General features: G+C 62.5%; 226 protein-coding genes, 6 tRNA genes, 2 rRNA genes, 1 other RNA gene and 2 pseudogenes. 124 read left to right on the top strand and 113 right to left on the bottom strand.

What is annotated here, in order from left to right; all coding sequences use genetic code 11:
• Positions 1-137 precede the first annotated feature (137 nt).
• Positions 138-1316 carry a glycosyltransferase family 4 protein gene (locus EGD98_RS17310; protein WP_220589653.1) on the bottom strand — a complete coding sequence of 393 codons (1179 nt, stop codon included), beginning with the start codon at positions 1314-1316 and terminating at the stop codon, positions 138-140.
• Positions 1317-1574: 258 nt separating this feature from the next.
• Between EGD98_RS17310 and neuB the strand changes: the two genes are divergently transcribed.
• Genes neuB through neuC form a run of 3 tightly spaced genes read left to right on the top strand, consistent with a single transcriptional unit; the run spans position 1575 to position 4467 of the window.
• The gene (gene neuB, locus EGD98_RS17305) at positions 1575-2645 is read left to right on the top strand and encodes an N-acetylneuraminate synthase (protein ID WP_220589652.1); all 1071 of its coding nucleotides are present in this window, start codon (positions 1575-1577) and stop codon (positions 2643-2645) included.
• Positions 2642-3313 (top strand): PIG-L deacetylase family protein, encoded by a 672-nt coding sequence (locus EGD98_RS17300; protein WP_220589651.1) that lies wholly within the window; start codon positions 2642-2644, stop codon positions 3311-3313. The genes neuB and EGD98_RS17300 overlap by 4 nt, the downstream gene beginning before the upstream one ends.
• Positions 3310-4467, top strand: a complete 1158-nt coding sequence (gene neuC / locus EGD98_RS17295) for a UDP-N-acetylglucosamine 2-epimerase (protein WP_220589650.1) — start codon at positions 3310-3312, stop codon at positions 4465-4467. The genes EGD98_RS17300 and neuC overlap by 4 nt, the downstream gene beginning before the upstream one ends.
• Here neuC and EGD98_RS17290 read toward each other — a convergent pair.
• Together EGD98_RS17290 and EGD98_RS17285 are read right to left on the bottom strand one after the other, a co-directional pair.
• Positions 4461-4634, bottom strand: coding sequence for a hypothetical protein (locus tag EGD98_RS17290; RefSeq protein WP_220589649.1), 174 nt, complete (start codon positions 4632-4634; stop codon positions 4461-4463). The genes neuC and EGD98_RS17290 overlap by 7 nt on opposite strands.
• 8 nt (positions 4635-4642) lie before the next feature.
• A complete protein-coding gene (locus EGD98_RS17285; protein WP_220589648.1) occupies positions 4643-5506 on the bottom strand; it encodes a class I SAM-dependent methyltransferase in 864 nt (287 codons plus the stop codon).
• Positions 5507-5588: 82 nt separating this feature from the next.
• Here EGD98_RS17285 and EGD98_RS17280 point away from each other — a divergent pair, with 82 nt between their 5' ends.
• Positions 5589-6542: a methionyl-tRNA formyltransferase gene (locus EGD98_RS17280; protein WP_220589647.1), complete on the top strand. Its 954-nt coding sequence runs from the start codon at positions 5589-5591 to the stop codon at positions 6540-6542.
• 57 nt (positions 6543-6599) lie between these two features.
• Positions 6600-7346: an SDR family NAD(P)-dependent oxidoreductase gene (locus tag EGD98_RS17275; RefSeq protein ID WP_220589646.1), complete on the top strand. Its 747-nt coding sequence runs from the start codon at positions 6600-6602 to the stop codon at positions 7344-7346.
• Here EGD98_RS17275 and EGD98_RS17270 read toward each other — a convergent pair.
• The 7 genes from EGD98_RS17270 to EGD98_RS17240 all read right to left on the bottom strand — a co-directional run bounded on the left by EGD98_RS17270 (position 7340) and on the right by EGD98_RS17240 (position 13859).
• Positions 7340-8050, bottom strand: coding sequence for a formyltransferase family protein (locus EGD98_RS17270; RefSeq protein ID WP_220589645.1), 711 nt, complete (start codon positions 8048-8050; stop codon positions 7340-7342). The genes EGD98_RS17275 and EGD98_RS17270 overlap by 7 nt on opposite strands.
• Positions 8051-8087: 37 nt before the next feature.
• Complete coding sequence (locus tag EGD98_RS17265; RefSeq protein WP_220589644.1) at positions 8088-9014, bottom strand: Gfo/Idh/MocA family protein; 927 nt, start codon at positions 9012-9014, stop codon at positions 8088-8090.
• On the bottom strand, positions 9001-9708 hold the full coding sequence (locus tag EGD98_RS17260) for an acylneuraminate cytidylyltransferase family protein (protein WP_220589643.1): 708 nt from the start codon (positions 9706-9708) through the stop codon (positions 9001-9003). The genes EGD98_RS17265 and EGD98_RS17260 overlap by 14 nt, the downstream gene beginning before the upstream one ends.
• Positions 9709-9912: 204 nt before the next feature.
• A complete protein-coding gene (locus EGD98_RS17255; RefSeq protein WP_220589642.1) occupies positions 9913-10680 on the bottom strand; it encodes an SDR family oxidoreductase in 768 nt (255 codons plus the stop codon).
• 41 nt (positions 10681-10721) lie between these two features.
• Positions 10722-11642, bottom strand: a complete 921-nt coding sequence (locus EGD98_RS17250) for a polysaccharide deacetylase family protein (RefSeq protein WP_220589641.1) — start codon at positions 11640-11642, stop codon at positions 10722-10724.
• Complete coding sequence (locus EGD98_RS17245) at positions 11642-12793, bottom strand: DegT/DnrJ/EryC1/StrS family aminotransferase (protein WP_220589640.1); 1152 nt, start codon at positions 12791-12793, stop codon at positions 11642-11644. The genes EGD98_RS17250 and EGD98_RS17245 overlap by 1 nt, the downstream gene beginning before the upstream one ends.
• A complete protein-coding gene (locus EGD98_RS17240; protein ID WP_220589639.1) occupies positions 12786-13859 on the bottom strand; it encodes a polysaccharide biosynthesis protein in 1074 nt (357 codons plus the stop codon). Before EGD98_RS17240 ends, EGD98_RS17245 begins: the two co-directional genes overlap by 8 nt.
• 420 nt (positions 13860-14279) lie before the next feature.
• On the opposite strand from EGD98_RS17240, the gene EGD98_RS17235 reads away from it, so the two are divergent.
• Positions 14280-15530: a glycosyltransferase family 2 protein gene (locus tag EGD98_RS17235; RefSeq protein ID WP_220589638.1), complete on the top strand. Its 1251-nt coding sequence runs from the start codon at positions 14280-14282 to the stop codon at positions 15528-15530.
• A 98-nt stretch (positions 15531-15628) separates the two neighbouring features.
• Positions 15629-16135, top strand: a complete 507-nt coding sequence (locus EGD98_RS17230) for an NUDIX hydrolase (protein ID WP_220589637.1) — start codon at positions 15629-15631, stop codon at positions 16133-16135.
• Between the two features lie 82 nt (positions 16136-16217).
• Here EGD98_RS17230 and EGD98_RS17225 read toward each other — a convergent pair whose 3' ends face one another.
• Entirely contained in the window at positions 16218-17162 is a 945-nt protein-coding gene (locus EGD98_RS17225) for an NAD-dependent epimerase/dehydratase family protein (protein ID WP_220589636.1), read from the bottom strand.
• Between the two features lie 253 nt (positions 17163-17415).
• On the opposite strand from EGD98_RS17225, the gene EGD98_RS17220 reads away from it, so the two are divergent.
• The 3 genes from EGD98_RS17220 to EGD98_RS17210 are packed head-to-tail and all read left to right on the top strand — an operon-like array spanning position 17416 to position 19043.
• Positions 17416-17922: a hypothetical protein gene (locus EGD98_RS17220; protein WP_220589635.1), complete on the top strand. Its 507-nt coding sequence runs from the start codon at positions 17416-17418 to the stop codon at positions 17920-17922.
• Between the two features lie 39 nt (positions 17923-17961).
• Entirely contained in the window at positions 17962-18558 is a 597-nt protein-coding gene (locus EGD98_RS17215) for a class I SAM-dependent methyltransferase (RefSeq protein ID WP_220589634.1), read from the top strand.
• A 41-nt stretch (positions 18559-18599) separates the two neighbouring features.
• Positions 18600-19043, top strand: coding sequence for a DUF7992 family protein (locus EGD98_RS17210; RefSeq protein WP_220589633.1), 444 nt, complete (start codon positions 18600-18602; stop codon positions 19041-19043).
• A 216-nt stretch (positions 19044-19259) separates the two neighbouring features.
• Here the strand turns inward: EGD98_RS17210 and mutS (EGD98_RS17205) are convergent, their stop codons facing one another.
• The gene (gene mutS, locus EGD98_RS17205) at positions 19260-21950 is read right to left on the bottom strand and encodes a DNA mismatch repair protein MutS (RefSeq protein ID WP_220589632.1); all 2691 of its coding nucleotides are present in this window, start codon (positions 21948-21950) and stop codon (positions 19260-19262) included.
• 182 nt (positions 21951-22132) lie between these two features.
• On the opposite strand from mutS (EGD98_RS17205), the gene EGD98_RS17200 reads away from it, so the two are divergent.
• The 4 genes from EGD98_RS17200 (at position 22133) to EGD98_RS17185 (ending at position 25888) form a co-directional block, all read left to right on the top strand.
• A complete protein-coding gene (locus tag EGD98_RS17200) occupies positions 22133-22645 on the top strand; it encodes an Lrp/AsnC family transcriptional regulator (RefSeq protein WP_220589631.1) in 513 nt (170 codons plus the stop codon).
• A gap of 173 nt (positions 22646-22818) precedes the next feature.
• A complete protein-coding gene (locus tag EGD98_RS17195) occupies positions 22819-23187 on the top strand; it encodes a DUF7344 domain-containing protein (RefSeq protein ID WP_220589630.1) in 369 nt (122 codons plus the stop codon).
• A 137-nt stretch (positions 23188-23324) separates the two neighbouring features.
• Positions 23325-23753, top strand: a complete 429-nt coding sequence (locus EGD98_RS17190) for an arsenate-mycothiol transferase ArsC (protein WP_220589629.1) — start codon at positions 23325-23327, stop codon at positions 23751-23753.
• A 110-nt stretch (positions 23754-23863) separates the two neighbouring features.
• Positions 23864-25888, top strand: a complete 2025-nt coding sequence (locus EGD98_RS17185; protein WP_220589628.1) for a hypothetical protein — start codon at positions 23864-23866, stop codon at positions 25886-25888.
• Between the two features lie 218 nt (positions 25889-26106).
• On the opposite strand, the gene EGD98_RS17180 is transcribed toward EGD98_RS17185, so the two are convergent.
• Positions 26107-26556: a DUF6789 family protein gene (locus EGD98_RS17180; RefSeq protein ID WP_220589627.1), complete on the bottom strand. Its 450-nt coding sequence runs from the start codon at positions 26554-26556 to the stop codon at positions 26107-26109.
• Positions 26557-26650: 94 nt separating this feature from the next.
• Here EGD98_RS17180 and EGD98_RS17175 point away from each other — a divergent pair, with 94 nt between their 5' ends.
• Positions 26651-27670, top strand: a complete 1020-nt coding sequence (locus EGD98_RS17175; protein WP_220589626.1) for an AIR synthase family protein — start codon at positions 26651-26653, stop codon at positions 27668-27670.
• A 98-nt stretch (positions 27671-27768) separates the two neighbouring features.
• Here EGD98_RS17175 and EGD98_RS17170 read toward each other — a convergent pair whose 3' ends face one another.
• Complete coding sequence (locus EGD98_RS17170; protein WP_220589625.1) at positions 27769-27933, bottom strand: DUF7331 family protein; 165 nt, start codon at positions 27931-27933, stop codon at positions 27769-27771.
• Positions 27934-28122: 189 nt separating this feature from the next.
• Between EGD98_RS17170 and thiD the strand changes: the two genes are divergently transcribed.
• Positions 28123-29469 (top strand): bifunctional hydroxymethylpyrimidine kinase/phosphomethylpyrimidine kinase, encoded by a 1347-nt coding sequence (thiD, locus tag EGD98_RS17165; RefSeq protein WP_220589624.1) that lies wholly within the window; start codon positions 28123-28125, stop codon positions 29467-29469.
• 78 nt (positions 29470-29547) lie between these two features.
• On the opposite strand, the gene EGD98_RS21075 is transcribed toward thiD, so the two are convergent.
• Positions 29548-29682, bottom strand: coding sequence for a hypothetical protein (locus EGD98_RS21075; RefSeq protein ID WP_268899792.1), 135 nt, complete (start codon positions 29680-29682; stop codon positions 29548-29550).
• Positions 29683-29769: 87 nt separating this feature from the next.
• Entirely contained in the window at positions 29770-30225 is a 456-nt protein-coding gene (locus EGD98_RS17160) for a ferritin-like domain-containing protein (RefSeq protein WP_220589623.1), read from the bottom strand.
• Between the two features lie 126 nt (positions 30226-30351).
• Here EGD98_RS17160 and EGD98_RS17155 point away from each other — a divergent pair, with 126 nt between their 5' ends.
• Positions 30352-31107: a hypothetical protein gene (locus EGD98_RS17155; RefSeq protein ID WP_220589622.1), complete on the top strand. Its 756-nt coding sequence runs from the start codon at positions 30352-30354 to the stop codon at positions 31105-31107.
• Positions 31108-31183: 76 nt separating this feature from the next.
• Entirely contained in the window at positions 31184-31819 is a 636-nt protein-coding gene (locus EGD98_RS17150; protein WP_220589621.1) for a DsbA family oxidoreductase, read from the top strand.
• Positions 31820-31828: 9 nt separating this feature from the next.
• On the opposite strand, the gene EGD98_RS17145 is transcribed toward EGD98_RS17150, so the two are convergent.
• Positions 31829-32014, bottom strand: a complete 186-nt coding sequence (locus tag EGD98_RS17145) for a hypothetical protein (protein WP_220589620.1) — start codon at positions 32012-32014, stop codon at positions 31829-31831.
• A gap of 196 nt (positions 32015-32210) precedes the next feature.
• Between EGD98_RS17145 and EGD98_RS17140 the strand changes: the two genes are divergently transcribed.
• Positions 32211-33299 (top strand): sulfite exporter TauE/SafE family protein, encoded by a 1089-nt coding sequence (locus EGD98_RS17140; protein ID WP_220589619.1) that lies wholly within the window; start codon positions 32211-32213, stop codon positions 33297-33299.
• A 51-nt stretch (positions 33300-33350) separates the two neighbouring features.
• On the top strand, positions 33351-33788 hold the full coding sequence (locus EGD98_RS17135) for a universal stress protein (RefSeq protein WP_220589618.1): 438 nt from the start codon (positions 33351-33353) through the stop codon (positions 33786-33788).
• Here EGD98_RS17135 and EGD98_RS17130 read toward each other — a convergent pair.
• Positions 33763-34551: a DUF7847 domain-containing protein gene (locus tag EGD98_RS17130; RefSeq protein ID WP_236039588.1), complete on the bottom strand. Its 789-nt coding sequence runs from the start codon at positions 34549-34551 to the stop codon at positions 33763-33765. The two genes, EGD98_RS17135 and EGD98_RS17130, sit on opposite strands and share 26 nt — an antisense overlap.
• Positions 34552-34608: 57 nt before the next feature.
• Complete coding sequence (locus EGD98_RS17125) at positions 34609-34932, bottom strand: thioredoxin family protein (RefSeq protein ID WP_220589617.1); 324 nt, start codon at positions 34930-34932, stop codon at positions 34609-34611.
• A gap of 495 nt (positions 34933-35427) precedes the next feature.
• On the opposite strand from EGD98_RS17125, the gene mutS (EGD98_RS17120) reads away from it, so the two are divergent.
• Positions 35428-38112 carry a DNA mismatch repair protein MutS gene (gene mutS / locus EGD98_RS17120; RefSeq protein WP_220589616.1) on the top strand — a complete coding sequence of 895 codons (2685 nt, stop codon included), beginning with the start codon at positions 35428-35430 and terminating at the stop codon, positions 38110-38112.
• Between the two features lie 56 nt (positions 38113-38168).
• Positions 38169-38429, top strand: coding sequence for a HalOD1 output domain-containing protein (locus EGD98_RS17115; RefSeq protein ID WP_220589615.1), 261 nt, complete (start codon positions 38169-38171; stop codon positions 38427-38429).
• Here EGD98_RS17115 and nucS read toward each other — a convergent pair.
• Positions 38426-39154, bottom strand: coding sequence for an endonuclease NucS (nucS, locus tag EGD98_RS17110; protein WP_220589614.1), 729 nt, complete (start codon positions 39152-39154; stop codon positions 38426-38428). The genes EGD98_RS17115 and nucS overlap by 4 nt on opposite strands.
• 9 nt (positions 39155-39163) lie before the next feature.
• The gene (locus EGD98_RS17105) at positions 39164-39598 is read right to left on the bottom strand and encodes a hypothetical protein (protein ID WP_220589613.1); all 435 of its coding nucleotides are present in this window, start codon (positions 39596-39598) and stop codon (positions 39164-39166) included.
• Between the two features lie 193 nt (positions 39599-39791).
• Between EGD98_RS17105 and EGD98_RS17100 the strand changes: the two genes are divergently transcribed.
• Both EGD98_RS17100 and EGD98_RS17095 read left to right on the top strand, forming a co-directional pair.
• The gene (locus EGD98_RS17100) at positions 39792-40082 is read left to right on the top strand and encodes a DUF7577 domain-containing protein (protein WP_220589612.1); all 291 of its coding nucleotides are present in this window, start codon (positions 39792-39794) and stop codon (positions 40080-40082) included.
• A 280-nt stretch (positions 40083-40362) separates the two neighbouring features.
• Complete coding sequence (locus EGD98_RS17095; protein ID WP_220589611.1) at positions 40363-41712, top strand: cellulase family glycosylhydrolase; 1350 nt, start codon at positions 40363-40365, stop codon at positions 41710-41712.
• Positions 41713-41715: 3 nt separating this feature from the next.
• On the opposite strand, the gene EGD98_RS17090 is transcribed toward EGD98_RS17095, so the two are convergent.
• From EGD98_RS17090 to EGD98_RS17080, 3 genes are read right to left on the bottom strand one after another with little or no spacing between them, the layout of a single operon-like run.
• Positions 41716-42186, bottom strand: coding sequence for a GtrA family protein (locus EGD98_RS17090; RefSeq protein WP_220589610.1), 471 nt, complete (start codon positions 42184-42186; stop codon positions 41716-41718).
• Entirely contained in the window at positions 42183-42950 is a 768-nt protein-coding gene (locus EGD98_RS17085; RefSeq protein WP_220589609.1) for a glycosyltransferase, read from the bottom strand. The genes EGD98_RS17090 and EGD98_RS17085 overlap by 4 nt, the downstream gene beginning before the upstream one ends.
• Positions 42943-46092 (bottom strand): glycosyltransferase, encoded by a 3150-nt coding sequence (locus EGD98_RS17080; RefSeq protein ID WP_220589608.1) that lies wholly within the window; start codon positions 46090-46092, stop codon positions 42943-42945. The genes EGD98_RS17085 and EGD98_RS17080 overlap by 8 nt, the downstream gene beginning before the upstream one ends.
• Before the next feature lie 514 nt (positions 46093-46606).
• Here EGD98_RS17080 and EGD98_RS17075 point away from each other — a divergent pair.
• Positions 46607-46744: a hypothetical protein gene (locus EGD98_RS17075; RefSeq protein ID WP_220589607.1), complete on the top strand. Its 138-nt coding sequence runs from the start codon at positions 46607-46609 to the stop codon at positions 46742-46744.
• 34 nt (positions 46745-46778) lie between these two features.
• On the opposite strand, the gene EGD98_RS17070 is transcribed toward EGD98_RS17075, so the two are convergent.
• Both EGD98_RS17070 and EGD98_RS17065 read right to left on the bottom strand, forming a co-directional pair.
• Positions 46779-47564 carry an HpcH/HpaI aldolase family protein gene (locus tag EGD98_RS17070; protein WP_220589606.1) on the bottom strand — a complete coding sequence of 262 codons (786 nt, stop codon included), beginning with the start codon at positions 47562-47564 and terminating at the stop codon, positions 46779-46781.
• Positions 47561-48535, bottom strand: coding sequence for a hydroxyacid dehydrogenase (locus EGD98_RS17065; RefSeq protein ID WP_220589605.1), 975 nt, complete (start codon positions 48533-48535; stop codon positions 47561-47563). Before EGD98_RS17065 ends, EGD98_RS17070 begins: the two co-directional genes overlap by 4 nt.
• Before the next feature lie 246 nt (positions 48536-48781).
• On the opposite strand from EGD98_RS17065, the gene EGD98_RS17060 reads away from it, so the two are divergent.
• From EGD98_RS17060 to EGD98_RS17040, 5 genes are all read left to right on the top strand, one after another.
• Complete coding sequence (locus EGD98_RS17060; RefSeq protein ID WP_220589604.1) at positions 48782-49102, top strand: helix-turn-helix domain-containing protein; 321 nt, start codon at positions 48782-48784, stop codon at positions 49100-49102.
• Positions 49103-49113: 11 nt separating this feature from the next.
• Entirely contained in the window at positions 49114-49395 is a 282-nt protein-coding gene (locus tag EGD98_RS17055) for a winged helix-turn-helix domain-containing protein (RefSeq protein ID WP_220589603.1), read from the top strand.
• Positions 49396-49473: 78 nt separating this feature from the next.
• A complete protein-coding gene (locus EGD98_RS17050; RefSeq protein ID WP_220589602.1) occupies positions 49474-49734 on the top strand; it encodes a glutathione S-transferase N-terminal domain-containing protein in 261 nt (86 codons plus the stop codon).
• Positions 49735-49862: 128 nt separating this feature from the next.
• Complete coding sequence (locus EGD98_RS17045) at positions 49863-50159, top strand: type II toxin-antitoxin system HicB family antitoxin (RefSeq protein ID WP_220589601.1); 297 nt, start codon at positions 49863-49865, stop codon at positions 50157-50159.
• Between the two features lie 217 nt (positions 50160-50376).
• A complete protein-coding gene (locus EGD98_RS17040; protein ID WP_220589600.1) occupies positions 50377-50649 on the top strand; it encodes a winged helix-turn-helix domain-containing protein in 273 nt (90 codons plus the stop codon).
• A gap of 8 nt (positions 50650-50657) precedes the next feature.
• Here the strand turns inward: EGD98_RS17040 and EGD98_RS17035 are convergent, their stop codons facing one another.
• Complete coding sequence (locus EGD98_RS17035; RefSeq protein ID WP_220589599.1) at positions 50658-52370, bottom strand: SIR2 family protein; 1713 nt, start codon at positions 52368-52370, stop codon at positions 50658-50660.
• Between the two features lie 468 nt (positions 52371-52838).
• On the opposite strand from EGD98_RS17035, the gene EGD98_RS17030 reads away from it, so the two are divergent.
• From EGD98_RS17030 to EGD98_RS17020, 3 genes are read left to right on the top strand one after another with little or no spacing between them, the layout of a single operon-like run.
• Entirely contained in the window at positions 52839-53273 is a 435-nt protein-coding gene (locus EGD98_RS17030) for a hypothetical protein (RefSeq protein WP_220589598.1), read from the top strand.
• The gene (locus EGD98_RS17025; RefSeq protein ID WP_220589597.1) at positions 53263-54993 is read left to right on the top strand and encodes a hypothetical protein; all 1731 of its coding nucleotides are present in this window, start codon (positions 53263-53265) and stop codon (positions 54991-54993) included. Before EGD98_RS17030 ends, EGD98_RS17025 begins: the two co-directional genes overlap by 11 nt.
• Positions 54990-55460, top strand: coding sequence for a hypothetical protein (locus EGD98_RS17020; protein WP_220589596.1), 471 nt, complete (start codon positions 54990-54992; stop codon positions 55458-55460). Before EGD98_RS17025 ends, EGD98_RS17020 begins: the two co-directional genes overlap by 4 nt.
• A gap of 2 nt (positions 55461-55462) precedes the next feature.
• Here EGD98_RS17020 and EGD98_RS17015 read toward each other — a convergent pair whose 3' ends face one another.
• Complete coding sequence (locus EGD98_RS17015; protein ID WP_236039587.1) at positions 55463-55738, bottom strand: hypothetical protein; 276 nt, start codon at positions 55736-55738, stop codon at positions 55463-55465.
• 344 nt (positions 55739-56082) lie between these two features.
• Between EGD98_RS17015 and EGD98_RS17010 the strand changes: the two genes are divergently transcribed.
• On the top strand, positions 56083-56871 hold the full coding sequence (locus EGD98_RS17010) for a hypothetical protein (RefSeq protein ID WP_220589595.1): 789 nt from the start codon (positions 56083-56085) through the stop codon (positions 56869-56871).
• A gap of 86 nt (positions 56872-56957) precedes the next feature.
• Here the strand turns inward: EGD98_RS17010 and EGD98_RS21070 are convergent, their stop codons facing one another.
• A complete protein-coding gene (locus tag EGD98_RS21070; protein ID WP_268899791.1) occupies positions 56958-57089 on the bottom strand; it encodes a DUF8053 family protein in 132 nt (43 codons plus the stop codon).
• A 122-nt stretch (positions 57090-57211) separates the two neighbouring features.
• Between EGD98_RS21070 and EGD98_RS17005 the strand changes: the two genes are divergently transcribed.
• The 6 genes from EGD98_RS17005 (at position 57212) to EGD98_RS16980 (ending at position 62374) form a co-directional block, all read left to right on the top strand.
• Positions 57212-57472 carry a DUF8023 family protein gene (locus tag EGD98_RS17005; protein ID WP_220589660.1) on the top strand — a complete coding sequence of 87 codons (261 nt, stop codon included), beginning with the start codon at positions 57212-57214 and terminating at the stop codon, positions 57470-57472.
• Positions 57473-57668: 196 nt separating this feature from the next.
• Positions 57669-58676 carry a tyrosine-type recombinase/integrase gene (locus tag EGD98_RS17000; RefSeq protein ID WP_220589594.1) on the top strand — a complete coding sequence of 336 codons (1008 nt, stop codon included), beginning with the start codon at positions 57669-57671 and terminating at the stop codon, positions 58674-58676.
• Between the two features lie 60 nt (positions 58677-58736).
• On the top strand, positions 58737-59891 hold the full coding sequence (locus EGD98_RS16995; RefSeq protein WP_220589593.1) for an AlbA family DNA-binding domain-containing protein: 1155 nt from the start codon (positions 58737-58739) through the stop codon (positions 59889-59891).
• A gap of 274 nt (positions 59892-60165) precedes the next feature.
• The gene (locus EGD98_RS16990; RefSeq protein ID WP_220589592.1) at positions 60166-60714 is read left to right on the top strand and encodes a hypothetical protein; all 549 of its coding nucleotides are present in this window, start codon (positions 60166-60168) and stop codon (positions 60712-60714) included.
• Between the two features lie 200 nt (positions 60715-60914).
• A complete protein-coding gene (locus EGD98_RS16985; RefSeq protein ID WP_220589591.1) occupies positions 60915-61787 on the top strand; it encodes a DUF4747 family protein in 873 nt (290 codons plus the stop codon).
• Positions 61787-62374 carry a hypothetical protein gene (locus EGD98_RS16980; RefSeq protein WP_220589590.1) on the top strand — a complete coding sequence of 196 codons (588 nt, stop codon included), beginning with the start codon at positions 61787-61789 and terminating at the stop codon, positions 62372-62374. The genes EGD98_RS16985 and EGD98_RS16980 overlap by 1 nt, the downstream gene beginning before the upstream one ends.
• 47 nt (positions 62375-62421) lie before the next feature.
• Here EGD98_RS16980 and EGD98_RS16975 read toward each other — a convergent pair whose 3' ends face one another.
• Positions 62422-66321 (bottom strand): Eco57I restriction-modification methylase domain-containing protein, encoded by a 3900-nt coding sequence (locus EGD98_RS16975; protein ID WP_220589589.1) that lies wholly within the window; start codon positions 66319-66321, stop codon positions 62422-62424.
• Between the two features lie 1874 nt (positions 66322-68195).
• Here EGD98_RS16975 and EGD98_RS16970 point away from each other — a divergent pair.
• Positions 68196-68543: a hypothetical protein gene (locus EGD98_RS16970; protein WP_220589588.1), complete on the top strand. Its 348-nt coding sequence runs from the start codon at positions 68196-68198 to the stop codon at positions 68541-68543.
• Positions 68544-68737: 194 nt separating this feature from the next.
• Here EGD98_RS16970 and EGD98_RS16965 read toward each other — a convergent pair.
• The 5 genes from EGD98_RS16965 to EGD98_RS16945 all read right to left on the bottom strand — a co-directional run bounded on the left by EGD98_RS16965 (position 68738) and on the right by EGD98_RS16945 (position 72299).
• Positions 68738-68809: transfer RNA gene (locus EGD98_RS16965), tRNA-Ala, on the bottom strand.
• Positions 68810-69072: 263 nt separating this feature from the next.
• Positions 69073-69384, bottom strand: coding sequence for a 30S ribosomal protein S10 (gene rpsJ / locus EGD98_RS16960; RefSeq protein WP_220589587.1), 312 nt, complete (start codon positions 69382-69384; stop codon positions 69073-69075).
• A 3-nt stretch (positions 69385-69387) separates the two neighbouring features.
• Positions 69388-70653, bottom strand: a complete 1266-nt coding sequence (gene tuf, locus EGD98_RS16955) for a translation elongation factor EF-1 subunit alpha (RefSeq protein ID WP_220589586.1) — start codon at positions 70651-70653, stop codon at positions 69388-69390.
• Between the two features lie 159 nt (positions 70654-70812).
• Positions 70813-71769, bottom strand: a complete 957-nt coding sequence (locus EGD98_RS16950; protein ID WP_220589585.1) for a homoserine dehydrogenase — start codon at positions 71767-71769, stop codon at positions 70813-70815.
• Positions 71766-72299 (bottom strand): amino acid-binding protein, encoded by a 534-nt coding sequence (locus EGD98_RS16945; RefSeq protein WP_220589584.1) that lies wholly within the window; start codon positions 72297-72299, stop codon positions 71766-71768. Before EGD98_RS16945 ends, EGD98_RS16950 begins: the two co-directional genes overlap by 4 nt.
• A gap of 158 nt (positions 72300-72457) precedes the next feature.
• Here EGD98_RS16945 and EGD98_RS16940 point away from each other — a divergent pair, with 158 nt between their 5' ends.
• The 10 genes from EGD98_RS16940 (at position 72458) to EGD98_RS16895 (ending at position 81116) form a co-directional block, all read left to right on the top strand.
• A complete protein-coding gene (locus EGD98_RS16940; protein WP_220589583.1) occupies positions 72458-73420 on the top strand; it encodes a hypothetical protein in 963 nt (320 codons plus the stop codon).
• Entirely contained in the window at positions 73420-74502 is a 1083-nt protein-coding gene (locus EGD98_RS16935; protein WP_220589582.1) for an ABC transporter permease, read from the top strand. Before EGD98_RS16940 ends, EGD98_RS16935 begins: the two co-directional genes overlap by 1 nt.
• Positions 74495-75163, top strand: a complete 669-nt coding sequence (locus tag EGD98_RS16930; RefSeq protein WP_220589581.1) for an ABC transporter ATP-binding protein — start codon at positions 74495-74497, stop codon at positions 75161-75163. The genes EGD98_RS16935 and EGD98_RS16930 overlap by 8 nt, the downstream gene beginning before the upstream one ends.
• A 99-nt stretch (positions 75164-75262) precedes the next feature.
• Entirely contained in the window at positions 75263-76069 is an 807-nt protein-coding gene (locus tag EGD98_RS16925) for an E3 ubiquitin ligase family protein (RefSeq protein WP_220589580.1), read from the top strand.
• A gap of 107 nt (positions 76070-76176) precedes the next feature.
• Positions 76177-76749 carry a LemA family protein gene (locus EGD98_RS16920; RefSeq protein WP_220589579.1) on the top strand — a complete coding sequence of 191 codons (573 nt, stop codon included), beginning with the start codon at positions 76177-76179 and terminating at the stop codon, positions 76747-76749.
• A 2-nt stretch (positions 76750-76751) separates the two neighbouring features.
• Positions 76752-77564 carry a GIDE domain-containing protein gene (locus tag EGD98_RS16915; RefSeq protein ID WP_220589578.1) on the top strand — a complete coding sequence of 271 codons (813 nt, stop codon included), beginning with the start codon at positions 76752-76754 and terminating at the stop codon, positions 77562-77564.
• 54 nt (positions 77565-77618) lie between these two features.
• The gene (locus EGD98_RS16910) at positions 77619-78395 is read left to right on the top strand and encodes a GIDE domain-containing protein (protein WP_220589577.1); all 777 of its coding nucleotides are present in this window, start codon (positions 77619-77621) and stop codon (positions 78393-78395) included.
• Positions 78396-78522: 127 nt separating this feature from the next.
• Positions 78523-79338: a GIDE domain-containing protein gene (locus EGD98_RS16905; protein ID WP_220589576.1), complete on the top strand. Its 816-nt coding sequence runs from the start codon at positions 78523-78525 to the stop codon at positions 79336-79338.
• A 40-nt stretch (positions 79339-79378) separates the two neighbouring features.
• Positions 79379-80155: a hypothetical protein gene (locus tag EGD98_RS16900; RefSeq protein WP_220589575.1), complete on the top strand. Its 777-nt coding sequence runs from the start codon at positions 79379-79381 to the stop codon at positions 80153-80155.
• A 139-nt stretch (positions 80156-80294) separates the two neighbouring features.
• Positions 80295-81116 (top strand): E3 ubiquitin ligase family protein, encoded by an 822-nt coding sequence (locus EGD98_RS16895; RefSeq protein WP_220589574.1) that lies wholly within the window; start codon positions 80295-80297, stop codon positions 81114-81116.
• Between the two features lie 9 nt (positions 81117-81125).
• On the opposite strand, the gene EGD98_RS16890 is transcribed toward EGD98_RS16895, so the two are convergent.
• Positions 81126-81347 carry a hypothetical protein gene (locus EGD98_RS16890; RefSeq protein WP_220589573.1) on the bottom strand — a complete coding sequence of 74 codons (222 nt, stop codon included), beginning with the start codon at positions 81345-81347 and terminating at the stop codon, positions 81126-81128.
• 264 nt (positions 81348-81611) lie between these two features.
• On the bottom strand, positions 81612-83798 hold the full coding sequence (locus EGD98_RS16885; protein WP_220589572.1) for an elongation factor EF-2: 2187 nt from the start codon (positions 83796-83798) through the stop codon (positions 81612-81614).
• A gap of 201 nt (positions 83799-83999) precedes the next feature.
• On the opposite strand from EGD98_RS16885, the gene EGD98_RS16880 reads away from it, so the two are divergent.
• On the top strand, positions 84000-84749 hold the full coding sequence (locus EGD98_RS16880) for a DUF5781 family protein (protein WP_220589571.1): 750 nt from the start codon (positions 84000-84002) through the stop codon (positions 84747-84749).
• Here EGD98_RS16880 and EGD98_RS16875 read toward each other — a convergent pair.
• The 5 genes from EGD98_RS16875 to EGD98_RS16855 all read right to left on the bottom strand — a co-directional run bounded on the left by EGD98_RS16875 (position 84746) and on the right by EGD98_RS16855 (position 87923).
• The gene (locus EGD98_RS16875) at positions 84746-85459 is read right to left on the bottom strand and encodes an energy-coupling factor transporter transmembrane component T family protein (RefSeq protein ID WP_220589570.1); all 714 of its coding nucleotides are present in this window, start codon (positions 85457-85459) and stop codon (positions 84746-84748) included. The two genes, EGD98_RS16880 and EGD98_RS16875, sit on opposite strands and share 4 nt — an antisense overlap.
• Complete coding sequence (locus tag EGD98_RS16870; protein ID WP_220589569.1) at positions 85453-86157, bottom strand: energy-coupling factor ABC transporter ATP-binding protein; 705 nt, start codon at positions 86155-86157, stop codon at positions 85453-85455. Before EGD98_RS16870 ends, EGD98_RS16875 begins: the two co-directional genes overlap by 7 nt.
• Positions 86154-86735, bottom strand: a complete 582-nt coding sequence (locus EGD98_RS16865) for a biotin transporter BioY (RefSeq protein ID WP_220589568.1) — start codon at positions 86733-86735, stop codon at positions 86154-86156. The genes EGD98_RS16870 and EGD98_RS16865 overlap by 4 nt, the downstream gene beginning before the upstream one ends.
• A gap of 130 nt (positions 86736-86865) precedes the next feature.
• Positions 86866-87492 (bottom strand): 30S ribosomal protein S7, encoded by a 627-nt coding sequence (locus EGD98_RS16860; protein WP_220589567.1) that lies wholly within the window; start codon positions 87490-87492, stop codon positions 86866-86868.
• Between the two features lie 2 nt (positions 87493-87494).
• Positions 87495-87923, bottom strand: a complete 429-nt coding sequence (locus EGD98_RS16855; RefSeq protein ID WP_220589566.1) for a 30S ribosomal protein S12 — start codon at positions 87921-87923, stop codon at positions 87495-87497.
• 127 nt (positions 87924-88050) lie between these two features.
• Between EGD98_RS16855 and EGD98_RS16850 the strand changes: the two genes are divergently transcribed.
• Positions 88051-88533, top strand: a complete 483-nt coding sequence (locus EGD98_RS16850; RefSeq protein ID WP_220589565.1) for a hypothetical protein — start codon at positions 88051-88053, stop codon at positions 88531-88533.
• Here the strand turns inward: EGD98_RS16850 and EGD98_RS16845 are convergent.
• The 7 genes from EGD98_RS16845 to EGD98_RS16815 form a co-directional block, all read right to left on the bottom strand.
• Positions 88530-88955, bottom strand: coding sequence for a NusA-like transcription termination signal-binding factor (locus EGD98_RS16845; protein WP_220589564.1), 426 nt, complete (start codon positions 88953-88955; stop codon positions 88530-88532). The genes EGD98_RS16850 and EGD98_RS16845 overlap by 4 nt on opposite strands.
• Positions 88955-90130 (bottom strand): DNA-directed RNA polymerase subunit A'', encoded by a 1176-nt coding sequence (rpoA2, locus tag EGD98_RS16840; protein WP_220589563.1) that lies wholly within the window; start codon positions 90128-90130, stop codon positions 88955-88957. The genes EGD98_RS16845 and rpoA2 overlap by 1 nt, the downstream gene beginning before the upstream one ends.
• The gene (locus EGD98_RS16835) at positions 90130-93039 is read right to left on the bottom strand and encodes a DNA-directed RNA polymerase subunit A' (RefSeq protein WP_220589562.1); all 2910 of its coding nucleotides are present in this window, start codon (positions 93037-93039) and stop codon (positions 90130-90132) included. The genes rpoA2 and EGD98_RS16835 overlap by 1 nt, the downstream gene beginning before the upstream one ends.
• On the bottom strand, positions 93036-94862 hold the full coding sequence (gene rpoB / locus EGD98_RS16830; RefSeq protein WP_220589561.1) for a DNA-directed RNA polymerase subunit B: 1827 nt from the start codon (positions 94860-94862) through the stop codon (positions 93036-93038). Before rpoB ends, EGD98_RS16835 begins: the two co-directional genes overlap by 4 nt.
• 1 nt (position 94863) lies before the next feature.
• A complete protein-coding gene (locus tag EGD98_RS16825; RefSeq protein ID WP_220589560.1) occupies positions 94864-96429 on the bottom strand; it encodes a DNA-directed RNA polymerase subunit B'' in 1566 nt (521 codons plus the stop codon).
• Positions 96429-96656 carry a DNA-directed RNA polymerase subunit H gene (locus tag EGD98_RS16820; RefSeq protein WP_220589559.1) on the bottom strand — a complete coding sequence of 76 codons (228 nt, stop codon included), beginning with the start codon at positions 96654-96656 and terminating at the stop codon, positions 96429-96431. The genes EGD98_RS16825 and EGD98_RS16820 overlap by 1 nt, the downstream gene beginning before the upstream one ends.
• A 246-nt stretch (positions 96657-96902) precedes the next feature.
• Positions 96903-98216, bottom strand: a complete 1314-nt coding sequence (locus EGD98_RS16815) for an RNA-guided endonuclease InsQ/TnpB family protein (protein ID WP_236039585.1) — start codon at positions 98214-98216, stop codon at positions 96903-96905.
• A 38-nt stretch (positions 98217-98254) separates the two neighbouring features.
• Between EGD98_RS16815 and EGD98_RS16810 the strand changes: the two genes are divergently transcribed.
• Both EGD98_RS16810 and EGD98_RS16805 read left to right on the top strand, forming a co-directional pair.
• Positions 98255-98398, top strand: coding sequence for a hypothetical protein (locus tag EGD98_RS16810; RefSeq protein ID WP_220589557.1), 144 nt, complete (start codon positions 98255-98257; stop codon positions 98396-98398).
• 153 nt (positions 98399-98551) lie between these two features.
• Positions 98552-98624, top strand: a tRNA-Asp gene (locus tag EGD98_RS16805).
• A 633-nt stretch (positions 98625-99257) separates the two neighbouring features.
• On the opposite strand, the gene EGD98_RS16800 is transcribed toward EGD98_RS16805, so the two are convergent.
• Positions 99258-99785, bottom strand: coding sequence for a hypothetical protein (locus EGD98_RS16800; protein ID WP_220589556.1), 528 nt, complete (start codon positions 99783-99785; stop codon positions 99258-99260).
• A 207-nt stretch (positions 99786-99992) separates the two neighbouring features.
• Between EGD98_RS16800 and EGD98_RS16795 the strand changes: the two genes are divergently transcribed.
• The 5 genes from EGD98_RS16795 (at position 99993) to EGD98_RS16775 (ending at position 103788) form a co-directional block, all read left to right on the top strand.
• Entirely contained in the window at positions 99993-100643 is a 651-nt protein-coding gene (locus EGD98_RS16795) for a hypothetical protein (RefSeq protein ID WP_220589555.1), read from the top strand.
• A 470-nt stretch (positions 100644-101113) separates the two neighbouring features.
• A complete protein-coding gene (locus tag EGD98_RS16790; RefSeq protein WP_220589554.1) occupies positions 101114-101419 on the top strand; it encodes a winged helix-turn-helix transcriptional regulator in 306 nt (101 codons plus the stop codon).
• 52 nt (positions 101420-101471) lie between these two features.
• A complete protein-coding gene (locus tag EGD98_RS16785) occupies positions 101472-101960 on the top strand; it encodes a metallophosphoesterase family protein (protein ID WP_220589553.1) in 489 nt (162 codons plus the stop codon).
• Between the two features lie 93 nt (positions 101961-102053).
• On the top strand, positions 102054-102827 hold the full coding sequence (locus tag EGD98_RS16780) for a coenzyme F420-0:L-glutamate ligase (RefSeq protein WP_220589552.1): 774 nt from the start codon (positions 102054-102056) through the stop codon (positions 102825-102827).
• On the top strand, positions 102814-103788 hold the full coding sequence (locus EGD98_RS16775) for a 5,10-methylenetetrahydromethanopterin reductase (protein ID WP_220589551.1): 975 nt from the start codon (positions 102814-102816) through the stop codon (positions 103786-103788). Before EGD98_RS16780 ends, EGD98_RS16775 begins: the two co-directional genes overlap by 14 nt.
• On the opposite strand, the gene EGD98_RS16770 is transcribed toward EGD98_RS16775, so the two are convergent.
• Positions 103745-103966, bottom strand: a complete 222-nt coding sequence (locus EGD98_RS16770; protein WP_220589550.1) for a DUF8024 family protein — start codon at positions 103964-103966, stop codon at positions 103745-103747. The genes EGD98_RS16775 and EGD98_RS16770 overlap by 44 nt on opposite strands.
• A 267-nt stretch (positions 103967-104233) precedes the next feature.
• Here EGD98_RS16770 and EGD98_RS16765 point away from each other — a divergent pair, with 267 nt between their 5' ends.
• The 7 genes from EGD98_RS16765 (at position 104234) to yciH (ending at position 110295) form a co-directional block, all read left to right on the top strand.
• Positions 104234-104620, top strand: coding sequence for a winged helix-turn-helix transcriptional regulator (locus tag EGD98_RS16765; protein WP_220589549.1), 387 nt, complete (start codon positions 104234-104236; stop codon positions 104618-104620).
• A 91-nt stretch (positions 104621-104711) separates the two neighbouring features.
• Positions 104712-105215 (top strand): peroxiredoxin family protein, encoded by a 504-nt coding sequence (locus EGD98_RS16760; RefSeq protein WP_220589548.1) that lies wholly within the window; start codon positions 104712-104714, stop codon positions 105213-105215.
• A 137-nt stretch (positions 105216-105352) separates the two neighbouring features.
• The gene (locus EGD98_RS16755) at positions 105353-105649 is read left to right on the top strand and encodes a DUF7573 domain-containing protein (RefSeq protein WP_220589547.1); all 297 of its coding nucleotides are present in this window, start codon (positions 105353-105355) and stop codon (positions 105647-105649) included.
• Positions 105650-105808: 159 nt separating this feature from the next.
• Positions 105809-106762: an AAA family ATPase gene (locus EGD98_RS16750; protein ID WP_220589546.1), complete on the top strand. Its 954-nt coding sequence runs from the start codon at positions 105809-105811 to the stop codon at positions 106760-106762.
• Complete coding sequence (locus EGD98_RS16745; protein WP_220589545.1) at positions 106763-107737, top strand: DUF58 domain-containing protein; 975 nt, start codon at positions 106763-106765, stop codon at positions 107735-107737.
• Positions 107734-109947 (top strand): transglutaminase TgpA family protein, encoded by a 2214-nt coding sequence (locus EGD98_RS16740; protein ID WP_328763214.1) that lies wholly within the window; start codon positions 107734-107736, stop codon positions 109945-109947. Before EGD98_RS16745 ends, EGD98_RS16740 begins: the two co-directional genes overlap by 4 nt.
• Positions 109948-110001: 54 nt before the next feature.
• Positions 110002-110295 (top strand): stress response translation initiation inhibitor YciH, encoded by a 294-nt coding sequence (gene yciH / locus EGD98_RS16735; protein ID WP_004516073.1) that lies wholly within the window; start codon positions 110002-110004, stop codon positions 110293-110295.
• Between the two features lie 90 nt (positions 110296-110385).
• Here yciH and EGD98_RS16730 read toward each other — a convergent pair whose 3' ends face one another.
• Entirely contained in the window at positions 110386-111318 is a 933-nt protein-coding gene (locus EGD98_RS16730; RefSeq protein WP_220589544.1) for a site-2 protease family protein, read from the bottom strand.
• Positions 111319-111458: 140 nt separating this feature from the next.
• Here EGD98_RS16730 and EGD98_RS16725 point away from each other — a divergent pair, with 140 nt between their 5' ends.
• The gene (locus EGD98_RS16725; RefSeq protein WP_220589543.1) at positions 111459-112001 is read left to right on the top strand and encodes a hypothetical protein; all 543 of its coding nucleotides are present in this window, start codon (positions 111459-111461) and stop codon (positions 111999-112001) included.
• A gap of 245 nt (positions 112002-112246) precedes the next feature.
• Here the strand turns inward: EGD98_RS16725 and engB are convergent, their stop codons facing one another.
• A complete protein-coding gene (gene engB, locus EGD98_RS16720; RefSeq protein WP_220589542.1) occupies positions 112247-112864 on the bottom strand; it encodes a GTP-binding protein EngB in 618 nt (205 codons plus the stop codon).
• Between the two features lie 92 nt (positions 112865-112956).
• Here engB and EGD98_RS16715 point away from each other — a divergent pair, with 92 nt between their 5' ends.
• Both EGD98_RS16715 and EGD98_RS16710 read left to right on the top strand, forming a co-directional pair.
• A complete protein-coding gene (locus tag EGD98_RS16715) occupies positions 112957-114234 on the top strand; it encodes a TIGR00341 family protein (protein WP_220589541.1) in 1278 nt (425 codons plus the stop codon).
• A gap of 63 nt (positions 114235-114297) precedes the next feature.
• Positions 114298-115032, top strand: a complete 735-nt coding sequence (locus EGD98_RS16710; protein ID WP_220589540.1) for an SIMPL domain-containing protein — start codon at positions 114298-114300, stop codon at positions 115030-115032.
• Positions 115033-115052: 20 nt separating this feature from the next.
• Here EGD98_RS16710 and EGD98_RS16705 read toward each other — a convergent pair whose 3' ends face one another.
• Positions 115053-116051 (bottom strand): NOG1 family protein, encoded by a 999-nt coding sequence (locus tag EGD98_RS16705; protein ID WP_220589539.1) that lies wholly within the window; start codon positions 116049-116051, stop codon positions 115053-115055.
• 92 nt (positions 116052-116143) lie between these two features.
• Between EGD98_RS16705 and EGD98_RS16700 the strand changes: the two genes are divergently transcribed.
• Entirely contained in the window at positions 116144-116464 is a 321-nt protein-coding gene (locus EGD98_RS16700) for an ASCH domain-containing protein (RefSeq protein ID WP_220589538.1), read from the top strand.
• A gap of 182 nt (positions 116465-116646) precedes the next feature.
• Positions 116647-117741 carry an FAD-binding oxidoreductase gene (locus EGD98_RS16695; protein WP_220589537.1) on the top strand — a complete coding sequence of 365 codons (1095 nt, stop codon included), beginning with the start codon at positions 116647-116649 and terminating at the stop codon, positions 117739-117741.
• Between the two features lie 36 nt (positions 117742-117777).
• On the opposite strand, the gene EGD98_RS16690 is transcribed toward EGD98_RS16695, so the two are convergent.
• Positions 117778-118494 (bottom strand): hypothetical protein, encoded by a 717-nt coding sequence (locus EGD98_RS16690; protein WP_413229592.1) that lies wholly within the window; start codon positions 118492-118494, stop codon positions 117778-117780.
• A gap of 203 nt (positions 118495-118697) precedes the next feature.
• Here EGD98_RS16690 and EGD98_RS16685 point away from each other — a divergent pair, with 203 nt between their 5' ends.
• Positions 118698-118835: a hypothetical protein gene (locus tag EGD98_RS16685; RefSeq protein ID WP_220589535.1), complete on the top strand. Its 138-nt coding sequence runs from the start codon at positions 118698-118700 to the stop codon at positions 118833-118835.
• 24 nt (positions 118836-118859) lie between these two features.
• Here the strand turns inward: EGD98_RS16685 and hisE are convergent, their stop codons facing one another.
• Together hisE and pdxT are read right to left on the bottom strand one after the other, a co-directional pair.
• The gene (hisE, locus tag EGD98_RS16680) at positions 118860-119153 is read right to left on the bottom strand and encodes a phosphoribosyl-ATP diphosphatase (RefSeq protein ID WP_220589534.1); all 294 of its coding nucleotides are present in this window, start codon (positions 119151-119153) and stop codon (positions 118860-118862) included.
• 244 nt (positions 119154-119397) lie between these two features.
• On the bottom strand, positions 119398-119991 hold the full coding sequence (gene pdxT / locus EGD98_RS16675; protein WP_220589533.1) for a pyridoxal 5'-phosphate synthase glutaminase subunit PdxT: 594 nt from the start codon (positions 119989-119991) through the stop codon (positions 119398-119400).
• Positions 119992-120105: 114 nt separating this feature from the next.
• Between pdxT and EGD98_RS16670 the strand changes: the two genes are divergently transcribed.
• Positions 120106-121137: a PrsW family intramembrane metalloprotease gene (locus EGD98_RS16670; protein WP_220589532.1), complete on the top strand. Its 1032-nt coding sequence runs from the start codon at positions 120106-120108 to the stop codon at positions 121135-121137.
• Here the strand turns inward: EGD98_RS16670 and EGD98_RS16665 are convergent.
• The 4 genes from EGD98_RS16665 to EGD98_RS16650 all read right to left on the bottom strand — a co-directional run bounded on the left by EGD98_RS16665 (position 121134) and on the right by EGD98_RS16650 (position 126169).
• Positions 121134-121712, bottom strand: a complete 579-nt coding sequence (locus EGD98_RS16665; RefSeq protein WP_220589531.1) for a riboflavin synthase — start codon at positions 121710-121712, stop codon at positions 121134-121136. The two genes, EGD98_RS16670 and EGD98_RS16665, sit on opposite strands and share 4 nt — an antisense overlap.
• 414 nt (positions 121713-122126) lie before the next feature.
• The gene (locus EGD98_RS16660) at positions 122127-123035 is read right to left on the bottom strand and encodes an NAD(P)H-binding protein (protein WP_220589530.1); all 909 of its coding nucleotides are present in this window, start codon (positions 123033-123035) and stop codon (positions 122127-122129) included.
• A gap of 124 nt (positions 123036-123159) precedes the next feature.
• The gene (locus tag EGD98_RS16655; RefSeq protein ID WP_220589529.1) at positions 123160-125079 is read right to left on the bottom strand and encodes an ABC transporter ATP-binding protein; all 1920 of its coding nucleotides are present in this window, start codon (positions 125077-125079) and stop codon (positions 123160-123162) included.
• A gap of 490 nt (positions 125080-125569) precedes the next feature.
• Complete coding sequence (locus EGD98_RS16650) at positions 125570-126169, bottom strand: DUF192 domain-containing protein (RefSeq protein WP_220589528.1); 600 nt, start codon at positions 126167-126169, stop codon at positions 125570-125572.
• Between the two features lie 84 nt (positions 126170-126253).
• Between EGD98_RS16650 and EGD98_RS16645 the strand changes: the two genes are divergently transcribed.
• Positions 126254-126327 (top strand) — tRNA-Val (locus EGD98_RS16645).
• A 426-nt stretch (positions 126328-126753) separates the two neighbouring features.
• On the opposite strand, the gene EGD98_RS16640 is transcribed toward EGD98_RS16645, so the two are convergent.
• Positions 126754-127362 (bottom strand): hypothetical protein, encoded by a 609-nt coding sequence (locus EGD98_RS16640; RefSeq protein WP_220589527.1) that lies wholly within the window; start codon positions 127360-127362, stop codon positions 126754-126756.
• 753 nt (positions 127363-128115) lie between these two features.
• Between EGD98_RS16640 and EGD98_RS16635 the strand changes: the two genes are divergently transcribed.
• The 3 genes from EGD98_RS16635 to EGD98_RS16625 all read left to right on the top strand — a co-directional run bounded on the left by EGD98_RS16635 (position 128116) and on the right by EGD98_RS16625 (position 131085).
• Positions 128116-128189: transfer RNA gene (locus EGD98_RS16635), tRNA-Phe, on the top strand.
• Between the two features lie 69 nt (positions 128190-128258).
• Complete coding sequence (locus EGD98_RS16630) at positions 128259-128828, top strand: hypothetical protein (protein ID WP_236039584.1); 570 nt, start codon at positions 128259-128261, stop codon at positions 128826-128828.
• Between the two features lie 211 nt (positions 128829-129039).
• The gene (locus EGD98_RS16625; RefSeq protein WP_220589525.1) at positions 129040-131085 is read left to right on the top strand and encodes a minichromosome maintenance protein MCM; all 2046 of its coding nucleotides are present in this window, start codon (positions 129040-129042) and stop codon (positions 131083-131085) included.
• Positions 131086-131590: 505 nt separating this feature from the next.
• On the opposite strand, the gene EGD98_RS21065 is transcribed toward EGD98_RS16625, so the two are convergent.
• The 3 genes from EGD98_RS21065 to EGD98_RS16610 form a co-directional block, all read right to left on the bottom strand.
• Positions 131591-132070, bottom strand: coding sequence for a retropepsin-like aspartic protease (locus EGD98_RS21065; RefSeq protein WP_220589524.1), 480 nt, complete (start codon positions 132068-132070; stop codon positions 131591-131593).
• A 5-nt stretch (positions 132071-132075) separates the two neighbouring features.
• Positions 132076-132369, bottom strand: coding sequence for a hypothetical protein (locus tag EGD98_RS16615; protein ID WP_220589523.1), 294 nt, complete (start codon positions 132367-132369; stop codon positions 132076-132078).
• 433 nt (positions 132370-132802) lie between these two features.
• Positions 132803-133768 carry a hypothetical protein gene (locus tag EGD98_RS16610; RefSeq protein WP_220589522.1) on the bottom strand — a complete coding sequence of 322 codons (966 nt, stop codon included), beginning with the start codon at positions 133766-133768 and terminating at the stop codon, positions 132803-132805.
• A 233-nt stretch (positions 133769-134001) separates the two neighbouring features.
• Here EGD98_RS16610 and EGD98_RS16605 point away from each other — a divergent pair, with 233 nt between their 5' ends.
• From EGD98_RS16605 to EGD98_RS16595, 3 genes are all read left to right on the top strand, one after another.
• A complete protein-coding gene (locus tag EGD98_RS16605) occupies positions 134002-134601 on the top strand; it encodes a site-specific integrase (RefSeq protein ID WP_220589521.1) in 600 nt (199 codons plus the stop codon).
• Between the two features lie 1241 nt (positions 134602-135842).
• The gene (locus tag EGD98_RS16600) at positions 135843-139973 is read left to right on the top strand and encodes an Eco57I restriction-modification methylase domain-containing protein (RefSeq protein WP_220589520.1); all 4131 of its coding nucleotides are present in this window, start codon (positions 135843-135845) and stop codon (positions 139971-139973) included.
• Positions 139974-139999: 26 nt separating this feature from the next.
• On the top strand, positions 140000-140683 hold the full coding sequence (locus tag EGD98_RS16595; RefSeq protein ID WP_220589519.1) for a hypothetical protein: 684 nt from the start codon (positions 140000-140002) through the stop codon (positions 140681-140683).
• A 1-nt stretch (position 140684) separates the two neighbouring features.
• Here EGD98_RS16595 and EGD98_RS16590 read toward each other — a convergent pair whose 3' ends face one another.
• Positions 140685-140948 carry an HTH domain-containing protein gene (locus EGD98_RS16590; protein ID WP_236039582.1) on the bottom strand — a complete coding sequence of 88 codons (264 nt, stop codon included), beginning with the start codon at positions 140946-140948 and terminating at the stop codon, positions 140685-140687.
• Positions 140949-141129: 181 nt separating this feature from the next.
• On the opposite strand from EGD98_RS16590, the gene EGD98_RS16585 reads away from it, so the two are divergent.
• From EGD98_RS16585 to EGD98_RS16575, 3 genes are all read left to right on the top strand, one after another.
• Positions 141130-141429, top strand: a complete 300-nt coding sequence (locus tag EGD98_RS16585) for a twin-arginine translocation signal domain-containing protein (RefSeq protein ID WP_220589518.1) — start codon at positions 141130-141132, stop codon at positions 141427-141429.
• Between the two features lie 508 nt (positions 141430-141937).
• Positions 141938-142084, top strand: a complete 147-nt coding sequence (locus EGD98_RS16580) for a hypothetical protein (protein WP_220589517.1) — start codon at positions 141938-141940, stop codon at positions 142082-142084.
• Positions 142081-142269, top strand: coding sequence for a hypothetical protein (locus EGD98_RS16575; RefSeq protein WP_220589516.1), 189 nt, complete (start codon positions 142081-142083; stop codon positions 142267-142269). The genes EGD98_RS16580 and EGD98_RS16575 overlap by 4 nt, the downstream gene beginning before the upstream one ends.
• Positions 142270-142281: 12 nt before the next feature.
• Here the strand turns inward: EGD98_RS16575 and EGD98_RS16570 are convergent, their stop codons facing one another.
• The 5 genes from EGD98_RS16570 to EGD98_RS16550 form a co-directional block, all read right to left on the bottom strand.
• Complete coding sequence (locus tag EGD98_RS16570) at positions 142282-143529, bottom strand: site-specific integrase (RefSeq protein WP_220589515.1); 1248 nt, start codon at positions 143527-143529, stop codon at positions 142282-142284.
• Between the two features lie 104 nt (positions 143530-143633).
• Positions 143634-144476, bottom strand: a complete 843-nt coding sequence (locus tag EGD98_RS16565; protein ID WP_220589514.1) for an alpha/beta fold hydrolase — start codon at positions 144474-144476, stop codon at positions 143634-143636.
• Between the two features lie 144 nt (positions 144477-144620).
• Positions 144621-145730 carry a GNAT family N-acetyltransferase gene (locus EGD98_RS16560; RefSeq protein ID WP_220589513.1) on the bottom strand — a complete coding sequence of 370 codons (1110 nt, stop codon included), beginning with the start codon at positions 145728-145730 and terminating at the stop codon, positions 144621-144623.
• Between the two features lie 40 nt (positions 145731-145770).
• Positions 145771-145908: a hypothetical protein gene (locus EGD98_RS16555; RefSeq protein ID WP_220589512.1), complete on the bottom strand. Its 138-nt coding sequence runs from the start codon at positions 145906-145908 to the stop codon at positions 145771-145773.
• Between the two features lie 49 nt (positions 145909-145957).
• The gene (locus EGD98_RS16550) at positions 145958-146953 is read right to left on the bottom strand and encodes a DNA methyltransferase (RefSeq protein WP_220589511.1); all 996 of its coding nucleotides are present in this window, start codon (positions 146951-146953) and stop codon (positions 145958-145960) included.
• A gap of 201 nt (positions 146954-147154) precedes the next feature.
• Between EGD98_RS16550 and EGD98_RS16545 the strand changes: the two genes are divergently transcribed.
• Positions 147155-147505 carry a hypothetical protein gene (locus EGD98_RS16545; protein ID WP_220589510.1) on the top strand — a complete coding sequence of 117 codons (351 nt, stop codon included), beginning with the start codon at positions 147155-147157 and terminating at the stop codon, positions 147503-147505.
• Positions 147506-147541: 36 nt separating this feature from the next.
• Here the strand turns inward: EGD98_RS16545 and EGD98_RS16540 are convergent, their stop codons facing one another.
• Complete coding sequence (locus EGD98_RS16540; RefSeq protein WP_220589509.1) at positions 147542-148216, bottom strand: class I SAM-dependent methyltransferase; 675 nt, start codon at positions 148214-148216, stop codon at positions 147542-147544.
• A gap of 224 nt (positions 148217-148440) precedes the next feature.
• Between EGD98_RS16540 and EGD98_RS16535 the strand changes: the two genes are divergently transcribed.
• Positions 148441-148830: a DUF7979 domain-containing protein gene (locus EGD98_RS16535; protein ID WP_220589508.1), complete on the top strand. Its 390-nt coding sequence runs from the start codon at positions 148441-148443 to the stop codon at positions 148828-148830.
• A gap of 114 nt (positions 148831-148944) precedes the next feature.
• Positions 148945-151152 carry an alpha-amylase family glycosyl hydrolase gene (locus EGD98_RS16530; protein WP_220589507.1) on the top strand — a complete coding sequence of 736 codons (2208 nt, stop codon included), beginning with the start codon at positions 148945-148947 and terminating at the stop codon, positions 151150-151152.
• 15 nt (positions 151153-151167) lie between these two features.
• On the opposite strand, the gene EGD98_RS16525 is transcribed toward EGD98_RS16530, so the two are convergent.
• Complete coding sequence (locus tag EGD98_RS16525) at positions 151168-152481, bottom strand: DUF4397 domain-containing protein (protein ID WP_220589506.1); 1314 nt, start codon at positions 152479-152481, stop codon at positions 151168-151170.
• A 354-nt stretch (positions 152482-152835) separates the two neighbouring features.
• Between EGD98_RS16525 and EGD98_RS16520 the strand changes: the two genes are divergently transcribed.
• Positions 152836-153093 (top strand): hypothetical protein, encoded by a 258-nt coding sequence (locus tag EGD98_RS16520; protein ID WP_236039581.1) that lies wholly within the window; start codon positions 152836-152838, stop codon positions 153091-153093.
• 9 nt (positions 153094-153102) lie between these two features.
• Here the strand turns inward: EGD98_RS16520 and EGD98_RS16515 are convergent, their stop codons facing one another.
• On the bottom strand, positions 153103-153612 hold the full coding sequence (locus EGD98_RS16515) for a hypothetical protein (RefSeq protein WP_220589505.1): 510 nt from the start codon (positions 153610-153612) through the stop codon (positions 153103-153105).
• 173 nt (positions 153613-153785) lie between these two features.
• Here EGD98_RS16515 and EGD98_RS16510 point away from each other — a divergent pair, with 173 nt between their 5' ends.
• Genes EGD98_RS16510 through EGD98_RS16495 form a run of 4 tightly spaced genes read left to right on the top strand, consistent with a single transcriptional unit; the run spans position 153786 to position 154571 of the window.
• Positions 153786-153980: a cold-shock protein gene (locus tag EGD98_RS16510; protein ID WP_137683596.1), complete on the top strand. Its 195-nt coding sequence runs from the start codon at positions 153786-153788 to the stop codon at positions 153978-153980.
• A 2-nt stretch (positions 153981-153982) separates the two neighbouring features.
• Positions 153983-154177 (top strand): cold-shock protein, encoded by a 195-nt coding sequence (locus tag EGD98_RS16505; protein ID WP_162317206.1) that lies wholly within the window; start codon positions 153983-153985, stop codon positions 154175-154177.
• A 2-nt stretch (positions 154178-154179) separates the two neighbouring features.
• Positions 154180-154374: a cold-shock protein gene (locus EGD98_RS16500; protein WP_220589504.1), complete on the top strand. Its 195-nt coding sequence runs from the start codon at positions 154180-154182 to the stop codon at positions 154372-154374.
• A 2-nt stretch (positions 154375-154376) separates the two neighbouring features.
• The gene (locus EGD98_RS16495) at positions 154377-154571 is read left to right on the top strand and encodes a cold-shock protein (protein ID WP_220589503.1); all 195 of its coding nucleotides are present in this window, start codon (positions 154377-154379) and stop codon (positions 154569-154571) included.
• Between the two features lie 69 nt (positions 154572-154640).
• Here EGD98_RS16495 and EGD98_RS16490 read toward each other — a convergent pair whose 3' ends face one another.
• Entirely contained in the window at positions 154641-155381 is a 741-nt protein-coding gene (locus tag EGD98_RS16490; RefSeq protein ID WP_220589502.1) for a DUF429 domain-containing protein, read from the bottom strand.
• A gap of 75 nt (positions 155382-155456) precedes the next feature.
• Here EGD98_RS16490 and EGD98_RS16485 point away from each other — a divergent pair, with 75 nt between their 5' ends.
• Positions 155457-156167, top strand: a complete 711-nt coding sequence (locus EGD98_RS16485) for a sugar phosphate nucleotidyltransferase (RefSeq protein ID WP_220589501.1) — start codon at positions 155457-155459, stop codon at positions 156165-156167.
• Between the two features lie 9 nt (positions 156168-156176).
• Here EGD98_RS16485 and EGD98_RS16480 read toward each other — a convergent pair whose 3' ends face one another.
• The gene (locus tag EGD98_RS16480; RefSeq protein ID WP_220589500.1) at positions 156177-157178 is read right to left on the bottom strand and encodes a glutathione S-transferase family protein; all 1002 of its coding nucleotides are present in this window, start codon (positions 157176-157178) and stop codon (positions 156177-156179) included.
• Positions 157179-157357: 179 nt separating this feature from the next.
• Here EGD98_RS16480 and EGD98_RS16475 point away from each other — a divergent pair, with 179 nt between their 5' ends.
• The 4 genes from EGD98_RS16475 (at position 157358) to EGD98_RS16460 (ending at position 163173) form a co-directional block, all read left to right on the top strand.
• Positions 157358-157891 carry a 50S ribosomal protein L16 gene (locus tag EGD98_RS16475; protein ID WP_220589499.1) on the top strand — a complete coding sequence of 178 codons (534 nt, stop codon included), beginning with the start codon at positions 157358-157360 and terminating at the stop codon, positions 157889-157891.
• 426 nt (positions 157892-158317) lie between these two features.
• A complete protein-coding gene (locus EGD98_RS16470; protein WP_220589498.1) occupies positions 158318-158518 on the top strand; it encodes a hypothetical protein in 201 nt (66 codons plus the stop codon).
• A 286-nt stretch (positions 158519-158804) separates the two neighbouring features.
• Positions 158805-162257: a S8 family serine peptidase gene (locus EGD98_RS16465; protein ID WP_220589497.1), complete on the top strand. Its 3453-nt coding sequence runs from the start codon at positions 158805-158807 to the stop codon at positions 162255-162257.
• A 55-nt stretch (positions 162258-162312) separates the two neighbouring features.
• A complete protein-coding gene (locus tag EGD98_RS16460) occupies positions 162313-163173 on the top strand; it encodes an ATP-grasp domain-containing protein (RefSeq protein WP_220589496.1) in 861 nt (286 codons plus the stop codon).
• On the opposite strand, the gene EGD98_RS16455 is transcribed toward EGD98_RS16460, so the two are convergent.
• The gene (locus EGD98_RS16455) at positions 163174-164049 is read right to left on the bottom strand and encodes a hypothetical protein (protein ID WP_220589495.1); all 876 of its coding nucleotides are present in this window, start codon (positions 164047-164049) and stop codon (positions 163174-163176) included.
• Between the two features lie 18 nt (positions 164050-164067).
• The gene (locus EGD98_RS16450; RefSeq protein WP_220589494.1) at positions 164068-164454 is read right to left on the bottom strand and encodes an Hsp20/alpha crystallin family protein; all 387 of its coding nucleotides are present in this window, start codon (positions 164452-164454) and stop codon (positions 164068-164070) included.
• 186 nt (positions 164455-164640) lie between these two features.
• Here EGD98_RS16450 and gap point away from each other — a divergent pair, with 186 nt between their 5' ends.
• Both gap and EGD98_RS16440 read left to right on the top strand, forming a co-directional pair.
• Positions 164641-165648 carry a type I glyceraldehyde-3-phosphate dehydrogenase gene (gap, locus tag EGD98_RS16445; RefSeq protein ID WP_220589493.1) on the top strand — a complete coding sequence of 336 codons (1008 nt, stop codon included), beginning with the start codon at positions 164641-164643 and terminating at the stop codon, positions 165646-165648.
• Between the two features lie 114 nt (positions 165649-165762).
• Positions 165763-166974 carry a phosphoglycerate kinase gene (locus EGD98_RS16440; RefSeq protein ID WP_220589492.1) on the top strand — a complete coding sequence of 404 codons (1212 nt, stop codon included), beginning with the start codon at positions 165763-165765 and terminating at the stop codon, positions 166972-166974.
• A gap of 6 nt (positions 166975-166980) precedes the next feature.
• Here the strand turns inward: EGD98_RS16440 and EGD98_RS16435 are convergent, their stop codons facing one another.
• A complete protein-coding gene (locus EGD98_RS16435) occupies positions 166981-167139 on the bottom strand; it encodes a hypothetical protein (protein WP_220589491.1) in 159 nt (52 codons plus the stop codon).
• Between the two features lie 145 nt (positions 167140-167284).
• Between EGD98_RS16435 and EGD98_RS16430 the strand changes: the two genes are divergently transcribed.
• Positions 167285-167695 carry a hypothetical protein gene (locus EGD98_RS16430; protein WP_236039580.1) on the top strand — a complete coding sequence of 137 codons (411 nt, stop codon included), beginning with the start codon at positions 167285-167287 and terminating at the stop codon, positions 167693-167695.
• Between the two features lie 504 nt (positions 167696-168199).
• Here the strand turns inward: EGD98_RS16430 and EGD98_RS16425 are convergent.
• The 3 genes from EGD98_RS16425 to coxB are packed head-to-tail and all read right to left on the bottom strand — an operon-like array spanning position 168200 to position 171821.
• Positions 168200-168466 carry a cytochrome C oxidase subunit IV family protein gene (locus EGD98_RS16425; protein ID WP_220589490.1) on the bottom strand — a complete coding sequence of 89 codons (267 nt, stop codon included), beginning with the start codon at positions 168464-168466 and terminating at the stop codon, positions 168200-168202.
• A 2-nt stretch (positions 168467-168468) separates the two neighbouring features.
• On the bottom strand, positions 168469-171009 hold the full coding sequence (locus EGD98_RS16420) for a cbb3-type cytochrome c oxidase subunit I (RefSeq protein ID WP_220589489.1): 2541 nt from the start codon (positions 171007-171009) through the stop codon (positions 168469-168471).
• Positions 171006-171821, bottom strand: coding sequence for a cytochrome c oxidase subunit II (coxB, locus tag EGD98_RS16415; protein WP_220589488.1), 816 nt, complete (start codon positions 171819-171821; stop codon positions 171006-171008). Before coxB ends, EGD98_RS16420 begins: the two co-directional genes overlap by 4 nt.
• 111 nt (positions 171822-171932) lie before the next feature.
• Here coxB and EGD98_RS16410 point away from each other — a divergent pair, with 111 nt between their 5' ends.
• On the top strand, positions 171933-172454 hold the full coding sequence (locus EGD98_RS16410) for a DUF6789 family protein (RefSeq protein WP_220589487.1): 522 nt from the start codon (positions 171933-171935) through the stop codon (positions 172452-172454).
• A gap of 135 nt (positions 172455-172589) precedes the next feature.
• A complete protein-coding gene (locus EGD98_RS16405; protein WP_220589486.1) occupies positions 172590-173297 on the top strand; it encodes a creatininase family protein in 708 nt (235 codons plus the stop codon).
• On the opposite strand, the gene EGD98_RS16400 is transcribed toward EGD98_RS16405, so the two are convergent.
• The 3 genes from EGD98_RS16400 to EGD98_RS16390 form a co-directional block, all read right to left on the bottom strand.
• Positions 173298-173735, bottom strand: a complete 438-nt coding sequence (locus EGD98_RS16400; RefSeq protein WP_220589485.1) for a DUF5790 family protein — start codon at positions 173733-173735, stop codon at positions 173298-173300.
• A 103-nt stretch (positions 173736-173838) separates the two neighbouring features.
• Complete coding sequence (locus EGD98_RS16395) at positions 173839-174903, bottom strand: DUF7544 domain-containing protein (protein ID WP_220589484.1); 1065 nt, start codon at positions 174901-174903, stop codon at positions 173839-173841.
• Between the two features lie 39 nt (positions 174904-174942).
• The gene (locus EGD98_RS16390) at positions 174943-175299 is read right to left on the bottom strand and encodes a dihydroneopterin aldolase family protein (RefSeq protein WP_220589483.1); all 357 of its coding nucleotides are present in this window, start codon (positions 175297-175299) and stop codon (positions 174943-174945) included.
• 132 nt (positions 175300-175431) lie between these two features.
• On the opposite strand from EGD98_RS16390, the gene azf reads away from it, so the two are divergent.
• From azf to EGD98_RS16375, 3 genes are all read left to right on the top strand, one after another.
• Positions 175432-176205: an NAD-dependent glucose-6-phosphate dehydrogenase Azf gene (gene azf, locus EGD98_RS16385; RefSeq protein ID WP_220589482.1), complete on the top strand. Its 774-nt coding sequence runs from the start codon at positions 175432-175434 to the stop codon at positions 176203-176205.
• Positions 176206-176463: 258 nt separating this feature from the next.
• Positions 176464-177453, top strand: coding sequence for a hypothetical protein (locus tag EGD98_RS16380; RefSeq protein ID WP_220589481.1), 990 nt, complete (start codon positions 176464-176466; stop codon positions 177451-177453).
• The gene (locus tag EGD98_RS16375; protein WP_220589480.1) at positions 177386-178282 is read left to right on the top strand and encodes a hypothetical protein; all 897 of its coding nucleotides are present in this window, start codon (positions 177386-177388) and stop codon (positions 178280-178282) included. Before EGD98_RS16380 ends, EGD98_RS16375 begins: the two co-directional genes overlap by 68 nt.
• 1304 nt (positions 178283-179586) lie before the next feature.
• Here the strand turns inward: EGD98_RS16375 and EGD98_RS16370 are convergent.
• Positions 179587-180645, bottom strand: coding sequence for a type I restriction enzyme HsdR N-terminal domain-containing protein (locus tag EGD98_RS16370; RefSeq protein WP_220589479.1), 1059 nt, complete (start codon positions 180643-180645; stop codon positions 179587-179589).
• A gap of 125 nt (positions 180646-180770) precedes the next feature.
• Between EGD98_RS16370 and EGD98_RS16365 the strand changes: the two genes are divergently transcribed.
• Together EGD98_RS16365 and EGD98_RS16360 are read left to right on the top strand one after the other, a co-directional pair.
• Complete coding sequence (locus EGD98_RS16365) at positions 180771-181211, top strand: hypothetical protein (protein ID WP_220589478.1); 441 nt, start codon at positions 180771-180773, stop codon at positions 181209-181211.
• Between the two features lie 63 nt (positions 181212-181274).
• Positions 181275-181985, top strand: a complete 711-nt coding sequence (locus tag EGD98_RS16360) for a hypothetical protein (RefSeq protein ID WP_220589477.1) — start codon at positions 181275-181277, stop codon at positions 181983-181985.
• Between the two features lie 150 nt (positions 181986-182135).
• On the opposite strand, the gene EGD98_RS16355 is transcribed toward EGD98_RS16360, so the two are convergent.
• Entirely contained in the window at positions 182136-183179 is a 1044-nt protein-coding gene (locus EGD98_RS16355; RefSeq protein WP_220589476.1) for a tyrosine-type recombinase/integrase, read from the bottom strand.
• Between the two features lie 51 nt (positions 183180-183230).
• On the opposite strand from EGD98_RS16355, the pseudogene EGD98_RS16350 reads away from it, so the two are divergent.
• From EGD98_RS16350 to EGD98_RS16340, 3 genes and pseudogenes are all read left to right on the top strand, one after another.
• A pseudogene (locus EGD98_RS16350) lies at positions 183231-183344 on the top strand (NAD(P)-dependent oxidoreductase); the annotation flags it as partial.
• 79 nt (positions 183345-183423) lie between these two features.
• Entirely contained in the window at positions 183424-183705 is a 282-nt protein-coding gene (locus EGD98_RS16345; protein ID WP_220589475.1) for a toxin-antitoxin system TumE family protein, read from the top strand.
• Positions 183702-184127 carry an HVO_A0114 family putative DNA-binding protein gene (locus tag EGD98_RS16340; protein WP_220589474.1) on the top strand — a complete coding sequence of 142 codons (426 nt, stop codon included), beginning with the start codon at positions 183702-183704 and terminating at the stop codon, positions 184125-184127. Before EGD98_RS16345 ends, EGD98_RS16340 begins: the two co-directional genes overlap by 4 nt.
• A 9-nt stretch (positions 184128-184136) precedes the next feature.
• On the opposite strand, the gene EGD98_RS16335 is transcribed toward EGD98_RS16340, so the two are convergent.
• Positions 184137-184628, bottom strand: coding sequence for a metallophosphoesterase (locus EGD98_RS16335; protein WP_220589473.1), 492 nt, complete (start codon positions 184626-184628; stop codon positions 184137-184139).
• A gap of 543 nt (positions 184629-185171) precedes the next feature.
• Here EGD98_RS16335 and EGD98_RS16330 point away from each other — a divergent pair.
• Positions 185172-185426: a DUF7533 family protein gene (locus EGD98_RS16330; RefSeq protein ID WP_220589472.1), complete on the top strand. Its 255-nt coding sequence runs from the start codon at positions 185172-185174 to the stop codon at positions 185424-185426.
• On the opposite strand, the gene EGD98_RS16325 is transcribed toward EGD98_RS16330, so the two are convergent.
• From EGD98_RS16325 to EGD98_RS16315, 4 genes are all read right to left on the bottom strand, one after another.
• The gene (locus tag EGD98_RS16325; protein WP_220589471.1) at positions 185427-187268 is read right to left on the bottom strand and encodes a UvrD-helicase domain-containing protein; all 1842 of its coding nucleotides are present in this window, start codon (positions 187266-187268) and stop codon (positions 185427-185429) included.
• Positions 187269-187411: 143 nt separating this feature from the next.
• Complete coding sequence (locus tag EGD98_RS21320) at positions 187412-187570, bottom strand: DUF7563 family protein (protein ID WP_419181063.1); 159 nt, start codon at positions 187568-187570, stop codon at positions 187412-187414.
• Between the two features lie 88 nt (positions 187571-187658).
• Complete coding sequence (locus tag EGD98_RS16320; RefSeq protein WP_220589470.1) at positions 187659-187958, bottom strand: DUF7521 family protein; 300 nt, start codon at positions 187956-187958, stop codon at positions 187659-187661.
• A 23-nt stretch (positions 187959-187981) separates the two neighbouring features.
• Positions 187982-188332, bottom strand: a complete 351-nt coding sequence (locus EGD98_RS16315) for a winged helix-turn-helix domain-containing protein (protein WP_220589469.1) — start codon at positions 188330-188332, stop codon at positions 187982-187984.
• A gap of 107 nt (positions 188333-188439) precedes the next feature.
• Here EGD98_RS16315 and EGD98_RS16310 point away from each other — a divergent pair, with 107 nt between their 5' ends.
• On the top strand, positions 188440-188961 hold the full coding sequence (locus EGD98_RS16310; RefSeq protein WP_236039579.1) for a PadR family transcriptional regulator: 522 nt from the start codon (positions 188440-188442) through the stop codon (positions 188959-188961).
• A 177-nt stretch (positions 188962-189138) separates the two neighbouring features.
• Here the strand turns inward: EGD98_RS16310 and EGD98_RS16305 are convergent, their stop codons facing one another.
• From EGD98_RS16305 to EGD98_RS16255, 11 genes are all read right to left on the bottom strand, one after another.
• A complete protein-coding gene (locus EGD98_RS16305; protein WP_220589468.1) occupies positions 189139-189318 on the bottom strand; it encodes an HVO_0416 family zinc finger protein in 180 nt (59 codons plus the stop codon).
• 150 nt (positions 189319-189468) lie between these two features.
• Complete coding sequence (locus tag EGD98_RS16300) at positions 189469-190656, bottom strand: cation:proton antiporter (protein ID WP_220589467.1); 1188 nt, start codon at positions 190654-190656, stop codon at positions 189469-189471.
• A gap of 1 nt (position 190657) precedes the next feature.
• Positions 190658-191146 (bottom strand): cation:proton antiporter regulatory subunit, encoded by a 489-nt coding sequence (locus tag EGD98_RS16295; RefSeq protein WP_220589466.1) that lies wholly within the window; start codon positions 191144-191146, stop codon positions 190658-190660.
• 69 nt (positions 191147-191215) lie between these two features.
• Positions 191216-193276 (bottom strand): excinuclease ABC subunit UvrB, encoded by a 2061-nt coding sequence (gene uvrB, locus EGD98_RS16290; protein WP_220589465.1) that lies wholly within the window; start codon positions 193274-193276, stop codon positions 191216-191218.
• Between the two features lie 109 nt (positions 193277-193385).
• A complete protein-coding gene (locus EGD98_RS16285; RefSeq protein WP_220589464.1) occupies positions 193386-194228 on the bottom strand; it encodes an ABC transporter permease in 843 nt (280 codons plus the stop codon).
• Positions 194225-195268 carry an ABC transporter ATP-binding protein gene (locus EGD98_RS16280; RefSeq protein ID WP_220589463.1) on the bottom strand — a complete coding sequence of 348 codons (1044 nt, stop codon included), beginning with the start codon at positions 195266-195268 and terminating at the stop codon, positions 194225-194227. The genes EGD98_RS16285 and EGD98_RS16280 overlap by 4 nt, the downstream gene beginning before the upstream one ends.
• Positions 195269-195907: 639 nt before the next feature.
• Positions 195908-196513: a rubrerythrin family protein gene (locus EGD98_RS16275; RefSeq protein WP_220589462.1), complete on the bottom strand. Its 606-nt coding sequence runs from the start codon at positions 196511-196513 to the stop codon at positions 195908-195910.
• Between the two features lie 45 nt (positions 196514-196558).
• Positions 196559-197533: a matrixin family metalloprotease gene (locus tag EGD98_RS16270; protein ID WP_220589461.1), complete on the bottom strand. Its 975-nt coding sequence runs from the start codon at positions 197531-197533 to the stop codon at positions 196559-196561.
• Positions 197534-197569: 36 nt separating this feature from the next.
• Positions 197570-197958: RNase P RNA component (gene rnpB, locus EGD98_RS16265), an RNA gene on the bottom strand.
• An 87-nt stretch (positions 197959-198045) separates the two neighbouring features.
• On the bottom strand, positions 198046-199809 hold the full coding sequence (locus EGD98_RS16260) for a nitrite/sulfite reductase (RefSeq protein ID WP_220589460.1): 1764 nt from the start codon (positions 199807-199809) through the stop codon (positions 198046-198048).
• A gap of 96 nt (positions 199810-199905) precedes the next feature.
• Entirely contained in the window at positions 199906-200244 is a 339-nt protein-coding gene (locus EGD98_RS16255; RefSeq protein ID WP_220589459.1) for a DUF8134 family protein, read from the bottom strand.
• 266 nt (positions 200245-200510) lie between these two features.
• On the opposite strand from EGD98_RS16255, the gene EGD98_RS16250 reads away from it, so the two are divergent.
• From EGD98_RS16250 to EGD98_RS16235, 4 genes are all read left to right on the top strand, one after another.
• Positions 200511-200660, top strand: a complete 150-nt coding sequence (locus EGD98_RS16250) for a hypothetical protein (protein WP_220589458.1) — start codon at positions 200511-200513, stop codon at positions 200658-200660.
• Between the two features lie 102 nt (positions 200661-200762).
• On the top strand, positions 200763-201428 hold the full coding sequence (locus EGD98_RS16245; RefSeq protein ID WP_220589457.1) for a DUF7119 family protein: 666 nt from the start codon (positions 200763-200765) through the stop codon (positions 201426-201428).
• Between the two features lie 34 nt (positions 201429-201462).
• Positions 201463-201536 (top strand) — tRNA-Lys (locus tag EGD98_RS16240).
• Between the two features lie 324 nt (positions 201537-201860).
• Positions 201861-202073 (top strand): DUF8123 family protein, encoded by a 213-nt coding sequence (locus EGD98_RS16235; RefSeq protein WP_220589456.1) that lies wholly within the window; start codon positions 201861-201863, stop codon positions 202071-202073.
• 102 nt (positions 202074-202175) lie between these two features.
• Here the strand turns inward: EGD98_RS16235 and EGD98_RS16230 are convergent, their stop codons facing one another.
• A complete protein-coding gene (locus EGD98_RS16230) occupies positions 202176-203033 on the bottom strand; it encodes a hypothetical protein (protein ID WP_220589455.1) in 858 nt (285 codons plus the stop codon).
• Between the two features lie 102 nt (positions 203034-203135).
• Positions 203136-203594: a DUF7311 family protein gene (locus tag EGD98_RS16225; protein WP_220589454.1), complete on the bottom strand. Its 459-nt coding sequence runs from the start codon at positions 203592-203594 to the stop codon at positions 203136-203138.
• A 149-nt stretch (positions 203595-203743) separates the two neighbouring features.
• Between EGD98_RS16225 and EGD98_RS16220 the strand changes: the two genes are divergently transcribed.
• On the top strand, positions 203744-204496 hold the full coding sequence (locus EGD98_RS16220) for a DUF7310 family coiled-coil domain-containing protein (protein WP_220589453.1): 753 nt from the start codon (positions 203744-203746) through the stop codon (positions 204494-204496).
• A 72-nt stretch (positions 204497-204568) separates the two neighbouring features.
• On the opposite strand, the gene EGD98_RS16215 is transcribed toward EGD98_RS16220, so the two are convergent.
• The gene (locus tag EGD98_RS16215; protein WP_220589452.1) at positions 204569-206290 is read right to left on the bottom strand and encodes a secretion system protein; all 1722 of its coding nucleotides are present in this window, start codon (positions 206288-206290) and stop codon (positions 204569-204571) included.
• Between the two features lie 5 nt (positions 206291-206295).
• The gene (locus EGD98_RS16210; RefSeq protein WP_220589451.1) at positions 206296-208224 is read right to left on the bottom strand and encodes a type II/IV secretion system ATPase subunit; all 1929 of its coding nucleotides are present in this window, start codon (positions 208222-208224) and stop codon (positions 206296-206298) included.
• 112 nt (positions 208225-208336) lie between these two features.
• On the opposite strand from EGD98_RS16210, the gene EGD98_RS16205 reads away from it, so the two are divergent.
• The 7 genes and pseudogenes from EGD98_RS16205 (at position 208337) to EGD98_RS16175 (ending at position 216292) form a co-directional block, all read left to right on the top strand.
• Complete coding sequence (locus EGD98_RS16205) at positions 208337-208696, top strand: DUF7857 domain-containing protein (RefSeq protein WP_220589450.1); 360 nt, start codon at positions 208337-208339, stop codon at positions 208694-208696.
• A 1-nt stretch (position 208697) separates the two neighbouring features.
• Positions 208698-209387, top strand: a complete 690-nt coding sequence (locus tag EGD98_RS16200; protein ID WP_220589449.1) for a MinD/ParA family ATP-binding protein — start codon at positions 208698-208700, stop codon at positions 209385-209387.
• Positions 209388-209454: 67 nt separating this feature from the next.
• Positions 209455-209943 carry a DUF7283 family protein gene (locus EGD98_RS16195; protein ID WP_220589448.1) on the top strand — a complete coding sequence of 163 codons (489 nt, stop codon included), beginning with the start codon at positions 209455-209457 and terminating at the stop codon, positions 209941-209943.
• Positions 209915-210388, top strand: a complete 474-nt coding sequence (locus EGD98_RS16190; protein ID WP_220589447.1) for a DUF7285 family protein — start codon at positions 209915-209917, stop codon at positions 210386-210388. The genes EGD98_RS16195 and EGD98_RS16190 overlap by 29 nt, the downstream gene beginning before the upstream one ends.
• A gap of 316 nt (positions 210389-210704) precedes the next feature.
• Entirely contained in the window at positions 210705-212054 is a 1350-nt protein-coding gene (locus EGD98_RS16185; protein ID WP_220589446.1) for a DUF7284 family protein, read from the top strand.
• Between the two features lie 2 nt (positions 212055-212056).
• Positions 212057-212641 (top strand): annotated as a pseudogene (locus EGD98_RS21315) (DUF7286 family protein); the annotation flags it as partial.
• Between the two features lie 24 nt (positions 212642-212665).
• Positions 212666-216292 carry a DUF7286 family protein gene (locus EGD98_RS16175; RefSeq protein WP_220589444.1) on the top strand — a complete coding sequence of 1209 codons (3627 nt, stop codon included), beginning with the start codon at positions 212666-212668 and terminating at the stop codon, positions 216290-216292.
• Positions 216293-216445: 153 nt separating this feature from the next.
• Here EGD98_RS16175 and EGD98_RS16170 read toward each other — a convergent pair whose 3' ends face one another.
• The 6 genes from EGD98_RS16170 to EGD98_RS16145 form a co-directional block, all read right to left on the bottom strand.
• Entirely contained in the window at positions 216446-217726 is a 1281-nt protein-coding gene (locus tag EGD98_RS16170) for a DUF7125 family protein (RefSeq protein WP_220589443.1), read from the bottom strand.
• 106 nt (positions 217727-217832) lie between these two features.
• Positions 217833-218540: a transcription initiation factor IIB gene (locus tag EGD98_RS16165; RefSeq protein ID WP_413229591.1), complete on the bottom strand. Its 708-nt coding sequence runs from the start codon at positions 218538-218540 to the stop codon at positions 217833-217835.
• A 577-nt stretch (positions 218541-219117) separates the two neighbouring features.
• Positions 219118-219193, bottom strand: a tRNA-Cys gene (locus EGD98_RS16160).
• Between the two features lie 46 nt (positions 219194-219239).
• Positions 219240-219497: a DUF5789 family protein gene (locus tag EGD98_RS16155; protein ID WP_220589441.1), complete on the bottom strand. Its 258-nt coding sequence runs from the start codon at positions 219495-219497 to the stop codon at positions 219240-219242.
• Positions 219498-219590: 93 nt separating this feature from the next.
• A 5S ribosomal RNA gene (gene rrf, locus EGD98_RS16150) occupies positions 219591-219713 on the bottom strand.
• Positions 219714-219845: 132 nt separating this feature from the next.
• Positions 219846-220060: ribosomal RNA gene (locus EGD98_RS16145) — 23S ribosomal RNA — on the bottom strand; the annotation flags it as partial.

The following is a 220060-nucleotide window of genomic DNA, read 5'->3' as shown; positions in this document are numbered from 1 at the left end:
CACCGCTGGACTTCCTGGAGAGTGCGTCCACCTGGCGTGTGGCCAACGTCTCCGCCGAGACGTTCGACATCGAATTGAACGCGGCCGCTGGGGGCGACCGCCGGTTCGCCTGGCAGGCCTCCCTGTAGGAGCTCCGATCAGTTGGCCTGATAGAACTGTTCTGTCTGCTTGGCGACCGAGTCCCAGGAGAGTTCCGCTGCCATTCGTTTCGAGTTTTTACCCATCGACCGCCTGAGCTCCGAGTTCTGCAGTATCGCGGAGAGCGAATTGGCCATCATCTCGTCGTCGCCAGGTTCCACAGTGTACCCGGAACCGGATTTTCTGATCAACTGGTCGTACTCGCCGACGGTAGTCGCGACGACGGGAGTCCCATGGGCGAACGCGATTGTCATCGTCCCGCTGTGGCCCTGTTGCTTGATATGAGGGACCACGACGACACTCGCTTGGGCGAACAGTTCCGGAACTTCAGCGTTAGGAATAAACTCGTTTTTGATATCGAACAGGTCCGGATGGGCGTCGACTAGTTCACTAGTGCCGTCCGGCAGGTTCCCCGAGCCGGCAATAACGGTCGTGAGGTCGTTTATTTCCTCGCCGAGACGTATTGTCGCCTCGACCAGTTGGTTGAGGTCTTTATATCCTGTGATATTTCCGAAAAAGAGGATAGTATTCTCATCGGGATCCCGTTCGGCCGGAGTGGTATCCGCTTCGGGAGCGAAGATCCTGAACGCGCCGTGGGGAATCGTTTCGACAGGGCTGTCGGGGTATTTTTCCTGAAGGTCCGTTTTATTCTGTTCCGTATGTGCGATGTACCGATCCGTCTGTATAGGGTCGAAGGTGTGGCGGAGAACGCTGTCGACGTTCATCGCAGCGACAACCTTCATATTTTCTTGGGCCGGCAAGTCTCTGCCAGGAATCCGAAGTAACCGGGTGTTCTCGGTTTCGTGTCTCGTCTCGACAATAGGAACGGACACGTCGATATTCGGAAGAAACGGTCGCAGATACGAGTGAGGCTTGTGAGTGAAGTGGACGACATCTGGGTTCAGTTCCGGGATTCTAGAGAGTTCGCGGAGACTCAGGCAGGATTTCACGACGTTAGTGACCGAAAGGTCCAGTTCCGATATCTTCGAAAACGAGACGTTGGGATTGCTGAACCACTCTTTCGTCTCAACTCCCGAACTGAAGAACTCGTCTGCGGTCGTCTCGTCGGGTTTCACCACTGTGACTTTGTTCCCGATTTCATGGAGCGAGTTGGCTAGCTCGGCTGTATAGTGTGGGATGCCGCCTTCGCCGGTCGTCAAAACGAGAACAGCGTGCATGTATAAATTACCCGTTGATGACGTCGATATTAGTTCTTGCTGTATAAAGTTTATAGCCGTTAAAATTAGATGAGAGGGGCGAGTGGGGCCAGATCAGACCGCCGTTGCTGGTTCGTGGCTCTCAGTTCCGGCAGGATGTCCAGTCGTGGTCCCTCCCTCCGACGGTCGCTACGGTGCCATCTGTGGCACTAGCGGGCCCTGAACTGAGCGCATGGGGCCGGAATATTTACCAACCGAGTAGGAGGATATTATTTCAAGATGGGGTACGAGATAGTAGATGGGGATATTCTAAAATCAGCCGGCAGAGGTTCAGATATTTATGTCATCGCCGAGGCCGGCGTCAACCACAACGGCGATATGGAACTCGCCAGACAGCTCGTCGACGCCGCGGCCGACGCCGGCGCCGACGCCGTGAAGTTCCAGACGTTCCGGGCTGACCGGCTGGTAACGCCGACGGCCGAGCAAGCCGAGTACCAGACCGAACAGACAGAAACCGAGTCCCAGTACGAGATGCTCAAGCGGTACGAGCTCACGCGGGAGGCCCACGAGGAACTGCAATCGTACTGCGACGAGCGAGATATCACGTTCCTCTCGACGCCGTTCGACCCCGAGAGCGCCGATATGCTCGATGACCTCGAGGTCCCGCTCGTCAAACTCGGTTCGGGCGAACTCGACAATCACCCCCTCCTCAGACACGTCGCCGAGTTCGGACGCCCGATGGTCGTCAGTACGGGGATGGGGACACTCGAAGAAGTCAGACAGGCACGCGAGGTCATCCGAGCGACCGACCCTGACGCCGACCTCGCGTTCCTGCACTGTACCTCGTGCTATCCCGCGGATATCCAGGACGTGAATCTCCGCGCGATGAAGACGATGGTCGACGAACTCGACGTTCCGGTCGGGTACTCCGACCACACGACGTCAGTGGAGATGCCCGCGATGGCCGTGGCCGCCGGCGCAGACATCGTCGAGAAACACTTCACGGTCGACCGGTCGCTGCCGGGGCCGGACCACGAGGCCTCCCTGGAGCCCGACGAACTCGACCGAGCGATAACGCTGGCACGCACCGCCGCAACCGCCCGCGGGAGCGGGGTCAAGGAACCCACCGAAGCGGAGCTGGAGAACCGCCACCACATCCGCAAGAGCCTGCACGCGGCGACGGATATCGACGCCGGTGAGGTGTTGACAGCGGAGACAGTCAGCGTCCTCAGACCCACGGACGGCCTGTCCCCGACGAGCTACGACGACGTGCTCGGCGTGGAAGTCACGGCACCGCTCGGCGCCGGAGACCCGATTACCGATGCAGTACTCGCGGAGGATATCGAATGACCCGCGCCGTCCTCTGTGTCGCGGCCCACCCCGACGACGAGGTCCTGGGCGCCGGGGGAACGCTCGCCAAGCACGCCGCCGCGGGCCACGAGGTGACGGTGCTGGTCGTCACCGAGGGGACCACGGCACAGTACGACGACGAGAGCCTCATCGAGCAGAAACGCGAGGAGGCGCGAGCCTGTGCCGAGCGGCTCGGCGTCGCCGACGTTCGCTTCGGGGACCTCCCGGACATGCGACTCGACACCGTCGCCCACGTCGAGGTCAACGCAGTCATCGAAGCGGCCGTCGACGACGTCGAGCCCGACGTGGTCTACACCCACTCCCCTCACGACGTGAACAAGGACCACGCGGCTCTCGCTGAGTCGACCCGCGTCGCCACACGGCCGGGCTCAGGCGTCGAGCGGGTGCTGGCCTACGAGGTTCCCTCCTCGACGGGGTGGGCCGGCGGCGACAGCGAGCGGTTCCAGCCGACGACGTACGTCGAGGTGACGGACTATATCGACCGGAAGGTCGAGGCCTTCGAAGCCTACGGGACCGAGACGCGGGAGTACCCCCATCCCCGGTCCGAGCGGGCGATACGGGCGCTCGGTGACACCCGCGGGACCGAGGCCGGGTTCGAGGTCGCGGAGGCGTTCCAGCTCGTCAGCGAGTACCGGAGGGAGCTGTGAGCCGGACGGTCGGCGTGGTGACCGGCACCCGTGCGGAGTACGGGCTGCTCCGGGGGGCGATGAAACGCATCGAAGCACACGACGAGCTGACACTCCAGGTGGTCGTCACGGGGATGCACCTCTCTGAGCGCCACGGACGGACAGTCACCGAAATCGAAGACGACGGATTTGATATCGACCGGCGTGTCCACATGCAGGTCGACGGGGACTCGGGGCGGGCGATGGCCAAATCGCTGGGCGTCGGTCTTAGCGGGATGGCCGACGCGCTGGCGGACCTCGACCCCGATATCGTCCTCGTCCTGGGCGACCGGGGCGAGGCGCTGGCCGGGGGCGTCGCGGCCGCCCACATGAACCTCCCGGTCGCCCACATCCACGGCGGTGACGCGATGGAGGGAGCCATCATCGACGACAGCATCCGGCACGCGCTGACGAAGTTCGCCCACGTCCACTTCCCGGTCTCCGAACAGAGCGCCGAGCGTATCGAGAAACTGGGCGAGGAGCCCTGGCGCATCACGACCGTCGGGGCGCCGGGGCTAGACGAGATTCGCGAGGCGGCCGTCACGGCGCCCGAGACGCTGTACGAGACGTATGGACTCGACCCGGGCCGGCCGCTCTTGCTGACGGTGCAACATCCAGTGACGACGGCGCCGGAGCGGGCTGGCGAGCAGATGCGGGCGACGCTTGACGCGCTCGCGGCCCGGGAGCGGGCGCAAGTGGTGGTCATATATCCGAACGCGGACGCCGGCGGCGGCCGGATGATAGACGCCATCGAGAGCCACGACGCGGCCGACCGGTTCCACGCCTTCGAGAGCCTCCCGCGGGCGGACTACCTCGGATTGCTGGACGCGGCCGACGCGCTGGTGGGCAACTCCAGCAGCGGCATCATCGAAGCGCCGTCGTTCGGGCTCCCCGTGGTCGACGTCGGGCCGCGCCAGACCGGCCGCCAGCGGGCCGACAACACGCTCTCTGTCCCACACGAGACCCAGGCCATCGGGGCCGCTATCGAGCGGTGTCTCACCGACGAGTCGTTTCAGGCGCGTGCGCGGAACTGCGAGAATCCCTACGACTACGGCGGGGCCGCCGAGCGAATCGTCTCGCGGCTGGCGGAGATCGACCTGACCGACCGGCTCATCGAGAAGCGGCTCACTTACTGACCACCGTAGTCACCGAACCCGTAGTAACCGACGCCATAGGTCCCGGACTGGAACGGCTCGCTCGTCGCGCCCGTCGTCAGGACGACCGCCCCGGTCGCGACCGACGCGAGCATCTCCCGGCGATTCACCGAGTGTCGGCCGGGTGTGTTACCGTCGTCGCTGGTCATTAGTGGTGTCAGTATCGCGTATCGTGGGCGACCGGATCCCGGACGGCCCCAAACAGCACCTGGTGGACGTTCATCGGCCAGACGGCAAGCGGGTCCTCAGTGCCCGACTCGGTGAACGGTTCCTCGAAGATGCGGTGGCGAGCCACGACGTCGAACCCACGCTCTGCCAGTGCGTCGTCCAGGTCCGGCCTGGCCGACAGGCCGGGATAGTCTTCGAGGATGTCCCGTACGTACAGTCCGTGTGCCGTCAGCCGCTCGAGTTCCGACAGGGCGTCGTCGAACCGCTCGTCGAGCACCTCGAAAAAGCCCATCGCGAGCGTGTAGTCGAAAAAGTCGTCGCCGTAGTCCAGCCCAGCAGCCACGTCGTCCTGTTCGAACCGCAGCGTGATCTTCTCGTGTGGTGATTCGGTGTGACGGCGGGCGTTCTCGATTCGGGACGCCGAGAGGTCGGCACCCACGATCTCCAGCGGGAACCCGTCGTAGCCGGCCGCCCGCCACCGCCCGGCGATGAAGTCGGCGACGCGCTGGGTCCCGTCGCCGTCGCCACAGCCGGCGTCGAGAATCCGACTGGTGCCGGGCGCCGCGAACCGGCCCCACTCCACCGGCGGGTGGAACCACGCCTTCCGTCGCTTCAGGTAGGCCCACTTCGTCCGGTCGATGGGTCTGTCGAGGTCGCGGTAGTACGCCTGCGAGTCGGCGACAAAAGTCTCGTCGGCGTTTGCCTCGTACTCGGCCCGAGCGCGGCAGTGACGCTCGTTGTCCTCGCGGCGTCTGGCCCGTTCGTCGGAGTAATCCGAGACGGCAGCCATCGGGTCCGCGAGGAGCCCCCACGACTCCAGTTCACGGAAGTCCGCCGGCGTCGGGATACGCATACGAAGACCATGGCCGTCCGAGAGTAAATATTTCTGGTTCAGGGGCACAAATTTTATGCCAGCGGTGCGCGAGGCAGTGACAATGCGGACCGTCTTCGTCAGCCACAACGACCTCGGACTGGCCTGTCTCGAGGAACTCCACAACCTCGGGGCCGACATCCCCGCGATTATCACGCGACCGCGAGACGAGTCGGTTGCGGACCAGACGACGTTCGACGGAATCGCGGCGCGGACAGGTGCGGACGTACACGAGGTCGAGTCGGTCAACACCGACGCAGTCGTCGACCAGTTGCGGGCCTACGACCCCGAGTTGCTGTACGTGGTCGGCTGGTCGAGACTCGTCGAACAGCGAGTACTCGATATCCCGAGCGTCGCGGCTCTGGGGATGCACCCCGCACCGCTCCCGCGCGGACGAGGTCGGGCACCTATCGCGTGGAACCTCATCAAAGGACTCGACGAGACTGCACTGTCGATGTTCCACCTCGTCGAAGCGGCCGACGCGGGCGACCTCGTCGCCCAGTGGCCTATCGACATCGACATCCAGGACGACGCCGCGTCGCTGTACGAGAAGGTCGTCGCGGCCGGACGGTCGCTGATACGGCAGACCTACCCGGAGTTCGAACGCGGGGCGGTCCCCCGGACCCCACAGGACGAGACCGAGGCGACCTGGTGGCCAAAGCGCACGCCCGACCAGGGTGGCATCGACTGGCGCCAGCCGCCCGGAACCGTCTACGACTGGATTCGTGGCCAGAGCCACCCCTACCCCGGCGCGTTCAGCTATCTCGACGGTCGTAAAGTGACCGTCTGGGCCGCGGCCCCACCCGACGGCGAGCGGGTATTCTGTCAGCCGGGGGAGTTACTGGGCCGGGAGGGGGAGCGACTCCGGGTCGGCGCCTGGGAAGGCGCTATCGACCTGCTGCGGGTGCAGGTGGCAGACGACGAGGAGCGGCCAGCCGCCGAGCTACTGGACTACGAGTGGGCGGGGGTCGGAGACGTGTTCGAGTCGGTTCGGGCTACCGGGAGCGACCGGCCGTAGATACCTCGCGACCGGGGTCCCTGCACCCTTTTGTACGCACGCGGCGATGGTGATTCTATGTCCGACCCGGACCCCCTGCTTATCACTGGTGCAAGCAGTGGCATCGGCCGCTCGCTCGCGAAGCGGTTTGCGGGGGAGTACCATGTCATCGGCGTGGCCCGCCGTATCGAGCGCATGACAGACGAGTATGCAGACGAACCGTGGGTGACCCCGTACGAACTCGACCTCTCGGATGCGGCGGCGGTCAGCGAGACGCTTGCCGAACTGCAAGCGGAGTTCGGGACGATTTCGCATCTCATCAACAATGCCGGCGTGAACCGAGGGGACACCCTGCTCGACGCCGATGAGCGTGACCTCCGGCTGTCCATGGAGGTAAACGCCTTCGCTCCGGTACAGATTCTCCAGGCGCTCCTCCCGGGGATGCGTGAGAGGGATTTCGGCCGGGTCATCAACGTCACCTCCGGTGCTCCGCTGAACTGCCCACCGGGCGCTGGCGCCTACAGCGCCTCGAAGGCCGCGCTCAACACCTACACCCGGACGGCCGCGGCGGAGAACGACGACCGCGACATCAAGATTAACCTCATGAGCCCCGGTCCCTGTCGGACGGAGATGGCGCCGGACGCGCCGCTTCCCCCGTCGGCCTGTCACTCTACGGCCGAGTATCTCCTCGACCTAGACGCCGAAGGGCCAACCGGCGAGTTCTTCTGGCTCGAGCATCGGGTCCCGCTGACACCCGACCTCTCGGGCACCGAGTGGGAGGCCGGCGAACCCGGCCCGAACCTCGAGCCGATAGACGCTCAGTAGGCGTCGAGCAGACCGGCACCTTCGGCGTCGTCGGTCTCGCTCTCGGGCGTAATCGAGAGTTCCAGATAGTAGCGCTCGCCGTCGACGTCGACGTAGGCGTTGTCGAACGGGGGAAACGTCAGCGCCCGTAGCCTGTCGAGCAGTTCGCGGACGGTGTACTCGGCCTCGGGGTCGAGTTCACAGAGCTCGCTGAACTCGGCTTTCGTATGCCAGGCCGCCTCACCATCGTCCTGTGCACTGGCGTCGACCTCGCCGGCCTCGATAGCCGGCCAGGTGTCGCTGAACAGGTCGACACACGCCGCTTCCAGGCGCTCGTACAGCGTCCGACCGGTGTCGGCGAAGGATGTCTCGACCGTTCGTCTGGCGACGATGTCGCCCTCGTCGACGGCCTCGGTCATGTAGTGAATCGTCACGCCGGCCGGCCGGTTCTCGACGATGCTCCAGACGTTCGGGTTGTAGCCACGAGTCTCGGGCAGCAGGCCGGGGTGGACGTTCAGACACCCCTCGTCCGGAACGGCGAGTATCTCCGGCGGAACGACGTGTTCGAACCCACAGGCGACGACGAGGTCCGGCGCGAGTTCCCGGACGAGCGAGAGCTGGTCGGGCCTGGTCAGGAGCGCGTGGACCCGCACGCCGTCGCGGGCACAGAGCCACTCGTATATCTCGAAGCCGGCGTTGTTCGCACCGAGAAAGACGACGTCCATATCCCGACCACCGAGCGAGTGAAAATAATACCGGGGGTCAAAACGTGACGTCCTCGACGGCGACGGTGTCACCGGTCGACAGCGACCGTCGGCCGGCGACGACGGTTCGGATGACGTCCAGCGTCTCCCGGGGCGGGATTGCGGGCTCCCCGGTCCGGACCATCTCGAAGAAGTGCCACAGCGTCCGGCGGAACGCCCGGAAGTTGTCACGGAGCCGGTGTCGCGTCACCTCGTCCCGCCCGTAGAATGACACGTCGAAGGTGATGGGCGCGTCCCCCAGCGCCGCTATCTGGACGGTCGCCTCGCCAGTCGTCGTGATAGTCACCGTCGTGGGCTGGCTCCCAGTGGCCGTCACCGTCTCCGGGCGAGCGTCGAGCACGCCGAAGACGGCATCGAGGAGGTGGACGCCGTACTTCGACCAGTCGTTGAGCACGACGCCATCGACGAGCGTGATGGGGCCGTACTGGGCTGTGTCGGCGCGTGGCCCGTCGAGCTCCCGGGCGTACCGGAACCCCGAACAGGACAGCAACAGTCCGTCCCGGAGATATGGCTCGAATGCGGCCACCTCGTCGGGGTCCAGCGCCAGCGGTTTGTCGACGAACGTCGGAATCCCGCGGTCGAGAAACGGCTCGGCCATCTCGAGATGGGTCTCGTAGTCGTCCCGGGCGACCAGCACCGCGTCGACGGCGTCGGCCATCCCGTCGAGCGAGTCCGCGGCGGTGGGTATCTTCGCCGCCCGGCAAAGTGTGTCGGTCTCCTCGGGGTCCTGTGTCCAGGCCTGTGTGACCTCGACACCGTCGAAGCCAAACTCCGACGGGTCCTTCTCTGCGAGGTAGTCGTGGATGACCGACCAGTCCGACGCCCGAAACCCGGCGTCGTCGTAGCCGTTGACGATGGAGGCAAAGGAGTACGGATGGCCGTTGCCCTCGCTGATACCGACGACGCCAACGTCAATCCCGGACATGGCCCTCCGCCAGCAGGGTCTCCGCGACCGCGAAATCCAGTTCGGTGTCGATATCCAGCGACCGGCCCGGCTCCATCACCACGGCCTCGCTCTCCCCGAACAGCAGCGACGGTCCCGACTCCGTGACCGCGTCCACGTCGAAAGCGTAGACGGCACCGTTGAGCTGATACGCGTCGGGGAGTGACTGCCGGGGTTGCCACGGGGTGCCCTCGGGCAGGAACGTTTGCGGCGTGCCGTCCTCGACTCGCCACGTCCGGTGTGGGTTCACCTCGGCGTCGGTGAACGTCGCGACGGAGTCGACGCCCGGCTCGGCCAGTCGGTCCAGACACGCCTCGATGTCTGCCGGTCGCCTGAACGGCGTCGTCGGTTCGAGCATCACCACGTACTCCGGCGGGTCGTCGCTCGACGCGAGCTGGTCGACCGTGTAACGGACGGTGTCGGCGACGAGCGACTCGTCAGTTGCGAGGCGGGCGGGCCGCTCTGACACCTCGGCCCCCCACTCCCTGGCGATCTCGGCTATCTCCTCGTCGTCGGTCGAGACGATGGCTCGGTCGATGGCTCGCGTTTCTTTGGCGACGTCGATCGGCCACGCGACCAGCGGTTTCGACCCAAGCTCCCTGACGTTCTTGCCCGGTACCCCCTTGCTCCCGCCGCGCGCGGGAACGAGCGCGACGACCGAATCGCCACCTATCATGGGGTATCCTGTGAGCTACAGATGTATCGGTGTTTCTTTCTCCGGTTCCCGCCAGAATACTATCGCGACCGTCGAAAATCACTGCACACCCGACCGCACGATAGCGTTCACGAGAGCGAAGCTCTCGTACAGCCCATCAGAAACCGGATATTTCTGAGGACAGTGCAGTCGGGTGTACATCGTTGCAAGTGTCACTATCGCCGGTCACTGTATCGTCCAGCCGCCGTCGACGACGAGGTCGTGGCCGGTGACGTACGAGGCGGCGTCCGACGCGAGATAGCAGACCGCGCCGGCGACGTCCTCGGGTGTGGCCATCCGACCGAGGACCGTCCGCTGTTCGTACCGCTCGACGAACGTCTCGTCGTGGCCGTCGAAGACGCCGCCGGGGCTGACGACGTTCGCCCGGACGCCGTCGGGGCCCAGATACGACGCGAGGTAGCGAGTGAGATTCAACACGCCACCCTTGATAGCCGCGTACTCCACCGGGCTTGTCATCTCCAGGCCCTCGTACAGCGAGAAGTCGGGCGCTTGCCGGCCGTAGATCGAGCCCAGGTTGACGATGCTCCCGCCCTCGGGCTGGTCGCGCATTACAGCGCCGGCCGCTTTCGAGGTGAGATAGTAGCTGCCCAGATGCGCGAGGAGATTCTCACACCAGTCGTCGTAGTCGACGGCCTCGTACTGGCGGCCGTAGTTCTCGTTCCGTGGATAGGCGCAGTTGGCGAGGACGTCGAGGCGCTCTTCTTCGTCGAGGACGCGCTCGAAGAGGTCCGCGACGGCCGTCTCGTCGGTCACGTCCGCCTGGCGGAACCACGCGTCGTCGCCGAGTCGTTGTGCCACGCGGCTACCGTCGCTGTCTGGCAGGTCTGTGAGCACGACCGTCGCGCCCTGGTCGGCGAGCCCCTCGGCGACCGCTTCGCCGATCAACCCGCCGCCACCGGTGACCAGCGCGACCTTTCCGTCGAGTTCGAACATTCGCTTCGTCGGTACAGCGTCCGAATATAACTGTTCTCCGGCTACGGCAGGGAGAACGTCGCGTCGCCGTGCTCGACGTTCGCACAGTCCCGCCGTGAGAGTGTCAGTGGGGTCTCCCGGAACTCGGTCGCATCGGCGTCGCCATCGACTGTGGTGAACGCGCCGGTAAATCCCGCGTCGGAGACGAGCTCGACCGTCCGGTCGGTGTACGACTCCGCGCCCCCGTAGGGGTACGCGAACAGGTCGACGGGCTCCCCGAGCAGCGCCGACAGCTGTCGCCGCGACGCCCGTATCTCCCATCGCTGTGCGGCGGTGGGGAGGTCCGACAACACCGGATGCGTGACCGTGTGTGCGCCGATAGTCATGCCCGCCTCCGAGAGGTCGCGCAGCTGTGACGCCGAGAGGTAGAGCTCCGAGACGTCCGTCTGGGCAGCCGGGAACTGCCCTTCGAGGCGGTCGAGCACGCCGGAAACGGAGTGGTCCGGGACCGCGCGGTTGAGCAGATGCTTGAACTGGCGAACGCTATCGGCAGTATCTCGGCCCTCGTACATGCTCCGGACGTCGCCCAGAAGGTCGATATCCGCCGCCTCGAGGATTTCATCCAGCGCATCCAGCAGTTCGGGGCCGGGATACTCGCTGACGAGCGAGTGAATCCGCTGGACGGGCAGCCGGCGTCCGTACACTAGCGGTGCCGTGGGAACGAAGAACACCCCCCAGAGTCCCCGCTCGCGAAGTTCGGGGAGGACCCACTCGTGATGGTCGGCGAGTCCGTCGTCGAAGGTCAACACGATACCGTCTGTCGGGGGCGACTGCTCCCCCCGGAGACAGCGACGGAACGTCGCTTCCGAGAGCATGGTGAACTCGTCCCGGAGATAGTCGAGCTGGGCACGGAAATCCCCGATGTCGAGGTGATAGTACCCCGACGGCGGCCGGGGCGTCTCGCCCCGGACGTAGTGATACATCACCGCCCGCATGCGTCCAGTGCCTCTTCGAGCGCGGTCACGATGCGGTCCCGCTCGTGGCGCGAGAGGGACGGATGCATCGGCAGGGAGAGCACCTGTTCGGAGATGGCCTCGGTCCGGGGGAGCTCCCCCGCCGTGTAGCCGTACTGGTCCCGGTAGTACTGCGTGAGATGGACCGGGTCGAAATACACCTTCGAAGCGATTCCCCGCTCGGCCAGCTCGTCGATGACCCTGTCCCGGTCGATGGCCGGGTCGAAGCGAACGGTGTACAGCTGGTAGACGTTCCGGCCGTCGGGTGGTTCGGCCGGCGGGTGGACGTGGTCGAGGGTAGCGAGGCGGTCGTTCAGGTCCGTCGCTACCTCCCGGCGCCGCGCGACGATGTCGTCGATACGCTCTATCTGGGCGACCCCGATGCCAGCGACCACGTCCGGCATGCGGAGGTTGAAGCCAAGCGAAACGTACTCGCCGGTGTCGGCGCTGTCGAAGTACTCTCCCGACACGCGGCCGTGTGACCGGAACTGTTCGAGACGCGCGGCCAGTTCGTCGTCGTCCGTCACGACGGCCCCGCCCTCGCCCGTCGTGATGACCTTGTTCTGACAGAAACTCAGGACGCCCGCGTCGCCGGCGGTGCCGACCGGGGCTCCGTTCACTGTTGCGCCCTGTGCCTCGGCCGCGTCCTCGATGAGGGTGAGGTCGTGGTCCCTGGCCAGCTCACGCAGCGCCTCGATACGGCAGGGGATGCCGGCGTAGTGTATCGGCATGATCGCGGCCGTCGAGTCCGTGATGCGGTCGGCAACGTCGTCGGGGTCGAGTGCGTACCGGTCCCGGTCTATCTCCGCGAACACCGGCGTCGCACCGACCGCCTCGACGGCGTTGGCGGTCGCGATAAACGTAAACGACGGGACGATGACCTCGTCGCCGGGGCCGATATCACACCCCTCCAGCGCGCCGACGAGCGCGCTGGTCCCCGAGTTGAACACGACAGCGTGCTCGACGCCCATCGTCTCGGCCAGCAGCGATTCGAACTCGTCGACGTACGGGCCGTTCGCCCAGTAGCTGCCCCGCGTGATCGAATCGACCGCGTTACCGACCTCCTCGGCGGTCCAGTCGATACGGAACAGCGGGACGGGGTCGACCGACCCCTCAGTCATGCTGGGGGACGGCCGATAGCCGCGTAGTCGTGCTCGTGTTGGCCGATTCGATGTTCTCGGTCTCCTGGAGCAGCTGCCGGATCTCCTCGTGACCGAGCGGAGTCGGCTTATTCGAGGACAGGCCGTCCATCAGCTGCTCGCGAGTCTCGTCGGCAACCTCCGGCCCGGCATCCGAGGCCGGCGGATGGACCACGTATTCGCCGTTGCTGCGGACAGTTCTGTGAGCTTCGTCCTGGCTCACCAGAATCTCGTGCAGTCGTTCACCGGGACGCCGACCGGTCTTCTCGACGTTGACTCTCCCGGACTCTGGCGCATGGTCGGCATATATCTCTGTCATTACCTCCGCCAGGTCCTCGATACGGATCGTATCGAGCTCCGGAATGTACGTCACACCGCTCGGACTGTCCCCGATGTGGTCGACTATAAACGCAGCGGCGTCCGTCTTCGTGATAACGAACCGGGTCATCCGTTCGTCCGTCAGCGTCACCGGCCCGCCGTTCTCAATCTGCTCGAGAAAGACCGGCACGACGGACCCTGACGACCCGAGCACGTTCCCCAGTCTGACCGAGCCAAACGACGGCCCGTCGGGGCCGGATCGCCTGTCGGCCGTGAGTGTCACGCGTTCCGCGAGCATCTTGCTCGCACCCATCACCGACGATGGATTCGTCGCCTTGTCCGTACTCACCGTCAGCACAGATTCGACGCCATGGCGCTTGGCGAGTTTGATGACGTTTTTCGTCCCCTCGACGTTGGTCTTGACACTCTCGTAAGGTTGCCGTTCGCACTGTGGCACCTGTTTGAGAGCTGCCGCGTGAACGATGTGGTCAGCGTTCCGGACGGCAGTGTCCAGTCGCTCGATGTCCCGCACGTCCCCGAGTTCGAACTCGACCGATGAGCCAGCCCTGTCGAACGACGCTCGCTGTTCGAACACCCGTCGTTCGTCGTTATCGAAAACGGATACCTCACAGGAAATAGGCGATTGCAACAGATAATCGACGACCGCTGAACCGACTGAGCCACAGCCGCCAGTGACAAGGACTGACTCCCCCCTGCGTACTAGCCCCATATACGAATTGTTTGTTCCAGCCCATGTAGATAATCATTTCGGTTGGGGTTAGATGTAAAAATAGTCATACTCTCTGTACCGACTGAGACGGACCACGAGTGAAGACCAGACAAGTTATCACCGTAGGGACACCACAGCGACGGTTATCGTCGTAACTTATAGGTAGCGAGGATTGTTTTCTGAAATTTGACAATAAAAACACATTATATCAATATAGCAGCTGCAAACAAGTATAATCGTCCGGCAAGAACCCATCCATTAATTTTAAGTCGGAGCTAAGTTGATATATAATAGATAGCAAGCCAATTCATATGGGGAATCGGCACAAACAACAGCAGGGGAGGGGCAGTACCTCGCCACGCCCTCGAATGGGGGTCATCAGGTTACAGGCGGTGTAGTATGTCGGGCAACTCAAATCAAATGGGTAACAGTGTGCAAACTAGCGAACAACACCAGTTGGACAGTACGGAAACAGCGGAACTCGAGTCACAGAGAGAGCTTTCAGCGGACGAGCTGCTCGTGGGGGCCGACAGTACCCAGTCGCCGGCCCTCACGGTCATCATGCCGACCCTCAACGAGGAGGAGGGTATCACGGAGTGTATCGAGCGCATCAAGACGGCGGTCGTCGAGATGCAGGTCTCCACCGAGATAATTATCAGCGACAGCTCCACCGACCGGACGCCGGAAATCGCACGTGAGATGGGTGCCATCGTCGTCGAGCCCGACGTCGGTGGGTACGGCAGTGCGTACAAGTACGCCTTCGAACGTGCTCGTGGAGATTACATCGCGATCGGCGACGCAGACACGACGTACGACTTCGAGGAACTCCCGAAGCTCATCAGGTTAGCGACGAAGGACGACGTCGACATGACGATGGGGAGCCGACTCGAGGGTGATATCAAGCCCGGCGCGATGCCGTCGCTCCACCAGTACATCGGGAATCCGCTCCTGACGCGGTTCCTGAACACCTTCTACGATGCCGGTGTCAGCGACGCCCACAGCGGGATGCGCGTCATCGACCGGGAGGCACTGGAGGAACTGGAACTCAAGACGACCGGCATGGAGTTCGCCAGCGAGATGATCATGGACGCGGCGGCAAAGGACATGACCATCGAGGAGCGGCCCATCACCTACCACGAACGGGAAGGGGAAGCGACGCTCGATAGCTTCCAGGACGGGTGGCGCCACGTTCGGTTCATGCTGGTGAACGCGCCAGGGTATCTCTTCACCGCGCCCGCGACCCTGTTCGTGTTGCTCGGGGCTGCCGTCATGGGGCTCTCGCTGGGCGGCGTCCAGCTCGGCCCCGTGACGTTCGGGTTGCAGACGATGGTCGCCGGGAGTCTCGCGACGCTCGTCGGCTACCAGATCGGGGCGCTGGCGATATTCAGTTCCGTCGCGACGAACCCCATCCGGGAGCCGTCGGACCCGATTACGAACCTCGTCCGGGACCGCCTGTCGCTCGAAAAAGGTGCAGCGATGGGACTGGTGGTGCTCGGTCTCGGCCTCGTGATGCTGAGTTTCGGGTTCATCGCCTGGATGCTGGACGGGAGTGGTGCGCTCCCCTCCCCGTCGGTGAATCTGCTCGCTGCGACGATCACGCTACTCGGGGTGACAACTGTCTTCAGTTCGTTCTTCCTCGGAACGATCAAACGAGCGAAACGGGCCGGGTAGTCAGATAGACCCCAATTTCACACCCTCACCGACAGGACGGCTGCCCGCGGTGCGAACCAATCGAGCGGTGAGGAGTACACAGGTAGCACACAGTTACGATGACCGCTAATTCACGAATCACGGGCGCCGTTTCGGCGTCTGCCGTACAGATGGGAGGGACCGGTGAGAACGACCGAGACATACCCAGCGACGGTCGGGGCGCGGCGAGAGTACGAACGGGTGTGAAGGCGCTCGTGTCGAGTTCGGAGAAGGTGTTGCTCCTTCGTGAACACCACTGTGATGGACGGGCGTTCTGGACACTTCCCGGTGGTGGCGTCCATCGCGGCGAGAAACCAGAGCGGGCACTGCACCGAGAGCTCACCGAGGAGTTACAGTGTGGCGCGGTTGTCGGGACCGCTATCGACTGGTACGCGTACGCACACGCTTCCACGCCAGACCTGCTGTCGGTGTACACCGTGTACGACTGCGCGGTCGTCGAACGGCCGGCTCCGAACGCGACGGAGGGCATCGACCAGTGCCGGTGGGTGCGACCGGACTCGCTCCCGCCACGGACGTTGTCACAGGTGCGCTCCGTTGTATCGGGCGCTCACGCACCACCCCGGTAGTCGGCTTATAGGCATCCCACGGTCCCGGGTAAGTGTGTACACCGGACCGCTGTGAAACGCTTCGGACGTGTGAGCGGTGACGTCAGTTCGGCGGTGACGTCGATTGCTGCTCCGTGTACTGTCGGCAGACCCGCTCGATACCCGTCTGGAAGTCTATCTGTGGGGTCCAGCCCGTCGCCTCCTGTATCTTCGTCGCGTCGGCACAGGTATCGTGGACGTAGACGTCTTCCGGAATCGGGTTCTCGACGTACGCCGGCGCGACGTCAGTCCCGAGCTCGTCGTTGATCATCTCGACGACGGTGTTGAAACTGTAGCGTTCCCCCGTACCGAGGTTGTAGATACCGGTCAGTTCGTGTTCGGCTGTCTGTTCGATGCCCCGGACGATATCCGAGACGTGCGTGAAGTCGCGGGTCTGTTCACCGTCGCCGTAGAGTTTGGGTCGGGTACCGTGGGCGATGTCATCGGCGAACTGCGCGATGACGTTCGCGTATTCGCCCTTGTGTTCTTCGGCGCCCCCGTAGCCCTGGTAGACGGAAAAGAACCGGAGCCCCGCCATATTCATGTCGTAGTGGTTCGCGAAGTACTCGCCGTAGCGTTCACGGGCGAGTTTGGAGGCCTCGTAGCCGGTGTTCGTCTCGACGGGCATATCCTCTGGCGACGGTTCCGTGCGGCTTCCGTAGATGGACGACGTCGTCGCGTAGACGACGGTGTCACAGCCGTCCTGTCGGGCCTGGTCGACGGTGTTGACGAACCCCTCGACGTTGACGCGAGCACCCTTCGTGGGGTCGTCCTCGTGCATCGCGTAGGACGACAGTGCCGCCAGGTGGACGACGACATCGACGTCCGTCGGCAGGTCGTCGTCGAGGACGCTCTGATTCCGGTACTCCACGTCGTCGTTCAGATTCTCCGGCGTGCCAAGATAGCCGCTGTCGACGGCGATGACATCGTTGTCATCTGCGAGCGTATTCGCGAAGTTCGATCCGATGAACCCGGCACCGCCCGTGACTAGAATCCGCTTGTCTAACATGCCTCATCTATCGAGGTATGCTTACATTACCTTGTTGATTTAATTTAGACTTTCAATGATTATATTTTCTAGAGTGTACGAGGGGCGGACGAACAGCCGCGTGCCCACCAATCGACCCAGCCGCCGCGACCGCGGCGGCGCGTGAGTGTGCCACTGACAGCAGCCCGCCGGGCCACCGTATCCGCTGTTCGTGGCGAGCCGTTCCGAACGAGATCCCCCCAACAGTTAGACGCTACCGGGCCCTAGTAGAGGTATGAGTCTCGACAGCGTCTTCGGGCAGGTGCCAGACCCCAGTTCCTACTCCTTTCCCGACTACGCACTGCCCCAGGGCGAGCCCGTCCGCCCGGTTGCCGTGACCGAGGCCGAACTCGACTCGCTTCTGGACCTCTACGAGCGGTTCGCCGCCGTCGACCCGACCGGCATCGACTCCAACCCGTTCCTGCGGGCGACCAGCGACTTTCTCGAGCAGACGTTCGGAACGACGCTGGAGCGCCCGGACGAGCGGCTCCACGACGACATCGCGACCTTGCTCTCGGATTTCGCCGAGGACCTCGGTGATGACTCGCTGGGCGTCGTCGACGTGACGTCGGCCCACTTCCGGACGCTCTATTTTTTCCTGACGAGCTGCAAGGCCTACCACGTCGCGCCCCACATCCAGTTTTCGCCAGACGAGGACGCCGTCGAGACGCTGTACGAGCTGTACCGGCGCGTCGTCGACCAGGAGTTCTACCTGAAACGGCCCCGGTCGGTGCTGGAGTAGCTGGCAAGCACTGATACGCCCGGCGCCCCGAGCCCGAGCATGGACAGAAACGACGTCCGCCGCGCCTGGGACGACGTGGCCGAGACATACGCGACCCGCCGGGACCCTGACGGCTCCGACGCCGACCTCGTCGAGGACCTGCTGGCCGAGTTGCCGAGCGACCCCACCGTGCTGGACGTGGGCTGTGGCGATGGCGCCCGCACACTGGCGAACCTCCCCGCCGGCGCGGTCGGGCTGGACTTCTCCCGGCGCGGGCTGGAACTGGCCGCCGACACCGTCCCCGACGCCCGCCTCGTCCAGGGCGACATGACCGCCCTCCCGGTGGCCGACGACAGCGTCGACGGTATCACCGCGTACCACGCCGTGTTCCACGTCCCCCGGGAGCGCCACCCCGAGGTGTACCGGGAGTTCGCCCGCGTACTCCGTCCGGGTGGCGTCGTCCTCATGACCCTGCCAAGCGGCGACTTCGAGACGGTCCGGCGCGGGTGGATGGGCGGCTCGATGTTCTTCTCGGCGCCCGGGCGCCGGGCGACGCTGGACCAGCTCGAAGCCGCCGGCTTCGAGGAAGTCTGGACCGCGACGGCCGACGACCCGCTGGGCAGTTCGACGGAGTTTGCGTTCGCCCGGCTGGGATGAGGCCCCAAGCGCATATACAGTTAGAAAACCAACATTTCTGCATGACGCTCGAAGTGTCAGTCCCCGACCCGCCCGCCCAGTCCGAGGGCGCGCCCGGCATGGGGTACAACGACGTCGAACCGCCCGAAGCCGACGCCAGCGACGACTACCACCGGGACGATATCGAAGCGGCGCTTGCCGCCGGCGCGTGGGTCGACGGGTTCGAGGCGTGGGCGGCCCAGACGGAACTCGAAGAGAGCGAGTTCAGGCTGCTAGAGCGCCACGGCCTCGTCGACGGACTCGACTTCTTCTGGGACCCCGCCAGCGAGGCGGTCGCGTACCACGCCCCGACCCTGTCCGACGACGCGCGCGAGGCGCTGCACGGGAACGCTGCCGACGTCGTCGATGCAGAACTGAAGTCCCTGGGAGAACACGTCTCGGAGACGCTGTCCGAGGCGTACCTCGTCCGGGAGGACGGGCGGGTGCGGTTCGTCACCGAGGAGTAGCGAGGGCGACCGAAGCGAGCCCTCGACGGAGCGGCGAACGCGCGGCGCTACGCGCCGCGATGGCGAGCGGCTGCGCCGCGAGCCCACACGGAGCTGTGGAGTAACGAGCCGTCGAACAGCGAGGGACCGACGAACGTGGAGAGCGGACCGCGTAGCGCCGCGACCACCCGTCGTACTCGACGCGCATACTGTTCCCGATGGGGTATCCGGTGTGAGTTACGTCTCGTCCAGTTCCGCTTGCCACTCCTGGACTTTCGCCATCAGCTCGACGGGCGGCGTCTCGTTGACGTCGAGTTCGCTGAGTTCTTCGAGTACGTCCTCGGTCGCCGGGTCGAGCTGGTCAGCGGCGCCGTCCGTCGCAACCGGGTCGGTCTCGTCGCTCCCGCCGTCCGCGCTGGCACCGTCGAACTGTCCCGACGAGAGGTCGAAGACGGCCTGTGTCGTCCCCTCCTCGCCGCTGTCGGCCCCCCGAACTTCGATGGCCTTGTCGTCGCGCAGGCGGTCCAGCACCTCCCGCGAGCGGTCGACGACCGGTTCGGGGACGCCGGCCAGGTCGGCGACGTGAACCCCATACGAACGGTTCGTCGGCCCCTCGCGGACAGTCCGCATGAACGTGACGTCGCCGTCGCGCTCGTCGGCCGCGACGTGGACGTTTTGCACGTTCGACAGGGACTCCCCGAGCGACGTTAGCTCGTGGTAGTGAGTCGCAAAGAGGGTCTTTGCGTGTATCCGCGTCGAGATGTATTCGACGGCCGCCCACGCGATGGAGATGCCGTCGAACGTCGCGGTCCCGCGCCCGACCTCGTCTAGGATTATCAGCGAGTCCGCCGTGGCGGAGTGCAGAATATTGGACAGCTCCTGCATCTCGACCATGAACGTCGAGCGCCCCTGGGCGAGTTCGTCCAGCGCGCCCACGCGCGTATAGATGCCGTCGACCAGTCCCACTGTCGCCGACCGGGCCGGGACGAAACTGCCGGTCTGGGCTAGCAGCGTGATGAGCGCCGTCTGGCGCATATACGTCGACTTCCCGCTCATGTTCGGGCCGGTGACGACGAGGAAATCCCGGTCGTCGGGGCGCATCTGGAGGTCGTTGGGGACGAACTCGGTGGTCTGCTCGACGACGGGGTGGCGGCCGGCCTCGATATCGAGGGTCCCGTCGTCGGTCAGCTCGGGCCGGGTCCAGTCGTTCTCGACGGCGTGGACCGAAAGCGACGCCAGGCAGTCGACCTCCGCCAGCGCCCGGCCCACGTCCTGCAACAGGGGCGCGCGGTCGGCGACCCGCTCGCGCAGTCGCTCGAACAGCTCGTGTTCCATGTCGTGGCGACGCTCCTCCAGTCGAAGCACGTCCCGCTCGCGCTCGTCGAGTTCGGGGATGGTGTACCGTTTCGAGTTCTTGAGCGTCTTTATCTCCTCGTAGGCGTCGGGGACCTGGTCCGTCTCGCTTTTCCCGACCTGGATGTAATAGCCGTCAGTCTTGTTGCGGTCGACCGAGAGGTGGGTGATACCGGTCTTTTGCTTCTCGTGGTCGGGCAGCGTCTCCAGCCACTCCAGGGCCGCCTCGTGTTCGTCGATGAGTTCGTCGAGGTCGTCGTCGTACCCCCGGCGGAAGAGCCCGCCCTGGGTGACGGTGCCGGGCGGGTCCTCGACGAGTGCGGCGTCGAGTTCCGCAGCGAGGGCGGCCGCCCCCTCGCGGTCTACGGTCGAAAGGACGTCCGCGAGTGGTGAGTCGGCCAGCCGCTCGGTCTCTGCGACGGCGTCGGCGACTTCGGACAGCAGGACGAGCGTGTCCCGGACCGCCCGCAAGTCACGTGCGTCGGCACTGCCTGAGGTGGCCCGCGCCGCGAGCCGTTCGAGGTCGTACCCGTCGGCGAGTGTCTCCCGAATCGCCTCGCGGGCCATCGCCTCGCGAGTCAGCGCCGCCACGGCGGACTGTCGCCGGACGAGTTCACCCCGCTCGCGTCGGGGTCGCTGGAGCCAGCGTTTCAGCAGCCGGCCGCCCGCGGCGGTGACGGTGTGGTCGACGGTCGAAAAGAGCGAGCCCGCACTGTCGCCCTGCATCGTCTCGGTGAGTTCGAGGTTGCGCTGGGTGGTCGCGTCGAGCGAGACGTGTTCGCGGGCGCCGTAGGCCTGTAGACGAGTGACGGCCGCGAGCGTCCCGACGCCGGTCTCCTCGACGTAGGACAGCACCGCGCCGGCGGCCGCGATGGCCGCGTCGTCGTCCGCGATACCGACGCTTTCGAGCGTCTCGGCGCCGAACTGCTCGCGGACCCGGTGGCGCGCCCGGCCCGGCGCGAACGACTCCGTCGCGTGCAGCGAGACGGCCGCGTCGGAGCGCTCGTCGAGTGTCGCCAGGAACTCGTCGTCGTTCCTGAGTTCGGGGCCCGGCAGTACTTCGGCGGGCGAGAAGGTGTACAGCTCGGTCAGCACCGCGCTCACGTCGGCGTCGTCTAGCTGGGTGACCTGGAACCGACCCGTCGTCACGTCGGCGACCGCGAGGCCGTAGGTGTCCCCCTCGCTACCACGGCCCCCGTCGTGGCGAACGACGGCGGCGAGATGCTGGGCGCTGGCGTCGCCGGTCGCCAGATGCGTTCCCGGCGTCACCACGCGGGTTATCTCGCGGGCGTGGCCGTCGGCGGTCTCGTGCTGGTCGGCGACGGCGACCCGGTAGCCCCGTTCGACCAGCGCGGAGACGTAGGGGGTCAGGTCGTCCACGGGGACGCCGGCCATCGGGTACTTCGAGCCGTGGGAGGACTTCTGGCTCACCTTCAGGTCCAGCTCGTCGGCCACCAGCTCGGCGTCGTCGGCGAAGAACTCGTAGAAGTCACCGCACTGCATCGCGAGGATGTCGGCGTCGGTTTCGTCCTTGAGCGCGAGGAACTCACCGACGATACCCGTCGCCTCTGTCATACTCACCCGTGTGGTCGTCCCCGGCGTAAGGATTGCGGGTGCGGGACGTCGGCGCCACGGGGGAGATAACGGACACACAGCGCACCGCGTCGCGGTGCGGATTCGACGCGCCGACCCTGTCGCCGGGGCCGCCGTTCCTGTCAATCAAGCTATTGAACTGACACGTCCCCGTACGGGACAGTATGGCCGAGGACCCACTCAACAATCTCGACCGGCGCATCCTCCACTTGCTCCAGGTCGACGCCCGCGGTGCCACGGATACGAATATCGCGTCGGAGACCGACGTAACCGGGACGACCGTCCACAATCGCATCGAGCAACTCGAAGAGGAGGGAATCATCCTCGGGTACAACCCCGAAATCAACTACGAGCGGGCCGGATATCCCATGCGCGTCCTCTTTATCTGTTCGACCGAACTCTCCGAGCGGTCGGAGATGGCACAGAAGGCACTCGAGGTCAGGGGCGTGGTCAACGTCCGGGAGATGCTGGCCGGAGAAGAGAACCTCCACGTCGAGGTCGTAGCCGAATCGACGTCCGACGTCAAGGAGAGCACCCAGCAGCTGGACGAACTCGGCTTGCGCACCATCACCAGCAATATTCTGGCAGAAGAACACGTCCAGCCGTGGAACCACTTCCACCAGGAGATGGCAGGCGAGCCCGACTCGCTCCCGGACGACGACAGCACCGAGGGGTGACAACCCCCGGAGCGAGAACGGATTGATATGCTGAAATTTTTTCAGCGAGAACTGGGTGCTTGCGCGACATCCGCTCGGGAAACGCAACCGTAATACATACTTTTCACAGAATTTTCAAATATGTAATATTACAGTCAAGCAGACATTATAACGCTGCGGGCCGTCAGTCGAGTATGGCAGCGCTGAACACATCACGACTAACCGAGACGTTCGAGGTACTGGTACATCCACACCGGCGCTACGTGCTGTACCATCTGGCCTGCAACTCCGGGGCCACCGGCACCGATGCGCTCGCAGCCGCGATCGCCAGGTGGAACGTGGAGTCGGGTGCTGACCGGACGACCAGCATCGACACGATCAGGATAGCCCTGTATCACAGCCACCTCCCGAAGCTCGCAGACGCCGGCTTCATCACTGTCGACCGAAACAGCGATGCAGTCGAGCTCGAGGACAGTGACACCCTCGACAGTTTTCTCGGGGACGCGGCGTCCATCGACGAGTGTGCCCACCTGTCGCTGTCGGCCGGGGCCGACAGGAACTAGCGGTACCGACCAGTCGTACAGCCATCGGGGCGGTGCCGGGCGACTCCCGGCTCACGAACCACAAATAGTCCTACATAGCGGTATAGAGACGCCAGGGCACCGAAAACACCATTTACGTGGTCGTCGGAGTGCGACCAATGACAGACCCGTTCCGCGTCGCCTTCGTCTGTGTACAAAATGCCGGCCGCTCCCAGATGTCGACCGCCTTCGCCGAGCGCGAGGTCGAAGAGCGCGAGCTCGGCGACCACGTCGAGGTCGTCACTGGCGGGACCGACCCCGCAGACCACGTCCACGAGGAAGTGGTCGAGATAATGCGGGAACTCGACGTCGACCTCTCGGACCGGACGCCGCGTTCGGTCTCGACCGAGGAACTGTTGGCGTGTGACCTCGTGGTGACGATGGGCTGTTCGACGCTGGAGTTAGACGCCGACGTCGAGGTCCGGGACTGGGCGCTCGACGACCCCGACGGGCAGGACCTCGATGCGGTTCGGGAGATTCGCGACGATATCCGCGACCGTGTCGGCGACGTGTTCGACGACATCGCGGCGCGACTGGAGCGCGCTTGAGGCGGCCGACCGTCGCCCCACCGGCGTTTAGAAATCCGAACGCGGTTCCGGTGTGACAGCCGAGCGAACGGCGGCCAAGTATATTACCGGCGAGCCGTAAGCGGTCCATAATGCGCAGGACGGACCGCGGGTGGGCCGCCGGAGCGTTCACACTGCTTCTCGTCGTGTCGATGACTGGCGCCGCCGTCGCGAGCGGGACCGGGCAGGTCGGGACCACGCTGGCGACGGACGCCGACCTGGCGACCGGCAACGCGACACAGACCGACGACGCCATCGTCCGGACGGGCACGTACGCGCTGACGCCCGACCGGCCGGGGGAAGTGCGGGTAACGCTCAGTTACCGGCTGCCCGACCGGGTGCGGTCGCTGCGGGCCTCGCTCGTCGACGAGGGGACGGTCACCGACACGGACGGGTTCAACCGCGTCAACGATACGACCTACAAATGGGACGAGTCGACGTCGAACCCGAGTATCACGCTCAGATTCAATCCGAACGAGACCACCAGCAAGACCGGCCCGGAAGCGGCCGACGGTCGGTATATCTTCGCCGATACCGGGGAATGGGCGCTGCTCAGGCAGTTCCGGACATCCACTGGATACAGCTACACCGGGTCTCAGCCGGGCGTGGACCGACGGACGCGGACGGCCGGCTCGGGCGCAGTCGGCGACCGCATGGTGTTCCTCGGCGAGGTGTCGACCGTCGAACGGAGCCAGAACGGCCAGACGTTCCGACTGGTGGTCCCCGAGGCGGCAGACCTGGACGAACCCCCCGAGGCCATCCTTGACTCGCTGACCAACGCCTCGCAGTCGCTGCGAATCGGCGACCGGGACGAGACAGTCGTCGCCTTTGCGGCGCCGACCGACCGACTCGAGTGGGGCGTGCGGGGACTGGCCACCGGCGAGTCGGAGTTCTGGGTCAGGGACTTCGAACGGCTCGATGAACCGTCGAACGTCTGGCTCCACGAGTACGTCCACACGCGACAGGCGTTCCGGACCACGACCGAGACGCGCTGGCTCACCGAGGCGACGGCCCAGTACTACGCCGCGGAGCTGACCCTCGAACAGGAGCGTATCGGCTTCGACGAGTACCGCCGCTATCTCGCCAGCGGCGAGCGCTCGACCTACGACGACGTCGTGCTCTCGAACCCGTCGACGTGGACGGTCAACGCGAACTACATCAAGGGGGCGCTGGCGGCGGGGCGAGTCGACCTGGCGCTGCGGGCGGCGACGAACCGCTCGGGGACACTCGAAGTGGTGGTACGGGAACTAAACAGCAGGGAGTCGCCGGTGACGCAGGCCGAGTTCCTCGAGGCCGTCGAGACCGCCGGCGGGGCCGAGCCACGGGCGACGGCCGTCGAGATATCGGAGACCAGCGAGCCCCTCTCGATGTGGGACCAGCGGACCCAGTCACGGCTGTTCAAGACGGTCCCGGCACAGGTCGGCTACGCGCTCCCGGATACCGCCGACGGCTACCGGGCGAGCGGGCCCTACCGGAACGGCACCGTCTCGGCGACGCCGGTCCGGCTGGCGACCGGGGAGACGCTGACGGTCGATACCGTCGTCAGCAACACAGGCGGCGCGTCGGGCGAGTACGACGCCACGCTGACCGTCGACGGGAGCGTCGTCACGTCGGCGACCGGAGAGATAGACGCGGAGAGCGAGCGGACGGTCCCGCTCGCACACACCTTCGAGCGGGCCGGCGAGTACACCGTCGGCGTGGGCGAGGAGACGGTGACGGTCGTCGTCGAGGAGCCCGCCGAGCCGACCGTCAGCGAGGTCAGCGTGGACCGCGGGAAGTTCCAGGTGGGCCAGCAGGCGACCGTCACAGCGACAGTGAGCAACGACGCGGCGGTCCCCGCGAACGGCACCGTCGCGTTCACGCGGGACAGCGAGACGGTCACCGAGCGGACGGTGACGCTTGCGCCGGGCGACATGACCGAGGTGTCGGTCAGCGTCGCGTTGCCGACGGCCGGGACGGTGCGACTCGGTGCGGGGGCCGCCGACCCGGTCTCGGTAACCGTCGTCGCGCCGACCAGCGACGGTCCGGCGAGGACGAGCGAGGGCAGCGGGCCGGGCTTTACCGCCGGCCTGGTCGTGGTCGCGGCCCTGCTGGCGCTGCTGGCGCGTCGGCGATGAGCACGAAAAAGGGGACGGCCTGGAACCTCACCGCGCGAGTCGGCCGTTGATTATCCGGTCGATGATACGCTCGGGAGCGGGCGCGCGTTCACGGTCGTCGTCTTCGTCCGGAAATTCGTGTGCTGGCATCGGTGACCTCCGAGCGTGCTAGTGCGTGGCCACGGAAAAGTTGTTAGCTTGCATAAAATTTCGGCCGGGAGCCCCGACCGTGAACTCGGTCACGGGACATCGCTGACAGCGTCGTCGCTGGCGGTCGTGTGTGTCGCGAGTTCGGCGTAGACGGCACCCATCGAGAAGCCATAGACCAGATGCGCCACGAGCGTGGCTGCGAGATAGACCAGCAGGAGCGCACCGGCAAGGTCACCCCGCCCGATGACGGCGAAGCCGAGCCAGAGCACGGTGCCGAGCAACGTCCCGGCGACTGCGGGGTCCAGCGAGAGCGGGACGTACCGCTCGAGGCTCAAAAAGAGCAGCGGCCAGCCGAAGGTGCCGACCATCACGTAGATGGCAAAGCCAAGTACCGGGTCACCGGGCACACGGACGAACCGCGCGATAGCGTCGAAGACGCCGAGTCCGTACCGGACCTCGACCTCGAGAATCGTCAGGACGACCGACATCGCCGCCGTCCCGACGAACCCACCGACGATGGCGCTGGTAGTTCTATTCATACGTTGACAGTTCGTCGATAGCGGTGAAAAATCCACCCCCGGACTGAGAAAGGGCACAGGCACGATTTTGTACCATCCGGGAATATCACCACGTATGCCCGAACTCGGAAAGGTCGACCGCGACTTCTTCGACGAGTACATCTATCCGAACCTCGGCGCCGAGCGCGAGGACGTCCCGCTCGGCCCGCAACACGGGGTCGACTTCGGCGTTATCGACGTCGGCGAGCGGGCCGTCGCGATGGCCAGCGACCCTGTCTTCGTGATGCCGTCGCTCGGGTTCGAGCGCGCCGCCTGGTTTGCCTTCCACATCCTGATGAGCGACGTCGCCGTCTCCGGACTCCCGCCGACGCATCTGTCCATCGACTTCAACCTCCCGCCCGAAATCACGAACGAGGAGTTCCAGACGGTGTGGGAGACCTTCGACGAAGAGGCCCGTGAACTGGGCGTCTCGGTCGTCACGGGCCACACCGGCCGGTACGCAGGCTGTAACTACCCGATGGTCGGTGGCGCGACGGCCGTCTCGGTCGGCGACTTCGCCGAGCTCGTCCGGCCCGACGGCGCGAGCGTCGGCGACCGCATCGTCGTCACGAAAGGCCCCGCTATCGAGGCGACGGGGCTGCTTTCCATCCAGTTCGAGTCGCTCATGGCCGAGCAGTTGGACGCCGCGACCGTCGCGGACGCGACCGACCGCTTCTACGACATGAGCCCTGTCAGGGACGCCCTGACGGCGGCCGCGGCGGGGCCGGTGACGGCGATGCACGACGCGACCGAGTGTGGCATCTACGGCGGACTCTACGAGATGGCCCGCGCGGCCGGCGTCGGCATCGAACTGGAGACCGACCGCGTCCCGGTCCAGCCCGGGGTCCGGGAGGCCTGTGACTTCTTCGACATCGACCCGTGGATATCCATCAGCGAGGGGACCCTGCTCGCGGCGGTCGAGCCCGAGGGCGTCGACGACGTGCTCACAGCACTCGAATCGGAGGGGATTCCGGCGGCCGACGCCGGGGAAGTCGTCGAGGGCTCCGGGCTGGTCGTCGACGGCGAGCCGACCGACCACCCCGGCGTGGACCCCTTCTGGGGGACCTTCGAGGAGTACCTGGGAAAGCTCGAGTAAGGGGGCGAAAACCACGACCGCGACCGTCGACCTCGTGACGGCGCGGGCGCGCAATCGGTGATAGCTGTCGGTTCGAGCTGGTGAGCGAGAGGGGAGAACTAGGCGCTTGTCCGCTCGGAGGTGGGGCCTACTTCGACGGCGTAGTCGGACTGGAGCCACGCCTCGGGGTTGTCCGTATCGTAGACGACAACGTCGCCGTCGCCGGTCGTGAAAGCGCCGTACTGCTCGTCTGCTTGCTGCGTATTACTGGGGGCCGATGCCATTGTGCAGGTGATGGTTGGGCAGTTCTACCGTATAAGCCTTTCCCGGGTGTCGTATGAAGTATTATTAGCATACTAGGATGGTGCGCATATTGCCGGTTTATTCCCGGTTCGGGGACGAGTACGTACGGCTTTACGGCGACGATGGCGGGAGTCGGCACTGCTTTGGGGCCGCCCGCCGACCCCCCGGCTATGCAACGGACGGAGTCGCCGGTAGCGCCACCGGTCGTGCTCACCATCGCGGGGAGTGACTCGGGCGGCGGGGCCGGCATCCAGGCCGACCTGAAGACCATCGAGGCCGGCGGGGCCTTCGGGACCAGCGCCATCACGAGCGTCACGGCACAGAACACGACGGGGGTCCAGGGGAGCCACCTCCTGCCGACCGACGACATCGCGGCCCAGATACGCGCCGTCCGCGAGGACTTCGACGTCGCGGCGGTCAAGACCGGGATGCTCGCCACCAGCGAGGTCATCGAGCTCGTCGCGGAGCGCGCAGCCGACCTCCCGAACCTCGTCGTCGACCCGGTGATGGTGGCGACGTCGGGCGACCGCCTGCTGGCCGCCGAGGCCGAGGACGCCTACGAGGCCCTCGTCGCCGAGGCGGCGGTAGTCACACCCAACGCCGACGAAGCTGAAGTACTGACAGGCCGAGCCATCGACGACCCCGAAGACGCGGCCGCGGCGGGACAGGACCTCGTGGCGATGGGCGCCGACGCCGCCCTGGTCAAGGGCGGGCACGTCGCCGGCGACGATATCGTCGACGTGCTAGTGACCGACGACGCCGTGGGGACCTACCGCCACGACCGGGTCGACACCGACGCGACCCACGGGTCGGGCTGTACGCTCTCGGCGGCCATCGCGACCCGGCTGGCCCGCGGCGACGACCTCGGCGACGCGGTCGCAAGGGGTATCGACCTCCTCGCTCGGGCAGTCCGCTACAACTTAGACGTCGGCGAGGGGCCGGGCGCAGTCCACCACACGGTCGAACTGCGCGACACAGCCGCCCGCGAAGAGACGAGCGAGGCCGTCGAGAGCGTCGCCGCGGCGCTGACCGAGAACAAGCTCGCCCCGCTGGTCCCCGAATCGGGGATGGCCGTCGCGGGCGCGACTCCCCACGCGGAGCGGCCCGACGAGGTGGCTGCCGTCGACGGGCGCATCACGCTGACGATGGCCGGGCCCCGGCCGAACCACGGCGTCCGCTTCGGTGCGGAACCGGAGCTGGCTCGCTTCCTGCTGGCGGTGCGGGAAGCGGAGCCGTCCAGTCGGTTCGCGGTCACCTGCCGGCTGTCCGACGACGCCGAGAGCGCGGTCGCGACCCTCGACGGTCCCGTCGTGACCGTGGCCGACGGCGAGCGGGAAGCCGAGGCCACGCCCGAAGCGCTGGTCGAGCAAGCGCTCGACGGGCACGACGACGCGCCGGTAGCCATCGTCGACCCCGGCGCGGTCGGCGTGGCGGGGCAGGTAGTGGTGCTTGCCGACGGCGCCGCCACGGTCGTCGAGCGGGTCGAGACAGTGCTGAACGCAGTCCAACAGGGCTAGACCCGACGGTCGCTGGGCGGAGTATAGCTGCGTCGAAGAATCTCCCGGACGGTCAAAAAAGCGCGACCGAGTCGCGCCTTACAGCCCCGAGCTGAGCCGGACCTCGTCGTCTGTTACGTGTTCGACCTGGTCCTCGTTGAGCGCGTAGTGTTCCTCGTCAGCGTCTGTCCAGCCCAGTGTCGACAGTATAGATAGTGCGAGGCGAAAACCCACGGCTTTAGCCGTGGGTAGCTCAAATCCGTCCAACCGACGGCGGGCCGAGCTTACCGAAGCCGCAGCCGGGCGGCCACACGGCGGCAGTCAGTCGCTGCGGTACTCGGTGCGGAAGCCACGGAACTCCGTCCGGTGAGCCTCCTCGTCGGCAAGAATCGTCACTGCCAGGTCTTCGGTGACGGGGTCGTCGGCGTCCTCGGCGGCATGGACGAGGTCGCGGTACGTCTCGATGGCGTCGTTTTCGGCGTCGAGGACGCCCTCGATGACGGAGAAGACGTCGGTCGAGTCCTCGGGGGGCTGCAGCGAGTCCTGCCGGGCGACGAACTCGGCCGACCCAGGCGGCTGGGCCTCCAGCTGTTTCAGGCGCTGGCCGAGCATCTCGGCGTGGCCCAACTCCTCCTGGATATCCGTCTGGAGACTCTCCTTTATCTCCTCTGCGCGGACGCCGTCGAGGACGATCGCGTTCGTCTGGTAGTTCATCACGGTCTCTATCTCGTCGCTGTACGCCTTGCGAAGCAGTTCGATGACCTGGTCGCTCGCCATACTCCTGTTTGTTCTCTCACACGTATACATACACGGGCACTGACAGGAGAGTAGGGAAGTCGTACGCCGTCCCGGCGTCAGGCACCGGACAGTAATATCGGTTAATCTATACTATCCGAAAAGGTAATGCTCGCCATCCACCGTGTGTCGGGTATCACACCCGACCCGTGGCCCGAACAGGCGGCGGCCGACCCCCGGCTCGACGAGGCGACCATCGCGCGTGTGGGCGGCGTCGTCCTCGTCGGCGTCCTCCACGACCATCCCGCGAGCATCTACCGGACCCGGACGGTGGTCGAGGCGGTCGCCCCCGACGTGCTCGCGCTCGAACTGCCGCCCCTCGCGGTGCCATTGGCGGCCCACCACGCCGACGACGAGCAGACGCCACCGGCGCTGGGCGGGGAGATGAGCGCCGCGGTCCAGGCGGCCGACACCGACCGCGTCGTCGGTATCGACGGCCCCTCCGTGGACTTTCTGCGCTATCTCGCCGCCGAACTGTACGCCGAGCGGGCCGCCCCGACTACTGTTCGCCGGACGGCCGCGGCGCTCCGGTCGGTCACCTCGCGGGCCGTCAGGCGGCGGGTCACAGCCGCTATCGCGGCACTGACCGCGGTGCAGGTCACTGTCGACCCGCCCACGACGTACGACACCGGTCACAGGGACGACCCGGACACGCAGGCCGACGAGGAGCGGCGCCGTATCGACACCGCTCAGGCGATGTTGCAGGCCTTTAGCTCGCCGCCGGCGGCCGCGATTCGCCGGGCGGCCCGCGAGCGGTACATGGCCGACCGGCTGGCGGCACTCGCCGGTGCCGGGGCTGTCGTCGCCGTCGTCGGACAGGCCCACCTCGACGCCGTCGCCGGCCACCTGCGCGACGGCACGTGACCAGACGGCGAGTGGGTGTGCACAGCTTGCGCACGACCGACGCCTGTTCTTGCCGGTCGAGCGGATACGAGGCTGTATGAGTGAACAACAGGCGAGCGAGCGGATAACGGTCTACTCTGACTACGTCTGCCCGTTCTGTTATCTCGGCCGGGCATCACTGGACCAGTACCAGGCGAACCGCGAGGCGCCCCTCGAAATCGACTGGCACCCCTTCGACCTCCGGAGCGGACAGCGCCGCGCGGACGGCACCATCGACCACAGCGTCGACACCGGGAAAGACGACGAGTACTACGAGGAGGCCAAGCAGGGCGTCCGGCGGCTCCAGGAGAAATACGGCGTGGAGATGGACCTCGAGATAGCCACCGACGTCGACTCCCTGCCGGCCCAGATCGTCTCCTACGCGCTCAAAGAGAGCGAGGACTACGAGACGTGGCTCGCCTTCGACGAGGCCGTCCTCGACGCGCTCTGGCGGGACGGGCGCGACATCGGGGACGCCGACGTGCTGGCCGACATCGCCGACTCGGTCGGTGTCGACCACGAGCGCGTCCACGACATCCTTGCGGACGAGGCCCACCGCGAGGCTGTCCACGAGCAGTTCCAGCGCGCACAGCAACAGGGTGTCACCGGTGTCCCGACGTTCGCCTACGACGGCCACGCCGCTCGCGGTGCGGTGCCACCCGAGCAACTGGAACGGCTGGTCGACGGCGTATAAAAGGAGTTCTTACTGCCCGCGACGGCCGGTTCGCGCGTCGACGCGCATCTCGACGTAGCGACGGTTCCACGTGTCGAGGTGGGTGCGTATCGACCGCAGTACGCTCGCGAACGCGCCGTCCGTCGGGGCCGGGTCGACCGCCTCTGTCTCGTCGTACGACTGCTCCGCCGCAGTTGGCCCTTCGGGATAGCTCATTACGATACACACTACCACACCTGCAATAATAAATATTAGGGATTTGTGTCCGCGCACGCGGGCCACAAAAGTAATCTACGGGTAACGTGGATTACGTATTATCCCGATTACGGGCGGTTCTACACGAATCATCGCAATAGATGGGAGATAGAACAACGATTTTATACTGCAATTCCCAACACAGGATTCACGCTCAATGACCACGTCGTCATCGTCCGACAGCATTCAGAAGGCCTTCCTGAAGTACCAGCACGTATTCGTGTTCCTCGCGCCACTGCTGTTTATCGTGTCTGTGTACTTCCTGGCCCCGACAAGCGGCTCCGGCACCGGCTACTGGCTGGAATACTGGTGGCTCTTTTTCTTCTTCCTCCTCGGAGCGACTATCGTCAACACCGTCGGTATCAGCGGGTCCGCGCTCTTTGTCCCCTTCCTCATCTTCATCTTTCCCCTGCTCGCCGGCGAGACGCTGGACTCCCAGACGCTCGTGAAAATCGGCCTCATCAGCGAGTCCTTCGGCCTCTCTTCCTCCGCGCTGGCGTTCGTCCAGTACGGGCTCGTCGACCGGAAGCTGGCGCTCAGTCTGGTGCTGGGAGCCGTCCCCTTCGTGGTCGCCGGCGCCCTGCTCTCCTTTGTCATCCCCGCCCCGGTGTTCCACGCGCTGCTCGGACTGGCGCTCATCGCCGCCTCCGTCCTCCTGTTCAAGGCCGACCTGGGCCACGAGGAGCCCGGTGAGGCCAGCAGCGAGGAGGCGGAAGTCTCAGCTGACGGCGGGCCCGAACTGCCCGACGACAGTGACAAGCTCGGCCCGGCCGGCGTCGAGACGGCCGAGGACGGTACGGTCACCCGGGTCGACCGCGAGGGCGACGACTACAGCTACTCGCGGGCCGGCTGGCTCGAACGCTTCGGGAACTACAGCATCGGCGGCGTCTTCCAGGGACTGGCCGGTTTCGGCGTCGGCGAGCTGGGCATCATCTCGATGCTCCGAACGAACGTCCCGGTGCGGATTGCCATCGGCACCAACCACATCGTCGTCGCACTCACTGCGGTGCTGGCCTCGCTGGTCCACGTCTTCGGCGGCGCCGTGGTCCCCGGCGGCCACAGTCTCGATCTGGCCTCGACGCCGTGGAACATGGTCGTCTGGACGGTGCCGGCGACGGTCACGGGCGGCCAGATTGCCCCCTACGTCTCGGCGGCCATCGACACGGAGCTCATCAAGAAGGGCGTCGGCATCCTCTTCGGGATTATCGCGGTCGCGCTGTTCCTGATGGCCTCGGGCGCGGTCTGAAGCGGGCACTGTGCCCAAGCTGTTTACTCCGTCGACGTTCTCTGCCCTGCTATGTACGACGACATCCTGCTCCCGACCGACGGCAGCGACGGTATCGCACAGGCTGCGACACACGCCGAAGCCATCGCACAGCGGTTCGACGCCACCGTCCACGTGCTCTCGGTGGTCGACACGCGCAACCGTTTCGAGAGCCCGGCCAGCGGCCTCTCGTCTGAGGCCTGGAAGGAGGCAGAGGGCGAGCGGGCAGACCACGCCATCGAGACGACGGTCGCGGCGCTGGGAGACGGCGTGGCCGTCGAGACCGACGTCATCGAGGGCGTCCCGAAGACGGCCATCCTCGAGTACGTCGACGAGGAGGGGATGGACATAGTCGTGATGGGCACCCACGGCCGGACCGGGCTGGACCACTACCTCATCGGTAGCGTCGCCGAGAAGGTCGTCCGCCGGTCGCCGGTGCCGGTCGTCACGGTCCGGCTGACCGACGATTAGGCTGGCGTCGAGGCCGTCTCGCCAGCCGGGGTCGACCCGGACCCGTCGTCGCTCGCCCCGCGGAGCTGGTCGAACGCCGCGGCGATAACGGCAAGGGAAAACAGCGAGGCCGGCGACTGGATGGCGGCGAGCGAGAGCTGTCCGAGTGCGGGCGGCAAGAGCAGTCCCGCGACCACCCCGCCGACGGCGCCAACCCCCCGGACACGCCGACGACGACGAGCAAGAGCACCCCCAGCATGAGCCAGTTACCTTTGCTCAGGCGGTAGCTCGACCGCAGGGCGTCGACGAAGTTCCGGTCCTCGACGGCGACGTAGGGGAGCATAAACAGGAACGCGATGTAGGCCAGAAGTCCGGGGACGACGAGCAGGAGGGAGCCGACAGCCACGGCCAGCCCGTACACCAGCCCGCCCACGACGACGTTCGCGATAGCCAGCGGGACGTTCCGGGTAAAGGCCCCCGAGGGGAACTGACCCCCGTCGCCGGCGACGAACGTCCGGACGGCGACGACGGAGAGATACGAGCCCACGAGGACGCCCAGCAGGTAGCCACCGACGGCGACCGACAGCGGGACGTCGAGCACCAGCGGTATCACCTCGGCCGGCTCGGTGAGCCCGACCCGCTCGTAGATGCGGACCAGCATCGTGTTGCTGAGCGGCAAGAGCGCGGCCGTCAGGGCGATGTACGCGGCAAGCAGTATCGCGCCGGTACGACTGAGCAGTTGCGCCCCGGCCGAGCGGAGAACGGGGCCAATCTGGAGGGACATCACCCGAGGACTACGGCGAATACCGTGAAAACGTTTGGCCACGCCTGTGAGACACTCTCAGTCGCTGGCCGCGAACGCGGTGAGGTCCTCGCTCGGCACGAAGCCGTCGGCCCGGCGGTCGACCAGCTCGCCGTCGACGAACAGGAGGAAGGTGGGGACGCTTCGCACGGCGAAGTCGGCCACGGCGTCGAGGTCCGTTCGGGGGTTGAACTCGACGACGGTCGCGTCGGTCGTGCGGTCGACGCCGTCGAGAATCGGCGACATCGACTTGCAGATGGTACAGCCGGCGGTGCGGACCATCACCAGCACCCGCTCGTGGTCGGCCAGCAGCGTATCGAGCTGCTCGCGGGTGTCGACTGTGCGTACGCCGTCGCTCGTCATGGACGCCCTACGGAGCCGACGGACAAAAGGCCTCGCCGGCCCGCACGCGCCGCCGGCGCTGGGCACCGTGCGTGCTATCGGCGCCTCGTGGCACTGGCAGGCTACCGCGTTGTGATACCGCCGGGCGACCGTCGATACCGTACGGATAGACGGTGTCGAGGAGGCGCCCGACGGCGTCGAGACGCTACGCACGCCAGCGATGGTCGCCGACCTCCTGCTCGTAAGTGTGGTTCCGGCGGTGTTGCTGGCGGTGGGGACGCTGCCGCCGTCGCTTTGAGCTGGGCGTCGTGGTGGCGGGGCTCTTCCTGGGGCTGCCACTGGCGACTCCGTCGTCAGTGGGCGGGTGCTGAATCTCTACGTCCACCTGCTGGGCTACGCGCTCGGATTTATCGCCTCGTACATCCTCGTCGTTCTGGATTCGAGCGCGTCCGATAGGAGCCGCTGAAATGACGCCCGACCGTGGGGTATTTTGCCGGCGACCCCGCCAGGTCGGATATGGACGCGGCCCTCGGGCCACCGGCGAAGATGGCCGAGCTGGACGACGAGCTGACGCCGATGATGGCCCAGTACTTCGAGCTGTGCGAACAGTACGACGAGGCACTGGTCCTCTTTCAGGTTGGGGACTTCTACGAGGCGTTTTGCGAGGCCGCAGAGCGGGTCGCCCGGCTGTGTGAGATAACGCTCACCCAGCGCAGCGATTCCACGGGCGAGTACGCGATGGCGGGCATCCCCATCGACAACGCCGAGAGCTACATCGAGACGCTGCTGGACGCGGGCTATCGGGTCGCCATCGCCGACCAGGTCGAGGACCCCGACGAGGTCAGCGGCGTCGTCGAGCGGGCCGTCACGCGGGTCGTCACGCCGGGGACGCTGACCGAGGCGGAGCTGCTCGACGGGGCCGACAGCAACTACGTCGCGGCGCTTGCCCGGGGCGAGGCGTACGGCCTCGCCCTCGTCGATATCTCGACCGGCGCGTGTTACGCGACCAGCGTGGACTCGACGACGGCCGTCGCCGACGAGCTGCGCCGCTTCGGACCCGCCGAAGCCATCGTCGGGCCCGACGTCGATGTGGACGAGGCCGTCTTTGGCGGGGCCTGTCTGGTCACCGAGTACGACGCCGACGCCTTCGACGTCGACCGGGCCGAGGCGCGCATCGAGCGGTACTTCGGGCCGCCCGAGCGGCTGCTGGCGGGCGAGAGCGAGGTGCGGGCCACGGGCGCCCTGCTTTCCTACGCCGAGTACACCCGGGGAAAGTCGGGGGCCGTCGGCCCGGACGGGGAGCCGGTCGACCCCGACGTCGACCCGGAGGGGACCCTGGACTATCTGAACCACCTCACCCGCTACGACCCCCGGGAGTACATGCTGCTCGACGCCGTCGCCGTCGAGAGCCTGGAGCTGTTCGACCGGCGCTCGGTGCGTGGCCACGGGAACCTGACGCTCGTGGACACGCTCGACGAGACGGCGTCTGCGTTGGGGCGGCGCAAGCTCACGGACTGGCTGCGTCGCCCGCTGCTAGACACAGACCGCATCGAGGCGCGCCACGAGGCCGTCGGCGAGTTGAAGTGCAGCCCCGGGACCCGCGAGCGGCTCCACGAGCTGCTCTCGCAGGTGTACGACATCGAGCGGCTCATCTCGCGGGTGTCTCGCGGCCGGGCCAACGCCCGTGACCTGCGCTCGCTGGCGGCGACGCTGTCGGTGGTGCCCGGCATCCGCGAGGCCCTCGCCGACGCGGACGCACGGCTACTGGCGGACCTGCACGCCACGCTGGACCCGCTCACGGAGACCCGCGAGGAGATAGAGGCCGCTATCCGGCCGGACCCGCCCCAGCAGGTCACCGAGGGCGGCGTGATTCGTTCGGGGTACGACGACGAGCTGGACGAGCTGCGCTCGACGGAGCGGTCGGGCAAGGCGTGGATCGACGACCTCGAAGCGAGCGAACGCGAGCGCACCGGCATCGAATCGCTGAAGGTCGGCCACACCGCGGTGCATGGCTACTACATCGAGGTGACAAACGCCAACCTCGATGCGGTGCCCGAGGACTACCAGCGCCGACAGACGCTCAAGAACAGCGAGCGCTACTACACGCCCGAACTGAAGAGCCGCGAAGAGGAGATTCTCCGGGCCGAGGCGGCGGCCGACGACCTGGAGTACGAGCTGTTCTGTCGGGTCCGGGACGCCGTCGCCGCCGAGGCCGAACGCGTCCAGGCGCTGGCCGAGAAGCTCGCTCGACTGGACGCTCTCGTGGCTTTCGGCGAGGTCGCCGCGACGCGGGGGTACTGCCGGCCCACCGTCGGCGCCGACGGCATCGACATCGAGGCCGGGCGCCACCCCGTCGTCGAGCGAACCGAGGAGTCGTTTGTCCCGAACGATACCGACCTTCACAGCTCCGAGCACGGCGACGCCCCCCACTTCGTCGTCCTCACCGGCCCGAACATGAGCGGGAAGTCCACCTACATGCGCCAGGTCGCACTCTGCTCGGTCCTCGCCCAGACCGGCTCGTTCGTCCCGGCGTCGTCGGCTGCCCTGCCGATACTCGACCGGGTGTTCACGCGTGTCGGCGCCAGCGACGACATCGCCGGCGGTCGCTCCACCTTCATGATAGAGATGACGGAGCTTGCGACCATCCTGACGGAGGCGACCGCCGACTCGCTGGTCCTGCTGGACGAGGTCGGTCGTGGCACCTCGACGGCCGACGGGCTGGCCATCGCCCGCGCAGTGACGGAGTACCTTCACGACGAGGTGGGGGCCTACACCCTCTTTGCGACCCACCACCACGACCTCACGGCGGCGGCCGACGACCTGTCGGGGGTGGCCAACCGCCACTTCGAGACCTCCCGGGAAGACGGCTCGGTCGTCTTCGACCACGAACTGGCCGACGGGCCGGCCGCCGCGTCCTACGGCGTCGAGGTGGCGGCGATGGCCGGGGTGCCCGAGCCCGTCGTCGAGGCCGCCCGGGAGCGTCTGGCGGCAGACGGCGAGGCCCCGGCAGCCGAGGCAAGCGGCCGAGGTGGGAGCGGGAATGACGGCGCCGTCTCCGACCGGCCGACCGGCGAGGGGCTGCCAGCGGGTCGAGCGGCCGACGACGACATCGAGTCCCTGCTTCGGGAGGTCGACGTGGCGACGATGACGCCACTGGACGCGCTCAACACGCTGGCCGACCTCGCTGACCGGGTCGAGTAGGACTTACTAACAAGTAAGGTACCAGGCCTTTTTGTTTGAATAAATATACTAATTACATGAACTGTTCTGGTGGGAGAACAGATGGACCCCCGCTCGTCCGGCAGCAGACGGGCACCAGTTCGCTGGCAATGGCCATCCTCCGCGCCGTCGCGACCGCCGAGAACATAGACCCCCAGTCGCTCGGCCCCCTCGGCGACGTGGTCGACCCCGAAGCCCTCGAGCGATTCCTCGACGACCCTGACAGCGCAGCACACGTGACCTTCAGTTACGCCGGCCACCGCGTCGTGGTGACGGACGAAGCGGTCGAAGTGTACTAGGTCGGTTCGAGCGAGACGAACTCCAGCCCCTTCTTCGCGAGCAGCTGGCGCGCCCGGTCGGTCACCGACGGGGCGACCAGGATGCCCCGAACCGCCGTCCCCGCGTGGAGATCCCGTTCCAGGGCGTCGACGTACCGGTCGAGCTGGCCGACCGCGTCCGGTCCGACGCGGCGCCGTTTCAGCTCGACGACGACAGTTCGACCGCTTTCGTCCTCGCCGTAGATGTCGACGGCGCCGGCGGGGGTCGCCCGCTCGGTCGCCAGCGGCGTGAAGCCGGGCTCGACGAGGTCTGGGTCCTCGAGGATGCGCTCTTTGAGGTCGGCTTCGGTCCCGGTGACAGCCAACTCTTCAGGGTCGCTCACGTCGAAGGCGGCGGCGTGGGCCACCGTCTCGAAGGATATCTCGAGTGTCTCGTCCGGGTTGGACCGCTCCGAGCAAAGTTCGAGGGCGCCGTCGGCGGCACTGACCGAGTGGGCCGAGCCCGGCGGCTGCCAGTTGACCGGCTGCTGGCCCTCGTCGGTGTGGACCAGCGCCGCCCCGTCCGGTTTCAGCGTCACGTGGCGGTCGCCCGGCCCGAGCGAACTCGCCGCGCGGCCGTCGTACTCGACCGTACAGCGACCGAACAGGGTCACCATCGCGCCCCGGTCGATGGCGCGGTCGACGAGGTCACGGACGGTGTCGGTCTCCGGATACGAGAGTGTCTCGACGGCGCTGTCGGCGGTCACGGCTGGCGATTAACGGTCGTCGCCTAAAAAGGACGCGTCGTCGCCCCGGTAGAGTGTGTCGGCTCGACGGGCCAGCCCGAGCAAGAGCCCCGCCCTGGCCGCGTCGGGGGCGAGGCCGTCGGCCACCGCGTCGACGGCGTGGCTCTTGGCCTCAGTCCAGCGCGCGACCAAGCCGTCGGGGTCGTCTGTCCGTGCCAGCACGATGTCGTCGGGCTCGGCGAGCGTCGGGTCGAGCCAGCAGACACAGTACCAGCGGGGAGTCCCGTCGGCGACGAGCAGCCGCTCGTAGCTGGCGTCGAGTTCGTCGAGGACGGCCCCGGCCGACCACTCGCGGCCCAGTGGCCGGGACTGGGCGAGCGGGTCGGCCGTCACACCCCAGTGGGCGTATCGACAGTTGAAGCCGCCTCCGGGTCGCGGAACGACCACGAGCGTGCGCTGTCCCATGGCGAGGTGGTGGCCCCGGCACCCTATTTGAACGCTCGGCAGGCTGGCGACATACAGCGTCTGGTCGTGACAGCTGGCGAACGGTCACAGGCCGCTGTGTCGGGCCGTCGACGGGCGGACGCGACCAGCTAGGCGCACCCATCCGTGTGAACTATGCACAACCCTCAAGTGTCGCCTCACCGTAGTGTCAGCTATGCTCGGGAGTGAATGGCTGTACGGTGCCATCGCCCTACTGGTGGGCGTGCACATCCTGACGATGCTGTACGCCTATCGCCGCCAGGGCGAACCAGCGAACGGAGCCGCACAGTCCGACCCCGGGGCGACGCCGCCGGCCACCAGTGACGAGCAGGCGATGGGTGTGGTCACCTGTGCCAACTGCGGTGCGAGAAACCAAGAGGGCTACCAGTTCTGTCGTGAGTGTGTCGCGGACATGTCGAGTGGCACGCCGCAACGTCCCTCACGAGAGCGGCCCAACGCCCACTAATCGTGCGTCGAGGAACGCCTGCGAGGGGGGTTCCGATAGCGCCGATATCTGCTGGACCGCGACACAGACCGTCGACGAGCCCGTCTGCCAGTGGCCGCTGTTTGGACCCACATCGCCCCGTGGTTATTAGATACTGAAATAGAGCATGAATTCGGAGTGTCGCTACAGAACGCAATATAAGCGGATTTAACACCACCTTTGCATGAATTATCCGGCAGTTATTATTACATTTGATAACTTGGGCTCGCAATTTATACCCGGTAACACGCTCCCCGCTGTTATGAAAGATACTCGGCGGAGTTTCCTCCGTGCCGTCACGGCGCTGGGCGGGTTGTCCGCAACGGGAACAGTTGTCGGTGCCACGGAGACAGTCGATGCGTGGGAGTCCGACAGGGCGTACCGCGACGGTGACCAGGTGAGTCACGAGGGGTACGTCTGGCGAGCGTACTGGTACACGAAGGGTGACGAGCCAGCCGACACCGTCGCAGTGTGGGGTCGAGTCGGCCAGGAGTCGGGGACCGACGGGTATCCCGCGTGGACGGCAGACGGCGTCTACAGGGGGGGCGTCCGCGTCACTCACGAGGGCGACGACTGGGAGGCAAACTGGTGGACCGAGGGGGACGAACCCGCGGCGGAGAGTGACCTCTGGACACGAATCGGGTCGAGCGACTCGAGTGACGACGAGGAGAGCGACAGTATCGACGGCCAGACGCCGGTCGACCGCCACGGCCAGTTACAGGTCGACGGGACTGCACTCTGTGACGCAGCCGGTGACCCCGTCCAGTTACGCGGAATGAGCACACACGGAATCCAGTGGTACGGCTGGGACGAGTTCCTCACACCGGACGCGCTCGACGCGCTGGCGGACGGCTGGACGGCCGACCTCTGTCGGGTCGCGATGTACATCCAGGAGGGCGGGTACGAGACCGACCCAGAGGGCTTTACCGACGAAGTGAACCAGATAGTCGAGGCAGTCACCGACCGGGGGATGTACGCCATCATCGACTTCCACATCCACGACCCCGGCGACCCGCTGGAAAACCTCGACCACGCCGAGCGGTTCTTCGACGAGATGGCCGCCGAACACGCCGACAAGGACAACATTATTTTCGAGATCTGTAACGAACCGAACGACGTCGACTGGGCCTCGGTAAAGGAGTACGCCGAAACCATCATCCCGATTATCCGCGGCCACGATTCGGAGAGCCCGATCGTCGTCGGAACCCGGGGCTGGTCCTCGCTTGGCCTCGCCGACATCGGCGCCGACGGCCCCCAGGAGATAATCGACAACCCGGTCGAGGGTGACAATCTCCTGTATGCCTTCCACTTCTACGCAGCCACCCACGGCGAGTGGGAGCGAAACCAGCTCGCCGACGCCGCCCAGGAGCTCCCCATCTTCGTCACCGAATGTGGCAGCATGGAGGCCAGCGGCGACGGGGCCAGTGACTTCGACAGCACGCAGGCGTTCATGGATATCCTCTCGGACAACGACATCAGCTGGGCGTTCTGGAGCTACTCCGACGACTGGCGCACGTCCGGCATCTGGCAGGAGGGGACCACGGACGACTGGACGACCGACAGCCTCACCGAGACCGGCGAGTGGGTCCGCCAGCAAATACGTGGCCAGTAACCGCTACCCGTCGCGGTGGACCTGCCAGGTGAAGATGCTCTCGAAGGCGTAGTTGACGCCCATAGCGACCGCGATGGCGAGGAGACTGGCCGCGAGGAACCAGAGGTCGATTCCGGCGACGGCAAAGGACACGTCGACCCACCGCGTCAGGCCGGCGAAGGCGAGGAGCTGGATAGTCACGCCGCCCGAGCGGACGAGGTGTGACTTCCCGAGACGTTTCAGGAACGCACCGCGTCCCGACTTCCCCCGGTTGGCGAACGTCCAGTGCTCGTTGACGAGGAACATGACCAGAATCGCCGTCTCGATACCGGCGGCTTTGGCCCACAGCTGCGGGAGTCCAACGACGAGCGTGGCCGTCGTGAGGACGACGGTGTCGCTGACGGCACCGACGACACCGACCGAGAGGAACTGGCCGAATCGGACCCCCGAGAGGAGCGGTTCGAGCCGGTCTGGGACGGTATCAGTGAGACTCACTGTTGTTTGATAAGCGGCGTCTCTTGATTGTCCCGGACGGCGCCAGTGCTGTTGAACCGGTCGTCCCGGAGCGCTTTCGAGCGCTTCCGCGCTGCTAGCAGGGCGCGAAAGAGGTCGAGCGAATCCTGGACCGGCGAGACGGTCGAGCCGGGCTGGTCCTCCCACTCGATGGGGACTTCCTCGATGCACAGGTCCATCGCACCGGCGATAGCGACGAGTTCGACGTCCCACGCGAACCCCGGTTCACACAGGTGTCCTCGAATATCGTGCCAGCTCTCCGCGTCGACGGCCTTCGCGCCACACTGGTAGTCGTGGAGCCGGGCCGAGAGGAGCGTGCCGGCGAGCCAGCTGAACGTGTCGCCCAGCAGTTGCCGGAGCAGCGTCTGCTGGTCCGATATTTCCGACTCCGGATGGCGTCGCGAGCCGACAGCCAGTTCCGCGTCGCGACGCAGGACCGGGTCGAGGACGTCCTCGAACGAGTCGACCGGCGTCGCGCCGTCGGCATCGGCAAAGGCGAGTACGTCAGTCTCCAGTCGCTCGAACCCTGTCGTTATCGCCGCTCCCTTGCCGCGACGGCGCTGGACAGACTCGACGCGGGCCACGGTGTCGGCGAGCGCTGCCACTGTCTCCTCACGCGGCGAGTCGAGTTCGACCAGTATCGACGCCGGCCCGAGTTCTTCATCGATGCGTTCGAGGTAGCCACGGAGCTGGGCCACGTCCGGCCGGTAGGCGGGGACGACGACGCCGACGGACGGGTCAGTCATCGTTCCCCTCCGTGGTGGCGTTGGCGGTGCCACCGTCCGCGGTGGTGGCGCCCGTCTTCCGGTACTCGATGAGACGGATAGCCGTGTTCCCGACGGTGTCGTTTCGCTCCACCGTGTGGCTGTCCGACAGCGCGCGGTCGGTCACCCCCAGGTTCTCCCCGCGGATGTTGACGACCCACACCTGCTCGTGGGTGGTGTTCGTCAGCCCGTCGGGGGGCCCCCTGCCGGGCTGGACCGCGGCACTGTCCGCCGTCGACAGTGCGTCGTCGCTGAGATAGAACTCCGCTGCGTCCTTCGTGTAGGCTGGATTGTAGACGATGAGCGAGTCCTCCTCGAGGTCGCCTTCGATGAGTTCGGCGGTCTGGTCCCAGTCCTCGGACGGCGAGGCGGCGTGATAGCTCGGAACCATCGCAAGAAACAGCCCGAGGACAACGAACAGCACGACCGTCTGGCCGGGTCGGTAGTCGATATCGGCGATAGTCTTCCCGACGAGCAACGCCACTGCGACGAACCCGAATATCATGTACCGCACCTCGAACAGCGGAATCACCAGATTGGAGACGACGTAGGGAGCGCCGACGAGCCCAGCGAGCAGTGCGACCGACAGGGCGCTCCCGGAGACCGGGAGTCCCCGACCCCGTTCCGCGTAGAGACGCCAGAGAAAGACCATAAAGAAGATACTCGCGGCCAGCACGCCGACCTGGAACGACACCGACCCGACGGCGTACTTGGGGTAGTTGGTCGGCACGCCCGAGTACGCAAGCAGGACCTGTCGGAGTTTCGCCAGGCCCGGTTCCGAGAGCCAGCGGGTCTCCTGGCCCTCGCCCAGGAGGTAGCTCGGGGCGGCGACGAACGCGAACCACGGGGCGAACAGACAGCCGGCGATACCCTGGGTCACAGTCCATTGTTTCACCTGCGCGAAATCCCAGTCGTTGGCGAACCGTACCCCGAGATACAACAGCTGTCCGAGCACCACGAACGAGCCGTAGACGTGCGTCAGGAGCATCCCGACCGTCATGGCCACGTACCCCAGCCGGTTCACGACGCTGTGGTCGTCGAACTCGCGGACGAAGAAGTACGTCGACAGCGTGCCGAAGAACACCAGCATGGTGTACATCCGGGCGGTCTGTGCGTACTGTATCTGGAACGACGAGACGGTCATCAGTAGCGCCGCGAACAGTCCGGCGTGGCGGTCGTACAGCCGCTGGCCCAGCAGATAGACGGCACCGATAGAGGCGATACCGAACAGGAGCGAGAGCGCCCGGACGGCGACCTCTGACTGGCCGAAGACCGTCATCCACCCTTTCAGCGTCAGATAGTACAGCGGTGGGTGCGGGTCCGACGTCGTCGTGATGAGGTTGCCCACGCTCATCGACCCCCGGTGTGACACGGAGTATATCTCGTCGATCCAGAGGCTCCGGTTCAGGTTTGGGGCCCGGAGAGCGACCGCGACCAACAGCACCGGGAACAACAGCCAGTGGTTCTGTACGGCGCGCTTGACCGAGTGGCCGAACGACGTATCCTCGGCCATAGCCGACGTCGAACTCCCCCCGGCCCCGGTCGGCGTCGAGGTTCCCCCGGTCGCGGTTGGCGTCGAGGTTCCCCCGGCCGTGGTCGCCGTCGAGGTCCCTCCGGCCGCGGCTGGCGTCGAGGTCCCCCCGCCCGCGACCGTATTCGAAGCGGCCTCAGCCGCTGGGTTGGCAGCGTCCGAAGCTGCGTCTGTCGGGTCCTGTAGCAGTTCGAACCGCCCGTGATTCTCGTGGACAGTCTTCTCCCAGCCCAGGTCACCGAGGAGAATCTGCTTGGACGCACGGATATCTGCCGCCCACTGGAACACCCAGTAGAACGGGACGGTGAGAACGACGATGCTTAGCCCGAGTAGCTTCTTGACACCCGTCTCCGTCGAGACGAACCAGTACCCCAGTCCGAACGAACAGAGCCCGGCGAAGAAGAACACGGACGTGAACAGCAACATACCGGCGACGATAGGGTTCTGCGGGGTGAAGCCGATTAGGGACCCGATACCGATGAGCAAAAAGATTCCGAGCACGTTCAACGGCCCGACGTGCGGGAGGAACGACTGCCACAGCAGATGGGCGCGTTCCTTCGAGGACCCGGCAGGGTTCCTGAAGAAGTCGAGGAACGTGTACAGTTTTCCTTTCTGCCACCGGGTGCGCTGTTTGAGCCAGTTCCCCAGCTCCTGTGGGGACTCCTCCCGAGTCGTGGAGTCGACCAGTCCGAAGTTCTCGTCGGTGAGCCACAGCGCGAGCCCGACCTCGAAGTCCTCGGTGACGTTCTCCGGGTCCCACGGCGTGACCCCGGAGAGGCCGTGTTCGGACAGCCACGCTTCGTCTTCCTGGCTCCACGGGCTCCCCTTGCGCTCTCTGCGCTGCTCGGAGACGCCCTTGAGGGTCTCGCGGCCGAAGAAACACGTCGTCCCGCTGAGCGGTATCGGGAATCCCAGGCGCTTGAACGCCGGGACGATGAACCGGTACCAGTAGCCGTATTCGGCACGGAACAGCAGGTTCTTCCAGCCGTCGTCCTCGTTTGCCATGTCGACGGTGCCCTGTACGTAATCTCGACCCTCGGCGACGAACGCGGAGGCGACGCGTTCGAAGAGGTCGGGCGCGACAACGTTCTCCGCGTCGATGACGCCGACGATATCCGCGTCGGTCTGCTCGTACCCGTAGTTGAGTGCCCGCGGTTTGTTCGGGGAGCCGGGGTACTCGTCGGGGACCAGCAGGAGGTCCAGGTCGACCTCTTCCTGGAGTGATTCGACACGGGCGATAGTCTCCTCGTCGTCCGGTTCGAGCAGGACGGTGAGGTTGATTTTCTCCTGTATATAGTCGGTATCACGGATCGACCGTATCGCCTGATGAATCACCTCGTGTTCCTGATAGGCCGGAATGAACACGTCGATCTCCGGATACGCGTCCTCGTGAATTATCTCGACCCGGTCGGTGCCCAGAAACGCGGCGTCGTCGGTCGATGTCCCGGTCAGCAGGTGTGCGGCGATCGACCGGACGACGGGATAGTAGTTGTAGAGATTAGTGAACGTCCAGACGACAGCCAGGAACACCGCGAGTCCGGAGAGAACCATGGTCGGGTCGGCCGACTCGGCGAGAGCGGCTATCGGGTCCATGGAATCAAACACCCTGGCCCCGACCCACGCCCTCAGTCGAATTCAACGGCCACTCGACAGCCGACATCCACGAGACGTGGCGGTGCGTTGTGACTCCAGAAGTGACTGGCGGCTTCCACTCACGGCGTCTGTAGTTTGCTTGTAACGGCCGATACAATCGCGGACCGCATTCCGAGCGGTCGTGACCCCCGATTTCGCACATCAATCTGTAAAATATAGTGAAAGCTTATGAAATTTTTCGCCGCCTATTTATGTAATTAACTACCTACTTGTATAATTTGAGATATTACTATTCATCGGTCTCGACCGGCGTCAGGAGCGCTCGAAAACCACCCGACAGCCGTCCAGTCGCCACCGCTATCGCCGAGGACCAGTACACTGTGAGGGGCCTCGTCACGACCCGGATGTCGGATTCCTCTTCAGCACGCAAGACGCGCTAACCGCCCGACTGAAAGCATTTACTCGATTCCGTGTCAGAGAGATTTTATGTACGCCCAGTCGGTATACACAGGTGATGCCTCGAATCGAAGTCTCCGAGAACCTGTACCGACAGCTCGAAGATGAAGCAAACGGTGAGCGTCTCGACGACACCCTCTGGAAGATGGTCGGTACCTACCGCCGCAAGCACAATCCCGAATCAGACCGTCGATAGTAGCCCAGCGCGATTTTTGCTGTAACGGAGCGTGTCAGTCCCGTAGCTCGTCGAGTCGCGCCCCCAGCACCTCACGTATCGACGCCGTGTCGCCGCCGATGCGGACGATTCGGTAGCCGGCGTCGACCGCGTCCCGGGCCTCCGGGACGCCGTTGCGGATTCGCCCGACCGGCACCCCGGCGTCGAGACACGCTTCGAGCGTGCGGTCGATAGCCGCCGAGACAGCCTCGGTGTTCTTTTCGAGCGGGTCACCGCCCGACAGCGACATCGAGAGGTCCGCCGGCCCGACGAAGGCAAAGCCCAGCTGGGGCACCGAGAGAATCTCCTCGATGTTGTCGACGGCGCGCTGGTTCTCTATCATCGTCCCGACCAGCACCTCGCTGTCCTCGCCGCCGACGTAGCTGTCGACGTAGCCCGCCCACTCGCCCGACCGACCCACGCCGACCCCGCGGTCGCCAACCGCACCGTCGTACGCGAAGTGGGCCGCCCTGACACCGGCCCGGAGCTCCGCGGCGGTCTCGATGCGGGGCAGCAGGATGGTCCGGACACCGGCATCCAGCACCTTCCTGATGAGCGCCGGCTCGGGTTTGGGCAGCCGGACCAGCAGTTCGATATCGGCCGCCTCTGCAGCCCGTGTCAGCTCTTCTAGGGCGGTGCTGTCGTAGGGGCTGGGCCCGCCGTGTTCGAAGTCTAGCCAGACGTAGTCCAGGCCGACCGCGCCAAGCGTCTCGACAACCGTCGGCGAGAAGGTCTCTGCACTCGCGCCGAAGACCGTCTCACCGGCTTCGAGCGCCCGCCGCAACCCGTTCTCGGTCCTCATTCGTCGGCCTCCGACAGCGCGGCCGTGTTCCGCGTCGAGTCGGGTATCCCGCCCTCGTAGACGGTCCGGACGTTCGCCGCGGCCTGCCGGCTCATCCTGGCCAGCGCCTGCCGTGTCACGCCGCCGACGTGGGGCGTCAACAACACGTCGTCACGGCCATAGAGGGGATGGTCCTCGCCCGGCGGCTCGGACTCGAACGTGTCGAGTGCCGCCCCGCCGACGGTGCCGGCCTCGAGCGCGTCGACAAGCGCCGCCTCGTCGATGACCGCGCCGCGAGCGGTGTTGACGATGACGCCGTGTTCCCCGAGTGCCGACAGCTCCGCCGTCGAGATAGAGTGGTGTGTGTGGTCAGTCAGCGGGACGTGGATACTCACCGCGTCGGAGCGCTGGAACAGACCCTCGAACCGCTCGGCGCGCTGGACACTCTCCGGGAAGTACTCGTCGGGCTTGCGCGGATCGTAGGCGACGACGCGCATCCCCATGCCGGTGGCCAGCGCCGCCGTCTTCTGTGCGATGTTCCCGAAGCCGTACAGCCCGAGCGTGTCGTTGCTGAGCTCCCGCCCGGTAAAGGCCGCCCGTTCCCACTCACCGGACCTGACGTGTCTGTCGGCGGTGTGGAGGTTGCGGCGCAGGCCAAACAGCGAGGCGATGGCGTGTTCGGCGACGGACTGGGCGTTCGCGCCGGGCGTGTTACAGACGACGATATCGTGCTGAGCGGCCGCGTCCATGTCGACGTTGTCGAGGCCGGCGCCGTGTTTCGCGATGACTTTCAGCTTCTCCGCCCGCTCGATGACCTCGGCGGTGAGCGGTGCGACGCGGACGATGACGGCATCGTAGCGCGCGATGTCGGCCAGCGCGTCGTCGTAACTGTCGTACTCGTCCATCCCGGTACAGTCGGCGAAGTCCGCGATGGACTCCGGCCCCGACGGGTCGATTTCTTTCGGCAAAAGGACTTCCCACCTATCAGTCATGGACCCGTGTTGGCGGGACGCCGTGAAAAGTGTACAGTCTCCAGCGCCCCCCGTCTGACAGCCCTCCCGAGTGTGTCCGCTGGCGGTGTGCCACTCCCCCGTCCGGAACGCCCCCGGTATGGGCACCCCGCGTTGGTTACAACGTGGTGCTGTTGTAAGAATGCAACGGTTTTCTGTTTGTGGGATGCCGTGTGGTAAACGGCACATTACCAGCACAGACAACACCGTATTCCGTACCCGAGAGCAATGAGACAGTCCGGCTCGTGGATGACAATCTGGGACGACAGGATTCTGGAGGTCGTCCGCGAGGAGGGGAACGGCTCCCCGACGGAGCTCGCGAACCGCGAGGAGATACATATCTCGAAGTCGTCGGTCTCCCGACGGCTGACGAAGCTGGCCGACAACGGCCTCTTGCGCCCGCTCGCCAACGGCGTCTACGTCCTCTCAGAGGCGGGCGAGGCCTACCTCGAAGGTAAGTACGATGCCGAGCAAGGCCGGTATATCGGCGATGACGACGAGACGAAAACCGAGGGGGACGCGACCGAACGCCCCGGCGTGGACGGCTGACGGAGGTGGGGATGGCCCGCCGGCCCGCTGAGTGGATGACGCCGCTGGACGAGCGTATCCTGGAGTTGCTGGCGGCCGAAGGGTGGGCGACACCCCGGTCGATTGCTCGCCGAGTATCGCTCGGGGCGTCGGTCGGACGGGTTCGGGAGCGGTGTCGGCTCCTGAGCCAGACGGGACTCGTCGCGCCGCTGTCGCGGGCGTTGCTACACTACGAGATTACGGGGGCCGGACGCCGGTATCTGGCAGGTGAGCTCGACGCGAGCGAGCAGCCGGGGCCGTCGGTGAATCGGTGACCCGGGACCACTCGCCCGCGTTCGACAGCTCACCGGAGCGGACGTTTTTGTACACACGCCTTCTATTTTTCTGACACTATGCTGGAGCTGTATCAGTCCGAGGGCTGTCCCCACAGCGAGAAGGTTCGTGAAAAACTGTCGGAACTCGGCGTTTCGTACGTCAACCACAACCCGCGACTCCCCGGAGCGGACGGCGGCGACGTGACGAACGAACTCACACACAGTGTCCTCTCGACAGTCGGCGACGACCAGATTCCGTTCCTCGTCGACACCGAGCGTGGTGTCACGATGCACGAGAGTGACGACATCGTCGCGTATCTCGAACAACAGTACGCCTGACGGGCGAGCGTCGCGGTACAGAACACGGACAGCGGACGGCAGAACAGCCGTTTATATAGGCTACCGTGCACGCGGTGACCAGACTGCTGCCGAAGGTTTATTCGCCGTGTCGCTGCATATAACGGTGTATGGCGAGTTCCACGCGCGACAGCGAGCCCGACCACGAGGACGAGATTCGGATGTGGCGCGAGGGCGACGGGTGGGTCATCACCGACGTCGAGACCGGCGTCACCACGCAGGGCGAGACTCGCGAGGAGGCGCTGGAGATGCTCGACGAAGCCGTCGCACTGCATAAGGGTGAGATCGGGGAACCGATCGAAACACCCGAACAGGAGCGCGAAGCGCTCCGTGAACTGGGTATCGACCCGGACGAAGTCGAGGCTGCTCGTGAAGACAACGACGAACTTCCGGATTTCATGCGGTAGTAGACAGGGCCGAGACCGGGGTTTTGACCGGTAAATGTTTAGATTTGAGAGTTTCTTACTGATGGGGGGAACCTAAGCGCGAGTACGACGCCGAGAAAGAACGCTATATGAACGGTTGCGGTTCCTCCAACGACGAGAGCAGTGCTGCCGACGGCCCCGGAATCAATAGCTGACGACGTTGCCCCCCTGAATCATGTCACGCAACCCCGCTCAATGAATGGTCCCGCTGGGTGAACGGATACTCGAACTACTGCGTGCTGGAGGCTGGTCGACGCCGAAGTATATCGCCCGGAAGGTGTCGCTGTGGGCGTCTGTGGGCCGGGTTCGTGAGCGGTGTCATATGCTTACGCAGGCGCACCTCGTGGAGCCGCTTTCGCAGGAGTTCCAGAACTACGATATCACTGGAGCTGGCCAGCGGTACCTAGCAGGTGAGCTCGATGTGTCGAATCTTCAACGGCCGACGCCGAGCCGTGTTCTCTACAGCGATTAGATCAATAATTAGAATCGGGTTATCTCTTGTAGCTCCTCAAGAAGTGATTCTGCCCTATCTACGGAGCTATTGAACATCCCAGATTGTATTGGTCCCCAATTTTCCCCCTGAGCTTCCAGATCCGTCGCGAGTTCTTCAATAGCAGAGACAGGATATATTACAGGGAGATGATCAGGGCTAAATCGAGAGTCTTCAGACAAATCTAACAACGCTAAATCTGCGAGGATTTTAAATTGCGCAAAACACCTATCGTAACGTGTTTCATCTGGAATAAGGTCATCGAGCAATTCTGAAAGAACATCATTTATTCGCCGTCGAAGGTATTTATTACCACCTCTCCGACTAATTCTACTACCGACTCTCCATGGATTGAGATCTTCAGCTACTGGTCTTTCTATCCCGCGACCATTCTGAGTCTCTGTCTCAATTAGAAGTCTCTTTATCAGATCCCAATTTTTTGCGGCGACGCCTGCTGTCCCGATTCCGTACAACATGACTGTAGCGGGATATTGCCTCAAGTCATCCCAGAGGTCCTTTCGCCTCCCAGAAGGCGCGGTTGGGGAACCTAAGCGTCGGACTGTTTCAGATATATCATTAGTCGCAGGATTCGGTACTTCTGGTCCCCAGTATGCGCAGGTGGCTACCGCTACCATCAATGTACCTACCATATTTTCATAAGTACTCAGCCTTTGTTCGATGTTTCCCTCAGTTCCATCTATATTGAGCGGAAATCTCTCTTCATCAACGACTTGAGAGTAGACCCTCTCTCTTTCGTCTCTTATTAAATCCGAGAGGTCTATTTTTCTAGAATCACGAGTCATGTACCGTTTGACTCGCTCTCTGGCAACTTCTCTGGTTAACGGTGCTCCCGATTCTGCGCCTTCCAGAGCTTGTACCCTCTCCTTAAGGTCCGAAAAGAATTTACTGGCACCATCAATTTCCACCGGAACAGCACTGAGATGTTCTGTTAGACGTTCAGCCTGTTCTTCCAAACTACCATGATATGCCCAGTACGTAGAGTATCGTCGGCTTTCACATTCAAGTAACGCTTCGCGTAGTGCAGGGTCCCATTCAGCAGACCATCCACAAACTATGAGACCATAATCAGAAAACGCACGGTTCAGCCGACTTTCGATTTCTTCATCGTAGGATTGCAGCTCGGAATTGATGTTTTTGATATTCGTCTCCATATAATCGCCGTGGATTTTGAGGATTACAGCGTCCTGTTGAGCAAGTGGTTCCGCACCTGCAGCGGAGGTTGCATTCGTGATGACTACTGGATTGACCCCCCTTTCGCGCAGAGCTTGCTCAAGCAACTGATCGAAATTGGTTGTGATGATGATGTTGATATATCCTTCATCAACCAACCAGGCGATGCTTCTGTGCGCTTCGCTGGGTGTTTTGATACCCTCTTCACGCTCTTCTTCAGTCGGTTCGAAGTAGGGTTGAAGAATAGATTGCCGATCTTCTTTCGATGGACCGACTTGTTCCATCAACTCGTCATATGCTGGCTCTTGATCATACTTGTCCTCATACCATTGAAATGGGTCTGGGGTAGGTTCTTCACCCTCTGCTGTGGCCAGATCGCGGATCAAATCTTCGACAATGCCCCAGCCAGTGGGAACTCCTGCCTCCATAGAAACACCAGAACCTAATAAAAGCGCATAGACGCCTCGATTGTTCCTAAGAGAAAAGGTAAGGGTCATATCGTTATCAACCATGTCTTGCTACCCTCTTGAAGTAAATACGCATAATCTTTGATATAAGCAAGGAGAGGTAAACTTTCGCTTCTGTGGGTCGGGTTGATTACGGTATCAAATGCTGCGTAGACGCAGTTGGTGGAGCCGCTTTCGCAGGAATTCCAGAATTAAGATATAATTGGGACTGCTCGGCGGTATCTTGATGCGTAGTAACCAAGCAATATAGGTGAGCCAAGCAATCAGTGTCATCTCCATGTGGAAAGTGTTGAAACGTACTTAGAAAGATAGGACTACACTGTTTTGATATCTGGACATTAGTATTTGATAATCAGCCCGAATGTTTATTGTATTAGATGGACATATCCAATTTGGCGCACAACAAGAATACAGTCCCATCTAATTGTGGCTTCAATAAAATCTCTTAACCAAGACGAGATTGCAGGGTTAGGCAGTTTAACAGCCTACTCTGGACTCCTGATATACTTGTTTGTGATTGAGAGTAGTGCCAGCACATATTCTAGGATATTGATATTGTTTGCGCTGGCACCTGCAAGTATTTTGTCCGAGATGGCGAGGTTGTTTACAAACGATATAATCGAAGAGAGGTTCGAGCAACATGTTGCAATTGCTCGTATGAGGTTAGAATTGAACGAAGGAGGTGATTTTACTGATTGGTATTCCGGTGGTGGCGAAGAAATAATTGATAGATTAGATAAGAAGGCTCAAGAAGGAGTTACAACCGGAGCATCTTTCGCTCTTATTGGTCTTACAGCTCCATTCGCTCTTGGGTTTGAGTTTGGTATACTTGGTGTAGTTGGAGGATTGTTGGTAGCTACTGTATGTACCGGACTTGTGATCAAATCAATGAACAAATTAAAACGAGCGATAGAAAGGACGCCAAAGGAGATTAGTAATGAACATTAGCGGATTCAAGATTAGAAGGTTTGCCCAGGATATCTATACAAAAGAGCAAACCCCTCAGTTGCACGAACTGAATTCAGAATCTGTTCTCATTCATGGACCTAATCAAAGTGGAAAAAGTCTAACATTCAACGCCCTATTGTATGGTGTTCTTGGGCTTGATGAGTCGCTTGGCATTAGACCGGGAGGGGGTAACAAAATGTCCGTTACATTCACCGATGGCTCACGAATTACTCGTGCAGAGCCTAAGCGGAAATATGAATGGAATGGAGAGGTTTACACAAAAGATACCGCAGAAGAAAAGCTAAGAGGGCGTGTTGGCGAAACGCAAATACTCCGACATCACTTCTTACACTCCCATCTTGATCAATTACCGCTGACCACACTTAGTCGGAAGCAGCGATTAGATTTGATTCTAAGTGTAACGAATCGTAGTTCCAAACGCCGGGTCGAGGAACTTGAGTCATTAATCGAAGAAAAGAATACTCGATTAGTAGAGAAATCCGATAAACAGTCACGCTTAGAAAATCGGCATAATCGCCTGACAGTGACGATTTCCAAGTTAGAAAGGCAACAGGATGAATGGCAGGAACTAATTGAAATAGCTGAGAGTGGAAGACTAGACGAAATAAGAGACACGTTGGCTCGAGATCAGAGCTTAAAACAGGAAGTTGATCGCCTATATAAAAAGAGGAAAGGGCTTAACCGTAAGATATCTGAGAAGGAAGAAGAGATAGACGAGCTTCAACGGTTTGAGACTGAAATTGAAGATATAATCGTTGAAGCGATGAAGGAGTTTGTCTGTCCCGTATGCGAAGGACGTGTCAATTCGGAAACCGCCAAAGATCGGATACATTCAGACGATACATGCCCATTCTGCAATCAGGAGAATTCGATACAGGGTCTTAAAGAAAATCTCAGAAGTGAGAAGTTAGAGGCAGAAGGGCGACCAGAGAAACTAACTGAAGAAATAGACGAGCATGAGAATGAATTAGAAGAGGTCAATACGGAAATTAGAGAGATAGAGGAGAGGCAACCGGAACTTTCCAATCTAAACTCCAAAGCCGTAGATAGGCTGGAACAGGGAATGACAACCTCCGAAATTTTGGAGGAAGCACGTACAAACTTGTCTCAGGTCGAAACGGAGCTGAATGATTCTCAAGCCCGTTTGAGTGAAATTGAGGATGATCTATCCAAAACTGAAGAGCAACGAGAGCTGATAGACTCAGATATTGACGATTTTAAACGAGAGCTGAATGAAATACGGGCTGATAGTTATACAAGAGCTCTGAACGACTTCGAAAAAACATGGACTGAGCATTTCAACATGCTATCAGGGGAATTAGGAAGAGGAGTAGAAATCAACCCAGACAACGGTGCAATTGGATTACCTGGTGAAGATGAACGCCGGATTTACAATCGGCGAGGAGAGTTGAGCGATTCAGAAATACAGTTACTGAATATCTCTTTCGCACTTGCCTTGAATAGCCACGCGGATGCTACTGATATAATAGACTGGTCGGTCATAGTGATGGATGAGCCCTTCTCACATTTAGATGAAGATATAAAATTTCAGGCTTTAGAACACCTAAAGTCAGTAGACCAGCAAATAGTCATTACTTCATCAGATCAAGCTATGATAGAAGAATTCCCTAGCGAACGGATTCTTAAGCTAAAACGTGCAACAATAGATCAAACCAGTCTGGAGGAATGGGGAGCATGACTGACATCCCTGAGGAAGTACTCCCTAATGATGAGGCTGCTTTTCACTATCGTCTGTTGATGTTAGACGAATTCGATGGAGAAATAGATGGAGCAAAAAAGTATCATAAGTCACTGGTAGAGTTCCGCGAATCGGCAAACCTACGAGAAGATTGGCCCTTCAGACGAGTCTACTGGGGACCAATGGATCCGGGGTTTTCCAGCATCTTGGAGTCTTATGACGACCTTCAACTTGTGTATAAAGAGGATGATGGTAATATTCATATCTACAAAGAAACCGAGAAAGGCTCACGTGTAGCGAGAGGGCTGAAAGAGGGTCTACGTATTCTCAAAAAAGATCAGACTCAACAACGAGAGACAGAGCTACAATTGATAGCAAAAGTGAATAAAGATAGGCTAGGCTCCGAAATTGAAGAAGATGATATCATTCAGAAATTGAAAGAGAGTCCTTTAGGGTCCGAAGTTTGACTTCAGCTACTGGAGAAACCAATTAACGAACTCACGAAGGTCCACTCCCAATAAAGTACTCTGTTGTGCCTCACAGGGAGACTATCAGTATACAGTATCTCGGCTATCTCGTCCAGAGTTAAGCTTCCTTGCTCTACTGCTCTTTCCATCAGCTCCTCATACGTCCCAGTCGGATGGGCAGGATTCGCCCCGGCACACCGGCAGTAGTGGTTCACCGCTTTGTCTATCGCCTTGCTCTTCGTGTTCTCGCCGGTCGCATCGAGGAGTGCGTCGAGCATCCGTTCCCGATGGTCAGTCATTCGCAGGCGCATAGAATTGCACACGTACCCTGTGCATCTAGTTTTTTCGTCGAACTGGAACCGCGATATCGGGGTTATTTCGAGTGAAACCGCCCGCGCAGCAGAGATCGAGCCGAAGCCCACAGCCCACGCGGCCCGGTTCTGCACACACAGCTACTCGGTCGTGTGTGCAATTTCGGGGATTCGTTTCTGTCGAGCTACGGCCCATAGGAGTCTCGGCTCAGCTATCATAATTCATACGGGGATAGATACTTACAATTGGTTCTTCCGCTAGTTCTAAATGGGCCAAAGATTAAGGGAGGATATAAAAATGGAAATAGTAAATGGTTGAGAGTATTCTTATACCTATTTTGTCAGCAGTTTTAGGAGCATCAGCTGCGACATATTTCGCATCTTTGAGAGAGAAGCAAAAGCGTATTAGACAAAAAGTTGCATTGCCACTTTTAGACGAAATCAAAAGTTCCGCAAATAATGACTTTCCAGATTTGTCTGGAGATCCAATTTCGAAGGCAAATGAAATAGAAGAGGCGACGATGGATTTGCTAAAAGAGTCTACAAGAGAGGATATAGCCCGATATAAAAAGAACCTGTCAAATATCGCGGAGGCAGAAAACCGATTATCAAGTAGGGAGGAGATTTTTCTCCAAGTCAATCAGAATGATATTTTGAAAATGGAAGATGGAGAACTCCAGATACTCTCTTCTATATATTCTCGATTTGATTCGCAAGAGTATACTCCTGAGGCATATAGGTACGAATACAAGTCCTTCAGAAAGTGGGCGTGCGAGAATAAAGAAGATTTTCAGGATGTTGAGGACGAATATGCCGAAAAGGATTACCAAACCTCTTCTGGAAATGAAGAGGTTCACATGCACCTCTCAGGAAAGACTTTTGTTGATGCTTGGAAAGAAAAGGGAGTTAGCAACTGGAGTTCGGCTTTGAGCAGATTGATTTTCCAGGGAGAGATACTGGATTATGTGGACGATATTGACGAGTATCAGGAGTTACGAAAAGAAACCAGTCAAATAGCTAGTGATATTGAGACCGATTTGAGAGCTTTGAATAAAAAACCCTATTGGGAGCATAGAATCATGAGCAAATTGCGCTGGTGAGTATAGTACACCTATATTCTCAGTGCAATCGTATATCATGGACTGACTAGCTCTAATCAGCAATTGCCTTCTTCGTCGTCGCCAATTTACTGAACTTTCGCCCAGTGGTTCCCGGCGAGCTCGCCATCGTCGTCAACAACTTCGCGCTCGCGCAGGTCATCAATCGGAATCGAGACGGTCACACAGCCACCGGCCGGAGAGATTTTGCGCATCTCCATACAATCCGCCCTGCAGTCCATCTACTAGACCTTTCGGGTGGTTCCAGAGACTCCCGGGATCGGTACTTGCTTGCCAGCAGACTGCACGCGCCGGATATGGCCGCTACGGCGGCCACTCCACAATGTTTGGAAAGATCGACATCGAGGACGCACTGGCTGGCATCGTCTTCACTGCCATTGCATTCGTAACCAACGGTATCGTACAAATCAGTATGCTCGGCTACGACCTCGGCAGCACCGTCTTCACTCTGGCCGGGACCGAGCAAGCGCAAAGCATTCAGGGGGTCCACATCCGCCTCTCTCGTGAGTTTGCTCGCGACACAGAAGGACTCGCCGGGAGTGAGCAAACGCGCAGCGTTTGCGAACTACGGCGAGTCCACTGACCGAGTTCGAGCGCAGCGAAGAACGAGGGAAGTGGACTCGCCGGGATTTGAACCCGGGGCCTCTACCGCCTCAGCAGGGCCTTCAGGCCGCAACGCGGTGAAGGCGCTTCGGCGGGTATGTGCGAAGAAACTGATGTGCCACTCTGCGGGCGAGCATACATCGGGATAATTCGTGCGTTCGGTGTCGGAGAACCACATGAACGCAACCCCACCACACGAAGCGAAGAACCGCTATCTGAAAGACAAGTCCACTGACGTAACCGATTCGACGGTGTCAAACTACAAGACGACACTCAACATCTTCTGCGATTGGCTGTGCGATGAGGCGGGCATCACGACGTTGAACACGCTGACGAGTGACGAGATTCAGCAGTTCAAAGAGTGGCGGCTGGAGCGTGTGAAGACCATCACGCTCAAGACCGACATGACGTGCGTGAAAGACTTCATCCGCTTCTGTGAACACATCAACGCCGTCCCTGACGGGATGCATGGATTAGTCCGTATCCCGAAGCCGAACCGCGAGGACGAGGTAGCCGACGCCGTCCTTACAGGCGACGAGGCGACGAAGATTCTGGAGTACCTGGAGAAGCACGAGTACGCGAGCTTGCGTCACGTCATCTTTGCAGTACTGTGGAAGACCGGGATGCGCCGAAGCTCGTTGTACGCACTCGACAAGCGGGACTTCGAGGACGGCGCGAAGCCATATCTCCGAGTTCGTCACCGCCCCGAGACGGAATCGCCGCTCAAGAACAAGAGCCGAGGGGAGCGGGACGTGCGTATCAGTGGGGAAGTTGCAGGCATTATCCGTGACTATCTCCGGTTCAACCACAACGGCGGCGAGGACGAACACGGACGGACGCCGCTACTCATGTCCAGCCACGGGAAGCGGTGTGAACCCTCGACTATCCAGCGGAACATCTACACGGCGACTCGGCCCTGCCACTACACTGGTGAGTGTCCGATGGACCGCGACCTCGATGAGTGCGAAGCGACCTCGTACAATACGGCCAGCAAGTGTCCCGCCTCTGTGAGTCCCCACGCACTCCGCCGGGGCTACGTGACTGAAGCATTGAACGCCGGTCAGCCCAAGGAGGTGACTGCTGACCGTGTGGATATGAGCCACGAGGTCATGGACAAACATTACGACAAGGCGACGAAGGAGGAACAGATGGAAAGACGAGAGGACTATCTCGTGGACGTATAGCTCACATCTATTTATTCCAACGAGAATAGATTCATGTTGCTATAGAGTCCTTATTTGCATGTGATAGAGAAACCACTTGACGACATAATAGAAGCAGATTTGCAAGAGCTTATTGACCACGCCGTTTTGGAGGGGAAGACCATTGAATACAAGCAGGAATTACCAGAGACACGCGGCGACCGGAAGACGCTGGCTAAGGAAGCCTCCTCGTTTGCAAACACGCAAGGAGGGGACCTAATCTACGGGATTGAGGAAGACGATAATAGTGGAGAACCAGTCGATTTCCATGACTTGGAAATGTCAGACGTAGATGAGGAAGTTGGCAGACTGGATAGCATTATTCGAGACGGGGTCAACCCTCGAATACCAGGATATGATGTAAGGGCCATCGAGGTGAACAGTGACGAACACGTAATAGTCGTTAGAGTGAGAGAAAGTTTCAGAAGCCCACACAGGGTGACTCTCGGTGGTCACGACAAATTCTATGCGCGAAGTAGTAACGGCAAATACCCACTTGACGTTGAAGAACTGAGAAGGGAATTTATTCTATCAGAGACTAATGCAGAGAAAATACGGGACTATCGAGCAGACCGTCTCGCAGACATTCGTGCTAATGATACTCCTGTTGAAATCGCTGATTCGCCACTCATAGCAATACATCTCATCCCACTACGTGCATTCAGTGCGGGTAGAGATTCGCGGGTCATCGAATCATTCGATGTGTTTGATGCTCCGGATAGTTTACAGAGACAGGTCCGGCCCCACGGAAACCGGTACAATCTGGATGGACTCGTCAAATATTGCCCTTCTGATGACCCCTCTGGATACATCCAAATCTACAGGAACGGAATCATAGAGACGGTAAACGGTTTCCCCTTTGGTGCTCCATTCGATGATGGGGAAGACACGTTTTCAGCAGTCGTTGTAAGAGAAATGCTTGAGCACACTCTCCCGGACTATCTGGAGTTCTTGGAGGAAGAAGACGTACCACTGCCAATATTCCTATTCGTTTCCCTAATCGGTGCGGAGGGTATTGAGATTGAAACGCCAGTTCACAGCCCAGAGATGAGCGGAGTCTTAGACCGTAATATGGCACTCCTTCCAGAGATGGCAATTCAGGACTACTCTGATTCTACTGATGAGATGATTGACCAAGTGATAGAAGATATTTGGAACGCCTTCGGGTTTGCTCAAGAGCCGGACTTTGGCAGGTAACTCAACCTCAAGATACACCGCCTCAATTCATCGGAAGTTCGTTCTGTTTCGCTCTATCAAGTCAATACGCGAGGAGGGGGCGCAACTATTCAAACACTGTTGTGTCTGATAGCTCGTCGCTTGGCCCGTCAGATGCCGAACAAAGCCAGTCTCTTTAGCTAAGTGCGTCCGGTTTCCAACAGCCCACAGCGAAGTAAAGACTTAAAGATAGAGCGTTAAGTCTATAGTAAGAAAATTGATAAGAACTATGCAGGAGGAGTGTGTAGCGATATATATGGACGCTACTGACTCAACCTCATTTCACATCTACTATCGAATGCAAGGAAAAACGGGTATTTCGTCTCCCCGTGACCACATTATCAAAGACGGAGAAGCTCTCTGTGATTACGGCGTTTCTGTTCCCGACGAAGACGCGCTGAAACCAGTGAGCGAAGTATCCGACTCCGAGTGGGCAGTCTTTCTCGGACAATACTCGAACTTGTGTGATGAATGCGCCAAGGCGCTGGACTACTACGATGTAGTCCCGAGTGACCTCCCCAAGTCACCGGAGTTCTCTTGTCCCACCTGTGACGAGACAGCAGATTCTGTAGATTTCTCGTTCGATATTGCCTTGATTCACCACGAATCCAATGGTTCCCACTTTTCGTCGTCATTTGAAACGCACAACATTCCCCGAGAGCGGTACGATATGTGGCGAACGAATCCCGAAGAACCGTACTCCTATCCGAAGCTCAAGAAATTCATCGAGAATTACCCGCAGGTATTCCGCCCGGAAGAATATCACCAAGCGAAACGCGAAGCTCAACTACAAGAGATGGAATAGCGAACCCAGGCGAGTTTGTCCCCTATGGCATAATCAACCGTAACACGATGAGGCGGCGAGGAATCAAAACGTGGTATAATAAATCTCTGTATCCGGTCAGGCTACCATCTACCACTGCCAGTTTCGTTACTTCCGTGTAACCAAACTCAGTCATGTCACACCTACAGTAGTATTATAATGTTGTAAACAGGGAAGTACGTATGAGTACGACGGTTCGGTTCGCCCGACTGAGTTTCGAGACTAAGTTGCAGCACTTTACAGATGATTTGGAGGAGATAGAACGTCGTAAGCAGAATCTCTTGGAAGTTATCGACTACGACACGAATCTGACAAGATTGCTGGAAGATACCGATGGAGAAGGGTACATCAATCGAGGTGAGTGGAATTATGCCGGAGTGGGGACAGATGAGTATCTTATATACGGTAAATTAGGGAAGCATACAGGTCGAGAAGATAAGGTGCTTGACGAAGAAACAAAAGACTACGTCGAGACAGAAATGGAAACTGCTGACGTTTCCTTCTTTTTGATTGATGTGCGTACTTCGGTCATGGCGTACGAATACCGACGAAACGTCGGGCCAAAAGCTCCGTATCGTGTTCTCGAATATGCGTTCAACAGCCTTCATGAAGGGGTAGAGACGCTTGAGATTGCCCCCCTTATTGACAAAGAGAAGTTCATGGAGAAATTGGACGCAATCACAGAGGTCGCCTCAATTCGATTTACCAGTCTCCATCCCACAAACCCACGCAGCACAGCGGGGTCCGATAAGATGGATGAGTTTCTGGAGGAGGGTGGCATCGAAAATCTCACCCTACGAGCGGATGGAGGAGACGACGGAATTATCCTCGAAAATGTCCCGCTGTTCGATAGCGGCTTGAATCTCGCTCAGGAGGGCTATGGGACAGCGCGAGTTATCGGGAAAGAGGCCGACGGTGAGGAGGTGGACGTTCGGAGCGAAAATGTCCCTATCCGTGTACGGAGAGAGATAAATAACAAAACAGAAGCGAGGAAACAAGCACTAAAAACAGAGATTGACAACGCTCTTGCGCGGCTTGAGCAAAATATCGAGTGATGTATGAAAAGAGTATTCTAAAACGACTCGCAGATATGGGTGTTTCCCGGCTCATTTTGAGCTGGGATACTTTTGTTGGCGTCATAGTGCTATTCTCCGTATATATTCTCACAGGAGGTGACGTTCCAAAATCAGCCGCTGATAGTATGCTCAACACAATTATTGTCGTTTCTGCCTCAATCTTCTCGATTGTTCTCGCGGGATTGGCTCTCGTCACATCGTTCAGCGATAAGCTATTCATTTACGCTTGGCAGAAGATTGGAGAGTACGATAACCTAATCACTACTTTTCAATATAATCTATATATCCCATTAGGGCTGATTCTCCTTGCTACAGTCCTCGACTTTGTCTACTACTCCCCTATTGCGATGATAGTGCTTATCGCTATTTTCTCATACATGATTGTGTCCTTAGTTGACTTGGTGAATTTTATCGCAAAGTACGGCCTCCAACGTGGAGAGTTTGCCAGACAAGAGATTGAAAAAACTGCGAGAAATCAAACGGAGGAGCCGGTCGTGACGGAAGAAGAATTGGAGGATATACTGGAGAAGATAAGAAAATTATCCGAGAAGGTGGACGACGACTAATTGATTACGACTTTCTCGTGAACCAACGCGATGACGGCGGGAGATAGTCAGAACACTTCGAGGTAGTCCTCCACGACCTCACGCTCCTCCTCGGTCAAGTTGAACAAGTCATACACCGCGTCGTCAATCTCTCCTTCCAGTTCTTCGATGTTCGTCGCCGCCACCTCATCGCGGTCGTCATCGAGGCGGTTCAGCAGTTCAACAACGCCGTCATCGCTCCGAGGGATGGGAATAGTCGTTTCCTCACCACTCTTGACATTGCGACCATCTACGGCGGCGTGGACGTACTCGGCTCGACGCTTCCGGGCTTCGCGGTCATCAGAGTACATTGCTGGGTCATTAATCGTGTCCGACCGACCAGCTTGTACCGTGAAGTCACCATCCACGTCTCCCTGTACTTCGGCGTTGACTGGATACCTTCGAGTTTGCCATTCGTAATTGATGTACTCAATTTCACCGTCGTAAGTTCCGAGATACGCCTCGGGGAACCGGTTTATTTTTGTTTCTAAATCGACGATTCTGGTGATTTCAGCAATTGTTTCCGCCAATATATCAAATTCATCATGCTGGGTGATGAAGCAGGGAGATTCTCCAATATATTGCTTTCTGTACGCATAGTAACCACCTTGTTTTTGAGTAGCAATATGCTTGAAGTGAAAATCGAGCGCCTTTGAGTTCAATTGACAGCACATTTCGTCAGTTCGGTTTTGATACTGTGATTCTAACTGTACCCCATATGCACCCTTGAAATACCAGTCTCCATTAGAATCCAGCATAAACTGTGCGCAATCCGAGAACTGCCTTCCAATAATCTTGGGTTGCTCAAACCGATGGTGGCTTTTCGGATAAGTAAATGCATACCAATCTTCACGACTCGCCATCATTCCCCCTTCTCTTTCCTTTAAGACAGCCTCATGTTCTTTGAAATAGTCCCACGTTTTCGGAAGATTGGCTTTCAGATATTCTTGAGAGTACACATCAACTTCAATTCCATCTTCCGTTTGTTCAATTCGATACGGGAGAATCACGTGTTGACCTGTCCACTCACAACGCCACCGTTGAACGTCACGTCCCTGAAGCCATGGACGTAACAAGTCCGTTTCAATTTCGTATTCTTGTGATTCACCGCGCGGTACGACAGTTACAGTATCACCAGAATCAGCGGAGGAAACCCTATCTGCATCAATAGGAGTTACAACATAGACCTTATTCCATCCCGGCTGAGTCCCGTGGAAGATAGCATCTGTAACTTCTTGTACTCGTTTTTCACCTTGTCGCCGCATTTTCTGTAAAATGTCTCTTTCTTCGGGGGGGCAGAAACTCCAATAGCCACCGTCAAGATTCTTCTGTGGATAATCAAAGACATGGACGTATTCACCTCTATGCCCCGGATTGGATTCGTTTTGTCGAATATCACTCATAACGATTTCAGTAAGGTCGTCCTCATTCCGCTCAACATCGCCTCTAAGTCGAATACATCTAATTTTGTTCTCGGTGCGGGCCTGACTGTTTGATTCTGGAGACAGAAAGAGAATTGCAGGATAGTTGGTCGCTCCATCAAATAGCGGTACATCACGGAAGTCACAAACTTTCTCAATTTCAGATTGATTTCGGATTACATCTCGGAGTCCCTTTCCGTAGTTTGTTACAAAAAATTGATTAGACGTGATGAAGCCAAGTTTACCAGTTCCATCACGGAGCCAATCTAATCCTCGCTCATAGAACGGACAATATATATCGTAATTACCTGTGGTCGCATCGTAGAGAGTATCCATCATCTCCTTCTGATTATCTGGAAGATTCTGAATACGAACGTAGGGGGGGTTGCCCACGACGTAATCGTACTCCATATAATTTTTCACGACGAGGGCCAGCACCGTGTCCTCAAACATCTTGAACAGCCGCCCGTCATTGTGTTCTTCCTTGAGATACCTTACGTTCTCCAGCATATCGTTCACGTAGGGCGCGAAGAACTCCTCAACGCCGGAGTACTCCTGTGAGGTGTGCTGGTTAATTCGCTCCTCAAGACCGCTCTGGTACGTCCAGTCGAACTCACCTCCAAACTCCTCGGCAAGGGCCATGTGGTCTTTGACCGTGTCCAGAACGCCTTGCAGGGCCGCGAAGTACTCTCCGAAGTTCCCCACACCCGTCTCTAACTGGATGGTGTCGAACAGCGGCATCCGAACACGGCGCACGAGGAACCCGTCTTCCGTCTCGGCGGCTTCGTTCTCATCAACTTCGACCGGCAGCGGAACGGGAATCCGCACGTCCTGCTCGTCCTCGGTCATCGCGTCGAAGGTCATCTGTCGCGTCCCGTCGTCGCCGAGGTCTGCCCCGGTGAGTTCGCGTTCGTTCCGTAGGGTGTCCGTCCGGTAGATGGGAAGCCGACGAATAGTGTAATCGGGATGGGATTGCTTCGCTTCACGGTACGCGGGGAGGATTGCGACAACGAACCGAATCTGTGCCATCAAGACGGCAAACGGGTGAATGTCGAGTCCGACAACGCGTGGACGGGTACAGAGGTCTTGGAGGTGGTCTTTCCAGTCCGGGTCGTCCTCATAGCGTTCTACGTCGGCAAGATACCGTTCAACAGCTTCGACCAGGAACGTCCCCGAACCACAGGCCGGGTCGATGAGACGTTCACTGGAGACGCCGCGCTCGTAGCCGACGCCGTCCATAATGTAGTCTATGACCGGCTGAGGCGTGTAGAACTCCCCGAGAGCTTTGCGCGTCTCCGGGTCGAAATACCGCTGGTAGAGGTCGCCGAGGAGGTCGCCTTCTACGTCACCGAAGTCGAATCGGAGAACGTTGAAGAAGACCTCGGCGACAGCACGACTGAAGCGGTTTCGTGTGGCTTCGCTAATCCGCTCGACTCCACCGGATTCCCGTGCGACGGCCTCGAACTGATTTGGCCCAGTTTCGTGCCCTCGCGAAAGTTGCTCCTCGTAACCATCAGTCCACCACACGAAAATGTCGTCTTGAAACAGCCCTTCGACCAGCTGGTCCTGCATATCGTCGATGAGGTTGTCGGCGGCGACGGGGAAGGCGTCGAGATTGATGCTTTGGCCGAAGCCCTGCAATCCTCGGAAGTAATCGTCCATCCCGTCGTACCCGGTTCCCGCGAAAAAGTCGTGGTCTTCCGTAGCTTTCGCCAGGAGGAGTCGCGCGAGGAGGGCGTGGCCGCTTTCGAGACAGAACATAAAGTCCCGTAACGACTGGTTCCCGTCGATGAACGGCTCCCACGAATCCGGTACTTCGTCTGGTTCGCTCGCATAGGTTGCTTCCCAGAAGTCGTAAGCCCCCTTGACGAACTTCGCCTCTCGCTCATCGCGGAGTTCTTCGAGCAAATCCATCATCCCGGTCACGAGGTCGGCGAACGGACTGCCTTCTTCGAGCCGGAAGGTGTCGAAAAAGTGTTCTTGTCCGAGGTCGGCCTGCTCGTCAAGAGGAATCGGGTCGAGGTCTTCGAGGAACGCATTCACATCATCCGCACTTGTGAGGTCAAACTCGCGTTTCTGGAGGGCACTGACGAGGTCGCGGGCGTCACTCTCGGTAATCGACGCCATCGACACCACGATGAGCGGGCGGTCTTCGCCTCGTTGATAGAGTCGCAACTCCTCCCCATTGGTCAGTACCCCATATTCGGCCCGCAGAAACTCCATATATCCGAACAACTGCGATTCGTGGGGTGGAAGGTCGCGGCCTGTAGTTTTGAACTCGTACACCGCAGTCACAGCTTCATTCGAGTCGAGAGTGATGTAGTCGGGGCGTCTGTCGTCGGACAGAGTAAACTCACTCCGTAGGTCGGTTCCCGTGCCTTCGTAGTCAAGCGCATCGTAGAATCCATGTTCAAGAAATAGATTCTCAACGTCGCGCTCGCTCATATCATCGTCCGTTTGCTCGGCAATCGAACGAAGGGAATCGTAGAGGGCGGAGGAATCCGGCATTAATCAGTTCCATTCGCTCACCCATCAAAAAGGTGAGTATAGATACATCGCATGGGTGCGAGTTAGACTTTGTATGTGTGATTTGGTAGTTAGACAATTATATAAGTATTATTACTATTATTCGAGTGCTTCGTGTGGTTTCCACGTAGCCTCAAACTCACAGTATGCTCGCTGAGCGGTTTATTTTTATAAGAGGATGCATCCCTCTCGGAGTCATTTGGGATGGCTCTACGGGCGTCCTGTAGCCGCGTGTTGGATTGTGGGGGTAGAGAGATGGTCGGTTCGAGTGGGATGCCTACGCGTACGCCCTGCGATGTGCCGCATCTATAGGCACTACAGAGTGAAGCTAAGCCACTACTCAATCACTATTTCAGAGTTTAAACGTCATGTTCAACTCGATGACGCCGGGATAGTAACAAAACTTAGCGGTGGATTTGAAACACGTGGATTGCTACATGAACTGCCCACGGTACAACCCATTATAGTACGCCCTGTGTAGTACTATAGAGGCCGCAGCTTAGTGTGGCTACTCAGTTTGACAGTTGCTTGTGTCGCAGCACATTGAACGGAGACTCCAGGTATAAGTCCAATACAACAGTTCAAGCTGTAACCTCATCGCAGCCGTCCTTCGCGACCACGAGCAAGAACGAGTGAGCTATTGCGAACATATACCAGGACTTTGTCTATTATATAATTTTGATACTATTCTTCCTCAGTCCCGTGCGGTTTTTCAGGCCGTGTGAGAGAAAGCTCATGTCTCAAATTTACTTGTGTCCATACTCCCTGGTCTGTGATACTCGTACGTCGAGAAAATTGGCCGCTGTCGAGTCACACACTCCAAGAGATTGCACTCCTATCGACAGGGTATCGAAGCTCTCCATCACCGCGAAACTGCACCGCTGAGTGGTATATTTCTGAGAGAGACTTACGTAAGTACGGACGCGCGACGCCCACCCGTGTTCCAACCGATGCTTGGCCCTTCCACGGTCGTCGTAGATGCCGTGGGCCATCCCATCCTTGACACGATGAGCTGGGCGGTGTCTGCTCAGGTAGGACTCCGACCTCATTGTGTTGAGCATTGAGGAACGCAAGAAGGGGAGAGACAATAGAGAGGGGTAGTTCAGTGGACTAATTCACCGAGTCGAAATGCGATGACGCCGGGATGTGGTTAGAGTTCTGCTGAGGATTTCAACACCGTGCCTGGAGTTCACAGATTCAATTCTACCACTGAACTGAATTTACCCTCTCCGCGTCATCGCGGTGTAGACGTAACTAATATTCCACGAAGAACCACTTTGAATACGGACATTAACTACCACTACCGAACAGTACTACCACAACAAAACCACACTACTCCGTCCGGATTTCCCTCACTCTATAGACAACGTCTATGAGCATAAAACTACCGATATGTTGGTGTAGAATCGCTGTATTCGGGTTTTGTCCTCATTGTATCAGGAACCATATAGGAGGGAGTTCCACCATTTTCGCGTCAACCGCGTCCTCATCGCGGAGGCGACGCAGTCGCTAATCTGTGTTCCGGCGCGTACAGCCGACCTGTTTGCCACCTAATTTGTAGATACAGGCTGGTCGTTCTGCAAACGGCTGTGGACTGTCCAACCCCCACTGTGGACGGCGAAGGAACGGACTCCACAATACTCGCGGAACGCCTGCGTGCTGACAGTGGTATGATGGCCGAAAAAGACGTAAGGGCGGCGCGGGCGTCATCGCACCCCAACGCACGGAGTGCGCTACATGGGACTAACAAATTTCCTCTGCTGGTCATGTGTACGAGATACCAGAAGCCAATCTCAGGGTTCTACTTTCACTCCGGTAAACGAGAGTTTATATTATTTTGACCTGATATATTAAGTATGCAAATCACCAACCCAGTCCAGCAGTTCATACAATTATCAGTCCCAATGCAGGCATCAGTGGCTGTACTTGCACTTATTGGGGTTCAACAGCTTCGTCAGGGCCACATCGGTAGAGTAGGAATTGCGAGTGCTGGTGGTTTGGTCTTCTCGACTGCATATCCGATTTGGAATCAACTCGCTCAGATGTGGCGTGCATACACCGCTATAGCGGTTGTATTCGCAGTTGTCGCATCCGTTTCCTATCTGACAAAGACGAGTATGTCATCCGAATTTTACAAGGTCGCATTGCTCCTGTACGGTGCTGGACCGATTATTATGGTATTCCTGTACGGCTTCCCACTCTGAATAGCTGACTGGCGCACAAGCTCTCCTCTGTCATTTTCCAAAACCACCATACGGCGCGCAGTGGACTCCGAAAAATCATCAACACACAACCGGCAATCCGTGCCTCGTGACGGAGCGAACACGCGGCTCAACGGTGTATGGGTTATATAAAGAACGACCGCTATGTGGCGATTACCGAACGAGCGAAATTCGCATGGACTCGCCGGGATTTGAACCCGGGGCCTCTTCCTTGCGAAGGAAGCGATCTGCCACTGATCTACGAGCCCGCACGTGCCTCTCGAACGCGGGGTGGTAAAAACCCTGCGCGTGAGGGCGATTTTCGATAGCGATGCACACGAATGTGGAGTGTGTCCCGGCCAGCGATTCGGGGTGCGAGCCGGAGAGCCGTCGAGCGGCCCTCGCTGAACCTCCGGTTCCGCTCAGTTCCGAGTCGCGCCCGCAGGGCGCGCCTCGACCTTCGCAGAATCGGAGATTCTGCTCAGTCCCGGAAGACGTCTGTCTTCCGACCGTCGTGAAGCTGGCGCTTCACTCAGTCCTCGAGGACGATCTCGATGGAGACGTCGTTGGGCACCTGGATGCGCATCAGCTGGCGCAGGGCCCGTTCGTCGGCATCGATATCGATGAGGCGCTTGTGGACGCGCATCTCCCAGTGTTCCCACGTCGCGGTCCCCTCACCGTCGGGGGACTTGCGGGTGGGGACTTCCAGCGTCTTCGTGGGGAGCGGGACGGGGCCCGACAGTTCGACCCCCGTCTTCTCGGCGATCTCCCGCACGTCGTCGCAGATGTTGTCCAGGTCCTCGGGACTCGTGCCCGCGAGCCGAACGCGTGCCTGCTGGGACATGTGTTATCGCTCGTTGACGCTGAGGACTTTCCCAGCGGCGATGGTCTGACCCATGTCCCGAATCGCGAACGAACCGAGCTCCGGAATCTCGGAGGACGGCTCGATGCTGAGGGGTTTCTGGGGTCGGACCGTCACGACGGCGGCGTCGCCGTTCTGGATGAAGTCCGGGTTCTCCTCGGCGACCTCGCCGGAGGAGGGGTCGATCTTCTTGTCCAGGGACTCGACCGTACAGGCGACCTGTGCGGTGTGGGCGTGGAAGACCGGCGTGTAGCCCTCGGTGATGACCGACGGGTGCTGCATCACGACGATCTGGGCCTGGAACGTCTCGGCGACCGACGGCGGGTCGTCGGCGGGGCCACAGACGTCACCGCGGCGGATGTCGTCCTTGCCGACGCCACGGACGTTGAACCCGACGTTGTCACCGGGCTCGGCCTTGGGGACTTCCTCGTGGTGCATCTCGACGGTCTTGACCTCGCCGGAGACGTCAGACGGCTGGAAGCTGACGTTGTCGCCGGTGTTGAGGATACCCGTCTCGACGCGGCCTACAGGGACGGTACCGATACCGGAGATGGTGTAGACGTCCTGAATCGGCAGTCGGAGCGGCGCGTCCGTCGGCGGCTCCGGGGCCGGCAGGTTGTTGAGGGCTTCGAGCAGGATTTCGCCGTCGTACCAGCCCGTGTTGTCGGACTCGGAGGCGATGTTGTCGCCCTCGAAGGCCGAAATCGGGATGAACTCGGCGTCGTCGGTGTCGAAGCGGACCTGGTTGAGGAGGTCCTTGACCTCTTCGACGGTGGTCTTGTAGTCGGACTCGGCGTAGTCGACGAGGTCCATCTTGTTGACCGCGACGATGAGTTCGCCGATGCCCAGGGTGCGGGCCAGGAAGACGTGCTCCTGGGTCTGCGGCTGGACACCGTCGTCGGCGGCGACGACGAGGACGGCGTTGTCGGCCTGGCTCGCGCCCGTGATCATGTTCTTCACGAAGTCGCGGTGGCCGGGACAGTCGACGATGGTGAAGTCGTAGGTGTCCGTGCTGAACTCCTGGTGGGCGATGTCGATGGTGACACCACGCTCTCGCTCTTCGGCGAGGTTGTCCATGACGTAGGCGAACTCGAAGCCGCCCTTGCCCTTCTCCTCTGCCTCTTCCTTGTGCTGTTCGATGACGTGCTCGGGGACCGATCCTGTCTCGTACAGGAGTCGGCCGACGAGCGTGCTCTTACCGTGGTCGACGTGGCCGATGATGGCCAGGTTCTGGTGTTGTTCGTCGCTCATGTTGTTTCTCACGCGCAGGGGCGCTGTATCGGAGTCTTTAGCCGGTGGTTCATAAAACGATTTCGAAAGTCCGCGCCACGGAGAGGCCCGCTGTCTGGCGATTTGAGAGAGTGTGTCGTATGTGGCGGCCACACAGGGGGCACCGCGGTTACGGTGGGCCTACGACAGCTCGGGCAGCCGCCCGACGTCGGCGAGCACCGCACTCGCGGTCTCGGGGCCGCCGGCGCCCCGGCCGGAGATGTTGAGCCGCCCGGCGTGTTCGGTCTCCAGCTGGACGATGTTGCGCGTGCCCGTCGGGGCCAGCGGGGCGTGCTCGGGGACGAGCCGCGGACCGACCCGGACCTCGCCCTCGACGACCTCGGCGATCAACCGAACAGTTCGGCCGTCCTCGGCGGCCAGTTCTAACGCGGAGCCCTCGATGTCCTGGATGCCCTCGACGTCGGCGTCTTCGAGCGTGTACTCGGTGTCGTCGTCCGAGAGGACGTTCGCGACGATCACACCTTTCAACGCGGCGTCGGTGCCGTCGACGTCGAAGGTCGGGTCGGCCTCGGCGACGCCCAGGTCCTGGGCCTCCGCCAGGACGTGCTCGTAGCCTAGCCCCTCCGCGCCCATGCGCGAGAGAATGAAATTAGCGGTGCCGTTGAGCACGCCACGCACCGCGGTGATGTGTTCGGGGTCGAAGTCGTCGATAGTGGAGAGGACCGGCATCGCGCCGCCGACGGTCGCCTCGAACAGCACGGAGCCGGCGCTGTCGCGTTCGAGAGCGCGCACGTCGGCGTAGCGCTCGGCCACCGGTCCCTTGTTCGCCAGCACGACGTGGCGGTCGTTCGTGAGCGCGGCCTCGACGTGGCCGAAGCCGGGCTGGGCGTCGCCCAGCGTCGTCGGCGTGGCCTCCACGAGCACGTCGTAGGGCCCCTCGACCGCGGTCGCCGGGTCGTCGTCACCGACGATGCCATCGGTTTGCTTTCGCTCGAAGGCCCCTTCGACGTCGATACCGTCGGGGTCGACGGCAGCGCTCTGTGAGTCGGCGTAGGCGGTGACGGTGTGACCGTAGTCGGCGGCGAGTTCGACGACCGAGGAACCGACGGCGCCGGCGCCGATGACGGCGAGTCTCATAGGTCACCTCCGGGCCCGAGCGGCTCGATGACGCGCAGGTCCTTCTCGCCTGCGACCTCACGGACCGTGTCGATGACGCCCTCGGCGGCGTCCTGTTCGGTCGCCAGCCGGATACGCGCACTCGAGGCGTCTTCGGTGCCTTCCGGTGCGGACAGCGAGAGGTCGGTCACCGTCGCGTTGGTCGCCTCCTGGATGCGCGAGACGGTGTCGGAGAGGTCGGTGTTGATGAGGTGGCCCGAGAGGACGACCGTCATGGCCTCGCTGTAGCGCTCGGCGCCGGCCTGGATGACGTTGATACCGGCCCCGCGCAGCGCCTCGACGATACCCTCGAAGCGCTCCGGGGTGGCCTCCAGGTCGACCTCGACCGGGATGTGGCCCCGCGGGGTGAGGTTCCCCCGCTCGTGGAAGATAGAGAGGAGGTTGCCGCCGTTGCTGGCGATGGGTTCGAGCGCGTTCAACAGTGCGCCCGGCTCGTCGACGAGTTCGAGCCGCACTGTGTAGGACCGAACCTCGTCGGTCGAGTCGCTCATCGCCCGCTCACCTCCTGTAAGCTCGTAGGTCTCATTACCGGTCACTCAAAGCGGGTAGCTATAAGAATCCCGCCGTTTCGGACGGCGGCGTCGGGAACCGCTCGGGGTACTAATCAGTACACATTTACCATCGGCTCGACATTGTGGAGCAGAAACAGATGGTGTTAGGGGACGGGATATCGAAACAAAAGCTGCTGCTCGCAGTGGGTATCACGGTCGTCGCTATCGCTGGGGTGCTCTTGCTGACCGGTGGCTCGGACTCGGCCGGCGCGATAAACCAGGTGCCGGCGGGCGTCGACACCCTCGTCCGGGTCGACCTGGCAATCACCAGCGACCGGCTCACACAGTTCGAGGTGGTGGTCAGCGGCGTGCCGCTGGGCGGGGCGGACAACGCCACCGCAGCCTTCGGAAACGAGACCGGTATCGACCCCGGACCAGCCCGCGAGGTGGTCGTCTTCAGCGACAACCGGTCGGCCAACGAATCGGCCTACCACGGGTTCGTCCTGCACACGAACGCCGAAATCGACACCGCCGTCGAGGGCATTCAGGACACCACGAACAGCTCGTATCAGTCGACGACGTACAACGGCCAGACCGTCTACGCTCCCGCGAACGCCTCCAACCGCTACATCGGGGTGCTGGGCGAGGGGCAGCTCGTCGTCGGCACGCAGGCCGCGGTTCGGGACACCATCGACGTGAACGCGGGGGACGCCGACACCGTCGAGGGGCCGCTCCGGCAGACCTACGAGAACACGGACAACGGGACGGTTCGCTTCGCGACCACGGCGCCAGAGCGATGGGTGCCCGGCGACAGCGGCGGCTTCCTCAACACCGAGGCGTACCGGAAGCTCGACACCGCCTCGGGCACGTACTACATCGAGGGCGGCGACGCCGGGCTGACGGTCCGACTGGGTGCCTCAAGCGGGGCGAACGCCCAGACGGTCGAACAGGCGACGAAGGGTGCGGCGGTCATCGGCCAGCAAACCATCGAAAACGAGAGCGTCGCCGCGGCGCTTGACTCGGTGAACGTGACGCGAGAGGACAAGACGGTGACAGTGCGTTACGAGCAGCCACTGGGCGCGTTCCAGCGGACCGTCCGCTATCTGTACGGGGAATTCTGATGTCACTGCGGTCACTGCTGTACAAGGAGCTGCGGTGGCTGCGACACAACCTCGCGACCGTCGTCCTGGTGCTCGTCGTCCTCCCCTCTATCGTGGCGGCCGGGACCGTCGCGTTCCAGCAGGTCATCCCCCGTGACACACCGGTCGCGCTCGTCCCCGCGAACGAGAACGTCACCGAGGACGAAATGACGGCGATGCGGGGCGTGACGACCTTCTTCGCGGAGCCACACAGCTACGAGGTCGGCGAGCGCGACCAGGCCATGCGCGCGCTCACCCGCGAGGAGGTGTATGCCGTCTTCGTCGTCCCGCCCGACCTGCTGGAGAAAGACGCCGAGGTGACCGTCGAGATGTACGTCGAGGAGGAGATGGTTCCCTACGAACAGCCCTCGCTGGCTATCGCCAGCATCCTCCGGTATCAGGCCGGGCAGGTGCTGCCGGCCGACGTGAGCGTCGAGCGCACCGCGGTCGGCGAGGACCGCACGCTCTCTGAGTTCCTGGTCAGCGTCGGGGCGATGCTCGTGACTTTGCTCTTTGCCTTCGCGTACGTCCCCTACGTCGTCGCGGACGAACAGCAGGTGTTCCGGCGCATCCGCGTGGAGTCCTCGCTGTGGCAACTGCTCGCCAGCAAGTTCGTCGTGCTCACACCGCTCTTGCTCGTGCCTGTACTCACCTTCCAGGCAATCGCGTGGTATCTGGACTTCGCCGTCGACCTGGTCGCGCCGACCGCTATCGGCGTCACACTCCTCACGTTCGTCTATCTCACCGCCATCAGCCTCGGGGTGATGTTCCTGACCCGGTTCCGGACCGTCGGCCGGATGGTGAACGTCACCATCATGTTCGGGAGCCTCGCGTTCTCGAACCTGGTGTATCCGGCGGGCTTTTTCTCGCCGCTGCGCCGCGAGATAGCCAAGGCGAGCCCGCTGCACTACTCGATGGTCGTCCAGCGGGGCGTCTCTCTCAAGGGTAACGGTGTCGGGGTCTACGCCGACTACCTGCTGGGCCTGACGGGCTTTACCGCGCTTTGCCTGCTCTTTCTGGCCGGAACGGTCGTCTACTACGACCGGGGTGGCTACCGTGAGTGAACCGATTCGCTTCGACGGCGTCAACAAGTCCTACGGGGACGTGGTCGCCCTCGAGGACGTGGACCTCGAACTACAGCCCGGCGAAGTCCACTGTCTGGTCGGTCCCAACGGCAGCGGGAAGACCACACTGCTCGACCTCCTGCTGGGGCTGACTCGGCCGACGAGTGGCACCGTCACCGTCCCCGACGTGCCCATCGGCTGTAGCTTCCAGTCACCGACCTTCTATCCGGGGCTCACGGTAACGGAGAACCTCGACGTCTTCGCCCGGCTGTCGGGCTGTCCCGACGACGCCTGGCGCGAGCGGCTACTGGATGTGTTCGGGCTCGACCGTGTCGCCGGCCAGCTGGCCGGCACACTCTCCGGTGGGTGGCAGAAGAAACTCGACCTCGCGCTGGGCTTTCTGAAACGGCCCACGTATCTCCTGCTCGACGAACCGTTCAGCGAACTCGACGACGCCTCGAAACGCCGCCTGCTGGACTTTCTGGCGGATTTCTGTACCGAGGACCGGACGGTCCTGGTCGTCACCCACCACGTCGGCCGGTTCGAGGCTATCGTCGACCGGCTGACGGTCTTCGACGGCGGGCAGGTCCGGTACGACGGTGCCGTCGGCCACGACGAGAACGCCCACGACCGGTATCTGGACGTGCTCGGGCTGGAGTGAGTGCCAGCCGGTATGCGAGTCGCCACCACAGCACCGAATTTTTCATGTGTTGCTGTGTGAACGTATCGAGCATGGCACGTGAACGGGGGGCGGCATGAGATGATGGTGGACACCGTCGCGGCTGCGCTCGGCGGGCTCCTCCAGAGTGGGACCGCGGAACGAACCGTTGGCTACCTGCTGGTCGTCGGAGTCGGTCTGTATATCGTCTACAGCGGCTTCAGCACCTGGCAGCGAAAGCGACTGATTCAGGACACACCGACGGAGACGGTCGAGGCGGCGGCGGTCGGTCGAACCGAACTCGAAGGCCGTGGCTACCCGATACAGGCGTCCGTGACGCGGCCCTTCAGCGACGAGGAGTGTCTGGTCGCGGAGTACAGGGTCGAACGGTACGACAGCAACGACGACGGCGGCAAGTGGAAGACCATCGACAGCGGCACCATCGCGCCGGCGTTCGAACTCGACGACGGCACCGGGCAGATGCGAGTCGACCCTGACACCGATACCACGCTCGAATTCGAGGCCGAACACGAGGAACAGGTCCGCGTCGGGGCCAACGAGCAGACCCCACCGGCGGTCGCCGACTTCCTCGAGCTGTACAGCACCGTCGGAGTCCCGCACACGGACGGCGTCACCGGGCCCAACGAGGAGCAGCGGTACACGTCCCGATGGATACCTATCGGTGCGAAGCTGTACGTCCTGGGTGCGGCCGAGCGAGCCGAAACGGACGAAGGGACCACCAACGGGCTCGTGCTCCGGCGGGACGATGCCAGCGGCGAGTTCATCGTCTCCGCGAAACCCGCCCGAGAGCTGATCGGCACCGCCAGATGGGTCGCGCCGGCGAAGATGGCCGCCGGGCTCGCGGTGAGTACCGCCGGCGTCTACCTGCTTCTCACTGGGCCGCTGTGAACCGACCCGCCGCGCGCTCCAGGGGAGACAGCCAGAGAGCGTGCGGCCGTTTTGTACAGTACCACACCACCAAATATTACATATAGGAAGCGGTGAACGTACCAATCATGGTACTAGGAATTATCGCGGGCTTTGTCGTGCTGGTCGTCCTCGCCGTGGCGGTGGCCTACACCGTCAACGTGTACAATCAACTGGTGAACCTGGACAACCGGGTCGACCAGAGCAAACAGAACATCGACGTATTGTTGAAACAGCGACAGGACGAGCTGACGAAGCTCATCGACGCGGCCAAGGAGGCGATGGACCACGAAGAGGAGCTGTTGACCGAGCTCACCGAGGCCCGCGAGCAGGCCGAGCGGGCCTCGACCCCCAAGGAGCAGGCCGAGGCCGATGCACAGGTCCGGCAGGCGATGGGGTCGTTCCGCGCACGCGCCGAGGACTATCCCGAGCTTCGGTCCCAGGAGAATATGCTCCAGTTCCAGGAGCGCATCAGCGAGCTGGAGAACCAGATTGCCGACCGGCGTGAGGTGTACAACGAGGCCGTCACGAACTACAACACCCGCATCGAGCAGTTCCCCTACGTCGTCTTCGCCCGGCAGTTCGGCTACAACGAACGGGAGCTGTTCGAGGCGACCGAGGCCGAGAAGCAAGACGTCGACGTCGGGGAGGCCTTTGCCTGACGATGGTCGACGGCCTCGCGACCGACCTCACTCAGCTGGTGCTCCAGAGCAACAACGACGGCAGCTTCTTTCCACTGGCGCTGTTCGCCGGCGGACTGTACGCCGTCTACAACGGCTTCGATTCGTGGAAACAGATGCGGCTGATACAGGACACGGCGACCGAGAAAGTGCGCTCGGCCGCGGCGGGCCGCACCGAGCTGGAAGGGACCGGCACGGTACTCACCGACCCGGTCGAGCGACCCTTCGGCGAGGCGGACTGTCTGGTCGCGAAGTACCGAATCGAGGAGTGGCGCCACGACAACACGAACGACACCGAAGACTGGGAAACCATCGACAGCGAGACGCGGTACGACGACTTCCAGATCGACGACGGCACCGGGACCATGCGGGTCGAACCCGACGGCAGCACGGATTTCAAGTTCGACGACACACACAGCCGGCAGCTGAAGGTCGACTCGAACGACGAGGAGCCGCCCGAGATAATCGAGTTCATGGAGCAAAGCGACGACGTGGCCGTCCCCGACCGGGACGGGGTCACCGGCTCCCTGTTCTCGGCCAAACGGCGCTACACCGAGAAGTGGATTCCCGTCGAGGATGAGCTGTATCTGCTCGGCGGTGCCGAGCCGGTCGAACCCGACGAGACGACGAGCAGCGGGCTCGTCCTGCGGGAAGACGACGCCAGCGAGGAGTTCATCGTCTCCCAGAAGGGGGAGGAAGACATCGTCTCAGACACGAAGTGGAAGGCCCCGGCGAAGATGGCCGGCGGAGTGGCGGCGAGTGCGGTCGGGCTGTTCTTCCTGCTCGGAGGGCTCTAACGTGGGCCGGACGGGACGAGAGAGCGACGCTGCGACGATGGCGCCCGCCTGACGATGGTGTGGTGGGTGGAACTCGGGGCCGCGCTGCAGAGCGGGAACCTCGGTAGCAGAATTGTTCCGTACGTCTTCATCCTCGGTGGACTGCTCTTCATCTGGGAGGGGGTCAGGGAGTGGAAACGGCGCCGGCTGGTCGATGACACACCGACCGAGACGGTCCGCTCGGCCGCGGCCGGCCGGACCGAACTCGAGGGCGCGGGAACCCCCATCGGGGAGCCAGTCGAGCGTCCCTTCGCCGACGGCGAGTGTCTGGTCGCGAGATACAGAATCGACCGTGCCGGTGGTGGCAGTTCGAAGACGATAGCCACCGGGACGCGGTGGACCGCCTTCGAGGTCGACGACGGCACCGGAACGATGCGGGTCGAACCTGACGACGGGACGACCTTCGAGTTCGACAGTGCACACAGGCGCGAGGTCAGAGTCGACGGCGGGGAGGCCGAACCGCCGGCCATCGCCGAGTTCTGCCGCGCCAGCAGCGAGGTCGATACGCAGGCAACCGACAGTGTTACCCGCTCGTATTTCGCCCACGACCGACGGTATATCGAGTGGTGGATACCGGTCGGCACAGAGGTGTACGTGCTCGGGGCGGCCGAGCTCAGCGAGGACGACAGCGGACTCGTCCTCCGCCGGGACGATACCAGCGACGAGTTCATCGTCTCGGCGCTGGGTCCGTCGGACGCGCTCTCACGGACGGGCCACGGGGTAGAGTCGCTGCTGTTCATCGGACTCCTCTTTATCGGCCTCGGTCTGTACGCGCTCGTCGCTGCGATGTAGGCTCGGCGCCCGTCGCGATAGGGGGAAAGGAGAGCCAACCCACCCACGCCTGAGACGGCGACTAGCCGTTTACTCCACCGGCGTCCCCACCAAATAATTCATACGCACGGCTCAGGAGATACGAACGATGACACCGGCAATGGTCGTCTTCGACATCACACGGTTGCTCCTCCAGAGCGACGAGGGCGACAGCACCTTGTTCTTCCTGGCGATGTTCGGCGGCGGGCTCTACTTCGTCTACAGCGGCTTTCGGACCTGGCAGCGGATGCGGCTGATACAGGACACCCCGACCGAGAAGATACGCTCGGCGGCGGCCGGCCGGACCGAGGTCGAAGGGGCCGGCCGGCCGGTCGGGACGCCAGTCGGGCGCCCCTTCGGTGACGGGGACTGTCTGGTCGCGACCTACACGGTCGAACGGTACGACAGCGACGACGACGGCGGCGACTGGGAGACCATCGACAGCGGGACCCGGTACGGGCCCATCCAGCTCGACGACGGCACCGGTACCCTGGTTGTCGAACCGGACGACGAGACGCGGTTCGAGTTCGACGACGCCCACGTCCGCGAGATAGAGGTCGGGGGGCGCGAGCAGGAGCCGCCGGAAATCGCCGACTTCCTCAGGGCGAACGGCGACGTGAGCGTCCCCGACCGGGACGGCGTCACCGGCTTCCTGTTCTCCGAGCGGCGGCGGTACACGGAGCGGTGGATACCCGTCGGCCAGCAGCTGTACGTCCTGGGCGGGGCCCAGCCGGGCGAGCCGAGCGAGACAAACAGCAGCGGGCTCGTCCTGCGCCGTGACGAGGCCAGCGGCGAGTTCATCGTCTCCGCCGAGAGCGAGGACGAACTGGTCACGGAGGCGAAGTGGAAGGCCCCGGTGAAGATGGCAGGCGGACTGGCCGCGAGCGTGGCCGGGCTCTACCTCCTGCTCAACGGGGGGCTCTAGGCCCCGACTGTTTTGACAGACCGCTGTGAACCACGCACACGTGAGCGAGGAGGAGGCCACCGTGGAGGCCGGCGAGTGCACGACCGTCGAGAGCGGTGCCGACGCGGCCGACGCCGACGACGCGGCCGCGTCCTTTCTCGAACTCGACGCCGACCTCGACACGGGTCAGGACCCCGAAACCGGCGCCGACAGCGGCCACGTCGCCGACGCCGAACGGGTCCCCCGGGAGCGATGCCCCGATGGCTACCCGCTGGGCGCGCGCACCGACGAGGTACTCGCACTGACTGTCGACATCGGACTGGACGAACGGGTCGTCTATCTGGCCTGGCCCGACGAGGCGACCGACGCCCCCCTCGTCTGGTATCTCGACGCGACCGGTATCGAACTGCGGGAGCTGTACGGCCGCGAGGTCCAACTGGCGGAGCGAGAGGGCCACACCACGCTGGCGACGCCCGCGGAGGCCCCACGCGGGAGCGGGCGCTGGTACGGCGGCGTGCTGGGCGGGGCGGCGCTTTCGGCCGGGCTGCTCGCCACCCTGCCGGCCGCCGGGCCCACGCTGGGCCCGCCGCTGGGCCTGCTGTGGGGCGCGCTGACGCTCGTGGGCCTCCCCTACGCCGTCTACAGAGACGCCTGGTACGTCCGGACCCACAGCGACTGGGACGGCGGCCCGCTGTTCTGGGCGACCCTGTCGGCCCTGCCGCTTCTGAATCTCGTCTCCGTGGCCAGCTATCTGTACTCCCGGAGCAAGGCGAACTTCTTCGGGTTCGAGCCGTCGCTGCGGACCCGCGTTGTCGACGCTGTGCGGTCGCTGCTGTGAGCGGGGACGTCAGCGAGTTCGTTCCACGGTAATTGGGCAAGAATTATCTCCGTGTCCGTACTGGCCGGTGTATGGGCAGCGAACTGGCCACGGCCGGAGCGAGCCTGGCCCCAGGGGCCAGCGGGGAGCGGCCCTGACGATGGCGAACTTCCTGGTGCTGTTCGGTGGGGGCTTCCTGTTCATATTCGGTCTCGTGTGTGTCCTCGACGGCTTCGAGAACTGGCGACAGGCGCGGCTGATAGAGGACACACCGACGGAGACGGTTGCAGCGGCGGCCGCCGGTCGCACCGAACTGGCGGGTGTCGGCCGGACACTCGACACACCGGTCGACCGGTTGCTCGCGGAGGAGCACTGCCTGGTGTCGCGATACGAAATCGAGCGGTGGGACGACTCCGACGACGACGGACGGTGGCACACCGTCGCCCGCGGGACGGTGTGGGAACCGTTTCAGGTCGACGACGGCACCGGAACGATGCGGGTCGAACCCGACGACGGCACGAACTTCGTGGTCAACGACGACCACCGCAAGCAGCGAACCGTCGGGGCGTACGAGGACGAGCCGGCATACCTCACCGAGTACCGCCGTGCACACATCGGCGAACCGGTCCCCCAATCCGACCCGCCCGAAAAGCGCCGGTACACCGAGACGTGGATACCTGTCGGTGCCGACCTCTACCTCCTCGGTGGGGCCGAGCCATCCGACTCGGGCGACGGGACCACCAGCGGGCTGGTCCTGCGCCGGGACGCGACAAGCGACAGCCTCGTCGTCTCCGAGAAGTCCCAGACTGAACTGGTCGAGGGGGGAAAGGCCCGGGACATACCGATGCTGGTCGGGGGTACCCTTGCCAGCGCGGCCGGACTCTACTTCGTGCACGATAACCTGGCCATCGTCATCGGCGGCTTCCTGGCACTGGCGGCGCTCAGTCACCTGCTCTTCGAGAGCGAGTTGGCGGGACGGTAGACCGGGTTCTCAGGGCAAATACCGGTCGTAGAGGTCGTCTATCCACTCGTTGTAGGCATCGCCCTTCGGCGACCCCCAGGGGTTGCGGGAGAAGTAGTACATCGCGGCAAACAGCGTCGCAATCCACAGCGCGACCGCCGGCGGGGCCACGAATCCCCACAGTACCGTCGACGTGCCCGCGATGAGCGCGGCGACGAGGAGGTCGACCAGTTGGTGGAGTCGGTCGGACATAGCGAGGGTTCGACGCGGACGGGCCTAAGTTTGCGGAAAGCAGTGAGAGCAACGAGACAGAGAGAGAAACATACCGCGCCGAACGCAGTGAGGCGCGGTTCACCGTCAGAGCTTTGCTCTGACGAGCCTGCCGTCGCTGCGCTCCGGCAGAGCACCCGAACTCGCGCCCGCGGGCGCGAGTTCGGCCTTTTTCGCGCACGTTTTTCAAGGAGTGGTTCGAGCGCGCCGAAGGCGCGACTCGAACCCGACGCAGAAAAAGGTGCTCTAGAAGTAGTCGATAGCGGCGGGCAGTTCCGTCTTCATGCCCTTGCGCTCTCGAATCTCCGTGATCTTCTCCGGCTGGAGGTTGTCGGCCATGACCTGGAAGCCGGCGTTCTCGGTGTTCCAGGAAGCACGGCCCTCGGTGGCGCTCCGGATGTCACTGGAGAAGCCGATCATCTCGTCGACGGGCGCGACGCCCTCGACGACCATGAGGTCACCCTCCTGGTACATGTCGTCGACGCGGCCACGGCGGCCCTGAATCTCGCCGGACGCGGCGCCCATGTGGTCGTTGGGCACGTCGATACGGACCTGCTGGATCGGCTCCATCAGCTTGATGTCCGCGTCGATGAGGGCGTTGTGGACGGCCTCCCGAACGGCAGGGATGACCTGTGCGGGACCACGGTGGATAGCGTCCTCGTGGAGTCGAGCGTCGTGGAGGCGCAGGAGCGACCCCTCGACAGGCTCTGCGGCCAGCGGCCCGTCGTCGAGTGCCTCTTCGAGGCCCTCGATGACCAGTTCCATCGTCTCGTTGAGGTGCTGGATACCCTTCGTCTCGTCGAGCAGGATGTTCGTGCCGTGGATGTGCTCGATGTTCTGGGAGTCGTCCTTGTCCATGCCGGCTTCCTGCAGCGCTTCGCGGCGCTCCAGTTCGGGCATGTCCATGGACGCCTCGCCCATCTTGATGGTCTCGACGATGTCGTCGCCGAGCGGTTCGACGGTGATGTAGAACCGGTTGTGGTTGTTCGGCGAGCGACCCTCGACCTCGCGGGACTCGCTCTGGACGGCCTCGCGGTAGACGACGATGGGCTCACCGGTGTTGATCGGGATGCCCTGGTTGCGCTCGATACGCTGGCCGATGACCTCCAGGTGGAGCTCACCCTGGCCGGAGATGAGGTGTTCCCCGGTGTCCTCGTTGATCTCGATCTGGATAGTCGGGTCCTCTTTGGCGACCTGCTGGAGCGTCTTGATGAGGTTCGGCAGGTCGTCCATGTTCTGTGCCTCGACGGACTTCGTGATGACCGGCTCCGAGATGTGTTCGATGGACTCGAAGGGAGTCATCTCGACGGAGGAGACGGTGGAACCGGCGATGGCGTCCTTGAGGCCGGTGACGGCGGCGATGTTCCCGGCGGGGACGTGGTCCACTTCCTCACGCTCGCCACCCATGTAGATACCGACGCTCTGGATGCGGTTCTTGCCCGCGGTCCCGGAGACGTACAGCTCCTGGCCCTTCTCCAGCGTGCCGGAGAAGACACGACCGGCGGCGATCTCGCCCGCGTGGGGGTCGACACCGATGTCGGTGACCATCAGGACGACTTCGCCGTCCTCGTTGACCAGTCGCATGTCGTCGGCGAGGTCGGACTCGTCGTCACCACGCCAGATGCGTGGGACACGCATCGGCTGGGCGTCGACGGGGTTCGGGAAGTGCTCACAGACCATGTCGAGGACGACGTCCGACAGCGGGGAGCGCTCGTGGAGTTCCTGGCGCTTGTCCGCGCGTTCGAGCTCCATAATCTCGCCGAAGTCGATACCGGTACGCTGCATCGACGGCATCGAGACGCCCCACTTGTACAGTGCGGAGCCGAAGCCGACGGTGCCCTCCTCGACGGAGACCGTCCAGTCTTCGATGTCGTCCATCTCCTCGGTCATCCCGCGGATGAGCTCGTTGACGTCGTCGATGACGTTGAGGAGGCGGTTCTGCATCTCCTCGGGCCCTTCCTGGAGCTCGGAGATGAGGCGGTCGACCTTGTTGATGAACAGCGTCGGCTTGACACCCTCACGCAGGGCCTGCCGGAGCACCGTCTCGGTCTGGGGCATCGCACCCTCGACGGCGTCCACGACGACCAGGGCGCCGTCGACGGCACGCATCGCGCGGGTCACGTCCCCGCCGAAGTCGACGTGGCCGGGGGTGTCGATGAGGTTGATGAGGTGGTTCTTGTCCTCGTACTCGTGGGTCATCGAGACGTTGGCCGCGTCGATGGTGATACCGCGTTCCTGCTCGTCCTCCTCGGTGTCCATCGCGAGCTGTTCGCCCGCGGTGTCGTCGGAGATCATGCCTGCCCCAGCGAGCAGGTTGTCCGTCAGCGTCGTCTTGCCGTGGTCCACGTGAGCAGCGATGGCGATGTTCCGGATGTGCTCCGGGTCGCTCATCAGTGTCTCACATTCTTCTACGATCTTTTTGCGTCGGCCCATTATACAGAATCGTATCAACAGGAGGGTCAAAAGGATAGTGTTTCGGCGTCAGCGTGTCAGAGCCACGCGAACCTCGGCCCCCGAGCAGTAGGGCGGACAGCGACGGCGTGTACGGGCTCTCAGGTGGTGAGCAACCAATGGATGACAATATCTAGCAATCCCGCAAGAATCATACCCGGCCGGCCCCTGTGAACGACACACATGGACGTACACGTACAGGGCGGACCGGCCGAACCGTTTCTTGGCGCGCGGAACCTCTTCTCGACGGAGTACGACCTCGACCGCCCCGTGACCGTACGGGTCCGCGAGGACCCCGACGAGCGCACCCGCGTCAGCCACGACGCCGCCGGCCACCGGCTCACTATCTCCCGGCAGGCGGCCACGAGCGCGATGGCCCGCGAACTCGCCTTACACGAGTTCGCCCATATGCACCACAACGAGCGGGGCCACCCCTCCCACACCCAGTCGACCGAGGAAGCCATCTACCTCGCCTTGGCGGGCCACAGCGTCGAGCAGCGCAAGCTCACCCACTGCTACCAGATAGCCAACCACATGAAGGACATCTACGCCGACGACGTCTGGATGGCGCTGGTCTCCGGTGAGAAGCTTGTGGCCTTCCTGGAGGCGAGCCTCGCGGCCGCCGTCTCGGACCTGCCGGGCGGCCAGCCCGGCTGGACACAGCTGACCCCCGCCGCCGACCCCGACATCACGGCGGTCAACGCCGCCTTCGCGCTGGCGCTCGTCGAGCGCCACGACCTCGTGAGCGAGGGCCACCAGCTGTACGACCTCGCGCACGCGGCCGCCCAGGACGCCGACGGCATCGACCTGGCTGAGTTCAAGGGGTACTTCGCCGGTCTCTCACCCGACCCCGACGAGTCCGAGTTCCGGAAGGCGCTGGTCGACGTCACGAGAGCCTACGCGACGGCCGGGAGCGGGCAGGCGGCCGACTAGAGCAGAGCGACCAGCGGTGAGAGCGTCAGGAGAACGCCGAACGCCAGTACCGGATAGTCCCGGCGCTCGAACGCGAGCGGCGGAAGCGTGGGGTTCCAGGCGAAACACCGGGCGCGCAGCGCCATCCCGAGCCGGTCCGAGCGGTCGAGTGTCCGTTCCAGCGAGCGCACAGCGAGCAGTCGTGCACGGACCCAGAAGGGTCGCCGCTCCCCGCCCCGGGCGCGAATCGCGTCCCGGACCTCGCGAGCGTCCCGGAGGACCACCGGAAACAGCCGGATGACCAGCGCCATCCCGACGCCGAACAGCTGTCCGGCCTTCCCAGGGACGAACCGCTGGACGGCCGCGCGGGTCTCCCGGACCGGCGTCGTCGTCAGATAGGCGGCGCTGACGAACAGTACCGGCACGACGCGGGCCACCGCGCGGGCCGATTCGAGCGCTGGCTCGACGCGAAACCACGGCGGGCCCAGTGCGATACCGGCGATGAGCGGGGCCAGCGAAAGGACAGCGAAGATGACCCAGTACGCCCGAATCACCGAAAACGGCGAGAGACGGGCGACGGCGAGTATCCCCAGTGTGAGCAGCGTGGCGGCGGCGATGACTGTGAATGTCGGCCATGCAAACACGGCGATTGCGAGGCCGAACTGTACCAGGAGCTTCGACCGCGGGTCGAGTCGGTGGACGAACGTCTCGCCGGGTCGGTAGCTCAGCATCGCGGGTCTCGTACCCCGAGGTCGGCGACGGAGTCGAGGGCGGCCCCAGGGTCGTCGTCAAGCACTATACGCCCGTCTCGGAGTCCCACGAGTCGGTCGGCCCGCTCGTGGAGGTCACGCAGGTCGTGGGTGACGACGACGAGTGCGGTCCCCTCGGCGTGGAGCCTGTCGAGCTGTTCTAGCACTGACTCCCTGGCGGGCCAGTCCAGCCCCACCAGCGGTTCGTCCAGTATGAGATACTCCGGTTCCATCGCGAGCGCCCCCGCGATGGCCACGCGGGCCTGTTCGCCGCCCGAGAGTTCGTCGAGGCGCTCGTTCTCGCGGCCGTCGAGGTCGACCGCGGCCAGTGCCTCGTCGACGCGGCGGCCGATATCCGTACGCTCGAGCCCGAGGTTCTCCGGTCCGAAGGCCACGTCGGCGCCGACCGTCGCGGCGACGAACTGGTCACGGGGCTGCTGGAACACCATCCCAACACTCGTGCGGGCGACGACAGGGTTCTCGGTCACGTTTCTCCCATTGACCGTGACCGTCCCACTGTCCGGCTCCAGCAACGCGTTGAACTGGCGGACGAGGGTGGTCTTCCCGCTGCCGTTGGGGCCGACGAGCAGACAGAACTCACCGTCCGGTATCGAGAGCGAGAGGTCGTCGAGGACGGTGTGGTCGCCGTACCTGTACGTGAGGTCCTGGGCCGCAATCATTGCCGGGCCAGGTAGCCACCCTCGACGATACCGACCGCGATTGCCAGTTTCACGACGTCGAACGGCATCAGCGGCGCCAGCGCGACTGCAGCACGCCCCAGTGGCAGGCCAGTGATATAGGCGAACCACGGCGTCCCGATGACATAGACCACGACGATAGCCGCGAACAGCCCAGCGACTTTCATCGGAACCGAGACCGTCGCGAGGTCACGCGGCCGGAGACCCCGGTGGACAATCGCTCCGGCGACAATCGCACCGAGCAAGAACCCGATGAGGAAGCCACCCGTCCGTCCGGCGATGATATACCCCAGCCCCGAGCCGGCGTTAGCGAACACCGGTGCGCCGGCGATACCGGCCAGCAGATACAGTGCTAGCGCGAAGCCGCCCCACAGCGGGCCGAGTAACAGACCGGCGAAGAACATCCCGAACGGCTGGAGCGAGAACGGTGGGAGCCCCGCAGGAAGTGGAATCGAAAGTTGTGCGAGCCCAGCGGTCAACGCCGCGATGAGAACGGCGCCGGTGAAGTGTTTGACCGTCTCGTCACCGACGAGGTCGACCGATTCGTACTCCTGTGACATACCCGTGACTGGCCCGTCAACCGAGAAATAGCTAGTGGTTCACGAGCTGGCGCGATGGGTCACGAGCGAGCCGCGAGTCACGACGGCGCGTCCGCTTCCGGCGGGCGAAAACAGGAAAATACAGTCGATATTACCGCGCTGCGGCCGCGACGCGTTCCTTCTCCTCTTTCTGGTTGACGGAGTAGGTGCTGACGTCGTTGTTGGCGGCGCCGATGAGCAGGGAGGCCAGGGCCTCCTCGGCGCTGGTGGTGGTCTTGAAGGAGCCACCGTAGGTGCCCTCGGCGATGAACTTCAGCGCCTGGTCGACCCGTCGCTGGGGCGCGACGTCGACGGCCTTCGGGACCGAGATACCACCGTACTTCAGGCGGACGGTCTCCTCTCGGGGCGCGCTGTTTTCGACGGCCTCGACGAGGACCTGCACCGGGTTCTCCTCGGTGCGCTCGTGGACGATGTCGAAGGCGTCGCTGACGATGGTCGTCGCGAGCTGCTTCTTGCCCGTGTTCTCGTCGGTCTGCATCAGCCGATTGATGAGGCGCTCGACGACGCTGATCTCGGACTTCTGGAACTGCTTGTTCGAGTGCCGCCCCATCGTGTGGGCGATGGGCGTCACCGCGATGTACCGTTCCGTGGAGGGGTCCGAATACTCGATGTTGGTGACCGACCACTTGCCGAACAGCTCGGCCGTGGCGACCTCTTCCTCGGGGGCCTCTTCCTCGACGTCTTCCTCGGTCTCGGGTGTGTCTTCGTCTGCACTCATGGTTATCGGACCGGCTTTTCGGCGTTACCGCGGACCAGTTCGAGCATGGAGACGCCGTTGACCTTCTCGACCTTGTAGTTGACACCGGAGAGGTCGCCCATCGCGCGACCCTTCGCGCCGCCGATACCGGCGATGGTGACCTCGTCGTGCTCGTCGATAAAGGAGATAGCGCCGTCACCGGGACAGAACGCGGTGACCTGCTTGCCGTTCTTGATGAGCTGGACCCGGACGCATTTCCGGATCGCGGAGTTGGGCTGTTTCGCCTCGATACCGACCTTCTCCAGGACGATACCGCGGCCCTGGGGGGCGCCCTCCAGCGGGTCGGACTTCTTGCCCAGCCCGCGCTCGCGTCGCGCGTAATCCGAGTCGGACCACCGGTGTTTCTGGCGGTCCTTCTTCAGCTTCCGCGCGGCGTATTTGCCGTTTGCCATAGTACACGTCGGTATCCTGCCGAGCTACTTAAGACTCCTCTTTCGTCGTCGCCAGGCGGCTCGTATGTGGCACGGTTACAGGTTTCGCGACCCGGGATTTTTTGCGTTACCGACCGGGACCATATCTATGTCCAGCGGCCAGTCGCCAGTCGAACAGTACGTCGAGACGGTCGCCCCACGACTCGGCGACGAGGGGTTCGAGCGGTCGGAGACGACCCTAGACGAGCAGGCGTTGACGGTGTTTCACGACCGCGAAGTCCAGCCTTGGAAGCTCGCACTCGTCGATACGGTAATCGTCGTCGGGACCGCTGACACTCCCGCCGAGGCACGGGCGTTCAGCAAGGCGGCCTTCGAACAGGGGCTCTCACTGAAATCCCGGTTCCCCCGTGGTCTGTTCGGTGGCGTCGTCGTCTACCCGGTCATCGTCACAGAAGCGCCACTCGTCAACTGGGTCAACAGCTACTCGCCACGACACTGGTCGTCCTTCGAGTTCCCGGTGGTCGTTGCGCCAGAAGCGGACAGTATTCACTACAACAGAGAGACGCCAACTTGGGGTGCGGTGTACTACCGCGGGCTACGGAACCAGGCTGAGCGTCTGTTTGCCCCTTAGGTCAACTCGATACCGTCGATGTCGAAGTGGCGCTGGGCCAGTCGGCGGGCAGCGTCGATGTTGCGACCGTTCCGACCGATAGCCGCCCCGTGGTCCTCCTGGGGCACCTCGACGTAGGCGACGGTGTCGCCGTTCTCCGAGACGGTGACGTTGTAGACGGCGGCGGGCGCCAGGGCGTTGGCGACGAAGTCCTCGGCCCGCTCGGCGTCCTCGATGAGTTTCACGTCCCGGCCGAGTTGCTCCTCGACGCGGCCCACAGTGGTGCCGCCGGGGCCGATGGCGTCGGCTATCTCGCCACGCTTGACCAGGTAGACGACCTGGTCGTGGTCCTCGTCGACGACGCAATCCCGGACAGTGACGCCGGCTTCGTCCTCGAAGAGGGCGACCAGTCGTCGGGCTTCGTCCGAGATTTCGACGCCCATCAGTCCTGCGTGGTGCCCATGCGGAGGTCGACGTCGCCGGTGCCCAGCTTGATGGGCTTGCCGACGATGACGTTCTCCGTGACGCCGTCCAGTTCGTCGACCTCGCCGTGGATGGCGGCGTCGAGCAGGTGGTTCACCGTCACCTCGAACGCTGCGCGGGCCAGCACGGAGTCCTTCGACCCACTGATGCCGTGGCGGCCGATGGACTCGATGGTCCCCTCGTTGGTCATGATGTCGGCGACCAGCATGAGGTGGCGGACGTTCACGTCGTCCAGCCCCTGCTCTTCGAGCGTGTTCATCGTCTCGTTGATGAGCGTCTCGCGGGCGGCCTCGACGCCGAGGCTCCGGTATATCTCGTGGATGTTGTTACACGTCGTCCGGGAGGCGTCGACACCCTCGATGCCAAGCACCTCGCCGAAGTCCGAGCCCTCGGTGTAGAGGACGAACTCCTCGCCGTCCTCGAGGTCTTCCTTGCGGATGACGACGCGGGAGATCTCGTCGATACCCTTGAAGACGATGTCCCGGAGCTCCTCGACCAGCTGGAGCAGGTCCCGATAGCTGGGCTCCTCCGGGCCGAACTCGATGACGGTGTCGGCCTGGCGGGTCTTGACGCCGAGGTTCGACTCGATGGTCTCTGCGATCTCCTCGGCGATGGCCTCGGTGGTATCGACCGTGGGCCACCGTTCCTGCAGCGTCTCCTCGTTCAAGTCGATCTGGACGAGCATGTCCGCGACGTTCGTGGAGATGTCACCCAGCGCGAGGATGCGCGTGGCCTCGATCTTCCAGACGACCTCGTGGGCCTTCTCGCGGTCGTCGGCGTACTCCTCGTCCAGGTGGACCGTCATCATCGGCGTGTCCGGCGTCTTCCGGGCGTCCACCAGCTCGATGAGCCGGGGCAGGCCCTGGGTCACGTCGATTTCGGCCACACCGGCGTAGTGGAACGTGTTCATCGTCATCTGCGTTCCGGGTTCGCCGATGGACTGGGCCGAGACGGTTCCGACCGGGTCCAGCGGGTCCACGCGGGTCTGCATGTAGCGAGACTCGACGGCCTGTGCGATGCGGTCGGCGTCCTCGACGCCGACGCCCCGTTCCTCGACCGCGCTGTACACCTCGTCTTTCAGCCGCCGTGGGAGCTCCGTGTCCTCGACGACGGCCTCGATGTCATCTGATACCATTAGTCGTCACCCTCCGCCATCCACCAGTCGTCGGCGTGCTCGGAGAGGTTGGTCCGCTCGGTCTTCTGCCCGAGGAAGCTCTCTTTCTGTTTCTCGCTCTCGAACTCCTCGCTGAGGACGCTGTCGGCAATTTCATCGACGTCGACGGCCGGCCCCTCCTCGCCGGAGGAGACGTCGACCGGTGAGGTACCGTCCTCACCGAACTCGAACTGGACGATGGTGTCGCTCGTGTCCCGGACGGTCCCGTCGTACTGGGTCTCCAGTTCCGACAGCGCGTTGATGAGCCGGCGCTGGAGGTAGCCGGATTTGGAGGTTCGGACTGCGGTGTCGACCAGCCCCTCGCGGCCACCCATCGCGTGGAAGAAGAACTCCTTGGGGCCAAGCCCCGTGCGGTAGGACGATTCCACGAAGCCGTGGGCGTCCGAGGAGAGGTCGTTCTCCTCGAAGTGGGAAAGTGTGCGGTTCTCGTACCCGCGGTTGATACGCTCGCCACGGACTGCCTGCTGGCCGACACAGCCGGCCATCTGGGTCAGGTTCAGCATCGACCCACGCGCGCCGGACTCGGCCATCACGACGGCCGGGTTGTCGTCGTCGAAGTGGTCCTCGGCGATGTCACCGGCGGAGTCACGGGCCTTGCCCAGCGTCTGCATGATCTTCATCTCGAGGGTCTCGTCGACCGTGCGGCCCGGCAGCGACTCGAGGTCGCCCCGGTCGTAGGTCTCGATGAGCTCCTCGACGCGGTCGTAGGCGTTGTCGATGGCGTCGTTGATCTGCTCTTCGGCCTCGCGGGGAATCGACTCGTCGTCGATACCGATGGAGAACCCGAAGTGCATGATCGAACGCATCGCCAGCGCGGAAATCTCGTTGACCAGAATCCGCGCGCGGGTCTTCGAGTAGTCCTTGGCGATGGTGTCGACGACCTCGCCGCCGAAGGCGCCGACGGCGTCCTCGTCGATGGTGCCCGAGACCATCTGGCCGTCCTCGATGACGACGTTGTCGCCGGCCGAGGAGGTAAAGTCCAGATTGAGGTCGTCGGGCAGCAGTTCCGAGAACAGCGAGCGGCCGGTCCAGTAGGGCTCGCCGGCCTCGTCCTCGCCGTCGGGCTCGGGCAGTTCGTCGATACGCGTCGCCCGGAGCATGTCCAGGGCCTGGGTCTCGTTGAACTGCGGGTTGGTGTGAGTCAGCAGGTAGGTCCCGCTGATGTGGTCCTGAATCGCACCGATGATGTTCTCGCCGAAGCGCGGGGAGAGCATCTGTTCTTGCACGCGCATGAGGACCCGGGCTTCCGCGCGGGCCTCCTCGTTCTGGAGGGCGTGCATGTTCATCTCGTCGCCGTCGAAGTCAGCGTTGTACGGCGGACAGACGACGGTGTTGAGCCGGAACGTCTTGTACGGCATCACGACCACTTCGTGGGCCATGATGGACATCCGGTGCAGCGACGGCTGCCGGTTGAAGATGATGATGTCGCCGTCGACGAGGTGGCGGGACACTTCCCAGCCGGCCTCGACCTTCTCGGCGAGCTCCTCGCAGTTCTTCTCCGTGACCTTCAGGCGACGGCCGTCCGGTCGGCGGACGTAGTTGGCGCCCGGGTGGCCCATCGGGCCGTTGGCGACGTAGCGCCGTGCGTTGTCGAGGTTGCGCTCGTTGACGTTCATCGTCTGGGTCATCTCCCGGGCGACCCGTTCGGGGACGCCGACCTCGTTCAGGCTAAGGGTCGGGTCCGGCGAGATGACGGTTCGGGCCGAGAAGTTGACACGCTTCCCCGAAAGCGAACCACGGAAGCGTCCCTCTTTGCCCTTGAGCCGCTGGGAGAGGGTCTTCAGGGGCCGCCCGGAGCGGTGTCGCGCCGGCGGCGTCCCCGAAATCTCGTTGTCCATGAACGTGGTGACGTGGTACTGCAGCAGTTCCCAGAGGTCCTCGATGATGAGCTGGGGCGCACCCGCCTCGCGGTTCTCCATGAACCGCTGGTTGATGCGGATGATGTCCACGAGCTTGTGGGTGAGGTCGTCCTCGCTACGCTGGCCGTTGTCCAGCGTGATGGAGGGACGGGCGGTCACCGGCGGCACCGGCAGCACCGTCAGAATCATCCACTCGGGCCGGGAGCGGTCGGGGTTCATCCCCAGGACCTCGATGTCCTCGTCCGGGATGTCCTCGAACCAGTCCCGGATGTCGGAGGGCATCAGCTTGTTCATGTCCTCCTCGGTGAGGTCCACGGAGAGGGCCTTCTCGATGGCCCGGCGGTCGTCCTGTCGCGGGCGGAAGTCGCCGCTGATTATCTCCTGGACGCGGCCGCCGTCGATACCGGTCTCCTCGGCGAGGTCGGTGGGCGTGATGCGGTCGTCGGCCTCCTCCATCGCCTCGGCGATGCGGGCGGGATAGTCGGCCGAGAGCACCTGCTGGACCTCGTAGTAGGTCGTCGGCTTCTCGTGTTTGATGTCGTACTGCTTCTCGCCGCAGAACGGACAGTTGTCCTTCTTTCGGGCCTGCCGGATGGCGGCCTTGGTCACGTCGTTGAGGTCGCGACCGAGGTCCCGGGTCCGGGTGAGCCGGTCGCGGAACTCGTCGCGCTCGTTCTCGTCGAGACAGAGCCGGGAGCACTCCCGACAGGTGCCCCGAAGCAGGCGGCGGATGAGCTTCGCGAAGCCGACGTGGATGACGGGGGCGGCGAGTTCGATGTGGCCGAAGTGGCCGTTACACGACCCGCTGTGTTTCCCGCACGTCTTGCATTCGAGTCCGGGGTCGATGACCCCGAGCCGCGGGTCCATCAGCCCCATGTCGATGGGGAACCCGTCGTCGTCGTAGGTGTCGGCCGTGATGACCTTCGTGGCCGACATCTCGCGGTACTCCTCCGGGTCCATCAGCCCGAAGCTGAGCGACCCAATCTCCTGTGGTGTCTGTTGTGAGCTCATACGGCGTCCTCCAGTTCGACCCGCGGGGCGATTCCAAGCGCCTTCATCTCGTCGAGCAGGAGCTTGAACGCATACGACATCTCGACCTCGTGGATGTCGGTCTCCTCCTCGCAGTTGGGACAGTAGATACGTCGCTGTTCGACGTTCTCGACGGCGGTCATCCCACACTCGCCACAGACGTTGATCCACTCGCGGTCGGACTCATCGAGCAGGCGCTCCTTGAGCGCCATCGCCGCGCCGTGCCCGATGAGCACGTCCCGCTCCATCTCACCCACACGGAGGCCACCCTCGCGGGCGCGCCCCTCGGTGGGCTGGCGGGTCAGCACCTGCACCGGCCCGCGCGAACGGGCGTGCAGCTTGTTCGAGACCATGTGGTAGAGCTTCTGGTAGAAGATGTCCCCGACGAAGATTTCCGCGTCGATCTTCTCGCCGGTGATGCCGGAGTACATCGTCTCCTTGCCCGAGGAGTCGAAGCCGTGCTCCTCCAGAGAGCCACGGAGCTGCTCCTCGTCCTCGCCGGTGAAGGCGGTCCCGTCGACGCGCCGGCCTTCCAGCGCGCCGACCTTCCCGCCGATCATCTCGAGGATGTGGCCGACGGTCATCCGCGACGGCAGGGCGTGGGGATTGATGACCAGGTCCGGAACGACGCCCTCCTCGGTGAAGGGCATGTCCTCCTGGGGCGCGATGTGGCCGACGACACCCTTCTGCCCGTGCCGGCTGGCGAACTTGTCCCCGAGTTCGGGGATACGCTCGTCACGCACGGAGACCTTCGAGAGCTTGGAGCCGTCCTCGCCCTCCATCAGGGTGACCGTGTCCACGACGCCGGATTCGCCCGAGCGCATGGTGACGCTCGTCTCGCGGCGCTTCTGCGGGGAGAGGCCACCCATGTCGTCGGGCTCTTCGAGGAATCGCGGGGGCGACGTCTTCCCGAGCAGGACGGCGTTCTCGCCGACCTTCGTCTCGGGGTTGACGAGCCCGTCGTCGTCCAGATGCGTGTAGGCTTCCTCGCCACGTGCGCCCCGGACGTCCTCGTCGGGCATCTCGAAGCGGTCTTCCTGACCGCCGGGGTAGCGACGTTCCTCGCCCTCGTAGGTCCGGAAGAAATGCGAGCGCGCCAGGGCCCGGTCGACCGACCCCTTGTTCATGACGAGTGCGTCTTCGATGTTGAACCCCTCGTAGCTCATCACGGCGACGACGAAGTTCTGTGCGGCCGGGCGGTCGTCGTAGCCGATCTGTTCGGTCGTCTGGGTCTTGACCATCGAGAGCTGCGGGTAGTGCAGCAGGTGCTGGCGGGTGTCGGGCCGGATTCGGTAGTTCGCACTCGGCAGCCCCAGCGACTGCTTGATCATCCCCGACCCCATCGTAATCCGCGGGCTGGCGTTGTGTTCGGGGTACGGAATCATCCCCGCGCCGATACCGAACATCAGCTGTGGGTCGACTTCCAGGTGGGTGTGGTTGTCGGTGAGTTCGTCCTCGTCGACGCCGACGAGGATGTCCTCCTCTTCCTCGGCGTCGATGAACTCGACGAGGCCGCGCTCGACGAGCTCCTCGAACTCCAGGTCGCCGTTCTTGACGGCCTCGACCTGTTCGTCGGTCATCAGCGGCTCGCCGTTCTCGACCACGAGCAGCGGGCGCCGGGCCCGTCCCGCGTCGGCGTTGATGATGACCTCGTCGGTGCGGCCCTTGACCGAGACGTTGACCATCTGGGAGACGTCTCCCCGACGGCGGGCCTGTCGCACCTGTTCTGCGAGCTGTTCGGGGTCGGGATGTGTCCCGACCAAACTACCGTTGACGTATACCTTGGCTTCTCGGCTCTGACTCATATTAGTCGTCCGCGGGCTGCTGTTCGATCGATTCGATACCGGGGATGCCCTGGACCCCCATGTCCGAAAGTTCCTGTTTGAGGTCCTGTGCGTCCGCCACGTCCTGTGACAGCTCCATCGCCTGTGCGAAGTTCTTCACGAGCCCGCAGTTGGGCCCTTCCGGCGTCTCGGAGGGACAGATACGACCCCACTGGGTCGCGTGCAGGTCCCGCGCCTCGAAGTGAGGTTGGGACCGCGAGAGCGGCGAGCGCAGGCGGCGCAGGTGGGAGAGAACCCCCATGAAGTCGGTCCGGTCGACCAGCTGGGACACCCCAGAGCGGCCGCCGACCCAGTTCCCCGTCGCGATGGGGTGTTCGAGCCGCTCGGTCAGCACGTCCGAGCGAACCACAGTAGAGACCGAAAGCTGCCGATTTCGCATATTCGCACGTTCGAGCTGGTACTTCACGTCCCGGGCCAGTTTGTTCAGCGCGGTCCGGAACAGGTCGGTCATCAGGTCGCCGCTGACCTTCAGGCGCTTGTTCGCGTAGTGGTCCTTGTCGTCGGCCTCGCGGCGTTCCAGGGCGAGCTCGAAACACGCCTCGGCCATCCGGCAGAGGTAATAGGCCTTGTTGATTCGGACCTCTTCCTCGTCGACGCCCTCCTCGTGGAGGTGTGGCAGGAGGTAGCGGTCGATGACGTAGTTGGCCCGCTTGAGCTGGTAGTTCTTGCCCTGGCCGGAGGCGACGCGCTGACCCAGCGTCTCGATGGCCTCCTCGGTCGTCTGGACTTCCGCTTCCTCCAGATTCTCGAGCATGAACTTCACGATCTCCGGGTCCTCGGAGACGCGGTGGACGATCTCCTCGTCGGATTCCAGACCCAGCGCGCGAACGAGGGTCACGAAGTCGATAGAGCCCGAGACGGAGGGGAAGGATACTTCCAGCAGCCCGTCGCGGGTCCGCTCACAGAGGACGAGGGCACGATACCCCCGTCGCTGGGAGAAGGTCTTGGCGACCTGGACCTCGTCGCCGTACTTGGTGTCGTACTCGGCCAGAATCTTGTTCGGTGCCAGGTCCTCGCTCGTCATCAGGACGCGCTCGGAGCCGTTGACACAGAAGTAGCCGCCGGGGTCGGCCGGGTCCTCGCCGATGTCGATGAGCTCTTCGCGCGTGAAGCCGGCGATGTTACACTTGTTCGACCCGACCATGATGGGCATCCGGCCGATCTTGGTCTCGGTGCGGTCGACGACTTCCTCGGGTTCCTCTTCGCCGCCCCGCACGATGGCCATCTCCATGAACACCGGCGCGGAGTAGGTGATGTTCCGGAGGCGAGCCTCCTGTGGGTACAGCAGTTCCTCGCTCCCGTCGGCCTCTCGGACGCGGGGCGTGACGACGCGGACGTCGCCCAGTTCGACCCACACCGGCTCCTGGCCTTCCTTGTCGCCGATGTCGGTGTCGATGGTCTCTTTCTCGTCGACCACCTGCTGCATCCCTCGGTCGAGGAAGGCGTTGAACGAGCGGAAGTGGTGTTCGGCGAGCCGTTCCTTCGCGAAGTACTCACGCGATATAGCGCGTCGGTCCTGTGTGTTCATTATTCGACCACCAGCCGATAGACGACGGCGGTATCGGTGGTTCGCGAGTCGCGTTCGATACGGATGACATCGCCGACCTCCGCGTCGTCCGGCAGTCCGGGGTCGGCGCGTTTTATCTTCGGGAGGTCGGTCTTCTTGATGTCGTACTCATCGAGCACTGCTTCGAGGTCAGCCTCGTCGACGACGCTGTGGTCGGGAACGAGGTCGTGTTGACTTACATCTACCATGTGTGTGTGCGTGCGTGGGGCCTGTGGCTGGAGAAGGTGGCTGTCACGAGATACTACAGGTCGCTATAGTCGGGACCCTAATAACACTTACCAACTTGGCCTGCAGTAGCTACTGGACCCCCGCCCCGCTGCGGAGGAGAACGGCTTGCGATACAACGACGTTGGAGCAGATGAGATATAGACGTTTGGGTCCCTTGACTTCCTCCCACGGCTTCAACCGTGGGATTCCTCCGGTGGGGATGTTGGCTATGCTGTCCCCACCGAGGCAAGTTTCCCGTCGCCGGTACTCCGGTTTGTGCGCTTCTCGTTGGGACTTTCGCTCTCGGGAGAGTATGGTAGCTCCGACCAACGGTGGTCGTCCCACGTGAGACGCACGGGCCGAGCCATCGACCCGACTTCGGGTTCGCCAGCCTGCTGTTCGAGGAACGTCCGAGACGCGCACAGGTCGGCATGAGCTTCGTGACCGCACGGACACCGGAACACATCGCCGTCCCGGTCGGTGTCGTCCTGCTCGCCACACACTGGGCACGTTTGGGTTGTGTTTGCTTCCGACCGCACTTCGACCGAGATGCCATACTCCTCAGCGGTACACCCTAATCGGTCGATGAACGCCCGGAACGCCCAAAACTGGTTGGTCTTTGCGTTCACCTCGGCGCACCAGTGCGTCAAGAGAACGTCGGTGAGGTCGCCCACGTACACTGTAGCGACACCTTCGGCGTACAGTCGTTCCATCAAATCCCGTACCAGTGCATCCTGTGCGTGGTCGCGCCGCCGAGTCCGTTTGCGGTACAGCCGTCGTATCCGCTGACTGCTGTACCGCCCGTCACGAAGTTTGGACTGGAGACGGGCGATTTCCTCGGTCGTCTCGCGGAAGCGGTCGAACAGGTCTCGGCCTTCGTAGAGATACTGCTGGCCAGTCGTGGTGGTACAGGCGACGAGATTGTTTGCGCCCACGTCCAGCGCGGCTTCGTGAGAAGTCAATGGTGAATCCTGCCGAGAATTAGGTACAGTGACAGGCTGAAAGGCCCTGAGCGTGTCGTCTGTCTCGTCGTACTGTATCTCCAAACGGCCCTGTTCTCCCTCCCACTTCGGGGTGCCACGCACTTCGAGGCGAAGGCGGTCGTGGTAGCCAAGGCCGTGTTCGTCTTTCAGGTCTTGGCCGACTGGAATTTCCAGCCGCGACCGCTCACCGGTTTCCGGCGTGTAGGAGTCGTTGCGGATGAAGGTGCGTAGCTCGCGGCCTTCTTCCTCGTTGCCCCAGTAGCCCGGCGGAGCAGTATTCTCGGCGTTCTCGCTGGCGGCGAAGAACGACTGCCACGCTGACTTGTTCTTTCGAATCACTTGCTGTGCGGTGGCAGAGCCGAGAACACCGACGTACTGTTTGCGGTAGTCGGCGGTGTCCCAGACGCTTTCACCATCGAAGAACTGCTGGCGGCGCTCGTGATTGAGTTCGTTCCACAGGCTCGCAGAGGCGTCCAACAGGTCTCGCAGTATCCGCTCGTCGTCGTCGGAAAGTGGACGTACCACAAACGTGTTGGTTCGCCTCACGACAACAGACATTAGTAATTCTATGTCTAAATGTCTTTTGGACAGCCACAATGCGACCGAATATCGACGTTTCGCACACGCTGAATGGACGAGTGAAAGATTACGCTGAACAGCAGGATATGGGCCTCACAGAAGCCTATGAAGAGATAATCGAAGCCGGGTTGGAAGCGGTAGAAAATCTAGACGAGACGTAGCATGTGGACTGTGTGTGCCTGCTGTCGCTTGGACCCACCGCTAAAGTGGTGGGCTTCCGCTCGCTACTGTCAAGTGGACCCATGGCAGGGCGCCGTCCTTTGGAAAGCCTTAATACCACGACCGGGATACGATTGAGTGCAGCAAGGCAGCGTGCCCGGATGGTGTAGTGGCCCATCATACAACCCTGTCACGGTTGTGACGCGGGTTCAAATCCCGCTCCGGGCGCTTTCTCTCTAACTTAACTCCCCAGCGAGGCGTCTCGTCGCCGAGCGACAGCGAGTTCGAGGTAACGCGGATGAGTGGATTTGAACCCTGCCAGTCGCGCACAGCGACCGAAGGGAGCGAGCACGTCTGGTTCCGGTTCAAATCCCGCTCCGGGCGTCTTCTACTGCGAACAAATCGGCGAGCACCGCGTAGCGTGTGCTCGTCTCCGTGAGCAGTTGAAACGGAAATGAGCGGATTTGAACCCTAGAAGACGAGCGTCAGCGAGTCTTCTTTCGGTTCAAATCCCGCTCCGGGCGTTCTTCAATTTCAAACTACCAAGCGACGCGTTTCATCGCGTCGCAACCGCTCGAATCTGTGAACGACTACGAGGGATTTGAACCCTGCCAGTCGCGCACAGCGACCGAAGGGAGCGAGCACGTCTGGCTCCGGTTCAAATCCCGCTCCGGGCGCTTCTTCGAACTCAAATTGGCAAGCGGCGCGTTTCATCGCGCCGCGTTCTGCTTTCGCTGTGCGGCTGTGAGGGATTTGAATCACGCAAACGCGAGCGTTAGCGAGCGTTTGCCCGGGTTCAAATCCCGCTCCGGGCGCTTTCTCTCTAACGTAACTCCACAGCGAGCCGTCTCGCTGACGACGCTACTCCCGCCGGGCCAGCGACCACTCGTAGCCGTAGCCCACGAGCGCACCGACCGGGGCGATGACGGAGGCGGTGATGACGGTCCCGAAGACGAAGACGACCATCGTGATGACGAAGAACTCGCCGACGGCGTCGAACGGCGCAGTGGAGATGGCGGACAGCCCGGCGATGACACCGAAGACGAGCGCGAGCACTACCAGCGAGCCAAACGCCGTCACGACGCCGGCGCCGGCACCGCGGCGTGGTGCCGGCTCGTCGGGCATGCCGATTCGCCAGACGACAGTACCGACGACGAGGGCAGCGACGGGCGCGACGACCAGCGGGAGCGCGGTGAGGGGCCCCAACTGGACTATGGACAACACGATGTCGGGGTCGGCCAACACAGTTGCGGGGTCAGAGATGAACACCCGCGCCATCATGGCGGCGTGGAACAGGACGTTCGCGAGCAGTGCGGCGACGCCGGCGACGAGGCCAGCACCGACATCGCGCCGGGAGACACCGCGTCGGGACCGCTGGAGGGCGGACATATCTGGTGGGACGCAGTCGACGAACAAGTTACTGGCTGTCACGTTCGGTCGGGAGCGACGGCTCGGAGCGTAGCACTGTACGGGGGCAAATGCCCCCGCCCCTGTCATAGGTCCACCTCGGGGTGGACGTGTGGTACATCAACACATCCCGGTATAGCTCTTGTGCCCGCCGACAGACTGTTTACTCGCGGCGTTCCATGGCAAGACATGGACGATATCGAGGGCGAGGAGATGCCGGGCGCCATCGTCGAGGCGTTCCTCGAACGGGAGGAAGGCGTCCGGGCGCTGCTGGAGGAGCTGGAGAAGCTCACCATCGAGGGGCGCCACGAGGCGGTCCGCGAGCGGCTCCGGAACCTCGCCGACAGCGACGAGTCCGTCTTCTACACGGTGGCCTTCTCCCTGACCAACTCGCGGCAGTTCTTCGGCGACGTGGAGGCCCAGCTCGACGTGACCGCCGCCGACCGGCTGCGGGACCTCGCCGAGACCTACCCGACGCTGGCGGAACCGTTCAACATCGTCCGCACCGAGCGGGCGGACGACCGGCTGAACCCCGTCACGGATACGAGCTACACCGTCACCTACCACCACAGCGTCGAGTCGCCGATGATAACCTACAGCCCGCTGTCGGGCGACCAGGAGCTCTACGAGTCCCGGGGGACCCCGAGCGAAGTACTGCGGGTGTCGACGGACCTGGCGGCCGCGACCACCGACGCGCTGGACGTCGCGCTCGAGAACGACTTCTCTGTCAACACCGAGGAGCTGTCGACGCTCATCGACCGCCGGGAGGAGCTGGAGACGGAGCTGTCGAAGCTGCGCGACCAACTCGACGAGTTGCGGCGCAAACCCGTAGAGGAGTAGGGAGACACCGACCAGCGGGAGGTGTCTCCGAACGAGCGAGCGGGGAAAGCAAGGTGGGAACGAAGTGACCACCTCGATAGTGAACGGCGAAGCCGTGAACGAAGTGACCCGCGAGGAGTAGCGAGGCGAGGAGCGTAGCGACTCGCCTCGTTACAAACGAACGGCGACCGCAGGGAGCCGTGAGTACGGAGGCGCCCTCGCGTCGCTCACGGTTTCACCGTTCGCTTTCGAGGCGTTCGTTCCACTCACGCCTCGCTATGCTCGCGCGCCTTCCCACACTGTTCCACGCCTCGCTTCGCTCGCCGTTCCACTTCGAGGTCCCTCACTCCGTTCGGGCCCTCGCTCACCACCGCTCTGCGGCTCCCTTCGGTCGCCGCTTCGCATGGAGGCGCCCTCGCGTCGCTCGCGCGCCTCCCACCAGAGGACCGCGTTTATATACCGTCACCCGATAGCCATAGATACGAATGGGCATGGAGCGATTACGCGATCAGGTCGAGAAGGAGAGCCGGGACCTCTCGATACTCGGGGCCGTCATCGACGACGGGCCCATCGGTATCGTGCGGCTGGCCGAGGAGACCGGGATTCCCGAACACAAAGTGCGGTACTCGCTGCGGATGCTGGAAGACGACGGGCTCGTCGAGCCGACCCCGCAGGGGGCGGTACCGGTCGACGACATCGAGGACCGTGTCGCGGACATCAACGCCGGGCTGGACCGGCTCATCGGGCGGCTCGAAGAGCTGGAGGCGGCCATCCCGGCCGCCGAGGCGGCGGAGTGACTGACGCGCGGACCCGAGGAACTGTTTTGCGGCGGGGGACGCTATCCCGGGTATGGACGTCGCACTCATCAGCGACACGCATATCCCCTCGCGGGCGAGCCACGTGCCCGAGGACTTCCGCGACCGCATCGAGGCCGCCAACCACGTGATTCACGCCGGCGATTTCGACAGCGAAGGGTCGCTGTCGAACGTCCGTGCGCTGGCCGCGCGACTGACGGCCGTCGGCGGGAACATGGACCCCCGAATCGGCTTGCCCGACCGCGCGACGGTCGAGCTGGGCGGCGTGACCTTCGTCGTGACCCACGGCACCGGGTCGAAGCGCGGGTACGAGGACCGCGTGGCGAACATCGTCCGGGAGGAAGCCGAGGAACAGGCCGTCGGCGTGTCCGGCCACACCCACGCGGTCATGGACACGACCCACGGCGGCGTCCGGCTGCTGAACCCGGGGAGCGCGACGGGTGCGGCGCCGGCCGAGCGGGCGACGATGATGACCGCGACGGTGAGCGACGGGGAGCTGGACGTCGAACTGCACTCGGAGTAGTCTCCCACGTCACTGACACCGGCAGCCGTTGCCACTGTTCGCGGGCCTTGCGACTAACGGCGTCCTTTTTCCCGCGGAGGCCTCAGGGCGGGTATGGAGGTCTTCGCGGTCGAGGGGCTGCCGGAGGTTCGCCGCGGCGATTCGGTCGCCGAGCTCGTCGCCGAGCGGGCGGACCTGCAGGACGGCGACGTCGTCTGTGTGGCAAGTACCATCGTCTCGAAGGCCGCGGGCCGGCAGGCCGACCTCGCCGACTTCCCGGCGAGCGAGCGCGCCGAGCGCATCGCCGACGGCATCGCCGACATCGCCGGCGAGGAGAAGGACCCCCGCTTCGCACAGGCCGTCATCGAGGCAAGCGAGGAGATACTGACCGAGGCGCCCTTTATCCTCGCCGTGACCCGCTTCGGCCACATCACGGTCAACGCGGGCATCGACCGCTCGAACGTTCCCGGCGCCGACCTGCTCTTGCTCCCCGAGGACCCGACCGACTGCGCCGAGCGCATCCGGGCCGGGCTGGCGGAACACCTCGGCGTGGACGTGGCGGTCATCGTCACCGACACCTCGGGACGGCCCTTCCGCCTGGGCCAGCGCGGCGTCGCGCTGGGCTGGGCCGGGATACCGGCAGCCCGCGACTGGCGGGGGGAGTCGGACCGCGAGGGCCGGGAACTCGGCGCCACGGTCCAGGCGGTCGTCGACGAACTCGCCGCCGCGGGCAACCTCGTCACCGGCGAGGGGGCGGGCGGCACGCCGGTCGCCGTCGTGCGAGGGTTCGACTTCGGCGACCACGCAGGCAGTGACGAACTCTACCGACCCGAAGACAAAGACGTGGTCCGTGACGCACTCAGAGAGTGGTCTCATGTACGCGATTGAACTCACACCGGAACATCCAGTGGCACAGCTCACCGACTTCGCCGTCTCAGCAGAGGAGGCAGGCTTCGACGCGGTCTTCGCGAGTCATCACTACAACAACCGCGACCAGTTCATGGCGCTGTCGTCGATGGCGCAAGCGACCGAGGAGGTGTCTCTGGGGCCGGGTATCGCCAACCCCTACGAGACCCATCCCGTGACACTGGCCTCGCGGGTCGCGACGCTCGACGAACTGAGCGACGGCCGCGCCCTGTTCGGAATCGGGCCGGGCGATAAGTCCACGATTCGGAACCTCGGCTTCGACCACGACGACGCCCTCCGGCGCGTCCTGGAGACGTTCAAAGTCGCCCAGCAGCTCTGGGACGGCGAGCGCGTGGACCACGACGGCACCTTCGAGGCCGACGACGCCGGGCTGAACTACGAGGTCGGCGAGATTCCGGTCTACGTCGGCGCACAGGGCCCCCACATGACGAAGATGGCCGCCAAGCACGCCGACGGCGCGCTGTACAACGGCTCGCATCCGAAGGACCTCGCCTGGGCCCGCGACCAGGTCGACTCGATGCGCGAGGATCGCGTCGCCGACACCGAGTTCGACCTCGCGGCCTACGCCAGCGTCAGCGTCGCCGAGGACGCCGACGCTGCCCGCGAGGCCGCCCGGCCCCCTGTCGCGTTCGTCGCCGCCGGCTCACCGCCGCCGGTGCTTGGCCGCCACGGCATCGACCAGGACGTCGCGAGCGATATCGGCGACGCTATCTCGGCGGGGGACTTCGAGGAGGCCTTCGGCCTTGTCACGGAGCCGATGCTCGATGCGTTCTGTATCGCCGGTACGCCCGAAGACGTGGCCGAGCGGGTCGAAGCACTGCGAGAACACGCCGACAGCGTCGTCTTCGCCTCGCCGCTGGGGCCCGATATCGAGGACGCTATTTCGCTTCTGGGGGCGGCGACCGACCGCTTCCCGGCCTGACGACGAGGGAGGCCGCTGCACCCAGCGAGAGGTAGCCAAAGACCGCCGAGGCAGCGCCGACCAGCAGGGCGCCGATGAGGATGAGAACGGCGGAGAGGGGGTCGAACAGCGCGATGTCGATGAACTTCCCGGGCATGTCGAGGATACTCTGGAGCAACTGCGTGGGGAGACTTTGCATACCCGGCCGTTTGGAGTGGGCCTACTTTGTGCTTCCGCTCGCTGGGTCTCTTCGCGACGGGGTATAGACCGCGGAATCACCGCTCTTTCAGTCGTAAAGACGGACACGAATCACCGACGGAACGCTGTCAGAGTCAGTGGAGACGCTCGAACAACGGGGCTGCGTCTCGCTCTCACCGAGCGTGAACGGACAAAGAGTAACTACAGTACGAAACACCACCTGATTTTAATAGGTAACCGGAAATCGACACAGATACCAGAATCACACATGAGCAGTGAAAAGATGAAAGTCACCTGCGCGGGGGAAAAGTGGTGTCCGGTGACCGCGACGGCCAAGCTCATCGGTCGAAAGTGGCATCCAGTAGTCATCCTCGAGCTGTGCCAGGTCGAGACCCTGGGATTCAACGACCTCCAGCGGGCCGTCGGCGGTATCTCGAACAAAGTCCTGTCGGATACGTTAGAAGACCTCGAAGAGAAGGGGTTCGTCGACCGGGAGATAGCCAACGAAAAGCCGGTTCGAGTCGAGTACTCGCTGACGGAGTTCGGTGACTCGCTCGCACCGGTAATTCTGGCGATGGCCGAATGGGGAATGGAACACCTCGAACCGCCCGAGGGCGTCGAAATGGTGACCCTCCCCGACGACTTTCCCCGATAGCCCGCGCCGGACAGTTACGACCGGGTAACGTGAAAACGTATTAGTTACGTTACAATTAATCCGCGCCGAGCCCGAACGAACTACCGTAGCTATGACGGAACTCACCGACTTCGAATTGCGAAACGCGGCGGCAGGTCCCGACCCGTTCGTGCTGAGCGAGTACGCCAGCGACCCAGACCGGGACGCTGTCGTGTTGCTGTTCTTGCGGGACTATCACTGTCCAAAATGCAAAGAGCAGGTCGCAACTATCGCCGAGAACTACGACGATTTCGAGGCGCTGGACGCCGACGTGGTCGCGATTCTCCCCGAGCCACTCGGAAAGACACGCGACTGGAACGACGAGGTCGCGCTGCCGTTCCCACTGCTGGCTGACGAGTCGAAAACCGCGAGTGAAGAGTACGACCAGCCGGTGCGGTTCGGGGCGCTGGGCGCACTCCACGACATGGTGGGTCGGATGCCGGAAGCAGTGGTGGTCGACACGACCGGGAGCGGGCCGAGCGTGGCCCACGTCCACCGCGGCAAGACTCCCGGAGACCGACCGTCGGTCGATGACCTGCTCGGCCACATCGAAGCGATACGGTCGGCAACAGCCTGACCGACACCGAACGCGGAGATGGTGACGGGGATACGTGGCCGGCCACACCGGGCTGTGCCAGCGCTCCAGCACGCCACTGATCAAATCACTCCCGGAGAGCAGACAGCTATTTCCCGCGTGCGGACGCAGTGACGGCCATGGGCGAAGACGCCTCGCTGGACGAGTTCCTCGGCGGTGAGTCGAGCGAGCAGTCCGAGGCGACGGACGCTGTGGAGCCAGCGGACGAGACGGAAGTGGAGCCAGCCGGTGAGGGAGAACCGGCGGACGCCGACGAGCCAGAGACGGACGCGACCGACGTCGAACCGGCCAGAACGACCTACGCTTGGAACGACGAGGGGGCGACTTGCGAGGCCTGTGGCGAGACAATCGAGCGGCGCTGGCAGCAGGAGGGCGGCCTGGTCTGTATCGAGTGCAAGGACTGGGAGCGGGCGTAGAACCTGGTTACGTTTGTCAGGGAGAGCGATATGCCGTTTGTCAGAGCCCTCCAGCAGAGTTACATATTGCCGTTCCGAAGAGGCAGGTAACTGGAACCATGCGCCCTGATACGGACCGCTCGGCGGTTCCGGCCTGATACTCCCCAATCGTCACTATCCATGACAGATACGACAGCCAGTCAACAGTCGGACAGCGCGCTTCGGGACGCGAGCCGTCTCGCGACCGGAGTCATCGAGAACGTCGAGGAGGTCATCGTCGGCCACCACGAGGCCATCGAGCACATCGTCACGGCACTGCTGGGCCGCGGGCACGTCTTACTGGAGGACGTCCCCGGCGTCGGCAAGACGATGGTGGCCAGGTCGGTCGCCGCGAGCGTCGACGGCGAGTTCAAGCGCGTGCAGTTCACGCCGGACCTGCTCCCGACCGACGTCACCGGCGTCAACGTCTACAACCAGAAGACACAGGAGTTCGAGTTCCGTCCGGGCCCCATCTTCGCGAACGTCGTGCTGGGCGACGAGATCAATCGGGCGCCGCCCAAGACCCAGTCGGCGCTGCTGGAGGCGATGGAGGAGGGGCAGGTCTCGGCCGACGGGACGACCCGCGAGATTCCCCAGCCCTTTACCGTCATCGCGACCCAGAACACCGTCGAGCAGCACAAGGCCTACGACCTCCCGATGGCCGAACTCGACCGGTTCATGACGAAGCTGCGACTGGGCTACCCCGAGGCCGACGAGGAGACGGCGATGCTGGGCGAGGTCGTCGGGAACCACCCAATCGAGGCGCTGGAGCCCGTCGCGACGCTCGAGGAGCTGCAGGCGGCCCGCGAGGCCGTGGCGGGAGTCACCGTCGAGGAGCCGATTCGGGCCTACGCGACTCGGCTCGCGGCCTACACCCGCGAGCACGCCCGCCTCGGCGTGAGTCCGCGCGGGAGCATCAACCTCCTGCGGGCCGCCCAGGGACGGGCCGTCCTCGACGGGCGGGATTACGTGGTGCCGGACGACGTCCAGACCGAGGCCCCGGTCGTGCTCCCCCACCGCATCCGGACCGACAGCAGCGACCAGACCGCCGAGCAGCTCGTCACGGCGGCCCTCGACCGGGTCGCCGTCGAGTGAATGCGCCCGACCCTCCGGGGTGTCGGCGTGCTGGTGGTCGCCGTCGGCGCGACCGTCGTCGGTGGACAGTTCGGCCAGCCGGGGCTGGCCGCTATCGCCGCGCCGCTGCTGGTCGCGCTGGTGGGTGCGACGGTCCAGGTGTACCTGAGCGGCCTCCCGGACATCGAACGGTCGACGCTCCGCCGGGGGTTCGCCGGCGAGAGCCGGACCCTGGAACTCACCGCCGAGGGCAGCGCCATCGCCCGACTCACCGACCGCCGCGCCGACGGAATCGGCGGTGACGTGACGGCGCGGTGTTCGCTGCCGGCGACGCTCAGTTTCGAGGTACCGTACGAGCGCCGCGGTGAGCAGTATCTCGGCCCCGTCGAAGCGAAAGTCACCGACTCGCTCGGGCTGGTCGTCACCAGCGGCACCGTCGACGCGACCGACGAAGTGCTGGTGTTCCCGCCGGTGTACCGGCTCGGCGGGCCCGACGCCTTCGTCCGGACCCTCACCCCCGACGCGGAAGAGCGAGAGACGTTCGACCGGCTTCGCGAGTACACGCCGGGGGACTCGTTGCGGGACATCCACTGGAAATCGAGCGCCAAGCGCGACGACCTTCTGGTCACGGAGTTCGACGACGACAGCGAGGACCGCGAGCTAGTCGTCGCCGCGCGGGCGACGGCAGGCCACGGCGACGCGATGGCGGCCGCCGCGGCGACGGTCGCCGTCGGCGCGCTCCATAGCGGCTTCGCCGTCGAGCTGGCGACACCCGACGAGACCGTGCCCGCGGGCTTCGGCGAGCGCCACCAGACCCGGCTGCTCGAAGCGCTGGCCGGCACCGGCGAGGGAGAGAGCGACCGCGATGGAGCGGCCGACGTCCTCGTCAGCGCCACCGACGACGGCGTCACGGTCGCGGTCGGCGACCGGACCGAGCCCTTCGACGAGCTGACCGTGAGTCGGGAGAACCCGCTGGTCTCGGGGGTGGGCGCGTGAGCCGTCTCGCCGGCCGACTGCCGTGGTCACAGCCCCGCACGCTGGCCCTGCTTTCGGTCGCGCTGGCGCTGGGGGCGCCGCTGCGAACCATGTACCACCTCATCGACGTCGTCGGCTCGCCGACACAGTTCCTGCTCGTGGTCGGCGCCGCGTTGCTGCTCGCGGCCCTGCTGGCGCGGGTACTCCATCCGGTCATCGCGCTCGTCCTCGGCGCGGGGTTGTTCGTGCTCGGCCTGTTCTGGTACGTCACGAACCTGGCGACGAACCCGACCGTCGACGTGTTGCTCGCCGACACGGTCAAACTCCTGACGGGGCGCCGACTGCTCCAGATTGCGAACGTCCGGCTCTGGGTGACCTCCTTCGCCGCGGCGCCGGTGTTCCTGACGACCTACTTCGCGCTCCGGCGGTGGTACGTGACGGCCGTCTTCAGCGCCAGCCTCGCCCTCTCGTTTTTCGTCCTGACGACCGACGCCGGCGTCGTGACGACGCTGCTGGGTGTCGTCGGCGGCGTCGCCGCACTCGGGTTCGGGACGCTCGATTCGGTCGCAAGCGAGGGGACGGCGACGACGAGTAGCGCGGGCCCGTCGGGGACGGTCACCGACGCGACCGACGGTATCGACGCCGGGCGGCGGTCCGTGCTGTCCCAGCTCGCCGCTATCATCGTCCTGCCGACGGTCGTCTCGCGCATCCCCGGGGTCGAGGGAACGGCCCTCTCCTTGCTGGGTGGGTCCGGCGGGACCGTCGAGGGGAGCCTGGTCAACGCCGGCGACTCGCTGACGGTCCAGGGGTCGCTGTCGCTGAGTTCGACCCTGCGTTTCACCGTCGAGGCCAGCGAAGCCAGATACTGGCGCGTCGGAACCTACGACCGCTACACCGGCGACGGCTGGGTCCGGACGGGGAGCCTCGAGGCGTACGACGAGGGTGACCTTCTCGAGCGTCAGCCGGCGGACCGAACGCGTGAGGTCGTCCAGACCTACGAGGTCGAGTCAGACATCGGAACCGTCCCCGCGGCGTGGAAACCGACGCGCTACGAGGGCGACGCCGACGTGCAGGTGACCCGCCACGACGGGTTCCAGCCCGAGGACGGACTGGAGACCGGCGACAGCTATCGGGTCGAAAGCGAGGTCATCGCGGCCGACGAGGTGGAGCTGCGGGACGCCGGTGACGACTATCCCGACGAGGTCGAGGGAACGTACGTCCAGCTCCCCGAGAGCACCCCCGACCGGGTCGCCGAGACGACCGCGACGCTGACCGAGAACGCCGAGACGCCCTACCAGACCGCGCTGGTCATCGAGCGGTGGCTGAAAGAGAACCGTGACTACTCGCTTTCCGTCTCCCGGCCCCGTCGCAACGTCGCCGACCGGTTCCTCCACGCGATGACAGAGGGGTACTGCACCTACTTCGCGACGACGATGGCCGTCATGCTGCGCACGCAGGACATCCCCGCCAGGATGACCGTCGGCTACACCCCGGGGGAGTCGGCGGGGCCGAACCGCTGGGAGGTCCGCGGGCTCCACTCCCACGCGTGGGTCGAGATGTACGTCGAGGACTGGGGCTGGGTGCAGTTCGACCCGACGCCGGCCGGCCCCCGCCAGGCGGCAGAGCAACAGCGCCTCGAGGAGGACGACGACACCGACGGCGGCGAGGACGACCGGGAGACGCCGACCGAGACCGAAACCACGCCGACGCCAACGCCGACGCCGACCGAGACACCGGAGCCGGGACGAACCCGGACGCCGACGCCGACACCGACCCGCACTCGGGCTCCGGGCGAGACACGGACCCCCGGCCATACGACGACGCAGACCGGAGCAGATGACGACGACGGGGGGAGTCAGTTGCCCGAACTCCCCTCGCGCGAGGAGACAACCCTCGGTGCCATTGCCCTCCTGGGCACTGCGGCCGGGCTCCGCCGCGCGGGCGTCCCCGAGCGCGTCTCGCGGGAGCTATGGCTGCGCTATCAGTCGCCCGAGTCGCCCGCCGAGGACGTAGAGACGGCGTTCCAGCGAGCGATGTACGTCCTGGGCGAGCGACACCGCGAGCGCCGGCCGGGCGAGACGGTCCGGGCGTATCTCGACGCCGTCGACGCCGACGACGACGTCCGGCGGCTGGCCGGACTGCGCGAACAGCTCCGGTACGGCGGGGCTGTTTCCGAGGCGGCGGCCGCGGACGCAATCGAAATCGCCGACGAAATCGTCGCCGAACGGTAAGCCGGGCTTTCCCCCGACAGTGTTTAATACGAAGGTTTCGTACGCCCCGTTGTAATGTCGGAAGTCTGCTCGACGTGCGGGTTGCCTGAGGAGCTCTGCGTCTGCGAAGACGTGGCCAAGGAGTCTCAGGAGATCAACATCCGCATCGACGAGCGCCGTTACGGGAAGGAGGTAACGATCATCGAGGGGTTCGACCCGAAAGACGTGGACATGGACTCGCTGTCCTCGGACCTGAAGTCCAAGTTCGCCTGCGGTGGGACGGTCGAAGACGGCCAGATCGAGCTCCAGGGGAACCACACCGGTCGCGTCGAGGACTTCCTGCGCGACAAAGGTTTCAACGTCGCCTGATTTCCCGCGTTCGTTCGGACGTATAGCGCGCGGTAAGTGCCTGCAGCGTCGGTTTTTGCTGCTGGTGGCCAGTAATCAGCGCCAGCCCTCTCACAGATACGGGCCGAGGATGGCGACAGCGAGCAACCCGACGACGAAGCCGCTGGTCCCGTAGACGGCCACTCGTTTGAGCCAGGCCGGAACAGCGTCGTCGAGCCGGTCGTCGGCCGCGTCGATACTCTCGGCGAGGACCCGGCCGCCGTCCAGCGGGCCGATGGGCAGGGCGTTCAGAAGCCCGACGTTGGCGTTCAGCAGGACGAGCCAGAAGCAGGCGTTCGTGAGCGGACCGAGCGCGGCCACGGCGGCGGCCGTCGGGGCCTGCCCGCCCGTCGCCGCCCAGCCGAAGTAGGTGAGGAAGGCTTCGGTGGGTGTGGCTGTCAGCGAGCTCACCAGGACTGCGCCAGCGAGGACGGTGACGACGAGGTTGTGCAGGACCCCGAGCGCGAACACGCGCATCCGGGTCCGGGCGTCGGCCTCGTCGAGCGTGTCGTCGGGCAGGACGTAGCCCGCGAGCGGGACGACGCCGCCCAGGAGTGCGACGCCCCACTCCTCGACGGAGACACCCTCGGCCCGGCAGGCCAACGCGTGACCGCCCTCGTGGACGACGGTCGCGACGACGAGTCCGAGGACGATGTAGGGCGTCGAGGCCAGCGGCATGAACTCGTTGACGCCCGGAATCGCGATGGTGTTGACCGGGTCGTTGAGTGCGGTGGGTTCCCGGCCCAGGGCGTTGCCCGCGGCCACGGTGACCAGTACCAGCGTCCCGACCTGCAGGACGAACAGGGTCGCGATGGCGAGGTCCGACCACCGACGGACAGCGGGCCGGTCGGCGAACGCGTCGAACCGCGTCGACGTGCGCGTCGAGAACCAGTACAGCACGCCCAGCCCGATTTTCAGCGACGGCGGAAGACGAGCGTTGATACGGTCCTCGACGGCCTCGACGCGGTCGCGGAGGCCGCGGATCGGCCCAGCCAACCCAGTCATGTTGTCGAAGGCACACTGGCCGGATACAACTGTGTTTCGCCAGGCGCGGTGGCGACAGCAGCGCCGGAGCCACACGTGGGATAGCAACTGTTTCCACTCGGTCCGAAGAAAATATAAGGGTATTCAAAGAATTATAATATATGAGCGCGACGACTGCCCAGACGGCGGAAGTGCTCTGCAAACGCTTCGGGCCAGGACGCCTGCCCGGGGCGGACAACCGCGATATCGGCGCGGGCTATGCCTTCGCGACCGCTGCGCTGTCGGCGGCCACCGTGTTCGTCGTCGCGGCGGGGTTCGAACCGATCACCAAGTACGGCCTCGGGGCCTTCGGCCCGGCCCACGGCGGTATCTACATGTTCGGGGTGTACGCGATTCCGTTCGTCGTGCCGTCCGCGTTCCTCGCGGGCGCGTTCACCTGGGCGCAGCGACCGGCGTCGGCCCGCTACTGGGGTGTAGCCGGCGGCATCGCCGCAACGGTGCTTACCTACGGTATCGGGGCGCCACTGAGCGTCAGCGGCTGGTACGTGATTACGCTCCTGCACCCGGAGTGGACGATGTCCGGTAACCTTCCCCGCCTGACGATGCTGTTTGGCATGTTCGGGTTCCTGACCACGTTCTGGATAACGCTCCCGGTCGGTGCCCTCAGCGGGCACATCCACGAGCGAGCGGTCGAGGGGAACTGAGTCGGACAGAAGGCCCCCGGCGGTCGCTGTGGCCGGGCGCGAGTGGGTCGGCGGGTCTCCCGCCGACCCCGAGCGCTGACGGGGAAAGGCAGGGTTGTGACAGTGCGTATGCCGCTCGCCGACGGCGAGCGGTTTCACCGGACACGAACGGAGTGAGTGTCCGGCCTTTTTCGCCCACGTTTTTCGAGGAGCCTTCCCGCAACGAACGAAGTGAGTGAGGAAAGGCGACGACGAAAAAGGTGGTCTCAGAAGAACTGGAACAGGTCGTCCCGTTCGGCCTCGTGCAGGTGGTGCCGGACGGCCTCGTTCAGTGCGGAGATGTTCCCCCGTTTGGCGCTGATTGGGGAGATGGTCTCCTGCCACTGTTTCCAGGGGGGATAGAGTCCGAGGCGGTCACACAGCTCGTTCAGGCGCTCGTCCTCGTCGTCGACCTTGTCCATCTTGTTGACGGCGACGACGGGTTCGACGCCGACGTCCCGGAGGAAGTGGAACATCTCGACGTCGTGGGGAATCTCGTCGGGCCCGGAGTGGCGGTCGATGATGTCGATGACGCTCTTGCCGTCGACGACCAGAATTCCGACCAGAATCTTCTCGGCGTTGTCCTCGACGTAGCGGACCACGTCGGTCTTTATCTGCTCGCGGACTTCGTCGGGGACGCCCTTCATGAAGCCGAAGCCGGGCAGGTCGGTCAGGACGAAGTCGGGACCGGTCCAGTCGTAGTGGTTGGGGCTGCGGGTGACGCCGGGCCGTTGGCCGGTGTCGAACGTGTGGCCGGTCAGCTCCCGCATCAGCGTCGACTTGCCGACGTTGGAGCGGCCGACGAGCACCACTTCGGCGCTCCGGTCGGGACGTGCGTCGAACATAGGCCCGATACTGCACCGACGGGGAAAAACGCGTCAGTTTCCGTCTGGACCGACCACCCGGGTTTTTACCCACAGCCACCACACGCGTAGCCGTGCGGCTCGTACAGATTTCGGTCCCGCAGGGGAAGCTCGAGGCGACGCTCGGGGTCCTCGACGAAGAGGGTATCGACTACGTGGTCAACGAGGAGTCCAGCGGGAGAGACATCGGGGCGGTCGTGACCTTTCCCCTTCCCACGAACGCGGTCGAGCCGGTGCTGGAATCGCTGCGCGACGTGGGGCTCAACGACGACACGTATACGGTCATCACCGAGGCAAACACCGTCCTCTCCCGGGACTTCGAGGCGCTGGAGGAGCGCTACGCCGAGGAGAAAGACGAGGACCGCATCGCCCGCGAGGAGCTGACCTCGAAGGCGGAGTCGATGGCGCCGGCGCTGTCGACGTACGTCATCATGACCGTCATCAGCGCGGTCATCGCGACGGCCGGACTCCTGCTCAACTCCCCGGCGGTCGTCGTCGGCTCGATGGTCATCGCACCGCTCATCGGCCCGGCGATGACGGCCAACGTCGGCACCGTCGTCGACGACCACGAGCTGTTCGTCCGGGGGGTCAAACTACAGACACTGGGCATCCTGCTCGCTATCGTCAGCGCCACCGCCTTTGCCTTCATTGTGCGGACAGCGAACGTCGTCCCACCGATAGCGGACGTGACGAGCGTCCAGCAGGTCCGCGAGCGGGTCGCCCCCGACTTCCTCTCGCTCGTCGTGGCGCTGGGGGCCGGCGCGGCGGGCGTGTTGAGTCTGACCTCCGGGGTGTCGACGGCGCTGGTGGGCGTGATGATAGCCGTCGCGCTCATCCCGCCGGCGGCGACGGTCGGCATCGGCATCGCGTGGGGCCAGCCGCTCGTCTCGCTGGGCTCGGGCGTGCTCGTGCTCGTGAACATCCTCTCTATCAACCTCGCGGTTCTGGTCGGCCTCTGGTACCAGGGGTACCGGCCGGAGTACTGGTTCCGCGAGAGCGACGCCCGGTCGGCGACGGTGAAACGCATCGGCGTGCTCGTCGTCTCGATTCTCGTCCTCTCGGCGTTTCTGGGCGGCGTCACGCTGGATACGTACCAGCAAGCGACCACGGAAGAGGCGATACAGGAGCGCGTCGAATCCGCTATCGAACCGCCCCGACAGGTCATCAGCGTCGAGGTCGAGCACAGCAACACAGTCCTCTTCCAGGAGCCCCGCCACGTCGTCGTCACCGTCGGTGTCCCGCCGGGTTCCGACCCGCCGGGACTGGCCGGCCGACTCGACACCGTGGTCGACGATGCGGCCGGACAGGACGTCGACGTCTCCGTCCGCTACATCACCGTCGAACGTGGGTAGAACGCTCAAATCCGCATTTGAGCGTTCGCTGCAATAAATACGACCGCGGTGCATCCGGGTCGTATGGAGACACAACCACTCGCAGTAATCGGCGTCGTCGCGCTCCTGCTGGCCGGCGGTGTCGGCTACGTCGTGGCTGACACCGGCGGCGCGCCGTCAGCGACCGCGGCGGAACCGACAGCGGAGAACGCCACCGTCAGCGTCGGCGCCGACGCGACAGTCGAACGGGCCCCCGACGAAGCGACAGTCACAGTCGCCGCCGTCGGTCGGGGCGAGACGGCAGCCGCGGCCCGGACGAACGTAAGCGGCGACGCGGACGCGATACGGAGCGCACTCGAAGACGAGGGCGCGACCGTCACGTCCTCGCGGTTCAGCGTCAGACCGGAGTACGACTATAGCCAGGACGGCCGCGAACTGGTCGGCTACGTCGCCGTCCACACTATCGAGGCCGAGACGACGGACGTCGACAGGGTCGGGACACTCGTCGACACCACCGTCGACAGCGGCGCCGACCGTGTCCAGGGCATCACGTACAGTTTGAGCGACGAGACGCGGTCCGACGCCCGCGAGCAAGCACTCACGACGGCGATGGATCGGGCCCGCGGTGATGCGACCACGCTCGCGACCGCCGAGGACCGCAGTGTCGGTGACGCCGTGACCATCCAGACGAACGACGGCGGCCAGCCGGTGGTCCGGGCGGAGTACGCGACCGCAGCCGACGGCGGCGGCCAGACGAACATCTCACCGGGTCCGGTCACCGTCGAGGTGAGCGTGCACGTCACCTACGAACTAGAGTGACGGAGAACCGCGAGCGGGCCTTACTCGTCGCTGAAGGGGAGTTCTATCTCCCAGTCGACGGCCTCGATGGCCGCGTCGAGGACCTCCTGGACGTTGTCGCCCTCGGTGACGCTCATGAAGTGGTCGGCCTCGACGTCGGTCGAGCGGTCACTCTTGTTCCCGATGGTCAGCACCGGCGCGTCGAACAGCGACTCGATGTCGTCGCGGAGTTCGAGCTGTTGGGCCAGCGGGTAGCCACACTCGCCGCTGGGGTCGACCAGCACGAGCACGGTGTCTGCGAGATGTTCGAGGGCGCTGATAGCCTGGGATTCGATCTCGTTGCGCTCCTCCGGCGGGCGGTCGAGCAGTCCCGGCGTGTCGACGAGCTGGTAGCGGATGCGGTCGGCCTCGACGTGGCCGACGCGAATCTGCGTCGTGGTGAAGGGGTAAGAGGCGATCTCGTTGTCCGCGCGGGTCACCCTGTTGACGAAGGAGGACTTGCCGACGTTGGGGTAGCCGGCGACGACGATGACGGGCTCGTCCGGGCGGATGTCGGGCAGCCCCTTCAGCGCGTCGCGGGCCTTCGAGACGGCTTCGAGGTCTTCGGCGACCTGCTCGGTGATGTCGGCCATGCGGGCGAAGGCCTGCTTGCGCAGTTTGCGGGACGTGTCGACGTCGCTTCGGACCACGCGGCCCTCGTATTCCTGGCGGATCTCCTTGGCCTTGCGGCCGGCCCAGGAGATGTTCGAGAGGTGCTGTTTCAGCGCGTCGATACCGGGGTCGTCGTCGGCGGGGTCGGTCTCGCTGACGACGGCGTCGGCAAGCTCCACGTAGAACGGGTCCAGCTCGTCGATGGTCGGCCACTGCGTGGCGACGTTCTCTAAGTTGTCCGAGATGATGTTCGAGGCGGTCATCAGCATCGACTGCTGGGCCTCGATACCGGTCTTGGACCCGGAGGCCCGCGTCGCCCGCGAGAACGCTTTGTCCAGTATCTCCTCGGCCCGGGGCGTGGTCGGGAGATTCTCGAAAGGATGGCTCATTGCCCTGTCTTTGACCGTCACAGGGTAAAAGGTCGTTCAATCGCAGTTCGAGGCCGAGCCACGTTTTTGTCCGTCGGGTCCCCAGGGCCGATATGGCACACATCGACGCCGACGAGATACTGCCGAACGGCCACGTCCAGCAGATGGCCGCCGAGGGCGAGATTACACAGATGCACCGCGGTCACGAGTACGCCGACGAGGGCGACACCTTCGACATCGACGGCCAGACCTTCGAAGTGACCGACGTGACTCACCGGACGCTGGGCGACCTTACCGACGAAGACGCGCGAAAGGAGGGGTCCGAGGACCTCGAGGCCTACCGCGAGCGACTGAACCGCGTCCACGACAGCTTCGAGTGGAACGACGACAGCGAAGTCGTCCGGCATCGGTTCGAACCGGCGAACGCCGAGTGAGCCGGCTCGAAGCACGGGCGACGTCGTCGCCCGGCGGTTCGAAGTCGTGAGCGAGTAGCGAACGACTTCGGAGCACGAGAGACGAAGTCTCTCGGCGGTTCGAGCCGGCGGACGAGTAGGAAGGCGCCGAGTGCGCCGCGGAGGGGAAACTATACTATCGAGCGAGAAATAGGTCCGCGGGAATGCGGATTCGCCGACATCTCTCGCAGCACGAGACAGCCGAGGAGCTCCCGTTGGTGACCGAGTCCGCCGTCGTGACGGACGTCTCGGCGATGGACCGGAACCGGACTGACGAGGTTCTGACCGAGCTCCGGGCGACGCTAGACGAACACGGAACGGACGCGTGGCGACGAGACCGTCCGACCACTGACGAGGCCTGCGAGGACTGGCTCCGGTCGCAACTCGACGAAGTCGATCATCTCGACGGTGGAACGCCGCTCACTCGATACGTCTCCGAGGACGACCAGACCGGTTCCGTCGGCGAGAAACTCACAGCGCTCCAGGAGCGGTATCTCCAGCCCTATCCGTCGCTCCTGCGAATCACGGTCGAGACGGACGACCCGGTCGAGTTCGCCGCCGGACAGTACCTCTCCTTGCGCTACCAGGACACGACGAGAGTGTATTCCATCGCGAGCTCGCCGACGCGTGACGAACTCGAATTCTGTGTCGGACGTGTTCCGGGCGGCCAGATGACGTCCGAGCTGGCGGTGGACCTCGAGGCTGGCGACACGGTGACGCTCCGCGGGCCGTACGGGGAGCTCCTCCTCGAAGAACCGTCGCCGAGAGATATCGTTTTTCTTGCGACCGGCACGGGTGCCGCCCCGCTGAAGAGTATGATCGATTATCTCTTCGATACGGGACGAGACAGGTACGAGGATACCGTACGAGATATCTGGCTCGTTCTCGGTGGAGGATGGAAAGACACCCTCCCGTACCGTGTGGCGTTCCAGTCGTACGCCGACGAGCGCGACAACTTCCACTTCGTGCCGACGGTAAGCCGTGAGTCGTACCTGACGGAGTGGACGGGGGAGACGGCCTACGTCCAGCACACACTCGCAAAATATCTCGAGGACGGTGTGGGCGATGGGCAGTCGCTACCCCCGGAATTCGAGCACCATCGGAACACCCCACCCCGGTATCCGATCGATGCCCGTCTCGACCCATCGCAGCTCGAAGTCTACGCATGTGGTCTCAATGCGATGGTGTCCAGTCTCGTCGAAGCGGCCGAACAACTCGGCGTCCCGCCAGAACACACCCAGTTCGAAGGCTTTGGGTGACGTTCCACCCACCGCCATCCCTGAAGACGGTGTGGCTCAGAACCCGCCGTAGCGGAGATACACCATGTCGGCTATGAGTACCAGTTGCACGAGCCCCTGCAGGCCGCCGAGTTTGGCGTTCTGCTGCCCGATGGCCGAGATGACACTCGCGTCCGGCGCGGGCGAGACCATCTGTTTGTAGATGCGGATTTCGCCGGGCATCAGGAAGCCAAACCCCTGGACCGACAGCAGCGTCACCAGCACGAGCGCGACGGCGAGGGCGGGCTCGATCATCTGGAAGGTGCCGATAGTCAGTCCGACCCAGACCAGCGAGCCGACGGTGCCGACGGCGAAAGGGACCTGCCAGCGCCAGTCGTCGAAGGCGTTCAGCCGCCAGCCAAGCAGCAGGAGGATAGGGACGACGTTGAACAGGGTAAAGAGCGCGAGCCACGGGCCGGCATTGGGAAAGACGCCCAGTCGAAGGGCGAGCGGGATACCCGTGGCGATGGTCAGAAACGCCATCGACGGCAGGAAGAAGGCGGTCTTGGGCGTGAGCCGCTCGAACACCGCGGCACTTGCCTCCTCGTCGAGCCCGCCGATGACCGGCCCCAGGATGACGCCGATGAACAGGTCGGTGCCCGTCCAGAGGACCCCAGCCATGACGTGGACGTAGGTGTGGTGCTGTATCGAGGCCATCGTCGTCGCGTAGGCCAGCGCCGCCAGGGCGACGGCGACGACGCCGACGGCGAAGGCCGGGTTCGCCCGCTGGCCCATCCCCGCGATGGTGCCACGCACGGTAGACGCACTCATACGGCGTGGAGACGAGTGTCACGGGCAATAAAACTACTCGTGGTTTCAGCCCCTGAAGGGCCTGCCGCGCTGCCGGACGGCGGCCAGCAACGAACTTGCACGTCCCTCGACCGTGTGTGGTCGTCTCAGAGAACCCTTATCAGTACGAGTTACGTATGGTAACTACAATGGAACAGACTCAGCAGCAACAGACGACACGGTCGAAGGCGGACGATACCGACCGAGCACACCTGCAGGACGTCGAGGACGGCTGTGGCTGCACCGAAATCTGGGAACATATGTCCGAGAACCGCGACGAGGAGTAGACAGACTGGGGTCGCCGACGCCAGCTACCGCCGCTCGGCGAGTTCTTCGCGCAGGTCGTCGACGTCCATCTCCTTCATCGACAGCAGAACCAGCAGGTGATAGACGATATCGGCCGACTCGTGGGCCAGTTCCTCGCGGTCGTCGTCTTTCGCGGCCAGAATCAGCTCCGTCGTCTCCTCGCCGAGCTTCTCCAGGACGGCGTTTTCCCCTTTCTCGTGGGTGAACAGCGAGGTCGTGTAGGAGCCCTCGGGGAGGTTCTCCTTGCGGTCTTCGATGACCGCGAACACATCGTCGATGACGTCGGCGTCGTCGCTCATACCCACACGTCGGCGGGGGCGCCCTTCAGCGCGTCGTTACGCAAGTGGCAGAGGTACACCAATTCCAGGGGGAACGTCGTACGCAGGCGCGGGGGTAGCGTCCGCGGCCGACGGCCGCGGTTCCACCGCGGCGCGCGGACTGGAGTGCCGAAGGCACGAAAGGAGCACGCCGCGATTTTTCCCCAAGTTTTTGCCCAAGTGAGCGCGCCGATGGCGCGCGAGCGACGGTGCAAAAAGTGGGTGCCTATGATTCGACGCTGTCGAAGAAGGCCAGGTCGTGGATTCGGGGGTCCTCGGTCAGTTCGGGGTGGAAAGAGGTGCCGACGACGGGACCGTCCCGGATAGCGACGGGGCGGTCGTCCCAGGAGGCCAGCACCTCGACGTCGCTGCCGACGTAGTCGATGACCGGCGCGCGGATGAACACGGCCGGGAACGGGTCCTCGAAGCCGGCCACGTCGAGGGGCGCCTCGAAGCTGTCTTTCTGGCGACCGAAGGCGTTGCGCTCGACGGTGGCGTCGACGATGTTCAGGGTCTCGACCCGGTCGTCGTGGGCGTCGCTGGCGGCGACGATGAGCCCGGCACACGTCGCAAGCACCGGGTTGCCCTCGGCGACGTGTGTCTCTATCTCGCCGGCGATACCCTCCCGATGGATAAGCCGGGAGATGGTAGTCGACTCACCGCCGGGCATCAGCAGTACGTCACAGTCGGGGACGAGGCCGGATTCGCGTATCTCGACGACTTCGGCCGACTCGTCGTGGGCCGTCGCGGCCCGCTCGATAGCCCTCGCGTGTTCGGAGACGTCACCCTGGACGGCGAGGACACCTGCCCGTAGACTCATATCCGGGCTACGACCGTGAACGTCAAAACCTTCTCGTCTCCGCGAAGTGTTGTCACCGCGAGCCCAGTAGCTCGGGCCAAACCGTTAGGTGGCGGGCCCCCGACCATCGACCATATGGCTGAACGACAGCGGGACCCGGTGGAGCGAAACTCCGACCGGTCGGCGGACCTCTATGAAATCGCCGACTGGGAGGTCCGGTCGGTGTTCGACCGGGTGGTGTATTTCCTGTACTACGCCGGGCAGTGGGCGCTGCGCGGGCTGGTTATCCTCCTGGCCGTCGCGATTCTCGCGGTCCAGATAGCCTTCGGGGGCCTCGGCGCGCTGGGGGCACAGCCCCTCTTTGGCGTGCTCGCGGCGATGTCGGCGATTCCGGCGCTGGTGCTCGCGGGCTACATCTACTACGCCGACGTAACGACCCAGGAGCCCCTGACGCTGCTGGTCGGTACGTTCATGCTCGGCGTGCTGTTTGCCGGCTTCGCCGCAATCTTGAACACGGTGTTGCGTGGGCCGGTCCAGACCATCGGCTCGGTGGGCGGTCTCCTGCCGTTCCTCGGGCAACTGGCCTTCTTTTTCATCATCGTCGGGCCCGTCGAAGAGAGCGTGAAACTGCTCGCGGTCCGGCTGTACGCTTTCCGTGACGACCGGTTCGACGCGGTCATCGACGGCGCCGTTTACGGCGCGATGGCGGGGCTGGGCTTTGCCACCATCGAGAACGCGCTGTACATCGTCCAGAACACCGAGATGGTCACCGGGACCGTCCAGGCCATCAACGAGGGGAGCGGCATCGCGGCGGTGCGCGCCCTGGCCGGCCCGGGCCACGTCATCTACTCGGCCTTCGCGGGCTACTACCTCGGGCTCGCGAAGTTCAACCCCGACAACGCCGGCCCCATCGTCCTGAAGGGGCTGCTCATCGCGGCGGTCATCCACGCGGGCTATAACTCGCTGTCGGGCATCGCAATCGGCGTGCTATCTGCGGTGTACGGCGTCAACCAGTTCGTCGCGTTCATCGCGTTCGTCGTCGTCTACGACGGCATCTTCATCCTGCTCCTGTTGCGGAAAGTCGACGCCTACCGGCAGGCGTACAAGCGGGCCCAGCGCAGCGACGAGCCACAGAGCGAGCCCGGCGTCCCCGACTTCGAGTCCTAGCAGAGCTGTTCGACGTACTTCGCGACCACGTCGACCTCCAGGTGGACGAGGTCGCCCACGGACTTCTCCGAGAGGGTCGTCTCGTCGTAGGTCGTCGGGATGATGGCCACGTCGAAGCGGTCGTCGTGACGAGCGGCGACAGTGAGGCTGATGCCGTCCACGGTTATCGACCCCTTCTCGACGAGGTAGTCGCGCTGGTTCTCGGGTAGCGAAAACGAAAACGTCCAGTCGTCTCCTTCTTGCTCGATATCCACAACTTCGGCCGTCGCATCGACGTGGCCCTGGACGATGTGGCCGTCGAAGCGCCCGTCGGCCGGCATCGCCCGCTCCAGGTTGACGCGGTCACCTTCCTGCAGACCGTCGAAGAAGGTCTTCGCCAGCGTCTCCCGCGCGAGGAAGAACTCGGCCCACTCCCCGTCGGCGTACTCCTCGACGGTCAGACAGGCCCCGCTGATGCTGATGGACTGGCCGTATGAGAGGTCCGCAAACGGCGTCCCGACGCGGATTCGCCGGCCGCCCTCGTCGTCCGTCACTGCCAGTACCTCACCCGTGGCCTCCACGATGCCGGTGAACATACCCGCCGGTAGGGAACTGCCAGCCATAGGGGTTTGGCTCTCCGGTGATGTCGAGGTCAACTGTAGTAAGAGTCAGGACAGCCAGAAAGCCCTGCTCACAATCCGCGTCGGCAGTATTGTAGACAGCCAGAAAGCCCCCGTGCGCTCGACTCGCGCGGCTCGCTGCGCGCCTCGCTTCGCTCGGTGCTTGCTTCGCCGTGCTTCGTCGAGCGCACGGCCCCTTTCAGTCCCACCCGTAGACAGTTAGTCAGCCGTCATGGATGGGACTGAAAGGGGCGGCCTGCTACACGAAGGCGGGCGAAGTAAGCACTGGACTGAGCGAAGCGAAGGAAGCGCGCAGCGAACCCCCCGAGTGTAGCAGGCCGGGGCTTTCTGGCTGTTAGCGGTAGCTGCCCCAGTAGAAAGACCGCTGTTTCAAGCCTCAACGGCTTTTGATTCCACAGCAGGCTCCTTTCCGAGCGCTAGCCGAACACTCTCCTCGAACCCGGTCAGGTCGGGCTGGACGAACTCGTCGATGCGGTCGTCGGTGACGACCACCCGATTTCGCAGGCCGTCGACGAGCGGGACGGCGACGCTCACGTCGACGTCGGTCACCAGCCCGAGCCAGCGGGCCGACAGCCCCGGCGAGAGGACCGGGACGGGGACGATGAGCGGCCGGCGCCCGACCAGAATCCGGGCCGTCGTCGTCAGTATCTCCTGATACGTGAGCACGTCGGGGCCGCCGATGTCGTAGGTCTCGCCGGCTGTCTCTGGGGCCTCGAGGACGCCGACGAGATAGGTCACCACGTCGTCGACGTAGATTGGCTGACACTCCGTCCGGACCCACGAGGGAGTGACCATCACCGGCAGGCGGGCGGCGAGCTGGCGGATTATCTGGAAGCTCGCCGACCCATCGCCGATGACGATGGCGGCCCGCAACGCGGTCAGGTCGGCCGCGCCATCCCCGAGCAGCCGTTCGACCTCGCGTCGCGATTGCAGGTGCTCGGAGAGCCCCTCGTCCTCGTTGCCCAGCCCACCCAGATAGACGATGCGCTCGATACCGGCGGCGTCGACGGCCTCCCGGAAGTTCCGGGCGGCGCGGCGGTCCCGCTCCTCGAAGTCCTCGCCGGCCTCCATCGAGTGGACGAGGTAGTAGGCGGCGTCGACATCGGGGAGCGACAGGTCGGGGTCCAGCACGTCGCCCTCGACCACGTCGACGCCCGCGGGCGCGACGTAACTCGCCGGGTCCCGCGTCAGCGCGACGACGTCGTGGCCCCGCTCGACGAGCTCGGGGACGAGATGGCTCCCGACGAAGCCGGAGGCACCGGTGACGAGGACTCGCATACCGGTTAGTGGGGCTCCAGTGGCTTAACAGCCAGCCACGGACAGGGCAGGGGTTCCACCGCTTCAATCGTCCGCAAACCGCTGACGATTCGCACTTCGGGCACGCTTCGCGGCCCTCAGTCAGCTAATCGTCAGCGTCCGTCTGCGCTCGGCGCCGAATCGCACGCTGGACGAACTCCTCGGGCAGTTCGTCGATTTCGCCGGCCTGGACCGCCCAGAGGTTGGCGTAGAGACCGTCCTCGGAGAGCAGTTCGTCGTGGCTCCCCCGCTCGACGACGCGGCCGTCTTCGAGGACCAGGATAGTGTCTGCGTCCTTGATGGTCGAGAGCCGATGGGCGATAGCGAACGTGGTCCGGTCGGCGGTCAGTTCGTCCAGCGAGCGCTGGATGAGCATCTCGGTCTCCGTGTCGACGTCGCTGGTGGCCTCGTCCAGGACGAGGATGTCGGGGTCTTTGAGCATCGCGCGGGCGATGGCGATGCGCTGGCGCTGGCCGCCCGACAGTTTGACGCCGCGCTCGCCGACCATCGTCTCGTAGCCGTCGGGGAGGTTCTGGACGAACTGGTGGGCCTCGGCGGCCTCGGCCGCCTGTCGAATCTCCTCGTCGGTGGCGTCGAATGTCCCGTAGGCGATGTTGTCACGGACGGTGCCGTAGAACAGGAACGTCTCCTGGCTGACGTAGCCGATGGCCCGCCGGATGGAGGTTATCTGGACCTCACGGAGGTCCTGACCGTCGATGCGGACCGCGCCGTCGTCGGGGTCGTACATCCGCAAGAGGAGCTTCATCACCGTCGATTTGCCCGCGCCGGTGGGACCCACGAGCGCGACGGTGTCACCGCCATCGACGGTAAAGGAGACGTCGTCGAGCACGGGCTCGTCCTCGCCGTAGCCGAAGGTCACGTCGTCGTACTCGACCGCGCCGTCGGTGACCGACAGCGGCGGGGCGTCGGTGGCTTCTGCGAGGCGCCCCGGCGTCTCCATCAGCCCGAACACTCGCTCGGCGGAGGCGTAGGCCCGCTGGTACATATTGATGACTTGGCCGAACTGGGCCATCGGCCAGACGAACCGCTGGGTGTAGATGATGAAGGCGACGAACCCGCCCGTGGTGAGTTCCAGGGTGAAAAAGCCGGGCGCCTGCCCGATGACGATGAGTCCGCCCAGCACGAACGTGACGACGAATCCCAGCCCGGAGACCAGCCGGAGCCCCGGGAAGAAGGTGATGCGGGTGCCGATGGCGTCCCAGTTGGCGTCGAGGTACTCCTGGGAGCTGTCCTCGACGCGGTCGGCCTCGTAGGACTCGGTGTTTGCGGTCTTGATTATCTGGATGCCGCTCAGGTTGTTCTCCAGCCGGGAGTTCAGCGAGCCGACGGAGGCCCGGACGTCGGCGTACTTGGGCTGGATGGTCTCGATGAACCACTTCGTGAACACGGCGATGAGCGGTACCGGGAGCAGCGCCACCAGGGCGAGTTGCCAGTTGATGTAGAAGAGGTAGGCGGCGATACCCAGCACCATGATTATCAGCCGCGAAGAGGAGTTCAGACCGTCGTTGAGGAACTTCTCTAACCGGTTGACGTCGTTGGACAGCACCGACATCATCTCGCCGGTCTGCTTGTCGGCGAAAAACTCCATGTTGAGCCGCTGCATCGTCTCGTAGGTGTCCGTTCGCACCGCGTGCTGGACGTGTTGAGCAAATTTATTCCATCCCCAATTTCGGGTGTAGTGGAAGACCGCGCCGAAGCCAAAGGAGGCCGCGATGAGTCCCGCCGTGAGCCAGAGCTGGCCCGTGGTGGTCGCGGGAATCCACGCGTCGGGGACGAACAGGAGGTCGTAGCTCGTGTTGTCCTCGATGACGGCGTCGATAGCCAGCGCCAGGAGCAGCGGCGGCAACAGGTCCAGCATCCGGGCGAAAATCGAGCTGATGAGTCCGATGACGAAAGCGAATCGCTGTCCCTTGCCGTAGTCGGTGAACAGCCGCCACATCGGCCGGTCGACCCGCTCGCGAGCGTCCTCGAACGCGTCGTCGTCTGAGGCCGCCTCGATATCCATTGGCTACGGTTACGCGTCGAGACCCAAATACGCGTCGGGCTCCGCTGCAGGAACGCTCGTATGTAGTGCATCGAGTGACGATGTGGACGGCGAGAAAGCCCACCTAACAGTCCGCATCGACTGCACTGTGAACAACCAGAAAGCCCCCGCGTTCTCAGCGACCCGGGACTTGTTGCGGTCCTCGGTCACTGTGTTCCCTGCGGTCCTTACGTCGTCCGGGTTCGCTGAGAACGCGGCCCCTTTCAGTCCCACCCATGCGGCCGGCCAACCGGCTACGGGCGGGACTGAGCGGAGCCAGCGGCTCCGCGAGGGTCAGGAGACGCGCAGCGTCTCCGGGGACTGAAAGGGGCGGCCGGCTACACGAAGGCAGGCGAAGCAAGCACTGGAACGAACGGAGTGAGTGAAGCGCGCAGCGAGCCTCCCGAGTGTAGCCGGCCGGGGCTTTCTGGCTGTTTGCAGTGCCGTGTCGACCAGCAGCCTCGGAAGTAGTTCAGTCGACCCCAGCAGGCAGCTCTACAGTGTCGCCGACGCTCGTACCGGTCCGGTTGGCCCAGCCACGGTTCACTTCGAGGACGTACTTGCCCCGGCCGGAATACTGCTGGCTGTAGGACTCGCCCTCTGGCGGCTTGGACGCGTGGTGGATGGTCGTGATGGTCCTGTTGGCGTCGATGAAGATGATGTCTATGTCGAAGTCCATATCCCGCATGACGTAGCCGTACTCGCCCTCCTCGTCGTGGACGAAGAGCATCCCCTCGTTCGGGCCCAGGGATTCGGTGTCGCTGAGGCCGAGTCTGCGCTGCCTGGGTGTGTCAGCGATTCGAACGTCCACTGTCCCCAGCGCCCGCGAACCCTCACAGGTCGCGACGGCGGTCCGGTTCGGCGGCACCGTACACGGCGCCGCTGTCGTCGTCTCGGTCGGCGTTGTCGTACAACAGGGCGTCGAGTTGTCGCTGTCGGTGACCGTGACGGTGCCCCGGTCGTACTCGCCGACGCCGACGACGTCCACCCACAGGCCGGTCTGGAGCGCGAGGACGGCGACTGCGAGTGCGACGATGACCCCCACGAGCGCGACGACTGCACGACGTGCCATACGTGTCCCGTGGGCCAGGTGATGCCTAAGCGTTCCGCCCCAGAGAGAAAGCGTTATTCCTGCCGGTGGAAAAATCGGTAGTGCGGGTCCGTGGTCTAGTCGGTTATGACGTGGCCTTTACAAGGCCGAGGTCGGTGGTTCGAATCCGCCCGGACCCACTATTCCTGTCGCGAGCAATCCGCGAGCGACAGAATCGTGACGGAGGACGGATTCGACACCCTGGAAGACGAACGCAGTGAGTCTTCCTCCGGTTCGAATCCGCCCGGACCCACTCTTCTGTGACGAACGGACGTGAGGAACGAAGAGTGAAATCCGGCGGATGCGAAGCAGACGAGACGCGCGCAGCGACGCGAGCACGTCTCGGCGTGGTTCGAATCCGCCCGGACCCACTGAACTTCTCGCGGCGCTCACTCATGAGCGGCGCGTGTGTGAAGCGGCCGGCGGATGCGAACCAGGGAACGAAGCGGAGCGGAGTGACCGTGGTTCGAATCCGCCAGCAGAGCAAAGCTCTGCTGTTCCTCGGACTCGCGGCGCTCGGACGAGACACCGGGAAAATCATGTCCTGCAGCTATAGGATGATAACATCACCTATCTCTTATATACAAGAGTAGAAAAATCGCCAATAAAATAACCGCTATTGGAAATGAGAAGTTTCCAAGCAGCCACTCGATTAGTGCTGCTGATAGGAATAGAAGGCCCAATATAGCTGCAATGAATGCCATTACGCCCAATTGTCTGGAATAAGCGAATACAGCGATGGTTTGGAGGATAACCAACCCTGCGAAAGGATAGGATAAATCTGTAGTTCCAACAATAGAATGTGAAAAGATCAAGCCGAAAGCGGCAAAAATTAGTAATAGTCTTAGGGATACACTCAACGAGTAAGTAATCTTTTTAGCCCTTTCAAATTCGCCAGGCTCATACTCCACGAAATACACGTCTTTCGAGACGTATCCAATCGTGCCTGTTGCGGTAGTTAGTATAGAAAGCAGTAGAAATCCTGATTGAGGATCTATCACACCGATAGACGGTGGATTGTATCCAAAGATTTTCAGCGCACGTACAGTGTTGTCAATTGATGGGTTTTCAACGGCGAAGAATGCGTAAACTGCAGCAGAAATGAAAGCGAGGCCTGGCCTATCTTCTCGAATTATGTTCTCTATATCGTTTAGTCTAAGCGGAACACCTACCATGATTGTATAGGATGATTCTTGTTTCTACTCTATCTAATTCCACCGTTTTAGTTGAGATGGAGGGGTGCCAAAGCGGAGCACACTGTGAAAGGCTGCAAATGGTTTCTCCCAGCGGTCACTGCATTGTCTCAAACTACAGTGCGGGAAACTGTCCAGATCAGCCTGGTTCAGTGATTGGAGACGAAGAACCTGGCTTCGAATACTGAGTCCTATTCCACCGTTTCACGAGTGGGACGGTACGGGAGCCAAAATCGTTGGCTGGGCACTACTACACAGGGACGGTATCGAACGTGAGTGAGAAGATGTTCCGCCCCGACCCACTTCTGAGGGCGACTGCGACGAGCGAGGCGTGGCGCGAAGCGACACGAAAAGTCGAACGGCGAAGCCGTGAGGCAATCGAGGAGCCAGCGGCGTCTGTGTGGTCAACGAGGATTCGAGCCCTGAAAGACGAGCGAAGTGAGTCTCTCTCCGGTTCGAATCCGCCCCTCTAACCGTCGGTCAGCCGAACCGACGGATGCGAATCCGCCAGCCCGCTGTCACCTGCCGAAAACGACTTAGTCAGTGTGGCGGTACCACCATACATGATAGACGGGTCGACGTGTCCCAACTGTGCAGGGCACGTCTCGACGGACGACGGGACGAAATACACCTGTGACGACTGTGGCGAGGCCTTCGACAGCGCGGACCTCTTTCTGCCCTAGGGCAGCGGGGTATCGAAATCCTTTTTTCTACCCTCACCGTCGCTCGATATGCGCCGCCTTAGCTCAGACTGGGAGAGCACTCGACTGAAGATCGAGCTGTCCCCGGTTCAAATCCGGGAGGCGGCATACCCTTCTCGGTTTAGATGCCCGAACGACAACCCCCCATAGCCGGGGGTCTGTCAGGGGGTGGTCGGCGTGACCGACACCGGCCCCGACGGCGAGGGCACTGCTCCCGACGCGAACCCCGGGGACGAGAGCCTCGAAACCACCGTTCAGGCGCTGGAAGCGCGACTCGGAGCCCTCTCGAAGCAGGTCTCCGGACTCCGTGAGGAGCTTCACGACGAGCGCGAGGAACGTGAGGAGCTAGAGGACGAGCTGGCAGCGCGTGAAGAGCGCATCGACGAACTGGAGACGGAGGTTGCGCGCCTGGATGCGCGCACCGATATCCTGGAAGTCATCGAGAACGCCGACAAGATGACTGGCAAGCAGCGCGCGGTGACGCTTGTCCAGCACCTTCACAGAGCGGCGAAAGCGCGTGAGCGCCGCGACGAGCCGCCTGCAGCGACCGTCGACCGCGACGAAGCCGAGGAGGCACTCCACTACCCGAACATCGACCGGACGACCATCTACCGGGACATGGAGCGTGCCGCCCGGCTCATCGACGGGAGCGCCCTGCAGTACACGAACGGAGAGCTCCGGCTCGATCTCGACGCTGGGACTCTCCCCCGGAAGTACACGGCTGACCAGGAGGGCGAGAATCTGTGAAGTCCTCACAACAGATGCAACGGGGGAAGCCCCCACCGGATTGGTCCACTCTGAGCGAAACCGTCTGAAACCTTAGAATTTGCAGGGTAGGACGGTTGTGTAAACAAGTGTTCGGTAGCTGTTAGTACGCTCGCAAACCGCTCGCACCGCTCGCAGTAATCGCGAATCAACAGCCTCCGCGGCTGTTGTGAAGACTTCACAGATTCACACGATGCCCGAAAACCACGAACTCACCGAAGAACTGATACAATTCTTCCGGGACTACTACTCGGAAGAGATCGCACAGCTCGCTCAACGCTACCCCCGAGAGGAGAAATCACTCCACGTCGACTATGACGACCTGTACCGGTTCAGTCCGGATGTCGCAGACGATGTGCGGAACCATCCGAAGCAACTGCAGGAGCACCTGGAGGAAGCGCTCCGCCTCTACGACCTGCCGGTCGCGGTCGAACTCGACGACGCTCACGTCCGCATCTACAACCTCCCGGAGACGCACGTCTTCGACCCCTCCGCTGTCTCCCGTCACGAGAACATCGGCCAGTTGCTCGATATCCGCGGACAGGTGCAGAAGGTATCGGACGTGAAGCCGCGCCTCACAGAAGCAGTATGGGAGTGCCAACGGTGTGGGACCCAGACCGAGATTCCACAGCATGGCGAGAGTCTCCAAGAACCGCACGAGTGCCAGGGGTGTGAACGACAGGGCCCCTTCTCGCTCGACGCGAGCGCCAGTAGCTGGATAGACCACCAGTACGCCCGTATCCAGCAACCGCCTGAGAAAACGAACGGTGGAGAAGCACAGAGCGTCGACGCGCACCTCGAAGACGACCTGATAGAAGGCTTCGACGCTGGTGACAGGGTGGTTCTGACCGGGATTCTCGACATCGAAGAGCCCGGAGCTGACCAGGGGCTCGACTTCGACACGAACCTCGACGCGCGTTCAGTCGTGAAAGAGGAGAGCGATTACGACGATGTCGACGTCGACGAGCACCTGGAGGAGATCGAAGCCATCGCCAACGGGGTACGCGGTGACCCGTATCAGCTACTCGTCGACTCGATCAACCCGAAACACCGGGGCGACGAACACGTCAAGCTGGCCGTCGCGCTGCAGCTCTTCGGCGGCTGGGCCCACGAGTACCCGGACGGGAGCCGCGACCGCGGCGACTGGCACATGCTCCTCCTCGGTGACCCCGGCTGTGGGAAGTCTACCTTCCTCCGTTACGTCGACCAGATTGCGCCACGGTCGACGTACGCCTCGGGGAAGGGTGCGACGGCGGCGGGAATGACGGCAGCGGCTGTATCTGACGACTTCGGAGATACCGAATGGGGGCTGGAAGCTGGTGCGCTGGTGTTGGCCGACGGAGGTATCGCCTGCGTCGACGAGATCGATAAGATGCAGTCCGACGCTGTGTCCTCGATGCACGACGCCCTGGAAAGCCAGCAGGTCCACGTCAACAAAGCCGGTATCAACGCTACGCTGAACGCTCGGACTTCGTTGCTTGCAGCGGGGAATCCGAAGGACGGGCGCTTCGAGCGGTACCGTCCGAAGGGCGAGCAGATCGACATGGGCCCGACGCTCCTCTCCCGGTTCGACCTGATGTTCATGGTGTCCGACGAGCCAGACCGGGAGGACGACGCGGATGTTGTCGAGCACATGGTCCAGAGCCGGCAGGCTGCAGGCCGTCACACTAGGGGAGAGGAGCTGAGTGACGAGGAACAGCAGCGGGTCGAGCCCGCGATAGATCGGTCGGTGATGCGGGCCTACGTCGCTCACGCCAAGCAGACCTGTCGTCCAATTATTGAGGACGACGAAGTAGCGGAGCGACTGAAACAGTTCTTCGTCGAGTTCCGAGCTGGAGCTGGCGAGCAAGATGACGACTCGCCGATTCCCGTGACGTTCCGCAAGGTCGAGGCGATACAGCGGCTGGCAGAGTCGAGTGCGCGGGTTCGTCTTTCGGATACTGTGGAGATTGAGGATGTTGAACGAGCAATTGAACTCGTGACGAAGTCGATGAAGCAAGTGGGCTATGATCCTGAGAGTGGCAAATTTGATGCGGACATAATCGAAACGGAACAGGCGAAAAGTCAGAAACAACGGCGAAGGGTAATTATCCAAACCATCAAAAAGCTCGGGGGGACCACGGTAGAAAAAATAGAAGAGACAGTCAATGCTAATCAGGACTCAATTGAGCACGATATTGAACATTTGAAAGAGACAGGCCGGGTTTACGAGTTAGAAGGCGAACTTCAGGTAGCTTGACTGGGGTGACTTCGTCACACTGAATAAAAACCAGGTACTAGTAAGAGACAGATTAAGGTGTTCGAGTTGTTTGCTGTCCTGGGTGGAGTAGTTTTGCTGCTTACTGCCTCGTTGGACTACTATTTTGAACGTGGTACTTCTCACGACCAGAGTTCCGAGGCAGATTATGTTGTTGGGGAATTAGCGGTAGAAGATTCTCCGCAAGATCAGAATAGCTGGTCAGACAAAATTAGCGATCCAGAAAAGTTGGTACCAATTGGTTATATGATTGCCCTCACACTCCAAGTCGTAGCTGTGCTTCTGTGGTGGTTCTAAATGGACTTACTTTCGATATATGTAGCAGTGTGGGGTCCGATAGCTTCGATTATATCTTCGACTCTTTGGTATCTGGATTCAAAAGATAAGCAAATAGAATACATGGCTGAAATAAGATACGGAACAGCATTAACCGTAGCAGTCCCCGCCTTGATACTCGGGTTGCGGATGATTAAGTAGGGTACTTGACTTAGCCGATTACGTCGTAATCGCCCTCAGCGTCATCTATTCTTGCCATATTTATTCTGTCATGATAATCAGACCAATCGATCTCAAATCGGCTAAGGAAATCTCTCCCCAAAATATCACCATCCAACGACGGGAGAACATGCATTTCATTGAAATATTCATAGTGGAAGTCATTTGGCGTTTCTTCATCACGCTCATCAAAAACTAGTACGAAGGGTTCCTCTATTATATACAGTGGGACCGTGTCTGGTCCAACACCGCTCACATCGGCTGTTGGCTCTCTGCTGCCGATGGAGAGACCGAGTTTTTCCGCCGTGGCCCGGGTGAAACATGTTGTGTCAGCTCCGGTATCAACTAAGAAATCAACATTACTGCCCGATTTGAACGAAAGGTCATTGTTAACATCCGTGGCTAGGAACGCAGTCGAAGATAAGCGAGGCCGTCGCTGACCGTCAGTCGTTGTAAAATACCCTTGGCACATACGATCTATAGAATCAGTATATCGTCTTCCTCAGAGACGTATGTGATATAGGATTCTGCAATCTGTTTCTTACTGTAATCGTGGCGGAGTTTGTTAACGAGCCTCGTTGTGAGGTGGTCACTTTTACCGTCAACTGCCTCGACAACTTCTTCATCAACAATAGCAATTGTGTGTCCACGGTACTCATCGCGAATCTCCTCAGCATTCTCATGGAAATACTTCTGGTTCTTCTTGCTGAGTTGGATTGCTTCTCCCGCGATGTCTTCTAGCTTGCTTTCGTTGATCTTCTTAAGTGGCATTGTGGTTTATTTAGCCCATCGTCACACGTTATTATGTGTTCTCAACGTGTTTCTACCCGTACTGCAGGGACTTAGTTATTTTCCATGAGCGTAGGGTAACGTGTTTGTAACTCGCTTTCACTTGATGATTCTACACTGACCGCCTTACCCCAGAATTTATGCCGCGTGTTTATATACTTACGGGCCAGTTACAACATTTGATTACAGAAAACACACTGTTTACCGTTACTTACTGTATGTAATCGAATAAGCGGCTGTGTGAGCCTTTGGACTATCGTAACGGGCCGTTAGGAGCTAGATTAGATTTTAAGCAGAGGATAAGTTAGGGGAGAGATAATATCGAAGTTGTTGAAGAACTATGACTAACTTCTTGAGGAAAATCCAATGACGTTACTGGGTGTCTGTGTAGTCTTTGGGTAGCTGTACTACTCCTCTAATCGTTATCGTCGTCAGTTCCAATCTCAGAAGCATCATTATACCAGACATCAATCGTCGCCTCAATGAGGTCCTGCTCATACGTCTCCATGAAATTCAGGAGCATAGTCGTCGTATGGAGGTGAAGCCGGGCGGCAAGCTTGAGAGCGCGATCGCGTTCAGACTCCGTAATTAGCGTCGTTGAGCGCACAGCATCATTGAGTGTTGAGAGTGTCGCTTCGCTAACGATGAGTGGACAGTGATGGACAATTTGGTTGCGCCGTTTCCGGAGCCAATCTATTTCTGCGTCGTTGAGAGGCACTTCGCTTAGTGGGATTGTTGTACTTTCTGGTGGTAACACCACCTGCTCGTCCTCAACGTAATTAGTAGGGATTTTCTGCTCAACGAGTGTCTGATATACCGTTTTGAAAGAGTCGTGCTCGTCAGTGCTGAGGTCACCAGCCCCTGCTCGTCCTTCGAGATGCTTACCGAGATACTCGACCGTTGAACACACATTCCGTATGAAGCCATAGCAGTATCCCACCTCTCTGCTGTCGAGATAGGTTACCAGCATCTGTACCGAGAATCCTAGACTCTGCGCCGCTGCGAGTTGTCGGAGAGCGTGTTTGATCAGCTTTTCGTGCTTGTATAGAATCGGCAGTTGTTCCTCGACAATCTTTGAGCGACCAGTTTGAGCGATTTCTTGGAAGCGTTGGCACTGCTCGTACTGCTTGCCCACTCGTTGTTGGAGGCGCTGTAAGCGGTCGCCTGATTGGTTGGCGGAGGAGAGTTGCTGTCGCTCCATGAGCAATTGCGCAATATCACGGGATAGCCTCGATCCGTCGTTCGCAAGCTCATCGATGTCGGATACGACGGCATACTCTTTTCGAGTGGCTTCTGAGTAGAAGTTGATACGGCTACCTTCGTGGTCGATATAAATCATCGACTCCTGTGGATCGAACTCAAACGCTGGCGTCTCGTCCATTCTCTGTGATTTCGATTACAAACGTGGACTATAGTATTTGTACTGAATAGAATCAGACCCTATTCCCATTGTTCGGTGCAACTACGACCGAATGAACCCGACGGTCGGGAGTGAGCCTGATATCACGGAGTTCTTGAAGAACTACGACACGGAACCCGCGATATAGAGCTATAGCCGACCACTCCCGCCCAAACTGTGGTTTATCATGTCGGACTTGTCATTGAGAAGTATCCATGCGCATCGAGCGAAACGAGAACCACCATTCGTACCGCTGCTGGCTGACGCCGGACGAGTACAAGACCCTCAAGCAGAGCGCGGGTAGCTACCGGGACTCCCTCATCATCCAGCTCGGCGGGGAAGTCGGGCTTCGGTCTTTCGAGATACCCCAGATACACCCGGAACACATCAAGCACGTCGACGGCCACGCCCGGCTTCGCGTTCCCCAGGGGAAGGACACTGAGGGGAGCGGCGGGAAACCTCGCGACGCTTACCTCCCCGAGCAAATCGAGAGCGAACTACTCCGCTACGCCAACGTCGAGGACATCGACCGCGACGAGCCGATCGTCGACCTGAGCGAGCGGTCGGTACAGCGCCGGGTCAAGGCCACCGCCGAGCGAGTCGCGGAGGAGACCGGTGACGCCGACTGGCAGAAGCTGTCGAGTCACGATCTTCGGCGGTACTACGCGCAGACGCTCCTGGTGCGTGAGCGGATGAACCCCAGAGTAGTGATGGAAGTCGGTGGGTGGTCGTCGTTCTCCGCGGTCGAGCCGTACCTGAACGCGCCTACGGCCGAAGTGGTGAACCGGGAGTTCGAGGGCGCGACCTTCTCATAGGGGCCTATCTGAACCACGAGTATCAACCCATTTCTCCTTTGCGCTGTGAGCACCACCCTTGCTCGAATAGCCCGCCCGCTCGGCCAGCTCACTGATGGATATGTCCCCACCGGTCTGTTCCAAGAGGAGGTACGCTTTGGCCTGTTTCTCTGTGAGATTTTGAACGTTCGAAATGCCGTTCAATTCGTGACCCGCTGTCTCGCTATCCGTAGAGAGAGCGCTATCTCTGTTAGCGCTCTGCGTCTCTGATAGAGAGGGCGATGCCGTCTGTCGGTTTTGCTCTGTTCGTTCGCTATTCGCGTCGCTGGTAGTAGTGGACGATGTCAGCGTTCGCTCCTGTTCGTTCTGAGCCGTGCTTTGCTCGGCTCTGATACGCTCTCCATCGTACCACACTCGGACGGCGGGAGACTGGCGGAGATACCGCATCACCAGCTCGCCAATCTGGCGCTCGACAGACTCAGATTCCGCTGGGGTCGAGCGGGAAGCGGAATCCGAGTCATCAGAGGGAGCGCTGTCGGGAAACTGAACCATATGTGCAAGGTAGGTAAGCGAGCCTGTAATCCACAGGTTAGGATGTCCACCCTGAGAGCACTACAAAGCACCTCGACCGGGGGCAAGACCCCCGTTCACCCCCTTGCTTTCTTGCCCCGTTGTTTACGACCAGCCAAAAGCAGCAGTAGAGGGCCCAGAAGCAGTACTCAAGCGACAGAAAGAGCCAGCAAAAAGGGCCCTTTGAGGGGGTGGTAACCGCTGGTCGTTCGCTGACGACCCAATTCTATCGCTTGAGGACCCTCAAGCAGCGCTCAAGTACAGAAGCTAGCGGTGGTCGAGGACGCCTCAAGCGGTGGTCGTTTCCGTACGAGCCAGGAGAGCAAGGGGACGACCTAGCTCGAAGGGGCCTTTCGACCCCCTGCTTACCCCCTTGCTTCCATGCAACGGCTTTCACGACCAGCGGGAAGAGCGCTTCAAGGCCCTCAAGCAGCGAAAATCTTCGCTTTAGAGCAGTGGCAAGAAGCGGGGCTTTTCTCCGCTTGCAGTGGTACGGGGTCGACGACCAGCAATATGAGGGGATAGAGGGGCCTCAAGCAGCGCTAATCAGGGGATAAGAGCAAGGGGTGAAGGGGGCCTTGAGAGGGGGTCGGCGTTGGTCGTATCAAAACGAGGGGACAGAGACCAGCAGACTCCGCTGAGATACCCCCTAGATTAATTACCGCATCAATTTGTCTAGTTACCACTTCATTATGAGTCAGGCCACTCTTAGCTCGACACCATACCGCAATTCGAGCCTTTTCTCTGGCTACTATCTCGACGAACGAATCGACGACCTGGAAGAGTGGGAGTGTGACGACGAAGCCGAAGAAGCGTTTGAGGCACTGCAGCACCTGTGGGACCTGGAAGGCGAACTCGTCAGCTCCTACAACGAGGACGAACTCCTCGATTCGTGGATCGACGAAGTGCTCGATGTTCTCGGGTTCGGTACGCTATCGGAGACGACACTGCCCGACAGTGGCGGATACAACGACCGCCTCCTGTTTGAATCGGACGAGAAGCGCCGCGATGCGGCCAAGCGGAAGCGTGACGGCGAGACCGAAGCGATGTACGGGCTCGCGTCGGCTGTTCTGGAAGCGAAACAGTGGGACGCCGACTTCACCAAGCGGTTCAACGAACAGCGGTCCTATCGGGACGCATCGCACCAGATCAAGTACTATCTGGAGCACACACCGGAGCGGCTGAAGTGGGGGATTCTCACCGACGGGAAGAAGTGGCGACTCTATGGGACCAAAGACTACGCGACCGAGATTTACTACGAAGTCGACCTTCCCGAGCTGTTGGAGTCCGGCGACTTGGAGCAGTTCAAATACTTCTATACGTTCTTCCGACCGGCAGCGTTCCGCGAGGTGGCGGGAACGTCGTTCCTCGATACGGTCTGGAACGAATCGGAGACCGCAGCCCAGGAACTCGGTGAGGACCTGCAGGACAACGTCTTCACCGCGTTGCGAATACTGGGCGAGGGGTTCATCCACACCAACGACCTCGACATCGACCCGGACGACGAGGACGCCCGCGAGGAGCTGAAAGAGCAGTCGCTGGTGTTGCTCTACCGGCTGATGTTCGTCCTCTACGCCGAATCGCGAGGGTTGATCCATCCCGATGACCCAGAAGCACAGGCTGAATTCGAGGAGCACTTCAGCCTGGACCAGATTCGGCTGGAGATTCACGAGGACATTACCTCGGGCGATTCCTACGACGACTACAGCGGCTACGCCACCCAGATTTGGGGACAGCTAGAGGACCTCTTCGGGCTCGTCGACGAAGGGAAGGAGAAACTGGGGATTCCGCCCTACAACGGCGGGCTCTTCGACGAAGAGACCCACGAGTTCCTGGCCGAGAACGAAGTAGCCGACCGCTACATCGCGGAGGTAATCCACCGCCTCGGAACAACCGAAGGGGAAGATGGGAACCCAGTGCTGGCCGACTACGCCGACCTGGACACGCGCCACCTTGGAAGCATCTACGAGGGACTGCTCGAACACGAATTCCGCATCGCGTCGGAGCCCTACGCCGCGGTCGCCGAGGATGGAGGGCAGGTCTGGAAGCCCGGGACGGAGGTGAGCGTGGCCGACGCCGTCGAGACGGTCGAGAAAGGGGAACTGTACGTCGTCAACGACGACGGCGAGCGGAAGGCCACGGGTGCGTACTACACCCCGGACTACGTGGTGAGCTACATCGTCGAGGAGACAGTCGACCCGCTGCTAGACGACATCAAAGCCGACCTGGAAGCCGACGGCCTGGAACCGAGTGATACCGAGTACTTCCGTCGGTTCTGGCAGGAAGTGCTGGACCTGAAGATTCTGGACCCGGCGATGGGATCGGCACACTTCCTCACCAGCGCGACGGGGTATCTAACCGAGCAGGTGATGGAAGTCGTCCGCGAGCAGGAGATACAGTCCTACGACGAGCAGGAACTCCGCCGGACAATAGCGAAAGAGTGCATCTACGGCGTCGACGTCAACGGCATGGCCGTCGAGCTGGGGAAACTGTCGATGTGGCTGGAGACGCTGGCTGCGGACAAGCCGCTGGCATTCCTTGACCACCACCTGAAGGCCGGGAACTCACTGGTGGGGTCGGATATTTCGGAGGTACTGAGCGACGATACCGAGGAGAACGGTGGTCAGTTGACGCTCACGCAGGCGTTCGCCCGCGCTCGCCAGCAGACACTGGAGCACGTGATGGACCTCATGGAGGACTTGCTGGCCATCGACAACGACGACCTGGCGGACATCAAGTCGATGGAGGAGATATACGAGGAGATACGCGAGGACCCGCTGTATCAGCGGCTCTTCGAAATCGCCAACGTCCACACCGCCGAGGCGTTCGGGCTGGACGTGCCCGAAGGCGTCTACGAGGAGATGGCCGGCGCTATCGAAGATAGCGACGAGTGGGCCGAGATACAGGGTGAAGACTGGTTCACGAGTGCGCAGGCGATGGCCGACGAGGAGGACTTCTTCCACTGGGAACTGGAGTTTCCCGAAGTGTTCTTCGGAGAGGATGGGGAGCGACTAGGTGGGGCTGGGTTTGATGCGGTGGTTGGGAATCCGCCGTATGTGTCAAATTGGGAATTAACAGAGAACCACTCCATTTCACCGCGAACATACGAGAATATGTATCCTGAGCCTGCTGTGGGACACTGGGATCTGTACATTCTCTTCTGCTACAGAGCAACAGAGCTTACCAGATATGGAGGTAATCATTCATTCATCACCCCAAGCTCACTAAAGACTGAAAAATATGCTCGTGCCCTCCGGAATTATTTCATAGAAAACACACATATTGTAAGATTAGTAGATTTTGGGGAGTTAGAAGTATTTACTGGTGTGGACAGACAGTGTGTTATTTACACAGTTTCGAAATCGACCTCAGATGAAGAGACTCAGATTGTTGGCTACTCGGATTTATCATATAATCAGCTGTTTGCATTGGATCAGGATACTTTTACTGAGTACAAGCATTCTGCATTCAGAGTCAATCTTTCGCCAGAAGATCTTGAATTGAAAAACGCAATAGAACGTATATCAGTCTCTTTAGGATCTATTTGTTGTGTTAATCCCGGTGTTGTAGCTCACAGTGGAAGTCACAGTGAACTGGATTTTGACAAAGAAGATGTGCTGCATGACTCGAAAGAGGGAGACGGCTTTAAGCCATATTTGGAAGGTGGGGATATCCAGCGATATGCCTTAGAGTGGAAAGGTAGATACATTGATTATGAGTCCAAACAGTCACATTTCCATCGGCCGAAATATCCAGAGTTATTTGAAAATCCAAAAGTGATTTTCAGGCGTATAAGTGGGGAAAATAATAGGCTGATTTCGTGCTTTGACTACGATAAGTATTACACAGCACAGCGTGCTGCTCATGCAGTTAATTGGTCTCCAGAAATGGAAGAACATCGTGGACCTGCTGATTACGAAGCTACTGAAGATGCAAATGAGTACGATATTCGGTATCTTAATGCGATAGCTAACTCTGCCCTCGTGGGATACTATTTCAGTAATTTCCTAGCCACTGGTTCGCTACAGGGTAGTTATACTGATGTGTATCCGGAAGATATCCGCCAACTTCCAGTCAAAGAGATTAGTTCAGATACACTAAACAGCCCTCAGGCGGAATATGACTCCAATAGTGAACAAGTCCCTACTGATGAGAAGGGTCAATATCATTCACTTATCTATTTAGCTGAAACTATTAAATCTAGAAAACAGTCGCTCGGTGAACTGAACTTGTCTTTGCGTGACCATCTCGGAACCTACTCCGACGGCCCAACACTCGCCGATGTCGGTCTCACCCAGCCCCCTGAAGGCTCGGCAGATTCCATCCTGCAAGAAACCACCGAACAGAAACCGAATCTCCGTATCGGCGAGGTCACTGTGATCCGTGAATCAGGTACCACCGTCGAGATCCGACTCACAGCCCGCTACAAGCCCGACGACGAGGACGCCTACGAGACCGACCAGTGGGGATACACGGAGACTGACCCGCTGCCGGCACTGCGGATTACGGATCTCACCGAGACGGAGGCCGACCTGATCGAGGCGTTCGTCCCAGTCGCCGTCGACGAGGCCGGTGGGTTCGCAGGCTTCCGCGAGACCGCGACGAAAACGAACTCGCTGGTCGACCGGCTGCGGAAGCTCACGCTGCCCGCCGTCGACGAGGTTCGGGACGGGCTAGAGAGTTACGTCGGAACGAAGGAACGGGCCGAAGAGCTTGAAGAGAAAATTGCGCGGACGGACGACCTCATCGACGACATCGTCTACGAGCTGTATGGGCTGACCGACGAGGAAATCGAGATTGTAGAGGAAGCTATCGGGGAGTGAAATTTGTCCCAATTAGTATGATACCGATGTTATTGCAGGGGTACATTTTCGGTTGGTTGCTAAAGTGGGGAGAAGTCATTGGCGCTATAGGTTCTCTGATTCTGAGCGCATTACTGGTTGGATTGTATCATCAGCAGCACAAAGTTCTCAGGCTTGAACAAGAGCCATTGATAGAAGTCGGCGATTGTGACAAAGATGGTAATGAAATAAGCGCATATGTGTCAAACTATGGCAAAGGCGTAGCGAAGAATATGCGCTTGCGTACCACGGTAGAATTTCCAAAGGATGATGAACGTAACTTGCTCTCCGACGATCGTGACCCTGATAGAATCAATACGCGATCGATAGAGCATAGTATACAGAGATGTGAAGATGGCGAGAAAATCCAAGAGAGGGCTATCAGTGGTGGTGAGAGAGGTGTAGAATTTTCTGGTCGACCCCCTTTTCCTGCGCCAGAAGGACAGGCCTACGGTGATTTCACTTCAGGGGTGGGTGAGGCATTCAGAAACGAACATTATGAGTTCAATTTCTGGGTCGAGATTGTCTGTGAGGACGAATTTGGTGAGACAATCACGGAGCCACTATTCACACCTGGGCGTTGGATCGATATAGACCCAGAAGAAGGTAAGAGACTGTTCGAACAGCACCCTAATAAAATAACATTTGAAGAGGTATACAACCGAGGTGGCTTTGCTCCTCGTAGGAACTAATCTACTCCAGATTATCGGCAACAATCCAGACGAGGGAGTTTCCGACCTGACGACTCCTCACATCGCCCTTCTCCTCGATTGAAGAAAGACGGGTATAAGCAGTTCGCCGGGTACAGCCTACTTCTTGAGCTATTTCGGATGTTCCAGCCATTCCGTCTAGCTTGGAGATGGCAGCGAGGAAGTCGGAGTCAGCATAGCTTGTGGTGTACTCACCTGACTCCTCATCGCGGTCTTTCCCCGGCACGGTCCGTACTTTCGAAGACATCACGTATGTAGATAGTGAATACGGACCAGTACTTTAGCCATCACCTATGAAGGAGATGGGGAAACGCTTTTCACCATTACACAGTGTAGGAGATGGTATCAGAGCCCGGTCCTGAGGACACTGAATCAGGAAAGTGTCCGCCTGTAAGGGCAGGCGGACCGGGTTCTGGGGACCAGAACCCATGTCAACCGACGATACACGCGGGAATGAAAGCATCGCCTCGACGAAGGACCCAAGCCGACGCCAGTTTCTCGGCGCGGCAGCTGCGGCCGCGACGCTCTCAGTCGACCCACCAGCGGACCCACAGGCCTCCGTCTCGGACGACTTCGCCGCACAGGTCGCTACCGAACACGTCCAACCGGCCCTTCGGACACTGACACGGCCGGACTACGACCGCACGGAAGCGATCCCGAAGCTCGAACGCGCCCTTTCTCGACTCCGACAGGAGGCCCAGACACACCCCGACGAGAGACATGAATAACCTAGTCAATCAATGATTGAATCAATCATCAATTCACTGATATATACTAAGTGGGACCAGCCTGTATGGGCTACACGTGCAGCACAAAACCAGACCGAAAACGTGGGTGGGCGACTAGTAATTAACTAGGTTAATAACTTATTAATTAATCAACAGGTACTAAGTAAAACCCCCGAATATGGACCTAGCACGCAGAAAAAACCGCCCAAGCAACTCACAGGATTCAGACAGATGACTCTCGAAAGTGGAAAAGTGCGAACGGACGGCCGCATCAAGCTCACCAAGCTTCGGCCGTCCGTTCTGAAGTGTGTGGACCGGGAAGGTGTCTTCCCAACTGTTCTTTCTAGCTCTAGATACTTAGAGCTTGGGAACGATGGCTTCCCGGTCCGGTTTCGCCGGCCTAACCGGCTCTCCACCGGACTATGGAAAACAACCACGATGGACTGATTGTAGCGGCTGGCCGACAGGAACCGTCTCGAATCGACCCCACCGAGCGAGGTGTCGGCCGATGATCGAGCGGTTCGGCCACGACAAGATTCGACTCGTCGAGTGCCCGGTCTGCGGGCGCGACCTGCGGGACAAGAAGGTCTCCTTCCACGTCGAGAGCCACACGCCGACTGATTTTGGACTGTCGCCGAAGGGGGTGATTCAATGACGGCGAAGAACGCAGACGGGGACCAGTTCGTCCGGGAGAACAGGGACACGCTCGTCCGCATCATCAAGCACGGGGACGACGAGTTCGTCCGCGCACTGGCACTGCGGGCACTCATCCGATACGGGGACGAACCGACCCTACACGACGTACAGAGCGAGATCGAGCGCGCGAAGGAGGAGGTGTAGCCGGTGGCCGCTTCAGCTCTCGGTGAGGCTGGCGAACTCCCTGGCCTCACGGAGGAGTTCGGGGTTCTCGTCACCGAGCTCGATGAATTGCTCGACGCGGTCGAGGTTGTCGAGGAAGTCAGGGTCGTCGTGGGCAATCTGCAGCAGTTCCGACCGAATCTCGTCCTGTTCCCGCTCCAGTTCTTCGACAGCCGCCGCGTCCATCGCCTGACTGCACCAGACACAGGTGGGTTCGTCGCGGGGCGTCTCGTTCCGGCAGCGGGGGCAGGTGACCGGAGCAATCGGGTCGGATTCGTCCTCTTCCACGTCGACGCCGTGGGCCTGCGCGATAGCGCGGTCGTTGGCGTCGCCGAAGACAGCAACATAACGGGAAGCAACGTCAGAACCCCGGTCCCAGCCATGATGGTCCTCGATGTGGGCCTGATTCACGCCGTCCGAAGCGAGATAGGAAGCGGAAGACTTGCGCATCCGGGTGAAAGTCACGTCGCAGTGGTTCACGCCAGCCTTCCGGGCGTGCTTCTTGAGGATTTTGAGCTTCATCTGGTAGCTGATATCTTCGGGCTTGCTCAGTTTCGACCAGAGCGGGGCGTCCGGCTGGTCCTTCCCCGGATGGACGTTCAGCCACTGCTGGAGTTGGGGAACGGCGGTCGTCAGGATGACCGATCGCTCGCCCTTCTTCCCGTCGACGGAGATACGCAGACCGTATTTGTGGTCGGAAACGTCGCCGACGGTGAGGTTTCGGAGTTCCCCGCTCCGGGCCCCGGAGTCCCACGCGACGGCGATGAGCGCCTTGTCTCGGGCGTGTCGGCACTCGTTCAGCATGGGCTTGATGTGCTCGTCCCACCAGAGCATCTTCGCCGGGTTCGGCATCGGGTTGTAGTCCTTCGACGTGGTCGCCGAGACCCACGCGATACTATCGGGAATCTCGTCGCCGTCGCTGACGTGCTTCCCGAACATCCGCAGCGCGACCCGGTAGTCCCGGTTGGACTCCTCGTTGTCGTAGGTGTCGTGAATCCAGCGGACGATGTCCTCGGCAGCTCGCTTGTCGTCGAGGGCGTCGGCCAGTCCACCGACTTCCTCGGCGATGCGCACACAGTGCCTGAGCAGCTTCTCACGGCGTTCCTTGCCGTACTGGCTCCCGAGCAGGGCCAGCCTATTGTCGAAGGCCTGCAGCACGTCCTGGTCGTCTCCACTCATCTCCTCGGCCCGCTCGATGCGGTCCTGCAGATTCTCGATTCGACGATCTGCGTTTCTCGTCATCTACACGGGGGGTTGTGTTACCGGCATGTAAACCACCAGTTGAGGTCCGGGAGGCGGCATACTACTTTTTCGCGAATCACAGTCGCCACACGGCCACCCCAAAATCACGGAGGGTGAGCGACCGACGGCGCCAGGGTCCCGAAAAACGCCGCACAGGCCTCGTTGAACGCCAACGGGTTGTCCTGATTGATGAGGTGCCCCGAGTCTGGTATCTCGCGTAACTGCCCCTGGGGAACGGTCGTCGCGAGTTGCTCGCCCTGGCGCTTGACCATGGGCGCTTCCTGGGCCCCGTAGAGGACGAGCACGGGCGTCGCGATGTGGGACAGATTCGGCGGTTCGAACTCGTAGAGCGCACGGAATATCTTCCGGTACTCGTCCGGTGAGACGTCGTCGAGCGCATCGAGCGCTTTCGAGCGGACTGCGGGGTCGAGCGTCAGCCACCGCCGGCCAGTTATCGCCCTGATAGAGGCCAGCAGCGACTGAAACGTCGCGGTCGAGCCGAACGTCGACGCCATCCCCGTTATCGCCGGGAGCGGCGAGAGGAAGGGCTTCATCATCGGCGGGATGTCGACCGGGGGCATCGACTGCAGCGGCCCGCCGACGACGGCGCCTCGCGCCCGGTCTGGGTGTCTATCGAGGTAGGACTGTGCTATCATGCCGCCGACGGACAGGCCACAGAGAATCGGGCGGTGGATATCGAGGTGGTCGAGGAGGCGTTCGAGGTCGTCCACGAACAGGTCGATGGAATAGTCTCGCGTCCCGGTCGGGCCGGTCCGGCCGTGCCCACGGAGGTCGAACCGCACCACCCGGTACTCGTCTGCGAATCGCTCGACCTGCTCGTCCCAGGAGTGGGTGTTCAGCCAGCCACCGTGAATACAGACCAGCGGCGGCCCGCGTCCGTGGTCGTCGTACCAGAGCCGTCCGTCCTCGATAGAGAGTGTGGGCATTCAGTGGATACTGTCGCTTTCACGGGTTAATCGGGGGGCTTGCGAGTGGCAGGCCCCGTGGTTGCCTTCGAGTTCAGTCGCTTGTGTGCATCTGGTGTCACTCATCGGGGAGCGTGGTCGTGCAGGCGACCGTCCGAGCGGTCCTCACTCGATATCGAGGTCGGCGAGCGTGAGTCGCCAGCTCGCGCGGTCGGTGAGACGGCGCCCGTCGAGCAGCCAGGCGTCGGCGTCGTCGAGGTCCTCGACCAGCGGGCGGACGGTGGCCCGGGAGATGGTGGGGAACCGCGAGACGGCGAGGGCGCTGTCGTGCCAGAAGCCGTAGCGGCGGCGGAGTCGCGGGGCGTACCAGCCGGGCGCTTTCAGCACGTCGGCGTCGCGGTTGTCGCGGACGAACCGGACGAGGAGGGGTTCGATGACGTCGGCGCGGTCGTCACACATCGGCTGGCAGTCCAGTACCATCGCCGTCGTGCAGTCGTCGCGCCGTTCGGTCGCGGCGATGATGCTCCCGACGGGGTCGCCGTCGGCGGTGGCGACGTAGGTCGTCGTCTCCCAGTGGGGGTTGTCGAACCGCCAGGCCAGGTAGGGCTCGTCCCGGGGGACGTGGATAGCGGTCGGTGCCGTGCCAGCGTAGAGCCGTTCGACTGTCTCGACCGGGAGTCGGTCGTGGGCCTCGACGGTGTAGTCCGTCGCGGGGACGTTGTAGCGGTCGAGGAGGGCGAGCCCGCGTTTCGTGGCCGCCGAGGCGACCCGGATGGCAGGCGAGAGTGCCTTTTCGGCCCTGGGACCGACGGCGTCGGCCACGAGCGGGCGGGGGTTCTGGACGCGGTAGCTCGTGGGAAGGTCGCCGACGACGCGCCAGTCGAACGATTCGAGCCCGGAGAGCAAGGCGTCGGTCGGGAAGTTGAACAGGAGCGCCGCGTCGTCGGCGTACCGTGCGAGTAGCCGCTCGGTCATCCGCGTGAACAGGCCCCGCCGTCGGTGGTCAGGGTGGACGAGCCAGTCGACGGGCTGGTAGGCGGCGAGGCGTCGGTCGCCGACGCGGAGCCGAAAGGGCAACAGCGGTTCGACGCCGACCATAGTGTCGTCGGTTTCGGCGACGACCATCTCCACGCGGTCGCTATAGGGGTTCGACTGAAATCGCCACTCGAACCAGTCGCGGCTCTTCCGGTGGCCCCAGACCGTCTCGTACAGCGAGAGAAAACCCGCCCGGTCCCGCGGTCGGTACGGGCGAATCCGGTAGTCGTCCCCAGCCATGGTCCCACACCCGGGCAGTCTCTGCCTTGTAATTCTGCGGTTACTCCTCGTGCCACCGCTGGGCGTCGCCGTCGACTGGGGGAGCGCCCGCGGCCAGGTACCACTGTCCCGGCGTCGGTAAGCCGGTCCAAACGCCGTCTGCGGGCTCGTACTGCCGGCTGTAACGAACGGACGTCATTCGGCATCCCGCGACGGCGAATATCTTTCCGAACGTACAGCCGGCAGTGTCAGTCGTTGCGAAAGACCAGGATGTTCTGGTGGACCATCGAGGGGACAAAGGAGAACGGATAGCCGTAGACGTGGAGGTCCTTCGAGGGGTCGTACCAGACGAGATTCGCCTTCAGCGTGTAGCCGGCGGCCTCGATGCGGTCGGCGAGCTCCGCCGAGAGCATGTTGTAGGACTGCTCGCGGTACATATCGCCGATGAAGACCGCCACGTAGCCGTCGGGCGTGACGACACGGCGGAACTGCGCGAACTTCGCTTCCATCTCGTCGAGCCAGTCGGCTTTCGTCTGGCGGTCGTCGTCGTCGAAATCGCCCAGCTTGCTGTCGCGGGTCTCGACCTCGTTGCGGGTCTGTTCGACCTTGTCCATGTCCCAGTAGGGGACGTCGGTGAGAAGAAAGTCGACGCCGTCGGTCTCGACGTCTTCGACCAGGTCGGCACAGTCCCCGTGGCGCAGCTCCTGGGCGGCCAGCGGTCCCTCGCCGCGGGCCTCGCGGTCGGCGTTCTCGCGTTCGAGGACCGTCTCGTAGATATCTATCCAGCGCTCGGTGCGTTCGAAGCCGACGGCGTCGCGGCGACCGGTGCCCTCGTACTCGGCCAGCGAGGCCCCAAGCAGCGTGCCGCCGACGCCGGCGAAGGGGTCGAGCACGAGGTCGCCGGCCTTGCTGAACCGCTGGATGAGTGCCAGACAGAGTCTGGGGGGTTTCTGGCCGCCGTGTTCGCTCCGCAGGTCGTGCTGGATGGCGGGCGGGTACTGCTCGGGGATGACGGATTTGGTCGCGAACTTCCACTCCCGGCCGGTGAGGTCGTTGACCCGGTTGCGCTCGTCGTAGATGCCCCGCTCCTCGACGTAGCGCTGGTGGTCCGCGAGCTCGCCGGTGTCGACGACCTCGCCGTCCTCGACGGGGAGCGCGTCCGCCTTCGCCCGGTCTTCGTCGAAGTCGCCGTCCTCGGTGGTGAACAGACGGCTTTGTTTGTGGTCGGACGACTCGTCGCTCATACGGACGAGTTGTGTCCACCCACCGGATAAGTGTAGTCACTGGGCTGGACTCGGTGTCGGGTGGGACGCCGCCGGCGCCGTGTCCCGGAACCGTCCAGTTAGCTAATGGAAAATTTTATTCATCGGAGTATAGATTGATACGTCGTAATGAAGCGACGGAAGACATTGAAAATCATGGCCGCGGCGGGCGCTACCGCGTCTATGGCGGGCTGCAGTGGCATACTCGGCGGCTGTGGACCGGGGGAAGACGAGATCGGTACCGTGGCCGAGGATGTAAACAACGAAGAACCGTCGACCGCAGAGGAGGCCTCGACAGGCGATGGCGACAGCGTAAGCATCACGGGCGAGATCCAGTCGATCGGAGACAACGAAGTCATCATCGACGACGGCACCGGGACGGCGAAGCTGACGACCCTGTTCGGTGGCTTCGAGACCCAGAACGTCGGCGAAGGCGACTGTGCAGAAGCAAGCGGGATTCCGTTCGCGCCGGAGGACGGCAGCGACAACGACATTCGACTCCTCGTCGAGGACGTCGGCCTGGCCAACGAGTGAGACTGCGGTGGGCCGCGACAGTGCTCGTGAGCGGCCTCAGTCTGGCGGTTCCGGCTTCTGACCGACGATGAACGTCCACCACTTGATACACTGTGTCCGCTCGTAGAGCGGGAACAGCGACGCGGCGAGTCGGCTCTCTGCGATGCTCGCGAGTATGAACGGTGAGCCGAGCGTCCGTTTGGTGCGGACCTCGAAGTGGGCGCTGACGAGGCCGGTGACCGCCGCCTCCGATAAGTGGCCGTAGCGGTCGTTGTCCTCGTCGAGCAGGCCGAGGCTGAACGCCGTGCGTTTCGTCAGCCGTCGGTACAGCCCCGGTGTCCCCTCCACGAGGACGACCCGACCACTGGGTCTCAGGACGCGATGGACCTCCTGCAGAATGTCGGCCCGGTCCCCGTCGGGGACGTGGTGGAGAAACCGACGACCGATGATAGCGTCGAACACGCCGTCGTCGAACGGCAGCGAGCGCGCGTCGCCCAGCACCGCCGGCCGCCCGACGCCGACCGCGTTCGACCGCCACGCCTCAGTCCCGACGTCCGCCTGCGGGTGGATATGCTGGCCGAAGGCGAGTTCCAGCGTCTCGCCCCCGGGCAGGTGGTCCGCGATGAGCTCGTCGTGTCTGTCGTATATCGCCGAAAGCAGCGGATGCTGCTGGATGTCGCGTGGCCGCTCGACGACGGCGCCGTCCTGTACGGCCCAGTCCGCGTGTGGCATCTGCCTACCGCCTCTACCGATATCGGCGATATTGTTATGAGACTCCTATTTCGGGCCACCGCGTCGGCGCCCACGCGACCCCGATGGCTACCGGGTCCGCCAGCGGGCGACGGGGTCACACAGCCCGGACTGGCTCGACTCACCGGCCAGCAGCGAGGGTCGGCCATCGATGCGTGGCGGGGTCACAGACAAAGTATTTATCAGACGGATGTGATTTCGTCGCCATGCACCGTAGGCCGTTCCTGCTAGCCGGCCTCTCTCTGCTCGCAGTCGTAAGTGGCTGTGCGACCACACAGACGACACCGGTGGCGACCACGCCGACGCCGCCCGCCACGGCGACGCCTACCGAACCCACACCGACACCGAGGACGGCATCGCACTACGACTGTCCGTACGTCCTGACCGTCGAAGTCGTCTCCGAGGAGCGGGGTTCTGAGGCCGACATGACACGACAGTACTCGGATCTCTCCGCGCAGGCACAGCGGGAGTTCCGGCGCGGGGTCAGAAACGGCACGGTCGAGCTGGGCAAGAGACTACCCGACCGGTGGGATGACCCGCCACACGTCGTCGAGTACGACGGCCGACAGTACAGCGCCAGCGTCATCGTCTGCTGAGCGCGTGCCGGAAGCGAATCGCCCTCCACGGCGGACCACCATCTCCACCACGACTACGCAGGCGACCTCGCCCGCAACCCTCATCTCCGGGGCTGTACCAGATACCACCAGCCGATGGGACTCGACAGCCACCACCCCGGCCCGCCGCGGTTCATGCAGGTGGGCCAGCGCATCGTCGACCCCGTCTTCGTCGACGTAGAGCACGGGTTCGACCGGGACAACCTCGCGCCGACGATAGCGGGGTCGCCCGAACGGGACCCGAAGAGCTACGACGCCGACGCGTTCTCGTGGTCGGTCGTGTCTCGCCCGGCGGGAAGCAGCGCCACCCTCGAGGACGCGCCGACGCCGTACGACGACCGCGACCGCTACGACCACGGCCTGGGACACACCGCCGAGTTCGAGCCCGACGAGCCGGGGACCTACGTCTTCGAACTCGACGCGCCCGACGGGACCCACGAGCTGACGGTTCGGGTCTTCGACGGGGACGAGGGCGACGCGGCGGCCGCCGACGGGGTCGGCGCCAGCGGACGGCGGGATTGCGGTGGCCCGCCACGCATCGAACTCGACGGCCGGTACGACGCCGCCACCGAGTCGTTCGTCGTCGAATCCGGGGCCGAACTCGCGTCGGACAGCCACGCCGTCGAGTCGGACCTCGTCGTCGAGTACCTCCCCCACGACGCGAGCGGTCTCGCCGCGACCTACATCGCGGTCGATGGGACTACGGCGCGTATTCCCGCCGCCGCGCTGGACGGGCCGACGCGCCTCTACGCAGCCCCGTTCGACGGCCAGCGTGTCGGCGTTCGTGACGAGATTGTGCTCGACCCCGAGTCCGAGTCCGTCTCCCTGCCGAACCGACCGCCCGACTGGCTCGACGACGCCGTCGTCTACGAGATATTCACGCGTTCTTTCGCCGGCGAGCCGGGCGAGACCACCTTCGAGGTGCTGGCCGACCGAGTCAGCTACTTAGACGAGCTGGGCGTCGACGTGGTGTGGTTGACACCCATCGTCCCGGCCTGGAGTCCCACCGTCGAGACCGCGCCGGGCGGCCCACACGGGTACAGCACGGCAGACTACTTCGACGTGGCCCCGGACCTGGGCACCATCGCGGAGTTCGAGGCGTTCGTCGACCGGTGTCACGACCACGACATCCGCGTCTGCTTCGACCTCGTCGCCAACCACTGCGGCTGGACTCACCCGTTCTTCCAGGAGACCATCGCGCAAGTCGGCGACGATCCCGATGAGCCCGCCCAGTTCCCAGATATCGTGGCGTGGGACGCGTCCTCGACGTACTTCGACTGGTTCGACCGCCAGCGGGGGGCGAGCCGCCACGACGCCGCGCCGGCCCAGACCAGCTTCTTCGGCGTGCGGCTCCAGCCAAACCTCAACCACGGCAACGTCGCGCTGCGGGAACACCTGCTGGCCGCCGTCGAGTTCTGGGCCGAGCGCGTCGACGGGTTCCGCTGTGACATCGCCTGGGGAGTGCCCCACAGCTTCTGGGCGGAGGTCCGCGAGCGCGTGCGTGCGATGGACTCAGATTTCCTCCTGCTCGACGAGGCCATCCCCCGGACACCCGCCTTCGCGGCCTCGGAGTTCGACTGTCACTTCGACACGACCGGGTTCACCGAGACGGCCCACGCCGTCGCCCGCGGCGAACGGCCACCCAGCGACCTGCTCGACGCCATCGAGGCCCGGGAGCGCGACGGCTTTCCCGACTATACGCGCCTGCTGAACGCCACGGAGAACCACGACGAGGCCCGGCTGGCCCACGAGGCCGCCGTCGGCCACCGCGAGGACCCGGCGGCGGTCGCACGCGCCGCAGCCGCTGCCGCGTTCACGCTTCCTGGGGTGCCGATGCTCTACTACGGCCAGGAGCGGCTCATTACCAGACACGGGACCCGCCGCGAGTTTCCGTACGCCGACGACGACGACCGCGCCGACGACATCGAACGCGACCCGTACAAGCGGGCGTTCGTCAACTGGGCGGAGTTTCCCGAGGACCACCTCGATTTCTATCGGCGCCTCGTCGCGTTCTACCACGACTCGCCCGTCCTCGGCCCGAGCGCCGACCTCGTCCGCCCGGCCTACCGGACCGAAACACCCGACGACGTGCTCGTCTTCGGCCGTAACGCGGGCGATGCGAAGCGAATTGTCGTCGTCAACTTCGCCGCCGACCCCCGCAGGGTCGACCTCCGGCCGGTGGTCGACACGACGGACCTGTTCACGGGTCGGGACGTGGCCGTCGCCCGCAGCGAGGACGCCGTCACCGTCGAGGTCGAGCGGCTGGCGGTCCTATCGACGCCGTCGCTGTTCGACGGTGCGTGATGAGTGGCTGTGCGTCTACGTGCCCCCACCGTCGACCCGCTCGCCGTCGGTCGCCGTCTCGGCGACGAGCAGTTCGAAGCCGGGGAGCTCCCCGGTGGGGGCGCCGTCCGTCGGCGTTCCGGCAGGTGTTCCGTCCGTCGGTGTTCCCGCAGGCGTTCCGTCCGTCGGGGTTTCCTCGGCTGCAGCTTCCGGGTCCGCGTAGCCGACCGCGAAGCCGCTGTAGACGGTACTCGCTTCGAGCGTGACGTTCGCACTGAGCGGTGGGCCCTGGCCCTGTCCTTGTCCCTGGCCGCCGCCCTGTCCTTGTCCCTGGCCGCCGCCCTGACCTTGTCCCGGGCCGCCCTGTCCTTGTCCCTGACCGCCGCCCTGTCCTTGTCCCTGACCGCCGCCCTGTCCTTGTCCCTGGCCGCCGCCCTGACCTTGTCCGCCGCCCTGCCCTTGACCCTGACCGCCCTGTGGCGTGGCGATGACGGTCACCGGCCCGACGTCCGGCACCGCGTGGAAGACGCGGGCGCGCGACTCCCCTTCGGGCGGGCTGGAGAGGTCGTCTTCGAGGATTGCGACCTGGAATTCGGTCCCCGATTCGGGCGTGCCCCCTCCAGTAGGGGTGGTCGCGCCGTCCGGCGTCGGTGTCGTCTCCTCGCCGGGCGTCGGGGTCACGTCCCCGTCGTCGGCCGGCCGGACCATGAGCCGGTAGTCGCCAGCCGGGACGGTCGCGCTGGCGCTCTCCCCGAAGGCGAGGTCCTGAACGAGCGGGCCGGCCTGGCCGCCGCCAGCCTGGAGCGGTTCGACCGTCGGGGTCTCCGTCGGCGTCGCGCCGCCACCAGGTGTTGCAGTCTCGGTCGGCGTCGTGCCCCCGTCGGGTGTCACAGTCTCGTTGGGCGTCGGGGTGCCGGCAGTCGGGGTCTCGGCGGCCCCCTGTCCGGCTTCGCCGTAGGCGACGGCGGTGTAGGTCGCCCCCTCCTCGACGGTCACCTCCTGTTCGTACAGCACCGTCTCACCCTGCTCGTTCGAGCCGAAGAGGTCCCCCAGTACCCCACCGAGGAATCCGCCGCCGTCCTCGGCCGAGACGATCTGGAGCTGGTAGGTCCCTGGCTCTACCGTCTGGTAGTCGGTGACGTTGCCGAAGTCGAGATTCTCGACGACGGTCTGGTCGTCGAGGTTGACGTTCACGGCCGGCGCGTCCGGCGACGCGTGGGTGACCCGCAGCGCCGTCTCACCCTCGGTCGGCGTCGGGGACTCCTGCCCGGCGACGACGCCGCCGACGACGCCTGTGATACCGATGATTCCCCCAGCCTGGATAACCCGTCTGCGTGTCGTATCGTCCATCATCGAACCGAGTTCGTACGAGCGCCGACTTTGTTACCGACACGCGACTGAGAGAAAGGCGACCGTATCGGCGACGGGCCCGTCGTCGCCCGCTCGCGGCCGTTAGTAACGGGTTGGAACGGCTAGATGGGGGTGGTTTCTCCTCGAAACTCGCCGTTACCGTCGAACCGGCATGGGGTGGCAGGCGAGCGCACTGTCGTCGGACCCGGGGCAGACCTGGTCGGGTCGTGGTCGCCGTATCGCCACAGGGGACAGCAATCCGAGCGAGCCCGGGGGTCGGGCGTACTATAACCCACCTGCACGTGCAAGCACCACGGCGAGGCGACCGCCCCACCTTGTGCGAACGCAATGTCAATGTTACAACAAGACGACTCGAACGCGAAGGAGAAGGTCGACGAGGTGGCCGAGCGGACACCGATGTCGGCCGGGGACCCCATCGCGGTCGCCGCGGTTGCCTCGGTGCTGTTTGCCTGGTACAACTTCTACATCAGAGGCGAGAAACAGACCGGCATCTTCGTCGGGCTCTGGGCGCCGACGATGCTCGCGGCCGCGAGCTACCTCCAGCAGAAAGACATCATCCGGAAGTTCAAGCAGGGTCTGGCCTCGTTCTGAACCGTACGGCTAGTAGTCGTAGACGGCGGCGACGATTCCGGCGGTCTGACCGACGTTAGCCATGGTCAGCCCCGCGAGGGCGAGCGCGGAGACGGCCCCGAAGACCCCGCCGACGTAGCTGACAGCCCCGACGGCACTCAGCGCGCCGCCGAGCGTGTAGGCTCGCGGATGGCGGTCGATGCGCTGACCGGTCGCGACGAGCCCGGCCGCGGGGACGAGCATCCACCCGACGACAGTGGCCGATAGCAGCGGCTCAACGGGCGGGTCGGCCAGCAACGCGACCGTCCCGACGAGCGTGACACCGAGTCCGACCACCAGGACGCGCCGCCACACCAGCAGGACACCCTCCGACATCTCCCGCCAGGAGAGGACGGTGAAGACCGCGATGATGGCGTCCATCACCAGGTGGGCGATGAGGACGGTCCGTAGCGCAAGCAGGTCCAGGTGGGCTGCGGTCGCGAACGTCCAGGCCAGCGGGACGAGCACGACGGGGCCGTTCTCGCGCAGTCGGCGCAACATACCCCTACGGTCACCGCCGATGCACAAGAGCGGTGTGGCTTCGAGCCCAGCTAGGCGGGGGGCTGACACGTAATATCACGCCCCACACGACCGTAGTCGGGCGATTAAGCGGTTTCGACGGTGGCCACTGTACCGACACTGTTATCCGTCGGCCCGGACTCTCTTTGGTTGCAATGGCGAAAGGAACGGTTGATTTCTTCAACGACACTGGCGGTTACGGTTTCATCGATACTGAGGACGCGGACGAGGACGTCTTCTTCCACATGGAAGACATCGGCGGCCCGGACCTCGAGGAAGGACAGGAGCTCGAATTCGACATCGAGCAGGCGGACAAGGGTCCGCGAGCCAACAACGTGGAGCGACTCTAACGATGGCGAAAGGTAAGGTCGACTTCTTCAACGACACTGGCGGCTACGGCTTTATTGACACTGAGGACGCGGACGAGGACGTCTTCTTCCACATGGAAGACGTCGGCGGCCCGGACCTCGAAGAGGGTCAGGAAGTCGAGTTCGACATCGAGCAGGCCGACAAGGGTCCGCGAGCGACCAACCTGGAGCGTCTCTAACGATGGCGAAAGGCAAAGTCGATTTCTTCAACGACACGGGCGGCTACGGCTTCATCGACACCGACGAGGAAGACGAGGACGTCTTCTTCCACATGGAAGATGTCGGCGGCCCTGACCTCGAAGAGGGGCAGGAAGTCGAGTTCGACATCGAGCAGGCCGACAAGGGCCCGCGAGCGACCAACCTGGAGCGTCTCTAACGATGGCGAAAGGCAAAGTCGATTTCTTCAACGACACGGGCGGCTACGGCTTCATCGACACCGACGAGGAAGACGAGGACGTCTTCTTCCACATGGAAGATGTCGGCGGCCCTGACCTCGAAGAGGGTCAGGAAGTCGAGTTCGACATCGAGCAGGCCGACAAGGGCCCGCGAGCGAAGAACCTCGAGCGACTGTAAGACGATTTTCTGTCTGCAGTCCCGTACATTCACACCCGGGTGACGGTTCCGTCACCACGGTCGTACTCCTCACCTGACCAGCGGCGCGGCCGCCCGGTAGACCAGTTCCATCGGGAGCCCGCTGGCGTCGGTCGGCACCTCGGCGGGGAGCGTCCGTAGCTCCCCACCACCGGGGGCGGCCGTGTAGGCGAGCACGACAGCGTCGAGTGCCCCAGCCACGGGCACGTCGTGGCCGGCAGTCGCCTCGGCCACCTTCTGGACGACCGGCGGCGCGTCGCGGTCCTGCCGGGCGAGCGTTCGCATCCGCTCGGCGTAGCCCGCGGCGGCCGTCGCGTCCTCGGCCAGCGGCTCGCCCGCGAAGGCCCGAAAGCAGAGCTCGGGGTGGGCACTGCGGATAACGGCGGCGGCCTCGGGCACCTCCTGGAGCAGTTCGTCACACATCGCGATAGCGTCGCTGCGCTCGAAGGCCGCCTCCGAGAGCGCCGCGCCGGCCTTGCGCTCGTGGACCCGGTTGGCCGTCGAGAAACGCCGCTTCCGGGTCGCTTCCCGGACCGGCGGGTCGACGAGGGCCTCGCTGCGCGGGCCCAGCACGTCGCGTGCGAGCGCGTCACACCGTCGGACGGGGTCGCCCGACTCGACGAGCCCGATAGGGACGTCGACCAGAATCAGCCGGGCCTCCTCCTCGTAGGCCGCCCAGCAGTCGCCGACACCGTCGAAGACGGCCGTCTCCTCGTAGCCGTCCCCGGTGAACGTCACTGCCAGCCACGACCCGTCACGGTACGCGACCCCAACGTAGCGGTCCTCGACCATCGTCGGCTATGGGTGACGGGGGCGCAAAAAGCTGACCCGGCCAGGGGTTTTCACGATGGGAGCCGACGACCCACTATGGACGGTGTCGTCCTGGCAGCCGGCAAAGGGACCAGAATGGGACCGCTGACGGCCGCGCGACCGAAAGCCCTCGTCACGGTCGCCGGCCAACCGCTCCTCGCCCATGGCTTCGACGCCCTGCTGTCGCTCGGCGTTTCCCGACTCGTCGTCGTGGTCGGCTACCGCGGCCGCGATATCCTCGACCACTACGGCGACAGCTACCGCGGGATTCCCATCGAATACGTGGACCAGGCCGAGCAGCTGGGGACCGCCCACGCGCTCCAGCGGGCGGTGCCGGTCGTCGGGGCACCGTTCGTGGTGCTGCACGGCGACAACGTCTGCCGGGCAAATCTCCAGTGCGTGGTTGAACGCCACCGCGAGACCGACGCCGCGGCGACGCTACTGGTCGAGTCCGTCTCCCGCGAGCAGGCCCGGACGACAGGGGTCGTTACGACCGACGGCGACGGCCGCGTCACGGGGCTGGTCGAGAAACCCGACGATCCGCCGTCGACGCTCGTCAATCGCGGGTTCTACGCCTTCGGCCCGGAGGTCGAGGCGGCACTCGACCGCATCGAGCCCTCCGCCCGCGGCGAGTACGAGATTACCGACGCCGTCGACGACCTCCGGCAGCGCGGTCACCGCGTCGAGACGGTCGAACTCGACGGGTGGTGTCACAACGTCAACGAACCGGCCGACAGGGAACGGGTCGCGGAGAAACTGGGACGCTGAGCGGCGGCGTTACCGGGCCGTCGCCAGCAGGTCCTCGGGCAGGTCGCCCGGGAGTTCGTCGCGGTCGTGGGCCGCCTCGAAGTCGGGGTCGGGACCGATCGGGACGAACCCCTTCGGACTCACGTCGGGGTGCGTGGTGTAGTAGTGTTCGGTGATGTGGTCCATGTCGACTGTCGCTGCGACGCCTGGCGTCTGGTAGAGGTCCCGCAGATACGGCCAGAGGTTGTCGTACTCCCGGATGAGCTTGTGGTTGCACTGGAAGTGGGTGTGGTACACCTCGTCGAACCGAACGAGGGTCGTGAACATGCAGATATCCGCCTCCGTCAGGCGGTCACCGGCGAGATAACGTTGTTCTTCGAGCAGCTCGTCCCAGTGGTCCAGCGCGTCGAAGAGTTCGGAAACGGCGTTGTCGTATGCGTTTTGCGTGTCTGCGAAGCCAGCGCGGTAGACGCCGTTGTTGATAGGCTCGTAGATGTCCTCGATGATGCGGTCGACGTCTTCCCGGTAGCCCTCGGGGTAGAGGTCCACGTCGTACTCGGCCACCGAATCGAACTCGGTGTCGAGCATCCGGAGAATCTCCTTGGACTCGTTGTTGACGATAGTCTCCTCCTGTTTGTCCCAGAGGACGGGGACGGTGACACGGCCGGTCATGTCGGGGTCGGCCTCGACGTAGAGCTCGCGGAGGTAGTCCGAGCCATAGAGGGAGTCCTCGGTGCAGCCGTCCTTCTCGGGCGTGAACTGCCAGCCGTCCTCGTCCCGATAGGGGTCGACGATATCGACGCTGATTGCGTCGTCCAGCCCCTTCAGCGCCCGCACCAGTAGTGTGCGGTGGGCCCACGGACAGGCCAGCGAGACGTACAGGTGGTAGCGGCCGGCCTCTGGCTGGAAGCGTGCGTCCGGGTCGTCCTCGATTCTGTCGCGGAAACTGGTCTCCTGTCGGTCGAACTCACCGTCCTCGTTCGTACTCTGATACGCGTCTGTCCGCCACTCGCCGTCGACGAGCATATTCATGGTACTATCCGTTGGCGGTCGACCGGTATAAACACCCAAGCGAGGTTACACGCACGTTACCGGGCCGTTCGCGGCCGCTGGGGGGCGTCGCCGCGGCGCGTGTCACACCGACTCATCCGCACGCGGGCCCTTCGAAGCCCTTATTGGGGCGCTCGGCCACGTCTCCACCAAGAGTACCTATGTCCGACAAACCTGCCTCGATGTACCGGGACATCGACAAGCCATCGTACACCCGGCGCGAGTACATCACGGGCATCCCCGGTTCGAAGATTGCACAGCACGAGATGGGTCGCAAGACCAAAGACAAGGACGAGTACCCCGTCCAGATAAGCCTCATCGTCGAGGAAGAGGTCCAGCTCCGACACGGCTCGCTGGAGGCCTCGCGCCTTTCGGCGAACCGCCACCTCATCAAGACCATCGGCGAGGAGGGCGACTACCGCATGACCCTCAGGAAGTTCCCCCACCAGGTCCTGCGAGAGAACAAGCAGGCGACCGGCGCCGGCGCCGACCGTGTCTCCGACGGGATGCGGGCCGCCTTCGGGAAGATCGTCGGCACCGCCGCCCGGATGAACGCCGGCGAGCAGCTGTTTACCGCCTACTGCAACGTCGAGGACGCCGAGCACGTCAAGGAAGCGTTCCGCCGTGCCTACAACAAGATAACACCGTCCTGCCGCATCAAGGTAGAGAAGGGCGAAGAGCTCCTTATCTCCTGAGCCCACTTTTTGCACCGTCACGAGCGCGCCTGCGGCGCGCTCGTTCTGCGTGGCGGCGTAGCCGCCACGTCGTTCGGTTGCGGGCCGATGGCCCGCAACCGGGGCAAAAACTTGGGGAAAAATCGCGGCTTCACCTCCCGTCGCGCACCGAAGGTGCGCGGTGGTCGGTTCGCCGCGGTAGAACCGGCACCTCTGGCGCCGGATGCTTCTTGCTGACTGACTTGTTTTCGCTCAGGCAGGCCTGCCCTTCCCCGAATCGCGCGATGAAACGCTCTCCCGGCCACAGTATCCGCTACTCACAGGGAAGGGCGCGAGCGGGTGAGGGCTTTCTGGCTGACGTGAGTGGCGCCGAGATTCCCGAAGCGAGTGACAGCAGCTAGTCCGTCTCGGAGAAATAGTATTCAGCTAGCAGACCGAACCTATCGTATGGCACTCAGATTGCTGCTACTGGCGCTGGGGCTGGCAGAACTGCTCGCGCCGCGGAAGGTCGTCGACTTCTGGATGAACCTAGCCACGGCGGAATCGGACGTCGAGTTGCGCTCGTGGGTGTACACCGCCGCGCGCCTGGAAGGACTCGTCATCGTCCTGTGGCTGCTGGCGGCGGGGCGGGGTGGCGACGAGTCGTAGCGCAGCGGCGAACCGTCCGTTACTTCTCTCGGCCATCCTGCCATGCGGTCAAAAGCTGTAATTTTCAAGGTTGCATTGCCTGTAATGCATTTTTTCCCTCTAACTAGTTTTAAATTAAGATAGCTTTTTACGCAATACGTCCGAGAAAAGGAACGCACAGGTTCACAGAGACGGCTGCGTCCCCGGTCGAGTAGTGGCGACACTGACGCGGTGCGTGCGCGAGACTGAGAGAGACGGGGCCGGCCACACCGAAGCTCGATCCAAACGGGTCAGACAGATACATCACATGACAGACAGCAATCTCACAGTCGGACGGCGGCGGTTCATACAGACAACCGGTCTCCTCGCGGCGCTGGGTGGGTTCACTACCACCGGTAGTGCCAGCGACGGTGGCCACGACTACACCATCTCCTTCGGACCGGACACGGAGCGCGGGAAAGCGACGGAGGTCCTCGACGAACAGCTCGGTGCAGACAGCTACGAGATAACGGACCACATCGAACGCCTCAGTATCACCGAGGCCACGGTCGACGACGTCGAGGACCCCATCGACAGTATCGAGTCCCACGACCGCGTCGACTACGCCGAGGAGGCGATGGAGCCGGAGATTCCCGACGAACCGCCGGCCGTCGAGGTCGCAATGACGGACGCCGAGACGGCGGACTACGAGGGCGACCCGAAAATCTCGTACGGGCTGGAGAAGATCAACGGACCGACCGCCTGGGAGACGACGGAGGGGTCGACCGACGTCACGCTGGCGGTTATCGACAGTGCGGTCGATACGGACCACGTGGACCTTGCCGACCGGTTCACCGGCGACAACGGCGGCTACGATAGCTCTGACGGCGATTTCCACGGCACACACGTCGCCGGCTGTGCGGCGGCGACGACCGGCAACGGCGTCGGCGTCGCCGGCGCGAGCGACTCCCGGCTGCTGGCCTACCAGCTCAACGACGGGAACTCGATTATCCGGGACGTCGCCGACGCGGTCGAAGCGGGGGCAGACGTCATCAACTGCTCGTTCAGGTCACCGGGTTTCACCGAGGACGGTAGCGAGTGGGTGGAGCCCCAGGGCTGGCGCGAGGCCTTCGACGACGCCAGAGCGAGCGGCGTCACGGTGGTCTCCTCGGCATCGAACTCGCGTGACAAGCCGGACAAACCGGACGCGGTCGGCTACCCCGCGAAGTTCGATTCCGTCATCGCCGTCGGTGCCACGGACCGCAACGACAACGTCACCGAGTTCTCCTCCGAGGGGGCAGTCGATATCGCCGCCCCGGGCAATCGAATCCTGAGTACACTGCCTAACGACGTGTATGGGGAAATAAGCGGCACGTCGATGGCCTCGCCGATCGCGGCCGGCGTCGTGGGGCTGTTGCTGGACGCGGACCCGGAACTCTCCCCGAGCGAGGTCGAGGAGATTCTCACGGAGACGGCCGTCGACATCGGCGAGCCCGACCGTCTCGCCGGGGCGGGTCGCATCGACGCCGCCGCGGCGGTCGAGCAGGTCGCCGGCGATAGCGGGAGCGAGGAATCCACCCTCGCCATCTCTGACCCGGATGGCGAAGTCGACGGCTTCGAACGGGACTACGAACTCGGCGTCACCGGGAGTCTCGAACCGACCGACATCAACGACCACGACTCGGTCGACGAAAGCACCGCCAAAGGCCGCGTCGACGGCGGCACGGACGAGTACACCTTCACCGGCGACCTCCAGTACTTCGGCAGCAAGGGTGCGGAGCTCGCCATCGACGGGGAGTCCGTCGACCCGAGCGAGGTCGCCCAGAAACGCACCATCATCGTCGACGAGACCGCCGACGCCACGGTCTCCTACGAGTTCGAGGTCGGCGGAGACGCCGAGAAAGGCGCCTACGCCGGCGGCGGCCCCGACTCGATAGACGGGACCACTATCTCCGGCGAGGTCAATGGCCACCAGGACAGCTACCGCTACACCGGCGAGGTCAGCGACTGGAGTGCCAAGGGCGATGGCGAGCTGACCGTCTATATCGACAGCGAGGAGGCCTCCTTCGGTGTGACCGACGGGGATGCCACGTTCGGACAGAATGTCTACACCGGCAACGTGAACGAGACCGTCGAGTTCACCGTCGAACTGACGAACACCGACACGGCGACGGTCCAGGTCGGCGGCGCCGACGACGTGGGCTACTACGTCGCCGGCGAGGTGAGCGACACCGACGGCGATGGCTCGGTCACCGTCGTCTTCGATTCCGCCGCCGCGGGCACCGACCAGACGGTCCTTTCGGCCCCTGAATCGGGCGGGGAGGTCAGCAAAGTCACCCAGGGTGGCGAGTTTGACGGGAGCGACTCGTTAGACGCCGTGGAGTACCCCCTCCGCGTCCGTGCCGGGGAGAAAACCGGAGATAGCCTCGCCGAGTCCGACGCAGACGGGATGGGGACTCTCAGCCTCAAAGAGCCCGAGCAGTCGCCGTACAACGGCCCCCACGAACTGCCCGGCCGCGTCCAGGGCGAGGACTTCGACACGGGCGGCCAGGGCGTCGCCTACAACGACACCGGCGAGGGCAACAGAGGCGGCGAATACCGGGACACCGATGTCGACATCGGTGACGCGACCGAGGGCGGCTACTTCGTCGGCTGGATCGAGGCCGGCGAGTGGTGGGAGTACACCGTCGAGGTGACCGAGGCCGGCACCTACCCCGTCGAGGCGCTGGTCGCCTCGGACGACGGCGGCGGGAGCTTCACCGTCGAAGTCGATGGTGAGAGCGTCAGTACGAGCTTCGACGACACCGGCGGCTGGCAGTCCTGGACGACCGTGTCCGTCGGCGAGCTCGAACTCGAACAGGGTGAAACCGTCGTCCGAATCACCAGCGACGAGCGGCTGTGGAACCTCAACTGGTTCGAGTTCGTCGGCGGCGAGAGTGCCGACATCGAGTCCGGTGTCTACGAACTGCACAACGTCGAAACCGACCTGCTCGCGGACGTGGAGGGGGAGTCCGAGGCCGACGGCACCGACCTCATCCAGTGGCCAAGCAATGGCCAGCAGAACCAGCGCTTCCAGGTGAGTGCCGACGGCGACGCCTACACGCTCACCGCCCAGCACAGCGGGAAGTATCTCACTGCCTCGGACGGCAACGTCGTCCAGAAGGGCAGCGGTGACCCGTCCGACAGCCAGCGCTGGACGTTCGTATCGGCCGACACCGGCTACGTCCTCGAGAACGTCGCCACCGGCGACGTGATGACCGCAGAGAACCCGAACGAGCCCAAGGACGCCACCATCGACACGGCCGCGGACGAAGCCAGCGAGACACAGCAGTGGGAACTGGTCGAGGCCACCGACGACAACGAGAGTGCCGACGTCAAATCGGGCGTCTACGAGTTCCACAACGTCGAAACAGGCCGGGTCGCCGACGTGGCGTACAACTCCCAGGACGACGGCGCGAACGTCATCCAGTACGCCGACTGGGACGACGAGAACCAGCGCTTCCAGGTGCGGCCCGACGGCGACGCCTACACGATCACCGCCCAGCACAGCAACAGGTATCTTGCTGCCTCGGACGGCAACGTCGTCCAGGACGGGGGCGAGGACCCCTCCGACAGCCAGCGGTGGACGTTCGAATCGGCCGACACGGGCTACGTCGTCAAGAACGTCGCCAGCGGCGAGGTCATGACCGTCGAGGACCCCGGAGACCGGTGGGGCGGTAACATCGGGACGGCCGCGGACGAAGGCGACGAGACCCAGCAGTGGGAACTGGACGAAGTGTAACGACCCGATCGACGACCGGACACGCTTTTTTTCCCGAACCCGAAGGGGGGGGTGTATGCTCCACCTCGCGGTCGCCACCAACAGCGAGACCTACGAGCGGATGGGTGAGCCACTGGCCGACCGCGGCATCGAGGTCGGCCACGTCGCCACCAGCGAGCGTGCGATTTCACTCACGGAGAGCCCCTTCGAGGAGTACGACGTGGGATTCGTCTACCCCTCGCGAATCATGGAGGGGGCCGTCGCCGACGCCTTCCTCGATATCCCGTGGGTCAACGACCGCGAGGCCATCCTCCGGTCGCGAAACAAGGCCGACGTACTGACGCGACTGGGCCGGGCCGACGTACCGGTCCCTGAATCGGTCGTGGTGTCGAACCCGGCCGACGAGTCGGAACTGGTGGCGGCCTACGAGGCACTGGACCCGCCGGTCGTCATCAAACCCAACTCCACGACCCGCGGCGTCGGCGTGACCACCGCACACGACCTCGATTCCTTCCTGGGCATCGCGGACTATCTGGACCTGGTCCACGACTACCGGGCGACCGGCGACCAGTCGTTCCTTGTCCAGGAGTATCTCCCCGACGCGACCGACTACCGGGCGATGGTCGTCGACGGCGACTACGTCGGCGCGGTCGAGCGACGACTGCCCGACGACGAACGCGACCGGGGTCGCTGGAAACACAACGTCCACCGCGGTGCGGTGGCCGAGGGAGTCGAACTCCCGACCGACCTCCGGCGGCTCGCCGAGCGGACCGCCGACGTGCTGGAGATCGACTATCTGGGCGTGGACCTGCTCGTGAGCGGCGACCGAGCGGTGGTCAACGAGACCAACGCCCGACCGACCATCGACACGGCGACGAAGTACGAGGACGGGTTCTGGGACGATTTGGCAGCGCTGATTCGGACGACGGCGCGCTGATTATCGCTCGCGTGCCGCAAGGACGAGAAAGAGGACGCCGAAGGTTCCACAGACTGCCACTATCCACAGCCCGATGCCGCTCGGCAGGTCGGCCAGCAGCCAGAGCCCGGCGCCGACGGCGAGGGTACCCAGCCCGAACGCGGCGAGCGTGGCGGCGACGGCCGGATTTCCGTCACGCGCCGGCTCGTCGACCGGTGTAGCGAGCGCGCGTTCGAAGCTGTCCCGGGCGGCGCTGGCGACGGACGCCGGCACGACGAACAGCTGTGGCGCGCCGCCGCTGGTGCCCGGCGCGTACGAGGCGAGACAGACGGCGACGGGGCCAAGCCGGTAGCGTCGAAGCCCCGTCCAGTTGCACATCTCGACCGTGATGTCGCCTGTGACAGGCCGACGCTTGCCCCACTCGAAGCGTAGCGTCAGCTCCTCGGGGTCGACGCGACCGCGCGTCGCCAGCAACCCGGTCACCGGGAATCCAACACCCATCGCGACACCGACGACGACCAGCGGGCCGTAGGCGGCGACCCGGACTGAGAGCACGAGCGCGCCTAGGCCACCGACGGCGGCGACAGCGAGCCCGAGCGGACGGAGGCCTTCGAGCCACCACGAGCCGACCAGGCCTGCCCGCTGGTCGCGGTCAGTGAGCACCGGCCAGAGGTACAGCAGGGAGAACGGGCCGCCGACGAGAGCGAAGAGGACGACTAGCGCGAGAAGCTCGAGGTTCGAGAACAGGGTGGGCAGCAGCGTGAGAGCGAGGAGGGCGCCGCCAAGCAGCATGCCCAGAATCGGCGCGACGGCGACGTAGAGACAGCAACGCGTAAGACGGCTGTGAGCTGGACCCCAGTCCCAGGCCAGTGCCGGGTCGGCGACTGACTCGCTCACAGGTGGCGGAGACCGGGCCTACAGTTCGATGTCGGCAGACTCGTCTTCGCGGTCGAAGGTGACCTCGAGGACGCCGTTGTTGTAGGTCGCCGAGGCGGAGTGTTCGTCGACCTTGCTGGGGAGGGTGAGACGCTCGTGGTACTCGCGGTGGTGTGTCCCGGCGTCGATGGTGAGGACGCTCCCGTCGCATTTCAGGTCGATACCGTCTTTCTCGACGCCCGGGATGTCGGCGACGACGCGGACCTCCTCGCCTGTCTCGTGGACATCGACGTGGAGGTCACCACTGTCGGCAGCGCCGTCGCGGTCGATGTGGACGTCCCCTTCCGAGCCCATCATCTCGTCCATCATCCGCTCTATCTCTCGGAAGAACTCGTCGAAGGGGTCGTCGTTGTCGTCCCGTCTCATCAGTAGCGAGTGGTATGTGCGACGGTCCCAAAAGCCTTCTGACGGCCCAAATTGTGACCCGGATGCCAGAACCGTCCAGCCCCACGGCCGCGAGTGTGACAAACCGGCGTGTTTATAGGCAAAACAGCGGCTTTCTCGAAACGACTTCGAAAACCCTTTACTCCGGGTTCGCGCTTGTTTAGAGGAATGAGTGACCCAGTTCGCGTCGGTCTGAACGGCTTTGGCCGTATCGGTCGCAACGTAATGCGTGCCTCGCTGGACAACGACAACGTCGAAATCGTCGGTATCAACGACGTTATCGACGACGAGGAAGTCGAGTACTTCGCCCAGTACGACACCGTCATGGGCGAGCTCCCCGGTGCGAGCGTCGACGACGGCGTCCTGACCATCGAAGGAACTGATTTCGAAGCGGGCGTCTTCCACGAGACAGACCCGACCCAGCTCCCGTGGGACGACCTCGACGTCGACGTTGCCTTCGAGGCGACCGGTATCTTCCGCACGTACGACGACGCCGCCCAGCACCTCGATGCGGGCGCTGACAAGGTGCTCATCTCCGCGCCGCCGAAAGGCGACAAGGAAGTCAAGCAGATCGTCTACGGGGTCAACCAGGACGAGTACGACGGCGAGGACGTCGTCTCGAACGCCTCCTGTACCACCAACTCCATCACGCCGGTCGCGAAGGTGCTCGACGACGAGTTCGGCATCAGCTCCGGTCAGCTGACGACCGTCCACGCCTACACCGGCTCCCAGAACCTCATCGACGGCCCCAACAGCAAGCCCCGCCGTCGCCGCGCCGCCGCGGAGAACATCATCCCGACCTCGACGGGCGCCGCACAGGCGACCACCGAGGTCCTCCCACAGCTCGAAGGCAAGCTCGACGGGATGGCCATCCGCGTCCCGGTCCCGAACGGCTCCATCACCGAGCTGGTCGTCGACCTCGAAGACGACGTGACCGAAGAAGAGGTCAACGCTGCCTTCGAGGACGCCGCCTCCGGCGAGCTCGAGGGCGTCCTGGGCGTCACGAACGACGAGCTCGTCTCCTCTGACATCCTGGGTGACCCCTACTCCACGCAGGTCGACCTCGGCCAGACGAACATCGTCAACGGCCTGACGAAGATTCTCACCTGGTACGACAACGAGTACGGCTTCTCGAACCGGATGCTCGACGTCGCCGAGTACATCGCCGAAGAATAGACCGTTCGCGGATTCTGTTATTTTTCTGCCTGCCGAGTCGCAACTGTATTATTTTCCGTGTAGGAGCCGTGGAAGTCGGAAACCGTTAAACGGGCGGCGGGAGAGTTCCCACGTATGACGTTCCAGACGCTCGACGACCTCGACGACGGACAGCGCGTCCTCATCCGCTTCGACCTGAACTCGCCGGTCGAGGACGGGGAAGTACAGGACAACCGCCGCTTCGCTCGCCACGCGGCGACGCTACGTGAGCTCGTCGACCGCGACTTCGCCGTCGCCGTCATGGCCCACCAGGGTCGACCGGGCGACGACGACTTCGTCTCCCTTTCCCAGCACGCCGAGATTCTTTCGGGCCACATCGATTCGGCCGTCGACCACGTCGCGGACACGTACGGCGACGAGGCCCTCGACGCCATCGACGACCTGGCCGGCGGCGACGTGCTCGTGCTCGAGAACACACGGATGGCTGACGGCGAGCTCCCCGAGGAAGAGCCCGAAGTCAAGGCCGATACGGAGTTCGTCCAGACGCTCGCCCCCGAGTTCGACGCCTACATCAACGACGCCTACTCGGCGGCCCACCGCTCGCACGCTTCGCTGGTCGGCTTCCCGGTCGTGATGGACGCCTACGCCGGCCGCGTGATGGAGACCGAGTACGAGGCCAACACGTCCATCGCCGAGAAGGAGTTCGACGGCCAGGTGACGATGGCCATGGGCGGGACGAAAGCCACCGACGTCATCGGCGTCATCGACCACATCGGTGACAAGATAGACGACTTCGTGCTGGGTGGGATCGCCGGCCAGCTGTTCCTCCGGGCCCAGGGCTACCCCATCGGCTACGACGTGGAGGGGATGGACCTCTTTACCACCCAGTGGGAGAACAACCAGGAGATAATCGAGGAGATACTCGACGAGCGCGGTGACCAGATTACGGTCGCCTCCGACGTGGCCTACGGCGAGGACGGCGAGCGCGTCGAGGTCGACGTCGAGGACGTCGACGAGAAGGGGCTGGGCATCATGGACATCGGCACCGACACCGCCGAAGAGTACGCCGACCTGGCCCGGGAGTCCGACGCCGTCTTCGTGAAGGGCGCCCTGGGCGTCTTCGAGGACGAGAAGTTCGCGACGGGCACCGTCACTGTGCTGGAAGCCATCGCCGAGACGGACTGTTTCTCCGTCGTCGGCGGCGGCGACACCTCACGGGCCATCACGATGTACGGGATGAGCGAGGATTCGTTCGACCACGTCTCTATCGCCGGCGGCGCCTACATCCGCGCGCTCACCGGTGACGAGCTCGTCGGCGTCGAAGTGCTGCGCGAGTACGCCGAGTAGAACTGTTCAGTTGTGCCGTGACCGTCGTGTCTCCGCGTGACGGCGGTCCCAGTCGTCGTCGACGTCCTCGACGATGACCGACGGCCCCGCCCCGTCTGAGCGACAACGGGCGTGGCGGGCTATCCAGTCGTTGCCGTCGTCTGTTTCGGTCGGCCGCTGTGACATACCGCGTGATAGGACCACCCACAGTAAATTTCTTCCGGCAACAATTGCTACAAATTCACTCGGAGTTGAGTGAGTGGCGGTAGTCGTTGCCGCGACCGGTGCGACCTCGCAAAGAACTATAGTAATCTGTCATGTAGTCCGTGGTATGGTATCGTGGCTCGCGAGTTCGGTGCTGATGGGGGTGGTGGTGGTCGCCATCGGCTGGCTGGCGTGGCACCGGGGCTGGGCCGACTACTCGCCGGCGGAATCGGCCACCCGGGGCGGGGACACCGACAGCCTCTGGGACGACCCGTGGGCGCTGGCCATCGCCTTCGCCGTGCTCGTCGTGGGTGCGGTCGGCGGCGTCGTCGCGTACATCACCGACCCGGGACCGATGGTCGCCACCGCCGTCGTGGCCGGCGCCGGGGCCCTGCTCGTGGCGTATCTGCTCGGGGGCGTCTACCTCCTGACGACGAGCCGGGGCCATCCGCGGTCGCTGGCGGTCGCCGAGTCCGCGACGGTGGCCGGGACGCTCTTTCTGGTCGCCGTGGCCCTGCAGTTGCTGGGGAGCGGGTAGGAGTCGAGTGGCACAACGCGTGGCGGAAAGAGACAGCGAACAGCCAGAAAGCCCCGGCTGTCATCGGACGCGAAGCGTCCGATTGCCCGCGAGAGTCGTCCGAAAGACCGCAGAGCGGTCTTTCGTGATCACGGGAGAGCGTAGCTCTCCCGGACGACTTCGCTCTCGCCCTGGCTTCGGTCTCACGACTCGCTGTCGTCCGAAAGGCGCGCAGCGCCTTTCGTGATCACGAAAATCTTCGATTTTCGAACGACGCGCTTCCTTCGTGGTTCGAGAGAGCGAAGCTCCATCGGATCACGCCGACAACGCCCCTTTCAGTCCCGCCCGTAGCCAGTTGACCAATCGGTCTGGGTGGGACTGAAAGGGGGCGTGCTCTCGACGAAGCACGGCGACGAAAGCACTGGAACGACGAACGGAGTGAGTCTATCGGCGGTCGAGAGTACGCGGGCTTTCTGGCTCTCTGAGTCGTTGCCGAATAAAACAAACCCAACGTTCAGTACAACATTACACAATCGAGTACGCCGCGGCGGCAGTCAAGGCAAGGGCGGTCAGGGTCGCGCCGAGGACGAGATAGGTCACCGCGCGGGGCTCCCAGCGCAGGTGCTGGTAGTAGGCGGCGACGCCGACGGCCTTGACGACCGAGAGGACCATGATGACCCCGAACGCGGCCCAGTAGGCGCTGTCGACGTAGCCGGTGAACTCGACGACGGCCTGGACCGTCGCGAGGACGAACAGGCCGACGTAGACGAGGGTGTAGCCTTTCCAGTTCATTGTCACAGGATGTAGAACAGCGGGAACAGGACGAGCCAGACGATATCCACGAAGTGCCAGTACAGCCCGAAGTACTCGATAGCGCGGTCCTCGCCCTGGTAGGCCCCGTTCCAGGCCCGGACAGTCATGTACCCACAGATGAGAAGCCCGACGACGACGTGGGCGCCGTGCAGTCCCGTCGTGAGGTAGAACGTCGACGACGCGATGTTGGTCGAGAGCGCCCATCCCTCGGGGAACTGCCCGCTACTGATGTGGAACAGGTGCTGCCACTCCAGGGCCTTGTTGACGAGAAACCCGACACCGAGGGCGACCGTGCCGGCGAGCGCGGCCGTCGTGCCGCGGCGGCTCCCGCGCTCGGCGGCGACCATCGCGAGCACGACCAGGAAACTCGACGTGAGCAACAGGTAGGTGTTGACGAGGCCGGGCATCGTGGTGTGAGCGGCCGGAATCAGTTCGTGCCAGGCCTCCCAGCCGTAGGCGACCCGGACGAACGCGTAGGAGCCGATAAAGGCACCAAAGAGGACGATGTCGCTGGCCAGGAAGAACCACAGCCCGAGTTTGGGTCGCTCGACGCGGGCGAAGGGCCACCGCTCGGCGATGGCCATCTCCGGCGCCGAGAACGGCTCGCGGGCCAGGCCGACGAGCGAGCAAAGCGTCGCCGCCCCGCCGACGGCCGCGAGTGCGACGTACACCGTGCTCCCGGTCCGAACACCCGAGAGGCCGAGGAAGGCGACGAAGCCACAGAGGGCAATCAGGAACGGCCAGAGACTGGCGTGGCTGGCGTGTTCGTCACCCATCTCGTGAGCAGTCCCAGTCGCCGCTGGAGTCCCCGATGCAGTCGCTGTTCCCCCGTCCGTCTCGGCCCCCGACCCGTCGGCGGCGACGCCCGACCCCGGCAGGCGCCGGCGGACCGCCTCGTCGGAGAGGAAGGAGAGTGAGCCGTCGGCGTAGCTGGGGAGGCCGGGGAAGTTCTCGAGGGGCGGCGGCGAGGGGACCGACCACTCGGCGGAGGTAGCGTAGTCCCAGGGGTTCTCGCCAGCGTCCTCGCCGCGCCACAGCGAGACGTAGAGGTTGTAGAACATGACGAGGAAGCTCACAGCCAGTACGAACCCGCCGACCGTCGCCATCGAGTGCCAGAGCTGGAGCCCCGCCGGATACGTGAACACCCGCCGCGGCGTCTCCCAGGCGACGAACATCGGGAAATAGAGGAGGTTGAACCCGACGAAGTAGACGGCGAAGTGGAGTTTCCCGAGCCGTTCGTCGTACATCCGCCCGGTTATCTTCGGGAACCAGTAGTAGAGCCCGCCGACGAGAGCGGTGACGCCCGCGACCATCACGTAGTGGAAGTGCGCGACCACCCAGTAGGTCCCCCGGAACTGGTAGTCCAGCACGATAGCCCCGAGGAATACGCCGGTGATGCCGCCGACGATGAACAGAATCAGCCCGCCCAGCGAGAAGAGGAACGGCGTCGTAAAGCGCACCCGCCCTTTCGCCATCGTGTAGACGAGCGAGAACACCATCAGGTCGAAAGGCAAGGAGATGCCGATGGTGGTCGCCATGAACACCGTCTTGATTGGGAGGTTGATACCGGTGAGGAACATGTGGTGCATCCAGACGAGGAAGCTCTGGAGGGCCACGAGCACCATCGAGATGATGAACCACTTCCGGCCCACGAGCCGCCGGCCGGTGAAGGTCTGGAAGCACTCGGCCATAACTCCTAGAGCGGGGAAGAAGACGATGTACACCTCCGGGTGGCCGAAAAACCAGAACAGGTGGGCCCACAGCAGCGACGCGCCGGGGTTGTCGGCGTCGGTCGCCATCGTCGACCCGTCGTTGGCGTACTGGAAGTAGCTCGTCCCGACGATGTGGTCCGAGGCCAGAATCATCAGCGCGGCCAAAAGCGCCGCGAAGGCAAAGAGCATCATCCAGACGGTGAGGTTGATAGAGAGCGAGAAGATGGGCAGGTCGCGCATCCGCAGTCCCTCGGCGCGCATCCGGTAGAACGTCGTCAGGAAGTTCACCGACCCCAGCGTGATGGCGGCGGTGAACATGATGAGCGCGAGCACCACCGAGGTCGCACCCAGGCCTTCACCGGGGATGTAGGCGGGCGTGTTCAGCGGCGCGTACATCGTCCACCCGCCGGCGAAGGTCGACCCCTGGAAAAAGGAGACCCCCATCAGCAGGCCCGAGAACAGGTAGAGCCAGTACGAGAGGGCGTTCAGGCGCGGGAAAGCGAGGTCGTCGGCCCCGATCTGCAAGGGGACCACGTAGTTCGCGAAGCCGAAGGCAAACGGCGAGATGAACCAGAACACCATGAGCAAGCCGTGCGTGGAGACGGCCTGGTTGTACCCCAGCGGACCCAGCAGGTCCGCACCCGGCGTGACCAGTTCCAGACGGAAGAGCAGCGCCAGCAGGCCGCCAAAGACCAGAAAGAACAGCGCAGTGATGAGATAGAGGACCCCGACGTCCTTGTGGTTGGTCGTGAGGAACCACCGCCGGACGCTGGATTTCGGTGGGAGGCCGTGGTCGTGGGTCTCGCTCATGCCGGCTCACCCCCCGTCGCGTTCGCGGTCGGTGTGTCGGTCACGTTCTCGGTCGGCGTGGCGGTTCCCGGCGCCGTCTGGTTGCCCGCAGCCGTCGCGTTCGCAGTCTCCTCGTCCGTCCCGCGGTACCACTCGCGGTAGGCGTCCTGAGACACGACCTCGACCTCGGCGGTCATCATCGAATGGGCGCTCCCGCAGAGTTCGTAACACTGGGCCTCGTAGGTCCCAGTCTCGTCGTGGGTGAACCACGCTGCAGTGGTCTGGCCCGGGATAGCGTCGGCCTTGACCCGAAAGGCGGGGATGCCGAAGTTGTGGAACACGTCCCGGGAGGTCACGTCCAGCCTGACGACGCGGTTCCGGGGCACTCGCAGCGTCGTGCTCTCGTAGCCGTTGGGGTAGACGAACGTCCACCCGAACTGGTACCCCTCGACGGTGATTCGGAGGTCCTCCTCGCCCTCGATGGACGGCCCGTCCTCGATGTAGGACAGTTCCATGTAGGTCCACCCGATGAGCGAGAGGACGATGACGGCGCTGATGCCCAGGGAGAGAAACACCTTCCGCCCGCCCGCGCCGCCCGTGGGGAGCTCGCCCAGCTCCGGCCGTTCGACGCTGTCGGCGTACGGGTCCGCCCCGTCGGTCGCCCGGTACGTGACCGCGTGGTACAGCGTATAGACCACGACGACGACCCCGACCAGCGTCCCCAGCACCAGAAACACCTCGAAGATGCTCTCGAAGACTTCAGCGGGGGCGCGGACGTCGCCGCCGTGGAGCGGCGGGCCGAGGGTGGCCCGTGGTACCGAGTGACTCGACATAGCTAGGCAATCTCTGGCAAGAAGTATTAGATGTTATGGACATGCTTCTGTCATATATAGCCGCGGCCGGTTGCGCGAACCTTTTTCTCCGTTGACATGCTATGTCAATACATGCCAGACACGCCACCGGAGTTCAGTGAATCGGCGGACAGCGACGCGGTGGCCGAGGACAACGAGTTCGACAGTCTGCGAGGCATCCTCGCCGACGGGGTCGTGGGCGCGGCCGGTGGGCTGGTCGGGACGGCGATGATGACCGTCGTCTTCCTCATCGCCCAGTCGGTCGGCGCGTTCGAACTGACCGACTTCGCCATCCTCATGGAACTGCTCGGGCTGAGCGAGGTCGTGCCGCCGGTCCTCTTTGGCTTCCTGCTCTTTCTCGGCGGCGGGATGGTCCCGTGGCCGCTCCTCTTTGCGTCGCTGAAGGCCTACCTGCCGGGCGAGTCCAGCCCCGTCTCGGGAGCGTTCTTCGGCGCAGCGATGTGGTCCGGCTTCGTGCTCGCCTTTTACACCGGCCAGACCGGCCTGTCGCTCGTGCTGTACGGTATCCTGACGCTGGTTGCCCACGTCGTCTACGGCATCGGGCTGGGTGCCGTCTTCGACTACTTCGAGACCCGGCCGGACTCTATCGTCTGATAGTGATTCGTGTAGCGATTTACCGGTACGCGCCGACCCGGGGGTCGGCGCTATCCAGAAATAAGCGACAATAACCACTATCACCCAGCGACCGGGACCCCCTACGTTTGTGTGCCCGCGCTCCCACGTCGGCGTATGCACCTCAGCGACGCCACGTGGCCCGAAGCCGAGGCCACGGACACCGACCTGGCGGTCCTGCCGGTCGGCAGCACCGAACAGCACGGCCCCCACGCACCACTGGGCACGGACTCGCTGACCGCAGCGGCCGTCGCCGACGCCGCCGAAACCGAATACGACGACGAGGTCGTCGTCGCGCCGCCCATCCAAGTCGGCGTCGCCGAGGAACACCGCGATTTCGCGGGGACGCTGTGGGTCAGCGAGGACACCTTCCGTGACTACGTCCGCGAGACCGTCGCCAGCCTCGCCCACCACGGCTGGACCCGCGTAGTCGTCGTCAACGGCCACGGCGGCAACGTCGACCCCCTGCGGGAGGTCTGTGCCCGGATCACGCGCCACGACGAGGCCGACGCGTGGGCCTTTACCTGGTTCGACGGCGTCGACGCGCCGGATATGGGCCACGGCGGCCCGGTCGAGACGAGCCTCCTGCAGGCGACCCACCCCGACCTGGTCCGCGAGGACCGGCTCGACGACGCCGCCGATGGCGGTGCCGACGGCTGGGGCGAGTGGGTAAGCGGCGTGAACCTGGCCTACGACACGAGTGAGTTCAGCGAGAACGGTTGCGTCGGCGACCCCGGTGTGGGGAGTCAGGAACGTGGCGAGCAGCTGCTGGAGGAGGCGACGACGGCACTGCTGGCGCTGCTGGACCGCGTTGCAGAGCGATAGTTACGCTTCGGCCTCTTCGGCGTCCGCGTCGGTGTCGGCCTCGGGAGCGTCCTCGAACTCCTCTAAGGTGCTCCGGAGCTGCGGAATCGTCGAGGTCAGGTCGCCGACCTGCTCGCGGGCGTCTTCGACGTCGCTGATGAGGTCTTCGACAGTCTCTATCTCCTCGGCCAGGTCGTCGGCGTCCTCGAAGGCGTCGGCGCGTTCGCCCATCGTGTACCACTTCTTTGCGTCCCGTAGACTGTCCTCGGCGTCGCCGACGTCCAGCGCGCCCTTGAGCGCGTTGAGCACCCCCAGCGTGTTGTCGGCGTCGACGTCCCAGACAGCGTCGCCGTCCGGAAGCGCTCCGCGGGCCTCGGCGAGCGACGCCTCGACGTCGCTTCGCATCTCGTTTGCCGCCTCGCCGAACAGCTCGTCGTCGTCCAGGCTGGTCTGACTCATAGGTAGCACTTGACGTGGGAAGGGATTAAAAGCCCGCCTGAAAGTGAAAGTGAAACCGCACGACACGAGTGGTCCGGTTTTCCAGAAACCGAAACTATCCTTATCAGATACCTTCGGACGGTGCCGCGCCGGCATCGGGCTCGTCCACTCTGATATCCTCCCGCACCTCGGGGATCGGGTCCAGCTCCGCGTCGATGTCGCCCAGGACGAGCATCGCGTAGTAGCGCATGAACGCCTGTAGGGGCACCTGGATGAGGTTGGTCGCCAGCAGCAAGAAGAGGGCGAACAGCACGCCGACGACGGCGGTGAGCGCCAGTGCGACCTGCCCGCCACCGAGCCCGAAGAAGACGGCGGCGCCCAGCAGAACGAACGGAATCGCCAGGAGCAAGGTTGCGACGAGCCCGAGGAGACCGCCGACGATACCGACGCCGATACCCAGGACGATAGAGAAGGCGAGATAGCCGAGATACTGCTTGATATTCCGCCGCATCGAGCCCAGCAGGCGCTTCCAGCTTCCGAGCACCCCGCGAGAACTCGTGAGCATCATCGGAACGACGAAGACGTTGGTAAAGCCGGTGAGCAGTCCCTGGACGAGCCCGATTCCGAGGAAGAAGATGATGAACACGGGAAACAGCCCCAGCAGCGCCCCCGGACCGATGTTGTTCAGACTCCCGCCGAGGACGGTGAGGAAGATGGTGTAGAGAAACCCCACGACGAGCGTGAGCGAGACCAGCGCGACGACCAGTCGGAAGCCGAACAACCGCAGGCTGTTACCGACGTTTGCCACCAGGTACTGTCGGACGTGGACCTCCCGTTCGATGAGCGACTCGACGAAGACGAACTCCATGAAGTTGCTCAGGAGCGCGAAGAGGAGCACGAGCGTCAGCGCCAGGCCGACGATGATGGCCAGTTCCGTCCCGTACTCGGCCACCACCCCATGGAGCGTCGAGGGCACCCCCTCGAAGAACTGCTCGGTGCCGCCACCGGCGGGCTGGTCCTGGCCACCGAAGTTCCCGCTGTTCTGGGGGATGTTGAGCCCGCCGCCACCGCCGCTGATGAAGAAGACGACGACCGCCAGTTTGAGCCAGGTTCGGGCGGCGAAGGGCAACAGGAACGACTTCGTCGCATCTATCGCGTCGCTGATATCGTCGATCGCGTGGAGGGACATTATCGGGACTGCACAGCGGGCGCGTGTAAAATTTTCGCACTATTGAGACGGGTTCACAACCGAATCGACCTGCATCAGCGGATAGCCATCTTCCATCGCCATGCTCGTCTCCACGACACAGCCCTCGTAGTCGATGGTCATCGAGACGTCCAGAAAGCGCCCGGTCAGTTCGGTGTAGTCGGCGCCCGACTCGTCGATGGCCGCCCGAAGGGGCTCCTCACGGACGGAGACGGTCACGGCCACACAGTGTGGCTGGTTCTCGATGGCCTCCTCCATCGCCCGGGCCAGCGAGTCGGCGCTGTCGGGACTGACCGGCGTCCCGGCGAACTGGTGGTAGAGCGAGCCGAACTTGATACCCGCTTCGAAGCAGGCGACCTGCGGGGACGTGGGGTCCATACCGGTATAGTGAGTGGTGCCAGCCCAAGAAGGTCGTGTTCTCGACCCCTCGACTGGCCAGGGCCGTCGACACGGGGAGCGATGCCCGAACCGCAAGCTACCTATTGTGTCATGACTATCCACCCAATACGAATGGACGACCCGGTTCTACTCACAGGTGCGGGCGGCGCGGTCGGGGAGGCCATCCTCGAAGGCCTCGAAGAGGATTATTACTGGAAGCTGATGTTCCACAATCCGCCCGCAGAGCAGCCCAACCACGAGTACCTCATCGGCGACGTCGACAACCCCGACGACGTCAGAGAGGCGGTCTCGGGCGTCGGCGCGGTCATCCACCTCGCGGGCGACCCCCGCCCGGAGGCGCCGTGGGACTCGGTGCTGTCGAACAACATCGACGGGACCCAGAAAATATACGAGGCCGCCGTCGAGGAGGGCGTCGAGAAGTTCGTCTTCGCCTCCTCGAACCACGCCGTCGGCTCCTTCGAGACACAGGACCGCACACCGGATATGTACCGCCCCGAGGACGACTTCCGCCTCGACGGGACGGAGTTCCCCCGCCCCGGGAACCTCTATGGCGTCTCGAAGGCCACCGGCGAGGTGCTGGGTCGGTACTACCACGACAAGTACGGTATCAAGGTGTGTAACATCCGCATCGGCAACCTGACCCGGGGCCACCCGCCCATCGACTACGAGCGCGGCCAGGCGATGTGGCTCTCCTACCCCGACTGCGCCCACATCCACCAGTGCGCGCTCGAAGCCGACTACGAGTACGAGACCGTCTACGGCATCTCCGACAACGACCGCAAGTACTACTCCATCGAACGCGCCAAGGAGGTCCTGAACTACCGCCCGCAGGACAACTCCGCACACTTCGAGGGCGAAGACCGCGTCGTCGAACCGGACGTTTGAGCGCCGATAAGGCCGCTTCAGCCTTTTCGGAGTCCAGTAGCGAGTTCCCGTTCTCGCCTGAGAGTAGGTGTTTCTGTTGGCCGTCGATTTTGTAGCCATACACAGCGTATCGGTGGGTCGTCGCCATCCGTCGGTTCACTCGTAGTGCCCCGTCAAGGGATATCATTCTTTGGGTGACTGAATTATACAACGTCAAAGTAGATATTGAATAGTCTCAAATACCGAAAGTATTTCATTAGGAACTGATGATAAAACAGTATGTCCCGAACCGGTGCTACCCCTGATTTTGATTCTACTGGGGAGAAAGAACGATATGAGCGACTCCTTCGCTATGATATTCCAGTAGCTGCGATTAAACGGTATATTGATTCTCACGGTTTTAAAATCTCTAATATAAATTCGGGAACCCGAAGAAAGGTGGCAGAGAAGCTCTCTGATGAAGAGATAGAACAACTAATTTTAGAGTATAAATATGCTGGACAGCAGAGCGTGAATTATTTTGTAATCACAGGAATTGAGCGTAAATCATTCTCGACTATTGAAGAGGAATGCGAGCTTTCTATAGCAGAATCAAAGGCAGAAGTTGGAGTCAGAGAACCCTATCTTGCAACCTCGGAGATATTGGAGGGACGTCTGTATCTCTGCTTTGGGTATATTGAGTCAGAGGCAGATACAGACCCGAAAACCGGTATTGAACAGAACACTGAAATCAGGGGGCGAGCCATTGCGGTCATTAGAGATGATACGGATTTAGTAGCAATCCGATGCTCTGATGAGAATATAGCTAAGAAGGTCGCAAATCAAATTGCGGGCGCGCTAAGGATTGAAGAGTCGTCTGCGAGTTACCGGCCAGATTTTGGTCTTGAATTTGAAAAGAAATTTAGAGAAGAATTGGTTGACAAGTACTACAGTCTAAAGATTCGTATTAACGACGAAGAGGGCCGAACAGTAGAGACAGTTAGATACAGCTCTAAAACCGATGAAGAGGGAGAAAGAATGGATGCCAGAGAGGACGAAGACGTCATCCGTCAACTCGAAGAAAAAGAAGGGGAAATCCGGATGGGTTATGTTGAATTAAAAGATGGCTCTAAGTTCTATATCAACCGGGATAAAAGTAAAATCTCGTTTCTTAAGTATGAACAAGAGCAACAGATTAGTGAGATTACGGAGGTGATAGATAATGTTCTCGGAGAAACTGGAGAGTATCCCCAATCAAAACTTGAAGGGCTTGGAAACGTACCTGAATAAGGCCAGAGAGAGGGGGCAAAAGTATGTTCGCCATGATTTAGCGGCGCGTGAAGCAGATATCCCTGAGACACACGTATTGACTGCGTTCACTTTCCTGTGTGACGAAGATATCCTCCAAGCCAAACTCAAAGTGCGATGCCCTAACTGTGCGTCTTCTCATGGGGGCGTCTTTGAGAAACAGAGCAACGTCCCTGATGAGGTCGAACGTTGTATGTGTGGTGAAGAATTTTCTATGGGAAAGAAAGCAAACTGGGAAGTTGTATATGAAATCCCAGAAGGTGGTGTCGATTTTTTTCTGAGCTTCGACGAGAGTTTGAAAGTCTTTTCTGAGCAAGCATACGACGTCTCTAAATCTTATCTTGAAAAAAAGTACAGACAATTGGAGGAGATGGAAAACGCCTCGTATAGAGGTCAGCTGTTTGACCATTTTATCGGCATCTTATTCATACAGATAGAGGGAGTCCATGCTATTTCCAGATATCCCCATGCAAAGAGAGGAGAAATCGATGTTCTGGTTAATTTAGCTGAAGCTCCGGACTGGCTATTTCGAACGCTCGGTCACGCTACATTGGTAGAGAATAAGTGGCAGAAAGAGCCAGCTGAGTTGTCCGACTTTGACTCATTTGAATCAAAAGTCAACGAAATCGACCGGATGCACGGTGTCAAACAGGCATTCTTTATCAGTATGAACGGGTTCAAATCATCTTATGACGATGTGTTAGACAATGATGACGCCCCACGCATTATCGGTTTCACAAGAGAAGAAGTAGAAGAGATGGTTAGTAACGGTAGTGCTGAGTCAGTTCTACGGAGGGAATCATTCCCGTAATCGAAGTCAAGTATGACTTCACACGGAAGTCCTACGGCCCACTGGCCTACCACCGATTTGAACATCTCCCATGCGAGGGAAGACTCGATAAGCCCGCCTCGGACCGGGTTTAATTGTCTACGCTGACTGCAGATTACCGAAGTTATGCTGCTTCTTGCGCGCTGACTCTGATGGTATTATAAGTATAGCAATCCCGGCTGCATGAACGGATATGCCCATTAGTTATAATCGGGCGGTTAGAACACCAGAGGCACCCCCCACCCCTTATTATTAGTAACCAGCCGCGCTCAATCCTGAGTGTGTTTGACCAGATTTTTGCGGAAACCCGAAGGTTCTGAGACCGAACAGCCGGGATAGGTGCGGGACATTACGCCCGATAGAGGTGTTAGAATGCGTCAGGATAGACTTCCACGACTTCACACTCGTCGTCCATCAGGTCGAACAAGCAATTGGCACGTTGCTGCTTGGAACCGATAACCCCGCGCCAACTTTCAGGCAAGTCAGTTGACCGGCAACCCTAATCTTACGTATGAGCCAAGTATCGGAATATACCGAAATAAACGTCAATTTCTTATATCTGAGGAGAGTTTCACTATGCCAGCCACCGACCTATTTGTAAGCTTCTGAGCGGGCTCTGAGACAATTCTATTAAATCACGCCCTATGGGACATAGAAACCTATGAAGCTCCATAGGAAGAGCTACAGAGGGGTTAGAATTGCATTCCTCCTGCAGGGGACGATTGCAGCGTCGGCCTTAGCCAATCAAGCGGTAACGACGATGGGTGTGATTAGCGACCTTCCGGGCCTGAGGGGCGATTAGCGGTATCATAGCATGGCTTAATCGGCTCTGAATCTATATCTGGCCTCTGAGAGACAAGCTGTTAACTGAAGCGGGGTTATCGAGTCTAACCCTTTGTCTACTGCAGAGTCTAACCCTATGTAGACTCTAATGCTGAGGCGGGGTTATCGGTGATGTCCCTGAGATTCTAAACTTGAGTTGATACCTGCTGTAGTTACCATATATTATACCTATATGTGGACCATGCTAAGTTGGCATTGTAGATTGCATATCAGGGCCGCATCAGATGAAGTATGAAGTGACTTCATCCGTCTCAGGTGGAAGAAAATAGCCCACGTAGAATAAAACAAAGCGCCTCAAATATCCCAGAATTCGGCTCATATGTAATATTCTGTAGTCCCGAAAAGACCCCACCTTGCTGTCTGGGTGACTTATCCATTTGCTCCTTCACCGAGACTGATACTAACAAATCTAAATTTGAAATAGTCCCTCCGTGAGGTCTAACTCAATTTTCACCCACCCAGACAAGGACTTGGTCATCACCCCTCCCTCGGCGTTCGATTTCGTCTGTTACTCTTTCCAAGACCAGCAGAGAGGCATTGTGTCCCCCACCACCCGGATTGAATCCCTCTTTTTCTGCTAATTCATCAAATCTTGGTCGTGATACTTTTCCCTCATTTCTAATTAATCTCCTGTAAACTGCAGGCTGTGAATCTGACTTGTTTTTGAGCCGTTTATAAAACCGCTTGTCCGTATCTGTCTTGAAATCAGAGACATCTGGCACTGGAGAGATACTATCCTCTGGTGTTTCGGTGCTGTGTGTGGTTTCGTTTTTGTCCCCGGATGCTCTCGCGGCCTTATCGGGTTTGGATAGAGGTTCATCACTAACGAAGTGACGCTGTTCTCGTAGGACAGAGACGAGGTTCTGTGTGAACTCCCGCGACTGTTCTTCGAGGTCAATCGTAAGTTCTCCAACCTCTTTTTCGACCGCCTCGCTCACAGCCTTAGTGACGCTGTCTTCGTTTTCTTGTAGATGCCGGATTGCCCGGTTTGTCTCTGCGACCTGCTCCGCGACTTCGTCCGATTTCCCTGAGCGTATCGACTCCTTCGTAAGTAGTTCCAGCACACCGGGGTTATCGGATAGGTCATCGAGGTTAAATTGAGCGACAGACACCTCCTCTCCTCCGTTGCCACGGTGGTTCTTGGTCAGAACCTCGAAGGATTTTCCGTTGGTCAGAATTCCCCAGTCCACATCAAGTTCTTGTCGCATATAACTCCGCAGCTGCTGAACTTCGCTGTCAGTGAGGGTAGACCGTACTGGCTTGGCTTCAACGAAGACCACAGGCGAATCCCCTACGAGAAGAGCATAATCGACGTGCGTACTTCCTGAAGCCATCGGGATAGTGTATTCCAGCGCGACTTCGGTAGAGTAGAGGTCCCACCCGAGGAGTTCCAGAAACGGCTGAATGAGTTTGACCTTCGTGTTTTCCTCGTCCATCTGCGGTGAGGCTTCGATAAGCTGCTGACACCGCTGGACGTACTCGTCAATCTCGTCCCGGTCCATTGCTATACTCTCTGTAGCGAGCCCCTTTTAAAATGGTGCAAACCGAGCGAACTTCATTGGAATTAGTGTGGTAACTGGGGGTTACATTTTGCCTCGTTCAGAACTACGTATGAAGATAACAACCGATGACAGAATCTGATTCATCTAACTTTAGTAATTGGCTTGCCGCGTTTTTTGGAACTTTCTTATCCACACTAATACTCGGTGTTGTCGCAGAAGCAGTACTGAGAGTAGATTATGTTCTTGGAGTGGCGAGTGGAACTGTCATCGGTTTCTTGCTCGGCCTCGGATTCATGGCGAGAAAATATGGCGCACCGGAGAGTGTTCCGAATTGGCTTCTCAGTCACGCAGAGTCTGGCTGGCAGTTTGGCATCAAAGTATTTTTTGCGAGCCTTTTGATTGGTGTCGCTGGGGTTGCTTGGCTTCTTTGGGTAGTTCTCATACATCAAAGATTCGGCAGTCAGACTGTCACCTACTGGGGTGAATCTCTACTTTTAATCCTACTTCCATTTGTGACTATTAGCGTGTTTTTCTTCTTGTTCTATAGGCTCTGGAAATCGGTGTGAACTTCCACCGAATTAGTGATACGGCGCAACTCTTTTTTTAATTGTAATCTTAGTATACAAAAGATGTCTGACGACTGCTCCGGTGAATATCCAAATATTTCGGAAGACCTGTCTTTTCTTGCTGGGTTAGATATGACTCAGTCGTTCGCACTCAACGGGTTGGATATGTCGGAAGAATTAGCCCCATTGGCTGGGTTGGATATGTCGGAAGAATTAGCCCCATTGGCTGGGTTGGATATGTCGAAACAGTTGGCCCCGCTGGCTGGGTTGGATATGTCGAAACAGTTGGCCCCGCTGGCGAATGTAGGCCAACCTATCTCCCAAGAGGTTGCCTCCGCTGTTGAACTACCGAAAATCACTTTTCCACTATCCAGACTGTCGCATGAACTAACGCACGCTCCCGGTATGTTCTCTGAAATGAATATCCCGGGACAAATAGAACCAAGTTTTAATTCTGTGGATTACGGTCCCAGCCAGTTAGGAGAGGCCAACAATGCAACGACTGTCGAATCTGAACGAAGGCTTGATATAGAAATTGAAAATTTCCTTTATCAGTTTCATGTTCGGTTCGCATTTCAGCGAACTTATGAAGCATTACAGGTAGTCGGCGGGAAGGTCGATGAGACATATCTTCTGTTCATAACCAGCGGTCTCATAGGAGGACTCACTCGCTTCTTACCTGATAAACAAGCGTGGGGTGCGTACGTGATAGGCAATCTGCTGGCGATTGCATACTATCAGAGGGCTAATCGTGTCGAGACTAACCAAGAGTAACCGCTGAAAGAAAATCGGTCGCATTAGTTAGTAAATTGGACCAGAGATAGAATTTCTCCAAGATATTTCTATCACACCACCTATCAAGAGTCACCTTCTTCGGCTGTCCGGCGTTCAACGCCTCGGTGACGTAGCCACGTCGAAAGGAGGCTACACGTTAGAGAGGAATTGCCTCCGCTGCTCTGCCTTTTCGTCTTCAGTCCGACGGTCGTAGTGTTCATCGAGAACGTCCTGCGAGACGTTCATACGGTCGGAAACGACCTTCTCGGGTACATCTTGACGAAGGTGATGGGTAATAGCACCACGTCGCACAGGATGGCCCGAGACTGTAGAGGGACATTTGCAGGCGTCGTTGGTACGCTGTGCAGCTTCGCAGGTATCTGGGTCCTTGTTATGTGGACAGCCTCGACCCGTCGCACAGGGACGCGTAGCTGCGTAGATATTCCGTCTGATAGAGTTCTTCGCTGGCCGACCCTGTCTGGTGGTAAACAACGGTTCTCGGTCGTGGTCGTCAGTTACGCCGTGGCGGGCCTTATCGGCGTAGTCTTCGAGAATTTCGCTCACCTCGGCAGAGAGTGCAATGTATCTCTCGGCCTTCTCAGTGTTCTTCAGCGGCGTATCCGTATCGGGACGATGGCGAATCCGTAGACGCTCGCGTTCGGCGTCTAAGTCATTCACATCAAGCGCCCGTACTGTCCCCGTCCGAATCCCCGTGTGCCAGAGGAGCGCCATGAGCGCGTGCGTACGGCTTGCGTAGTGGTACTTGCGTAGATACGACAGTATCGCGGTCGCGTCGTCTGATTCCAGCATTTCAGTGCGAGCATTGCGGTCGCGGTCGGGGAGAACGATTTTCTGAGACGTCCCGCCCACTACAGCATCTATACTTTCACAAAACTCCACGAATTGCCGGACAGTACTGAGATAGATGCTTACCGTAGATTGAGCGAATCCGCCTTTGATGTGCAGCTGATACTCATGGACAGTACGGGCCGTCACGTCGTTCATATTCGCCTCTGACCCGGCCTTATCGGTGTACCACTCCACGAACGACCCGACGTGCTTCTCGTGGAGCTGGAGTGAACGGTCGGCTAACTCATCCTGTCGTGACTGGAGATAGAGTGATTGTGCTTCCGCAGGTGCCAGTGGTTCGAGTGTCTGTGCGTGTTGGTCCGGGGCGTTCTGTTGCGAGTTCATTATTGCTCCGAACCGACTGACGAGCGAGACTTGCCGAGCGCAGCGAGGCACAACGACCGCAAGTACTACTCCATCGACCGCGCCAAAGAGGCCCTGAACTACCGCCCGCAGGACAACTCCGCGCACTTCGACGGCGAAGACCGGGTCGTCGAACCGGACGTCTGAACAATTTTCCTCTCGATACTGTTCCTATGGGACCGCCCCCATAGAACTATCACTATGGGATTCGTATCATACTGTAGCGATGGGGTACACGGTTATCGAGGACGTCGAAGACCGTGTGGGCGAGACGGTCATCCGTCGGAAGATACTGCAGACGGACGACCCCCAGTTTCCGAGCGGCTATCGCTACGCGCTTCACTACGGCTACACCGACGGCCGGGGAACCATCCTACGCTACGATAACGAGAACGAGACGCCCGGACGCCACGAGCGCCACACGGCCGACGGTGTCGAGGAAATCGACTTCCCCGGAATGCTGGCGCTCCGGCGACAATTCGTCGACGAGGTGGAATCCCGACAATGAAAGCAAACACACTCAAAATCACGTTCAAGCAACGCGATGACCACCGCGACGCGGCTGAGAAGCGACTGCGGCGTGCCCAAGCGGGCGAAACCGGCGAGGCTGTCGAGCAGGACGTCCGGTTCGTCCTGAACTTCGAGGAGTACGGCGACGTCGAGCAGTTGATGCGCGAGCGGAACCTGAAGCTCATCGAAGCGATAGTCGAACACCAGCCCGAGAGCATCCAGGACGCCGCTACGGTCGTCGACCGTGACTACCGTGACGTCCATCGGAACCTCGAAGAGCTCGAATCACTGGGCGTCGTCGAGTTCGAAGTCGACGGACAGCGCAAGAAGCCCCAACTCCGCGAGGGTGTCGAGAACGTCGACTTCTCGTTTCAGTTCCCGCTGCACACGGCAGCAGATGCCGGCGCGTCAGCCGACTGAGTCGAACCGTCACTCCAGTTCGTGAAATTCTAGTTCGCCGCTTTCGGTGTCCAGCGTCGCGACCGAGAACGCGCCCGGCGCGGGCGGAATCGCAATCCCGCCGGGGTTGACCCGCACCGTCCCCTCGTACTCCTCGGTCCCCGCCTCGTGGGTGTGGCCGTGGAAGACGTAGTCGTAGGTGCCACACTCGACCAGCGCGTCGACGATGGCCCCGCTGGTACCGTGATACACCGCTACTTCCTGCCCATCCAGCGTGAGCTCGCCCATCTCGCCCATGTAGGTGCCGAAGTCGTCGACGGTGGCCTCGACGGCCCACTCACCGTCGTTGTTGCCCCGCACCGCATAGAAGTCCCAGTCGCCGTCGAACGGCGTCACCGAGAAGGGCGCGACGAAGTCGCCACAGTGGACGACCGTCTCGACCCCCCGCTCTTCGAACGCCTCGACTGCTGCGTCGACCTGTTCGCCGTTGTCGTGCGTGTCCGAGACGATGCCGACTAGCATAATTCGTCGTTCTGTGTCCGAAGGTAAGAACGTACTCCCCGCTAGCAGTCGTCAGTGATTGAGCGACTGTGCCTGTGAACAGCCAGAAAGCCCCCGACCGCACGGGTCGCGCGTCTCGCTGTGCGTGGTTCGAGAGACCCCCGGTCTCTCGTCATCACGAAAGGCGTGCAGCGCCTTTCGAACGACTTCAGTCACTTCGTTCCTTCCAGTGCTTGTGATCTGAAAATCGCCGCCGACGATTTTCATCATCTCGAAAGACGGCGCTGCCGTCTTTCGGCGACATCGTCGAGCTTCCCCGAGCGGTCGGCCCCTTTCAGTCCCACCCATGCCGGCTGGTCAACTGGCTACGGGTGGACTGAAAGGGGCGGCCGTGTCGACGAAGGCGGGCGACGCAAGCACCGCAGGCCGAAGGCCGAGGAGCGCAGCAAGCCCCCCGAGTCGACACGGCCGGGGCTTTCTGGCTGTCAGTAAGCTGTTTGGGAGTCCCAGCTGTTGGTGAGCCATCCCGCTGGCCTTTTCTCCCGTCGTCGCAAGCCCCTAGCCATGGCACGGGGAATCCTGGAGACGATTGGGCTGGCTGCCACACTCGTTCTGGCCATCCCGATAGCGCTGTTCGGCGCGGAGCACCTGATTCGCGGGGAACTGCTCGCCGGAGCGTTGTACGTCGGCATCGCGGTCGGGCTGGTCCTCGTCGAGGAGTATCTCACGACGCCGACGGACGTACCGGGGAAGGTCGCGGAGGAGACAGTCGGGAAAGTGGTCGAGACCGAGGCGTCCGACTCCGAGAACGGCGAGTAATTAGTCGGCGGCGACGGCTTCGCCGGCCTCGTCGAGCAGTTCCTCGATAGAGCGCTCGGAGGGGGCGTTCTCCAGCAACACGTCGATGGGCAGGGTCGGCGCGCCGTCGACGAGGTTCTCCATGAGGACGAGTCGTTCGCGGGCGCGGGACATCCCGACGTAGAAGACCCGGCGCTCGTTGTCGGTCAGCGTGGGCACGGGGCTCGTGTGTTTGGTGAACTCCTCTACTTCGGGGACCTCGACACCCTTTTTCTCGACCGTGGCGGCCATCTGCTCGACGACCTTCTCGGTGAGGTCGGTGGCGACGAAGACGTGGTCGGCCTCGCGACCCTTCGCGGAGTGGATGGTGCCCAGACGGACGCAGTTGGGGTCCATCCCCTGGTACTCGCCCGCGAAGTAGGCGCCGACGGTGCGCTCCTGGAAGTTGGTGACCTTCCGGAGCATATCGCTGGCGGAGGCGGGGTCTGGGACGAAGGGGACGTGGTCGGTGACGACGTCGGGCTCGATCTCGATTTCGGCGATGTCGTCGGCCTCGTGGTCCTCCTCGATGTCCTCCAGCGCGTCGAAGAAGTCGTCGCGCTCGCCGGTGCCGAAGGCCGAATCGGCGAGCATATCGGCCAGGCGGCGGGCCTCCAGCACGGAGAGGGGCTCGTCGTTCTCGACGGCCTCGATGGCGGCGACGTACTGGCTCAGGCGGTCGGTCCACATCCGCTGGTCGGTCAGACACGAGAAGGGGATGCCCTCGTCGATGAACTCATCGATGAACTGGAACATCTGGTAGCGCGCCCGAAAGAGGACCATCACGGTCTCGTCGGCCTGGTCGACGGTGCCGATGACGTTCCGTGCCAGGTCGAACATCGAAGGGTTCTGGACCGCCTCGACGCGGCCGCCCTCCTTGCGGGGGTTGAGGTCTTTCTCCTGGCGCTTCTCGATGTGGCGGACCTCGCGATTGACGACGTTGAGAATGCGCGAGGGCAGCCGGTAGGAGTTGGGGAGAATCTCGTCCTGTGTGACGTCTTCTTCGAGCAGGAGGTCGGGGTCGGCGCCCTGCCAGGCGTAGACGACCTGGTCGTCGTCGCCGGCGATGAGCACCCGCTTCATGTGGGGTTTCCACTCCTCGTAGACGTCGTACTGCAACGTCGTGATGTCCTGGAACTCGTCGATGATGAGGTAATCGACGTTCGGGAGCAGGGAGCGCTGGGCGACACGTTCGAGCATGTCGGCGAAGCCGGTGAGGTCGTTGTCGCCCTTGTAGGTCCGCCAGCCCCGGATAGCGGCGGGGACGTCGACGCGGTCGTCGTCGGTGGGCCACGTCGGCGTGTACTTGTTCCCAGTCTGGGCGTTGTCGTCGATTTCGGGGGGAAGCCGGACCTCCTCGTCGTCCCACTTGAACGGGACGTCGTACCAGTCAGCGACGTCACGGCGGGTGCGCTGGAGCCACTGACTCGTCGCGATGATCTTGTTGCCGAGTGTCGTCGAGCGGGCCGACCGCCGCCGTGACCCCTCGTACTCGTCCTCGAACTCGATACCGAACTCGTCACAGAACTCCTCCTTGTCGCTCTCGCCGACCACGTCGCCCCGCGAGAGATTGAGTAGTTCGTAGGCCTTGGCGTGCATCGTACAGACGTTCCCCTGCAGCGCTCGGGGGGTCACGTCGAGTCGCTCGGCCAGCCGTTCACGGATTTCGGCGGCCGCCGCACGGGTGTAGGAAACCACCAGTACGTCGCGGAAATCGACGTCGTCGTCTTCGAGCAGCTCCTCGACTCGGTCCAGCAGGGCAGTCGTCTTCCCGCTCCCCGGCCCACCGAACAGGCGGACAACCTCGGTGGTCGAATCAGTCATTGCACATATACTAGAGGTCCCCCCCAATAAACAACGTGCTTTGGAAAAACGGCGGCAACACTGCCGATGGTCAGTCCCAGCCCACCCGCACCAGCGCGTGCGGGTGACCGGTCGACAGCCGACAGCGTAGTTGTGTGACGATGCTACGGTTGCCGTGGTGAACGTGCTTCTCGAATCTCCGCCCCGTCCCGGATCATATCCTCACAGGCGGGACAGACCCGGGGGTCATCAGTGTCGGACGGCGTGAACACACGGACGTAGTCCTTCGTTACGAAGGACCCACAGTTCTGGCACTCTGGCATACCCTCTCTCCGATACTGTCCCGGTGGCGGACAGCATCTACTGAGACGTTGCTGTCAACGAATATATAACTATGCCATGTCACATCTCCTACCGGTACAGCGAGACGTACAACATGGCAAAGCCGATGATGAACGGAATCGTCTCGGCCATCTGGAAGAATACATCGGCAAGGGCCCCGGTCTGGCCGGTGGAGAGCTGCGTGATGACGCTGGTGATGGCGACGCCCATGCTGATAAAGGCGAAGCCGACGAAGGCGTACTGGAGCCGTTCGGAGGGGCGTTTCCGGTAGGCCTGGAAGCTGATGAGCGTGATTCCGAGGGTGAGCCCGAACACGACCATCCGCATCAGTACGAGCGCCCCGCGCGCGACAGCGACCCCGCTTTGCATCGGTTAGTGCCCTCTATCCATGGTTATTCGGGGTTTAGCTCGTCCCACAGCTGACTGAATCGGTCGGGTAGGTTCTCCTCGCGGTAGATGCGGACCTTGTACTCCTCGTCTTCGAGCGAGATGACCGTCGACTCGAAGTTTGACTCGTACACCTTGTAGTGGTTGCCGTCCTCGGCGACGAGCGTGTGGTCTTTCACCAGGTCGTACTCGTCCAGTAGCTCGATACGTCGATAGACGGTCGGTAGGGAGAGGTCGCACTGCTCGGCGAGGTCTTTCGCAGATTGGGCCTCCCGACTGATGGCGGCCAGCACGCGTCGGGCGTGCTGGTCACCGATTGTATCGAGGATTTCCTCGATGCTCTTGTCCTCTGCCACTATCCATTCCTACTCCCCATCTCATATAAGCGTTTACGAGCATGGAGGTTGTTTCACGCTCGGAAAACGCTGAGGGGTTTATATGATGTCGGCGTCGCTACACGCTAATGCGGATTGCGTCCAGATTAACGATGTCCGGAGACAACCTCCGTCGCGTGACGACGGGCAAGACGATGGGCGACCGAGCCGACGAGCGACTGACCCCCCTCGTCGGGTCGACCGACCCAACCGCCCATGGTAGCGCCAGTCGTGACGCCATCCCGGAGTCGCTGTTGGCTTCGGTCATCGACGATATCGCCGACGGCGACGTCGCCGTCGATGACGGGCTTGTGACCCAGAGTCTGGACGAAATCCTGCTCGCGATGATCGCGTTGTCGGACGATGAGACACACGGGACAGGGCTCATGGAGGCACTGTCGCGTCAGTTCGACGCGCAGTTGAGTCCGGGCACGGTGTATCCGCGTCTGCACGACCTCGAAGCGGATGACACGCTCACCGTTCACGAACTGGTGCAGACCAAACAGTACTCGATCGACGACGCCGAAACGGCAGCGTCACAGATCGAAGAAGCGGCATACAGGCATTTCGTCATCGGGATGTTCCTGCACGCGTCACTCGACGCTGTCTGACATCCCACGTCTCTCTCTCTATCGAGCACGCCCCGGCCGACTCCTGACCCCAGTCGGCCGGGGTTTGGCTCCACGGTGATACCCACTGACGAGCGTAGCGTCGCTCTCAGTCACAGCGAGAATGACGGACACACGGGCGCGCGCCGAACCGCGAAAAGTGAACCGCGAGACGCCGGGTCAGTTTACGGGTGTCCAGCCACACACCGAGCACTCGCTTGCGGCCGACCCGTGTAGCCCGCCACAGTCGGGACACTGCTTCTTGTTGTAGTTTTCCTCCCATCCAACGTCGTCGACCTCGTGACCGCGCTGCGAAAGGAACTCGTCGAACATCTCGTCGGATCTCGGTGCGCTCGCCATACATGCTATGGTATACCACACCACCATATAGAACTATCGGTTGCGAGAAACGTTGCCACATTGCATACATACTGTCGTGATGGGGGCTGTCCCAGTATCGCCGGTACGGATCTGAAAAACCCACAATACGGTCGACAGGGGCCCCACGGGCTACCCGGACGGCGCGCCCAGCGCGTCAGTGATGGTGTCGGCCTGCTGTATCAACACCGACCCGAGGACGCTCATCACGAGGACGTAGCCGACGGTAAAGGCCGGCAAGACCGTGGCTAGTCGGCCGGTTCCGATACCGGCCGCCAGCGTGGCGATGACAAGCGAGAACTCCCCGCGGGGGACCAGTCCCAGCCCCACGCGCAGCGAGCGACGCCGGTCGAGGTCGTAGAACCGTCCCGAGAACGTCCCACTGAGGAACTTGCCGACGGTAGTCGCGACGACCGCGACCGCGAGCAACGCAGCCACGCCCGCGATGAGGGTCACGTCGGTCGTGAGCCCGATACTGAAGAAAAACACCGCCGCGAAGATGTCCCGAGCAGGTGCGACGATGTGCTCGATGCGCTCGACGTGGGCGGTCTGGCTGATACCGGTACCCAGGAAGAAGGCTGCGACGGCCTCGCTGACACCCAGTGCCAGGGCCGCACCGGCGACCAGCGTGGTCACGCCGACGATGCGGAGGATGAACAGCTCGTCGGAGCTGGTCCGGAAGAAGCGGTCGAGCCAGCCCGAGCCGTACCACGCGACGGCGGTGAGTCCGCCCAGAAAGAGAAAGGCGGTACCGACCGAGAGCGCGGCCGATTCGAGGTCGCCACCGCCGGCAACCGCCGCGAGTATCGCGAGGTACACGGCGATGAGGATATCCTCGAAGACGAGTGTCCCGAGGATGGGGCCGCTCTCGTCGTTGGCGATCCACCCCTCCTCGATGAGCGACTTGGTGATGACGGCGCTGGAGGAGATGTAGACCACGCCCGCCAGAAACAGCGTCTCAAGCAGCGTCCAGCCGAAAGCGAACCCGATGACCACGCCGAGACCGAAGTTGACGGCGAAGTCGACGCCACCGGCAGCGCTGATGCGCCCGCGGTCGCGCAGCAGCTGGTCGACGCTGAACTCCAGCCCGAGGAAAAAGAGCAGGAAGACGATACCGAGCTCCGCGAGCACCTGGATGAACTCGCTGTCGCTGACCAAATTGAGCGAGACCCCGAGCACCGACGAGGGCGGGTTCGGGCCGACGAGGATACCGACGACGATGTACGCGGGGATGACCGACAGCCCCACGCGGTTGGCGAGCGCACCGGCGAGTGCAACGGCAGTCAGCGCGATGCCGACTTCGAGCAGCAGCTCGGCCATCTCAGCTGTCGTCCGACTCGACGAGCGCTTCGAATTCGGCAAGCTCCTCACGGGTCCCGAGCGTGACGAGGATGTCGCCTGCGGTTACCGTCTCTTCCGGGCCGGGGTTGGGAACGGTGTCCGAACCGCGCTGGATGGCGATGACGGAAACCCCGGTCCGCTGGCGGAGGTTCGCCTCACCGAGCGTCTCGCCGACGAGCTCGCCGTCCTCGCTCACGTCGAGCCACTCGATGATGGCCTCGCCCAGTGGCACCTCCACCTCGTCGGTCTCGACGGGCTGGAAGTACGCCCCCTGGAGGATAGCGCCGACCTCCCGGGCCAGCTTCCCCGAGAGAGTAAAGAGTCGCTCTGCGTCCGCGTCGGGGTCGGGCTTGTGGAAGACCTCCCGCTTGCCGTCGTGGTGTAACAGCACGACGAGCCGTTCGCTGCTGTCTATCTCCACTTCGAACTTCTTGCCGACGCCCGGCACGTCGGTCTCGTAGACGGTCATACCGACACAACGATAGCGCCGAAAATAAACCCGGGTGGCCGGAACAGATGAGAACCCGCAGTCGGCCACTCAGAACTCGGGGCCCGGAGCAGGCACGCCACCCTCGTCTTCGCCCCCGTCGAGGTCGAACTCCTCGCGTAGCTCCCGGATGCGGTCACGGATGTCCGCCGCGAGTTCGAACTCCAGGTTGCTGGCGGCCTCCTCCATGCGCTCTTCGAGTTGCTGTATCTGGGCCGTGGCCTCGTCCTCGTCGCTGGGTCCGTCGCCGCTGATACCGCCGGTGTCGGTCTTGCTTCCGGGGAGGTTGGTCTCGCCGACGGCCTTCTCGATGGTGGTCGGCTCGAAGCCGTGTTCCTCGTTGTACTGCTGCTGGATGCGCCGGCGACGCTGGGTCTCCTCGATGGCGGCGTCCATCGCCGAACTGCGCTCGTCGGCGTACAGCACCACCTCGCCGTTGACGTTGCGGGCCGCACGGCCCATCGTCTGGACGAGTGTGGTCTCCGAGCGAAGGAACCCCTCCTGGTCGGCGTCCAGAATCGCGACCAGCGAGACCTCCGGGATGTCAAGTCCCTCCCGCAGGAGGTTGATACCGACGAGGACGTCGATGTCGCCCAGCCGCAGCGAGCGGATGAGTTCGTGCCGTTCCAGGGTGTCCGTCTCGTCGTGCATATAGGCCACGTCGACGCCCGCTTCTTCGAGGTACTCCGTCAAATCCTCGGCCATCCGCTTGGTGAGGGTGGTGACGAGCACCCGCTCGTCTCGCTCTGTCCGCTCCTCGATGCGGCCCATGAGGTCCTCGACCTGCCCGGTCGCCGAGGCCACCTCGACGGCGGGGTCGACCAGATGTGTCGGCCTAACGATCTGTTCGACGATCTGCTCGCTCTCCTCGCGCTCGTAGTCGGCCGGCGTCGCCGAGACGTACAGTGTCTGGTCGGTCTTCGCTTCGAACTCCTCGAAGGTGAGCGGCCGGTTGTCGAAGGCGGTGGGCAGCCGGAAGCCGTTCTCGACGAGACTCTCCTTCCGGCTCTTGTCTCCGGCGAACTGGCCGCGAATCTGGGGGAGCGTCTGGTGGGACTCGTCGACGACTGTGAGGAAGTCCTCGGGGAAGTAATCGAGCAGCGTGTAGGGAGCTTCACCGCTCTCGCGGTCCGAGAGATGCACCGAGTAGTTCTCGATACCCGAGCAGTAGCCCGTCTCCTGCATCATCTCGATGTCGAAGGTGGTCCGCTCCTCAATGCGCTGGGCGGCGACGGCGTCGCCCTTGCGGTCGAAGTACCGAATGCGCTGTTCGAGCAGTTCCTCTATCTCCTCGATAGCGCGTTCGAGGCGTTGCTCGGGGATGGAGTAGTGCTCGGCGGGGTGAATCAACGCGGCGGGTTCCTCGCTCTTGACCTCCCCCTCCAGCGGGTCGACTTTCAGCATCCGGTCTATCTCGTCGCCCCAGAACTCCACGCGGATGGCGTAGCGGCCGTACATCGGATAGATTTCCAGCGTATCGCCCCGGACTCGGAACGTGCCCTGGGTGAAGTCCACGTCGTTGCGCTCGTAGTTCAGGTCCACGAGCTGTTTCAGCAGTTCGTCCCGGTCGATTTCCTGACCAACTTCGATAGAGAGCGACATGTCGATGTAGTTGCGCGGGTCACCCAGCCCGTAGATGGCCGAAACCGAGGCGACGACGATGACGTCGTCCCGCGTGAGCAAGGAACGGGTCGCGGAGTGGCGCAGCCGGTCTATCTCGTCGTTGATCGAGGCGTCCTTGTCGATGAAGGTGTCCGTCTGCTCGACGTAGGCCTCGGGCTGGTAGTAGTCGTAGTAGCTGACGAAGTACTCGACAGCGTTGTCCGGGAACAGGTTCCGGAACTCCTCGTAGAGCTGGGCCGCCAGCGTCTTGTTGTGGGCGATGACCAGCGTGGGTTGCTGTATCTCCTCGACGACCCACGAGACGGTGTTTGTCTTGCCCGACCCCGTCACGCCTAGCAGGGTCTGGGTGTCCATCCCCTGTCGGTACCCCTCGGCCAGTTGCTCGATGGCCTCGGGCTGGTCGCCGGCGGGGTCGAAGGGCGCGTCGACGCGGAACTCGGTGTCGGCGTCCGGACGGTCGATGGAGAGGGGGCCGCCTGCGTCGCTCATTATCCGTGGATGGGGCTGGAGGGACTTGAGCCGCGTGGTCGTCACGCTCGACGGCGGTCACAGTGCGCGAAGAGCGGTTGCCGAGACGCGGGGCGGTAGTTCCCCGGATTCAGTAATGTCCCATCACGCCACGTTTTCTGGCGAGGTTCAAACAGAACATGAACACCAGGTGGCCGGCCGTCAGATAACCGATGCCCGCGACGAGCAAAATCACGATATCGAGCGGTGCAAACTCCCAGAGCTGTACGCCTGCACGCATCGACTGCTGGAGCATCGAGGAGCCCTGTGTGAGTGGGAGCAGCTTGAGGAGCGGAACGTCGGCGGCCGGTGCCGCGATGAATCCCAGAAGAGCGAACTGCGCGAGTTGCGAGACGCTGCCCACCCGCTTGTACACGAGTGCCAGTCCGGCAAAGATGTAGCCGACACCGACCGCGGTCAGGAGCGTAAGCACGGTAATTGGAATGATAGTCACGAAGTTGAGTGCGAGTGACCGTCCGGTGGTCACCAACATCAGTACCAACATTATCAGCCCCATCACCATGCTGAGGAGTATGTTTGCAAGGACCTTCATCCCCAGAATACGGCCGAACCCATGGGGCGACACATACAGTTGTTCGAGCGTTCCCCACCGTGACTCCTGCGTGATTTCGGACGAGAGGCTTCCGTAGGCGCTCTGGGCCATCGTCCACAGGAACCAGCCGACGATAATCGCATCGAACGTCCCTCCGAATGCACTCATACCACCGACGCTCTCGGCGGCAGCCGAGCCGCCGAAAAATATCACTCCAAAGAACAGATACATACCGACTATCTGAGCGACGAAGTTGAGTCGGTACCGAATCATCAGTAACAGATTCATCCGGAGAACGGTCCAGAACAGGAGTAACGAGCCCGTGCCACTATCAGTGTCGGACTGTCCCACGCCGGACTCCGTCGCTGAAACGTTACTCATTGCTCCCTCCCCAGTCGCCCGGTGTCGGACGCCCCATCAGTCAACCGAAGGAAGATATCGTCGAACTCGACTTCCTGTGCGTCAAAGGAGTCGATCAACAGTCCCGACCGTTCCAGTAGCCTCGTAAACTGGTAGAACTCCTCCCGTGAAAGCTCGACGTGTATCGTCGTCTTCTCCCCTCGTTCGACACCGAGAAGAGTGAACACGGACTCGATAGCGGCCTCCGTCTCCTTATCGAGTTCACCGGTGACTGTTACCTCGTGGACGTTCGCGTCGAATATCTCGACAAGGTTTTCGACCGTGTTGTCTTCGACGACCTCCCCATCGTCCATAATCATCACGCGGTCACAGAGCGACCGAATGAGTCGCATATCGTGGCTCAGGATAATAACAGTCCGACCGTCTGCCTCGGAGAGTCGGCGGATTTCCCGCTGCAGTTCGCGACCGCTCTCGACGTCGAGACCGAGCGTCGGTTCGTCCAGAAACACGACATCCGTATTTCGAACCAACGTGCACAGAAGCGAGACCTTCTGTTTCTGCCCACGGGACAGTTCTCGAACGACCGTATCCGCTTTCTCATCCAGATTGAACTGCGTCAACAACGTATCGATGCGCTGCTGTTGTTTTCGATAATCGTTCCCCCCGATAACGGAGAAAATTTCGAGATTCTCCCGGACCGAGAGTCGCCAGTAGGAGTTCCGCGCGCCCTCGAGCATCGCGCCCATCTTTTCGTGGGCAGTAGTGGTGTCCTCGTGGACGTCCACCCCGTCGACCTCGACTGTCCCTTCCGTCGGGACGATGAGTCCGAGAATCATCTTTATGAGCGTCGTTTTGCCGGCTCCGTTCGGGCCGAGAATGCCGATGACGCCGCCCGGTCTGATAGCGAAATCGATGCCCTTGACGGCGTCAACTGCTGTATCGCCGTCGCCGTAGGATTTTTTCAGTCCGTCCACCGATATAATCGGCTGTATCACCCCCTCCGATGCGCCTGCAGCCGAGTCCTGCCCGGTAGTAGCTGTGGCTCCGCGCCCTGTTTTCATTACAGGCAACACTCTATATATTCAAATAAAATCTATGCTTGAAATTTACTGTCGTCAGTTTCGACAACGGCTCGTGTGACCGCACTGCACGAACCCTGCTATGTACTGGATCTGTCGTTTTATCTGTGATGGACTGTGGAAATTATGCAGCCACCTCTCGAACCGAATTCGGATTCGGCCGGCTCGGACAGGCCAGAAGGAACACAGAAGCGTATCGTCGGCTGGCGGCGACCGTAGCATCGGTCCAGACGCAAAATCGCAACAATAGACGGGTCTCAGTCACGACCAGGGCGCACCGAACTGCCTGTTACCCCCGTAAGAGTGGTGTAGAATATCCAGCCCTTTATTTTCAGGCAACAAAAAGGTTTATTTTATTGTAATTTGTGTTGATTAGTGCATGCTAAGGTGCAATCTGGGGCATGTAGGAGGTGTCGCATTATGGCGTTGTCGTTGAGCGAGTTCCTCAGTTTGTGGAGGAACGGTTATTTCAGCTCTGGGTGCGGAGGCTGATCTGAATACGAACAGAGTCAGCAGGAAGTGGCGATCCGAACGACAGTCGTCACCCGCTTCCTGTTTGCTGCGGTGGTCCACGACGCACGGACTCTCCGCGGTACCGCTTCGCGACGCGGCGCCGATATTTTAACAGACGTCCTTCGGATTAACGCCCAGGTCTTCGAGCGTCTCGACGTAGTCGTCGTAGGCCGCAGCGACCACGTCGATGGCGGCGCCCTCTGCGGCCGCCCAGTCCTCGTCACCCTCGCAGGTCTCTTCCAGCAGGTCGGCGGCCTCAGCGCGCAGTTCCTCGACCTCGCTACCGGCGCTGCGGTAGTTGCTCGCGGTCTGTGGGTCCGCTTGCCCGGTGAAAAAGCCGGTGAGCTGCTCCTTGACCTTCTTGTCGACGAGCGTCCAGCCGACGAGCCCGCCCAGACGCTCAATAGTGGCATCCAGCGCGTCGAGCGTCTCGTGCATATGGAACTCGCGGTCGGCTGGCTCGGTCTCGCCCTGCCGCTCGCTCGCGTCGCTCGCGGCGTCGGCAAAGAGGGCGCCAGCCGCGTCGGCAGCGTCGTCGGCCCACGCCTCGAAGGTCGCGGCGGCGGCAGCCTCACGGGCCGCTGCGGCGGCGTGGATGGCGTCGGGCTCCATCTCCCCGCGCGTGTCCGCGTACAGTGTCTTCGAGGAGCCCAGTCGGGAGAGCTCGGTCTGCTGGTCGTCTCGGACGGCGTCGATGAGGTCGTCGGCGGTCATACCCGCGACTGGGCCCGGCGCGGGCTTGTAACCATCGGAGCCAGGTCAGCCGTGCCACGCACCGCGGCGCTCGCGCGTATCGGCATCGTCCAGCCGGTCGGGGTCGTCGCCAGTGTGGAACGTGTCCACGAGCTGGAAAGCGATGTGCCAGCTCGCGGCGTCGGTGTCGAGCCCGACGAGCCGTATCTCGGCGCTCGTGTAGCGCTCGATGGCGCCGTCCTGGTCCGGGTCGGTCCCTTCGAGGAACAGACAGGACCCCTCGCCTGCCGTGCAGTCGTCGGCCGAGACGCGGCTGACGGTGATGTCTGCGGTCTCGCTCTCGACGACGCGGACGGAGACGTCGGCGGGAACCGCCCCGTCGCCCCCCTCGCGGACGTACTCGAGCGCGTAGTCGAGTTCCGCCCGATAGCGGTCCCGCACCTCGCCCGCCCCACCCAGCGCCACCGTCAGCGTCGAGTCGTTCCACGGGTTCGCGCGCTCGGTGGCGTTGGGCTGTGACAGCGTCGCCAGGTCACGCTCGTGGGCCATCACGTCGCGCGGTCGGTCGGTGTGGTCGAGGCCCAGCAGGTGGCCGACCTCGTGCCGGACGACCAGCCGGGTCGACTCGTCGGCCAGCCCGCGCCTGACCTCGACGGCCGCCGGTCGGTCGACCCCGGTCGAGGCGTCGATACGTGGGGCACAGCCGGCCGGGAACTCGGTGTCACCGCAGGCACCCACCGTCTCGACGAAGCGCAGGTGCACGTCGGTCCCGGTTTCCGGCGTCGCCCCCGGTGCCAGCACCTGGAACTCGACGTCGAAGCCAGCGTACTCGCTGGCGTTGTGGTCCCAGTAGGCCAGCCCGTCGGCGACCAGTGCCCGCTCGCGGTCCGTGCCCTCGACAGCGACAGTTACCGTCTCGCCGGCGAAGGGATGCTCGTCTCCGCCCGTCAGCGACTCCGCCTGTTCGACGACAGCGCCACAGCCGGCCAGCCCGCCCAGGAGGACCAGCAGTGTGACCACGCCGGCACGTCGGCTATCCATTGGCTATCGGTAGGACTCGGCGCACGTGTAGATTGTGGCTGCGGGGAGTAAGCCCCCTTCTGTTCGGGCCGGCATTCGGCTGAGCGACCGCGTCCAGCGCTTACACGCGGTGTCGGACTACCTGTCGACGCGGTCTTGCACCGGTGAGGATTCGCCGTTCCATCGGTCCGTCCGGGGAGCGTGGACCGCCGAAGGCGGACCACGTTATATCGCGGTGGGCGTCAGCACACCACGTTAGCCCTCGGTGGGTTAACTCTCCCTGGCTTGCCGCTCGGGATTCGCACACCTCATCGGTCCCCGGACGACGTGTCGTTGCTGTTCCATAGCCGACGGTCTCCCGCCCCGGGCTTGTGCCCGGTCACCTGTCCGACGGGTGGGGGGACTTTCCTCATGGCTCGCGCCACGGGGGCCGGCCTCCCGCTGCCAGTCGAGAGTAGATTACTGGCGCTGATTAAGCTTGCTGCTCGCGTGCCGAGCGAACGCGTGGAAAAACCGCGTCGAGCGATGGGTCCTCAGTCGTCGGCTTCGAGCGAGTTCCCCTGACCGTCCGTTGGCGCGGGCGAGGCGCTCATCTCGTCGTCTTCCGCGTAGGGGTACCACGTCATCTTCGTGTTGTGCATATACGGGTCGTCGTAGTCGGTCTCCTCGGGCTCCACGAGGTCGGCCAGCGTCTCCTCGTCGCGCGCTTCGACGAAGTCACGGAACGTCTCGCCGTCCTCGCGCAGTTCTTTGAAGCTGTTGACGAGGTTCTTGATTGCACCGGGCACCTCGTCGGCGGGGACGCGCATCTCGACCCAGTCCGCGAAGCGCGGGTCCTCGCCGAGACCGCCGCCCAGGCCGATGTCGAGTGCCTCGACGGGCTCGCCGTCTTTGCGCGTCTTCATGCCGCGCAGGGAGACGTCGGCGATCTGGGGCTGGGCACAGGAGGCGGTACAGCCCGAGAGGTGGATGTGGAAGTCCTCGTGGTCGGCGGGGAGCTCGACGTTGTCCTTGAGCCAGCGGGCGTAGCGAACCTGGCGGTTCTTCGTCTCGACGATAGAGAGCGAGCAGTACTCCGTGCCGGTACAGGCGATAGAGCCACGCATGAACGGCGAGGGGTTCGGGGAGTAATCGTCGAGCAACGGCTCGTTCTTCAGCTCCTCGAGTTCGTCCTCGGGGACGTCCATGATGATGACGTTCTGGCGCTGGGTGAGTCGGACCTCGCCGGAGCCGTACTCGTCGGCGAGTTCGGCCAGTTCCAGCGTGTCCTCGGCGCCCATCCGGCCCACGAGGACGTTCAGGCCGACGTAGTAGTTGCCGTCGGGCTGTTCGTTGATGCCGACGTGGTCGTTGTGACCCGTCTGCCCGCCGGAGTTGTAGGTGTACTTCTCGCGCATGTCCTCGCCGGCGGTCTCGAGTTCGAAGTCGACGAACTCGTCCTGGAGGACCTGGCGCATCTTCTCGGGACCCCACTCGTCCATGAGGAACTTGATGCGGGCGTTGAAGCGGTCCTCGCGGTCGCCGTACTCGCGGAACAGCGCGGACATCCCGTGGGCGACGTCGGCAGCCTGGTCGGCCGGGACCCAGACGTCGATGTCACGAGCGAGGCGGGCTTCCTTCCGGGAGAGGCCGCCGCCGACGCGAACGTTGAAGCCGACTTCGCCGTTCTTCTCGGCGGGCTCGAAGGCGAGGTCGTTGATGTCGCCCTGACCACAGCCCTCGTCACAGCCGGTGATAGCGACTTTCCACTTGCGCGGGAGGTTCGAGTAGTCGTCGTTGCCCTTGAACGTCTCGTGGAGCTCCTCGGCGACGGGCCAGGCGTCGACGTGTTCGTGTTTGTCCTTGCCGGCGACCGGGCAGCCGACGATGTTGCGCCAGGAGTCACCGCAGGCCTGCTGGGTAGAAAGACCGACAGATTCGAGCTTCTCGAAGATGTCCGGGATGTCCTCCAGCTTGATCCAGTGGAGCTGGATGGACTGGCGTGTCGTCCAGTCACAGACGGCCGGGCCGAACTCGGGGTTGTCGGCGGGACCGCGGGCGTAGTCACGGGCGATTTCGCCGATGACCTCGAGCTGGCCAGGCTTGATGACGCCGTTCGGTGTCCCGATACGCATCATGAAGTAGGATTCCTGGCCCGAGCGCTGGTGGTACAGTCCCCACCACTTGAAGCGCTCGAACCACGCGTCGTGTTCGTCTTCCGGGATGGCCTCCCATCCCTCCTCCGCGAACTCCATGAGGTGCTCGCGAATCTCGTTGCCGTAGACCTCGTCTTTCCATCCTTCGACTTTGCTGGGCATGGATAGTTCTGTCTGGTCCCTAGAGAGCCAACCTTATACGACACGCCTTCTCGTCAACCGTGTCCCCCACTACCCGAAACGGGAAAATATTGCCACCTATTCCGAATCCCCATCGGCGGCGTGTTTGCCCGGGAAGTGGACGCTCTCGTGGACGACGCCGTAGAATTCCCCCGAATCGGGGTCGACGACGCGCCCGACGGTCAGCCAGTCCGTGACGCCGCTCTCGCCACAGGCGATACACTGACCGGCGATACGAGCCTCGATATTCGGGTAATCGACGCCGACTTTCACGAACCCCTCGGCGAGGAAATCGGTCAGTTCACACCCGCAGAAGTCCGTCTGCGCGAGGAGCCACAGGTCCGAGACGTTCACCTCCCGGGAGTCGTTGACGGATATCCACGCGCCGTCGTCTAACTGGTGAACGTCGGTCGTCATTACATCTCATTAGATTTCCGTGACACCTGAGGGCATCGGCGCTGTCAACTTTCGCCGGTGCCGGAACTATCCAGCCGCTGTCTTGCGGTGTGTGTGACTAGCCACCACGACGCCCGATTTGTCAGCGGCCGTACAAGGTAGCTGCACGCGTTGCCGGTAAGCCGCAGTGTGGGTTGTTCTTACAGGAGGGTGCGGGCTTAAGGTAAGTGGGCTGTTACGAGGGAGTAGCGACACGCGACGACGCCGTCGTCGCTCCAACAGAAACGATGACGAACGCAAACCAGACACACGACGAACCCGACGCCGAAGTAGACGAACCAACCACCGACCACCTCGACAACGTCGAGGACGGCTGTGGCTGCACCGAAATCTGGGAACACATGTCCGAGGAGCGCGAGAGCGCATCGGACGACTAGCACAGTTTTCCCGACGGTTCAGATGCACTCCTCGACGCCCGAGCACTGGTGCCACACACCCGGACGGGATACTTTTGTGCTGGGACCGCTAACGCCGTACTGATGCCAGACGACGCACCGTCGACCGACCGGGAGTCGCCGGTCGGGAAACCGGTCATCCGCGGCGACCCGACCTTCACCGGGCAACACGCCGAGGAGGCCGTCGAGTTCGACCCCGACGACCCCGAGAGCCTCGAACTCGCCGCCCAAACTGTGCGGCGCTTCTCCGAGAACACCGCCGGCGCGGACGACAACGTCTACATGCTTCGGGGCGCCGCGGCGTGTGCCGCGCTCGTCCGCGGCGAGGGCTCTTACAAGGCCGCAGCACAGCGAGCCGGCGGCGACGCCACCGTCTCCTTTATCCGAAAGTGGTCCCGTGTCCACGACCTCCCGCGCTCGATTCGCGTCCACGTCGCCAAAGGAGAGATCGCCCCCACCGCCGCGAAACACATCGCCCGCCTGGCCGGAGAAGCCCGTCTCCTGCTTGCCTGGGCCGCGCTGGACCACGACCTGACAGTGCGACAGATACGCGCCGTCGCCAGCGGCGTCAACGACGGCGCGACCATCGAGGATGCGCTCGCGACCGAGGGGTACCAGCTCGGCAAGCTCACCATCGACATCGACGTCGACGCCTACTGCAAACTCCGACGGCGCGCCGCCCTCGACGCGACCGACCCGAGTTCGGTCGTCACCGAGTCACTGGAATCGACGCTCGGCGACGGACCGTAAGTACTTAGCCGCCTGTTCCCCCACCTGCTATCGAGGGCCGGTAGCTCAGTTAGGCAGAGCGTCTGGCTTTTAACCAGATGGTCGGGGGTTCAACTCCCTCCCGGCCCGTGCAATGAACCGATGAGCATCGCGAATCGGTGAATGAACCGGGCAGGAAGGAGTTGAATCAGGAAAGTCGCAGGGTCGAGCGTAGCGAGACCATCGTCTTTCCGTGGTTCAACTCCCTCCCGGCCCGCTCCTGCGACGAACGGACGTGAGGAGCGGAGCAGCTATGGAGGGCGTTGAACCCTGGGAGGCACGCACAGTGAACGAACGTGAGCGAGCATGTCTTCCTCCGGTTCAACTCACGATAGGCTCGCTCCGCTCACCTATCGACCCTCGCGAACGACACAGACCGGATGATTTACCATCCTCACCGACCAGCGGTGGAACATGAACGTACTCACGGACGGACTCGACGACCCGCTGAAACCGCTGGGTGTCGCCGCTGGCGTCTTCCTCGTGCTCGCTGCGGCGGGGACCATCATCGGCGCGCCGTGGACGACACAGGCGACCATGGGCGGCGCAGCCGTGCAGATTTTCGGCTCGCTGCTGATGGCCGTCCTCGGGGCCGTGCTCGCCTATATCAGCTGGACCGACGAGTAGAGAGCGGGGGTCCGTCGTAGAACGACGAGTAGAAAGCGGAGTTTCTCGGTGGAGTTACGGATAGCACCGACCGCGGGTCGGCGCCGACCGCACCAGCCCGTATCAGCCGCGGTTCGGGAGGTACGCCATCCCGAGCATCAGTACCGACGCGATGCCGCTGAGTATCGAGATACCCCAGAGGCCGTTCTTGCGCTCGTGGAAGTAGCTCTGTGCGGCCAGGGTCTCCTGGTACTGTGAGTACTGGTCCGTACTGACGACCTGGACAGTGCTGTGGTCGGGGAAGTGCGCGAAGTACTGGCCGTCGGCGAGCGTGACGTTGCCGCCCTCGCTGAGTTCGACGGTGTTCTGTCGCGGCGCGATCCACTCGACCGTCGCGCTGCTGTTGGTCACGTTGGTGATGGTGGTCGTCTGGGTGCCGCCCTCGGCCTGGTAGGGGTACTGGTCACCGGTCGTGTACGTCACGGTCTCCGGGTCCGGCAGCCACTCCGCGACCGGCTGCGTGGAGTTGTTCGCCCGATAGACGACGTAGTCGGTACCGTCACGGGTCGCCAGCGAATCGTACACCGCGCTGTCGTCCTGGAGCAGCTGGGTCACGTTCTGCTGGGCGGTGAGTGTCAGCGCGCCCGTGGCGTTGTCGATACTGACGTCGTAGGTCGTGTTGTCCTGCGTGACCGTCGACCCGGCCTCTATCGTCCCAGTGTACTGCGAGGAGTTGTTCGTCCACGAGAGCTCTGCGGCCATCGACCCGCCGCCACCGTGGCCACCGCCGCCCCCTGACATCTGGACGTTCGAGACGGTGTAGGTCTGGCCTCCACTGGTGAAGGTGCTGTCGTTCGTCAGCTCCGGCCCCTCCAGCTCCACCGCCGGCCGCTGACTCTCCGCGACGCCAATGTACGCGTAGGCTGCGACACTGACGGCGAGGAAGAACAGGAAGTACGCCGCCGCGGCTCGTCGTTGCATATCCAGACGGTCAGTCGCGGCGCGGTTTAATGATTACTTTTCGACCGTACGACCCGCGTGGCCCGGAGCGACGCTGTACCGACCACGGGCCGGCTCGACCGCTCAGTTGTATCGACGGAGCTCGACGACACGGTTGTTTGCCGAATCGTGCGTGAGCTCGAGGACGAACCGCCGTTTCTCGTCGCCACCGAGTTCGACGGTCCCGTTGTCTGGACCGGCGACGACGGCGTCGACAGTCATCTGACTGGTGGTGCGGCCGACCACCGCGTACGTTATCCTGGTTGTACCGGCGTCGTGGTTCGGGGTTATCCGGGCAGTCTCTACCGGCTTCGTTGTGAAAGACGCATCGGGAAAGTCCAGTTCCACGATTCGTCGCGGATTACTCGTGTTGGCTCTCGCGTTCTCCTCTTCGTGGCTGAGTGACTCTGCCGAGTTCCGAATCTGCGAGAGTTCCGTTTCGAGGGTCTGCTGGCTCCGGTCGGCGGCGACGTCGTCTATTACCGGCAGCGACACCGAGACCAGGGCGATGGTCATCAACACCGCCACGACGTGGCGCATCATAGGACTGCCCGCAGACAAGATGGGTGCTGTGACCGAGTCACGTTCGAACTGGCCATTTATTTCCCAGATATAAATCCGTATTGATGAGTGGGCAGTGAAGCGCGGTTCGCTGGTTTATGTTTAAATGTGAACGGCGGACCAATGTTAACATGACTACCATCGAGCAGCTCGAACAACGCGTGGCCGCAGTCGAGAACACCGTCACCAACGGAGACGTGGAGTTCGAAGAGATCAGCGAGATTACACAGCTTATCGAGGATGTTGCCGAGATGAGCGAGCAGCTAGAAGCGCTCGAAAGTCGGCTGGTAGCGGTCGAGGGGGCGACGGAGTCACTGGAGGGGTACGTCGGAAACGTCAGGTCGGTCAACCAGGAGACCGAGGACCGGGCCGACGCCGCGATTGCGGCCGTCGACAGACTGGAAAAGAAGATAGAGACGTTCGAACGACAGGTGAGCGTCGAGGCGTTCGAAGCGCTCACAGAGCGGGTCGAGCGCCTGGAGCAAGACCAGCAACAGCTGGCCCAAAAGCGGACACAGGAGTCGGAGACGCCCAGTGAGTTCGTCTTCGGGACGCCCACAGAGAACGGCGATGGCGACAGTGACCAGCCGGCCGCCGGGAGGCCGACGACCACGGAGCCCTCGAACGGTGCGGAGCCGATCGACCCGGCAGCCAACGACCACGACCGCCACGAGAACAGTCAGTCGGCCGAACGGCTCCCGCCCCAGCAACAGCGGATGAACGAAACCTATGGCTCGGGCTCGCCCGCGAGCAACGCTCAGAGCGACGCCCAGGGCAACGCTCAGAGCGACGCTCAGAGCGACGAGGACGAGGCAGACGACGACGGAACGTTCGGGAACCTGCTCAGTTTCGACAACGAGATGCCCGAGTGGCTGAAAAAATGACAGCCGCCGCGTCGTGAGCGGAGCGGGGAGCCTCACCGAATCGAGATACCGCGAGGACAGGGCCCGATAGCGCTAGACGAGCACGCCGACGGAAAACACCGTAATGACGTACAGCGGGGTGGCGACGAGCATCGATTTGCCGGTCTCGAACCCGATTAGCGGGCCGTCGAGTCCGTGCCGAAGCCCGATAGAGAGGGGCTGAAGCAGGACACTGAGCAGGAGCACGTAGATGCCGACGACGACGGCGAGCGGTCCGATAGAGAGCGAGGTCGCCTGCGTCGAGAGGTTACCGAACGTGACGCCCTTGCTCGACATCGCGTCGGCGAGGGCGACAGTCGCGCCGGCGACGACGGGGCCGAATATCATCGCCGTGTTCTGCAGTGTCGCGGTTACCTGTGACAGCTCCCGCTTTGCGTTCTGTTCGACCGTCTGGAGTTCCTCGATGTGGTCCGACATCGAGACGATGGTCTCGCCCGCGGGCTGTCCCTCTTCGGCCGCGATAGCGAGCAGCGCCGCGGTCGCCCGCGCCCGCGGACTCGGAATCTCATCGAGGACACCGTAGCGTCCGAGGAACGCCTGCTTGACCGTGAGGTGGAGCCGTTCCTGGCGGCCGGCGGCCCGCTCGAACATCTCGCCGGTCTGGCCGGTCAGTCGGTCACCGGCGGTGGCGATAGCGGCTTCGACCGCCTCGCTGTCGTCGACCTGTCGGCCGACCGTATAGAGCGCGTCCACGAGGTGGTTCTCGACGTCGTGTATCCACTCCTGGACCTCGACTACCGGCTCGTAGTGCAGGTAGAGGACGAGCCCGAGAGCCATGCCGACGGCGGCGATGTGACCGATGTACGAGACGTTAAGCAAGACCGTGACAGCGGCTGCAGGGCCGGCGACCAGCAGCGCGAGACCGAAGGCGACGTACCAGGGGCGCTCGACGTCGGGATGGCCTCGCGAGACGTCCGGCGGCGGGAACGCGACCGGTCGCCGGGTGAGCAGCCAGACGCTGGCGGCGACGATGAGGCTTGGAAGCAAAATAAGATAGACGACGGCGAACGCCTCGATTCCGACAGAGATACCGGCGACGGAGACCGCAGGCATCAGGGCGACGAGGGCCAGGGGAAGCATGATACCGAACGCGTAGAGGGCGGTCGTCGGGCGACGAATCGTCTCGATAAATTCGGCCATCTGGTCTTGCGTACCCCTAAGCATCGCGGAGAGGGCCCTGTCGAGTGTCTCTTCGCGTTTCTCGGGACTGGCGTCCTGTGCCGTGTTGAGCAGGTGGGCCGAGCGCTGCAGCGACGGGAACTCGTCGCCCCACTCCTCGGCGAAGGTCAGCAGTCCGCTCCGGGGCGAGCCAATCGACCGCTCGATGTGTTCGTTCAGATGGTCGTACAGCGGCTGTTCGCCGGTGTCGGCCGCAAACCGGACCGCGCTCTCGATCGACGGCTGTATCTTCATCCGCAGGACGATTCGACCGATGAGATTCGGCGCCTGCCCGAGGTCCTCCGTTCGCTGGACGGCGGCCAGTATCGACGGTAGCGAGTGGACGGCGTGAATCGTCGCCGCGGTCAGGGCCAGCATGACGGCGAAGATGGCCGGCAGCGGCAGCGATATCAGCAACAGCGGTGTCGTGAGGAGAAACGCGACGAATCCGGCGCCATAGCCCGCCTTGACGATGGTCTCCGGGGACTCGTCCCAGTAGAGATACGAGAGCGCGTCGGCGAGCGCGTCGCTGGTATCGACCTCCCATGGGTAGAGCTTCGCGAATATCGGGAGCGCGTCTCTGAGTGTGCCTGCCATCTGACTCACCGATGTTGGACGTACGCTCTGGCGACTTCCTCGGGACTGGTGCGGCCGTCCATCGCGAGCGTCTTGAGGTGGTCGCTGCGTTCGTCGACCGCCGTCAGGAGGTCGGCGTAGCTCTCCGTTGGCGCCGTGATGGCGTCGAGAAAGCGGCTCTCACCGCGCTGGACCCGCCCGGTCGGGGAGGCTCGCTGCCCGTCGTAGGTGTACAGTGACTCGAAAGAGATGTTGCCCTCACCGTCGGAGATGACGCCTTCGATGGCCGAGAGCCGCCGCTTGCGACCGTCGGGCGTCTCGTAGGACTGCATCGTCACGACGAGGTCCGTCGCGCCGAACGACGAGGGCGGGACGTCGAGGTCGGAGACGACCCGCTCGTAGACGTCCTCGGCGCCGTTACCGTGGATGGTCCCCAGCACGGCGTTGGCGTTCGCACCGACACGCATCGCCTCGTAGAGGACCTGGGCCTCCTCGCCGCGGATTTCGCCGACGACCAGCGCGCCGTCACCGAGTCGCAGGGCCGTATGGAGTGCGTCCGCAGGCGACAGTTCGAGCCCGCCCTCGTCGCCGGTCCGGAGCGCCTGGATGTCGCGACCGACCTCCTGTAAGGGCCTGACCGGGAGTTCCGGCGTGTCCTCGATGATGACGGTGCGCGTCTCGGGGCGAAGTTCGTACAGCAGCGTGCCCAGGAGTGTCGTCTTCCCGGCGCCACGGGTCCCGGCGATGAGCGCCGCAGCGTTGCGGTCCATGGCGATCGAGAGGAACGCGGCAGACTGGGCGGACATCGTCCCGTTCTTTATCAGCGCCGGCAGCGTGAACTTGTCGTCGGATTTCTCTCGGAACGCAAAGGCGACACCCTCCGAGACGGGGTCGGTGACGCCGGCCACGCGGAGCCCGACACCGTTGTTCAGGTCCGCCGTCGCGTCGACGGTCGGCGCGGCCCGCGAGAAGGCGCGGCCGCTCGTCCGGCGAATCCGCGACCCGAGAGAGCCAACCCCGGTCGGCGAGTAGTGGATGTTCGTCTCCATCGACTCCCCGTCGACGGTCACCCGGAGCGGATTGATGTCGATGGGGGCGGTCGCGAACACGTCGGTTATCTCCGGGTCCGAGAAGAACTCCTCGAGAATGCCGTATCCGGTGGTGTACTTCCGCAGTATTGACGCAAGCAGCGGGTCGTCTGTGTCCTCGGTGACGTACTCGATGGCCTCCGAGGCGGCCTTGTCGCCCGACACCTCTCCGTGGGCGATGGCCTCGTACGCGTCGACGAGGAGCCGCCGCTTGTCGCCGGAGAGATTCAGGTCGACCAGGTCGATGTAGTACAGCGGGATGTTGTCCGGGCGGTCGTAGATACGTACCTTGCTCTGGGTATCGAGTGTCCGGGTGGTCCGAAGCTGTGCGCCCGTCGGGAGCGTATTTTTGACGTGATAGCCAGCGATTGTCAGTCCCACCATCGGGTCGACGAGCGATTCGTAGCTGTCGATACCGTCGGTGGCCGCCAGCAGCCCGGACTCCTGGCCGACCTCGACGATGGGGCCGGACCGCTCTCTGAGCTTCGTGCCGACCGTGAGCGGGTCGGTCACGACCTCCTCGGCCAGCTGGCCGTCGCGGTTGCTGGCCAGGTCGTGGTACTGTGCGGCCGCGGCGAACAGGTCGAGCGTGCGGTCGTCGTAGACGTATTCGAGACTGTCCGACTCGACCGTGAGCTGGGTCGCAGTCCTGTCCTGAAGTGCCTCGACGACGGTTCGACGGTCGGCCGCGTCGTCTGCGAGGTCCCAGCTGGTTCCGTCGGTGACGATAGTCAGTTGCCGCTCGTCCCATCTGGTCTCGATGGGACTGGTCTCCGCCGAGTCGGCACTGTCCGAATCAAAGTACCCGTCGAATCCAGCCCTGGCTGCCAGAGAGCCAAGCGAATACTCCGAGTTGCTGTCCAGCATAACCACAGTGGTCCCGCGATATGGTTTAAACCTGAACGCGGGTACCGCTAGCAGCACGGAGACGCCTTCCGTCACCGAAGAGTTTTATTGAATTAAAAGCGTTTTCTTCTGCATGATGCAAGTCGAAACGGATTGTCGTCGGGAAAACGGTGTCACGTTCGTGCGAGGAGCCGTCACGAACACCCGCACGACCATCCACAGGGCTCGCCTGGAGAGCACGCTGGACGGGCCGACGTGGCCGCCAAAGCGCGATGGGACGGTCGTTCCCGAGTGGCGCGATGGAGTGTGGGAAGCGACTATCAGGCCCGGGGATACGCTCGGTCTGGGCTTTGCGAGCCCCGCGGCGCCGAAATCGCCCGCACTGACGGTCACCGACCTGAAGCGGGTCGACTCCGAAGCGGCGGGGGACAACCCGGTGGACTCGCTCACGGACTGGGCGCCGCCACGGGGAATCAGCTCGGTGGACAACTAAGATGAGACTGGCAGTGTCGGGAGGCAAAGGCGGGGTCGGTAAGACGACAGTGTCGATGAATCTGGGTGTCGAATTGAACGCGGTGGTCGTAGACGGCGACCTGACGAACGCAGACCTGCCCCAGACGACGGGTCCGGACCTCCACGACGTGCTCGCCGGTCGCGCCGACCCGTCCGAAGCGCTGGTAGAGTTCAACTCGCTCACAGTCCTCCCGTGTGGCCGGTCCCTAGAGGGGGCCCGCGCGTCTGACCTCTCGAAGCTCGAATCGGTCGTCGAGACGCTCGAACGGCGACACGGAAACGTACTCATCGATAGCCCCGCTGGGCTGGCCCGCGACGTCGGGACGATACTCGAGCTGGCCGACGCCACGGTGCTCGTCACGACGCCGGAGCCGACCGCGCTGGCCGACGCTGCCAAGACCAAGGAGCTGGCGCTGGACCTGGACACGCCCATCGCCGCCGTGGCCCTCAACAAGGTCCACTCAGAGGGAGACGCCGTACAGTCGTCACTCGAGGAGGTTCAGGACCGGTTCAACGCGTCGGCCGTCGCGATTCCGGAACAGACCGCCATCGCCGAGTCACAGGAACGCGACCGACTGATAACCGAGTACGCCCCGGAGAATCCGGCGACCGAGCAGTTCGCCGAACTCGGGTGGATTCTCCAGCGGAACCGCGAGTGGACGTCGAGCTGAGAGAGCGGCGCCAGCAGGCTGGCCCCCCAGTTCTTTCGTTTAAATACTATCGGGCGCGAATCAAAGCATGGAGGCCTTCGCCGACCGATGGGTGATGTACGCCGGCCTGGCGATGATTACGTTCACGCTGCTGGGGGCAGTGCTCTCGATGCAGTCGATACCACCGCCGGACGCGGACGCGGCCGCGAACACGATAGACGACGCGGCCGGGCGCGGCGGGGGGACCCATCTGGAGCACGAACACAACGCCAAGGAGGTCCGGGCGGGTGCCAAGCGGTTCGGGCTCAGAAACGAGGGCGGGGAGAACCACGAATCGATCGCCTTCGGGACGATGGTGCCCGTCACCGTCGGGGACACCCACTACGAGAAACTCGGGAAAGTGCTGGCCGGCGAGCAGTGGCAGGACGTCTTCGACGACAAGCAGGCGTTTCTCGACAGGACGGATGCAGCGACCGCGGATGCGGAAGGCAACGAGCAGTGGAGCGAGGCCAGTGGGACACTCAGAGTGACAACGGTGGTGATAGACGGTGAGCGGACTATTATCGTCGGTTTCTGAATCTGACACGCGCGGGACCTCCTCGCCGGTCGTGGTCCTCATCTCGGTGGCGATGTTCTCGCTTGCGCTCGCGCTGTACATGGGGTACTCCAGCGCCATCACCAGCGATATGTCTGCCGACCGGGACGTCAGCGAACCAGCGCTGCAACGCATCTGGGACGAGATAGCCAACGCCGGTGCGTACGACAGGAGCGTCGGGCTCGAAAACGCCATCTCGACTGAGACCCTCCCGCAGGGCCGGACCACGTACGTGGCCATCACGTACACGAACAACACCGGGGAACAACAGCTGGAAGAACACGTCAAGTTCGAATCCGACGGAACGGCAGCGAGCTACAGCGAGACGCCGATTCCGGACCACGCCAACACCAGCAGTCGCCCCATCAGCGTCCGGTACGGGCCACAGGAGGTGAAAGGGGCCCGACTCCACGTCGGCGTGGCGTGAGACGGACTCGTGGAGTGGTATCGCCCACACCGGTCAGACGAATCCCACGATGGTATCCGTCTGACGGGCGCGAGTGCGACCGGACCCGACATCGTTCAGTACTACCGTGTTTTAGTTTAAGTGATATGGTGTAGCAATTATAGTATGCCGAAGCTCGGCCAACGTCGACGCGACGAATGGCGTCGGTCCATCACACAGCGGTCTGAGAGTGATAAACCGTTTCGAGGACGCGTCGAAATCAGGACCGGGAGGCGAGTAGCGAACGAGTCCGCGGGAGCTCGTTCGAGCGCGACAGCGACGTGGTGGCCCTGACCTAATGCGACCCCAGAACCGAGCGGTCAGTACGTCCATCGACGTCATCATCGCGATGCTGGTGTTGAGCGCCGGCATCACGATGATTTTTCTCTATCAGAACTCATCGCCGGAACAGCCCCCGGACACCGAAGAGCCCGACGAGATAGCCACCCTCCTTTCGACGACGACCGTCGAGATCAACTACACTGTCAGGGTCTCACTGGGCAACAAGCGCCCGAACGTGTACAGGTTCACCGAGACGGGGACGCTGGCCTACCACCTGAAGCGCGCAGCCCTGCTGAACGCGACTATCAGGGCGAACCCGAACCAACAGCGGCTGAGCTACCTGCCGCCGTGTATCACCGTCGTGAAGGATTATCAGGGGGCGGTCAAGGAAGACGACCGGTTCGCCAGGAGTTCCAATCCGGGGCAAACCGCGAACGACCGCCGGTACCCGGACAGCTACTACACCAGCGACTACCGACTCGAAGAAGAGCACCGGATTTACAGGTTCACCGGGCTCAAAGACGAGTTCTACAACTTCTCGGGGAGGGTCCCCGTACTCAAAAAGAGCAAGGTGAACAGTTCTGACCGGCTGCAACAGCAGTACCTGAACAGTGACGGGAAACCAGCCCGAGAACACATGCGGAAACTCAATCGGTCCCAGACAAACAGCATCAAGTGTAACCCGACCGGCGCGGTCGCGGAGGACCTTCTCGACCAGCATTACAACCCCGTCGACGAGTCGAAACTGAGAGTCGGCGACAGCTCACTCCAGCTCGTCCGGACGAACTACGACGAGAAGATACAAGCGAAAATAGACGAGACGCTCCGGCAGGGCACCGATAACTACCAGATACAAGCGAACTGGCAGCCGTACGCGCGGCCCGACGGCGCCAGACCGTACATCTCCGGCTCCGTCGGCATAGGCGAGAAGCCGCCCAGAAACGCGGATGTCAGCACCGCGACGCTGGTGATGCCAAGCGGCATGGCCACGGCCGAGGAAGTCAGGAACCGCACGTACACCGGCGGACTCTCGGAGTCTATCGGCGCGGCAATCGTCGAGGGGTATTTCCCCTCGGCCGAATCGAAGTACGAGTTCGACCGCGGTAAACCAAGCCAGACATACCGGGAAGACCTGTACATGCGACTTATACTCCTCACCGGTGCCGGCACCTCTCCGGGTCTGGCATACAGAGTATACGCGCGGCTAAGCACCAGTGATTCACCCGATACAGGGGAGCTAAACACGATACTCACCGATGTGTTCAAGCAGAAGATATTCGTCCGGGACATCTACGGAACCGACGAATCGGCGATTCGGAGCAGTATCTCGACTGGGAAAGTGGATATCGTCGTCACGACGTGGTAACTATGAAACGACAGAACACTATCGCACTCGCAGATGACCGCCGTGCTCGCGTACCGTTCGCAGTAATCGCCGCACTACTGTTGCTCTCCAGTGCAACAGTCATCTACTGGCTCCAACAGGAGTCAGAGCCAGAGACGGTCCGGGAACCCAGCCAGGCGGTCACGGAGACCAAAGGCGCCGTCAAAGCGGCGATGAAAGAGGCCGCCAGGGAGTCCCTTGAGAAGGCGGGCGAGAAACCGGTCACGGACCCGGCCGGCAACGCCGCCGGTCGGGCACTGGGTAACAGCGCTACGTTCGAGCGGTACGTGAAACTCCGGTATTACCTCAATCTGCAGAAACGTATCCAGCGTGTTGAGCGCCAGCAGTCCCGGCTCCGGGGCGCGAACGTCACCATCGACATCGGATTGCCACCAGCCCGCTACAACGAATCGAGCCTGAACGACGCCATAGACAGAGTCGAGATGACGCGCCACGAAAAGGGCTCAGACACGGCCGTCGAATACATCTTCTTGAATGTCAGTAAACGGTCGATTACCGTCTACGAGGACGGTGAACAGGTCTCCAGCGGGACGATAGATATGAACACCACCACCGAGTCGGCCGTCTTCAATATGCACGAGAAGACGAAGGAGTTCCAGGCCTCGTTTTCCGAGACAAAAAGCAAGATGTGGGCGACGCTGTCGGGAGTTATCTACGCGAAGCACATCCCCGAGCGATTCTTGGCTCCGTCAAGGTGGGAGGAGCGATTCTTCGAGAAGCTGATCACCGACCTGGAGATGCGTGAGTACGCCAATTTGTTAATATACGACAGTATGCGGAACGTGTACGGAACCACCCCCAATACGAACGCACCAGACATTGCTGGGGGCTGTCTGGGCCTCTTCTATGCCTCCCGTTTCAGTTCAGCGGCCTCCCCCGTCGACGTTTTCGCACCGGAAGCTCTCTGTACGCAACTGAAATCAAAGGCAGAGACAAACAGTGGGTTCCCCACGGGAAGTTCCATCTCGAAGGACTTCCAGGAACAGATGGTGAACCGAAGTAGGGACTGGGCCACTTCGAACCAGTCGGGCAATATGCTCACCAAAAGCGAGTTCGATTCCCGGGCCGAAACGGCCCAAGGGGACAAATCCTTCAAGTTCTCCCGCGACAGCGTGGGCCGGATCGCGTTCCAGAACGTGACCGGACAGACGTTAGGTAGGCCGGGCACGTACGGCAGCAGCGTCCAAGGCCAGCGAAACCGGGTGCGTCAGAGGCGGGCCCAGAACAACACGTCAAACCAGTTCGGTATCGATATCGATTCGCCCAACAACGCGCTCTGGGGTAACCAGAGCCTCGACGACGAGGTTAGAGACGTCATCAACGACACGTACACCGTCGGGTCGGGCCTGGACAACGCCCGACTGTCACAGGGACAGCTAAACCAGTCGTCGAACCTGACGGTCGTGACCGCCGGCAACGTCAGCGTCACCAGCAACACGACGTCCGGAACCAGGTCGTACGATATCACCCTCCCGGTGACGATACGCGAGGACAGCAAGGCCGGGGTCTGGGTCAAAAACGTGAACTTCAGCGCGACGACCAGGATGAATTCCACCGTCAGTCTCAACACCACCGTCGACGAGCCCGGCGTCAAGTACCCGAACTGTCCGCCAACCAGTTACACCACACACAGGTACCCGACGTACCGGAACGCCTCGTATTCGTCCGTTCTCTTCTGCTACAGCGGCAACTCGAACCAGCAGAACACGAACTCGGGCCAGATCGAATCGTCTCTCGAGAACAACATGGACACCAACGTCACCTCCGCCGGGGAGTTCGAGACCGAGGTTACCAACGTCATCAGCACCTCGGTGTCGACGCAGGCACACAGCCCACCGACGAACAGGCGGACTCCGTTCCAGGACTGGCTCATCGATGAGCTCAACGAGACCCGGAAAGCTGCATACAACGCCACGACAGACAACACCACTGTCACCGAGCTTCTCAATCAAAGCCATGACACGTTCGAGGAACTAAAGATAAACGACACAGAAGCCGATGCGCTCGTCTACAACGGCACGAGGGTCAACGGACAGTACGGACGGTCCGGACAGTACCGGACGCCGGCGACCAAGAGCCTCGCCGAACTGCGGAAGCGATGGGTCGAGACGGTAAACTGGTATATCAACAAAACACAAAATCGCACCCAAAAACGAATCAAAAAGATCAATTCGGTGCTGCAGACCAAGAACGGGCCGAACACGCCGGACACGATGCACGAAGGCTACAAGAGTGCCAAAGATAACGCCTCGAATCCGTTCAGCATAGACGGCGGGACCGGCAACATTATCAATGGTTCGTCCAACAGCAACTCGAACTATCAGGTGGACGCCGACCCCACCTGGCTCAGTCACGTCCCGAATCCGCCGGGTTCGGTCGACGGCGCGACGGCGAAAGACGAGATACGGGAAGACACCGAGGGCGTCCATTACACCGGGCTGGCGATGCGAAAGGTATACCCCCTGCCTAATCCCGGGTACCCTTTCATCGTCCCGGCTCCACCGTTTTGGGTCCTGTCGCTAAACGCGGGGACCTACAATATGAACGGACAGTACGCCCGCTTCATGGTCCAACCGAACGCCCCGGAGAACCACGTCGCCAACACCTCGTACGTCCGCCAGGCCCAGCCCGTCTCGCTGTCGTTCAACGGCGTCAGGCGCAACGTCGGCCGCGTCGAGCCCATCGCGTTCGACTGGGAGATGGGGCTCCCGCTGGTGACGGTCGGTGGGGGTGTACTAAGGCAAGGAAGCAAGGGTATCGGTGACTACATCGGCGTGGACCTGAATCCCTTCCTCGACTGCACGCCGACGTGGCCCGAAGTCGGGTCAATGCCGAGAGAGCCGAGCAGAGCGAACGCGAACTGTGCGGACGCGGGCGTGTACGGCGAGATGGCTGCCGGGTTGTTGCAGCCCGCCAGATTCGCGAAGGGCAATAGAGATCGCAAAAAGCTAGAGCAGAAATACCCAGATGGGTTCGGAACCTTTGAAGATAAGATCAGGGACCGCCTGATCACACCAATGGATAACATAAAGAAGGCGCCCGCGGTCGGGGCCGGACGGGCTGTGGACCGGGCCAGATGGGGCATCGCCTCCAAGAACGCAAGGAATAGCCCCGCGGTTAAAGCCCTCAAAAGGCAGGTGAAAGACTTCGATATCAAACTCGAGGCAAACAAGCGTTACAAACGTGATTACTACTTGGCTGATGGAAATACCAGAGGGCTCAGACGGTTCGACAAAAAAGGCGAAGATCTGAAGCGATCCCGTGGTAGGTTCCGAGAGCAGCTTGATGCTGAGTACGATGGCCTGAGACTCTCGAAATTTATGAACCTCAAGCAGAAAACGAAGATTCCCGATGCAGTCAACCCAGAGGAGAATACAGGGATGACCGTCACTATTTCGCGCGAGGTTGCCATGGCTGCCGCGATTTCGATGCGACAGGGGTCCTACGATGGCGCCGAGTGCCCCGCGGTCAAGTATGAGGACGACATCAGGACGGGCTGTGACGACAACCAGCTCGAAGTAGAGGTGTACCCGAGCGGGGACGGCCACGTCGTCGCCATCGAGAGCGAGATACGTCACACGTCCAGAGACAAGACGCTGTTCGTACAGGCCCGGCCGGGTGGGTCCGACCCGTACTTCCAGGGATCCAGCAGTTTCGACAAGCGGGTCGAGGGCAACATCGACTACTCCGCGAAGCAGACCAGTAACACCAACCTGGCGTCGCTGCACCAATCCGGCGGCTCGTACGAGGTCACCGACCAGAATATATCCGGGACCAGAGACGTCTCGTACGCACAGGAGGTGGTCCTGGGCTATACGAACGTCACCGTCATCGAAGCGGACAGCGCCGGGACGGCCCCGATGTTGCGAGTCAACTACGACGGCTACACCTTCCTCATCGCGCTGGCTGAGAACGGCGCCGACTGGGACCACTTCCGGTCGAAGCTCACGACCGACGACTACCGCGCCGAGACGGTCAACGTCTTCATCGGGACCGAGGCCGCACAGCGTGAACTCGGCGACCGACTCTCACCGCGTAGCTCGGTCGTCCTCTCGTCCAGCGGGACGCCCCAGTACACCTGTGGCGACAGCACACAGGGCATCTACAACGGAACACAGTCTGTCGACATGTTGAAGTTCCGCGTCGACGAGGAGAAGCGGCTGTTCGGCCCGGACCAGACCCCCGATACGTTCTGCTGAGCGATACGGGCACAGTGTTCCCACGTCGCTTTCTCACCATAGCATAGCACCGAAGCGACGGCGTCCAGTGTCACGGGCCCGGCAAAACGGCATACGGTCGACTGTTCACAACTGACAGCAATGGCTATCGGGACGAACGGACAGCAGGCAGTATCAGTCGTCGTTGAGAGCGGACCGCCGTCCGGAGAAGGTATCGGTCAGGTCGATACCGTCCGACGGGGTTATCATCTCGTCCGCCTCGGTCTTTGGCACCGAGAACCGATAGCTGGTCGCGCTCCCGGACTGCTCCCTGTCGACACGTAGGACGAGGTCGGCGAAGCGTTCGGTCGTCACACGGTTTCTCGGCGTCGGGCTGCGATCCAGCGTGTGCAACAACGCGATACTGTCCGTGGTCGCCACTGCATCCGACAGCGTGCCCAGGAAATCACGGTAGGCTTCCTGGTCGTGTTGCTCCAGGCGGTCCATCGTGTCGACGATGACGTTGACCTGGCTCGGAAGCCGACGGAGCAGCGCTTTCGCGTCCGCGAGCATCGACGGCCCCTCGAGTTTCCGAATCGTCGGGTCGCCAGTCTGGACGACCGAGTCCGACAGGGCGGCCCGGATCTCCTCACAGGACTGGTCGACCGTGAGATAGAGCGTCCCTCTGGCGCGCGTGGTCGCGTGTAACAACAGCTCCGAGGGCGCACCCGGGTCCGCACTGAAGGCGACCACGGACCCCGCCGGGATGCCGCCGCCCAGCTCCCTGTCGACGGTTTCGAGACCAAGCGGGAGCCGTATCTGCTGGAACTCCGGCGGCGCTGGCGGTGCCTCGAGCCTGGAGAGCAATTCGGCAGCGATATGATCGTAGGCAGCCCGAGCACGATGGTCCTGCTGTGGCGACTGACACGGTGGCACCCGCCCCAGCAACGGAACGTCGAACGTCGATTGGAACGCGAGGGGGACCTCATCGCACTTGTTTACCACCGCGCCCGCCACCGGCGTGTCGAGCTCGCGGGCCATATCGGCCGTCTTTGCGGCCGACGTGAGACTCCGTTCGGTCCCGGTCGTCACGATGACGACCACGTCCGCTGCCGATATCGGCTCGGCAGCGTCCGGCCCCGCTCCCGCCGGACAGTCGACGAACGATTCGACTCCGGTCGGAACCCGGTCGAGCAACGACGCCAGGTCCACCAGGTCCGGGTCCTGCGGCGCCGTCAGTACGCCCGCCCTGGCCGCGTCCGGGAGTGGCTGGGCGACCTCGGAGGTATCGTCACCGTCTTGCAGAGCGGCAACGGTCGGGTCGCGGTCGACCCCGGCCGCGACGTGGACGTTCGGGAGTTGCTGGTCGCCGTCGATGACGAACGACGGGCGGCCGTCCCTGTCGAACGCCCGCGCGAGACCGAGTGTCGTCGTGGTCTTCCCACACCCACCTTTTGCGCCGGCAATAGCTATCACAACTAGATTGTGTCGTCATTGCTTTTCAACCCGAACATGATACCGTCCCGGCGTTTGCCAACGCCGCCGCTATCCGATGGGGCATGACGCCATCGGCACGGCGATATCAATCGTCCGCGCCGAGCGACTCGAGGTCCGAAAGCGTCGACCGGATAGTCAGACGGGAGATATCTGCGACCTCAGTCAGCGCCTCCTGTGTGACACCGACGCTCACATCCTGGGCGGCCTGATAGAGACACGCTGCGGCGACGCCGCGGGGGTTTTTCCCACCGATGAGATGGGCGTCCCTGAGCGCGCCGACTTTCTCCTGAGCGCTGTTTTCGACGGCGATGCCCAGATCCAGGGAGGACGCGTACCGCGCCAGATACTCTCTGGGGTCTATCGGACCGACCGGTAACCCGAGTTCCCTGTTCATCGCGTCGTATGCAGCGTTGAGTTCGTCTATCGTCGCGGAGGAAGCCGACACCACCTCGGACCTGGTGCGAGCGAGCGACTGCATTCGGCAGACAGCGTACACTACCGCAGCGGCGAACCCCTCGATGGAGCGTCCGTACAACAGGTCGGCAGACTGCGCGGAATCGAACAGCGCACAGGCCTGGTCACGAACCGAGTCCGGGAGCTCGAGGGCCGATGTCGACTGTCTGATATCCGTGTACGCGTACACTTTGTTCCGCTCGCGCTTCGACGGGAAACGCGCACGGTTGTGCTGGCGGCGAAGCCGGGCGAACTGTCGCTGTTTGGAACCGGACACCTCGATGCCCGTGCCATACCCGATTTTCGTCGAGAGACCCCTGTCGTGGCGCGCGTCCGTCATCGGCGCGCCTGTTCGACGATCCGACGATTCCGTATCCGAGTTGCTCCGTTTCGGAGACATATCCAACTCGGTGGAGCCGACCACAAGGCCACAGTCAGAACACACGATTTCTGCATTCGATTCCCGTAAATTACCCTCACACTCGGAACACACCGGTGGACACCCGTTTTCCCCTATTTTCAACATAATCTATCACCTATTTTGAGGCGGTGCACCTTCTATATTACTGCCTGATTTAAAAAAAATTAACGAACTCCAAACATATATGATACTGTCCTCTGAGAGTTGGTTGCATCGCGTGAACCGGTTCCTGGTTATTTGCCGGGAGAGTAGGCGAACGGGTTCCCGGAGTCACTGTGTTGGCTCTGTTTGCACTACTAGGGTCAGTTTTGAACCCCAGTCGGAGAGAGGCACCTCCCTGCTTCAAATCGCGGCCGTTCGGTAGCCGTCGCTCAGGACTTTGTTCGTCACAGAAAAGCCAAGGGCCGGATTTGAACCGGAGAGAGACTCACTCCGTTCGTCTCTCATGATTCAAATCGGCGTGGCTTTCGCTCCTCACGTCCGTTCGTCACAGAAAAGCCAAGGGCCGGATTTGAACCGGCGATGGGCGGCTCTGCAGGCCGCTGCGTTAGGCCGGACTCTGCCACCTTGGCGCACTTGTTCGTAAATGAGTCGCTCGCTTAAGGGTAGCGAATTCCGCTAGCCCTCTCCCTCGGACTGACCGGGTTCGCCCACACCCTCGACGGGGACCGTGTTGAAAATCGACGACTGTGCCTCTTCGGCGGAGTCGAACTGGTCGTCTTCCAGACGGCCCAGCACCTCGTCGAGGGGTTCGACGCCGTCCGCGTACTGCAGGCGTACGTCGCTGAACTCCGACTGTGCCCTCTCGACCGAGAGCGGGTAAGATGCCGATTCGAGTAACTCGGTGAGCTCGTTGAGCTTGACCTCGCGCGTCATACAGATGTCTCTCTTCGCAACGGCGTAGTTAGATGTACCATATAAATACGAAAAGCCACCGGGGAGAGATGACTCTCCTCGGTGGCTAATGAATGGTGGCGGCGAATCGGATTTCCCAGAGGCTCGCGCACTCCAGTACTCGCCGAAACGCTGGTGAGCTTATCTTCCGTGTTCGGGATGGGTACGGGAGGCAACCTCACCGCTATGGCCGCCTAACGCTGAGTCACGGAGTCGAACCGTGATGGTATACCGCTCTCAGTTGGCAGATGTATTGTACGTGCGATCCAGTTTGCGCCTGGACTCGTTCAGTGACGAGCGGTTCGTCGGTGAATCGAGTCACAGTGCGTATGAATGATGGCTTTGAGTTGTTAGTGCTCGTGGGCTAAACGCCTCGTTACCTCGGCGCGTACACCCCAAGTCTATCGACCGCGTCTTTTACGCGGACTCTCGGCGGTGTCTCTTTTCCAAGTGGGTTTCGAGCTTAGATGCGTTCAGCTCTTACCCCGTGCTGCGTGGCTACCCGGCACGTGCTCTCTCGAACAACCGGTACACCAGTGGCAGCC

The organism is Haloarcula salinisoli, assembly GCF_019599405.1.
GTDB classification, from domain to species: domain Archaea; phylum Halobacteriota; class Halobacteria; order Halobacteriales; family Haloarculaceae; genus Haloarcula; species Haloarcula salinisoli.
Note: the sequence above shows the minus strand (reverse complement) of the source record. Positions and strands in the feature narration are given on the sequence as shown.

Bases quoted from the DNA above. Each gene is read 5' to 3' on its own strand.
- EGD98_RS17310 (WP_220589653.1), bottom strand. From the start codon at position 1,316: ATGCACGCTGTTCTCGTTTTGACGACCGGCGAAGGCGGCATCCCACAC.
- neuB (WP_220589652.1), top strand. From the start codon at position 1,575: ATGGGGTACGAGATAGTAGATGGGGATATTCTAAAATCAGCCGGCAGA.
- EGD98_RS17300 (WP_220589651.1), top strand. From the start codon at position 2,642: ATGACCCGCGCCGTCCTCTGTGTCGCGGCCCACCCCGACGACGAGGTC.
- EGD98_RS17290 (WP_220589649.1), bottom strand. From the start codon at position 4,634: ATGACCAGCGACGACGGTAACACACCCGGCCGACACTCGGTGAATCGC.
- EGD98_RS17285 (WP_220589648.1), bottom strand. From the start codon at position 5,506: ATGCGTATCCCGACGCCGGCGGACTTCCGTGAACTGGAGTCGTGGGGG.
- EGD98_RS17280 (WP_220589647.1), top strand. From the start codon at position 5,589: ATGCGGACCGTCTTCGTCAGCCACAACGACCTCGGACTGGCCTGTCTC.
- EGD98_RS17275 (WP_220589646.1), top strand. From the start codon at position 6,600: ATGTCCGACCCGGACCCCCTGCTTATCACTGGTGCAAGCAGTGGCATC.
- EGD98_RS17270 (WP_220589645.1), bottom strand. From the start codon at position 8,050: ATGGACGTCGTCTTTCTCGGTGCGAACAACGCCGGCTTCGAGATATAC.
- EGD98_RS17265 (WP_220589644.1), bottom strand. From the start codon at position 9,014: ATGTCCGGGATTGACGTTGGCGTCGTCGGTATCAGCGAGGGCAACGGC.
- EGD98_RS17260 (WP_220589643.1), bottom strand. From the start codon at position 9,708: ATGATAGGTGGCGATTCGGTCGTCGCGCTCGTTCCCGCGCGCGGCGGG.
- EGD98_RS17255 (WP_220589642.1), bottom strand. From the start codon at position 10,680: ATGTTCGAACTCGACGGAAAGGTCGCGCTGGTCACCGGTGGCGGCGGG.
- EGD98_RS17250 (WP_220589641.1), bottom strand. From the start codon at position 11,642: ATGTATCACTACGTCCGGGGCGAGACGCCCCGGCCGCCGTCGGGGTAC.
- EGD98_RS17245 (WP_220589640.1), bottom strand. From the start codon at position 12,793: ATGACTGAGGGGTCGGTCGACCCCGTCCCGCTGTTCCGTATCGACTGG.
- EGD98_RS17240 (WP_220589639.1), bottom strand. From the start codon at position 13,859: ATGGGGCTAGTACGCAGGGGGGAGTCAGTCCTTGTCACTGGCGGCTGT.
- EGD98_RS17235 (WP_220589638.1), top strand. From the start codon at position 14,280: ATGGGTAACAGTGTGCAAACTAGCGAACAACACCAGTTGGACAGTACG.
- EGD98_RS17230 (WP_220589637.1), top strand. From the start codon at position 15,629: ATGACCGCTAATTCACGAATCACGGGCGCCGTTTCGGCGTCTGCCGTA.
- EGD98_RS17225 (WP_220589636.1), bottom strand. From the start codon at position 17,162: ATGTTAGACAAGCGGATTCTAGTCACGGGCGGTGCCGGGTTCATCGGA.
- EGD98_RS17220 (WP_220589635.1), top strand. From the start codon at position 17,416: ATGAGTCTCGACAGCGTCTTCGGGCAGGTGCCAGACCCCAGTTCCTAC.
- EGD98_RS17215 (WP_220589634.1), top strand. From the start codon at position 17,962: ATGGACAGAAACGACGTCCGCCGCGCCTGGGACGACGTGGCCGAGACA.
- EGD98_RS17210 (WP_220589633.1), top strand. From the start codon at position 18,600: ATGACGCTCGAAGTGTCAGTCCCCGACCCGCCCGCCCAGTCCGAGGGC.
- mutS (WP_220589632.1), bottom strand. From the start codon at position 21,950: ATGACAGAGGCGACGGGTATCGTCGGTGAGTTCCTCGCGCTCAAGGAC.
- EGD98_RS17200 (WP_220589631.1), top strand. From the start codon at position 22,133: ATGGCCGAGGACCCACTCAACAATCTCGACCGGCGCATCCTCCACTTG.
- EGD98_RS17195 (WP_220589630.1), top strand. From the start codon at position 22,819: ATGGCAGCGCTGAACACATCACGACTAACCGAGACGTTCGAGGTACTG.
- EGD98_RS17190 (WP_220589629.1), top strand. From the start codon at position 23,325: ATGACAGACCCGTTCCGCGTCGCCTTCGTCTGTGTACAAAATGCCGGC.
- EGD98_RS17185 (WP_220589628.1), top strand. From the start codon at position 23,864: ATGCGCAGGACGGACCGCGGGTGGGCCGCCGGAGCGTTCACACTGCTT.
- EGD98_RS17180 (WP_220589627.1), bottom strand. From the start codon at position 26,556: ATGAATAGAACTACCAGCGCCATCGTCGGTGGGTTCGTCGGGACGGCG.
- EGD98_RS17175 (WP_220589626.1), top strand. From the start codon at position 26,651: ATGCCCGAACTCGGAAAGGTCGACCGCGACTTCTTCGACGAGTACATC.
- EGD98_RS17170 (WP_220589625.1), bottom strand. From the start codon at position 27,933: ATGGCATCGGCCCCCAGTAATACGCAGCAAGCAGACGAGCAGTACGGC.
- thiD (WP_220589624.1), top strand. From the start codon at position 28,123: ATGCAACGGACGGAGTCGCCGGTAGCGCCACCGGTCGTGCTCACCATC.
- EGD98_RS17160 (WP_220589623.1), bottom strand. From the start codon at position 30,225: ATGGCGAGCGACCAGGTCATCGAACTGCTTCGCAAGGCGTACAGCGAC.
- EGD98_RS17155 (WP_220589622.1), top strand. From the start codon at position 30,352: ATGCTCGCCATCCACCGTGTGTCGGGTATCACACCCGACCCGTGGCCC.
- EGD98_RS17150 (WP_220589621.1), top strand. From the start codon at position 31,184: ATGAGTGAACAACAGGCGAGCGAGCGGATAACGGTCTACTCTGACTAC.
- EGD98_RS17145 (WP_220589620.1), bottom strand. From the start codon at position 32,014: ATGAGCTATCCCGAAGGGCCAACTGCGGCGGAGCAGTCGTACGACGAG.
- EGD98_RS17140 (WP_220589619.1), top strand. From the start codon at position 32,211: ATGACCACGTCGTCATCGTCCGACAGCATTCAGAAGGCCTTCCTGAAG.
- EGD98_RS17135 (WP_220589618.1), top strand. From the start codon at position 33,351: ATGTACGACGACATCCTGCTCCCGACCGACGGCAGCGACGGTATCGCA.
- EGD98_RS17130 (WP_236039588.1), bottom strand. From the start codon at position 34,551: ATGTCCCTCCAGATTGGCCCCGTTCTCCGCTCGGCCGGGGCGCAACTG.
- EGD98_RS17125 (WP_220589617.1), bottom strand. From the start codon at position 34,932: ATGACGAGCGACGGCGTACGCACAGTCGACACCCGCGAGCAGCTCGAT.
- mutS (WP_220589616.1), top strand. From the start codon at position 35,428: ATGGACGCGGCCCTCGGGCCACCGGCGAAGATGGCCGAGCTGGACGAC.
- EGD98_RS17115 (WP_220589615.1), top strand. From the start codon at position 38,169: ATGAACTGTTCTGGTGGGAGAACAGATGGACCCCCGCTCGTCCGGCAG.
- EGD98_RS17105 (WP_220589613.1), bottom strand. From the start codon at position 39,598: ATGGGACAGCGCACGCTCGTGGTCGTTCCGCGACCCGGAGGCGGCTTC.
- EGD98_RS17100 (WP_220589612.1), top strand. From the start codon at position 39,792: ATGCTCGGGAGTGAATGGCTGTACGGTGCCATCGCCCTACTGGTGGGC.
- EGD98_RS17095 (WP_220589611.1), top strand. From the start codon at position 40,363: ATGAAAGATACTCGGCGGAGTTTCCTCCGTGCCGTCACGGCGCTGGGC.
- EGD98_RS17085 (WP_220589609.1), bottom strand. From the start codon at position 42,950: ATGACTGACCCGTCCGTCGGCGTCGTCGTCCCCGCCTACCGGCCGGAC.
- EGD98_RS17080 (WP_220589608.1), bottom strand. From the start codon at position 46,092: ATGGACCCGATAGCCGCTCTCGCCGAGTCGGCCGACCCGACCATGGTT.
- EGD98_RS17075 (WP_220589607.1), top strand. From the start codon at position 46,607: ATGCCTCGAATCGAAGTCTCCGAGAACCTGTACCGACAGCTCGAAGAT.
- EGD98_RS17070 (WP_220589606.1), bottom strand. From the start codon at position 47,564: ATGAGGACCGAGAACGGGTTGCGGCGGGCGCTCGAAGCCGGTGAGACG.
- EGD98_RS17065 (WP_220589605.1), bottom strand. From the start codon at position 48,535: ATGACTGATAGGTGGGAAGTCCTTTTGCCGAAAGAAATCGACCCGTCG.
- EGD98_RS17060 (WP_220589604.1), top strand. From the start codon at position 48,782: ATGAGACAGTCCGGCTCGTGGATGACAATCTGGGACGACAGGATTCTG.
- EGD98_RS17055 (WP_220589603.1), top strand. From the start codon at position 49,114: ATGGCCCGCCGGCCCGCTGAGTGGATGACGCCGCTGGACGAGCGTATC.
- EGD98_RS17050 (WP_220589602.1), top strand. From the start codon at position 49,474: ATGCTGGAGCTGTATCAGTCCGAGGGCTGTCCCCACAGCGAGAAGGTT.
- EGD98_RS17045 (WP_220589601.1), top strand. From the start codon at position 49,863: ATGGCGAGTTCCACGCGCGACAGCGAGCCCGACCACGAGGACGAGATT.
- EGD98_RS17040 (WP_220589600.1), top strand. From the start codon at position 50,377: ATGGTCCCGCTGGGTGAACGGATACTCGAACTACTGCGTGCTGGAGGC.
- EGD98_RS17035 (WP_220589599.1), bottom strand. From the start codon at position 52,370: ATGGTTGATAACGATATGACCCTTACCTTTTCTCTTAGGAACAATCGA.
- EGD98_RS17025 (WP_220589597.1), top strand. From the start codon at position 53,263: ATGAACATTAGCGGATTCAAGATTAGAAGGTTTGCCCAGGATATCTAT.
- EGD98_RS17020 (WP_220589596.1), top strand. From the start codon at position 54,990: ATGACTGACATCCCTGAGGAAGTACTCCCTAATGATGAGGCTGCTTTT.
- EGD98_RS17015 (WP_236039587.1), bottom strand. From the start codon at position 55,738: ATGCTCGACGCACTCCTCGATGCGACCGGCGAGAACACGAAGAGCAAG.
- EGD98_RS17010 (WP_220589595.1), top strand. From the start codon at position 56,083: ATGGTTGAGAGTATTCTTATACCTATTTTGTCAGCAGTTTTAGGAGCA.
- EGD98_RS21070 (WP_268899791.1), bottom strand. From the start codon at position 57,089: ATGGAGATGCGCAAAATCTCTCCGGCCGGTGGCTGTGTGACCGTCTCG.
- EGD98_RS17005 (WP_220589660.1), top strand. From the start codon at position 57,212: ATGTTTGGAAAGATCGACATCGAGGACGCACTGGCTGGCATCGTCTTC.
- EGD98_RS17000 (WP_220589594.1), top strand. From the start codon at position 57,669: ATGAACGCAACCCCACCACACGAAGCGAAGAACCGCTATCTGAAAGAC.
- EGD98_RS16990 (WP_220589592.1), top strand. From the start codon at position 60,166: ATGGACGCTACTGACTCAACCTCATTTCACATCTACTATCGAATGCAA.
- EGD98_RS16985 (WP_220589591.1), top strand. From the start codon at position 60,915: ATGAGTACGACGGTTCGGTTCGCCCGACTGAGTTTCGAGACTAAGTTG.
- EGD98_RS16980 (WP_220589590.1), top strand. From the start codon at position 61,787: ATGTATGAAAAGAGTATTCTAAAACGACTCGCAGATATGGGTGTTTCC.
- EGD98_RS16975 (WP_220589589.1), bottom strand. From the start codon at position 66,321: ATGCCGGATTCCTCCGCCCTCTACGATTCCCTTCGTTCGATTGCCGAG.
- EGD98_RS16970 (WP_220589588.1), top strand. From the start codon at position 68,196: ATGCAAATCACCAACCCAGTCCAGCAGTTCATACAATTATCAGTCCCA.
- rpsJ (WP_220589587.1), bottom strand. From the start codon at position 69,384: ATGTCCCAGCAGGCACGCGTTCGGCTCGCGGGCACGAGTCCCGAGGAC.
- tuf (WP_220589586.1), bottom strand. From the start codon at position 70,653: ATGAGCGACGAACAACACCAGAACCTGGCCATCATCGGCCACGTCGAC.
- EGD98_RS16950 (WP_220589585.1), bottom strand. From the start codon at position 71,769: ATGAGACTCGCCGTCATCGGCGCCGGCGCCGTCGGTTCCTCGGTCGTC.
- EGD98_RS16945 (WP_220589584.1), bottom strand. From the start codon at position 72,299: ATGAGCGACTCGACCGACGAGGTTCGGTCCTACACAGTGCGGCTCGAA.
- EGD98_RS16940 (WP_220589583.1), top strand. From the start codon at position 72,458: ATGGTGTTAGGGGACGGGATATCGAAACAAAAGCTGCTGCTCGCAGTG.
- EGD98_RS16935 (WP_220589582.1), top strand. From the start codon at position 73,420: ATGTCACTGCGGTCACTGCTGTACAAGGAGCTGCGGTGGCTGCGACAC.
- EGD98_RS16925 (WP_220589580.1), top strand. From the start codon at position 75,263: ATGATGGTGGACACCGTCGCGGCTGCGCTCGGCGGGCTCCTCCAGAGT.
- EGD98_RS16920 (WP_220589579.1), top strand. From the start codon at position 76,177: ATGGTACTAGGAATTATCGCGGGCTTTGTCGTGCTGGTCGTCCTCGCC.
- EGD98_RS16915 (WP_220589578.1), top strand. From the start codon at position 76,752: ATGGTCGACGGCCTCGCGACCGACCTCACTCAGCTGGTGCTCCAGAGC.
- EGD98_RS16910 (WP_220589577.1), top strand. From the start codon at position 77,619: ATGGTGTGGTGGGTGGAACTCGGGGCCGCGCTGCAGAGCGGGAACCTC.
- EGD98_RS16905 (WP_220589576.1), top strand. From the start codon at position 78,523: ATGACACCGGCAATGGTCGTCTTCGACATCACACGGTTGCTCCTCCAG.
- EGD98_RS16895 (WP_220589574.1), top strand. From the start codon at position 80,295: ATGGCGAACTTCCTGGTGCTGTTCGGTGGGGGCTTCCTGTTCATATTC.
- EGD98_RS16890 (WP_220589573.1), bottom strand. From the start codon at position 81,347: ATGTCCGACCGACTCCACCAACTGGTCGACCTCCTCGTCGCCGCGCTC.
- EGD98_RS16885 (WP_220589572.1), bottom strand. From the start codon at position 83,798: ATGGGCCGACGCAAAAAGATCGTAGAAGAATGTGAGACACTGATGAGC.
- EGD98_RS16880 (WP_220589571.1), top strand. From the start codon at position 84,000: ATGGACGTACACGTACAGGGCGGACCGGCCGAACCGTTTCTTGGCGCG.
- EGD98_RS16875 (WP_220589570.1), bottom strand. From the start codon at position 85,459: ATGCTGAGCTACCGACCCGGCGAGACGTTCGTCCACCGACTCGACCCG.
- EGD98_RS16870 (WP_220589569.1), bottom strand. From the start codon at position 86,157: ATGATTGCGGCCCAGGACCTCACGTACAGGTACGGCGACCACACCGTC.
- EGD98_RS16865 (WP_220589568.1), bottom strand. From the start codon at position 86,735: ATGTCACAGGAGTACGAATCGGTCGACCTCGTCGGTGACGAGACGGTC.
- EGD98_RS16860 (WP_220589567.1), bottom strand. From the start codon at position 87,492: ATGAGTGCAGACGAAGACACACCCGAGACCGAGGAAGACGTCGAGGAA.
- EGD98_RS16855 (WP_220589566.1), bottom strand. From the start codon at position 87,923: ATGGCAAACGGCAAATACGCCGCGCGGAAGCTGAAGAAGGACCGCCAG.
- EGD98_RS16850 (WP_220589565.1), top strand. From the start codon at position 88,051: ATGTCCAGCGGCCAGTCGCCAGTCGAACAGTACGTCGAGACGGTCGCC.
- EGD98_RS16845 (WP_220589564.1), bottom strand. From the start codon at position 88,955: ATGGGCGTCGAAATCTCGGACGAAGCCCGACGACTGGTCGCCCTCTTC.
- rpoA2 (WP_220589563.1), bottom strand. From the start codon at position 90,130: ATGGTATCAGATGACATCGAGGCCGTCGTCGAGGACACGGAGCTCCCA.
- EGD98_RS16835 (WP_220589562.1), bottom strand. From the start codon at position 93,039: ATGAGCTCACAACAGACACCACAGGAGATTGGGTCGCTCAGCTTCGGG.
- rpoB (WP_220589561.1), bottom strand. From the start codon at position 94,862: ATGAGTCAGAGCCGAGAAGCCAAGGTATACGTCAACGGTAGTTTGGTC.
- EGD98_RS16825 (WP_220589560.1), bottom strand. From the start codon at position 96,429: ATGAACACACAGGACCGACGCGCTATATCGCGTGAGTACTTCGCGAAG.
- EGD98_RS16820 (WP_220589559.1), bottom strand. From the start codon at position 96,656: ATGGTAGATGTAAGTCAACACGACCTCGTTCCCGACCACAGCGTCGTC.
- EGD98_RS16815 (WP_236039585.1), bottom strand. From the start codon at position 98,216: ATGTCTGTTGTCGTGAGGCGAACCAACACGTTTGTGGTACGTCCACTT.
- EGD98_RS16810 (WP_220589557.1), top strand. From the start codon at position 98,255: ATGCGACCGAATATCGACGTTTCGCACACGCTGAATGGACGAGTGAAA.
- EGD98_RS16800 (WP_220589556.1), bottom strand. From the start codon at position 99,785: ATGTCCGCCCTCCAGCGGTCCCGACGCGGTGTCTCCCGGCGCGATGTC.
- EGD98_RS16795 (WP_220589555.1), top strand. From the start codon at position 99,993: ATGGACGATATCGAGGGCGAGGAGATGCCGGGCGCCATCGTCGAGGCG.
- EGD98_RS16790 (WP_220589554.1), top strand. From the start codon at position 101,114: ATGGAGCGATTACGCGATCAGGTCGAGAAGGAGAGCCGGGACCTCTCG.
- EGD98_RS16785 (WP_220589553.1), top strand. From the start codon at position 101,472: ATGGACGTCGCACTCATCAGCGACACGCATATCCCCTCGCGGGCGAGC.
- EGD98_RS16780 (WP_220589552.1), top strand. From the start codon at position 102,054: ATGGAGGTCTTCGCGGTCGAGGGGCTGCCGGAGGTTCGCCGCGGCGAT.
- EGD98_RS16775 (WP_220589551.1), top strand. From the start codon at position 102,814: ATGTACGCGATTGAACTCACACCGGAACATCCAGTGGCACAGCTCACC.
- EGD98_RS16770 (WP_220589550.1), bottom strand. From the start codon at position 103,966: ATGCAAAGTCTCCCCACGCAGTTGCTCCAGAGTATCCTCGACATGCCC.
- EGD98_RS16765 (WP_220589549.1), top strand. From the start codon at position 104,234: ATGAGCAGTGAAAAGATGAAAGTCACCTGCGCGGGGGAAAAGTGGTGT.
- EGD98_RS16760 (WP_220589548.1), top strand. From the start codon at position 104,712: ATGACGGAACTCACCGACTTCGAATTGCGAAACGCGGCGGCAGGTCCC.
- EGD98_RS16755 (WP_220589547.1), top strand. From the start codon at position 105,353: ATGGGCGAAGACGCCTCGCTGGACGAGTTCCTCGGCGGTGAGTCGAGC.
- EGD98_RS16750 (WP_220589546.1), top strand. From the start codon at position 105,809: ATGACAGATACGACAGCCAGTCAACAGTCGGACAGCGCGCTTCGGGAC.
- EGD98_RS16745 (WP_220589545.1), top strand. From the start codon at position 106,763: ATGCGCCCGACCCTCCGGGGTGTCGGCGTGCTGGTGGTCGCCGTCGGC.
- yciH (WP_004516073.1), top strand. From the start codon at position 110,002: ATGTCGGAAGTCTGCTCGACGTGCGGGTTGCCTGAGGAGCTCTGCGTC.
- EGD98_RS16730 (WP_220589544.1), bottom strand. From the start codon at position 111,318: ATGACTGGGTTGGCTGGGCCGATCCGCGGCCTCCGCGACCGCGTCGAG.
- EGD98_RS16725 (WP_220589543.1), top strand. From the start codon at position 111,459: ATGAGCGCGACGACTGCCCAGACGGCGGAAGTGCTCTGCAAACGCTTC.
- engB (WP_220589542.1), bottom strand. From the start codon at position 112,864: ATGTTCGACGCACGTCCCGACCGGAGCGCCGAAGTGGTGCTCGTCGGC.
- EGD98_RS16710 (WP_220589540.1), top strand. From the start codon at position 114,298: ATGGAGACACAACCACTCGCAGTAATCGGCGTCGTCGCGCTCCTGCTG.
- EGD98_RS16705 (WP_220589539.1), bottom strand. From the start codon at position 116,051: ATGAGCCATCCTTTCGAGAATCTCCCGACCACGCCCCGGGCCGAGGAG.
- EGD98_RS16700 (WP_220589538.1), top strand. From the start codon at position 116,144: ATGGCACACATCGACGCCGACGAGATACTGCCGAACGGCCACGTCCAG.
- EGD98_RS16695 (WP_220589537.1), top strand. From the start codon at position 116,647: ATGCGGATTCGCCGACATCTCTCGCAGCACGAGACAGCCGAGGAGCTC.
- EGD98_RS16690 (WP_413229592.1), bottom strand. From the start codon at position 118,494: ATGGGCCAGCGGGCGAACCCGGCCTTCGCCGTCGGCGTCGTCGCCGTC.
- EGD98_RS16685 (WP_220589535.1), top strand. From the start codon at position 118,698: ATGGAACAGACTCAGCAGCAACAGACGACACGGTCGAAGGCGGACGAT.
- hisE (WP_220589534.1), bottom strand. From the start codon at position 119,153: ATGAGCGACGACGCCGACGTCATCGACGATGTGTTCGCGGTCATCGAA.
- pdxT (WP_220589533.1), bottom strand. From the start codon at position 119,991: ATGAGTCTACGGGCAGGTGTCCTCGCCGTCCAGGGTGACGTCTCCGAA.
- EGD98_RS16670 (WP_220589532.1), top strand. From the start codon at position 120,106: ATGGCTGAACGACAGCGGGACCCGGTGGAGCGAAACTCCGACCGGTCG.
- EGD98_RS16665 (WP_220589531.1), bottom strand. From the start codon at position 121,712: ATGTTCACCGGCATCGTGGAGGCCACGGGTGAGGTACTGGCAGTGACG.
- EGD98_RS16660 (WP_220589530.1), bottom strand. From the start codon at position 123,035: ATGCGAGTCCTCGTCACCGGTGCCTCCGGCTTCGTCGGGAGCCATCTC.
- EGD98_RS16655 (WP_220589529.1), bottom strand. From the start codon at position 125,079: ATGGATATCGAGGCGGCCTCAGACGACGACGCGTTCGAGGACGCTCGC.
- EGD98_RS16650 (WP_220589528.1), bottom strand. From the start codon at position 126,169: ATGGCACGTCGTGCAGTCGTCGCGCTCGTGGGGGTCATCGTCGCACTC.
- EGD98_RS16640 (WP_220589527.1), bottom strand. From the start codon at position 127,362: ATGGTAGGTGTTCCGCTTAGACTAAACGATATAGAGAACATAATTCGA.
- EGD98_RS16625 (WP_220589525.1), top strand. From the start codon at position 129,040: ATGCCCGAAAACCACGAACTCACCGAAGAACTGATACAATTCTTCCGG.
- EGD98_RS21065 (WP_220589524.1), bottom strand. From the start codon at position 132,070: ATGTGCCAAGGGTATTTTACAACGACTGACGGTCAGCGACGGCCTCGC.
- EGD98_RS16615 (WP_220589523.1), bottom strand. From the start codon at position 132,369: ATGCCACTTAAGAAGATCAACGAAAGCAAGCTAGAAGACATCGCGGGA.
- EGD98_RS16610 (WP_220589522.1), bottom strand. From the start codon at position 133,768: ATGGACGAGACGCCAGCGTTTGAGTTCGATCCACAGGAGTCGATGATT.
- EGD98_RS16605 (WP_220589521.1), top strand. From the start codon at position 134,002: ATGCGCATCGAGCGAAACGAGAACCACCATTCGTACCGCTGCTGGCTG.
- EGD98_RS16600 (WP_220589520.1), top strand. From the start codon at position 135,843: ATGAGTCAGGCCACTCTTAGCTCGACACCATACCGCAATTCGAGCCTT.
- EGD98_RS16595 (WP_220589519.1), top strand. From the start codon at position 140,000: ATGTTATTGCAGGGGTACATTTTCGGTTGGTTGCTAAAGTGGGGAGAA.
- EGD98_RS16590 (WP_236039582.1), bottom strand. From the start codon at position 140,948: ATGTCTTCGAAAGTACGGACCGTGCCGGGGAAAGACCGCGATGAGGAG.
- EGD98_RS16585 (WP_220589518.1), top strand. From the start codon at position 141,130: ATGTCAACCGACGATACACGCGGGAATGAAAGCATCGCCTCGACGAAG.
- EGD98_RS16580 (WP_220589517.1), top strand. From the start codon at position 141,938: ATGATCGAGCGGTTCGGCCACGACAAGATTCGACTCGTCGAGTGCCCG.
- EGD98_RS16575 (WP_220589516.1), top strand. From the start codon at position 142,081: ATGACGGCGAAGAACGCAGACGGGGACCAGTTCGTCCGGGAGAACAGG.
- EGD98_RS16570 (WP_220589515.1), bottom strand. From the start codon at position 143,529: ATGACGAGAAACGCAGATCGTCGAATCGAGAATCTGCAGGACCGCATC.
- EGD98_RS16565 (WP_220589514.1), bottom strand. From the start codon at position 144,476: ATGCCCACACTCTCTATCGAGGACGGACGGCTCTGGTACGACGACCAC.
- EGD98_RS16560 (WP_220589513.1), bottom strand. From the start codon at position 145,730: ATGGCTGGGGACGACTACCGGATTCGCCCGTACCGACCGCGGGACCGG.
- EGD98_RS16555 (WP_220589512.1), bottom strand. From the start codon at position 145,908: ATGACGTCCGTTCGTTACAGCCGGCAGTACGAGCCCGCAGACGGCGTT.
- EGD98_RS16550 (WP_220589511.1), bottom strand. From the start codon at position 146,953: ATGAGCGACGAGTCGTCCGACCACAAACAAAGCCGTCTGTTCACCACC.
- EGD98_RS16545 (WP_220589510.1), top strand. From the start codon at position 147,155: ATGGCGGGCTGCAGTGGCATACTCGGCGGCTGTGGACCGGGGGAAGAC.
- EGD98_RS16540 (WP_220589509.1), bottom strand. From the start codon at position 148,216: ATGCCACACGCGGACTGGGCCGTACAGGACGGCGCCGTCGTCGAGCGG.
- EGD98_RS16535 (WP_220589508.1), top strand. From the start codon at position 148,441: ATGCACCGTAGGCCGTTCCTGCTAGCCGGCCTCTCTCTGCTCGCAGTC.
- EGD98_RS16530 (WP_220589507.1), top strand. From the start codon at position 148,945: ATGGGACTCGACAGCCACCACCCCGGCCCGCCGCGGTTCATGCAGGTG.
- EGD98_RS16525 (WP_220589506.1), bottom strand. From the start codon at position 152,481: ATGGACGATACGACACGCAGACGGGTTATCCAGGCTGGGGGAATCATC.
- EGD98_RS16520 (WP_236039581.1), top strand. From the start codon at position 152,836: ATGTTACAACAAGACGACTCGAACGCGAAGGAGAAGGTCGACGAGGTG.
- EGD98_RS16515 (WP_220589505.1), bottom strand. From the start codon at position 153,612: ATGTTGCGCCGACTGCGCGAGAACGGCCCCGTCGTGCTCGTCCCGCTG.
- EGD98_RS16510 (WP_137683596.1), top strand. From the start codon at position 153,786: ATGGCGAAAGGAACGGTTGATTTCTTCAACGACACTGGCGGTTACGGT.
- EGD98_RS16505 (WP_162317206.1), top strand. From the start codon at position 153,983: ATGGCGAAAGGTAAGGTCGACTTCTTCAACGACACTGGCGGCTACGGC.
- EGD98_RS16500 (WP_220589504.1), top strand. From the start codon at position 154,180: ATGGCGAAAGGCAAAGTCGATTTCTTCAACGACACGGGCGGCTACGGC.
- EGD98_RS16495 (WP_220589503.1), top strand. From the start codon at position 154,377: ATGGCGAAAGGCAAAGTCGATTTCTTCAACGACACGGGCGGCTACGGC.
- EGD98_RS16490 (WP_220589502.1), bottom strand. From the start codon at position 155,381: ATGGTCGAGGACCGCTACGTTGGGGTCGCGTACCGTGACGGGTCGTGG.
- EGD98_RS16485 (WP_220589501.1), top strand. From the start codon at position 155,457: ATGGACGGTGTCGTCCTGGCAGCCGGCAAAGGGACCAGAATGGGACCG.
- EGD98_RS16480 (WP_220589500.1), bottom strand. From the start codon at position 157,178: ATGAATATGCTCGTCGACGGCGAGTGGCGGACAGACGCGTATCAGAGT.
- EGD98_RS16475 (WP_220589499.1), top strand. From the start codon at position 157,358: ATGTCCGACAAACCTGCCTCGATGTACCGGGACATCGACAAGCCATCG.
- EGD98_RS16470 (WP_220589498.1), top strand. From the start codon at position 158,318: ATGGCACTCAGATTGCTGCTACTGGCGCTGGGGCTGGCAGAACTGCTC.
- EGD98_RS16465 (WP_220589497.1), top strand. From the start codon at position 158,805: ATGACAGACAGCAATCTCACAGTCGGACGGCGGCGGTTCATACAGACA.
- EGD98_RS16460 (WP_220589496.1), top strand. From the start codon at position 162,313: ATGCTCCACCTCGCGGTCGCCACCAACAGCGAGACCTACGAGCGGATG.
- EGD98_RS16450 (WP_220589494.1), bottom strand. From the start codon at position 164,454: ATGAGACGGGACGACAACGACGACCCCTTCGACGAGTTCTTCCGAGAG.
- gap (WP_220589493.1), top strand. From the start codon at position 164,641: ATGAGTGACCCAGTTCGCGTCGGTCTGAACGGCTTTGGCCGTATCGGT.
- EGD98_RS16440 (WP_220589492.1), top strand. From the start codon at position 165,763: ATGACGTTCCAGACGCTCGACGACCTCGACGACGGACAGCGCGTCCTC.
- EGD98_RS16435 (WP_220589491.1), bottom strand. From the start codon at position 167,139: ATGTCACAGCGGCCGACCGAAACAGACGACGGCAACGACTGGATAGCC.
- EGD98_RS16430 (WP_236039580.1), top strand. From the start codon at position 167,285: ATGGTATCGTGGCTCGCGAGTTCGGTGCTGATGGGGGTGGTGGTGGTC.
- EGD98_RS16425 (WP_220589490.1), bottom strand. From the start codon at position 168,466: ATGAACTGGAAAGGCTACACCCTCGTCTACGTCGGCCTGTTCGTCCTC.
- EGD98_RS16420 (WP_220589489.1), bottom strand. From the start codon at position 171,009: ATGAGCGAGACCCACGACCACGGCCTCCCACCGAAATCCAGCGTCCGG.
- coxB (WP_220589488.1), bottom strand. From the start codon at position 171,821: ATGTCGAGTCACTCGGTACCACGGGCCACCCTCGGCCCGCCGCTCCAC.
- EGD98_RS16410 (WP_220589487.1), top strand. From the start codon at position 171,933: ATGCCAGACACGCCACCGGAGTTCAGTGAATCGGCGGACAGCGACGCG.
- EGD98_RS16405 (WP_220589486.1), top strand. From the start codon at position 172,590: ATGCACCTCAGCGACGCCACGTGGCCCGAAGCCGAGGCCACGGACACC.
- EGD98_RS16400 (WP_220589485.1), bottom strand. From the start codon at position 173,735: ATGAGTCAGACCAGCCTGGACGACGACGAGCTGTTCGGCGAGGCGGCA.
- EGD98_RS16395 (WP_220589484.1), bottom strand. From the start codon at position 174,903: ATGTCCCTCCACGCGATCGACGATATCAGCGACGCGATAGATGCGACG.
- EGD98_RS16390 (WP_220589483.1), bottom strand. From the start codon at position 175,299: ATGGACCCCACGTCCCCGCAGGTCGCCTGCTTCGAAGCGGGTATCAAG.
- azf (WP_220589482.1), top strand. From the start codon at position 175,432: ATGGACGACCCGGTTCTACTCACAGGTGCGGGCGGCGCGGTCGGGGAG.
- EGD98_RS16380 (WP_220589481.1), top strand. From the start codon at position 176,464: ATGTCCCGAACCGGTGCTACCCCTGATTTTGATTCTACTGGGGAGAAA.
- EGD98_RS16375 (WP_220589480.1), top strand. From the start codon at position 177,386: ATGTTCTCGGAGAAACTGGAGAGTATCCCCAATCAAAACTTGAAGGGC.
- EGD98_RS16370 (WP_220589479.1), bottom strand. From the start codon at position 180,645: ATGGACCGGGACGAGATTGACGAGTACGTCCAGCGGTGTCAGCAGCTT.
- EGD98_RS16365 (WP_220589478.1), top strand. From the start codon at position 180,771: ATGACAGAATCTGATTCATCTAACTTTAGTAATTGGCTTGCCGCGTTT.
- EGD98_RS16360 (WP_220589477.1), top strand. From the start codon at position 181,275: ATGTCTGACGACTGCTCCGGTGAATATCCAAATATTTCGGAAGACCTG.
- EGD98_RS16355 (WP_220589476.1), bottom strand. From the start codon at position 183,179: ATGAACTCGCAACAGAACGCCCCGGACCAACACGCACAGACACTCGAA.
- EGD98_RS16345 (WP_220589475.1), top strand. From the start codon at position 183,424: ATGGGGTACACGGTTATCGAGGACGTCGAAGACCGTGTGGGCGAGACG.
- EGD98_RS16340 (WP_220589474.1), top strand. From the start codon at position 183,702: ATGAAAGCAAACACACTCAAAATCACGTTCAAGCAACGCGATGACCAC.
- EGD98_RS16335 (WP_220589473.1), bottom strand. From the start codon at position 184,628: ATGCTAGTCGGCATCGTCTCGGACACGCACGACAACGGCGAACAGGTC.
- EGD98_RS16330 (WP_220589472.1), top strand. From the start codon at position 185,172: ATGGCACGGGGAATCCTGGAGACGATTGGGCTGGCTGCCACACTCGTT.
- EGD98_RS16325 (WP_220589471.1), bottom strand. From the start codon at position 187,268: ATGACTGATTCGACCACCGAGGTTGTCCGCCTGTTCGGTGGGCCGGGG.
- EGD98_RS21320 (WP_419181063.1), bottom strand. From the start codon at position 187,570: ATGCCAGAGTGCCAGAACTGTGGGTCCTTCGTAACGAAGGACTACGTC.
- EGD98_RS16320 (WP_220589470.1), bottom strand. From the start codon at position 187,958: ATGCAAAGCGGGGTCGCTGTCGCGCGCGGGGCGCTCGTACTGATGCGG.
- EGD98_RS16310 (WP_236039579.1), top strand. From the start codon at position 188,440: ATGCGGATTGCGTCCAGATTAACGATGTCCGGAGACAACCTCCGTCGC.
- EGD98_RS16305 (WP_220589468.1), bottom strand. From the start codon at position 189,318: ATGGCGAGCGCACCGAGATCCGACGAGATGTTCGACGAGTTCCTTTCG.
- EGD98_RS16300 (WP_220589467.1), bottom strand. From the start codon at position 190,656: ATGGCCGAGCTGCTGCTCGAAGTCGGCATCGCGCTGACTGCCGTTGCA.
- EGD98_RS16295 (WP_220589466.1), bottom strand. From the start codon at position 191,146: ATGACCGTCTACGAGACCGACGTGCCGGGCGTCGGCAAGAAGTTCGAA.
- uvrB (WP_220589465.1), bottom strand. From the start codon at position 193,276: ATGAGCGACGCAGGCGGCCCCCTCTCCATCGACCGTCCGGACGCCGAC.
- EGD98_RS16285 (WP_220589464.1), bottom strand. From the start codon at position 194,228: ATGAGTAACGTTTCAGCGACGGAGTCCGGCGTGGGACAGTCCGACACT.
- EGD98_RS16280 (WP_220589463.1), bottom strand. From the start codon at position 195,268: ATGAAAACAGGGCGCGGAGCCACAGCTACTACCGGGCAGGACTCGGCT.
- EGD98_RS16275 (WP_220589462.1), bottom strand. From the start codon at position 196,513: ATGACCGCCGACGACCTCATCGACGCCGTCCGAGACGACCAGCAGACC.
- EGD98_RS16270 (WP_220589461.1), bottom strand. From the start codon at position 197,533: ATGGATAGCCGACGTGCCGGCGTGGTCACACTGCTGGTCCTCCTGGGC.
- EGD98_RS16260 (WP_220589460.1), bottom strand. From the start codon at position 199,809: ATGCCCAGCAAAGTCGAAGGATGGAAAGACGAGGTCTACGGCAACGAG.
- EGD98_RS16255 (WP_220589459.1), bottom strand. From the start codon at position 200,244: ATGACGACCGACGTTCACCAGTTAGACGACGGCGCGTGGATATCCGTC.
- EGD98_RS16250 (WP_220589458.1), top strand. From the start codon at position 200,511: ATGACGAACGCAAACCAGACACACGACGAACCCGACGCCGAAGTAGAC.
- EGD98_RS16245 (WP_220589457.1), top strand. From the start codon at position 200,763: ATGCCAGACGACGCACCGTCGACCGACCGGGAGTCGCCGGTCGGGAAA.
- EGD98_RS16235 (WP_220589456.1), top strand. From the start codon at position 201,861: ATGAACGTACTCACGGACGGACTCGACGACCCGCTGAAACCGCTGGGT.
- EGD98_RS16230 (WP_220589455.1), bottom strand. From the start codon at position 203,033: ATGCAACGACGAGCCGCGGCGGCGTACTTCCTGTTCTTCCTCGCCGTC.
- EGD98_RS16225 (WP_220589454.1), bottom strand. From the start codon at position 203,594: ATGATGCGCCACGTCGTGGCGGTGTTGATGACCATCGCCCTGGTCTCG.
- EGD98_RS16220 (WP_220589453.1), top strand. From the start codon at position 203,744: ATGACTACCATCGAGCAGCTCGAACAACGCGTGGCCGCAGTCGAGAAC.
- EGD98_RS16215 (WP_220589452.1), bottom strand. From the start codon at position 206,290: ATGGCAGGCACACTCAGAGACGCGCTCCCGATATTCGCGAAGCTCTAC.
- EGD98_RS16210 (WP_220589451.1), bottom strand. From the start codon at position 208,224: ATGCTGGACAGCAACTCGGAGTATTCGCTTGGCTCTCTGGCAGCCAGG.
- EGD98_RS16205 (WP_220589450.1), top strand. From the start codon at position 208,337: ATGATGCAAGTCGAAACGGATTGTCGTCGGGAAAACGGTGTCACGTTC.
- EGD98_RS16200 (WP_220589449.1), top strand. From the start codon at position 208,698: ATGAGACTGGCAGTGTCGGGAGGCAAAGGCGGGGTCGGTAAGACGACA.
- EGD98_RS16195 (WP_220589448.1), top strand. From the start codon at position 209,455: ATGGAGGCCTTCGCCGACCGATGGGTGATGTACGCCGGCCTGGCGATG.
- EGD98_RS16185 (WP_220589446.1), top strand. From the start codon at position 210,705: ATGCGACCCCAGAACCGAGCGGTCAGTACGTCCATCGACGTCATCATC.
- EGD98_RS16175 (WP_220589444.1), top strand. From the start codon at position 212,666: ATGCACGAGAAGACGAAGGAGTTCCAGGCCTCGTTTTCCGAGACAAAA.
- EGD98_RS16165 (WP_413229591.1), bottom strand. From the start codon at position 218,540: ATGACGGACGCGCGCCACGACAGGGGTCTCTCGACGAAAATCGGGTAT.
- EGD98_RS16155 (WP_220589441.1), bottom strand. From the start codon at position 219,497: ATGACGCGCGAGGTCAAGCTCAACGAGCTCACCGAGTTACTCGAATCG.